The sequence below is a fragment of the Acinetobacter sp. WU_MDCI_Abxe161 genome, from assembly GCF_025514355.1.
GTDB classification, from domain to species: domain Bacteria; phylum Pseudomonadota; class Gammaproteobacteria; order Pseudomonadales; family Moraxellaceae; genus Acinetobacter; species Acinetobacter pittii_E.
On the sequence record NZ_JAHPTU010000004.1, the window covers coordinates 57,672 to 288,357 of the forward strand.

The 230,686-nt window shown below is 37.1% G+C and carries 223 protein-coding genes, 1 tRNA gene and 3 pseudogenes (2 of these 227 only partly in view); 97 read left to right on the forward strand and 130 right to left on the reverse strand.

Translation table 11 applies throughout. The annotated features are described in order from the left end of the window. The 4 genes in view from KTI78_RS05625 to KTI78_RS05640 are tightly spaced (at most 43 nt apart) and all read right to left on the reverse strand, a layout consistent with a single transcriptional unit that may run on beyond the window. On the reverse strand, positions 1-242 hold the start of the coding sequence (locus KTI78_RS05625) for a flavin reductase family protein (RefSeq protein ID WP_262445481.1). Its footprint begins 289 nt before the window's first position; 242 of the gene's 531 nt are visible here — the first part of the coding sequence; its start codon is at positions 240-242; its stop codon lies beyond the left edge, outside the window. A 28-nt stretch (positions 243-270) separates the two neighbouring features. Continuing rightward, a complete protein-coding gene (locus tag KTI78_RS05630) occupies positions 271-1,509 on the reverse strand; it encodes a styrene monooxygenase/indole monooxygenase family protein (RefSeq protein ID WP_262445482.1) in 1,239 nt (412 codons plus the stop codon). A gap of 43 nt (positions 1,510-1,552) precedes the next feature. After that, entirely contained in the window at positions 1,553-2,338 is a 786-nt protein-coding gene (locus KTI78_RS05635) for an SDR family oxidoreductase (RefSeq protein ID WP_262445483.1), read from the reverse strand. A gap of 12 nt (positions 2,339-2,350) precedes the next feature. Then, positions 2,351-3,601 carry a dienelactone hydrolase family protein gene (locus KTI78_RS05640; protein WP_262445484.1) on the reverse strand — a complete coding sequence of 417 codons (1,251 nt, stop codon included), beginning with the start codon at positions 3,599-3,601 and terminating at the stop codon, positions 2,351-2,353. A gap of 329 nt (positions 3,602-3,930) precedes the next feature. Here KTI78_RS05640 and KTI78_RS05645 point away from each other — a divergent pair, with 329 nt between their 5' ends. Beyond that, entirely contained in the window at positions 3,931-5,274 is a 1,344-nt protein-coding gene (locus KTI78_RS05645) for an MFS transporter (protein WP_262445485.1), read from the forward strand. A 68-nt stretch (positions 5,275-5,342) separates the two neighbouring features. On the opposite strand, the gene KTI78_RS05650 is transcribed toward KTI78_RS05645, so the two are convergent. The 4 genes from KTI78_RS05650 to KTI78_RS05665 form a co-directional block, all read right to left on the reverse strand. Further along, complete coding sequence (locus KTI78_RS05650) at positions 5,343-6,329, reverse strand: AraC family transcriptional regulator (RefSeq protein WP_262445486.1); 987 nt, start codon at positions 6,327-6,329, stop codon at positions 5,343-5,345. A gap of 325 nt (positions 6,330-6,654) precedes the next feature. Beyond that, positions 6,655-7,440, reverse strand: coding sequence for a 3-hydroxybutyrate dehydrogenase (locus tag KTI78_RS05655; RefSeq protein WP_204084944.1), 786 nt, complete (start codon positions 7,438-7,440; stop codon positions 6,655-6,657). A gap of 33 nt (positions 7,441-7,473) precedes the next feature. After that, on the reverse strand, positions 7,474-8,895 hold the full coding sequence (locus tag KTI78_RS05660) for a GntP family permease (RefSeq protein WP_262445487.1): 1,422 nt from the start codon (positions 8,893-8,895) through the stop codon (positions 7,474-7,476). A gap of 466 nt (positions 8,896-9,361) precedes the next feature. Then, a complete protein-coding gene (locus KTI78_RS05665; RefSeq protein WP_262445488.1) occupies positions 9,362-9,778 on the reverse strand; it encodes a hypothetical protein in 417 nt (138 codons plus the stop codon). A gap of 151 nt (positions 9,779-9,929) precedes the next feature. On the opposite strand from KTI78_RS05665, the gene KTI78_RS05670 reads away from it, so the two are divergent. The 6 genes from KTI78_RS05670 (at position 9,930) to KTI78_RS05695 (ending at position 15,668) form a co-directional block, all read left to right on the forward strand. Beyond that, on the forward strand, positions 9,930-10,316 hold the full coding sequence (locus KTI78_RS05670; protein WP_262445490.1) for a hypothetical protein: 387 nt from the start codon (positions 9,930-9,932) through the stop codon (positions 10,314-10,316). Between the two features lie 113 nt (positions 10,317-10,429). Then, positions 10,430-11,311, forward strand: a complete 882-nt coding sequence (locus tag KTI78_RS05675) for a LysR family transcriptional regulator (protein ID WP_016145217.1) — start codon at positions 10,430-10,432, stop codon at positions 11,309-11,311. Positions 11,312-11,557: 246 nt separating this feature from the next. Further along, positions 11,558-12,262 carry a CoA transferase subunit A gene (locus KTI78_RS05680; RefSeq protein ID WP_262445491.1) on the forward strand — a complete coding sequence of 235 codons (705 nt, stop codon included), beginning with the start codon at positions 11,558-11,560 and terminating at the stop codon, positions 12,260-12,262. A 1-nt stretch (position 12,263) separates the two neighbouring features. Continuing rightward, positions 12,264-12,905, forward strand: a complete 642-nt coding sequence (locus KTI78_RS05685; RefSeq protein WP_224991854.1) for a 3-oxoacid CoA-transferase subunit B — start codon at positions 12,264-12,266, stop codon at positions 12,903-12,905. Positions 12,906-13,021: 116 nt separating this feature from the next. Continuing rightward, entirely contained in the window at positions 13,022-14,431 is a 1,410-nt protein-coding gene (locus tag KTI78_RS05690) for a short-chain fatty acid transporter (RefSeq protein ID WP_262445492.1), read from the forward strand. Between the two features lie 64 nt (positions 14,432-14,495). Beyond that, positions 14,496-15,668 carry a thiolase family protein gene (locus KTI78_RS05695; protein ID WP_262445493.1) on the forward strand — a complete coding sequence of 391 codons (1,173 nt, stop codon included), beginning with the start codon at positions 14,496-14,498 and terminating at the stop codon, positions 15,666-15,668. Between the two features lie 48 nt (positions 15,669-15,716). On the opposite strand, the gene KTI78_RS05700 is transcribed toward KTI78_RS05695, so the two are convergent. The 4 genes from KTI78_RS05700 to KTI78_RS05715 all read right to left on the reverse strand — a co-directional run bounded on the left by KTI78_RS05700 (position 15,717) and on the right by KTI78_RS05715 (position 18,787). Further along, entirely contained in the window at positions 15,717-16,610 is an 894-nt protein-coding gene (locus tag KTI78_RS05700; protein WP_003651675.1) for a LysR family transcriptional regulator, read from the reverse strand. 233 nt (positions 16,611-16,843) lie between these two features. Continuing rightward, positions 16,844-17,737, reverse strand: a complete 894-nt coding sequence (locus KTI78_RS05705; RefSeq protein WP_004792494.1) for a LysR substrate-binding domain-containing protein — start codon at positions 17,735-17,737, stop codon at positions 16,844-16,846. Between the two features lie 535 nt (positions 17,738-18,272). Further along, on the reverse strand, positions 18,273-18,494 hold the full coding sequence (locus KTI78_RS05710) for a hypothetical protein (RefSeq protein ID WP_262445617.1): 222 nt from the start codon (positions 18,492-18,494) through the stop codon (positions 18,273-18,275). A 110-nt stretch (positions 18,495-18,604) separates the two neighbouring features. Further along, positions 18,605-18,787, reverse strand: coding sequence for a hypothetical protein (locus tag KTI78_RS05715; RefSeq protein ID WP_262445494.1), 183 nt, complete (start codon positions 18,785-18,787; stop codon positions 18,605-18,607). Positions 18,788-19,201: 414 nt separating this feature from the next. Here KTI78_RS05715 and KTI78_RS05720 point away from each other — a divergent pair, with 414 nt between their 5' ends. Next, positions 19,202-20,620, forward strand: coding sequence for an aspartate ammonia-lyase (locus tag KTI78_RS05720; RefSeq protein ID WP_262445495.1), 1,419 nt, complete (start codon positions 19,202-19,204; stop codon positions 20,618-20,620). A gap of 55 nt (positions 20,621-20,675) precedes the next feature. Here the strand turns inward: KTI78_RS05720 and KTI78_RS05725 are convergent, their stop codons facing one another. Further along, a complete protein-coding gene (locus KTI78_RS05725) occupies positions 20,676-22,880 on the reverse strand; it encodes a TonB-dependent siderophore receptor (RefSeq protein ID WP_262445496.1) in 2,205 nt (734 codons plus the stop codon). 516 nt (positions 22,881-23,396) lie between these two features. On the opposite strand from KTI78_RS05725, the gene KTI78_RS05730 reads away from it, so the two are divergent. Then, entirely contained in the window at positions 23,397-24,683 is a 1,287-nt protein-coding gene (locus tag KTI78_RS05730; protein WP_262445497.1) for an MFS transporter, read from the forward strand. A 184-nt stretch (positions 24,684-24,867) separates the two neighbouring features. After that, a complete protein-coding gene (gene chrA, locus KTI78_RS05735; RefSeq protein ID WP_262445498.1) occupies positions 24,868-26,214 on the forward strand; it encodes a chromate efflux transporter in 1,347 nt (448 codons plus the stop codon). A gap of 77 nt (positions 26,215-26,291) precedes the next feature. Here chrA and KTI78_RS05740 read toward each other — a convergent pair whose 3' ends face one another. Further along, entirely contained in the window at positions 26,292-26,900 is a 609-nt protein-coding gene (locus tag KTI78_RS05740; protein WP_262445499.1) for an FMN-dependent NADH-azoreductase, read from the reverse strand. Between the two features lie 95 nt (positions 26,901-26,995). Between KTI78_RS05740 and KTI78_RS05745 the strand changes: the two genes are divergently transcribed. Next, positions 26,996-27,382 carry a winged helix-turn-helix transcriptional regulator gene (locus KTI78_RS05745; RefSeq protein ID WP_262445500.1) on the forward strand — a complete coding sequence of 129 codons (387 nt, stop codon included), beginning with the start codon at positions 26,996-26,998 and terminating at the stop codon, positions 27,380-27,382. A gap of 5 nt (positions 27,383-27,387) precedes the next feature. Here the strand turns inward: KTI78_RS05745 and KTI78_RS05750 are convergent, their stop codons facing one another. Then, on the reverse strand, positions 27,388-28,242 hold the full coding sequence (locus KTI78_RS05750; protein ID WP_262445501.1) for a helix-turn-helix domain-containing protein: 855 nt from the start codon (positions 28,240-28,242) through the stop codon (positions 27,388-27,390). Positions 28,243-28,408: 166 nt separating this feature from the next. Here KTI78_RS05750 and KTI78_RS05755 point away from each other — a divergent pair, with 166 nt between their 5' ends. Further along, positions 28,409-29,326: a DMT family transporter gene (locus KTI78_RS05755; RefSeq protein ID WP_262445502.1), complete on the forward strand. Its 918-nt coding sequence runs from the start codon at positions 28,409-28,411 to the stop codon at positions 29,324-29,326. Between the two features lie 30 nt (positions 29,327-29,356). Here KTI78_RS05755 and KTI78_RS05760 read toward each other — a convergent pair. The 4 genes and pseudogenes from KTI78_RS05760 to KTI78_RS05780 form a co-directional block, all read right to left on the reverse strand. Next, positions 29,357-30,361 (reverse strand): annotated as a pseudogene (locus tag KTI78_RS05760) (homoserine dehydrogenase). A gap of 109 nt (positions 30,362-30,470) precedes the next feature. Then, positions 30,471-31,262: a sulfite exporter TauE/SafE family protein gene (locus KTI78_RS05765; protein ID WP_262445504.1), complete on the reverse strand. Its 792-nt coding sequence runs from the start codon at positions 31,260-31,262 to the stop codon at positions 30,471-30,473. 179 nt (positions 31,263-31,441) lie between these two features. Then, positions 31,442-33,097, reverse strand: coding sequence for a TIGR01244 family sulfur transferase (locus tag KTI78_RS05770; RefSeq protein WP_410374415.1), 1,656 nt, complete (start codon positions 33,095-33,097; stop codon positions 31,442-31,444). Between the two features lie 12 nt (positions 33,098-33,109). Further along, positions 33,110-33,805, reverse strand: coding sequence for an MBL fold metallo-hydrolase (locus tag KTI78_RS05780; RefSeq protein ID WP_016141097.1), 696 nt, complete (start codon positions 33,803-33,805; stop codon positions 33,110-33,112). A gap of 191 nt (positions 33,806-33,996) precedes the next feature. Between KTI78_RS05780 and KTI78_RS05785 the strand changes: the two genes are divergently transcribed. Next, on the forward strand, positions 33,997-35,268 hold the full coding sequence (locus KTI78_RS05785) for a sigma-54 interaction domain-containing protein (RefSeq protein WP_262445505.1): 1,272 nt from the start codon (positions 33,997-33,999) through the stop codon (positions 35,266-35,268). A gap of 69 nt (positions 35,269-35,337) precedes the next feature. Then, positions 35,338-36,249: a bestrophin family protein gene (locus tag KTI78_RS05790; RefSeq protein ID WP_057106728.1), complete on the forward strand. Its 912-nt coding sequence runs from the start codon at positions 35,338-35,340 to the stop codon at positions 36,247-36,249. 49 nt (positions 36,250-36,298) lie between these two features. Here KTI78_RS05790 and KTI78_RS05795 read toward each other — a convergent pair whose 3' ends face one another. From KTI78_RS05795 to KTI78_RS05820, 6 genes are read right to left on the reverse strand one after another with little or no spacing between them, the layout of a single operon-like run. After that, positions 36,299-37,357 (reverse strand): 2,3-butanediol dehydrogenase, encoded by a 1,059-nt coding sequence (locus KTI78_RS05795; protein WP_262445506.1) that lies wholly within the window; start codon positions 37,355-37,357, stop codon positions 36,299-36,301. Positions 37,358-37,386: 29 nt separating this feature from the next. Continuing rightward, positions 37,387-38,172: an acetoin reductase gene (locus KTI78_RS05800; RefSeq protein ID WP_262445507.1), complete on the reverse strand. Its 786-nt coding sequence runs from the start codon at positions 38,170-38,172 to the stop codon at positions 37,387-37,389. A 26-nt stretch (positions 38,173-38,198) separates the two neighbouring features. Next, positions 38,199-39,602, reverse strand: coding sequence for a dihydrolipoyl dehydrogenase (gene lpdA / locus KTI78_RS05805; RefSeq protein WP_262445508.1), 1,404 nt, complete (start codon positions 39,600-39,602; stop codon positions 38,199-38,201). Between the two features lie 10 nt (positions 39,603-39,612). Next, a complete protein-coding gene (locus tag KTI78_RS05810; RefSeq protein ID WP_262445509.1) occupies positions 39,613-41,151 on the reverse strand; it encodes a 2-oxo acid dehydrogenase subunit E2 in 1,539 nt (512 codons plus the stop codon). A gap of 1 nt (position 41,152) precedes the next feature. Next, positions 41,153-42,172: an alpha-ketoacid dehydrogenase subunit beta gene (locus KTI78_RS05815; RefSeq protein WP_001133051.1), complete on the reverse strand. Its 1,020-nt coding sequence runs from the start codon at positions 42,170-42,172 to the stop codon at positions 41,153-41,155. A 13-nt stretch (positions 42,173-42,185) separates the two neighbouring features. Then, positions 42,186-43,148, reverse strand: a complete 963-nt coding sequence (locus KTI78_RS05820) for a thiamine pyrophosphate-dependent dehydrogenase E1 component subunit alpha (RefSeq protein WP_031948248.1) — start codon at positions 43,146-43,148, stop codon at positions 42,186-42,188. 360 nt (positions 43,149-43,508) lie between these two features. On the opposite strand from KTI78_RS05820, the gene lipA reads away from it, so the two are divergent. Beyond that, positions 43,509-44,495: a lipoyl synthase gene (gene lipA / locus KTI78_RS05825; protein ID WP_016141104.1), complete on the forward strand. Its 987-nt coding sequence runs from the start codon at positions 43,509-43,511 to the stop codon at positions 44,493-44,495. Positions 44,496-44,651: 156 nt separating this feature from the next. Further along, complete coding sequence (locus KTI78_RS05830) at positions 44,652-45,791, forward strand: transcriptional regulator (RefSeq protein WP_262445510.1); 1,140 nt, start codon at positions 44,652-44,654, stop codon at positions 45,789-45,791. A 48-nt stretch (positions 45,792-45,839) separates the two neighbouring features. Here KTI78_RS05830 and KTI78_RS05835 read toward each other — a convergent pair whose 3' ends face one another. Next, a complete protein-coding gene (locus tag KTI78_RS05835; protein ID WP_016141106.1) occupies positions 45,840-46,592 on the reverse strand; it encodes a TenA family transcriptional regulator in 753 nt (250 codons plus the stop codon). A 320-nt stretch (positions 46,593-46,912) separates the two neighbouring features. Here KTI78_RS05835 and KTI78_RS05840 point away from each other — a divergent pair, with 320 nt between their 5' ends. Beyond that, on the forward strand, positions 46,913-48,142 hold the full coding sequence (locus KTI78_RS05840) for a GGDEF domain-containing protein (protein WP_262445511.1): 1,230 nt from the start codon (positions 46,913-46,915) through the stop codon (positions 48,140-48,142). A 177-nt stretch (positions 48,143-48,319) separates the two neighbouring features. Here the strand turns inward: KTI78_RS05840 and KTI78_RS05845 are convergent, their stop codons facing one another. The 8 genes from KTI78_RS05845 to KTI78_RS05880 form a co-directional block, all read right to left on the reverse strand. Next, positions 48,320-49,054 carry a hypothetical protein gene (locus tag KTI78_RS05845; protein ID WP_262445512.1) on the reverse strand — a complete coding sequence of 245 codons (735 nt, stop codon included), beginning with the start codon at positions 49,052-49,054 and terminating at the stop codon, positions 48,320-48,322. Between the two features lie 332 nt (positions 49,055-49,386). Then, the gene (aroC, locus tag KTI78_RS05850; protein WP_262445513.1) at positions 49,387-50,478 is read right to left on the reverse strand and encodes a chorismate synthase; all 1,092 of its coding nucleotides are present in this window, start codon (positions 50,476-50,478) and stop codon (positions 49,387-49,389) included. A gap of 12 nt (positions 50,479-50,490) precedes the next feature. Further along, positions 50,491-51,498 (reverse strand): 50S ribosomal protein L3 N(5)-glutamine methyltransferase, encoded by a 1,008-nt coding sequence (gene prmB, locus KTI78_RS05855; protein WP_262445514.1) that lies wholly within the window; start codon positions 51,496-51,498, stop codon positions 50,491-50,493. 236 nt (positions 51,499-51,734) lie between these two features. Beyond that, positions 51,735-52,940 (reverse strand): tryptophan synthase subunit beta, encoded by a 1,206-nt coding sequence (gene trpB / locus KTI78_RS05860; protein ID WP_262445515.1) that lies wholly within the window; start codon positions 52,938-52,940, stop codon positions 51,735-51,737. A 36-nt stretch (positions 52,941-52,976) separates the two neighbouring features. Further along, positions 52,977-54,164 (reverse strand): vWA domain-containing protein, encoded by a 1,188-nt coding sequence (locus tag KTI78_RS05865; protein ID WP_000498060.1) that lies wholly within the window; start codon positions 54,162-54,164, stop codon positions 52,977-52,979. Between the two features lie 15 nt (positions 54,165-54,179). After that, on the reverse strand, positions 54,180-55,031 hold the full coding sequence (locus KTI78_RS05870; protein WP_005069362.1) for an AAA family ATPase: 852 nt from the start codon (positions 55,029-55,031) through the stop codon (positions 54,180-54,182). Positions 55,032-55,060: 29 nt separating this feature from the next. Next, positions 55,061-55,447 (reverse strand): hypothetical protein, encoded by a 387-nt coding sequence (locus KTI78_RS05875; protein ID WP_025470307.1) that lies wholly within the window; start codon positions 55,445-55,447, stop codon positions 55,061-55,063. Beyond that, positions 55,440-55,745, reverse strand: coding sequence for a YcgL domain-containing protein (locus tag KTI78_RS05880; RefSeq protein ID WP_016141114.1), 306 nt, complete (start codon positions 55,743-55,745; stop codon positions 55,440-55,442). The genes KTI78_RS05875 and KTI78_RS05880 overlap by 8 nt, the downstream gene beginning before the upstream one ends. Before the next feature lie 464 nt (positions 55,746-56,209). Here KTI78_RS05880 and KTI78_RS05885 point away from each other — a divergent pair, with 464 nt between their 5' ends. Next, entirely contained in the window at positions 56,210-56,374 is a 165-nt protein-coding gene (locus KTI78_RS05885) for a hypothetical protein (protein ID WP_016141115.1), read from the forward strand. 70 nt (positions 56,375-56,444) lie between these two features. Here the strand turns inward: KTI78_RS05885 and KTI78_RS05890 are convergent, their stop codons facing one another. The 3 genes from KTI78_RS05890 to KTI78_RS05900 all read right to left on the reverse strand — a co-directional run bounded on the left by KTI78_RS05890 (position 56,445) and on the right by KTI78_RS05900 (position 58,175). Then, on the reverse strand, positions 56,445-56,780 hold the full coding sequence (locus KTI78_RS05890) for a hypothetical protein (RefSeq protein ID WP_262445516.1): 336 nt from the start codon (positions 56,778-56,780) through the stop codon (positions 56,445-56,447). Between the two features lie 179 nt (positions 56,781-56,959). After that, positions 56,960-57,226 carry a hypothetical protein gene (locus KTI78_RS05895; protein WP_016141117.1) on the reverse strand — a complete coding sequence of 89 codons (267 nt, stop codon included), beginning with the start codon at positions 57,224-57,226 and terminating at the stop codon, positions 56,960-56,962. A gap of 97 nt (positions 57,227-57,323) precedes the next feature. Then, on the reverse strand, positions 57,324-58,175 hold the full coding sequence (locus tag KTI78_RS05900; protein WP_262445517.1) for a LysR family transcriptional regulator: 852 nt from the start codon (positions 58,173-58,175) through the stop codon (positions 57,324-57,326). Positions 58,176-58,296: 121 nt separating this feature from the next. Here KTI78_RS05900 and KTI78_RS05905 point away from each other — a divergent pair, with 121 nt between their 5' ends. Continuing rightward, positions 58,297-58,968: an FMN-dependent NADH-azoreductase gene (locus tag KTI78_RS05905; RefSeq protein WP_262445518.1), complete on the forward strand. Its 672-nt coding sequence runs from the start codon at positions 58,297-58,299 to the stop codon at positions 58,966-58,968. A 454-nt stretch (positions 58,969-59,422) separates the two neighbouring features. Here KTI78_RS05905 and KTI78_RS05910 read toward each other — a convergent pair whose 3' ends face one another. The 5 genes from KTI78_RS05910 to KTI78_RS05930 form a co-directional block, all read right to left on the reverse strand. Then, positions 59,423-60,547, reverse strand: a complete 1,125-nt coding sequence (locus KTI78_RS05910) for a ribonuclease D (protein WP_224991830.1) — start codon at positions 60,545-60,547, stop codon at positions 59,423-59,425. A gap of 330 nt (positions 60,548-60,877) precedes the next feature. Next, positions 60,878-61,474 (reverse strand): recombination mediator RecR, encoded by a 597-nt coding sequence (recR, locus tag KTI78_RS05915; RefSeq protein WP_002113756.1) that lies wholly within the window; start codon positions 61,472-61,474, stop codon positions 60,878-60,880. A gap of 9 nt (positions 61,475-61,483) precedes the next feature. Continuing rightward, a complete protein-coding gene (locus tag KTI78_RS05920) occupies positions 61,484-61,813 on the reverse strand; it encodes a YbaB/EbfC family nucleoid-associated protein (RefSeq protein ID WP_016141121.1) in 330 nt (109 codons plus the stop codon). 258 nt (positions 61,814-62,071) lie between these two features. Continuing rightward, a complete protein-coding gene (locus KTI78_RS05925) occupies positions 62,072-62,308 on the reverse strand; it encodes a hypothetical protein (RefSeq protein WP_262445519.1) in 237 nt (78 codons plus the stop codon). A gap of 187 nt (positions 62,309-62,495) precedes the next feature. Next, entirely contained in the window at positions 62,496-63,683 is a 1,188-nt protein-coding gene (locus KTI78_RS05930; RefSeq protein WP_016141123.1) for an O-succinylhomoserine sulfhydrylase, read from the reverse strand. 135 nt (positions 63,684-63,818) lie between these two features. On the opposite strand from KTI78_RS05930, the gene KTI78_RS05935 reads away from it, so the two are divergent. The 4 genes from KTI78_RS05935 (at position 63,819) to KTI78_RS05950 (ending at position 67,265) form a co-directional block, all read left to right on the forward strand. Next, positions 63,819-64,904: an alpha/beta fold hydrolase gene (locus KTI78_RS05935; protein WP_262445520.1), complete on the forward strand. Its 1,086-nt coding sequence runs from the start codon at positions 63,819-63,821 to the stop codon at positions 64,902-64,904. 298 nt (positions 64,905-65,202) lie between these two features. Then, entirely contained in the window at positions 65,203-65,472 is a 270-nt protein-coding gene (locus tag KTI78_RS05940; protein WP_130172713.1) for a YARHG domain-containing protein, read from the forward strand. Positions 65,473-65,489: 17 nt separating this feature from the next. Beyond that, positions 65,490-65,903 (forward strand): HIT family protein, encoded by a 414-nt coding sequence (locus tag KTI78_RS05945; protein ID WP_016141126.1) that lies wholly within the window; start codon positions 65,490-65,492, stop codon positions 65,901-65,903. Positions 65,904-66,158: 255 nt separating this feature from the next. Continuing rightward, on the forward strand, positions 66,159-67,265 hold the full coding sequence (locus tag KTI78_RS05950; RefSeq protein ID WP_016141127.1) for a porin: 1,107 nt from the start codon (positions 66,159-66,161) through the stop codon (positions 67,263-67,265). A gap of 107 nt (positions 67,266-67,372) precedes the next feature. On the opposite strand, the gene KTI78_RS05955 is transcribed toward KTI78_RS05950, so the two are convergent. Further along, on the reverse strand, positions 67,373-67,963 hold the full coding sequence (locus KTI78_RS05955; RefSeq protein WP_262445521.1) for a YidB family protein: 591 nt from the start codon (positions 67,961-67,963) through the stop codon (positions 67,373-67,375). Positions 67,964-68,062: 99 nt separating this feature from the next. Beyond that, a complete protein-coding gene (locus KTI78_RS05960) occupies positions 68,063-68,524 on the reverse strand; it encodes a DUF6231 family protein (RefSeq protein ID WP_016141129.1) in 462 nt (153 codons plus the stop codon). A 39-nt stretch (positions 68,525-68,563) separates the two neighbouring features. On the opposite strand from KTI78_RS05960, the gene KTI78_RS05965 reads away from it, so the two are divergent. Further along, the gene (locus KTI78_RS05965) at positions 68,564-69,433 is read left to right on the forward strand and encodes a DUF2797 domain-containing protein (RefSeq protein ID WP_262445522.1); all 870 of its coding nucleotides are present in this window, start codon (positions 68,564-68,566) and stop codon (positions 69,431-69,433) included. Between the two features lie 31 nt (positions 69,434-69,464). On the opposite strand, the gene lpxB is transcribed toward KTI78_RS05965, so the two are convergent. Beyond that, on the reverse strand, positions 69,465-70,640 hold the full coding sequence (lpxB, locus tag KTI78_RS05970) for a lipid-A-disaccharide synthase (protein ID WP_262445523.1): 1,176 nt from the start codon (positions 70,638-70,640) through the stop codon (positions 69,465-69,467). Between the two features lie 220 nt (positions 70,641-70,860). Between lpxB and KTI78_RS05975 the strand changes: the two genes are divergently transcribed. The 4 genes from KTI78_RS05975 (at position 70,861) to KTI78_RS05990 (ending at position 75,189) form a co-directional block, all read left to right on the forward strand. Next, entirely contained in the window at positions 70,861-72,996 is a 2,136-nt protein-coding gene (locus KTI78_RS05975; protein ID WP_262445524.1) for a TonB-dependent siderophore receptor, read from the forward strand. A 66-nt stretch (positions 72,997-73,062) separates the two neighbouring features. Then, a complete protein-coding gene (locus tag KTI78_RS05980; RefSeq protein ID WP_239968662.1) occupies positions 73,063-73,362 on the forward strand; it encodes a hypothetical protein in 300 nt (99 codons plus the stop codon). Then, the gene (locus tag KTI78_RS05985) at positions 73,355-74,911 is read left to right on the forward strand and encodes a PepSY-associated TM helix domain-containing protein (protein WP_262445526.1); all 1,557 of its coding nucleotides are present in this window, start codon (positions 73,355-73,357) and stop codon (positions 74,909-74,911) included. The genes KTI78_RS05980 and KTI78_RS05985 overlap by 8 nt, the downstream gene beginning before the upstream one ends. Further along, on the forward strand, positions 74,908-75,189 hold the full coding sequence (locus KTI78_RS05990) for a DUF1634 domain-containing protein (RefSeq protein ID WP_262445527.1): 282 nt from the start codon (positions 74,908-74,910) through the stop codon (positions 75,187-75,189). Before KTI78_RS05985 ends, KTI78_RS05990 begins: the two co-directional genes overlap by 4 nt. Here KTI78_RS05990 and KTI78_RS05995 read toward each other — a convergent pair. Further along, a pseudogene (locus KTI78_RS05995) lies at positions 75,164-75,279 on the reverse strand (hypothetical protein). The gene KTI78_RS05990 and the pseudogene KTI78_RS05995 overlap by 26 nt on opposite strands. 61 nt (positions 75,280-75,340) lie before the next feature. On the opposite strand from KTI78_RS05995, the gene KTI78_RS06000 reads away from it, so the two are divergent. Next, entirely contained in the window at positions 75,341-76,228 is an 888-nt protein-coding gene (locus KTI78_RS06000) for a sulfite exporter TauE/SafE family protein (protein WP_239968656.1), read from the forward strand. A gap of 96 nt (positions 76,229-76,324) precedes the next feature. Next, positions 76,325-77,434 (forward strand): 3-deoxy-7-phosphoheptulonate synthase, encoded by a 1,110-nt coding sequence (locus KTI78_RS06005; protein ID WP_025470309.1) that lies wholly within the window; start codon positions 76,325-76,327, stop codon positions 77,432-77,434. Positions 77,435-77,506: 72 nt separating this feature from the next. On the opposite strand, the gene KTI78_RS06010 is transcribed toward KTI78_RS06005, so the two are convergent. From KTI78_RS06010 to ybaK, 9 genes are all read right to left on the reverse strand, one after another. Then, on the reverse strand, positions 77,507-78,250 hold the full coding sequence (locus KTI78_RS06010) for an adenosylcobinamide-GDP ribazoletransferase (protein ID WP_262445528.1): 744 nt from the start codon (positions 78,248-78,250) through the stop codon (positions 77,507-77,509). Between the two features lie 106 nt (positions 78,251-78,356). Next, a complete protein-coding gene (locus KTI78_RS06015; RefSeq protein ID WP_262445529.1) occupies positions 78,357-79,925 on the reverse strand; it encodes a histidine-type phosphatase in 1,569 nt (522 codons plus the stop codon). 124 nt (positions 79,926-80,049) lie between these two features. Further along, positions 80,050-80,649: a histidine phosphatase family protein gene (locus tag KTI78_RS06020; RefSeq protein ID WP_262445530.1), complete on the reverse strand. Its 600-nt coding sequence runs from the start codon at positions 80,647-80,649 to the stop codon at positions 80,050-80,052. After that, positions 80,636-81,697 carry a nicotinate-nucleotide--dimethylbenzimidazole phosphoribosyltransferase gene (gene cobT, locus KTI78_RS06025; RefSeq protein WP_262445531.1) on the reverse strand — a complete coding sequence of 354 codons (1,062 nt, stop codon included), beginning with the start codon at positions 81,695-81,697 and terminating at the stop codon, positions 80,636-80,638. Before cobT ends, KTI78_RS06020 begins: the two co-directional genes overlap by 14 nt. Position 81,698: 1 nt before the next feature. After that, positions 81,699-82,217, reverse strand: coding sequence for a bifunctional adenosylcobinamide kinase/adenosylcobinamide-phosphate guanylyltransferase (gene cobU / locus KTI78_RS06030; protein ID WP_262445532.1), 519 nt, complete (start codon positions 82,215-82,217; stop codon positions 81,699-81,701). Beyond that, the gene (locus tag KTI78_RS06035; protein WP_262445533.1) at positions 82,205-82,831 is read right to left on the reverse strand and encodes a 2'-5' RNA ligase family protein; all 627 of its coding nucleotides are present in this window, start codon (positions 82,829-82,831) and stop codon (positions 82,205-82,207) included. The genes cobU and KTI78_RS06035 overlap by 13 nt, the downstream gene beginning before the upstream one ends. A gap of 103 nt (positions 82,832-82,934) precedes the next feature. Further along, positions 82,935-85,082 carry a bifunctional mannitol-1-phosphate dehydrogenase/phosphatase gene (mtlD, locus tag KTI78_RS06040; RefSeq protein ID WP_262445534.1) on the reverse strand — a complete coding sequence of 716 codons (2,148 nt, stop codon included), beginning with the start codon at positions 85,080-85,082 and terminating at the stop codon, positions 82,935-82,937. Positions 85,083-85,646: 564 nt separating this feature from the next. Then, entirely contained in the window at positions 85,647-87,878 is a 2,232-nt protein-coding gene (locus KTI78_RS06045; protein WP_262445536.1) for a TonB-dependent receptor, read from the reverse strand. Between the two features lie 157 nt (positions 87,879-88,035). Further along, a complete protein-coding gene (ybaK, locus tag KTI78_RS06050; RefSeq protein WP_016141145.1) occupies positions 88,036-88,503 on the reverse strand; it encodes a Cys-tRNA(Pro) deacylase in 468 nt (155 codons plus the stop codon). Positions 88,504-88,693: 190 nt separating this feature from the next. On the opposite strand from ybaK, the gene KTI78_RS06055 reads away from it, so the two are divergent. From KTI78_RS06055 to KTI78_RS06070, 4 genes are all read left to right on the forward strand, one after another. Continuing rightward, on the forward strand, positions 88,694-88,996 hold the full coding sequence (locus KTI78_RS06055) for a hypothetical protein (RefSeq protein WP_224991811.1): 303 nt from the start codon (positions 88,694-88,696) through the stop codon (positions 88,994-88,996). A gap of 232 nt (positions 88,997-89,228) precedes the next feature. Next, on the forward strand, positions 89,229-90,602 hold the full coding sequence (locus tag KTI78_RS06060; RefSeq protein WP_262445538.1) for an ABC1 kinase family protein: 1,374 nt from the start codon (positions 89,229-89,231) through the stop codon (positions 90,600-90,602). A 229-nt stretch (positions 90,603-90,831) separates the two neighbouring features. Beyond that, the gene (locus tag KTI78_RS06065) at positions 90,832-92,115 is read left to right on the forward strand and encodes an acyl-CoA dehydrogenase family protein (protein WP_262445619.1); all 1,284 of its coding nucleotides are present in this window, start codon (positions 90,832-90,834) and stop codon (positions 92,113-92,115) included. Positions 92,116-92,138: 23 nt separating this feature from the next. Continuing rightward, positions 92,139-93,344 carry an acyl-CoA dehydrogenase family protein gene (locus tag KTI78_RS06070; protein ID WP_016141149.1) on the forward strand — a complete coding sequence of 402 codons (1,206 nt, stop codon included), beginning with the start codon at positions 92,139-92,141 and terminating at the stop codon, positions 93,342-93,344. Positions 93,345-93,457: 113 nt separating this feature from the next. Here the strand turns inward: KTI78_RS06070 and KTI78_RS06075 are convergent, their stop codons facing one another. Continuing rightward, positions 93,458-94,681, reverse strand: coding sequence for an alkane 1-monooxygenase (locus KTI78_RS06075; protein WP_262445539.1), 1,224 nt, complete (start codon positions 94,679-94,681; stop codon positions 93,458-93,460). 171 nt (positions 94,682-94,852) lie between these two features. Between KTI78_RS06075 and KTI78_RS06080 the strand changes: the two genes are divergently transcribed. Next, the gene (locus KTI78_RS06080; protein WP_262445540.1) at positions 94,853-95,815 is read left to right on the forward strand and encodes an AraC family transcriptional regulator; all 963 of its coding nucleotides are present in this window, start codon (positions 94,853-94,855) and stop codon (positions 95,813-95,815) included. A gap of 48 nt (positions 95,816-95,863) precedes the next feature. Here KTI78_RS06080 and KTI78_RS06085 read toward each other — a convergent pair whose 3' ends face one another. From KTI78_RS06085 to KTI78_RS06095, 3 genes are all read right to left on the reverse strand, one after another. After that, positions 95,864-97,729, reverse strand: coding sequence for a SurA N-terminal domain-containing protein (locus KTI78_RS06085; RefSeq protein ID WP_104079567.1), 1,866 nt, complete (start codon positions 97,727-97,729; stop codon positions 95,864-95,866). A gap of 131 nt (positions 97,730-97,860) precedes the next feature. Continuing rightward, the gene (locus KTI78_RS06090; protein WP_001043034.1) at positions 97,861-98,133 is read right to left on the reverse strand and encodes an HU family DNA-binding protein; all 273 of its coding nucleotides are present in this window, start codon (positions 98,131-98,133) and stop codon (positions 97,861-97,863) included. Between the two features lie 169 nt (positions 98,134-98,302). Continuing rightward, on the reverse strand, positions 98,303-98,758 hold the full coding sequence (locus KTI78_RS06095) for a phasin family protein (RefSeq protein ID WP_032055023.1): 456 nt from the start codon (positions 98,756-98,758) through the stop codon (positions 98,303-98,305). Positions 98,759-98,966: 208 nt separating this feature from the next. Between KTI78_RS06095 and KTI78_RS06100 the strand changes: the two genes are divergently transcribed. The 8 genes from KTI78_RS06100 to fdx all read left to right on the forward strand — a co-directional run bounded on the left by KTI78_RS06100 (position 98,967) and on the right by fdx (position 105,082). Then, positions 98,967-99,614 carry a hypothetical protein gene (locus tag KTI78_RS06100; protein WP_262445541.1) on the forward strand — a complete coding sequence of 216 codons (648 nt, stop codon included), beginning with the start codon at positions 98,967-98,969 and terminating at the stop codon, positions 99,612-99,614. A gap of 109 nt (positions 99,615-99,723) precedes the next feature. Further along, positions 99,724-100,197 carry an Rrf2 family transcriptional regulator gene (locus KTI78_RS06105; RefSeq protein ID WP_002117915.1) on the forward strand — a complete coding sequence of 158 codons (474 nt, stop codon included), beginning with the start codon at positions 99,724-99,726 and terminating at the stop codon, positions 100,195-100,197. A gap of 1 nt (position 100,198) precedes the next feature. Beyond that, positions 100,199-101,416, forward strand: a complete 1,218-nt coding sequence (locus KTI78_RS06110; RefSeq protein ID WP_016141155.1) for an IscS subfamily cysteine desulfurase — start codon at positions 100,199-100,201, stop codon at positions 101,414-101,416. A gap of 67 nt (positions 101,417-101,483) precedes the next feature. Beyond that, positions 101,484-101,870 (forward strand): Fe-S cluster assembly scaffold IscU, encoded by a 387-nt coding sequence (gene iscU / locus KTI78_RS06115; RefSeq protein ID WP_002117907.1) that lies wholly within the window; start codon positions 101,484-101,486, stop codon positions 101,868-101,870. 30 nt (positions 101,871-101,900) lie between these two features. Continuing rightward, positions 101,901-102,221 (forward strand): iron-sulfur cluster assembly protein IscA, encoded by a 321-nt coding sequence (iscA, locus tag KTI78_RS06120; RefSeq protein WP_016141156.1) that lies wholly within the window; start codon positions 101,901-101,903, stop codon positions 102,219-102,221. An 89-nt stretch (positions 102,222-102,310) separates the two neighbouring features. Further along, on the forward strand, positions 102,311-102,829 hold the full coding sequence (gene hscB, locus KTI78_RS06125; protein WP_005076214.1) for a Fe-S protein assembly co-chaperone HscB: 519 nt from the start codon (positions 102,311-102,313) through the stop codon (positions 102,827-102,829). A 37-nt stretch (positions 102,830-102,866) separates the two neighbouring features. Beyond that, positions 102,867-104,726, forward strand: coding sequence for a Fe-S protein assembly chaperone HscA (hscA, locus tag KTI78_RS06130; RefSeq protein WP_239968636.1), 1,860 nt, complete (start codon positions 102,867-102,869; stop codon positions 104,724-104,726). 17 nt (positions 104,727-104,743) lie between these two features. Further along, the gene (gene fdx, locus KTI78_RS06135) at positions 104,744-105,082 is read left to right on the forward strand and encodes an ISC system 2Fe-2S type ferredoxin (RefSeq protein ID WP_009387062.1); all 339 of its coding nucleotides are present in this window, start codon (positions 104,744-104,746) and stop codon (positions 105,080-105,082) included. Between the two features lie 53 nt (positions 105,083-105,135). Here fdx and KTI78_RS06140 read toward each other — a convergent pair whose 3' ends face one another. The 8 genes from KTI78_RS06140 to KTI78_RS06175 all read right to left on the reverse strand — a co-directional run bounded on the left by KTI78_RS06140 (position 105,136) and on the right by KTI78_RS06175 (position 114,392). Continuing rightward, positions 105,136-106,602: an adenylate/guanylate cyclase domain-containing protein gene (locus KTI78_RS06140; RefSeq protein WP_262445543.1), complete on the reverse strand. Its 1,467-nt coding sequence runs from the start codon at positions 106,600-106,602 to the stop codon at positions 105,136-105,138. Between the two features lie 56 nt (positions 106,603-106,658). After that, positions 106,659-107,093: an HIT domain-containing protein gene (locus tag KTI78_RS06145; RefSeq protein WP_002117900.1), complete on the reverse strand. Its 435-nt coding sequence runs from the start codon at positions 107,091-107,093 to the stop codon at positions 106,659-106,661. A gap of 201 nt (positions 107,094-107,294) precedes the next feature. Next, the gene (gene mfd, locus KTI78_RS06150) at positions 107,295-110,756 is read right to left on the reverse strand and encodes a transcription-repair coupling factor (protein WP_262445544.1); all 3,462 of its coding nucleotides are present in this window, start codon (positions 110,754-110,756) and stop codon (positions 107,295-107,297) included. Between the two features lie 134 nt (positions 110,757-110,890). Continuing rightward, the gene (locus tag KTI78_RS06155) at positions 110,891-111,247 is read right to left on the reverse strand and encodes a hypothetical protein (RefSeq protein WP_262445545.1); all 357 of its coding nucleotides are present in this window, start codon (positions 111,245-111,247) and stop codon (positions 110,891-110,893) included. A 79-nt stretch (positions 111,248-111,326) separates the two neighbouring features. Continuing rightward, complete coding sequence (locus KTI78_RS06160) at positions 111,327-112,259, reverse strand: Dyp-type peroxidase (protein WP_262445620.1); 933 nt, start codon at positions 112,257-112,259, stop codon at positions 111,327-111,329. A gap of 144 nt (positions 112,260-112,403) precedes the next feature. Next, a complete protein-coding gene (locus KTI78_RS06165) occupies positions 112,404-113,186 on the reverse strand; it encodes a glutathione S-transferase N-terminal domain-containing protein (protein WP_262445546.1) in 783 nt (260 codons plus the stop codon). A gap of 21 nt (positions 113,187-113,207) precedes the next feature. Further along, on the reverse strand, positions 113,208-113,714 hold the full coding sequence (gene rraA, locus KTI78_RS06170; protein WP_224991800.1) for a ribonuclease E activity regulator RraA: 507 nt from the start codon (positions 113,712-113,714) through the stop codon (positions 113,208-113,210). Positions 113,715-113,726: 12 nt separating this feature from the next. After that, positions 113,727-114,392, reverse strand: a complete 666-nt coding sequence (locus KTI78_RS06175; protein WP_016141164.1) for an NAD(P)H-binding protein — start codon at positions 114,390-114,392, stop codon at positions 113,727-113,729. A gap of 212 nt (positions 114,393-114,604) precedes the next feature. Between KTI78_RS06175 and rpsT the strand changes: the two genes are divergently transcribed. Continuing rightward, positions 114,605-114,871 carry a 30S ribosomal protein S20 gene (rpsT, locus tag KTI78_RS06180; protein ID WP_002117906.1) on the forward strand — a complete coding sequence of 89 codons (267 nt, stop codon included), beginning with the start codon at positions 114,605-114,607 and terminating at the stop codon, positions 114,869-114,871. A 57-nt stretch (positions 114,872-114,928) separates the two neighbouring features. Here rpsT and KTI78_RS06185 read toward each other — a convergent pair whose 3' ends face one another. Both KTI78_RS06185 and KTI78_RS06190 read right to left on the reverse strand, forming a co-directional pair. Beyond that, a complete protein-coding gene (locus KTI78_RS06185; protein WP_016141165.1) occupies positions 114,929-115,663 on the reverse strand; it encodes a histidine phosphatase family protein in 735 nt (244 codons plus the stop codon). A gap of 57 nt (positions 115,664-115,720) precedes the next feature. Continuing rightward, positions 115,721-116,578 carry a 3'(2'),5'-bisphosphate nucleotidase CysQ gene (locus KTI78_RS06190; RefSeq protein ID WP_016141166.1) on the reverse strand — a complete coding sequence of 286 codons (858 nt, stop codon included), beginning with the start codon at positions 116,576-116,578 and terminating at the stop codon, positions 115,721-115,723. Between the two features lie 297 nt (positions 116,579-116,875). Between KTI78_RS06190 and KTI78_RS06195 the strand changes: the two genes are divergently transcribed. Beyond that, a complete protein-coding gene (locus tag KTI78_RS06195) occupies positions 116,876-117,244 on the forward strand; it encodes a hypothetical protein (protein WP_016141167.1) in 369 nt (122 codons plus the stop codon). Positions 117,245-117,302: 58 nt separating this feature from the next. Here the strand turns inward: KTI78_RS06195 and KTI78_RS06200 are convergent, their stop codons facing one another. From KTI78_RS06200 to KTI78_RS06230, 7 genes are all read right to left on the reverse strand, one after another. Next, on the reverse strand, positions 117,303-117,962 hold the full coding sequence (locus KTI78_RS06200; protein ID WP_262445547.1) for an SOS response-associated peptidase: 660 nt from the start codon (positions 117,960-117,962) through the stop codon (positions 117,303-117,305). A gap of 107 nt (positions 117,963-118,069) precedes the next feature. Then, entirely contained in the window at positions 118,070-119,803 is a 1,734-nt protein-coding gene (locus KTI78_RS06205; RefSeq protein ID WP_262445548.1) for an ABC transporter ATP-binding protein, read from the reverse strand. A 12-nt stretch (positions 119,804-119,815) separates the two neighbouring features. Then, complete coding sequence (locus KTI78_RS06210; protein ID WP_262445549.1) at positions 119,816-120,958, reverse strand: ABC transporter permease; 1,143 nt, start codon at positions 120,956-120,958, stop codon at positions 119,816-119,818. Between the two features lie 7 nt (positions 120,959-120,965). Then, the gene (locus tag KTI78_RS06215) at positions 120,966-121,904 is read right to left on the reverse strand and encodes an ABC transporter permease (protein WP_005304778.1); all 939 of its coding nucleotides are present in this window, start codon (positions 121,902-121,904) and stop codon (positions 120,966-120,968) included. 12 nt (positions 121,905-121,916) lie between these two features. Continuing rightward, positions 121,917-123,950, reverse strand: coding sequence for a M3 family metallopeptidase (locus tag KTI78_RS06220; RefSeq protein ID WP_262445550.1), 2,034 nt, complete (start codon positions 123,948-123,950; stop codon positions 121,917-121,919). Beyond that, positions 123,951-125,774, reverse strand: coding sequence for an ABC transporter substrate-binding protein (locus tag KTI78_RS06225; RefSeq protein ID WP_262445551.1), 1,824 nt, complete (start codon positions 125,772-125,774; stop codon positions 123,951-123,953). Positions 125,775-125,789: 15 nt separating this feature from the next. Further along, positions 125,790-127,580 carry an ABC transporter substrate-binding protein gene (locus KTI78_RS06230; protein ID WP_262445553.1) on the reverse strand — a complete coding sequence of 597 codons (1,791 nt, stop codon included), beginning with the start codon at positions 127,578-127,580 and terminating at the stop codon, positions 125,790-125,792. Between the two features lie 159 nt (positions 127,581-127,739). On the opposite strand from KTI78_RS06230, the pseudogene KTI78_RS06235 reads away from it, so the two are divergent. From KTI78_RS06235 to KTI78_RS06260, 6 genes and pseudogenes are all read left to right on the forward strand, one after another. Continuing rightward, positions 127,740-127,808: pseudogene (locus KTI78_RS06235) on the forward strand (hypothetical protein); the annotation flags it as partial. Between the two features lie 547 nt (positions 127,809-128,355). Further along, positions 128,356-131,025 (forward strand): TonB-dependent receptor, encoded by a 2,670-nt coding sequence (locus KTI78_RS06240; RefSeq protein WP_262445554.1) that lies wholly within the window; start codon positions 128,356-128,358, stop codon positions 131,023-131,025. 108 nt (positions 131,026-131,133) lie between these two features. Next, positions 131,134-131,847, forward strand: coding sequence for an energy transducer TonB (locus KTI78_RS06245; RefSeq protein ID WP_224991791.1), 714 nt, complete (start codon positions 131,134-131,136; stop codon positions 131,845-131,847). A 40-nt stretch (positions 131,848-131,887) separates the two neighbouring features. Continuing rightward, positions 131,888-132,769, forward strand: a complete 882-nt coding sequence (locus tag KTI78_RS06250) for a MotA/TolQ/ExbB proton channel family protein (protein WP_239968313.1) — start codon at positions 131,888-131,890, stop codon at positions 132,767-132,769. A gap of 15 nt (positions 132,770-132,784) precedes the next feature. Continuing rightward, positions 132,785-133,207 carry an ExbD/TolR family protein gene (locus KTI78_RS06255; RefSeq protein WP_262445555.1) on the forward strand — a complete coding sequence of 141 codons (423 nt, stop codon included), beginning with the start codon at positions 132,785-132,787 and terminating at the stop codon, positions 133,205-133,207. Positions 133,208-133,225: 18 nt separating this feature from the next. Then, positions 133,226-133,639 carry an ExbD/TolR family protein gene (locus KTI78_RS06260; RefSeq protein WP_239976050.1) on the forward strand — a complete coding sequence of 138 codons (414 nt, stop codon included), beginning with the start codon at positions 133,226-133,228 and terminating at the stop codon, positions 133,637-133,639. Between the two features lie 69 nt (positions 133,640-133,708). Here the strand turns inward: KTI78_RS06260 and KTI78_RS06265 are convergent, their stop codons facing one another. The 3 genes from KTI78_RS06265 to KTI78_RS06275 form a co-directional block, all read right to left on the reverse strand. After that, complete coding sequence (locus KTI78_RS06265) at positions 133,709-135,874, reverse strand: malate synthase G (protein WP_031948190.1); 2,166 nt, start codon at positions 135,872-135,874, stop codon at positions 133,709-133,711. Between the two features lie 366 nt (positions 135,875-136,240). Then, entirely contained in the window at positions 136,241-137,383 is a 1,143-nt protein-coding gene (gene zapE / locus KTI78_RS06270; protein ID WP_016141181.1) for a cell division protein ZapE, read from the reverse strand. A 77-nt stretch (positions 137,384-137,460) separates the two neighbouring features. Continuing rightward, complete coding sequence (locus KTI78_RS06275) at positions 137,461-138,483, reverse strand: AraC family transcriptional regulator (protein ID WP_262445557.1); 1,023 nt, start codon at positions 138,481-138,483, stop codon at positions 137,461-137,463. Positions 138,484-138,604: 121 nt separating this feature from the next. Between KTI78_RS06275 and KTI78_RS06280 the strand changes: the two genes are divergently transcribed. Both KTI78_RS06280 and KTI78_RS06285 read left to right on the forward strand, forming a co-directional pair. Further along, positions 138,605-140,152 (forward strand): flavin-containing monooxygenase, encoded by a 1,548-nt coding sequence (locus KTI78_RS06280; protein ID WP_262445558.1) that lies wholly within the window; start codon positions 138,605-138,607, stop codon positions 140,150-140,152. A 46-nt stretch (positions 140,153-140,198) separates the two neighbouring features. After that, complete coding sequence (locus KTI78_RS06285; RefSeq protein ID WP_016141184.1) at positions 140,199-141,110, forward strand: lysine exporter LysO family protein; 912 nt, start codon at positions 140,199-140,201, stop codon at positions 141,108-141,110. On the opposite strand, the gene pyrF is transcribed toward KTI78_RS06285, so the two are convergent. From pyrF to KTI78_RS06425, 28 genes are all read right to left on the reverse strand, one after another. Further along, on the reverse strand, positions 141,107-141,805 hold the full coding sequence (gene pyrF, locus KTI78_RS06290) for an orotidine-5'-phosphate decarboxylase (protein ID WP_062848581.1): 699 nt from the start codon (positions 141,803-141,805) through the stop codon (positions 141,107-141,109). The two genes, KTI78_RS06285 and pyrF, sit on opposite strands and share 4 nt — an antisense overlap. Positions 141,806-141,985: 180 nt before the next feature. Continuing rightward, positions 141,986-142,351, reverse strand: a complete 366-nt coding sequence (locus tag KTI78_RS06295; RefSeq protein WP_016141186.1) for a lipopolysaccharide assembly protein LapA domain-containing protein — start codon at positions 142,349-142,351, stop codon at positions 141,986-141,988. A 25-nt stretch (positions 142,352-142,376) separates the two neighbouring features. Further along, positions 142,377-142,679, reverse strand: coding sequence for an integration host factor subunit beta (locus KTI78_RS06300; protein WP_002121337.1), 303 nt, complete (start codon positions 142,677-142,679; stop codon positions 142,377-142,379). A 156-nt stretch (positions 142,680-142,835) separates the two neighbouring features. After that, positions 142,836-144,509: a 30S ribosomal protein S1 gene (gene rpsA / locus KTI78_RS06305; RefSeq protein ID WP_002121348.1), complete on the reverse strand. Its 1,674-nt coding sequence runs from the start codon at positions 144,507-144,509 to the stop codon at positions 142,836-142,838. 111 nt (positions 144,510-144,620) lie between these two features. Next, complete coding sequence (gene cmk / locus KTI78_RS06310) at positions 144,621-145,301, reverse strand: (d)CMP kinase (RefSeq protein ID WP_262445559.1); 681 nt, start codon at positions 145,299-145,301, stop codon at positions 144,621-144,623. A 10-nt stretch (positions 145,302-145,311) separates the two neighbouring features. Next, positions 145,312-145,752 carry an SRPBCC family protein gene (locus KTI78_RS06315; RefSeq protein WP_239968327.1) on the reverse strand — a complete coding sequence of 147 codons (441 nt, stop codon included), beginning with the start codon at positions 145,750-145,752 and terminating at the stop codon, positions 145,312-145,314. A gap of 70 nt (positions 145,753-145,822) precedes the next feature. Continuing rightward, a complete protein-coding gene (tadA, locus tag KTI78_RS06320) occupies positions 145,823-146,326 on the reverse strand; it encodes a tRNA adenosine(34) deaminase TadA (protein WP_224991782.1) in 504 nt (167 codons plus the stop codon). 4 nt (positions 146,327-146,330) lie between these two features. Further along, positions 146,331-147,455: an enoyl-CoA hydratase/isomerase family protein gene (locus tag KTI78_RS06325; RefSeq protein ID WP_080649467.1), complete on the reverse strand. Its 1,125-nt coding sequence runs from the start codon at positions 147,453-147,455 to the stop codon at positions 146,331-146,333. After that, positions 147,452-148,165, reverse strand: a complete 714-nt coding sequence (gene ung / locus KTI78_RS06330) for a uracil-DNA glycosylase (RefSeq protein WP_016141191.1) — start codon at positions 148,163-148,165, stop codon at positions 147,452-147,454. The genes KTI78_RS06325 and ung overlap by 4 nt, the downstream gene beginning before the upstream one ends. A 52-nt stretch (positions 148,166-148,217) precedes the next feature. Continuing rightward, positions 148,218-148,814: a 6-pyruvoyl trahydropterin synthase family protein gene (locus KTI78_RS06335; protein WP_016141192.1), complete on the reverse strand. Its 597-nt coding sequence runs from the start codon at positions 148,812-148,814 to the stop codon at positions 148,218-148,220. Positions 148,815-149,042: 228 nt separating this feature from the next. After that, positions 149,043-150,002: a type II secretion system minor pseudopilin GspK gene (gspK, locus tag KTI78_RS06340; RefSeq protein ID WP_262445560.1), complete on the reverse strand. Its 960-nt coding sequence runs from the start codon at positions 150,000-150,002 to the stop codon at positions 149,043-149,045. A 1-nt stretch (position 150,003) separates the two neighbouring features. Beyond that, positions 150,004-150,705, reverse strand: a complete 702-nt coding sequence (gene gspJ / locus KTI78_RS06345; RefSeq protein ID WP_262445561.1) for a type II secretion system minor pseudopilin GspJ — start codon at positions 150,703-150,705, stop codon at positions 150,004-150,006. Continuing rightward, positions 150,705-151,085 (reverse strand): type II secretion system minor pseudopilin GspI, encoded by a 381-nt coding sequence (gene gspI / locus KTI78_RS06350; RefSeq protein ID WP_005069533.1) that lies wholly within the window; start codon positions 151,083-151,085, stop codon positions 150,705-150,707. Before gspI ends, gspJ begins: the two co-directional genes overlap by 1 nt. Next, complete coding sequence (locus KTI78_RS06355) at positions 151,075-151,626, reverse strand: type II secretion system protein (protein ID WP_239976061.1); 552 nt, start codon at positions 151,624-151,626, stop codon at positions 151,075-151,077. Before KTI78_RS06355 ends, gspI begins: the two co-directional genes overlap by 11 nt. 6 nt (positions 151,627-151,632) lie before the next feature. Beyond that, the gene (locus KTI78_RS06360) at positions 151,633-152,241 is read right to left on the reverse strand and encodes a TetR/AcrR family transcriptional regulator (RefSeq protein ID WP_016141197.1); all 609 of its coding nucleotides are present in this window, start codon (positions 152,239-152,241) and stop codon (positions 151,633-151,635) included. Positions 152,242-152,277: 36 nt separating this feature from the next. Further along, positions 152,278-153,051 (reverse strand): TatD family hydrolase, encoded by a 774-nt coding sequence (locus KTI78_RS06365; RefSeq protein ID WP_224991778.1) that lies wholly within the window; start codon positions 153,049-153,051, stop codon positions 152,278-152,280. Between the two features lie 17 nt (positions 153,052-153,068). Next, on the reverse strand, positions 153,069-153,410 hold the full coding sequence (locus KTI78_RS06370; RefSeq protein ID WP_025470317.1) for a PilZ domain-containing protein: 342 nt from the start codon (positions 153,408-153,410) through the stop codon (positions 153,069-153,071). Positions 153,411-153,420: 10 nt separating this feature from the next. Next, on the reverse strand, positions 153,421-154,401 hold the full coding sequence (locus KTI78_RS06375) for a DNA polymerase III subunit delta' (RefSeq protein ID WP_262445562.1): 981 nt from the start codon (positions 154,399-154,401) through the stop codon (positions 153,421-153,423). Positions 154,402-154,414: 13 nt separating this feature from the next. Next, on the reverse strand, positions 154,415-155,176 hold the full coding sequence (gene kdsB, locus KTI78_RS06380) for a 3-deoxy-manno-octulosonate cytidylyltransferase (RefSeq protein ID WP_262445563.1): 762 nt from the start codon (positions 155,174-155,176) through the stop codon (positions 154,415-154,417). Positions 155,177-155,185: 9 nt separating this feature from the next. Beyond that, positions 155,186-156,196 (reverse strand): tetraacyldisaccharide 4'-kinase, encoded by a 1,011-nt coding sequence (gene lpxK / locus KTI78_RS06385; RefSeq protein ID WP_262445564.1) that lies wholly within the window; start codon positions 156,194-156,196, stop codon positions 155,186-155,188. 2 nt (positions 156,197-156,198) lie between these two features. Continuing rightward, positions 156,199-157,926 carry a lipid A export permease/ATP-binding protein MsbA gene (gene msbA / locus KTI78_RS06390; protein WP_016141203.1) on the reverse strand — a complete coding sequence of 576 codons (1,728 nt, stop codon included), beginning with the start codon at positions 157,924-157,926 and terminating at the stop codon, positions 156,199-156,201. Beyond that, a complete protein-coding gene (locus tag KTI78_RS06395; RefSeq protein WP_262445566.1) occupies positions 157,923-158,351 on the reverse strand; it encodes an ExbD/TolR family protein in 429 nt (142 codons plus the stop codon). Before KTI78_RS06395 ends, msbA begins: the two co-directional genes overlap by 4 nt. 15 nt (positions 158,352-158,366) lie before the next feature. Then, a complete protein-coding gene (locus KTI78_RS06400; protein WP_033849857.1) occupies positions 158,367-159,002 on the reverse strand; it encodes a MotA/TolQ/ExbB proton channel family protein in 636 nt (211 codons plus the stop codon). Between the two features lie 50 nt (positions 159,003-159,052). Continuing rightward, a complete protein-coding gene (locus KTI78_RS06405; RefSeq protein ID WP_016141206.1) occupies positions 159,053-159,940 on the reverse strand; it encodes a ParB/RepB/Spo0J family partition protein in 888 nt (295 codons plus the stop codon). Continuing rightward, positions 159,937-160,719 (reverse strand): ParA family protein, encoded by a 783-nt coding sequence (locus tag KTI78_RS06410; protein WP_002121458.1) that lies wholly within the window; start codon positions 160,717-160,719, stop codon positions 159,937-159,939. The genes KTI78_RS06405 and KTI78_RS06410 overlap by 4 nt, the downstream gene beginning before the upstream one ends. Before the next feature lie 21 nt (positions 160,720-160,740). Beyond that, positions 160,741-161,373 carry a 16S rRNA (guanine(527)-N(7))-methyltransferase RsmG gene (rsmG, locus tag KTI78_RS06415; RefSeq protein WP_224991771.1) on the reverse strand — a complete coding sequence of 211 codons (633 nt, stop codon included), beginning with the start codon at positions 161,371-161,373 and terminating at the stop codon, positions 160,741-160,743. A gap of 85 nt (positions 161,374-161,458) precedes the next feature. After that, positions 161,459-162,148, reverse strand: coding sequence for an N-acetylmuramate alpha-1-phosphate uridylyltransferase MurU (gene murU, locus KTI78_RS06420; protein ID WP_262445567.1), 690 nt, complete (start codon positions 162,146-162,148; stop codon positions 161,459-161,461). Beyond that, positions 162,148-163,161 carry an aminoglycoside phosphotransferase family protein gene (locus tag KTI78_RS06425; RefSeq protein ID WP_262445568.1) on the reverse strand — a complete coding sequence of 338 codons (1,014 nt, stop codon included), beginning with the start codon at positions 163,159-163,161 and terminating at the stop codon, positions 162,148-162,150. Before KTI78_RS06425 ends, murU begins: the two co-directional genes overlap by 1 nt. 120 nt (positions 163,162-163,281) lie before the next feature. Here KTI78_RS06425 and KTI78_RS06430 point away from each other — a divergent pair, with 120 nt between their 5' ends. Together KTI78_RS06430 and KTI78_RS06435 are read left to right on the forward strand one after the other, a co-directional pair. Next, positions 163,282-165,720 carry an LPS-assembly protein LptD gene (locus KTI78_RS06430; RefSeq protein WP_262445569.1) on the forward strand — a complete coding sequence of 813 codons (2,439 nt, stop codon included), beginning with the start codon at positions 163,282-163,284 and terminating at the stop codon, positions 165,718-165,720. Continuing rightward, positions 165,720-167,030 (forward strand): peptidylprolyl isomerase, encoded by a 1,311-nt coding sequence (locus KTI78_RS06435; protein WP_016141211.1) that lies wholly within the window; start codon positions 165,720-165,722, stop codon positions 167,028-167,030. Before KTI78_RS06430 ends, KTI78_RS06435 begins: the two co-directional genes overlap by 1 nt. Before the next feature lie 119 nt (positions 167,031-167,149). On the opposite strand, the gene fba is transcribed toward KTI78_RS06435, so the two are convergent. From fba to KTI78_RS06450, 3 genes are all read right to left on the reverse strand, one after another. After that, positions 167,150-168,187: a class II fructose-bisphosphate aldolase gene (gene fba, locus KTI78_RS06440; RefSeq protein WP_004702014.1), complete on the reverse strand. Its 1,038-nt coding sequence runs from the start codon at positions 168,185-168,187 to the stop codon at positions 167,150-167,152. Positions 168,188-168,308: 121 nt separating this feature from the next. After that, positions 168,309-168,554 (reverse strand): hypothetical protein, encoded by a 246-nt coding sequence (locus tag KTI78_RS06445; protein ID WP_016141212.1) that lies wholly within the window; start codon positions 168,552-168,554, stop codon positions 168,309-168,311. 123 nt (positions 168,555-168,677) lie between these two features. Next, positions 168,678-169,865, reverse strand: a complete 1,188-nt coding sequence (locus tag KTI78_RS06450; protein WP_016141213.1) for a phosphoglycerate kinase — start codon at positions 169,863-169,865, stop codon at positions 168,678-168,680. A 138-nt stretch (positions 169,866-170,003) separates the two neighbouring features. Here KTI78_RS06450 and KTI78_RS06455 point away from each other — a divergent pair, with 138 nt between their 5' ends. From KTI78_RS06455 to putP, 14 genes are all read left to right on the forward strand, one after another. After that, a complete protein-coding gene (locus KTI78_RS06455; RefSeq protein ID WP_002121396.1) occupies positions 170,004-170,387 on the forward strand; it encodes a DUF2237 family protein in 384 nt (127 codons plus the stop codon). Further along, positions 170,387-170,980: a Maf family protein gene (locus KTI78_RS06460; protein ID WP_262445621.1), complete on the forward strand. Its 594-nt coding sequence runs from the start codon at positions 170,387-170,389 to the stop codon at positions 170,978-170,980. The genes KTI78_RS06455 and KTI78_RS06460 overlap by 1 nt, the downstream gene beginning before the upstream one ends. Before the next feature lie 30 nt (positions 170,981-171,010). Beyond that, complete coding sequence (locus KTI78_RS06465; RefSeq protein ID WP_262445570.1) at positions 171,011-172,174, forward strand: cupin domain-containing protein; 1,164 nt, start codon at positions 171,011-171,013, stop codon at positions 172,172-172,174. Between the two features lie 341 nt (positions 172,175-172,515). After that, positions 172,516-173,079, forward strand: coding sequence for a TetR/AcrR family transcriptional regulator (locus KTI78_RS06470; RefSeq protein ID WP_016141217.1), 564 nt, complete (start codon positions 172,516-172,518; stop codon positions 173,077-173,079). A 468-nt stretch (positions 173,080-173,547) separates the two neighbouring features. Continuing rightward, complete coding sequence (locus tag KTI78_RS06475; RefSeq protein ID WP_002121379.1) at positions 173,548-173,859, forward strand: ArsR/SmtB family transcription factor; 312 nt, start codon at positions 173,548-173,550, stop codon at positions 173,857-173,859. Positions 173,860-174,265: 406 nt separating this feature from the next. Then, positions 174,266-175,468 carry a serine/threonine transporter SstT gene (sstT, locus tag KTI78_RS06480; RefSeq protein ID WP_262445572.1) on the forward strand — a complete coding sequence of 401 codons (1,203 nt, stop codon included), beginning with the start codon at positions 174,266-174,268 and terminating at the stop codon, positions 175,466-175,468. A 5-nt stretch (positions 175,469-175,473) separates the two neighbouring features. Then, positions 175,474-176,154, forward strand: a complete 681-nt coding sequence (locus KTI78_RS06485) for a YoaK family protein (RefSeq protein ID WP_262445573.1) — start codon at positions 175,474-175,476, stop codon at positions 176,152-176,154. 3 nt (positions 176,155-176,157) lie between these two features. Next, positions 176,158-176,694 carry a DUF2058 domain-containing protein gene (locus KTI78_RS06490; RefSeq protein ID WP_016141220.1) on the forward strand — a complete coding sequence of 179 codons (537 nt, stop codon included), beginning with the start codon at positions 176,158-176,160 and terminating at the stop codon, positions 176,692-176,694. Between the two features lie 364 nt (positions 176,695-177,058). Then, on the forward strand, positions 177,059-178,906 hold the full coding sequence (locus KTI78_RS06495) for an ABC transporter ATP-binding protein (protein WP_262445574.1): 1,848 nt from the start codon (positions 177,059-177,061) through the stop codon (positions 178,904-178,906). After that, on the forward strand, positions 178,906-179,346 hold the full coding sequence (locus KTI78_RS06500) for a MaoC family dehydratase (protein ID WP_262445575.1): 441 nt from the start codon (positions 178,906-178,908) through the stop codon (positions 179,344-179,346). The genes KTI78_RS06495 and KTI78_RS06500 overlap by 1 nt, the downstream gene beginning before the upstream one ends. A 108-nt stretch (positions 179,347-179,454) precedes the next feature. Next, on the forward strand, positions 179,455-180,480 hold the full coding sequence (locus KTI78_RS06505) for an AraC family transcriptional regulator (protein WP_016141223.1): 1,026 nt from the start codon (positions 179,455-179,457) through the stop codon (positions 180,478-180,480). A gap of 37 nt (positions 180,481-180,517) precedes the next feature. Next, positions 180,518-180,892: a glycine cleavage system protein GcvH gene (gene gcvH / locus KTI78_RS06510; protein WP_016141224.1), complete on the forward strand. Its 375-nt coding sequence runs from the start codon at positions 180,518-180,520 to the stop codon at positions 180,890-180,892. A 90-nt stretch (positions 180,893-180,982) separates the two neighbouring features. Then, positions 180,983-181,690, forward strand: coding sequence for an SIR2 family NAD-dependent protein deacylase (locus tag KTI78_RS06515; RefSeq protein WP_262445576.1), 708 nt, complete (start codon positions 180,983-180,985; stop codon positions 181,688-181,690). A gap of 400 nt (positions 181,691-182,090) precedes the next feature. Beyond that, the gene (gene putP / locus KTI78_RS06520; RefSeq protein WP_262445577.1) at positions 182,091-183,581 is read left to right on the forward strand and encodes a sodium/proline symporter PutP; all 1,491 of its coding nucleotides are present in this window, start codon (positions 182,091-182,093) and stop codon (positions 183,579-183,581) included. Positions 183,582-183,614: 33 nt separating this feature from the next. Here the strand turns inward: putP and KTI78_RS06525 are convergent, their stop codons facing one another. Then, positions 183,615-184,103 carry an Lrp/AsnC ligand binding domain-containing protein gene (locus KTI78_RS06525; protein ID WP_004792785.1) on the reverse strand — a complete coding sequence of 163 codons (489 nt, stop codon included), beginning with the start codon at positions 184,101-184,103 and terminating at the stop codon, positions 183,615-183,617. A 124-nt stretch (positions 184,104-184,227) separates the two neighbouring features. On the opposite strand from KTI78_RS06525, the gene putA reads away from it, so the two are divergent. The 4 genes from putA to KTI78_RS06545 all read left to right on the forward strand — a co-directional run bounded on the left by putA (position 184,228) and on the right by KTI78_RS06545 (position 190,229). After that, positions 184,228-187,980, forward strand: a complete 3,753-nt coding sequence (putA, locus tag KTI78_RS06530) for a trifunctional transcriptional regulator/proline dehydrogenase/L-glutamate gamma-semialdehyde dehydrogenase (protein WP_262445579.1) — start codon at positions 184,228-184,230, stop codon at positions 187,978-187,980. Positions 187,981-188,084: 104 nt separating this feature from the next. Further along, complete coding sequence (locus KTI78_RS06535; RefSeq protein ID WP_262445581.1) at positions 188,085-188,558, forward strand: GrpB family protein; 474 nt, start codon at positions 188,085-188,087, stop codon at positions 188,556-188,558. Positions 188,559-188,664: 106 nt separating this feature from the next. Next, entirely contained in the window at positions 188,665-189,750 is a 1,086-nt protein-coding gene (gene trmA, locus KTI78_RS06540) for a tRNA (uridine(54)-C5)-methyltransferase TrmA (protein ID WP_262445582.1), read from the forward strand. Between the two features lie 248 nt (positions 189,751-189,998). Continuing rightward, complete coding sequence (locus tag KTI78_RS06545; RefSeq protein ID WP_239968363.1) at positions 189,999-190,229, forward strand: hypothetical protein; 231 nt, start codon at positions 189,999-190,001, stop codon at positions 190,227-190,229. Positions 190,230-190,257: 28 nt separating this feature from the next. On the opposite strand, the gene KTI78_RS06550 is transcribed toward KTI78_RS06545, so the two are convergent. Further along, positions 190,258-191,013, reverse strand: coding sequence for a phosphodiester glycosidase family protein (locus KTI78_RS06550; RefSeq protein ID WP_262445583.1), 756 nt, complete (start codon positions 191,011-191,013; stop codon positions 190,258-190,260). Between the two features lie 193 nt (positions 191,014-191,206). On the opposite strand from KTI78_RS06550, the gene KTI78_RS06555 reads away from it, so the two are divergent. Then, on the forward strand, positions 191,207-191,797 hold the full coding sequence (locus tag KTI78_RS06555) for a lecithin retinol acyltransferase family protein (RefSeq protein ID WP_016141231.1): 591 nt from the start codon (positions 191,207-191,209) through the stop codon (positions 191,795-191,797). Positions 191,798-191,844: 47 nt separating this feature from the next. Here the strand turns inward: KTI78_RS06555 and KTI78_RS06560 are convergent, their stop codons facing one another. After that, complete coding sequence (locus tag KTI78_RS06560) at positions 191,845-192,435, reverse strand: YceI family protein (RefSeq protein ID WP_262445584.1); 591 nt, start codon at positions 192,433-192,435, stop codon at positions 191,845-191,847. 215 nt (positions 192,436-192,650) lie between these two features. Between KTI78_RS06560 and KTI78_RS06565 the strand changes: the two genes are divergently transcribed. Further along, positions 192,651-193,058 (forward strand): OsmC family protein, encoded by a 408-nt coding sequence (locus tag KTI78_RS06565; RefSeq protein ID WP_262445585.1) that lies wholly within the window; start codon positions 192,651-192,653, stop codon positions 193,056-193,058. Between the two features lie 55 nt (positions 193,059-193,113). Here the strand turns inward: KTI78_RS06565 and tkt are convergent, their stop codons facing one another. Continuing rightward, on the reverse strand, positions 193,114-195,102 hold the full coding sequence (gene tkt / locus KTI78_RS06570) for a transketolase (protein ID WP_262445587.1): 1,989 nt from the start codon (positions 195,100-195,102) through the stop codon (positions 193,114-193,116). A 536-nt stretch (positions 195,103-195,638) separates the two neighbouring features. Between tkt and metK the strand changes: the two genes are divergently transcribed. Beyond that, complete coding sequence (gene metK / locus KTI78_RS06575; RefSeq protein ID WP_016141235.1) at positions 195,639-196,805, forward strand: methionine adenosyltransferase; 1,167 nt, start codon at positions 195,639-195,641, stop codon at positions 196,803-196,805. Between the two features lie 124 nt (positions 196,806-196,929). Here metK and KTI78_RS06580 read toward each other — a convergent pair whose 3' ends face one another. Continuing rightward, positions 196,930-197,178 carry a hypothetical protein gene (locus KTI78_RS06580; RefSeq protein ID WP_002121448.1) on the reverse strand — a complete coding sequence of 83 codons (249 nt, stop codon included), beginning with the start codon at positions 197,176-197,178 and terminating at the stop codon, positions 196,930-196,932. 259 nt (positions 197,179-197,437) lie between these two features. Here KTI78_RS06580 and KTI78_RS06585 point away from each other — a divergent pair, with 259 nt between their 5' ends. Continuing rightward, positions 197,438-197,632 carry a hypothetical protein gene (locus KTI78_RS06585; RefSeq protein ID WP_262445589.1) on the forward strand — a complete coding sequence of 65 codons (195 nt, stop codon included), beginning with the start codon at positions 197,438-197,440 and terminating at the stop codon, positions 197,630-197,632. A 65-nt stretch (positions 197,633-197,697) separates the two neighbouring features. On the opposite strand, the gene KTI78_RS06590 is transcribed toward KTI78_RS06585, so the two are convergent. Next, positions 197,698-198,264 carry an FxsA family protein gene (locus KTI78_RS06590; RefSeq protein WP_224991752.1) on the reverse strand — a complete coding sequence of 189 codons (567 nt, stop codon included), beginning with the start codon at positions 198,262-198,264 and terminating at the stop codon, positions 197,698-197,700. A 392-nt stretch (positions 198,265-198,656) separates the two neighbouring features. On the opposite strand from KTI78_RS06590, the gene blaOXA reads away from it, so the two are divergent. Further along, on the forward strand, positions 198,657-199,478 hold the full coding sequence (gene blaOXA, locus KTI78_RS06595; protein ID WP_262445590.1) for an OXA-213 family carbapenem-hydrolyzing class D beta-lactamase: 822 nt from the start codon (positions 198,657-198,659) through the stop codon (positions 199,476-199,478). Between the two features lie 72 nt (positions 199,479-199,550). Here blaOXA and KTI78_RS06600 read toward each other — a convergent pair whose 3' ends face one another. Together KTI78_RS06600 and KTI78_RS06605 are read right to left on the reverse strand one after the other, a co-directional pair. Continuing rightward, positions 199,551-200,096 (reverse strand): GNAT family N-acetyltransferase, encoded by a 546-nt coding sequence (locus tag KTI78_RS06600; protein ID WP_262445591.1) that lies wholly within the window; start codon positions 200,094-200,096, stop codon positions 199,551-199,553. Next, positions 200,093-200,686 carry a helix-turn-helix domain-containing protein gene (locus tag KTI78_RS06605; protein ID WP_016141240.1) on the reverse strand — a complete coding sequence of 198 codons (594 nt, stop codon included), beginning with the start codon at positions 200,684-200,686 and terminating at the stop codon, positions 200,093-200,095. Before KTI78_RS06605 ends, KTI78_RS06600 begins: the two co-directional genes overlap by 4 nt. A 197-nt stretch (positions 200,687-200,883) precedes the next feature. On the opposite strand from KTI78_RS06605, the gene ruvC reads away from it, so the two are divergent. Next, positions 200,884-201,429 (forward strand): crossover junction endodeoxyribonuclease RuvC, encoded by a 546-nt coding sequence (ruvC, locus tag KTI78_RS06610; protein ID WP_002121356.1) that lies wholly within the window; start codon positions 200,884-200,886, stop codon positions 201,427-201,429. Between the two features lie 4 nt (positions 201,430-201,433). Here ruvC and KTI78_RS06615 read toward each other — a convergent pair whose 3' ends face one another. Next, complete coding sequence (locus KTI78_RS06615) at positions 201,434-202,894, reverse strand: NAD(P)H-hydrate dehydratase (RefSeq protein ID WP_262445592.1); 1,461 nt, start codon at positions 202,892-202,894, stop codon at positions 201,434-201,436. Between the two features lie 26 nt (positions 202,895-202,920). Here KTI78_RS06615 and queG point away from each other — a divergent pair, with 26 nt between their 5' ends. Continuing rightward, positions 202,921-204,021: a tRNA epoxyqueuosine(34) reductase QueG gene (gene queG, locus KTI78_RS06620; RefSeq protein WP_262445622.1), complete on the forward strand. Its 1,101-nt coding sequence runs from the start codon at positions 202,921-202,923 to the stop codon at positions 204,019-204,021. Between the two features lie 87 nt (positions 204,022-204,108). Further along, complete coding sequence (bioB, locus tag KTI78_RS06625; protein WP_005069622.1) at positions 204,109-205,098, forward strand: biotin synthase BioB; 990 nt, start codon at positions 204,109-204,111, stop codon at positions 205,096-205,098. Positions 205,099-205,147: 49 nt separating this feature from the next. Here the strand turns inward: bioB and KTI78_RS06630 are convergent, their stop codons facing one another. Both KTI78_RS06630 and KTI78_RS06635 read right to left on the reverse strand, forming a co-directional pair. Then, on the reverse strand, positions 205,148-205,360 hold the full coding sequence (locus tag KTI78_RS06630) for a hypothetical protein (RefSeq protein WP_125699525.1): 213 nt from the start codon (positions 205,358-205,360) through the stop codon (positions 205,148-205,150). 63 nt (positions 205,361-205,423) lie between these two features. Continuing rightward, positions 205,424-205,774, reverse strand: coding sequence for a hypothetical protein (locus KTI78_RS06635; protein ID WP_016141244.1), 351 nt, complete (start codon positions 205,772-205,774; stop codon positions 205,424-205,426). A 410-nt stretch (positions 205,775-206,184) separates the two neighbouring features. Here KTI78_RS06635 and KTI78_RS06640 point away from each other — a divergent pair, with 410 nt between their 5' ends. From KTI78_RS06640 to KTI78_RS06670, 7 genes are all read left to right on the forward strand, one after another. Then, on the forward strand, positions 206,185-206,757 hold the full coding sequence (locus KTI78_RS06640; protein ID WP_262445593.1) for a fimbrial protein: 573 nt from the start codon (positions 206,185-206,187) through the stop codon (positions 206,755-206,757). A 73-nt stretch (positions 206,758-206,830) separates the two neighbouring features. Then, complete coding sequence (locus KTI78_RS06645; RefSeq protein WP_262445594.1) at positions 206,831-207,577, forward strand: molecular chaperone; 747 nt, start codon at positions 206,831-206,833, stop codon at positions 207,575-207,577. Positions 207,578-207,717: 140 nt separating this feature from the next. After that, positions 207,718-210,174: a fimbria/pilus outer membrane usher protein gene (locus KTI78_RS06650; RefSeq protein ID WP_262445623.1), complete on the forward strand. Its 2,457-nt coding sequence runs from the start codon at positions 207,718-207,720 to the stop codon at positions 210,172-210,174. After that, positions 210,171-211,190, forward strand: coding sequence for a fimbrial protein (locus KTI78_RS06655; RefSeq protein ID WP_262445595.1), 1,020 nt, complete (start codon positions 210,171-210,173; stop codon positions 211,188-211,190). Before KTI78_RS06650 ends, KTI78_RS06655 begins: the two co-directional genes overlap by 4 nt. A gap of 566 nt (positions 211,191-211,756) precedes the next feature. Beyond that, complete coding sequence (locus KTI78_RS06660; RefSeq protein WP_025470319.1) at positions 211,757-211,936, forward strand: hypothetical protein; 180 nt, start codon at positions 211,757-211,759, stop codon at positions 211,934-211,936. An 83-nt stretch (positions 211,937-212,019) separates the two neighbouring features. Beyond that, complete coding sequence (locus KTI78_RS06665) at positions 212,020-213,018, forward strand: AraC family transcriptional regulator (RefSeq protein WP_262445596.1); 999 nt, start codon at positions 212,020-212,022, stop codon at positions 213,016-213,018. Between the two features lie 103 nt (positions 213,019-213,121). Further along, positions 213,122-213,748 (forward strand): sterol desaturase family protein, encoded by a 627-nt coding sequence (locus KTI78_RS06670; RefSeq protein WP_262445597.1) that lies wholly within the window; start codon positions 213,122-213,124, stop codon positions 213,746-213,748. 64 nt (positions 213,749-213,812) lie between these two features. Here KTI78_RS06670 and KTI78_RS06675 read toward each other — a convergent pair whose 3' ends face one another. Further along, positions 213,813-214,664, reverse strand: coding sequence for a LysR family transcriptional regulator (locus KTI78_RS06675; protein ID WP_262445598.1), 852 nt, complete (start codon positions 214,662-214,664; stop codon positions 213,813-213,815). 94 nt (positions 214,665-214,758) lie between these two features. Here KTI78_RS06675 and KTI78_RS06680 point away from each other — a divergent pair, with 94 nt between their 5' ends. The 3 genes from KTI78_RS06680 (at position 214,759) to KTI78_RS06690 (ending at position 218,037) form a co-directional block, all read left to right on the forward strand. Then, positions 214,759-215,688: a DMT family transporter gene (locus KTI78_RS06680; protein WP_262445599.1), complete on the forward strand. Its 930-nt coding sequence runs from the start codon at positions 214,759-214,761 to the stop codon at positions 215,686-215,688. Positions 215,689-215,918: 230 nt separating this feature from the next. Next, positions 215,919-216,383, forward strand: coding sequence for a hypothetical protein (locus KTI78_RS06685; protein ID WP_224991738.1), 465 nt, complete (start codon positions 215,919-215,921; stop codon positions 216,381-216,383). A gap of 238 nt (positions 216,384-216,621) precedes the next feature. Further along, a complete protein-coding gene (locus tag KTI78_RS06690) occupies positions 216,622-218,037 on the forward strand; it encodes a purine-cytosine permease family protein (RefSeq protein WP_262445600.1) in 1,416 nt (471 codons plus the stop codon). 60 nt (positions 218,038-218,097) lie between these two features. On the opposite strand, the gene KTI78_RS06695 is transcribed toward KTI78_RS06690, so the two are convergent. Continuing rightward, positions 218,098-218,535, reverse strand: coding sequence for a PACE efflux transporter (locus KTI78_RS06695; RefSeq protein WP_016141255.1), 438 nt, complete (start codon positions 218,533-218,535; stop codon positions 218,098-218,100). A gap of 89 nt (positions 218,536-218,624) precedes the next feature. Between KTI78_RS06695 and KTI78_RS06700 the strand changes: the two genes are divergently transcribed. Both KTI78_RS06700 and KTI78_RS06705 read left to right on the forward strand, forming a co-directional pair. Further along, on the forward strand, positions 218,625-219,509 hold the full coding sequence (locus tag KTI78_RS06700) for a LysR family transcriptional regulator (RefSeq protein WP_016141256.1): 885 nt from the start codon (positions 218,625-218,627) through the stop codon (positions 219,507-219,509). A gap of 1,128 nt (positions 219,510-220,637) precedes the next feature. Next, a tRNA-Ile gene (locus KTI78_RS06705) sits at positions 220,638-220,714 on the forward strand. 182 nt (positions 220,715-220,896) lie between these two features. Here KTI78_RS06705 and KTI78_RS06710 read toward each other — a convergent pair. Next, positions 220,897-221,760 (reverse strand): iron-containing redox enzyme family protein, encoded by an 864-nt coding sequence (locus tag KTI78_RS06710; protein ID WP_016141257.1) that lies wholly within the window; start codon positions 221,758-221,760, stop codon positions 220,897-220,899. 279 nt (positions 221,761-222,039) lie between these two features. Here KTI78_RS06710 and KTI78_RS06715 point away from each other — a divergent pair, with 279 nt between their 5' ends. The 3 genes from KTI78_RS06715 to KTI78_RS06725 all read left to right on the forward strand — a co-directional run bounded on the left by KTI78_RS06715 (position 222,040) and on the right by KTI78_RS06725 (position 224,255). After that, the gene (locus KTI78_RS06715) at positions 222,040-222,612 is read left to right on the forward strand and encodes a TetR/AcrR family transcriptional regulator (protein WP_016141258.1); all 573 of its coding nucleotides are present in this window, start codon (positions 222,040-222,042) and stop codon (positions 222,610-222,612) included. A gap of 187 nt (positions 222,613-222,799) precedes the next feature. Next, positions 222,800-223,345, forward strand: a complete 546-nt coding sequence (locus KTI78_RS06720; protein ID WP_262445601.1) for a 1-acyl-sn-glycerol-3-phosphate acyltransferase — start codon at positions 222,800-222,802, stop codon at positions 223,343-223,345. 160 nt (positions 223,346-223,505) lie between these two features. Further along, a complete protein-coding gene (locus tag KTI78_RS06725) occupies positions 223,506-224,255 on the forward strand; it encodes a YebC/PmpR family DNA-binding transcriptional regulator (protein WP_016141260.1) in 750 nt (249 codons plus the stop codon). Between the two features lie 45 nt (positions 224,256-224,300). On the opposite strand, the gene KTI78_RS06730 is transcribed toward KTI78_RS06725, so the two are convergent. From KTI78_RS06730 to KTI78_RS06755, 6 genes are all read right to left on the reverse strand, one after another. Then, positions 224,301-224,771 (reverse strand): Lrp/AsnC family transcriptional regulator, encoded by a 471-nt coding sequence (locus tag KTI78_RS06730; protein WP_016141261.1) that lies wholly within the window; start codon positions 224,769-224,771, stop codon positions 224,301-224,303. Positions 224,772-225,022: 251 nt separating this feature from the next. Next, positions 225,023-225,766, reverse strand: a complete 744-nt coding sequence (locus KTI78_RS06735) for an amino acid ABC transporter ATP-binding protein (protein ID WP_002114298.1) — start codon at positions 225,764-225,766, stop codon at positions 225,023-225,025. Positions 225,767-225,779: 13 nt separating this feature from the next. Beyond that, positions 225,780-226,457, reverse strand: coding sequence for an amino acid ABC transporter permease (locus KTI78_RS06740; RefSeq protein ID WP_262445602.1), 678 nt, complete (start codon positions 226,455-226,457; stop codon positions 225,780-225,782). A 2-nt stretch (positions 226,458-226,459) separates the two neighbouring features. After that, positions 226,460-227,302, reverse strand: coding sequence for an amino acid ABC transporter permease (locus KTI78_RS06745; protein ID WP_224991732.1), 843 nt, complete (start codon positions 227,300-227,302; stop codon positions 226,460-226,462). Between the two features lie 94 nt (positions 227,303-227,396). After that, positions 227,397-228,290 carry an amino acid ABC transporter substrate-binding protein gene (locus KTI78_RS06750; protein WP_262445603.1) on the reverse strand — a complete coding sequence of 298 codons (894 nt, stop codon included), beginning with the start codon at positions 228,288-228,290 and terminating at the stop codon, positions 227,397-227,399. 532 nt (positions 228,291-228,822) lie between these two features. Further along, a complete protein-coding gene (locus KTI78_RS06755; RefSeq protein ID WP_262445604.1) occupies positions 228,823-229,587 on the reverse strand; it encodes a glutathione S-transferase family protein in 765 nt (254 codons plus the stop codon). Between the two features lie 345 nt (positions 229,588-229,932). On the opposite strand from KTI78_RS06755, the gene KTI78_RS06760 reads away from it, so the two are divergent. After that, positions 229,933-230,686, forward strand: partial view of an SfnB family sulfur acquisition oxidoreductase gene (locus tag KTI78_RS06760; protein ID WP_262445605.1) — the 5' portion only. Its footprint extends 482 nt past the window's final position; the window shows 754 of its 1,236 coding nt (coding positions 1-754); the start codon lies at positions 229,933-229,935; its stop codon lies off the right edge, out of view.

Consider the following 230,686-nt stretch of genomic DNA (forward strand, 5'->3'; position numbering starts at 1 on the left):
AAATATTCAGCTTCTACAAAATCAGATAAACTTGGTGCCGTTTTTGAAAGGCTCCACAAAATTAATGGTGGATCTAAAGATAGTGAAGAAAAAGAGTTGGCGGTCATACCTATTTTCCGGCCATCTTTACCACGTGTGGTAATCACAGTAACACCCGTTGCGAATTGTCCAAGTAAATTACGAATTTCTCTTGGGTTTTCAGCATTAATCACTTGTAAAGCTAAAGTTTCAATTGTGTCCATTTTTAACTCTCCCTTTGATATTTTGACCTTAAGCCACTTTTGCTGCGGTTTTTGAGGCCATGAATGTCTGAGCCTGATCTGCATCAAACCACCAAGGGGCAAAAGAGCGCGGGTCATCAAAGTTATTGGCCATAATGGAAGCAATGCTCTGGTTTTGGCTTGCGGCTGCTAATAGTTCAACGACGTGGGGCTGTGGTGGCATTAATAGGCTATTGGTCCAAGCCACGACTTTTTCTGCATAAGCCCAATAACGCTCAAAGGTTTGAACCATCCATTGTTCGCTAAAGCTTTGATTATCATTAGCTAAAATGGCATCGAAATAGATCTTGCTACACTTAGCCGCATTGTTTGAGCCTTGGCCAGTAATTGGATCATTCACCACCAAGGCATCTGCCATGCCAAAAATCTTCTTGCCAGACGGTAAGGTTAAAACGGGTTTACGTACGGTCGGGGGGAAACGTCCTGCTAAATAACCACCAGCATCGGTCAACTCAACATTTGTGCAGCGTTCATATTCCCAAGGCACAAATTTCTTGAGTAAGTCCAAACTGCATTGCATATGCTGTTCTGGTGTTTTCACATCTTGCCAGCAGTCCATTGGTCCATTTGGAATACCTTCAAACACCATGATGTCGCAAGGACCATTCACGGTAAGTGCCGGAAAAGAAAAGTATTCGCCAACTTCGGGAATAATATTAAAAGTCACTCGTGAATAAGGTGAAATTGGCTTCATGTTTTTGACATAGGTCAATGCCAAAGCGCGCTGTGGTTTATCAAACACACTACGTGCATCATCACGCTCAAACTGTTTAACGACTTCACCTTTACCAGCCGCGAGTAATACAAGCTCGTAGTCGTTTGCGAGTTGTTCTAACTCTTCTATTCCCACATCCTGAATTACTAATTGACCGCCACGGCGTTCAAATTCTTCCAACCAATATGGCATTTTGACGCGTTGATCGACCGATTGAGCGTAGCGCTCAAGACGAGCACTCCATTCAAATGCTTTACCACCATTTTCAGGATTAACTAAAGCTAGCCCAATGCCTTCTACGGCTGGACATTGTTCTTCCCAAAAATTTAGTCCCAAGTCACGTTCAGTTTGTAAAGCGGTATGAAACATACACTGGCTTGACATGACTTTGCCTTGGCGGATTTCATCGGCAGTTCGGTTGGTGATCATGGTTACGTCATAGCCTGTATCTAATAAACCCAAACCAAGCTGTAAACCAGACTGTCCTGCTCCAACAATTGCAATACGGCGCATAATATTCTCCATAATTTTCTAAATGTGCTTTTAAAACGCTGTGCTATTCGGCTAAACGCGGAATAGCGGGCTGTGATCCTTCAGGGCCCATTACTGAATAGCCACCGTCGACCGCATAATCTGCTCCGGTAACAAAGCTCGCAGCAGGTGACAATAAAAATAAAACAACATTAGCGACTTCTTCGGGATGACCTAATCGGCCTAGCAAGTGATAATCGGCTGCCACGCGATCGGCCTTTTCACGGTTATTACCGCTGACTTCTGCAATGACTCGAGACCATGTCCAACCCGGAGAAACTGAATTGACGCGAATACCATCGACAGCAAAATCCATTGCCATGCTTTGTGTGAGTTGACGTATCGCAGCCTTGGAAACCGGATATAACCAGCGTCCTGTTTGTGCCACTTTGGCCGAAATAGAAGTGAAGTTAACGATTGAACCTTGCTGTTTTTTTAAGTCATTGTAAAAAGCACGGCTCAACTCAACTGTAGAGACCAAATTAATATCGAGTGCTTGTAACCAATCCTGCCGTGAGGATTTAAAGCCATCGTCTAAGTAGGTACATGCTAGATTGACCAAATAACTCACTTCACCTAAATGTTGGTGAATATCCGCCACGGCTTGTTGAACAGCTGCATCGCTGGTTAAATCGGTTTGAATAAACATCACGTCATGATTAAAGCTTTCGGCAATCGCCTTACCTTTGGCATCAATATCTAAAATAGCGACATGAGCACCTGCACTGACTAAGGCTTGCACAACTGCTTTACCAATGAGTGTTGCGCCGCCGCTTACCACAGCGACTTTTCCTTTTAAATTTATATTCATTGCAAATACTCCTTACTTGACTGGCTTGCCTTCGCTACTTGACCAAGATGGCATCAACGTATTTGAAGGAAGATCTTCATCAAGAAGTTTTCGTGCTGTTTCGACACCTGCAACTGGTAAGCCTGTTGGGTCTAATAAACCAATTTGAACGAGCACCGACGCTTGGTCCCAGTAAATATGCTCATGGCACAGCTTTGAACCTCTAAACTGGATTACACCTAACATTGGAATTTCGACGTATTTACCAGTCGGTTTTACACCCGGTAATAACCAATCAATTTCAGCATCGTGTGTAAAGCTCATAATGAACTCGTCTACCACTTGCGTTGAGCCAACCGTACGAGAGATTGAAGTGATCTTCATATCTTTCGGGTTTTGATGAACAAAGTGATATTGATAAAAACGAGCAAGCTGGCTTTGGCCTACACCGCCAGTCAAAGTTGGAATATGGTTGACATAAGGTTCAGCAACCATTGTTGCCATGGTTGCTGGCACGTCACGTGTATCAAACTCATGACGAATATGCTCTTCCCATAGCGCGACTAGGTCATATTTCGGCCCAATCGTGTCGTGTAGTGCTGTTACTGTACGCTCGTGAGCAAAGCGTGCTGAAGGTTTGTGGTAATGGTTGCTTTTTGGTCGTGCAAAGGCATGATCAACACCTTCATAAACATAAGCTTGTACATTTGAATATTGGTTGGTTGCATCGACAATCGCTTGTCTCGCATCTGGCGGTGTGAATTGGTCCAGTTCTGCAATATGTAAAACCAAACGCCCCTTTACGCTGGCTAACTCATCTAAGGCTTTTTCAATGCCTACACCGTAATAACCTACGGCACATGCCACTTCAGAAAGTCGACAGCCTGCCAAGTAAGCTAGCTTTCCACCTAAACAATAGCCCACTACGCCGAGACCTGTAGAGGTGTCGCATTCTGGTCGTGTCTTTAAAAAAGCTAAGCTGTCTTGAATATCTTCAACACCGAGGTTTTCGTCATATTGCTGATAAAGTTCAAAAGCTTTTTGAAAATCTTCTGGTGTATAACCCAGTTCAATATTAGGAGCTACACGCCAAAATAAATCAGGTACTAAAACGGTATAGCCTTCTTCTGCAAGAAAATCGGCCTTTTCCCGCATTGCTGCATTCACCCCAAAGATTTCCTGACAAAGCACCACACCCGGTCCTTTTCCTGTTTCTGGTGTTGCTAGATATGCACTGAACTGCTTTCCAGATGCAGTTTTAATTTGAATAGTTTGACCAGCCATAGTGTCAACTCCTGACATTGTTATGGCTTTATCTTCTATCCGAATATTTTTTTAGACTGTCCAAAAGCTGCAAGCATTATCCAATCTCTGCGCAATTATCAAAACTCATCAAATTGGATAAAAATTAAAAGACAAGAAACAGCTATATTTCAAAGAATTAAATTAAACAATGAAATTAATACTTTTTATCTAATTTGGAAAAAATGGATGAAGATTAGGACTTATTGGATAGTGGCTATTGGCTAAAAATAGTTCAATCAAGAACACATGTTGTGTAACGAATGCATTGAATTACTCAGGGAACAAAAAATTTTAAAAAAGGAATACGTATGAAAACGATAGATGCAAACACGATTATCAACCGCGAAAAACTGTCTCCATTACAGTGGATGGTTTTTATCCTAGGCTTTTTTGTCTTCTTCTGTGATGGTCTAGACACAGGAATTATTGGTTTTGTCGCTCCTGCATTACTGGATGACTGGGGAATTACCAAACCTCAACTTGCTCCGGTTTTAAGTGCTGCTTTAGTCGGCATGTCAATTGGTGCAATCATTTCAGGGCCTTTGTCCGATAAGTTTGGACGTAAAGGCGTCATTGTTTTTACAAGCCTTTTATTTTCAATATTTACAATTTTGTGTGGCTTTGCTAATTCAACTCAAGACTTGATGATTTATCGCTTTATTACAGGTGTTGGTTTAGGCGCAGCCATGCCAAACATCAGTACCATTGTCTCTGAATATATGCCTGTAAAACGTAAAGCATTCCTAACTGGTCTGGCTGGCTGTGGTTTCATGCTGGGTATTTCTTGCGGCGGTGTGTTGTCAGCTTATTTGTTAGAAAGCTATGGCTGGGCAAAAGTGATTATTATTGGCGGAAGCATTCCCCTCATTTTAGTGGTTGCTTTATTACTTAAATTACCTGAATCAACTCAATATTTGATTACACGTCATCAACAAGGCAAAGCTCAGCGTATTTTAGAAGATATTCAAGGTCATTCTTTTCAAGAACCTGTAAAACTTGTTTTAACTCAAGCAGAAAATGCTTCAGATGAAAATCCGGTTAAAGTGGTTCTAGGAAAATACCTGTGGGGTTCAAGCATGCTTTGGCTCTGCTGCTTTACTAGTCTTTTGGTGTTCTATCTTTTAACAAGCTGGATGCCGACGATTTTAAAAACAGCAGGTTTTAGTACTCAGCAGTTTAGTTTAATTGCCGCGATTTTCCCTTTTGGTGGTGTGATTGGCGCAACCATTATGGGATGGTACATGGATAAATTGAATCCAACTACAGTCATTAAATATTCATATCTCATCGCTTTCGGACTATTCATTGTTGCAGGTCTGGTGAGCTCAAATATTTTCTTGTTAGGTCTTACTATTTTCTTAATTGGTGCCTTACTTGCTGGTGCACAGTCCTCATTACTGCCACTTGCAGCTATGTTCTATCCGGCAGTATGCCGCGCGGTTGGTGTTTCATGGATGCATGGTATTGGTCGTATCGGTGCAATTTTAGGTGCTTTCTTTGGCTCGCTCATTTTTACTTTTAACCTGAGCTTAAGTGGTATTTTCTTTATTCTCGCTTTACCAACTTTCATCTCATTTATTGCACTTAGTCTCAAAGTGATTTATGAGAAATCTAAAAATAAACAAGTGTTAAAGCTCGAAGAAAGTATCTAAAATTAAGCAATAAAATAAAAAACTGATTTAAGTAATTAAATCAGTTTTTTATTGCGAAAAGTTAAATATTAGAAAATTTTAGCTTTAGTTTCACTTGGATTTTCGCCAAATTCTTCGCGATATTCTTGAGAAAAACGACTTAAATGGTTAAAGCCCCAGTCATACGCAAGCTTTGAAATAGAAACCTTTCTATCTGCTCCTGTTGTACTTAATATCTTATAAATTTGTTGGAGGCGATATTTTTTCAAATATGACATTGGGCTGGTGCCGTAGTATTGTTGAAACTCGTCATACAATTTTGATTTTGAAACCCCAGCCAGACGCTGCAAGTCTTCTGCACAGATTTCTTCATGGGCATGTTCAATAATAAAATTACGGACCTTACGGATATATGCTGGCTCATCTTGATATGAGAGAGACTTTAAGGCTTCAGAGTAATTATTTTCTTGAGACAACAACAGTGCTTTAATGACAAAATTTTCGTAGTCTTCAGACAACATCTGCAAACCATAAAAATTGCTATATTGCGATTTTAACTGTACAAAATTTTGAATATTCTTCCACCATGCACCAATGAGTTGCTCAGAGTCCAGATGCATTTCAGGATTAAAAATAATAGGAGTTTCTATAGGTTTATTTAGTAGATCTGCAAGGACAATCTGCATACTCCGCTCAGGAATAACCACCTGAAATTTTCTGCAATCTTTATCGATAATCAAATCTTGTTGATCGTTATTTGAAACAATAAGGCCTCTATTTTCATCAGATTGATAGTGAGCGCCACGAATGTTGAGAGCTTGTCGACCTTGTATCGGCAAACTAATACTATAAGCCTTTAAATTTGAGATGTTAATGGCAACGTTTGCACCATAACTGATTGTACCGATTGCCATTTTTTTATTAGGCAAACGCATTCCGTCATAGTGAAAATCGAGAGTATCTTTGTAAATTGTATCTAGACGGTGTTCACCACAAATCGTGGACATCAAATTCTGCGCAAATTCAGCTTTGCGTGAATAATGATTGAGCTCCATCTGTTGGCTGAGTGATATCATATCCTTTTCACCTAGCTAAATAACTTATTGCTAAAAAGCAACTTGTATGCCAATTAATATCCGTAAATTGGCGAGTTTTCCTGAAAAATATATAATCAAGAAAGAGAGTAAAGATTACTTTCTCACACTCTATTAGATTTTAAAAATGGAAATAAGTTAAATACCTTTAAAGTATAATTTTATACCTTAACAAACTTATTTTATTAGATTTTTTATAAGCCAATATCGTAGAGCTAAATCATAATTTTGAACAGTAGACTATGGTAAATTTTAACGCATAAAAAACCGCCTATTTAAAATAAGCGGCTTTTATAAAATACTTAAATTATTGGGCGGTATAACCACCATCCATAACCACAGCTTGACCTGTTACTCCACCCGCTTTACTACTCGCAAGGAAAATTGCATAGTCAGCAATTTCTTCAACCGATAGCAAACGCTTTTGAGGAACCATTGCCAAAATCACATCCTCAAGTGCGCTGTCTAAACTCACATTACGCGTTTTAGCCAAATCTGCGATTTGCCCACGAACCAGTGGTGTATCTACGTACCCCGGACATAAAGCATTTACCGTAATGCCATCACGCGCACATTCTAATGCCGCAACTTTTGTTAGGCCAATTACGCCATGTTTAGCACTGTTATAACCTGCCTTTCCAGCAAAACCAATCAAGCCATTAATTGAGGCCATATTAATAATACGGCCATATTTCTGAGCTTTCATAATTGGAAAAACGTGTTTAATACCAATAAAAGCCCCAGTTAACATAACCTGAACTAACTTTTGAAAAACAGCCGTTGGAAACTCTTCAATAGATGAAACGTGTTGAAAACCGGCATTATTAATTAAGATATCAACCGTACCAAAGGTCTTTTGAGTGAGCTCAATTGCTTGTTTATAAGCATCTTCATCGGTCACATCACATGGTGCAGATAATGCATCAAAACCTTGTTCTTTAAGTGTGTTCGCCGTTTCTTGACACTTTTCAGCATTCATATCAGAAATAACAACTTTGGCACCTTCTTGAGCAAATTTCTTAGCAATCTCTAGACCGATACCACTTGCAGAACCTGTAATAAAAGCGACCTTACCGTCTAAAAGTTTTGTCATTTATTTACTCCTTAATACTTATAACGCGCTGATTTAAACAATACCCGTTACGGTAAAGACCGTAATCACCACAAATACCGCTAACGTTTTAATTACCGTGACTGCAAAAATATCTTTATAAGATTGTTTATGGGTTAACCCAGTAACAGCGAGTAAAGTAATAACAGCACCATTATGCGGAAGTGTATCCATACCACCCGATGCCATCGCAACCACACGGTGCATAACTTCTGGTGGAATACCGGCGGCTAAAATCGCGGCGTTATAATGTTCAGCCATTGCACTTAAAGCGATACTCATACCACCAGAAGCTGAACCGGTAATACCTGCTAAAACGGTTGTGGTCACAGCCCCATTCACTAAAGGATTTGTGAAGGTACTGCTCATTGCATGGCTAATCAGAGCAAAGCCTGGTAATGACGCAATAATTGCCCCGAAACCATACTCAGAAGCTGTATTCATCACCGCTAAAAGTGAGCCGCCAATACTGGCATTAATGCCCTCTTTGAAATTCGTCACTACACGCTGATAATCAAATAAAATTGCAGAAATAATCCCGACAATAAGTGCAAGGCCTACTGCCCAGATCGCACCAGTTTTAGCAACATCTACGGTGTAATCCGCTAGACCGACAGTGGCAAAATCAAAACCATTTGGATACCACTCTTTGATTGCTTTAGACAAATATTTGTTCATTACAGCAACAAGAATGAGGGGTACAAAAGCTAAGAACTGACGCGCCGTACTTCCATTATTTTGCAAGTTCATATCGCCTTCAATTTCTTGAGATGAGGTATTGTCTACTCCAAAGCCAGAGTAGCCTTCACCTGTTTTTGCAGCAGCGCGGCGACGCCATTCTAAGTAAGCCAAACCCATGCATAGAACAAAAATTGCACCAATAATTCCTAGAAATGGTGCGGCGTAAATATTGGTGCCAAAGAATGTGGTTGGAATTACGTTTTGGATTTGTGGCGTACCTGGCAATGCATCCATGGTAAAGGTAAATGCTCCAAGCGCGATGGTTCCCGGAATTAATCGTTTTGGAATATTCGCTTGTCTAAATAGCTGGTTTGCAAATGGATAAATGGCAAATACAGCAACAAAAAGACTCACACCGCTATAGGTTAAAATTGCACCTAAAAGTACAACGGTTAAAATTGCTTTTTTTGCCCCAATCCATCTCACAATAGTTCGAGCAATAGACTCAGCAATTCCTGACATTTCAACGACTTTACCGAAAATTGCCCCCAGCAAAAACACAAGAAAGTAATCTTTAATAAAGTTCACCATTTTGGGCATAAATACACCCGAATAAAACGGTAAAACATTGGCTGGATTAATGAGTAGAACAGCAAGTAAGGCACAAATGGGTGCCATGAGAATGACAGAAAAGCCCTTGTAAGCTGTATACATTAACAGCCCAAGTGAAAGTAGAATTACAAATAATTCCCACATATATTCTTTCTCCCTAAAGAATAGATATTAGGTTCAATAAAATTACCAAAAGATATTTAGGTTATCCCAAACCTAAAATGATGAAAATCACAATATCTATGTGTGGTAATAGGCAAATGAGCTTAAAAATAAAATATCACTAAAATATTTAAAAACAATGTAATTTATTTAAATTTTATAATATACATAAAATACAGATACTTATATTGCATGGTTGGTAAAATTCAAATATTTAAAAATTATTATTGTTTGATAAAACTTATTAATTATTGAGTAAATTTAATTAATATTTATATATTATTTAATAAAGACAATTAAATAATATATTTTTTAAATTAATTTGATAAATATTTTCTTAGCTGAGATTAATAATCTATTGGCAATTAAGAAAAACCCACTTAATGACAAGTGGGTTTAATTAAAATCTAATATTACTTATTTACCTTAGACAAAAGATCTTACTCTGTTATTTCATTCGAGTTAGTCTTAAATTAAAGTCAGATGGAAGTAAAATTCGATATTCTATCTCTGCTCCTGGTTTGACTTCTGTTTCTTGGGAAGTTGCGATATTAGGGCACATTCCCCCACCAGTTTCTAATCTAAAGATATAATATTTAGGCTCAAGATAAATGGTAGCTATTTCGTTTGAACGAATTGAGAGTGCTTTTTCGTTATTTACATAAATATCATGAGTACAGCCAGATCCTAGAAAACCTTTATCTCTTAAAAAAGTAACTTTTGCTTGTTCAGGAGTCTGTTTCTTTAAATAGTTCTGATTGTACACTCTCTCATTAGGTATTGGTTTTGCTGTATTTGAAACAACTGGGGCTGTTGAACACCCAATTAAACTCAAAACTAACCCTAAAAAAATGATTTTTCTCATGACATTATCCACTTTAATAACGAGTTAAATTTAAAAGTTAAGGATAATACAAATCCCCCGTGAGTAGTTTAAGTTTTTGAAAAAAGTATTTATTTTATCTTCGTTATTCAATAGAATGCCGATATAAATTTTTATAAGAAAATGAAAAACTATGTGGCTTAAATTTATATTATACCCTCTGGGCCTGTTTGTGCTGTGGCAAATCATTTTCATCATTGAACAGCTTTCTTTAGAATTTTTAAATGCGCCACAAATACTTGTAGCTATACTTGCACTGATCATAAATTGCGGTATGCAAATTTTGATTGGGTATAAAGTTCCTCAATTAGCACCAAAATATAAGTTTGTAGCGAGTATTATATACATCATCTTATTCACTTTTTTAGTAGCAATTTACTCAACAACTATTTTATTAGAAGGCTTAAAAGTTGCTCCTCAAGCAATTTGGCTAGGTTATTTATTTTTTCATGTCGTTGGAATGGCTCTATATTTTGCAAATAACACTGATGAATTCTGCTTGGATAACTTACTAAAGTAGCTCAGCACATTGTTCTCTACTTTTTTCATAATTTTTTGTCAAAAAACATCATATTAGAAAAATTTTCGTATAAATTACCCTTCTAGGTGAGCTGAGCAATCTAAAGGAATGAAATGACGCTTAAACAATTAAAAGCTTTTTTAGCTCTTGCACGTACCCTCAACTATGCCAATGCATCACTAGAGCTACATTTAAGCCAGTCTGCTTTAAGCCTCACCATCAAAAGCCTAGAAGAAGAATTAGGCGGAAAGTTGTTTAATCGTAATACACGCCGTGTCGAGCTTACCCAAGAAGGTAAATCCCTTATTCCCTATGCTAAAAAATTACTCGCCAATTGGGACGAAATGGAAAACGATGTCAAACAACGTTTTAAGCTTAATCGTGGAACTTTAAGTATCGCCTCAATGCCCTTCGTGACTCATGCAATTTTGCCTGAAGTGATTCATCAATTTTTAGAGCTTCACCCCAACCTGAACTTTTCAATTCACGATATTCCAAATGAAACCATTATAGAAAAAGTACAAGATGGTATCTTCGAGCTTGGCATCTGCTTTGAACCAGACCTTACCGAAGGCTTAGAGTTTAAACCTCTGTTTGAAGAAGACTTCTTGGCTCTATTACCTAAGACTCATCCTCTTGCTCAATCGTCCTCTATCACATGGCACGAGCTTTGTTCAAACCCATTTGTAACTTTGCAAAAACCTTCAATTGTTCGATATTTAGTTGAGCAAAATTGTTTGCGAAATAATATAACGCTCGATTTAAAAGTCGAATGTCATCAAATTTCATCACTTTCAAGTTTTGTGGCTTATGGAATTGGAGTAAGTGCTATTCCTAGACACTTTGCTAAACACATTGATAAAGAACATAATGTTTTGATTGAGTTAAAAGATGAAGCTATTCATAAGACTGTAGGAATTGTTTATAAAAAGAACTTTGAAATTTCAAATATTTCTGCCCAATTTATTGAGGCTTTAGTTCAATATAAATTTTAAAAAATTAAACACTGCATTTTTATGGTGAGCTAAGCCTACGCTTAAGCTAAATTTATTAATTATTATAATTTTCAATGCCATGAGATGAATTTTTAAATTATTTTGCTTTATATTAGTCTGATCTTTTGTCGGTAATTTGATACCATTCATTGATTATACTTATTAATCCTTTAAAAAAATTAACTTCTATAACACGAATTGTGATGCTAAAACTAAGATTACTAAGGGATATAGGATAACAATAGAATGAATAAAGTTTATGCCAATGCAGAGGCAGCACTGAAAGACGTTATTGCTGACAACCAAACACTTGCTGTAGGCGGTTTCGGTTTATGCGGAATTCCTGAAAAACTCATTGTTGCAGTTAAGCAAAGTGGTGTGACTGGTCTCACTTGTATTTCAAATAACGCAGGTGTAGATGATTTCGGTTTAGGTATTCTGCTTCAAACCAAACAAATCAAAAAAATGATTTCTTCTTATGTTGGTGAAAACAAAGAGTTCGAGCGCCAATATTTAAATGGTGAACTTGATGTAGAACTTACCCCACAAGGCACTTTAGCTGAAAAGTTACGTGCTGGTGGTGCTGGAATTCCTGCGTTTTACACACAAACTGGTGTCGGTACACTCATTGCTGAAGGTAAAGAAGAACGTATCTTTAATGGCAAAAACTACATTTTAGAAGAATCTTTAACTGCAGATGTTGCTCTTGTTAAAGCATATAAGGCAGATAAAGCGGGTAATTTAGTATTCCGTAAAACTGCTCAAAATTTTAATCCTGAATGTGCGATGGCTGGAAAAATTACTATCGCAGAGGTTGAACAGGTTGTTGAAATTGGTGAACTGGATCCGGATGAGATTCATCTACCAGGTATTTATGTCAACCGCATCATTCTCAATGCCACGCCAGAAAAGCGCATTGAACAAAAAACTATACGCACGGAGGCAGTATAAAATGGCTTGGTCACGCAATGAAATGGCACAACGTGCTGCACAAGAACTCGAAGACGGTTTTTATGTCAATTTGGGTATTGGCTTACCTACTTTAGTTGCCAACTATATTCCTGAAAATATTAATGTTTGGCTTCAATCTGAAAATGGCCTTTTAGGTATTGGTGAGTTTCCAACTGAAGAAACTGTTGATGCTGATTTAATTAATGCCGGTAAACAAACAGTTACTGCACGTCCCGGCGCTGCCTTTTTCTCAAGCTCAGAATCTTTTGCCATGATCCGTGGTGGCCATGTCAACATTGCGATTTTAGGTGCAATGGAAGTTTCTGAAAATGGTGACTTAGCTAACTGGATGATTCCGGGTAAGAAAGTCAAAGGTATGGGTGGTGCAATGGACTTGGTTGTTGGTGTCCAAAAAGTTGTGGTGCTTATGGAACACTGTGCAAAAGATGGTACGCCAAAAATCGTAAAAAACTGTAGTTTACCTTTGACAGGTAAAGGCGTGGTTCATCGAGTCATTACTGACTTAGGTGTAATGGATATTACCCCACAAGGCGTAGAACTCATTGAACTAGCTAAAGATGTCACGCTTGAACAGATTCAAGCTGCTACAGGTGTTGAGTTTCACAAAACATTAGTCGCGTAAATTTTAATTTTTAGTTAGCGAGATAAGACTTAAGTTAGAAGGTGAGCTTAAGTCTTAACCCTTTTAAGCACCGGATGTGCTGTCTATAAATAAGAACGAGAAGGATTTTTTCAGCTATGGAAAAACAGCAAGGAATTTTTGAAAGATTTGCTCTTCGGATTAGTGACTGGTCTGAAAAATGGTTTCCTGATTCATATATTTTTGCTCTACTTGGCGTCATTATTGTCTCTATTGCCGCATTGGGTATTGGTGCGCCGATACATGATGTAGCAACTTCATTTGGTAATGGTTTCTGGAGTCTTATTCCTTTTACCTTGCAAATGACCATGCTCATTATTGTGGGTTATGTCGTCTCTGTATCTAAGCCCGTAAAGTTTCTGATTCAAAAAATGGCACGTATTCCAAATTCTGGACGTGGTGCTATTGTTTTAGTTGCAACTGTCAGCTTATTAATTTCACTGGTCAATTGGGCAGTAAGCACGATTCTTACTGCACTTTTAGTGATTGCATTAGCAAAACGTAAAGAGCTGAACATGGATTACCGTGCAGCGGCAGCGGCGGCAATTATTGGTATGGGAGCAACATGGGCACTGGGAATTAGCTCTTCGGCAGCACAGCTTCAAGCGAATAAAACTAGTTTACCTGAGTCAATTTACAACCTAACTGGTGTTATTCCATTTACTGAAACGATTTTCCTTTGGCAATCTATTGCGATGACTATTATTTTGGTGATTGTTTCAATTGCAATTGCTTACTGGTCAGCTCCAAAAGGTAATAATGTTAAAACGATTGACAGTTTTGATGTGCAGTTTGAAGAAGACAAACCACACGAGGAAAAATCGACACGCCCAGGCGACTGGTTAGAAAACTCGCCTATTTTAACGATTATTGTGGTGGCATTAGGCTTAATCTGGATGTTTTTTGAATTTTCAAAAAGTAATCCAATCATCGCTATTTCAAGTTTAAACACATACAACTTTGTGTTTTTAATGCTTGGGTTAGCGTTGCATGGAACGCCAAGAAACTTTTTAAATGCTGTTTCAAAGGCAGTTCCTGCTGTATCAGGAATCTTAATTCAGTTTCCACTTTATGGAAGCATCGCTTTTATTATGACACAAGCTTTAAATAGTCAGGATTTATCGCTGTCGCATTATATAGCCGAGTTTTTCGTTTCAATTGCCTCAAAAGAAACCTTTGCAATTGTGATGGGAATTTACTCTGCCATCCTTGGGTTCTTTGTGCCATCTGGCGGTGGAAAATGGATTATTGAAGCCCCATATGTCATGCAAGCAGCAAATGATTTGAAAGTTCATTTAGGCTGGTCTGTACAAATTTATAATGCAGCCGAAGCTTTACCGAACTTAATCAATCCATTCTTTATGCTTCCAATGTTAGGTATTTTAAAACTAAAAGCAAAAGATGTGATTGGTTTTACAGTCACTCAGCTTGTTGTGCATTTTCCGTTAGTTTTATTTTTATTGTGGTTCTTTGGAAGAACGCTTAGCTACACCTCACCCACTTTTTAATTTATTGGCGCCTTTAGTTCGACTAAAGGCAAATTTAGCAAATACATCAATAAGAGATATTAAGATGAGTTCAATTGTTATAGTTTCAGGTAGCCGTACTGCAATGGGCGGTTTTCAAGGTAGCCTATCTGCTTTAACTGCACCAGATCTTGGCGCTGCTGTCATTCGTGAATCGATTCAACGTGCAGGTATTGCTCCTGAACAAGTAGATGAAGTTATTTTTGGTTGCGTATTAAGTGCAGGTATTGGCCAAGGTCCTGCTCGTCAAGCGATGCGTAAAGCTGGTGTACCTGATCATGTCGGTGCAGTGACTATTAATAAACTGTGTGGCTCTGCCATGAAAGCGGTGTTAATGGCATCAGACACTTTAAAAGCAGGCAGTGCCAATATTATTGTTGCAGGTGGCATGGAATCTATGACCAATGCTCCTTATATTCTGCCGAAAGCTCGCGGTGGTTACCGTATGGGGCACGGTGAAATTAAGGACCATATGTTCTTAGATGGTCTTGAAGATGCTGAAACAGGCCGTTTAATGGGTTCGTTTGCGCAAGACATGGCAAACACTAAAGGCTTTACACGTGAGCAAATGGATAACTTTGCAATTTCTTCACTTAAAAAAGCGCAAACTGCGATTACCGAAGGTTATTTCAAAGAAGAAATTGTTCCTGTTGAAGTAAAAACACGTAAAGGTGTTGAAGTTATCGACCAAGATGAACAACCATTAAAAGCCAATCTTGAGAAGATCCCAACATTACGCCCAGCTTTTAGTAAAGATGGAACAATTACTGCTGCAAACTCAAGCTCAATTTCTGATGGTGCTGCTGCGTTAGTACTCACCACTGAAGAATATGCTCAAAGCCATGGTTTAAATGCTTTGGCGAAAATTGTTGCAACTTCGACTCACTCACAGCATCCAAGTGAATTTACCATTGCTCCGATTAGTGCAATTCAAAAAGTGCTAGAGCGCGCTGGTTGGTCAGTTGACGAGGTAGATGCTTGGGAAATTAATGAAGCTTTTGCAATGGTGGCAATGGCACCAATTCATGAACTCGGTATTGATGAAACAAAAGTTAACGTACATGGTGGTGCTTGTGCTTTAGGCCATCCTATCGGCGCAACAGGCTCAAGAATTATTCTTTCTCTTATCTATGCTTTAAAGCGCCTAGGTAAAAAGAAAGGTATTGCCGCATTATGTATTGGTGGTGGTGAAGCTACAGCTGTCGCAATTGAAATCTAAAAATAAAACCACGCAGAAGGTGTAAGCGTTTTTCTTACACCTTCTTTTTTAGACTTTAAAAAGTTCATAACAGGTTTGTCGGAACCATTTATGGCTACTTTTATGATGGCAAGACATATGCCAGTGCTGTTTAACATCATAAGTTGGGAAGTCTAGAGGCGCCGGTAAAATCTGTAAATTTTCTCTCACCAATAAGACTTGGCTTAAATAATACGGCACCGTTGCGATTGCATCTGTTTCTTGAACAACTAATCCTACGCCCAAATAACTTGGTAGTCGAATTAAAATATTTCGATCCAATCCTTTGTTCTGTAATTCATTTTTAATATGGTAGTGCCCGATTCCTGCATCAATATCAATATGATATTCGCGCATATAATCATCTAAAGTAAAATTATTTGGATCTAAACGAGGATGGCTTTTAGAGCTAATCACCACATAATGCTGTTTAAAAAACTTTTGTTGGTAAAAGCCTTCTTCTAATTGGGGTAAAAAGCCAATTGCGAGGTCAATTTCACCATTTGCCATCTGATAGCTAGTTTCTGGCGTAATCGGACGGATATTCAAACGAATTAAAGGCGCTTTCTCTTTCAAATAGTTGGTTAATTGCGGTAATAAAACCAGATGAGAGACATCTGTCATGGCAATTGTAAAAAGCTGATCTGAAGTTAGCGGATCAAAGTTCACACTAAAGTTATTAATGCTTTCAACTTTATCAATCACTTCACTAATGAGCGGAAAGATTTCTTTAGCCAATTCGGTTGGAATCATTTCATTTCCAACACGAATAAAAAGTGGATCATTAAAATGCTGACGGATTTTGTTGAGTCCATTACTAACACTCGGTTGTGTAAGGCCAATAGCATCGGCAGCCATTGAAACGCTTTTAAACCGATAAATATGATAAAAAATATTTAGTAATCTACTATCTAGATCAAACAAAATTGTCTCCGTCTGGATCAAATAATCCATTCAAAAGGAATGAAATCAGATACAGCATATATAAAAATGCCCACTAAATTTCTGAATTATTGATATATGGTCTAAATTAACAAAGAATCTAGACCATGAGCAATGCTTTATAAAGCCTTTCATCACAAAGACAAAGGTATGAACTCTTTAATTGATTACTTTGTATGTAAATATGTTGAATACATCACATATCATTATAAATTTTAATCATGCTGAGTTTGGAAGCCCTTCCAGATTTGCTGAACTGATTTGTTATCACTCAAGTTATTTTTAAAAATATAAATATCTTGTGGCAGACAATACTCATGATGATCCAACATGACCAATTTTCCGGTAGCGAGATCTTCCTCTACATTAATTTTTGGAATCCATGCGACACCTAGACCTTGTAGCACAAGTTCTTTCAAATTGGTGGCATTGTCAGTCTCATATAAAGTTTTATAAATCAATTTTCCTTCGATTAGTTGATCTACCAATTTTCGTAAATATGCATGCTTACTATAAGCAAGTAATGAAAAATTACTCTGAATTGTATGCTTAGGCGTATGGTCGGCCTCGGTAGCTGATACTGGAACAATCTCTGTTTCGGCAATCTTGATGCCACTTAAAATATCATCACCAACCCGATTAATATTAGATCGATCTGCATAACAAATCATAAAATCGCAGGCACCTTCCTTTAAAAGAGATAAGCCTTCACCACTATTCGTCGCGACAATTTCAATTTTTAAATCACGCATAAACGTTGGGAATTTTTTTAAAAAAGTAGTCAAAAAACCTGATGCTAATGAGTGGACAACACAGAAACGAATCGTTGATTCGGTTTCATTTTTGATATTTTTAATCAGCTTGGCTGTTTCTTCTACCTGCTTCTCAATATTTTTAGACATGACCAACATAATTCGCCCAATGTCGGTAAATTCAATATTATTTTTATTATTTCGAATAATAACTTCAGCTCCAATCATCTCTTCTATTTGCTGAATTCTACGTGTAAACGCGGATTGACTAATAAATCGTTTTTCGGCTGCTTTTGAAATAGAACGCTCACGCTCTAATGTTAAAAGGTCTTCTACCCAACGTACTTCTAAGTTCATTTTATGCATTCCCTTTTTATATTTATGTCCTTAATTTGTCTGGTTGGGAAGCTGAAGAAATAGCTGAATAGATGAATAAAAACTATAAAACATGGGAGTACCTGCAAAAATGCGATGGAGGATTGGCAAAGCCAAACAATAAAAATAGGTATTGAATAATTCTGACATAGAAACGAGCGTAAGAGAATAAAAGACTTTGATTTAACTCAACAACTCATAAAAAGATAAAATTATTACTCTAAAAATTATTTTAAATCAAAAACTAAGGTTAATATAATTCAAGTAAATAACAAATTTCGCCTTAATAAAAAACAGAAATAATCCCAAGATTTACTCAAGTTTTATTTTTAATAAAAAAAGTCCGCACCTTGGGGAAGAATACGGACTGTAAAACAAAAAAATTAATATCTTGCCTATTTCAGGGTTTAAGCTCTCTGACTAATAAATTCATTTAGATCAGAAGATATGTTTGCAGTATAGCTCAACCAAAAAAACCTGACTATTCTACTAAAGTATTTAATCTAAGACTGAATTTCTAATATTCACCAATGAGATAATATAACTTTCTTGAAATTTCAACCATCATATTAGAAGTATATTGAGTAATTTCAAAAACTTGCTTTTTCTGGGGATTGAACACCATATTGTCTTTTTCATCGCTAAAAAAGATATAGGTGGTGTATTTATCTATATGGTGAATATGCTCTTTTAAGTTTAATTTTTCCCCAGAATTGGGATCATAGGCGATAAACTTCATTCTCATGAATTTTGTCTCTATACATACAGTCTTTTACCTAAAATTTTAAGAAAGTTTAAGTAAAACAATATTTTGATGGATGATATAAAAGGTTAGCCTAACAACTGCGGCTACTTATAAGATATGGGTACAATACTATTGGCCTTATTTACAGAGGTTTCAGCAGAAGCGATAGATTGCTCTGCTTCTTTAAGCAGACGAGAAGTTTTAGACTCACTTTTCTCTTCAGCATGGAAAAGTACATAGTATGTAAAACTTCCCAAGATAATTAATGCGGCTGTGATTTTTAACATAAACTTAAAACTAAAATTTTTTCGTATTATAGTGTTTTTTATGTGAAATGCATCACATTTTTATATAAATTTGTTAGATAGGCTTCACTTTTAAAGTCAATAATATAAATAATTAAGTTGATATTTCACTTAAATTAATCAGTCTTATATTTTTTAAAGGGTTATTTCAAAAAATTAGACAATTCTTCACTTTATAAAAAAATTATAAAATTAAATTTATCTTAATATTAAGTATTTAATTTAAATAGAAAAATTTCATATGAATTGATAGCTAAAAACGGAATCTCCTAATGCATTCATTATAAAATTAAAAATTTGATATGCAAAAAATGCATAATTAACTTGATAAATGCATTAGTAGTGAAGCATTTCGAAATCTAATATGAATTATCTTCTTTACTAATTCGAAGTTTAATGATGAACGCTGAAATTACCACCCGTATTGAGAAGGATCTTATTGGTTATAGAGAGATCAATAATAACGACTACTACGGAGTTCAAACATTACGTGCTCTAGAAAACTTTAATTTAACTCAAAGCAAGGTCGGAAATTTCCCTCACCTTATTAAAGCTTTAGCCATGGTAAAGCTTGCTTGTGCTGAGGCGAACTATAATCTTAAAAGCTTAGATCAAACTAAATTTGAAGCGATTGAATACAGCTGTAATCAACTTATTCGTGGGAATTTTCACGACCAGTTCCCGATTGATATGATGCAAGGCGGTGCTGGTACTTCAACCAATATGAATGCAAATGAAGTATTGGCAAATGTGGCTTTAGAATATATGGGACATTCTAAGGGTCAATATCAATATCTACATCCTAATAACGACATTAATATGTCGCAGTCAACAAATGACGTGTACCCTACTGCGATTCGCTTAGGTTTGTTATTAAGTTTAGATGAACTAAATCTTCCTTTTAATAACTTAATTTTAAGTTTCCGCAATAAATCTCAAGAATTTGCTCATATTTTAAAAATGGGTCGTACACAGTTACAAGACGCTGTGCCAATGACATTAGGTCAAGAGTTTGGCGCTTTTGCGGTAACTTTACAAAAAGACCTTGAGCAAATTAATACGCTTATTCCAAATGTTTTAGCCTATATGAACCTTGGCGGTACAGCGATAGGTACGGGAATTACTACTGAATATAGTTACCGTGAACTTGCGATTCAGGCACTTGCAAAAATTTCTGGTAAGAAAATTAAGTCTGCTCCTGATCTAATCGAAGCAACTTCAGATATGGGCGACTTTGTTCTTTTATCTGGTTTATTAAAACGTACCGCAACTAAACTTTCAAAAATTGCCAATGACTTGCGTTTACTTTCAAGTGGTCCGCGTACTGGTATTAATGAAATTAATTTAGAAGCACGTCAACCGGGTAGTTCGATCATGCCAGGTAAAGTGAACCCAGTTATTCCTGAAGCGATGAACCTTGCTTGCTTCCAGATCATTGCAAATGATTTGGCTGTAACTTTAGCTGCCGAAGCTGGACAATTACAGTTAAACGCAATGGAACCACTTATTGCATTCAAACTGTTTGAATCTATGGACTTGCTGGGTAAAGCAATGACTATGTTCCAAAGTAAATGTATTGATACGATTACGGCGAACCCTGAACACTGTAAAGCTTTAGTTGAAAACTCAATTGGTATAGTGACTGCACTTAACCCATACCTAGGTTATGAAACGACAACTCGTATTGCTAAAACCGCAAATGAAACTGGACAAAGCGTATTGGCTCTAGTTCAGAGTGAGGGCTTATTATCAGCACAAGTGCTTGATGATATCTTGTCGATTAATAATATGGTTAAACCCAAAATGTCGGCTTAATTCCTGAAATAAAAAAGGAGTTTTTATAAACTCCTTTTTTATTTGATCTATAAGTTTAAAAACTAAAAGTTGTAGAGAGCTGAGCTGTACGAGGATTACCTAAGAAGAGATAGTCATCACCCATAAATGCGCCTACATCGCGCCAATATTTCTTATTAAATAAGTTATCAATGTTGAATCTAAAAGTTGTGTCATGCCCAGCAAAATTTGTTTTATAAGCAGCACCAACATTAAAGACACTGTACCCGCCTACTTTTGCCGTTCCCTCTTTGTTTGCATATTTACTGCTACTGTATTGCATACCACTCAGTAATCTTAATCCTTCAATTGAAGGTACTTTATAAGATAACTGTGTAGTTGCGCGTACTTTCGGTACATTCTGAGTTTGATGACCTTTATAGCTGTCACTATCAATATCAACAAGACGAGATTTGGTATAGGTAATGCCAGAGCTTACGTCGAGTGTATCTGTTAAAGCGCCCGTTAAACCCAACTCAATACCTTGATTGTGTTGTTCACCTTGTTCAACAAAATCAAATGTTCCATCAGCATTGACTTTGCTGTATTGATTATCTTGCTTTAAATCAAAAATAGCTGCTGTTAATAAGAAGTTGCGTATTTGCTGCTTAATCCCAATTTCATATTGTTCAGAATTTTTAGGAGCAAGAACTTCTAGGGCATTATTAGCAAACCACGGAGCCTCTCCACCATCAGATAATCCTTTGGCATATGAAGCATAAAGATTAGTCGTAGCAGTTGGGCTATACATGAGCGCTAATTGCGGTAAAAACTTATTTAAATCTGTGTCTCGGCTTTGCTGACCATCTGGCTTATAGGCTTGCTCATCAAGATGAATAAGTTTTCCACCCAATAACGTTGACCATAGATCATTAAATTGAACTCGGTCAGATATGGTAAAAGCAGTCTGATCGCTTTCTAAAGCTTTGTAACGCTCGCCTAAACTTTCCGATGACGGACTGTAGTCGATCGTATCTTGATAGATATTACCTGTTCCTACCAATATATTAAGTGGTGTATGGCGCTTTAAGGTTTTATAAGTACGTTGTAATTCAAAAGCAACTTGATGCTGAATATTGCCAGTATTAAATTGACCATCTAACCCAGCAGTAAACTGGTTAGTAATACGTGTGTCATCTGGGCTGCGGAAGTCATAAATGTCATAGTTACCGTGTTTATCAAAAGTATTACCTAAGCCAGTAACTTCACAAATATCGCTATAACATCCCCACGGGAAAGCACTATTATCATCAATCACAACACGGCTTTGAGATGCACTTAAGCTACCATTCCATTGATCATTAAATGCGTATTGATATTTTAAACTCGCATTTACACTGTTATTTACAACAGGTTTACTCCAAGACTGATAACCCAACAAACGATCTTGATCTACATTTGTTGGTACTTCTTGCCCATCAAGCAGTTGATAACCTGGTACCGAACGTTGGCTTTGATGCTGAGCTTCAATGTCAAACAGTAGTTTAGAGCGATCATTAATTTTCCAGTCTAAAGCTACTGAACCAAAATCACGCTTACCATTTGCATGATCAACATTTGGATGGATGCTTTCATGTGCCAAATTGATTCGATAACCGAAACTATCATTAACAAAACCACCTACATCCGTTGCCAGTGTATAGCCACCTTCCGAATTTGCATCTACAGTAATGTTTTTAACATTGGCAGGTCTTTTGGTTACATAGTTAACAACGCCGCCCGGAGTCGACATTCCACTTTGAATTGCAGAAATGCCTTTTAAGATTTCAACTTGTTCTTTATTTTCTAAAGCAATATTTTGCTCACCACGTATGGTGTGACCGTTAATGAGATAACTTGAACCTAAATCGAGTGCAAAACCTCGTGCTACAAAGTTTGGATAATAGCCAATAGCAGCGTAACCATCTCCCAATGACGAATCATTTTCAACCACATCGGTTAGGGTTTTTGCATGTTGATCTGCTATGCGTTCAGAAGTAATTGTTGTAATAGATGCCGGAACCTTCTTTACATCACCAGTTTGAAAACCAGATAAATTAACTTTCTTTGATGTGTATAGCGCATCATTATTTTGGGTGGCGTTAACAGTAATGGTTGGGAGCTGGGAAACCTCCGCTTCATTTGCATAAACGACAGATGTTATGAGTGCAATAGATGAAGCCAATGCTGTTTTAGAGCATGTCATGAAGTGAAGATTTAACGAACGTCTTTCCATTGAATAACTACCTGCCATACCGTGCATAATTTGAAGCGCTAGAAGTAACTACTGAGCCTATTTTTAGCCACGCAAGAATACCCCTACATATATTGAGAAACAACTTATTCTGTATTTTTTCGATTAAGTGAATGTGATACAACTTTTATGGGCTTATCATTATATAAATTTCATGTATTTTCTTAGAAATTGGCGCTATAACTTTTTAAGCATTACCAAATATTCAAAATAAACTTAAGCTAGAAATGGTACTCAACAGGAGAAATAGAACAGAAAAATAATATTGTTAAATTAGCTTACTGATTTTAAATACTATTAATTATCAAGTTAAGACAAAGGAAGTGTTCGATCATCGGTAAAAATATCATTAAATCGAACAAAAGGACGTAATCTCACTAGAATCGAATTTTAAAATTAGAAAAAATGAAGGTTTAGGAATTTAAGGACATGCTCAGGATTGAGTGATATTTAAAGTTTCATTCTTTTTTCTATCCAGCATATCTAAAAATTCCTCGTTTTTGTCTGCAAAATGATGGAAGAAATATGACATACACTCAGGAAGAAAAACGTAGCAGAATACGTGGGATTGTAGGCGCAGCCTCTGGTAATTTAGTTGAATGGTTCGACTTTTATATCTATGCAGTATTTGCTGCCTACTTTACTCAAGCTCTAACTGCACCAGATATGGATAGTACGACTAAATCTATCTATGTGTGGGGGGTATTCGCTGCAAGCTTTTTTATGCGTCCTATTGGTAGTTGGGTATTTGGGCGTATTGCAGACCGGCATGGTCGAAAAAAATCGATGGTCATCTCAATTTGTCTTATGGCTTTGAGTTCTTTTTTATTTGCAGCCCTACCCACTTATGACCAAGTTGGCTTATTTGCCCCATTTCTTTTACTGGTAGTGCGTTTACTTCAAGGTTTATCGGTTGGGGGTGAATATGGCGCCGTAGCAACATATATGAGTGAATTGGGTTTAAAAGGCCAACGTGGTTTTTACTCGTCTTTCCAATATGTCACCCTCTCTGGTGGTCAATTACTTGCCAGCTTACTCGGCGTTATTTTATTAACGTTTTTAAGTGAGCAACAATTACATGATGGTGGTTGGCGTATTCCATTTATTATTGGTGGTTTTGCCGCAATTTTATCTTTACTGGCACGTAGCCGCTTAGAAGAAACACTTTCACATCAAGACAGCGAACGAAAAGAATCTGGTAGCTTAAGAGAACTCTTTAAAAAGCATTGGAAAACCTTTTTATTGGTGGTGGGTTATACCTCGGCTGGTTCATTAACATTTTATGTAGAAACTGTTTATTCAAAAACCTATTTAACTAATTTAGGAATGGACGGAAAAACCGTTGGTTATATCATGACCTTCGCACTATTTGTCTATATGTGTGCTCAACCTGTATTTGGCTCAATTTCGGATCGTATTGGGCGACGTTCTTCAATGCTGGCATTTAGCTTATTATCTGCAATTTTTATCTATCCAGTCATGGCCATTGGGATGCCTAATTATATAGATTCGCCGATTATTATTGCCTTGCTACTCATTTTTATGATGATGATTCTGAGTTTCTATACCTCTATTAGTGGTTTGGTAAAAGCAGAAATGTTCCCACCTCATGTACGAGCTTTAGGTGTAGGGTTTTCTTATGCTGTAGGGAATGCGCTGTTTGGTGGTTCTGCACCTTCGGTTGCCTTGCAGTTCAAAGCCGCTGGAATTGAAAACACCTTCTTTATTTATGTGATTGTCATGCTCATTATCTGTTTCTTGTGTAGCCTTGCGCTTCCGAAAAAACCTGATTATTTAGAACATGATCATTAGAAAATAAAAGATAGATATTCTTCTAGAGATTTTTTTAGAAGAATATCTTTTTAAAATAATAAGAAATTCATTTTTATTCTGTATCTTATAGCTGCATAGTACATCTAACTTATTTAATTCAGTAAAAGTAACTAGTTTTTAATGTTCTTGATTCATATGAATCAATTTTTTTGATGGGATAAAAATGGAAAACGAAAAATTCCCTTTACCTGAAAGTATTATTCAAGTCACCTTCTGGCAAGCTTTTTTATTTTGGCTCAAGCTTGGCTTTATTAGTTTTGGTGGGCCAGCTGGACAAATCGCTGTGATGCATCAGGAACTGGTTGAACAAAAGCGCTGGATATCCGAAAAAAGGTTTTTGCATGCCCTGAACTACTGCATGTTGTTACCTGGTCCTGAAGCTCAGCAATTAGCAACCTACATTGGTTGGCTTATGCATAGAACTGCGGGAGGATTAGTTGCAGGGATTTTATTTGTATTGCCCTCTTTATTTATTTTAATTGGGCTATCTTGGGTCTATATAAAATTCGGAGATGTTCCTGTTATTGCAGGTATTTTTTACGGGATAAAGCCTGCCGTTACCGCAATTGTCTTTCATGCAACATACCGTATAGGTAGCCGTTCACTTAAAAATAAATTTTTATGGTTCGTCGCAATTGCTGCGTTTTTTGCCATTTTTGTCTTAAAGCTTCCTTTCCCCCTTATTGTGCTATCAGCTGGTATTGCCGGCTATTTAGCGAGTAAAAAGTATCCAGAACTTTTTTCTTCAGTCGCTGGACATAAAGCCAGCCAAAAAGATTATGGCCGAGCATTTATTGATGATGATACCCCAACGCCAGAGCATGCTAAATTCCATTGGTTGCGGTTAGCTAAACTTATTTTTGTGGCAATCGTTTTATGGTTATTGCCAATTTTAGCTTTAGGCGCATATTTTGGGTGGTATCACTCTTATACCCAAATGGCTTGTTTTTTTACCAAAGCTGCACTGCTCACATTTGGAGGTGCATACGCTGTTTTACCTTACGTTTATCAAGGTGCTGTAAATCATTTTGGATGGCTTTCACCAACTCAAATGATTGATGGACTCGCTTTAGGTGAAACTACACCTGGCCCACTCATTATGGTGGTTGCCTTTGTTGGTTTTTTAGGGGGTGTTAATCATTCATTACTTGGACCCGAGCATCTATTTTTTGCTGGAGCACTTGGTGCTGTCATTGTAACTTGGTTTACTTTCCTTTTCTCATTTGTCTTTATTTTTGCGGGTGCACCCATTATTGAATCTACCCATAATGAAATTAAGTTTACCGCACCACTCACTGCCATTACCGCTGCTGTGGTTGGTGTCATTTTAAATCTAGCATTATTTTTTAGCTATCACGTGTTATGGCCAGAGGGCTTTTCAGGATACTTTGATGTTGTCGCAGCCATCATTACTGTGGCTGCATTCATTGCTTTATTTCGCTTTAATATTAACGTGCTGTATGTGATTTTTGCATCAGCGCTGATTGGGCTAGCCGTCACTTTCTTTTAGTTATTTATTGATTTAGTTTTTTTGATTATCCATAGACACAGCCGAACAATGATATTACTGCTCGGCTGTTTATATTTTTAACCCGCTAATTGTGCGATTTGTGCTGCTGCATTATCTAAGGCAACTTGACGTGCTGCTGGGCCGAAAGCGATACCTTCCGCGCGCACAAAAGTAATATCAGTCACACCAATAAAATTGAAAAACGCTTTAATATAAGTTTCTTGATAATCTAAAACTTCGGCTGGTGAACCTGCCGAGTACACTCCACCACGCGAAGAAGCAATAATAATACGTTTCCCCTTTACTAAACCTTCTGGACCGTTTTCCGTATAACGGAATGTTTTCCCAGCAATAGATAGTCGGTCAAGCCATGCTTTTAACTGTGACGGAAAGCTAAAGTTATACATAGGTGCGCCAATCACAACGATATCTGACGATAAAAACTCATCTAAATATTGGCTGTTTCGTGCAACACGTTGTTGCGCTGTTTCATTATTAGGTTCCACCCCTTGCCATGCCAAAAACTCGGCATCAGACAAATGAGGAATTGGCTCTAAAGCAAAATCATGATGAATAATTTCTGCATCTGGATAAGCTGTGTTGAGCTGACGAATAACAGATGAGGTGAGTTGGCGGCTAACAGATTGTTCACCCAAAATACTTGTGTCAATTTGAAGTAGTTTCATCGTTTATACCTACAGTATAAAATTGTTACTTGAACTAATTATGTTACTACTATTATTCTTATGCACAAGAAGGCACATTTAGGGAACCAAGTAATATGGCCGTAACCATACCTCATGATTTACAGAGCTCAGATTGCCAAAGAGTCAGTCAAGTGTTGGCTAGAGTTGGTGAAAAATGGAGCATTCTTATTGTAATGACACTTGCATCACGCCCTCATCGATTTTCTGAAATAAAGAGAAATATCAATGGAATATCACAGCGTATGCTCACCTTATGTTTACGCGGTTTAGAAAGAGATGGATTGGTTAAACGTACAGTCTATCCTGTAGTTCCACCGCATGTTGAATATGAATTAACACCTCTGGGCCATTCACTTACAGAGCCTGTAATTGCTTTAGGCCAATGGGCACAGCAGCATATCGCGGATATTGATGCGGCAAGAGCTGCATTTGATGCAGCTCAAGATAAACCAATTACATGAAATGCTTAACGTAATTGTGAAGGACTTATGCCATAAAACTGTTTAAAGCGATGGCTTAAATGGCTCGCTGAACTAAAACCACACACCAGCGCGATATCTTGTAAAGAAAGCTGAGATGACTGAATTAAACCTTTTGCCTTAGTTAAGCGCCTTTGCATGACATACTGGTGAGGCGCCATATTCATAGACTGTTTAAACATATGGGCAAAATGATATTCGCTTAAATTCACAACATTTGCTAAGTCAGACAAAGTCAGTGCTTGGTCTAGATGCCCTTCAATCCAGTCTTGAATATATTTGAGTTTATGAGGTGCCAGCCCACCTTTAATGGCGGGTTGCTGCCACTTCACGTTGCTATATCTTCGAATTAAATGATTCAACAATAAACTGGCAGTGGTACTCATTTGTAAATGGTTTGCTGAATCTTTCCAATCACAATCTAATAGGAAAAACTGATATAACGCTCGAATCCGCTCATCGTCATTAAAGACAACTTCATTAAGTTCAATTTGATTGGGTTCTTTGTCCCATATTTTTTCAGCAACATCACGCAAATGTTGGTCGGTATAATACAAGTGAACGAATTTAAGCCCACCTCGTATATCCCAAGTCGACTCCTGATGTTCAGGCAATAAGCAAAAACGACCCGGCCCACCGCCATTTTTCCAGCCCGCAGGTGTTTTTTGATAGCTTTCATAGCCATCTTGAATATACAGACTTAAAGTGTGGTGATCGCTACAGACACTTACACGATCTTGCTGATTAGACCAAAATGCAAGTTGCATATTTTCATCAAGCACCACCGTTTCGTGAAGCTTGGCTTTAGATTGCTGTAGCTGTTCTAAAGTTTGATAGGCCATGCAAAATTAAAACGAATCTCATTGAGCTTAAGTTAACCATATTCAGCAAAATTGAGCTAGTTTAGTTCTATAAAAAACGCAAGATCTTGCATGTAGAACACAAGAATATATACGTGAAAAATTATGTATTCCTAGATACTTAAGCTTGGTAATCGAGGATGAACTTATGAATATTTTACTCTATGTTGCGGTGGTGTTGATTTGGGGAACAACATGGATTGGAATTGCCGTTCAGAGCCATTATGCAACACCTGTCGTCGCAATTTTATGGCGTTTTGCCATTTCAGCCTTATTACTTTGGGTTGTTTTACTATTTTCAGGAAAATTACAGCGAATTGCTTTAAAAGATCATTTGTTTTGTATGCTACAAGGCCTTTGTGTTTTCGGCCTAAACTTTATTTGTTTTTATACCGCCGTTAAATATGTAAATAGCGGTTTAGAGTCCGTTATTTTTTCGATGGCTGTTTTCTTTAATGCCATTAATGCGCTTATCTTTTTTAAGCAAAAACCTTCACCAAATTTTGGTCCAGCTGCACTTTTAGGTTTAGGTGGTATCGTTTTACTCTTTTGGCATGATCTCATAAATAGTCAATTTAATGCACAGTTATTAATGGGTATTGGGTTATGTGCAGTAGGCACTTACGGTTTTTCTTTAGGAAATATGATTAGTGTTAGACATCAAAAACGTGGTCTAAATATTTTTTCAACAAACTGTTATGCCATGACTTATGGATCGTCAGTGATGTTAAGTTTAGCTTTATTTACTGGCCAAGATTTAATGCCTCCAATGAATTTCCCATTTTTAAGTTCGGTACTTTACTTGGCTGTATTTGGCACAGTTATTGGGTTCTCTGCTTATTTTTCTCTGGTTGGGAGAATTGGTGTTTCAAAAGCAGCATATAGCACGTTGCTCTTCCCTTTAGTGGCTCTAACTGTTTCTACCTTCTTTGAAGGATATGAGTGGACCTTAAATGCATTATTTGGAATTTTATTGATCTTACTAGGCAATTACTTAATGTTCAGTAAGTTTGAAATTGGAAAAAAGTTATTTAATAGTCAAAAAAATTGTGAGAAGCAGGCATAAAAGCCTGCTTTTTATAAATCATAATTAATTTTAGCAGCTCATTTTTAGCATCAACTCGAAATCTTTTAAAGCCGCGGCGGCTGTAGCTAATGGTGCAGATGCTCCTCAACTTACAACAAGCTCACCCATTTCTTGAGTTAACACTCGAATGCATTTATTAGAACCTTGCAGATGAGCAAAAGGATGATTTGCTGGAACTAATCTTAATTCAACACCTGTTTGAATTTGCAGATTTTTATTATGAATAAAACCCACCAAACGAGGAATTAGATTTTCTTTTTTCCAATCACGAATATGATCGGCAGTCACATGGCTAATTCCTTGTCTTGGAATATCTTGAATTTTTACATCAGCTCCCAAAACAGTATTTGCCAATATCGTAATCTTGGCAGCGGTATCCCATCCATCTACATCGAAAGAGCTATTAGGTTCTGCAATCCCTTTTGCTTGAGCTTTTCCAAGAGATTCTGCAAACGCACATTCATGTTGCAACATATCATTTAAAATAAAATTTGTGGTTCCGGTAAAGACACCTTCTATTTCTAAAATTTGACAGCCAGCCAAGTTATATTCAAATAAATCAACAGTTGGTAAAGCCGCAGCAGTGGCACCACTAAAAAATAGTTTTTTATTGTGCTGATGTGCCAAGTTAATTAATTTTTTACCATCTACGACTAGAGCACCTTTCGATACTGCAATCGCATTCATATTATGTTTTAAAGCATAATTTAAATAAAATAGTCCTTTTCCACCGGTAACATAATCACTTGGGCCAGTCTCAATAATGACATCCGCCTGAACCTGTTCTAAAAACTTTTGCCCAGTTAAGCCTACTTGATATTGTGTTTTATCTAGCCACTTTGTAGCTTGTAAACCTACTTGATCAATTAAGCCTGATGATGAGTTGCAGACACCCACTAAACGGGCATCAATTTGATATTTTTGTTGATAGTATGTCGATCGATTTAAAAGAAGCTCTGCAATTTGTTGCCCAATCCGTCCAAAACCACAAATTGCCACGTTAATTTGCTTCATATCGCTTTCTCAAAAATTTATATGGTTTAAACCAAATTTCCAAAGATAATTTTAACATCTCATCTTTGGAAAATTGCTATTTATAGAGAAGGTTAAAATACTATATTGTTTAGATATTTGTTAGATTAACAATCTTAATGACCATATAAATTGCGACAGCAAAAACCATTAAAGCAAAGACTTTTTGCACGATTGCAGACGGAATAAAACGAATAGCTCTGCGTCCTAATAACATACCAAATGCACATGCGAGTGCAAACGCACTGGTAATGGCTACTGGATAGTGAAAACCCTCTGCAATATGCATCACAATACTCATTCCACTAATGAGAAAAATAATCATAAGTGAAGTTGCAACAATGCTATGCATATCTAAATTTGTGACTTTTCTAAGCGCTGGCACAATTACAAAACCACCACCCACCCCTAACATTCCAGTTAAAAGCCCAGCAATAATTCCGATACTTGCAAGAACGCTTCCCGTTTTAAAATTCCAGATAAAACGTCCTGTACTTGGGTTGACCTGACACGGCGGATTATGAAAGTCTGATACTCGGTTACTAATAAGTCGATAGCCCACTGTAAACATGACTAAGCTAAACATTAACATGAGCCATACAGGTGGAATCGCATTGGCTATTAAAATGCCGATATGTGCCATAGGGGCACCAATTAAGGCAATCCAGATTGCAGCACGATAACGAACTATCTTTTTAAATAAACCTTCAATGGTGCCAATCAGTGTAGATAGAGCAACTGCCAATAACCCAATCGGCGCAGCTTGAGCCACACTCCAACCTTGACTGGTCATGAGCGCAGGTACGGCAAGAATACCGCCACCTGCACCAGTGAGACCCAGTAAAAAGCCAATCACAATGCCTTCAACGACAAGTAATAACATATCAAAAGCCTAAAATTGCATATACATCGTTTGCAGTAGACTGCTGGTTAATGGGGGAGTAAGTTCTCGTCTTCTTGCGAAGCTTCAACCGCTTCTCAGGACAAAGCGTTGCTTTGTTTACCCTCTTAACTCGAACGTAGTTCTCGTCTTGCGCTCGGGTAAAGATTATTAATCTTTACTTATCCTCGCTCAGGTTTGACCATCCATTCGCGGCCTTTGAGCATGCCTTGCCAATAAATCGGCGGTAAAATCTGTTCTTTAAGCAGCCAAGCCAAACGTGATGGTTTTTGCCCATCAATCACCCATTTTGGAAAACTTGGAAGAAGCTTACCGCCGTAACCAAACTCAGCCAGAACGATTTTTCCACGCTCGACAGTAAGTGGGCATGAACCATAGCCGTTGTATTCACAGAAGCTTTGTTCACCCTTGAGCTGGGCTATAACATTCACAGCAACGATGGGTGCTTGTGCTCGTGCCGCAGCAGCAGTTTTGGCATTAGGCGCATTCATCACATCGCCTAAAGCAAAAATATTGGCATGTTCTGTGTGTTGTAAGGTTTGAGGATTCACACTCACCCAGCCTGCTTCATCAGTAAGAGTACTGGCACGAATAAAGTCTGGGGCTTGTTGCGGTGGAACAACATGCAGCATGTCAAAATCTGTTTCGACCAATGCTGCATTTTCATCGTTCACTACCTTAAACCATGCTTTTTTTGCAGGCCCATCTACTTTGACAAGTTGATGGTTAAAGTGCAGTTCAGATCCATATTTTTCGACATATTGCATTAGTGCAGGTACATATTCCTTAACGCCAAATAAAACACCGCCGCTGTTATAAAAATGAAGAGAGATATCTTTAAGTTTGCCTTGCTTTAACCAGTGGTCGGCTGAAAGGTACATTGCTTTTTGAGGAGCACCGGCGCATTTAATTGGCATAGGCGGCTGGGTAAAGATTGCCTTTCCACCGTTTAGCTGTTGCACCAGTTCCCATGTGTACGGTGCTAAATCGTAACGATAGTTAGATGTCACCCCATTTTTACCTAAGGTTTCAACTAAACCTTCAATTCCATGCCAATTCAGTTTTAAGCCTGGACAGACGACCAGTGCCTTATATTGAATGGGTTGGCATCCTTCTAAAATAACCTGACTATGCTTAGGGTCGAATCCAGCAACGGCAGCTTTCATCCATTTCACTTTTGAAGGAATCACACTTGCCATAGAGCGTGCGGTTACTTGTGGTTTAAAAATACCAGCCCCTACCATGGTCCAGCCGGGTTGATAATAATGAGTATCGGCCGGATCAATAATGACAATATCTAAATGAGGTTCACGAGACAGTAAGCTCGATGCAACAGAAATTCCTGCAGCCCCAGCACCAACAATCACAACGCTATAACAAGGAATTGTGGCTGGTTCATGATCACGTTTTAAAATGCGTGGAACTAGGCCTTTTAAGTTAAAACCAAGCTTATTACCCATTTCTACTAATAGCGCCGCATCTTTTGGGTCAACTTCGGCCAAAGCCCATAAACTAATTGCACGCATACCAGAACGGCAATACGCTAAAACAGGTTTTTTGGCATTCTGATAAAGTTGCTTAAACTCGGCAACTTGCTGATCAGTAATTTTTCCACTGGTAACAGGCTGATAAATTACTTTTAGGCCATATTGCTGAGCTGCTTCTTCAATTTCAATTATATTGGGTTGGTCTGCACCTTCTCCATCTGGTCGGTTACATATCAGAGTTTTTACTCCCTGATCTGCAATTTTTGCGACCTCATCGACAGTGATTTGACCAGCAACATAAAAATCTTGATTAACTTGTTTGAGTTCCATATTGCCACCTTATTATGATTGTGAAGTTGAACCACAGGCCTGATTAGCAGGTAGTGCTTTATCGATTTGTTTTGGATATGGCAGATTTAAGTTATTCATTAATTTAATAAAATCTTCGCGCGAGCGATTCTGTCCTAGGCGTGAGTTATTTAAGCGTTCATAACCAATCGTTGAAGATAGACGACCTTTATAATCGTGTCCCGGATACACAATAGTGTCGTCAGGTAGGCTGAAAAGTTGTTTATGTATACTGTCATAAAGTGTGCCTGCATTACCTTGCTGGAAATCGGTTCGACCGCAACCATCAATTAATAATGCATCGCCCGTGAAAACCATGTTTTCAACTAAATAACTCGTACACGCATTGGTATGACCTGGTGTATAACGCGCTTCAATACTGAGGTTGCCGAATTTAAGCATGCATCCATTTGTAATTAAAATATCTCCACAACTTACATCTGAGTTTCGGTGTAAAACCGATTTGCAATGGAAACGTTCACGAAGTAAATTTGCAGCAGTAATATGGTCTGCATGAACATGTGTATCTAATGTATAGATGAGTGTAAATTGATGCTGCTCTAATTCTTTTACATAAATCTCTATATCTGAAGCGACTGGATCAATTAAAACAGCCTCTCGTGTTTCTTCACACCCAAGCATATATGTATAAGTCGAACTTTCCTGCTCAAAAAACTGCTTAAAGAACATGATTTATACCTTAATAATTTATTTCTTTCCTATATTTTGCAAATAAGGTGCCAATTATTTAAAATTTAATAATAAATATAAAAATCAAATTTTTAAGTTAATTAATAAAATTAAAATAAGAAAATGAACTGAGCTTGATGTTCCCTTGAAACTCAAGTATGTTTCAATGAAACGATTGTGAAACACATGAAATGGCAAAGTTAAATTTTGAGTCAGAACAAGATTTTTACATATTATTTGAGCAACTTAAGGCTTTATTTCCAAATGCGAGTCTGTTTTTAGCAGACACAACGACTCACGCAATTCACTATAAATTTAATACAGACGATATTTCTGTTGAGAGTATGGCAGCGCTTACTCAAGATCATCACAATCAATATCTTGAGATCAATACTCCTAAAATAAGAAAGCGATTTATCTATCAAGAACATGATATTTATATTGCCGAGCATCATATTATTGGCAAGTTACATATTTTACAGCCAGTTGGCACAGAAAATGATATTGCTGGTCAATCAACGCTAACAGAACAATTGCAAGACTTGGCTAAAGTTTTCAATAGTTGCTCACCAGAAATGGCTCGTATGTTTTCAATCATTCAAAGAGTAGCAATTACAGAGTTTCCAGTGCTGGTCCGCGGTGAATCTGGTAGTGGTAAAGAACTGGTGGCAAAAGCAATTCATGATTATAGCCAGCGTAAAAATAAGATTTTTGTGGCTATTAACTGTGCTGCCCTCAATGCCAATATTCTAGAAAGTGAACTCTTTGGTCATGTGAAAGGCGCTTTTACAGGAGCAATTCGTGACCATAAAGGCGTGTTTGAACGTGCCGCTGGTGGGACTCTTTTTCTGGATGAAATTGCAGAGATTCCTTTAGAGCTTCAAGCTAAATTATTACGGGTGTTAGAAACAGGTGAATTTACCCCTGTAGGTGGTGAGAAACCTATTCAAGCCAATGTCCGGATTATTACTGCAACACATAAAGCTTTACGCGAAGAAGCTAAGGCTGGGCGTTTCCGTCACGATTTGCTCTACCGTTTACGCGTAATTCCAATTTTTATACCACCACTCAGAGAGCGTAAAGTCGATATTCCTCTTATTGTCGATCAGATTTTAAAAGAGAGCTCAACTCAACTCGATACAATGCCACGTCATGTCAATCAAAAAGCCATGCAAGTTTTATTGAATTATGACTGGCCAGGAAATGTTCGCGAGCTTAAAAACACTCTGCTTTATGCATTAACCATGGCTAATGGTAAAGACGAAATTGAAGTTGAAGACTTACCAAATGAACTATTAGATGCAGACGAATACGTTAAACTACCTGAAAATAATGCAGAACTTACCCCTGAAAATGTTCAGGCAGCTCTAGAAAAATATAACCATAATCTGAATATGGTCGCGAATATTTTTGGTATTAGCCGCACTACTCTTTGGCGATACAGACAAAAGCATAAGCTTTAGCTAGGTATTTATCTCGTCTAAGGCGTATCATACTGCACTTGATTAGGTTCATTAGTTCAAAGGCTTTATATGATTGTCCGTGATAAAAGCAATGTATTTAAATTATTATTTGCTTGGAAAGGAACAATTTTGCCGAAGGTTCTGCCTGCGCTGAGCATTGTTATTCTGATCTCAGCGTTTGTTGTTTTTCTTTCTTATTATCATTGGATTCAAATCCCTACCGTACCTGCAATTGGTTTTACGATTTTCGGTGTGATCCTGTCAATTTGTACGGGTTTTAGAAATAGCGCGTGTTATGACCGATGGTGGGAAGGCCGCAAACTTTGGGGTGCGCTAATTGCCAATGCCAGACATATCGTTAGAGATAGCCATGTTCTATCGAATGAGCAACGTGAACATTTAATTCATCAGGTCTTAATTTTTAGTAATTTATTGCGTGATCGACTGCGTCAACAAACAGTTGAACCCACTAAATTTCTTGAACATGCCTATTTAACTAACTCTTCACTTAATTATTTAAACGAGCATATTAATGCACCACAATTTGTACTTGAAAACATTCAAAAAGATTTAGTTAAAATACTCAAAGATGGTGAAATTAGTGACATTATCTATAGCACCTTAAATCGACATATTGTTGAGCTAGGCAATATCCAAGCAGGTTGTGACCGAATTGCTGGGACACCTTTACCCTATTCATATTCAGTACTTTTGCACCGTGCCGTTTACTGCTTCTGTTTCATATTACCATTTAGCCTTGAAGCAGCTTTGGGCATCTGGACACCGCTTATTGTCGGCTTAATCGCTTATATGTTTTTAGGTTTAGACGCCTTAAGTGCTCAAATTGAAGAACCTTTTGGTTTGCAAGAAAATGATTTACCGCTTGATTCAATTGTACGCTTGATTGAGCGAGAGTCTCTAAGCTCTTTAGGACAGCCATTACCGCCTATTATTGAAGCCCAAGACAACAATTTACTTTAATAAAAAAAGAGCGATGATTCGCTCTTTTTTTATAGGTTTAAGTATCTATTTAGGGCTGTACGATAATCTTAACTGCTGACTCATTGTTATGAATTAAGGTTTCAAAACCTTGTGAAATCAAATCATCAAGTTGAATACGCTGGGTAATAAAAGGTTCAAGATTTATTTTACCTTCTTCAACCAGTTTAATCGTTTCTTGATGGTCATTCACATAGGCAATCGTACCGCGTACATCAAGCTCTTTCATCACCACACTATGCACATTAATTGATGCTGGGTGGCTCCAAATCGAAACAATAACGATAACGCCTGTTGGTTTGACTGCTGCAACCAAAGTATCTAAAACTTTGTTAACGCTACTACATTCAAACGCGACATCGACGCCATCGCCATTAGTAATTTTCATGACCTCAGAAACAACATCAATTTCTGAAGGGTCTAAAATATAATCTGCGACTCCCGACTCTTTGGCTTTTTCTTTACGTTTTGCACTTAGCTCGGTAATGATGACCTTAAGACCTTTCGCTTTTAAAATTGCTGAAAGCAACAAACCTATTGGGCCCGCACCACCTACCAGTGCAATATCACCAGCCTTTGCACCACTACGCACATAGGCATGATGACCTACTGATAACGGTTCAATTAAGGCCGCCTGATCTAGTGGAATTTTATTGGAAATTGGATGCACCCAACGGCGTTTAACCGCAATTTTTTCGGATAAACCACCACCACGCCCACCTAAACCAATAAAGTTCATATTTTTGGAAAGATGATAATTATCGCCCGGTCCAGTCGGCACATCATCGGCCACAATATAAGGCTCTACTACGACATGTTGACCAATTTCAATGTCATCAACACCTTCACCAACAGCATAGACCACACCTGAAAACTCATGTCCCATGGTAATCGGTGCTGATTCGCCTGAAATAGGATGTGGATGTCCACACGGTGGAATAAAAATCGGCCCTTCCATAAACTCATGTAAATCTGTACCACAAATTCCACACCAAGCTACCTCAATGCCTACGGTGCCGGCAGTGACTTCTGGTTCAGGGATATCTTCAATACGAATATCACCTCTGTCATAAAAACGCGCTGCTTTCATTATTATCTCCCTCAAATCAGGATGTTGTTTTAGCGATAGACAATGCCACCGTCCGTTAAAATGGATTGACCCGTAATATAGTCCGAATCTTTACTTGCCAGAAAAGCAACTAAAGCGGCTACATCATCTGGTGTTTGGGCTCTACCTAAAGCAATACCTTCCACATATTTTTTATAAGTTTCACCTATAGCGGCACCGGTAATTTCAGCAAAACGTTTATCGATTTCAACCCACATGTCCGTTCCGACAATTCCGGGGCAATATCCATTTACCGTAATACCGTGACTGGCATATTCTTTTGCAGCAGCTTGGGTAAGTGCTCGTACTGCAAATTTGGTTGCCGAATAAATACCGAGTAAAGCAAACCCGTCGTGGCCCGCAATTGAGCAGGCATTAATGATTTTACCTTTATGTTGGCGTTGCTTAAATTTTGCAGCTGCAGTCTGTATGCCCCACAGTACGCCACCAATATTGATATCAACAATTTTTTGAAATTCATCAGGTGTGATATCTGCAATCGCTTGAACTTGTGCAATTCCAGCATTATTAATCATGACATCAAATCCACCAAGGGCCTGCTCAGCATGATTTATAGCAGCGTACACTTGCTCGCGGTCACTGACATCAGCAATAAATGTGCTCGCATTTACACCTAAAGCCTGAATTTCCTGCTGCACATCATTCAATCGATCTTGTTTCATATCGACTAATGCAATATGTACCCCTTCTTGCGCCAAGCGCAGGGCAATCCCACGGCCAATGCCTTGAGCTGCCCCTGTGACTAAAGCAACTTTATTTTTTAATCCCTTAACCATGTTCAACTCCTGTAAATGCAGAATTTCTACATATGAATCGCTCGTTGCATTGAAGCCAGAATGGACTCATGCATGGCTTCTGATAATGTTGGATGCGGGAAAATCACTTGAGCTAAACTTTCATCAGTTGCTTCTAGATATTTAGCAATTGCAAAGCCTTGAATGTGCTCGGTCACTTCATGGCCTACCATATGTGCACCAAGTAGTTCGCCCGTCTCTGCATGTATCACCGTTTTAACGAAACCTAACGCATCTCCAATTGCCAAAGCTTTGCCATTCGCAGTTAAAGAAAACTTGCCGGTTCGTATAGGTAAATTCTTAGCTTTTGCTGCATTTTCAGTTAAACCAATACTCGCCACTTGTGGATGAGTAAAAATACAACCTGGGATCTGGCTACGATCGAGCGAATGGACGTTTGCTACACCAGCAATTTTCTCGACACATATCATGGCTTCATGGCTTGCTTTGTGGGCAAGACACGGTGCTCCAGCAACATCCCCAATGGCATATAGCCCTGCTACATTAGTTTTACAATAGTCATCAATTGCCACAAAACCTTGTGGATTGAGTTCCACACCTAAACGTTCTAGCCCTAGCCCCGTAGTATTGGGCTGTACACCAATTGCTGAAAGTACACGGTCAAAAACAAGCGTTTGAACATCATTTGCCGTTTCAACTACACAGTGAACTTGACCATTTTCAATTTGAATGCTTTGAACAACAGCATCGGTTAAGACTTTCATACCTTTTTGTTCAAATTGTTTTCTGACAAATTGGGCAACTTCCGCATCTTCAGTTGGTAAAATCTGCTTGGCTAAATCAATAAGCGTGACCTGACAACCCAAGTCTTGATAAAGGCTAGCAAACTCACTACCAATTGCACCTGAACCTACAACCAGTAAACTTTTCGGCAACTGATCTGGAACAAGAGCCTCTTTATAGCTCCACACGTACGTTCCATCGACAGGAAGCTGGGGAACATGTCGAGCTTTAGCTCCAGTTGCCAAAATGATATGTGGTGCACTCAAAGCCTGACTTTTACCTTGAGCATCGGTCACTTCAATTTTTTCTTTCGCCGTAAGCTGAGCACGACCATTAAACACAGTCACCTGATTCTTTTTAAGCAAGTAATCAATGCCTTGTACTAACTGAGCTGATACTTGGCGGCTATGCTGCACAAGCTTTTGAATATCAAAATCGAGTTGAGAAACTTGAAAACCAAACTGTCCAGCCTGTTTAAACTGAGTTGCAAGCTCTGCCCCTGCAAGCAAAGCTTTAGTTGGAATACAGCCCCAGTTTAGGCAAATTCCGCCTAAATGTTGTTCTTCTACAATTGCGGTTTTTAACCCGAGCTGGGCTGCACGAATTGCAGCCACATACCCACCCGGTCCCGCGCCAATCACAATTAAATCAAATTGAGCTTCTGACATGCGGGTTCTCCTACACCAAAATTAAAGCAGGGTTTTCAACAAACTGCTTAAAGCTGGCCAAGAATTTCGCCCCAACTGCACCATCAATGACTCGGTGATCGCATGACAATGTCGCTGTGACAATCTCACGAACCACTACATTGCCATTTTCAACAACAGCGCGAGATTCAGAAGCACCTAATGCCATAATTGCACCTTGCGGTGGGTTAATAATGGCATCGAACTGTTTAATGCCTAACATTCCTAAATTTGAAATGCTAAAGCTGCCGCCTTGAAACTCATCAGGTTGTAACTTGCCAGTCTTGGCACGCGTTGCCAAATCACGCATGTCATCGGAAATCTGTGCCAACGATTTTTGATTCGCCGCTTTCACAATGGGTGTAATTAAACCGTTTGGAATTGCCACAGCTACTGAAATATCTGCTTGAGAGAACTGTAAAATTGATTGAGTCGCCTCATCAAATTGAACATTCACCTCAGGTACTTTAATGAGTGCTGCTGCAGCTGCCTTAATTAACATGTCATTAATAGAGAGCTTCACCTGTGGCACAGTTTCATTAATTTGCTTACGTAGTTTTTGCATAGCTTCTACGTTTAGATCGACTACTAGGCGGAAATGCGGTGCATTACGTTTAGCAGCCTGTAACCGTGAAGCAATCGCTTTACGCATACCATTCATCGCCACAGTTGTAACTGTCGACTGTGGCTGAGCAACAGCACATTGAGCAGATTTTTCATTTACCGACGTTGGGTTGTTACGATAATAAACTGCTTCAACATCTTCTTTACAAACCCGGCCACGAGTACCTGAAACACGGCAGTCATTTAAATTAATGCCCCATTGTTTTGCTAAACGACGTGCTACAGGCGTCGCTGAAACTCGGCTATCGTCGGCAGTAGATTTAACTACTTTAGCTTGAGTTTGCTGTTTAACGTCAGGCCACTGACCTCCAGCAGCCTGCACAGCTTTCTGGATGTCTTGAACACTAATACGTCCTTCACGGCCAGAACCTGTGACTTTCGCTAAATTCACATTATGCTTTTCAGCAAGTTTTAACGCATGCGGTGTTGTAAACAACTCATCAGATGTTTGATAACCTTGTAATGACTCGGGTACAGCGTAGTCACCTTTAGCAGCCTTTACTGGAACTGGAGCACTTGCAGCTACAGACTGTGGTTGTTCTGCTTTTTCAGCAACAGGTGCAGATGTTTCCGCTTTACTCTGTTCCGAAGATGCTTCAGGGGCTTTAGCTGCTGAACCACCTAGTGATGCAATAAACGTTTCAATTTCTGCATCAGAAACTTCACTTTCAGCACATACCGCAATAAGCCCACCGACCGGTAAAGTCTCACCATCTTTTGCTAAAATTTTACGGAGCGTTCCTGCAAAAGGCGCTTCTAATACATTGACGATTTTTGTGGTTTCAATTTCACAAATTTCATCACCTTTATTAAAGCTATCACCTTCTTTAATCAACCATTGGGCAATCGTGCCTTCTTCCATGGATAAACCCCATTTCGGGATCTCCAGCGTTTTAATTTCGCTCATCCTAAGCCTCCAATGTTTTTCGCACAGCTTGCTCAATACGCTCTACACTTGGAATCCATTCTTTTTCTAAAACCGGAGAGAATGGAACAGGCGTATGTGGTGGCGTTACGAGTTCAACAGGTGCTTTTAAATAGTGGAAACCTTTTTGTGCGATCAGTGCAGCAACATCATGCCCAAAGCCACAGCGTGCCGCTGATTCATCCACAATAACCACACGTCCAGTCGATGCAACAGACTCTAAAATTCCTTCTTCATCCAGAGGTGAAATTGTACGTGGGTCTACCACTTCAACTGAAATGCCATCTTTTGCCAATTTATCCGCTACTTCATTGGCACGGTGAACCATTAACCCTAAAGCAATAATGGTCACATCTGTCCCTTCACGGGTGTAATTTGCTACACCAAAAGGAATAGTATAGGCATCATCTGGAACTTCACCTTTAATGTCATAAAGCATTTTATGCTCACAGAACACCACAGGGTCGTCATCACGAATAGCCTGAATTAATAGCCCTTTCACATCATATGGGCTAGATGGAACTACAACTTTTAAGCCTGGAACCGCAGCAAATACGTTATATGGAGACTGAGAATGCTGAGCTGCCGCAGAAAAACCTGCACCAATCATGCCACGTACAACCATTGGCGCTTTTGCTTTTCCGCCGAACATATAACGGAACTTAGCGGCTTGGTTATAGAGCATGTCATGACACACGCCATAGAAATCCATAAACATTAAGTCAGCAACAGGACGTAAACCTGTAGCCGCAGCACCCGCGGCCATACCAATAATCGCTGATTCGGTAATTGGAGTATCAATCACACGTTCTGAACCAAATTCCGTCCATAAACCTTTGGTTACACCAAGTACCCCACCGAAGCCTTCAAGCTCGTTCTCTTCGGTATTTTTGCCACCATGGCCGCCACGCACATCTTCGCCAACCACAAAAACAGTTGGGTCACGGCGCATTTCTGATTCAATGGCTTCTTTAATCGCATTACGAAAACTTTTATTTGGCATCTTTACTATTCCTTTAGTAAGAGACATAGACGTCAGTAAGGAGTTGTTCTGGTTGTGGGTATGCCGCAGCACGAGCTTTAGCAACGGCATCATCAACATTTGCTTTAGATGCTGCATCAATCTCGTCTAGTTTGGCTTCATCAATTTTGCCTTTGACCTTTTCTCGGAAAATTTTCAAAGGATCTTTATTTTCTTTGATGAATTCGACTTCTTCTTTAGAGCGAATCAAGCCCGGGTCACCTTCAAAGTGGCCATAAAAGCGGTTCGTAATGGTTTCAATCACACTTGGGCCTTCACCACGGCGTGCACGTTCAATAGCAGTTTGGGCCGCTTCATAAACTGCAAAGAAATCGGTACCATCAACTTTAACTGCTGGTAAACCAAAACCAGCTGCACGACCAGCAATATCCTTACTTCCTACCGCGTAATCATGGCCCGTTCCTTCACCAAAACCGTTATTTTCGAAAACAAAAATTACTGGAAGTTTAAGAACTACAGCCATGTTCATTGCTTCAAAGGTCAGGCCTTGGTTTGAACCGCCATCACCTGTAAAAGACAGTCCAACGCCACCAGTTTTTAAGGTTTTTGCTGTCAACGCTGCACCAATTGCTAATGGAGGCCCGCCGCCCACAATTCCGTTGGCACCGAGCATACCTTTATCTAAATCGGCAATATGCATAGAACCGCCTTTTCCACGGCACAGTCCGTCATCTTTACCGAAAATTTCCAGCATCATGGCGTGAATGTCACAACCTTTTGCAATACAGTGCCCATGTCCACGATGGGTTGAAGTGATATAGTCTTTGTCGGTTAGGTTTTCACAAATACCAACGGCAACAGCTTCTTCTCCACTGTATAGGTGAATAAAACCTGGAATATCACCATTGGTATTTTCTTCGTGAAGTCGATCCTCAAATTCACGAATATCACGCATGCGTTTATATGCTGCGAGTAATTGCTCTTCCGTTAATTGCATATCCTTTTCCTTTATTATCTTGATTTTAAAAGTTCAACCAAGTTTCAAGCGAAAATCTAATTCGCTATAAATACTTAAATCTAAAATCAAGAATTAATCTATTAGACTAAAAATTTTTTATTTAAAATAAACTTAATTAATTTTTTAATTTCAAAAACTTAACCCATAAAAATAATTTAAAAAAATTTTTATAATTTTCATTGACTTAAAAAACAAACCTTTAACCAACCTTTCTTATTTTATAATACTCGCCACACCCTGTGTATTTAATTAATTGCGACTTATTAATATGATTTAAATAAGTTGTTAAATTAAAAAACAGGAGTTTAAATAATTTTCAAACAAAATGGAATTATTAATATGGATTTTAAAAGACAAGCAGAAACTGGTATTAAATTAAGAGGAGCAGATAAAGTCGCTCGCATTCCTATTAAAATTTTACCTACAGAAGAGTTACCCACTAAACCGGATTGGATTAGAGCAAAAATAACCGATTTTGAAGAAATCAAACGGATAAAAAATTTGCTGCGCCAACAAAAGTTGCATAGCGTTTGCGAAGAAGCAGCCTGTCCAAACTTACCCGAATGTTTTGGTGGAGGTACAGCTACATTTATGATTATGGGAGACATCTGTACTAGACGCTGCCCTTTTTGTGATGTCGCTCATGGTCGCCCAAAAGCTTTAGACGAAGATGAACCTAAACACTTGGCAGAAACAGTCGCAAACCTAAACTTAAAGTATGTCGTGATTACCTCTGTTGACCGCGACGATCTACATGACGGTGGAGCTGCACATTTTGTAAAATGTATTGAAGAGATCAGAAAGCGTTGTCCAGAGACATTAATTGAGATTTTAGTACCAGATTTTCGTGGACGTTTAGAAACAGCGCTTTCAACTTTGAGTTTATCTCCACCAGATGTGTTTAATCATAATATTGAGACAGTGCCTCGTTTATATAAAGCGATGCGCCCTGGGTCAGACTATCAACATTCACTAGAGCTGCTAAAACGCTTTAAAGCATATTGTCCCGATATCAAAACCAAATCTGGTCTAATGGTTGGGTTAGGAGAAATTGAGGCAGAAGTACTTGCTCTACTTAATGACTTAAAAGATTATCAAGTAGATCTTGTCACGATTGGTCAATATCTTCAGCCTTCAAAATCACATGCACCTATTCATCGGTTTGTAAATTTACAAGAATTTGAACGATATACTCGACATGGTAAACGATTAGGTTTTAAAAATATCTGGAGTGCACCGATGGTCCGTTCTAGCTATTTTGCCGATCGACAATATTTTGGAGAAGCAGCACCAAAACCTTTCAGCCGACAAGATGTCTTATCGTAAGGAATAGGCAATTAACAAAACTTATCCAATAGGCTAATGGTCAAGACCTATAAAATTATTTAAGGTAAGGAGATAACTAGGAAATAGTCACAATAAAAAAGTTATAACAGTTGAGCGGCTACGGATACGCCATTTCAATGATAAAGGAATTTCGATATGGATATGTCAGAACAATTATCATCGCCTTTTATAGACACTACTCCGTCCTTATTTCGGCCGGAATCTTCATCCCATTCTCAAAAATTAGGAAAAAAACCATCTCTTGACCTTGATGCAGCCCCTATTTTTGATCTTAATGAAGAATGGGAACATTCATTATTTGGTCGTTCGATTCATGAGTGTCATCGCAATTTAATGCATATTGCCGAAGATGCCGATATGGCAATTGGTGTGACTGATCCTCATGGTACTCTACTTTGGACATGGAGTAGCCATCCAATGCGCTCATCAGCCGAGCAAGTACACTTTGTTGAAGGTGGTCAGTGGTCTACTCAGGCTGTAGGACATAATGCAATTGGATTAGCATTGAATACTCACTCACCGAACTGCGTTTACTCACATGAAAATCAGATGAATAGTGTCAGGGATTGGGTGTGTTATGCCGCACCGATTACCGACACACATACTGGTCAATTTTATGGGATTATGAATTTATCGACTAAATCTCATAAGCATAATTCTCTTGGTCTTTTAGCCGTTGAAAGATGTGCAGATATTGTGAAGCAAGCAATTCAGCTACATCAAAAAAATATTTTGTATATTAAGGCCTTTGGAACGCCCAAAGTTCAATATAACCAACACAGCCTTACATTGACTCAACGCCAGATTGAAATTCTATGTATTCTAACCCTCTGTCCCGAAGGGATTAATCTTGAAGAACTTCACTATGCGTTATACGGTGACCGGCCTGTAAGTACCACCACGTTAAAAGCAGAACTTTCTCAACTTAGAAATTTAATTCCAGATGTCATTGAGTCACGGCCTTATCGACTTAACTGTGAAATACAATGTGATTTTTTAATGGCAGAACAAGCATTAAATCTTGGTTTCACATCGACCACCCTTACACTCTATAGAGGAAGTTTTTTATCTAAATCAGAAAGTCCATTTTTATGTGCATGGAGAGATTGCTTTGATGCTCGCTTGAGTCATGTGATTTATCAAATTGAAGATATTGACCAACTATTACGAGTAGTCAGCCGTGTTCCGGACCGTGTAGATGCCGTTGAACGTTTGCTTGAATTATTACCCGAAGAAACACCTTATCGAACTAAGCTTTTAAAATTGCTTGAATAAAATAAAAGGGAGAATATCCATACGATATTCTCCCTTTTTTAAGTGAGATCAAGCAGAAGCCTGAAGCTGTACCTTATAGCAATCGTCTAGGGCTAATTCATAATACCGCAGCCCTTCTTCGGCAGCATGAAATGCTTTTTGCTGCCAGTCAGGACGGTCATTACATAAGCGCTTAATCAACTCCATAGCTTCATATGGATGAAGATCATCATAATGGGCATGAGCGCGCAGCCAAGCTAAAGAACGTTTATCAATCGTGACTTCAGGATGATTAGTATAGGTATGAATACCTTTATACACCTGAATTGACCAATCTCCAGTTGCCCATTCAATCGCCAAATTTGTTGCAGCAAGACATTCTGCCAAATTTCCACGATAACTCATATTCCATAGAAAATGGTTTACCGCATTCATTGCAGCCGGTGGGCGTACATGATCAAGCTCATCGACAGTTAAGCCAAAACCTCCAGCCCAATCGCGATACCATTTTAAGTGTCGCTCTTCTACCTTGATATTTTGGATTAACCAATCTCTTGCTTCTGTAACTCCAGGCTCAGAAAAACCTGTTGCTTTGCCTAATGCTCCAGCCATATACGACGGGAAATGGGCAACTAATGGATAGAAATTAAGTAAAGCATAACGGAAACTATCTAGGCTCAATCCCCCATTGGCCATTTCCGTAAAAAACGGATGTTTACTCACCCGTTCTTTCGCTGGTAACAGGTCGTCCCAGAACCGTTGTGACCATTCATTATGCGGTGTAATTTCTAAATTCATTCCATATTGATTTAGAGCAGTCATTGCTAATTTTCCTATTTATATGACAGCAATCATCTGTATTTCACGCTATAAGTCTATCCGAAAATGATAAAGATACAATCGTTAATCGACCATTTGTAACTTTTTTCGATGGATTGTGGATCTTTAGATAATTGTTCCGCTAATCATTGAAATGTCGTGATTTTTATCACATTTAACATAGATAAAAATCATTACTTTTTTAAAAAAACTGTATTATTATTTTCTATAAACCACACATTATATAATCAATATTTTTAGATGGAACTTTACTTAAAATAAGTCTCATTTTATGACAACTTCCAATATAGAGAGCATTAATTATGAAGTTGCAGGGTTCCAATATATTGGGACAGGAACAAATAGATTTATTAACCACGCGAGGTTTAAATTTCGTATGGTTTCCAAAGCAGCTTGAAACGATTTATCGTTTTCAATACCAAAATGGTGCTGCCTATGAGTTCCGCTATAGAGCGCCTATTATTTTAATATTATATATATTTTTAAGCTTTGGTATATATCAAGTATTACCAACTGAGCAAGTTTTACCCTGGTTTAATTATTATTCTTGGGTCGGGGTAATTATTTTTATTGCTTGGATTTTATCGTTTATTAAAAAATTAAATCAGTATTTTGATTATTATGTAGGAATTGGCTCAGCTTTAGCGGTAGCAATTACTTTTATTTTAATTAACGTTATAGAAAATGGACAAGAAAATGTTCTTTTTCATGCAGCGATGATGTATGCAATCGTCATTATTTATGGTGCTGTTGGTATGCGTTTCTATACCGCCATATTTGCTGGATGGATAGGAGGACTAGCTGGAATTTTAGTAAGTAACTACTTAAATGGTGTAATCGACTGGACTTTTCTGAACCGCACTTATACCTTCAGTAGTTTTCTAGGAATGACTCTTGCTTATGCAACTGACCGTCAACACCGTGAAAACTATTTACAAAACTGCATGATCGAGCTGAACCGTATTGAGCTTATGCAACAAGCACAGCAACTTTCTTTACTTTCGCAGCAAGATGCACTTACAGGTTTAGCCAATCGCCGCTATTTAGATGAGACTCTTGATAATGAATGGCGACGTGCATTACGACATGAAACACCCCTTACCATCATGATGGTCGATATTGATTATTTTAAATCTTACAATGACACACTAGGACATATAAAAGGTGATGAATGTTTAAAAGAAATTGCAGTTGCAATTTCTTCTATTGCTGCTCGTAGTGGTGACTTAGTTGCTCGTTATGGTGGCGAAGAGTTCTTACTCTTATTCCCAATGACAAATGCCCAGCAAGCTTTAATACAGGTCGAGCGTTTGATGAATGCAATTAGTAAGATTGCGATTAAGCATCCTTGTAGTGATGTTTCACCCTATGTCACTATTAGCGCTGGAGTCGCAACCACAATTCCACGACTAAACGACTCAATTTCTGCTTTTGTTGCACGAGCTGACCATGCATTATATAAAGCAAAAACAAATGGACGTAATCAATATAAGATCGCTGTAAATGAAGAACAAATTGTAGATTTAACTTAAAGAGTCAAAATAATATTGAGAATATTTTTTGATTAATAAATATATAATTTACTGTTTTGCACTCCTTGATTCGATTCAAAATGATAAGTAATCAATATTAGCTTTTCCATCCGTGGCAAAAGCTAAAGATAATTTATAAAAAATTATCGAATTTAATTACTCTACTTTAGAAATACTTTAATTTATTAGAAATCCACTCCTCAACTTTCTCCATATTTTATTAAAAAAGTAAAATAGAAGATTTTGTTGTATTCTTTGGGGTGTATTGGGAATAGTCTTATTTGAAAATGGTAATATTGAAACAATATTCTCATGTATTGTTTCATCGTTTGGATAGGCTTCTTTTCTAATAATTTCTATAATTTTTTGTATTTCATCTACAGATAAGTTCAAAAACTTCTTAATTTCTTGTGCTGTTTTTGATTCTATAGACAATAAAGCACAAACTCTAGTTACATTAACAATCTGCTCCGCATGAATGTTTTTAAAGTTTGGATAACAAACAAGTTTATATAAAATTTTTGTTTCCTCAAATTCTTTAGAAGCTATATTTTTATTACTTGCTATACGCTCTTGATGAGTCTTTTGAAAATATTCGTTATTTTCCACTTCTTTCAATATATTCAAAAGTTCCTGATACCGTATTGGTCTCTTCAGCCCATATTGGTAACCTTTTAAAAGCTCAGGATTATTACTTAATACGATTTTAATTTTTTTAGGAATAAGGATATTGGTATAGCCACTATCTAAATCAATAATATATATATCTGGGTTATCATCACTATATATCCAGTTTTCACATAGCTGAGAAGATAAAGATAAGTCATGAATAACTTTTATCATTGCCTGTAAGTTTTTTGGCAATAGCTTATCCTTTGACATACAGCCAATTCTATATGTGTATTGATTCATTGATATTTCCCCAATTTCAATGATGACTTCAAAATAATTTGTTTAAAGTAATAAAATTTAAATATGTAATTAAGCTTATATAGAAGCAGTTTAGTAAAATTAGCTTCTAGAAATAAATATAGATATTTAGTCCTCTCAGTAAATCAATGAAACTTTAATTCCCAATATTAAAAGTTAAATATATTCAAAAAAATTCGCACGGCATTATATTTGTATAGGAATTATAAGACAAGAAATAATTTAAAATTTAATAAATTCTAATCTAATAAAAATTAAAAACCCCATATTTAGGTTAAATATGGGGTTTTATTTAATATAGTCAAAAATTATAACTATGGTTCAATTGGCGCAAATGGTGGAATGACATCTGCATTTTGGGCACGATGGCGCAAGAAGTGATCCATGAGAACAATAGCCAACATTGCTTCTGCAATTGGAGTCGCTCGTACACCTACACATGGGTCATGACGACCTTTAGTCAATACGTCAGTATCTTCACGATTTAAATTAATCGTTTTCCCTGACGTTGTAATACTTGCAGTAGGCTTTAATGCAATAGCAACTCGAATGGTTTGACCACTTGAGATACCACCCAAAATACCACCTGCATGGTTCGCCAAGAAGCCATTACTCGTCAACTCATCACGTGTTTCATGACCAAATTGACCGGCAACTGCGAAACCGTCACCAATTTCTACCCCTTTAACCGCATTAATACTCATCATGGCATGAGCAATATCAGCATCAAGACGATCAAAAACAGGTTCACCCCAGCCTACAGGAACTTTTTCAGCTAAAATTTCTAGCTTGGCACCACAGCTGGTACCTTGTTCACGTAAAGATGTCACCAATGCTTCAAAACGGGGAACAGCATCGACATCACCACAGAAAAATGGATTATTCGGAACTTCATTCCAATCCAGTTTTTCAGCCACTTCATTACCAATTTGGGTGACATGGCCGCGAATCGAAACGCCGAACTTTTCTGCTAAATATTTTTTAGCAATAGCACCCGCTGCAACACGCATAGCAGTTTCACGAGCACTTGAACGGCCACCGCCACGATAGTCACGGAAACCGTACTTTTGTGTATAGGTGTAGTCCGCATGACCCGGTCTAAAGGTTTGCGCGATATTGCCGTAATCTTTAGATTTCTGGTCAGTATTTCGAATGAGTAAACCGATTGGTGTACCGGTGGTTTTGCCCTCAAACACACCAGAAATAATTTCAACTTGATCAGGTTCTTTGCGCTGAGTTGCAAATTTCGATGTACCTGGCTTACGGCGGTCGAGATCTTTTTGCAAGTCTTCTTCAGTTAGCTCAAGGCCTGGTGGCACACCATCAACAATTGCCATGAGGCCAACGCCATGAGACTCACCACATGTCGTTACACGAAAGAGTTGTCCAATACTGTTCCCTGCCATATGTACAACTCCTTATGCTTGTTGCTGTTCAAATAGTTTTCTATAACGACGACATTGTTCTGCGGTTAAAGCAAAAATGCCAGAACCACCTTTTTGGAAAGTAAGCCAGTTGAAATCAATAGTATTGAAATTCTGACGCATAGCCCATTCAGAGTTACCTACTTCAATAACAATAAGACCATCTTCAGTTAAATAATCTGCTGCTTGAGCAAGCATTTTACGCACGAGGTCTAAACCATCTTGGCCTGCTGCCAAAGCAAGTTCAGGTTCATGTAAAAACTCTTCTGGTAAGTCAGCCATATCTTCGGCATCAACATACGGAGGATTACTTACAATCAAATCATACTGATTTTCAGCTGGAATCTTGGCAAATAAATCAGATTCAAGTAACGCAACTTGATATTGTTTATTGTGGTGTTCAACATTAATCGAAGCTACTTCTAAGGCTTCTTTAGAAATGTCTGTTGCATCCACTTCAGCATCTGGGTAAGCTAAAGCTAAAGCTACAGCAATACAGCCCGAACCTGTACACATATCTAAAATACGTTGTGGTGTCTTAGGCTTTGCATTTTCTGGTAGGTTATTGAGAGCTTCGCGCATTTGACCATTTTCATCTAAGCAATAAGGTGCAAAACGTTGCTCAATTAACTCTGCAATTGGTGAACGCGGAATAAGTACACGCTCATCTACATAAAATGGCTTATTAAAGAAGTAAGCTAAATTTAATAAATAAGAAGTTGGAATACGATCATTAATACGACGTTCTAACAAACTTAAAAATTCTGCTTTTTCACTTGGTAATAACTTGGCATCTAGAATTTCTGCGTCTGCTGACCATTCAAGAGATAAGGTTTGTAAAACTAGTGCAGAACTTTCTGCAAAATAATCTTCAGTACCTTGTCCTAAATGTGCATCATGTTGACGTAATGCTGATACCCCAAAACGAATAAAATCTCGAATTGTTGATAAATTTTCAGCAGCTTCCTGTAAATGTTCAGGGCTAATCGTCGGTCGCTCCACTTAGGCGTCTCCAAAGGCAAATTTTGCAAAGTGACTATTCTACTGAGTGAGACCAAGCAACGCAACGCTTTGCCTTGTGAACCAGTGTTTTACACACCTATCTCTAACAATCACAGCTTAAAATTAGAATACTTTGTTTTAATTAAGAAATAATGAAGTTTTAAGTAGCCATAAATTTAATTTCTAAAATAAAAAAGCGGTCTTCAAATATTGACCGCTTTTCGTCTTGAGTTGGCTTAAAGCTTAAGCTTCTCTGCTACATAATCAGAGTCTTTATCTCCACGTCCAGAGAGATTAACCACAATCATGGTTTCTTTCGGTAGTTGAGGCGCTTCACGAATTGCCCAAGCTACCGCATGTGAGCTTTCAAGCGCAGGAACAATGCCCTCAACACGTGATAAGGTCATAAAAGCCTCTAAACATTCTTGGTCAGTTGCAGTGCTATATTCAACACGTCCTAAATCTTTTAAGAAGCTATGTTGTGGTCCAACACCCGGATAGTCCAATCCTGAAGCAATAGAATGCACCGGTAAAGGTTCACCAGCCTCATTTTCAAGCACATAACACGCCATACCATGAATTTGACTTGGCTTACCTAAAGTTAGTGTTGCTGAATGCATATTGGTTTCTAAACCATGTCCAGCTGGTTCAACCCCGACTAATTTCACATCCGAATCATTTAAAAATGCGGTAAAAGCGCCAATCGCATTTGAACCGCCTCCTACACATGCCACGACATAATCCGGATTTTTTCCAAAACGATGATGTGTCTGCTCTTTAATTTCATGACCAATAATCGATTGAAAATCTCGAACCATTTTTGGAAATGGATGTGGTCCAACTACAGAACCAATGGCATATATAAAATTTTTAGGATCTTTTAAATATTCTTCAAATGCACTATCTACAGCATCTTTTAAAGTTGCTGTACCACGTGTAACTGCTACCAAATGAGCACCCAAAATTTTCATTTTGACCACATTAGGATGCTCTTTTTCGATATCTACTTGCCCCATGTGGATTTCACATGGAATACCCACTAAAGCACAAGCTGTTGCTAAAGCGACCCCATGCTGACCCGCACCTGTTTCAGCAATAACCTTCTTTTTGCCCATATATTTAGCAAGTAAGGCCTCACCTAAGCAGTGATTAATTTTGTGGGCACCTGTGTGATTTAAATCTTCACGCTTTAAATAAATTTGCGCACCGCCTAACTGTTCTGACAGACGTTTAGCATGAAATAAAGGGCTTGGACGGCCTACATAATTTGAAAAAAGATCTGATAGTTCATTTTGAAATTCCGCTGTATGGCGGATTTCTTCATAAGCAACATTAATTTCATCCATTGCTTCTTTTAAATGCGGCGGAATGAATTGACCGCCATATTCACCAAAAAATCCCTGTTCATTCGGTAAAGCAATACCATTAATTTGATGTTGCATATCATCCTCTTTTTTAAATTATTAAAGTTATCAAGTTTATCGAGAAAGGTAGCGCGTTAAATCCTCAATGCCTTTTAGCGTCATTGGATACATATGATTTTCAAAAATCTCTTTAATCCAACCAATGGTTTGAGTGTAATGCCAATACCCTTCAGTTTCAGGGTTTAACCACGCTGTTTTATCAAAATGTTGACGTAGGCGACGTAACCAAACCTCACCTGTTTCATCATTCATATATTCAACCGAACCACCCACCGATTTCAGCTCATACGGTGCCATACTGGCATCACCTACCACAATTACACGGTAGTCGCGTCCATAAGTATGAAACAAATCCCACGTATTCATGCGGGTCGCAGTTCTTCGATAATTATCTTTCCAGACATAGTCATAAAGACAGTTATGGAAATAAAAGTATTCGAGTGTTTTAAATTCAGTTTTAGCTGCGCTAAAAAGTTTCTCACATTGAGCAATGTGCGCATCCATCGAACCGCCCACATCAAACAACATAAGTACTTTGATTCGATTACGACGCTCTGGCACCATCTGAACATCCAAAATACCTTGTTTGGCTGTTTCTCGAATAGTTCCGTCAACGTCTAACTCTTCAGCTGCCCCTTGGCGAGCAAATTTGCGTAACCGGCGTAAAGCAATTTGCATCTGACGAGTACCAAGAACTTGGTCATCATCTAGATTTTGGTATTTACGTTGTTCCCAGACTTTAACCGCCGAACGTTTACGGCCTGGCCCACCAATTCGTACGCCTTCTGGATGGTCACCAAAAGCTCCAAAAGGTGAAGTTCCACCTGTGCCAACCATACGGTTACCACCTTGGTGTTTCTTATGCTGTTCGCGTAATCGCTCTTCCAGCATTTTCATCAATTCTTCTAAAGAACCTGCTTTTTGGAGTTCAGCTCTTTGCTCTGGTGTTAAGTGCTTTTCGAGAAGTTCTAAATCGAACCAGTCTTTTGGTAATTTATGAACTTGCTTAAGTAACTCATCGATATCAAAAGTTTCAATACCATCAAAGTAATCTTTCATGGCACGATCAAACTTGTCAAAAAAGCGTTCATCTTTAACTAAAATAGTTTTAGCAAGCTGATAAAACTCTTCTTGATCGGCAAAAACTAAGCCTTCACTCACTGCACGGTTTAAATCAATGAGTTCACGAGTAGTAACTGGAACACCATATTTACGTAAGGTGTAAAATAACCGCACAAACATGGGTTATTCCCTCCCTTAACGTCGAGACATGAAAGCCAAACGTTCGAGGAGTTGCACATCCTGCTCGTTTTTGATGAGAGCACCATATAAAGGTGGAATCGCTTTAGATGTATCTCGATTGCGTAATACATCTTCTGGCATATCATCTGCCATGAGTAAACTTAACCAATCAATTAACTCAGAAGTCGATGGCGGTTTCTTCAAATTAGGAATTTCACGGAGTTTAAAGAACACCTGTAAAGCTTCGTTCACCAATGTTGCAGAGATATTGGGGAAATGAACCGCAATGATTTCTCGCATGGTCGCTTCATCTGGAAATTCAATGTAGTGGAAGAAACAACGACGCAAGAAAGCATCGGGTAATTCTTTTTCATTATTCGAAGTAATAATGACTATTGGACGTTGTGTTGCGGTAATTGTTTCATTCGTTTCGTAAACATAAAAAGACATTTTATCGAGTTCATGCAGCAAGTCATTTGGAAACTCGATATCAGCTTTATCAATTTCATCAATTAATAATACGCAGCGCTCTTCACTCGTGAAAGCTTCCCACAATTTACCGGGCTTAATATAGTTCTTAATATCGTAAACTCGGTCATCACCTAACTGGCTGTCTCGTAAACGAGAAACTGCATCATATTCATACAACCCTTGCTGCGCTTTGGTTGTAGATTTGATATGCCAAGTAATCAGTTTTAAACCTAAGCTTTCTGCTACTTGTTCAGCAAGTAAAGTTTTCCCCGTGCCAGGTTCACCCTTAATCAGTAAAGGCTTTTGCAAAGCACGAGCTGCTTTTACAGCAAGCTTAAGACTATCAGTCGCGATATATTGATCTGTACCAGTAAAATGTTGGGTATCAGCAGACATGTAAAGACCTTATTTTTCTATTTCAATGGTTAGATGGAACGCATGTTTTTGTTAGTTGAATATTTTGACCAACAATATCCAATCACCAAACCTAGACCAACTACAAACAGAATTAAAGATAAATTTGACCAAATTAACGGACTATCTTTAGTTAAAACACCAAAAAGGAGTCCAAAAATAGCAGGTGCCACAGATGCATTCGGCCCCTCAGACACTGTTGGTGTGACTAAAATAGCAAATACCACAAGCCAGCTAATTGCACCAAGAGTTGTAGGAAGACGGCGCATTAATCGCCACCAACACCACAAAGCAATAATAGCGCCTATTCCGTAAGCTGTTAAAGCAATAACACCTTCAGGAACAACGTCCAAAAAAGAAAATAATTGATTCATTATTCCAGTTTGATCTTCACGCACCACGTAAGCCCTCTGGTTCAACTGCATTTGGGTTAATTAACCCTTCTGGCGGCATCTGAATAAAGAAACCTTTTGTTTGTAATGAGTCTAAAACATGTAAAACGTTAACACGCGCCAATTTACGTGTTGGAGCTAATTCTAAATGCATGACAAACGTTGCACGACCAAACGCTTGTAAAACAGCTTCAGGAACATTTTCAAACGGATCAGCTTGCTCCGCATCGTCAGGATAGTTTGGACGAGCAATATACATGTACATTTCATCTTTTTTGCTCGATCTATAAATATCACAGTGCATTTCAAATCAACTCTTGAACTAAGGACAGCATACATGAAAAAAAACGACACACACACGCAGGTTTGTTTACGCATCAGTCGTTTTTTTAATTCTTGAGAAATATTAACCTACAACATTGATTAAGGTCGATAATTACTTTGTTGTAAACAATAATAGAATTTCACCAAATTCATATAATCACTTGATTTAAAATGATAAATTAAAAATCTATTTTACTAAAATAAAATCAGTTTTAGGACCGGCAAAAAAGCATTCATTATTGAATACTTGTTGATAGCCTTCTTATAAGATTTATACTTAAGCTATTAAAAATAATAAATTTCTTTTTTACTTATGTAAGAATATACACTTGAGTAAAACTTTTAACTACTTCACTACACATCACCAGACATTATTTAACTCGTTTAATAGCGAGATATGTTTCAATAGTAAGTATCTTGTTCATAGATATGGAGGACAAAATTATGCCTCGTGGTGATAAAACTGCTTATACAGCCAAGCAAAAACGTCAGGCCAAACATATTGTTGAGAGTGAAGTAGATAGAGGTCATTCTGAAGAAGAAGCCGAACGAATTGCATGGTCTACCGTCAATAAACAAGATGGTGGCGGTAAGAAAAAGTCTCATTAATATATAAAAATAAATACTTCTTTAGCTCAAACTAAAGAAGTATTTTTATTTAAGCACTTGTTCATTTGCTCTAGAAGACTCGAGAGCTTTTTATATAGTCATCGCTTACTTGATTTAAAGCATTCAAAATAGCGCTATCCTCATGGCTTAATAAAGCCTGATTAAGTCTTTCCATATAGGTAATAAGCTGAGTTTTAGAGGCATGGGAAAATTCAGTCGTTACTGCTTCATCTTCATATAAGAGTACATAACTACGGGCAAAACCGTAGATTAGGTAAATGGCTGCTTTTTCTTTTGTATTTTGAGATTCTTTAAGAGACTGTTCACAAGCATTTTTTAAATCTTTAAATGCATCTGTACCAGTAGATTGATTTTTGAAGTTTAAAAGTATTGTTTGGAAGTTCATATCCATATTCCACTCAAAAAATAAAGCTACAGAAGAAGATGGAAGCTGTCAAATAAAAACCTGATTAATATAAGTTTAATTGTAAATAATTTTATATATGCTTCTTTTAGGTCACGAAAAATCATGCAATAAAAAACCACTCTTATTTTAAGAATGGTTTAGTTAAAACCTATCAATGATTAGAAGCTTATTTCAATTGTGATTGTAGTACCTGAATGTTCAATATCAGTTGAGACATTAAAACCTCTACTTTTAAGCTCCTCTTCAACCAATGTAAGATGATCAGGACTTATGGCATCAACAGGAAACCAAAAATTTGCTTTTCGCTTCCCCTCCTTAGATTCTGACTCAGTACCAGTTAAAATTTTTTCCAATATGACATCTTGATTTATTTTAAAATTTTTAGCATTTTGCCGAGCTTGTTCAGCATTAAAGTTATTAAGCATATTTATCTCTCTAATTATTAATTTATCTAATTTTATAACATAAAAAAGCGATATAAGTTTTAGTGTTATGTAGTTAAATTCATTTAAAGATATAAGTTTATTGATTCAATAAATTTTCTACCCACTCGATAAATTTTCTAGCATTTCTATTCTTAAAATCTTCCTTATTTGGTATGTAGTAACATAGCTTTGATTGAACTGTTTTAGTTTCAAACTCTTGTAAAAGATTCGCTTTAACAAACCTATGGGCCAGTGTATGAGAGCAAAATACTAATCCATTGGCAGATAAGGCTTCATGTATCCCGAAAATCTCCTGATCAAATTTCTTAATTGTTACCCTCTTTTGATCCCATTCATTTTCCTCAAACCAAGCCTCTAGAGTTGTACTTGGTAATGCCTTATTTTTCCATTCTGTTGTAAATAAAGTTATTGGCTCACTCGGGCATCTAAGTGGATCAAGTTTTGATGAACCAAACATATTAAAAGAATCATATTTAACAATATCTTGAGACTGGACGAAAGATATGTCGCCATATCGGATAGGTAAGGTATATAAATGATTTTCTAAAACTTCACCTGTAGAAAATTCCACTGAGATATCGGGATGCAATTGATAAAATTCATTTATTGAAGGAATTAATAACATTGCAGCGAGTGAAGACGTACTCGCCACTCTCACTACGTTTCCATTTACCGTTATTTCATCTAAGGCATCTTCAATTTTACGAAATCCTTCAGAAATTGCCCCAGCGAGTCTTTCTCCTGTTGTTGTAAGCGTGATTTTTCTTACTTGTCGGTGAAATAAATCAACATTTAATCTGCTTTCTAGATTCGTAATATGATGCGAAATTGCAGTTGGTGTGAGCGAAAGTTCTTCAGCGGCTAACTTAAAACTACCCAATCGAGCTGCTGATTCAAATGCTTTAAGGGCCTGCAAAGAAACTTGCATACTTTCTCCCAATAATATTTATAGGTGAACTAAACTCATCTATAAATGTAATTTTCTCGTTTGTCTACTTATCTTTTAAAACTCAAAATAAATTAAATCTTAATCTTTTATGGAACTAACGATGAGTAAAATATTACATATAGATGCTAGTGTAAGAGCTGCGATTAACGCTAATCCTAATCATAATTCGATTTCTAAAAATATTGCTACTCGATTGATCAATTCATGGAAAAAACAGCTGCCTATAGATGAATATATCTATCGTGATGTGGGAATGAATCCTCCACCATTTATTACTCAAGAATGGATCGCTGCCGTATTCACCCCTGAAACTAACAGAACACAAGCTCAACACGATGTTTTATCTATATCAGATCAATTAATAGCAGAAGTTTCAAATTCAGACATCCTTGTAATTTCTTCACCTATGTACAATTACGGTATGCCTGCTCAGCTTAAAGCATGGTTTGATCAAATTATTCGGATTAATAAAACTTTTGATTTTGACCTTGCTCGAGGAGACTTTCCTTTACAACCTCTTTTGTCTGGTAAAACATTAATTATTATCACTTCGAGCGGAGAGTTTGGTTTTGAGGAGGATGGTATCAGAAACAACATGAGTCATCTTTTACCTCATATTCGTACACTCAGTAAATATTTAGGTGTAGAGAAAATCTATGAAATTACCTGTGAATATCAAGAGTTTGGTGATCATCGGCATATATCGTCACTAGAAAATGCTTATCACAAAGCTGAAAAAGTTGTGTCCGAAATTGCTCATTCATTTATGTAGAATTTAGAGGATATTAATACTTAAAATTTTAAAATTAAGTTAGATTAATATTAGACCAATAAAAATAAATAAGCCTACCCTATTGGGTAGGCTTTTCATTTCTGCACCGAAACAAACTTATAGTTATATATTATATATATTGAAATTGTTTTTCTTAAAAACAAGAATATACAGACCTGTATGTTTAAGCAATTGAATTTTTCTCACTGTATAAGTTAATTTATTTCATTATTGGAATTTTAAATTGTTTTCCCTTTATTATATTGTTTTATGAATTTATAAGGCAAAATAATTATTTAGATAATCTACAGAAAACTCATTTTTATAATTTTAATATTTAATTAAGTTATTTTTAAATAAGATCTCATTAATTAAAATCTTAATGTATTGGCCATTTATTGAATAAAAAGGCCCATCACATGATGAGCCTTTTAAATTTAAATAGGATTGGATATTAAATCGATAGACTTTGTTTTTCTTCTTGAAACAATTGGATTAATGGTTGGGTTAACAACTCATAACGCCAACCTAATAAATAATCAGGTAGATCTTGTTCATCACCTTGCGAAAGAACATGTTGATGAATAGCATTTAACCATTTTTTTCTCAGCAATACTTCTTTGGGAATAGAAGTTTCATTTATTGCATGAGCAAGCACCATATCCATTTTATGTAAAGTCTCTTTAGACGTTACTTTAAAAGGTTTTGCAATTTTCGATGGCCACTGACTTTCGATAGGTAGATCTTTAAGTAATTCTAAAATAGTTTTACCATATTCACGAACCACATTTGGACGAATATCCTTCACTTGCGAAAGTTGAAAGCTATTACGCGGGTTCTTTTCAACCATATCAATCATAGTTGAGTTTCTAAGAATAAAACTACGTGGCTGGTTTGTTGCTTTTACAATGTATTCGCGCCATTCACTTAAATTTTGTAACTGCATTAGCTGACGACGTGAGTGACGATAATTGCCGACATCGGTATAGAGTAATTCTGTCGGAGTTTCACTAATAATTTCTTTAGTTAAGCTACTACAATCCTCAAGAGCATAGTCATAAAGCCCTTTTTGCTTAAGCTGTTCTTGAATATGACTAGCTAACTTCATTAGATATAAAACATCATTTGCGGCATAACAAAGTTGCTGCGGCGATAAAGGCCGAGCTAACCAATCAGATCTTGTTTGATCTTTTTCAATGTCAATGTCGAGACAAAGCTTCAAAGCACCTTGGTAACTTACTTGCAAGCCATGGCCTAAGAAAGAAAGCCCTACCTGAGTGTCAAACACTTTAAGCAAATCTTCTTGATCTGCATAATGGTAGATTAAATCGATGTCCTCTCCACATGCATGAAAAATATTTTGCTGAGCAAGAAAGATCTTTTTCCAAAATTGACTTAGATCTAATGAAACACCATCCAACAGATAGACATTGCCATTTACATTGACTTGGCATACTCCAAGTTTCGGCCAGAGTGTGTCAACCTTAATAAATTCTGTATCAAGTCCATATATTGAACATTGATCCATTTTTTGAAGAACATCAACCAATTCGGTTTGCTGTTGGATAAACTGAAACATGCTTTCTCAAGTAAATGCAAAGAGTGCTTTAAACTCTGGTATATATAACATAGAAGCAGAAAAATGCCACTTAAACCTTTATGAATACTCTATTTTTGAACAATTTTTCGAAAATAGATAATTTTTTGAGCTTTTATTTATATTTTTAAATTTATCTCCAAATACCCCTTCTATAAAATTTATAAGATCTTTTTCATGCTTATATTCATATTCTATTTAAACTTTCTACTATTATAAAAACAAAATAATATTTATGTTTAATAGTTGAATTCAATTCAGAAGTTTTTCAATTAAATTGATATTGTATTAATGAAATAAGCATCGCAATGCTTATTTCATTCTCATGCGGTTATGCACTGCCTGACTTAAGGTATGGCTATCGACATACTCGAGTTCACCACCCTGAGGTACACCCTGAGCAATACGTGTCATTTGTATTGGTAAGTGCTTAGTCGCCTCTACCAAATAATGAGCCGTTGCCTGTCCTTCTACAGTTGCATTCGTTGCCAAAATCACTTCTTCAATCGTACCTTGGCTTAAACGCTGAATCAGATAAGGAATACCAATTTCTTCAGGTCCAATACCATCTAATGGAGAAAGATGTCCACCTAAAACATGGTATTTGCCACGAAAGCTGCCGCTTTGCTCAATCGCCATCACATCTGCTGGTGATTCAACTACACACAATAATTGATCATCTCTGTCTGTTGAGGCGCAAATATCACAAATTTCATGTTCAGTCAGAGAATGACAAACACTACATTCATGTATATAACTTGAAGCTTCATGTAGAGCATGAGCTAATGCAAATGCACCTTCTCGATTTTTCATCAAAAGATGTAAAGCCATACGTTGAGCCGATTTCGGACCAACGCTAGGCAATATACGTAAAGCTTGAACGAGTTGTTCAAATCTATCACTAAACACTGAATTTCCTTAGAACATGCCCGCTAAGCCAGGTGGCAAGCCCATACCAGAATTTGCTTTTTGCATTTTTTCTTCAGAAATCACTTCTGCTTGACGTACAGCATCATTAACCGCAGCAGCGATTAAATCTTCAATCATGTCTGGCTCATCTTGAAGTAATTCTGGATTAATTTCGATACGTTTTACGATATAACGGCCAGTCATTGTTACTTTAACTAAACCACCGCCAGCTTCTGCTTGAACTTCAGTTTGAGCAAGCTCTTCTTTAGCCTTTTTTATATTTGTTTCCATATCTTTTTGCATGCGCTGCGCTTGCTGCATGAGCATATTGATATTCATAACCTTACTCCGTATCTCTATCAAATCTTTAAAGTATTATTCAGTTCTGCCAATACTTTATAAAAACTTAATCTCGTTGAGCTAGCCTTATTGATCAAAATCTATATAGGCTAGTACATTGAACTCAAATTAATCCGTAATTCTGACACAATAAAGTAATGTTTTCTATCGGTATCTCTAGCTGTATTTGACGCAGCCACATACTTGGCAAAAGCAAAACTAGCTGCCATTTCTTTAGGATTTAAGTGCCTTAGAGGGTTATTGAGACGCCTGCAAACCTTCTTTGATTGTTTGATATTCGCTTAAAGGAACTTTTTTGAAAGAGTTATTCGCTTTTTCAATAGACTCGTCTGCTTCTTGTACTGATTTCTCAGCATTGCTGATTAACAATGTCGTTTCATTTGATGCGGGGCTTTGCGTAGGTTTAGTTAATAATTTGTATCCAATGACACCAACTACCCCCACCACAACAACAATAGCAATAGGCTTAAGCATTTTAAAACTCACATTTATTTTAGTTTGATTTAAAGTCTTTATAACCTTTGCTTGGCATTACGATTTAAATAAAATGTAGTTTTTTTATTGCAATTGTAAAAATTAAGTAACTTTAGAGAAAAACCACCTCAACTCATGAGATGGCTTTTAAGCAACTAAAATAGTTTCGATAAAAATTTTAAAATAATTAGATGAGATCTAACCCACGTGAAATATCACCAATGATGTCATTAATATCTTCTAGACCTACAGATACGCGAATTAAACCTTCTTGAATACCTGCAGCTTCTTTTGCTTCTACAGAAAGTTTGCCATGTGTCGTAGTTGCCGGATGTGTAATTGTTGACTTCACATCACCTAAGTTCCCGGTAATCGAAATAAACTTGGTATTATCAATAACCTTCCAAGCACCTTCACGCTCGCCTTTAACAACGAAGGATACAATCCCACCGAAACCCTTTTGCTGTTGTGCAGCAAGTTCATGACCGACATGATTTGGTAAACCGGCATAGTAAACCTTCTCTACTTTTTCATGGTTAGATAACCATTCTGCAAGAATTTGAGCACTTTCACAGTGTGCTTTCATACGCAAGCGTAAAGTTTCCAAACCTTTTAAGAAAACCCATGCATTAAATGGACTCATTGATGGTCCAAGCGTACGAACAACACCAAAAACTTCTTCTAATAACTGATGATTACCCACAACAGCACCACCTAAAGCGCGCCCTTGCCCATCTAAATATTTGGTTGCCGAGTAAATTACAAGGTCTGCCCCGAACTTTAATGGTTGCTGCAAAACAGGTGTACAGAAACTGTTATCAACTGCAAGTAAGGCACCATTTGCATGGGCAATATCTGCAAGCGCCTGAATATCTGCGATCTCTGCTAGAGGGTTAGACGGCGACTCAACAAAAAAAAGTTTAGTTTCGGGACGCACAGCGTTTTTCCATGCGTCCAAATCACATAAATCAACAAATGTAATATCTACACCAAACTTGGCAATATATTTTTCAAATAAGGCAACAACTGAGCCAAAAACTGCTCTTGAGCAAATAACATGATCACCAGCTTTTAAATATGCCATAGCAACTGACAAAATCGCGCCCATTCCCGAGCTTGTTGCAACAGCTCGCTCAGCGCCGTCCAAAGCTGCTAGGCGTTTTTCGAACATCGATACAGTCGGATTAGTAAAACGAGAATAGATATTTCCTTGAACCTGACCAGAAAATTTTGCTGCAGCTTCAGCTGCGTTTTCATATACAAATGATGAAGTCAAAAAAATCGGTTCGCCATGCTCACCCTCAAAACTACGAGTATGTCCGGTACGAATGGCTAAAGTATCAAGTTGGTATTCTAAATCATCAGACTGGTTCATTAAATGTGCGCCTTTACTGGTCATGTACTAAAAAACTATCATCATTTTGAGTGTCTAAGGTATTTAAGGTCAAGGTAAACCTTAAAATTATCGCTTAGACTTTATTCAACTTTAGTAAATAGTTGGTAAAGCAAGATGAAACGCTTAAAGTCCCTTGTTTCTGAACAAAGTCAAATCAAGCACCTTTCTACCCGACTATTTCATCCAAAATCATTGGTACTATCACAAAGCACTCCCTTTGAAGTGATTGGGGGGTTCAATCAAACCCGTATTCGCTATTACGCTGCGACCAATAAACAATTTAAAGAGCCTTTAGTATTTGTAGCTCCTTTAGCCATCAATATGGCGATTTATGATTTATACCCTTATCGTTCTCTTATCAAATACTTCCAAAATGCAGGCTTTGATGTCTATTTAGTTGATTGGGGGCGTTTAAAGTTTAAAGATAGACACCTTAACTTTTTATCATTTATTAAAGATTTTATTCCTAAAGCAATAGAACTTGTTCGAGCACATTCAGGGAGTGAACAAATCTCGCTACATGGATGGAGTATGGCTGGTATATTCGTTACTTTATACACCGCTCTCAATCAACCGAATCATGTTAAAAATCTTATTGTACTTGGTAGTCCAATAGACAGTTATGCCTCTGGTTATATTGGGAAGCTCTATCGAACCATGAATCATTTTATTGGTCGCAATAAAAAAATTCAGGACCGTGTTTATGCTGGATTACCAAAACGTTTGATTCATAGCCCAGGAATTTTAAACTCCTTGGGTTTTAAAATTCTTGATCCTAAAGGTTGGTTTGATGGCCATGTTCAACTATTAAAAAATCTTGACGACCTGCAATTTGTACAAGAGCATGCTACCCTCAGTAACTTTTTAAATAATATGATTGATTATCCTGGTGGAATTAATCAGGACATGTTGTTTAATGTGTGGTTACAAAATCCATTGAAACACGGCTTTATTCAGCTAAAAGATCAGAAAATTGAATTAAAAAATATAGATTGCTCTCTCTTGGTTGGCGCTGGCCGTAGTGATCAGTTGGTAACTGCTGACTCTGCATCTCCATTAAGTGAGTTGACAAGCAGTCAAGATGTTACGTTTACGCTTATCCCTGGCGGTCATTTAGGCTTAATGTCGAGTCAGGCAAGTGCTCTAGAATTCTGGCCACAACTAGCGAAATGGCTGACCGAACGCTCAACAAAAATTTAAGGATAAGATCAAAATTCAATCTATGGAATTTATTAGCAGATCTATTTAAGAATTCTTTTTGCTCATTACTAGCGATTATAAGACGTTCAACAACCATTAGATTATGGAAAAACATATAATTTTTTAGTTAAGTTTATGTTTTTATTTGATATTTTAAGTTATTGATATCTAATAATTTTATTTATTATTTGAACAAATTATAAACCAAAATGACACTTGAGTAATTAATAGTCATTGAAATCTTGGCAATAAACCTTATATTGAGTACAGGTTCATACCTTTAACTGAGGAAAAGCTCATGAATAAATTTATGGTTGCAGTCTTTACGGGCATGGTGAGCATTGCTAGTTTAAGCGTACAAGCTGCAACACCTGAGCAAGAATGTCAAAAATTGCAAGACGATTACAATTTGATTTATGCATCAAAAGGCTTTTGTTTTAAAGATCCTGATGCAAAAGAGAAATATGGTAATGAAAACTGTCATACGACAAAACCAAAGTTTTCTGACAAAGAGCAGCAACGTCTTGACGCTATTAAAGAACGTCAGAAAGAATTGAAATGTAAATAATTTTAAAGGAATAATACATGGCATATGATGATCAAAATATCTTCGCAAAAATTTTACGTGGAGAACTTCCTGCGATAAAAGTCTATGAAGATGATCAAGTTCTAGCTTTTATGGATATTATGCCTCAAGCCGATGGTCATACATTAGTTATTCCAAAAACACCTGCTGTAACACTCTTAGATTTACCTCCTGAAGCAGCGGCATATACTATACAAATTGTCCAAAAGATTGCTAAGGCAATGGAAAAAGCGCTCAATTTAGAAGGTATTGTCTTAATGCAACTTTCTGGAGCAGCGGCGGGACAAACTGTCCCCCATGTTCATTTTCACCTTATTCCAACAAATGTGCATCAACTTGGACGCCATGCTGTAGAGTTAGGTGATCAAGAAAAAATTAAAGAATTAGCGGAAAAAATTAAAGCAGCTCTTTGATTTTTCAATTATTAAAGCGGAGTTTAGACTCCGCTTTTTTTCGTTTTAAGAATTATAAAAAAAGAAAAAACTAATTTATTTCTAAATTTTAAGCGTCATAAAACTGTCATTTATTCTTCACTTCCCTGTCACAAAATTTGCCGATACTGCTTAGCAAGTTGGTGAGCTTTTGTAACTTTTTGTACACAAGTCAACTACAAAATAAATAGTTAGCTAGGCATACGCCCTTTTTAAATACCTTTTGGAGAAATCTCAATGAAGAAATTGCTACTCGCTGCCGCAGTTGCAACTTTGAGCATAAACGCGGTGCAAGCAGCGCCAACTTTGTATGGCAAACTAAATGTTTCTATTAACCAAGTTGATAATAAAAATTTCGATGGAAAAAGTGACGTTACCGAAATTAACTCAAACTCTTCTCGTATTGGGGTCAAAGGCGAAGAGAAATTAACTGACAAATTATCTGCTGTTTATTTAGCCGAGTGGGCAATTTCTACTGATGGTTCAGGTTCTGATACTGACCTTAGCGCACGTAACCGTTTTATTGGTTTAAAAACTGAAGGTGTTGGTACATTAAAAGTTGGTAAGTATGACTCTTACTTCAAAACTGCTGCTGGCGGTAATCAAGACATCTTTAATGACGATACACGTTTAGATATTACTAATATCATGTATGGTGAAAACCGTTTAGACAATGTGATCGGTTTTGAATTAGACCCTAAATTATTAGCTGGTTTAACATTCAACATCATGGCTCAAACTGGTGAAAGCACTTCTGATAGCAAACCAGGTGAAACTGGTAAAGATAGCAAAAATGATAGTTTCGACTCTGTATCAACTGCGCTTGGCTACGAAAACAAAGATATTGGTTTAGCAGTAGCTGCTGCTGGTGACTTCGGTATTAAAGGTAAATATGCGGCTTATGGTCTGAAAGATGTTTATACAGATGCTTACCGTGTAACTGGTTCTTATGACATCGCAAAATCAGGTTTTGTTGTAGGTGCTTTATGGCAACATGCTGAACCTACTGATGATTTGACTGCATATGGTCAATCATATAAATCAGATGGTTCAATCGATAAAGCTGGTAAAGCTTACCGTGGTTTAGAGGAAGAAGCATATGCAGTAACAGCTGCTTATAAAATTCCTAACACTAAACTTAAAGTGAAAGCAGAATATGCTTCAGCTGAAACACAAGTAAGTGGTCAAGCAGATCGTAAAATCGACTTGTACGGTTTAGGTCTTGATTACCAAATCAATAAACAAGCTCGCTTCTACGGCATTGTTGCTCAACAAAAACGCGACTGGTTGAATGATGACGACAAGCAAACTGTGGTAGGTACTGGTATCGAATATAACTTCTAATCAGTTATGTTTGATTCCTATCTAAAATAAAAGGGCTCATGCCCTTTTATTTTATTGTTCAGATTAAAAAAGCCGATAATTTTATACCGGCTTTTTTACTTTGTAGCTTACTTTAAGAAACCACTTACAAGATTCATAACGTTTTGAATGTCTTGGTTTGCTTCCTGATGATCGGTACTATCACCCTGAGGTGTTAACGAGTCAATGACTTGAGGTAAGACTGACGCAATTGCACCGTAAACTTGCTCTTTTGGAGCTTGAGCTTGCGCAGCAACCTGCTCAATGTCAGCAGGATTAAATAAACTCTGCAATTGTTGAGTAGGAACTTCGCTATTACTTTGATTTGGATCAACCCAGCTTTGAACTTGATTACCTAAACCTGCACCTTTTAACTTTTCTAATGCAGCCTGTAAACCACCTTGTTGCTGCACCCAACCCAAGATTAAAGGCACAACTGCAATTAATAAACTTTGGACACCACCGCCTGCTTGAGGTGTGTTGTTATTGCCAGTGACTTGTCCTAATACAGAACCTAGTACGCCTCCCAGGCCACCTTGAGTACCAGATGAAGTATTACCGCCCATTTGTCCGAGTACTGAACCTAAAATTCCACCTAAACCACCTTGACCTGCTGCTTGCTGATTCCCACCTAAAGCTTGCTTAGCCAAAACTTCTACAATGTTGCTTAAATTTGTCATGTGTAACTCTTATGTATGGTTTATACATGAGCATACGCGGATTCTTGTGAAGACAGCAAAAGCCAAATTGTTAAATTTTGAAAGAGATTTAGTGCTCTTTTACCAACGGAATTTATTCCAGTTTTCTGGATTTGCCCAAAATTTTGAATTAAACCAATCTGGCACATGTTTATAGGTCAAGATGTTAAATTGCCATAAAGCAAAATCACTATCATGTGAAGTTTTATCAATGAGTTGCGTAAAACCTAAAGAACGTAATAACTGTTCATCACTGCGCTTGCTCACGACAACAATACGTTTTGCTAATAAATCTCTTAGCTTCACTAATAATTGTGATTTTTGCATATCGCTGATGTTCTGCATTTCCTCAGTATCGAACAATACAAAACCCAAATCATAACGCTGAGTAAAAGGCAGACTTAAAAGCTCAGTTACGGTAAAATAGTGCCATTGAATTGCGTTATTCTGGTCAATTTTCTGGCCAATACAAAGTGCAGTATGAATGGGCTGTTCGTTTGATAAATCGTCTAGCATAGAAGTGATGACATTTTGTTCAGCCATAACTGCAACCCTTAATTGAAAGATGTGAGTTTAAACTTTATGGAACTACAAGGCATTTGCCATAAAATGCATGCAGACCTAAAAGATGCTAGTGTAACTGATCAACAGACAACCAAGGCAAATGTTGAATACAAATTTGTATTAGACCGTTCAGAAATTGATCTTCCTTTTAATTTAGGACAAGAACTAGAAATCGAATGGACAGGTAATATTTATTGCACCTCTTGTGGCACTAAAACACCAAAATCTTATTCTCAAGGCCACTGCTTTAAATGTTTTAAAACTAAAGCAGAATGTGACCTATGTATTATGAAACCTGAAACATGTCACTATCATTTAGGCACATGTCGTGAAGATGATTTTGCCCATAATGTTTGTTTCCAGCCTCATATTGTATATTTGGCAAACTCTAGTGCTTTAAAAGTGGGAATTACCCGCGTTAGCCATATGCCAGGTCGTTGGTTAGATCAAGGCGCAACTCAAGCCTTACCTATTTTAAAAGTTGGATCACGCCGTTTATCTGGTCAACTTGAAACCATGTTTGGCTCTTTAATTGCTGATAAGACAGATTGGCGTAAACTTCTCAAAGGCGAAGCTGAACCGTTAAATATGATTGAACAGCGTGATCAATTAATTGAAGAGTTTGCACCTAAAATTCAATCTATTCGTGAGGAATTCAGTCAAAACCTTGAATTTAACGAAACTGTTGAATTATTAGAAAACGAATTACCACGTGAGTTTGTTTACCCTGTTGAACAATATCCTGAAAAAATTAAGTCTCTAAATCTGGATAAAACACCAAAAATTCGCGGTGTATTACAAGGTATTAAAGGCCAATATTTAATTTTTGACATTGGTGTTATCAACATTCGTAAATATACGGGTTACGAGCTCATCGTACGTGCATAAATAGAAAAGGCATTCATAAGAATGCCTTTTTTTATTTTTCGAGCACATTTAAGATGACTTGAACCGGATCTTCCGTATTTCCAGAAATAAGCTGTTTATGCATAGTTAAATGCTGCATCACTTGAATTTGAGCAGTTTCCACATTCATCAGTTTTTCTATTTCAGCTGCTAAGTTTTCTGCTGTTGCATCGGCTTGAATAAGTTCTTCAATTACTTTTTTACCCGCAATAATATTAGGTAAAGAATAATAAGGAATTTTCACTAAAAACTTGGCAATTAAGTAAGTTAACCAATGCAACTTATAAAAAGTCACCATCGGTCGATGCATTAACATTGCTTCTAATGTCGCCGTTCCAGATGCTAAAGCGATAATATCACTCGCATTCATGACCATACGGCCAATTTTAGATTCACTATCCGTGTTTTCTAAAATATGAATTTTTGCTTTTAACTGAGGTGCTAATTGTTCGACACCCTGCTCAATCTGTTGTTTACGAGCATCATTAATAGCGGGAATCAAAAATTGAATGTCTGGATGTTTCGTATTCAAAATATTAGCAGCACCCAGCAGCATAGGAAGAAGTCGTTCCACTTCTCCTTTTCGGCTACCTGGTAACAAAGCAATATGTTTCTGATTTTCATCAATACCTAATTGTTGTTTGGCAATTTGAATCGGATTCTCAACCGGTAATTGTTTAGCTAATGGATGTCCTACGAATGCTGCTGGAACTTCATATCGTTCATAGAAGACTTTTTCAAAAGGAAATAAGCACAGTACTAAATCGACACTCTGTTTGATGCCGTGAACACGTCCTTGACGCCATGCCCAAACCGAAGGACTCACATATTGAACAGTTTTTATTGGAAGATTCTTTTCCTTAATACTTTTTGAAAGTCTGAGGTTAAAGTCAGGTGCATCAATTCCAATAAAAATATCAACTGGGTTTTGAGTCCATTGACTGATTAGACCATCCCTCACGGCGAATAGCTTTTTTAAGTCTTTTAAGACCTCAACAATCCCCATCACAGACAGAGTTTCCATTGGGTAATAACTGTTAAAACCTTCAGCAATCATTTGAGGACCACCGATTCCCTCAAATTCGGCATCGATTCCTTGTTCTCGGAAACTACGCATAAGTTTCACACCCAGCGTATCTCCAGAAACTTCCCCAACTACAATGCCTATTTTAAGTTTTCGGTTTGCCAAGGCTATTTACCCAAGAATTTGAAATAATGCATTCTAGCATAGAGGTTTATCAATCTTGAACTTGATCTATATGTACTTACCAAGAGCAGCTACAGCACAAGCTATCTAAAATTACATTCATTCACCATCTTTTAATCTAAATTAACAATGCAATTTGAATTGTAGCTTACATTTACAAACAATAAAATAAATGAGAATTATTTACATTATCCTTAATCTTATGAATATCCCACCTCGACCATTTAAGCTTACCGTAATCGCCTGCGCGATTTGTTATGCGAACCTCTCTCATGCTCAAGAGTCAGAGGTACAATCCTTAGAGACGATCCAAGTTAAAGCATCAAATGCTGAGCAGTCTTCTGAACAAACCAAAGCATATAATGTTAAGAATTCGAGTAGCGCAACCAAGCTTAATATTGAGGCTAAAGAAACTCCTCAAACCATTAATGTCGTTACTCGTCAGCAAATTGAAGATTTTGGACTTACCAGTACCCGAGATGTTTTAAAAAATACCCCAGGTGTAACCGTATCTAATCAAGAAACTGAGCGAACCACTTATATGGCTCGCGGCTTTGAGATTTCAAATATATTGACTGACGGCGTGGGTTTTCCCCTCTCAGGTTATAACTACAACAATACGAATCCTGATACTTATTTTTATGATCGTGTAGAAGTTGTTAAAGGTGCTGATTCTTTAACTAACGCATTCGGTGACCCGAGCGCAACAATCAATAATATTAGAAAACGCCCGACTCAAGAATTCCAAGCAAGTGGCGGTGTAAGTTATGGTTCTTGGGATACTCAGCGTTATGAAGCTGATGTCTCTGGCGCAATCATACCGAGTGGAAAAGTACGTGGCCGTATTATGGGCTATGAGCAAACTGGTGATTCTTACCTTGACCGTTATTCTTCTGAGAAAAATGGTTTCGCAGGTATTATTGAAGCTGATTTAACAGATAGTACTTTACTTACCGCAGGTTATAGCCAAGAACAAAATAAACCTAATGCAAATAACTGGGGTTCTCTGCCTTTATTAGATGCCAATGGTAAACAAATTTCATATGATCGCTCATATAATCCAAACCCTGACTGGGCGCACTGGGATAATGAAACACAAAATGCTTTTGTTGAATTAAAACAAAAAATTAATGACCTATGGACGGCTAAGCTAACTTACAATTATCTTGATACGAAGCATAATAGCCGTCTTCTTTATTATTATGGTTATCCAAAAGCTGACGGTTCAGGTGTTTCTCTAACTCCTTGGGGTGGTCAAGAACATCAAGAAAAACATGCCGTAGATTTTAATCTCGAAGGTAGCTACAGACTATTTAACCGAGAACATGAGGCAACTCTAGGCTATAGCTATGTACGTAATCATCAGCAAGACAAACAATCTACAGGAACAATTAACGATAATAATGTTATAAAAGCAACCACTACGGATTGGGCAAGCTGGACACCACAATCTATAACATGGTCAGATTTTACGGAAGCCGCGAACTATAAGCAGAATATTAACTCAATCTATGCGGCGACACGTTTACATCTCAATGAAGATTTAAAACTTTTACTTGGCGCAAACTATGTTCAAGCTGAAAGTAAAGGCGAAAGTTATAGCTCTCCAATGTCATATCGTGAAAGTAAAGTCTCGCCATATGTTGGACTAACCTATAACTTTACACCTGAATATACGGGTTATATGAGTTACACCTCAATTTTCCGTCCTCAAACTGGTATTGATAAAGATACCAATCAAGCTTTAAAACCTATTGAGGGTAAAAGCTATGAAATGGGTGTAAAAAGCTCATGGCTAGATGACCGCTTAACAGGAACACTTTCAGTATTTAAAACTGAACAAAATAATTACCCTCTACGTAGCTCTGATGGAAATCCACTTAATCGAAAAGTACCAACGAGTGATTTAGAATCACAAGGGGTAGAAGTCGGCTTATCAGGTCAAATCACAAATAATGTGAATCTTTCTTTCGGCTATGCTCAATTTAGTATTAAAGATATTAAGAATGGTGGCGAGGCAAGAACTTATAATCCAAACCAGACACTTAACGTGCTAACCACCTACACGCCACCAGTTTTACCAAAGCTAAAAGTTGGTGCAGGCTTACAGTGGCAAGATGGGATAAAGTTATATGATTCAACTGTTAAAAGTACGATCAAACAAGATGCATATGCTTTAGTCAATCTAATGGCGAGCTATGAAGTCAACGATCATATTACGCTTCAAGCAAATGGTAATAATATTTTTGACAAAAAATATTTAAATAGTTTTCCAGATGGCCAAGCTTTTTATGGTCCTTCTGCCAACTATACAGTTGCTGTAAAGTTTAAATATTAATATCGTAGCCAATCCCAATTTCAGGATTGGCTTTACTTATTATTCTTTGTGTATGTGTCAGTCAAGATGTCCAAAACTGTAAATCTTCCAGTGTCATATCGTATAAAAGTTTTCTATCGATTCTTGCTAGTTTTCGGTATGGGCTTTGCCTGTATGGCCTTTTTAAGTCTTGGACTCACTGGAATTTTCCTTTTGTCCCTCGACAAAGCTGAAGCTATATATCTCGCGGCATTTATAGCGATTTTATTTTACGTCGTCTTTGTAATTGCTGGTTTCTGCATTCAATCACTTTTGAAACTCACTGGGCTGTCGATCATTTTGTGCGCCCTTTTCTTTTCTGTGTCACATATGGTGGGTTATGCATAAGGGTATACGTCAATCTATGGCATGGCTACACTCATGGACTGGCTTAATTTTTGGATGGCTCGTGTTTGCCATTTTCTTAATGGGTAGCCTATCTTATTACCGCCACGAAATTAATTTATGGATGCAACCTGCACTTGCACAATATGAAGTAAAGCAAGATATTGCTATTAAAACAGCATATCAATATTTACAAAAAAACGCTCCAGACGCCAAATCTTGGTATTTAACTGTTGCAACCCAAGAAAGTCCCGTCAACACTATGTACTGGGAAAAAGCTGACGGCGGTTATGGCAATGCCACGCTTGATGCTAACACAGGTAAAGAACTTCAACTTTCGGCGACCTTAGGCGGCGATTTTTTTTACCGTTTCCATTATCAACTTTTTGGTATTCCAATCATAGTTGGACGATTAGTAGTGTGTCTTGCCGCATTTATTATGCTGATTGCCTTGATTTCAGGCATTATTACCCACAAAAAAATATTCACCGACTTTTTTACTTTACGTACATTTAAGTCTCAGCGTTCATGGTTAGACTTTCATAATATTTCTTCAGTCGTTGCACTACCCTTCTTTTTAACCATTACTTTTACAGGCTTAGCTATTTTCTTTTATTTATATCTGCCTTGGGGAATGCAAAAAATTTACCCCCAAAACCCTTATCAGTATTTTACTGAGATTCGCACAAAGACTGTACTTGAGAATCAATCGATTCAGCCTGCTCAAAACTTAGCGATTGAAAAGTTATTAAACCAAGTTCAACAAAGTTGGGGTAATCAACCTTTATCAACGATTAGTGTAAAAAACCCAAATACTAATCAAGCTCAAATTACTTTTCTTCAAAAAAAAGATCACTCCATCACTCGTAATCAGGCTCAAATTACATTAAATGCTTCAACTGGCAAAGTCTTAGCAGATACACGTAATAATAGTCCTATTGCAACGCTAAATGCGGGTGTTTATGGCTTACACATGGCGACATTTGCTCAACCTTTACTACGCTTAGGATTCTTTTTCTCAGGCATTTTAGGCTGTGTAATGATTGCCTCTGGTTTGTTACTTTGGAGTCTTAAACGCCAAATTCAAAATAAAAATAGTAAGTTTCATTTCGGACATTATTTAGTTGACCGTTTAAATGTTGCGGCATTTGTTGGATTGCCTTGTGCAACTGTCGCCTATTTAAGCGCTAATCGGTTATTTACAGTCACTTCAACCACGATTAATTATGAAGTTTATAGCTTTTTCTTGGTTTGGTTAATCAGCTTAATCACTGCACTAATCACTAAAAAGCAGCATTTATGGCGAACTCAACTTTGCTTTTTTATTATGCTCAGTATTGCACTTCCAATCTTAAATCTAAGTTATTTGGTCAAACATGATTATGTACAAAATTTCAGTGATTATTTGACTTTTGCACGTGTAGATGTGTTTTTGTGGATATTTGCAGCATTAGCCATTTTTATATTCTGCAAAATTCAACCTATTCAGCATAAAGCCGTAGAAAAAATTCAAAAAAAACTGAATAAATTAAATACTGAGGTGAGCTCATGATTGTTATAGCTTTCATCTTAATTTTATTAGGAATGTATTTGCTGTTTATGGCGAGCGAGAAATATAGATCGCCAAAATCAACAGGACATTTCAAATTGTTGGCTCAAAAGTATTACCGCCTCTTTAAAGCCTCTGCATTCATATTATTTGGTTTATGTGCATTTATTCTTATTCACCAATATAAATTTTCAATTGGTTTTGTGAGTTGGTGGATCTTCGCAACGCCATTAACTTTTATTTTTATACTTTTAGTTAATCCATTAAAGTCATCAAAATAATCATTTTCTTTAAAAATGATGAAAAATAGTACAAGCTGAGCAAAATTTTCATTGCTTAGCTTTTTTTTGCATAAGTAAATCATTATTCATGACAACTGTTTATCTCTAAAAGGAATAAGATATCTGCGTTTCGTGATAAGTGGCGATAAAGATGTCTGGTGCTTTTGAATTTATCCTAGCGGGTATGTTAGTTGGTTTCTGTGTAGGGATTACAGGAGTTGGTGGTGGATCATTAATGACGCCAATTTTAATTAGTCTTTTTAGAATTGAACCACATATCGCAATTGGTACCGATTTACTTTATGCCGCAATTTCAAAATTTTGTGGATCAATGGTTCACGCCAGAAAGCTCAATATTGTCTGGCCAATTGTTTTATGGTTAGCCGTAGGTAGTATTCCTGCATCTTTCGGTACTGCGTGGGTACTTGAACACTATTTAAGTCAGTCTACACACTATAAGTCTGTGTTAACCATGGTGTTAGGCTTTATGCTGACTTTAACAGGTGTATCTATTATTTTCCGTTCTCGTATTGAGAAGTTCTTTAATAAATTCCGTAATAAAGAAACCATCCAAACTGAAAATGAGCAGTTAGCAATCCATAAAAAACGTAGCTTTATCGTGATTATGGGCATCATTTTAGGCGTATTCGTAACTCTTTCCTCGGTTGGTGCCGGTGCATTTGGGATTATGGCACTCGTGATCATGTTCCCGAACTTACCAATGATTCGCATTATCGGATCAGATGTTGTACATGCTGTATTGCTCACCTTAGTCGCTGGCCTAGGACACATGAGTGCGGGTAACGTCGACTTTAACCTTCTAATGTGGTTATTAGTGGGTTCGATTCCGGCAATTATCATTGGCACATTAATTAGCTCTCGTATGCCGGAACGTTTAATCCGAAAAATTTTAGGGATTACCCTATTTGCTCTCGGTGTTAACTTTATGGTTCACCCAGTCAAAGCAAAACCGAAAGCACCTGTGGTACAACAACAAGCCGTGGTTGCCGAAAAAACAAGCAACCCGACTGAAAGATAGCAAAATCAATAGGATTTTTCCAAACTGAAATACCATGCGATGTAGTATTTTCATAATTATTTCATGGTATATTCAGTACACAAAACAACCTTTAGTATGATCGAACCAGTGACAGCAATGACTACACATTTAAATTCCGTTTCAAAGCCAGATATCGACGACGTTAATATTAAAAGCATTCAAACTCTTGTAACACCAAATGAGCTTAAGTCAGAACTTCCTTTATCTGATGTTGCTTCACAAACTGTTCTAAAAGGCCGCGAAACTATTCGTAATATTTTAGATGGTTCAGATAAGCGTCTGTTTGTCGTTATTGGTCCTTGCTCTATTCATGATCCAAAAGCTGCTCACGAATATGCTGATCGCTTAAAAGCGCTAAGCGAAAAGGTTAAAGATACTCTATATCTAGTTATGCGTGTTTACTTTGAAAAACCACGTACAACAATTGGTTGGAAAGGTCTAATCAATGACCCAGATATGAATGATTCATTTAACATTGAAAAAGGTTTACGTATTGGTCGTAAGCTGTTGCTTGAATTAAATGAAAAAGGTTTACCATGTGCAACTGAAGCACTTGATCCTAACTCACCACAGTATTACCAAGACTTAATTTCATGGTCTGCGATTGGTGCACGTACAACCGAAAGTCAAACTCACCGTGAAATGTCTTCTGGTCTATCTTCACCAGTAGGTTTTAAAAATGGTACAGATGGTGGTTTAACTGTTGCAACCAATGCGATGCAATCTGTTAAATATGGCCATAGTTTCTTAGGCTTGAACGAAGATGGACAAGTTTCAATTATCAATACCAGTGGTAACCCTTATGCACACGTTGTATTACGTGGTGGTAATGGTAAACCAAACTATGACGCAGGCTCGGTTGCAGAAGCAGAAAATGCTTTAGCAAAAGCTAAAGTTAGCAATAAAATCATGATCGATGCGAGTCACGCCAACTCAAATAAAGACCCGTACTTACAACCGCTTGTGCTTAAAAATATTACTGAACAAATTTTAGATGGTAATAAATCAATTGTCGGTATTATGGTTGAAAGTCACTTAAAAGGTGGTCGCCAAGATATTCCTGAAAATCTTTGTGATCTTGAATATGGTAAATCAGTAACTGATGGCTGTATTGACTGGGAAACTACCGAGAAGACATTGCTTGAAATGCATGAAGCTTTAAAAGAAGTTTTGCCAAATCGCTAATTCATATTTTTAAGATTGAAAATTAAGCCCTCATTCTTGAGGGCTTTTTTTATTTTTGGGTGAAATTCAAAATCAAATTAAATAAAAATAACTCACAACAAAAGCAAAAAGCAGCACGGTTTCACTTAGCTCAATCGCTGCACCGACTGTATCCCCGGTAATACCACCTATTCTTTTTATAAACAGATGTCTTAAGCAAACAAGACTGATTAAAAAACCAATGATGGCAATAAGTCCTTGCCATTCCCAATAAAAAGGTAGTAGCAGAACTAACCCTGTTACTGTCCATGCAGCTGTTTTGGGTAAATGGTCTGTCAAAGAACGGCCTAAGCCTTTTTCGCGAACATATGACGTAGTTAAAAACAAAATAGATGGCACCACACGGCCAAGGATGGGAACAAAGACTAAAAATAACGTTTGATGCTGTTCAATCAACACATAAATCAGTGCAAATTTGAGTAAACAAATAATGACTAAACTGAGTACTCCAATTGGGCCACAACTTGGATCCTTCATGATTTGTAAAGTACGCAGCTTGTCACCAAAACCACCTACCCACGCATCTGCAGTATCCGCTAGCCCATCTAAATGCAATCCACCTGTCAGCCAAATCCATAAAGTGAGTATGATTGCAGCAACTAAAAGAATAGGTAACTTGGCTAAAAGGCAGGCCACAATAAAAAGTAAGCCACCAATAATGAGGCCAACCAGTGGATAAAACAGCATAGCCCGACCATTTTGTTGCGCCGTCGGTATTGTCTTTAGTTCAATAGGCAGAACAGTTAAAAATTGCAATGCAATCCAAAAAGGTGTCATATCCAAGTCTCTAACTGATCTATATTTAAAAACAAATAGAATTATGAAGAAATAAAAATGGGAATAGCAATCCCTATTCCCATTAAAGACTTCAAAAACTGAAAATCTATTGCATTTGATAGCACTGTTTCAATTTAATGTAGTCGTAGTAAAAACTGGTTGGTGTGTAACGTGCATAGTTACAAGCAGATTTAAATAAAGTCTCTTTTTCGTTATAAAGCATTTTGACCAAAGTATTGCCTTGGCTATTTTGATAAATATCCCACTGTACATTTGCCGCCATAGGTGAAACTACTTCACCACGCCATGTACTTGTTGAATAATTATAAGTCTGGCGAAGTGGCAAAGGTTGCATCATATTATGCAAATCTAAGCTGGTCGCCAAAGGAATAATAATTTCAGCATGGGCAAAACGTAAAACGGCTTTATAAGGCTGGGCTTTATTCACCACAGCATCAACTTGTTGGAATAGATCTTGTTTTAAACCTTGGGCGATTTCACGGGTGACTTGATTTGACTCTGTAAAACTTGGGCCTTTTTCATAAAAATCATTGGCATCATTAAATTCAGCATAAAACTTTGCGGCTTCTAACGGTATATATTTATCAAAATCAACACCTTTTAACTCTTCTTTCATACCGCCAGAAATTGAATAGAGTTCATAAACATAAGCTGCTGCATCAACTGCACTTGCAATTGTATTTTTACCCTTACCTTTTTCTGTAATTTGCTCACCTTTTGGGGAAGTTACCGTAAAAGATCCGGTATTGCTAAAGTTATAACCTGTTGTACCAAGTTTTTTAATAAATTCTGCTTTAAAAATCGGGTTCAGTACTGTTTGAGCAATTTTTTCAGCTTGAGTATTCTTTGATAACTCATCCAACTTTTGGGCTAAATCTTTATTGTTTTCTTCAAAATCTTGATAGACCTGACTAGCATCATAAATTTTCTGCTGACTAGCACTCAGTGGTTGATTTAAGTCCTCACCTGCATTCAAACTATGAAAGTAAAGTTTAAAACGATCAACGCCACCATCTTCAATGCTTGGTACACTTTCACTCGATAAACTAGTATAAGTCGCTGGAACAATTTTATCTTTAAGCTGAGACTGTTGTTTGATGAGTTCAGCAGTAAAAAATTTAGCACTATCAACCGCACGATCTACCCCAGAACTCTGTACCAATATAGAGGCTTCGGAATTTAAAAGAGTTGGTAAGCGTTGTAATAAACGATCTGCAATGCCACGGTGTTCTAAAATACCAGTCATGGTTTCGTTTCCATAACCATACTGGCGGATTCCTTCTACACCATAGCCTAATAAGATATTGGCTTTCATCATTGCTTCTAAATCAGCACCTAATTGTTCACCTAACGGTGTTAAGGCATTTTCTGCTTTTGCCTGTTTCCATAAATTATAAAGTGCTAAATCATATTTCAGACTTGAGAGTCCTCTCGAACCATGGCGTGCTACTAACTCAGTAAAAACAGGCTGGAATCCATTTGGCACTTGTTCGTAGCTTTTTAAGTCTTGTTGCGGTTGGTAAGGTGTTTTTGTTTGATAATATTTTGATTGGTTTGTAGACGGTGGGTTTTGAACACCTTGATCATTATTATCGTTACAAGCCGCAAGTAATAATGAAGCTGAAAGAATCGTTGTTTTAAATAAAATATTCATAAGTCAGATAGTTTATTAATTAGAAATGTTCGTATCTTAGATTTTAATAATGACAGTTCTATTACTTTAAAGTAAATATCTGTATAAAAATAATAACTTACAAGTGTATAGAAATATAAAAAGGCTATATCAATATAAAGTTTAATTGATCATCTTTTTCATAAAATTCGAGTGAATATAATTTTCCAAGCTCTGCAGGCATTTTGAGTAACTCATCTAAAGATTGTTGTCTGGCTAAACAAGTCAATAGCTTAATCACACCGCCATGTGTAACAACCAATGCATGCTGTAAGTTTTGTTGTTGCATATGTGCAAGTAAATCCTGAAAACCTTTAAGAACCCTTGTTTGAAACTCCATCAATGTTTCTGCGCGAGGTGGACAATATTGACTTGGCTTTTGCCAAAAATTTGCCAGTAATTCTGGTGAGGTGTCATAAATTTGCTGAGTTGAGATGCCTTCCCAATCTCCAAAATACATTTCTTTTAAGTCATGATTTAAAAATAAAGGGAGTCCAGTTGTCTTCGCAAGTTGCTCAGCAAAACAAGCGCAACGCTTTAATGAGGAACTTATAATGACATCCCATGACTGACTTGCAACTTGCTCAATGGTTGAATGCATCTGCTGCCAACCTTTTGCTGTTAACTCATCATCTAAATGGCCACGTAAAGTATGGCTATATTGACTTTCACCATGTCTAAGCAAATCAATTTTAAATTTGCTCAATTTTATCCCCGCTTACAGCAGCTTGGGCAAAGGTAGCCATTTGGTTATGTAATACGCATGCCATTTTGACTAATGCCAAAGCAGCACCTGCACCACTCCCTTCACCTAAACGCAAATTCATCTTTAAAATTGGGTCAGCATTGAGTTCTTGTAAAATACGCTGATGGCCATATTCTGCCGATTGATGACCAAATAACATCCAGCCACGTACTTTAGAATTCATTCGTACTGCACATAAAGCTGCTACAGAACTAATAAAACCATCAACAATGATAGGTAACCCCACTTGCGCACAGCGAATGTAAGCACCGACGATTGCTGCAATTTCTAAACCACCAACTGCGCACAATGTTTTGAAAACATCACCAATAACATGTTTATGATGAAGCTCGATTGCTTGTTCAATTACTTCAATTTTATGTCTTAACTGATCGGCGCCAATTCCTGTACCAACTCCAGTCAATTGCTCGGCAGTATCATTTAATAAAAGGCATGCTAAAGCAGAGGCAGAACAGGTATTTCCGATTCCCATTTCACCCGCAATATAAATATCTGCGCCATTGGCCTTAGCCATATCTACGCTTTTTTTACCTAACTCTAAAGCAGCACGACATTCGTCAGCATTCATCGCAGCTTGTTTGGCAAAATTTGCAGTACCAGCACGGATACAATGACATTCAACGCCTGCATATTCGTATGCTTCACCGACTGTACCGCAATCAATGACCTGCAAATGAGCTTGATGATATTTGGCAATGACACTAATTGCTGCACCACCAGTCGTGAAATTTTGCAGCATTTGACGAGTTACGGCTTGAGGATATGCAGAGATATTTTCTTCAACCACTCCATGATCGCCTGCAAAAATTGTAATCCATGGGTGGCTAACTTGTGGATATGCATTTGACTGTAAACTGGCAAGTTTAACTGCTATCAGTTCTAAATCACCTAAGGCACCAGTAGGTTTAGTGAGTTGGAGTTGGTGGTGCTCAGCTTGTTGTTTTGCATCTAAATTAGGTTGCTTTATAGATTCTAACCACCAGTTCATTTTATTTCTCACCTTTTAAAATCATTGGAAAACCAGCCACACAAAACACAACTTTATCTGCAATTTGTCCTAATGCTTGATGTAGCCTTCCTGCTTCATCTACAAAACGGCGACTAATCTCACCAAGTGGCACCACCCCCAACCCAGTTTCATTACTTACTAAAATGATTTCTGACTGAAGTGTGGGTAAAACTTTTAACAGCTGCTCACACTCAAATTGTTGAACATTCTGATCTTCTAACATTAGCAAATTGGTTAGCCAAAGCGTTAAACAATCCACTAAAATAATTTGGTTAGGTCGATCAATTCGTTGCAGAGTTTTTGCTAAAAATAATGGTTCTTCAACCAAAAACCAGTGAGCAGGACGCTGATTTTGATGATGCATAATTCGGTTTTGCATTTCTGGATCAAGCGCTTGCGCCGTCGCCACATAAGTGACAGCTAATTGCATAGATATTGCCGTTTGTTCAGCCAGTCGGCTTTTACCAGAACGGGCACCACCTAAAATCAATTGCAACATGAATCACCTAAAAACAAATGCTGATATGGATATAATTTACCTTGTAAAGATTGAGCCTGATAATAACCAAACGTTAAATGCTCAACTTTAAGGTCAAATTCAGCTCTTTTGTATTGTACAGGTAATTGAAAAATTTTTTGTAAAATCAAATCACTACTATAATCTTTTTTATATAGCCCTAATGTGATGTGCGGACAATAATCTAAAGCCGCAATTTCATTAGAAACTAGGCCAAGCTTTTGGCGTATATGAGATAAGATATTTTCAGTGTCTTGGATTTCTACAAATAAAGCACTAGTAAAACTATCAACTGAACCAATTTTTAATCGAAATGGTGCAATATTTTCTTTTTTTAAAGTTTCGCTTTGCTGCTCAAATTCACTGAAACTAAAGTCATCACTATAAGTTTTAGTCTCGTTAGTTAAAAATCCACATATAAACAATGTGACATGAAATTGACGAAGATTGGGTTCTAATAACAACTCTGAAAAATGCGCACGTAAAGTATTTAGATAGTTAACTAATTTTTGATCATTAATTTCTAAATACCATAAAGCATAATTTTGACGCCCAAGGTGCCATTCAGAATAATCCCGTATAGATGTTGGCACCATGAAAGTCGAAGGTTTTAGCAGCACAGCTTTAATTCAAAATCATTTATGTTTCGTATTAAAGCATGTTTGCCTTTTAGTTGTGGGATTAATTACTTAAAAGAACTTAAGCATATTGAGTGCGTGTAGTTTTGGAGTTAATCATATTCATTTCCAAAGGTTGTTTGCCTTGTTCAGAAAATAAATATTGGACTAATTCCGTTAACTCAGCTTTAAGTTGGCTTTTTTGAGTCGTACTCATATCCAATTTCTGAATTTGCTGGTGTAAATGTTTAATTGCATCAGTCTCTTCAATTTCTAAAAATTGAATCGCATAGGCATAACCTAAAGCAGCTCCTTTTAATAGATTTTTATAAGGCAAATCATGGCTAATATTTACCTCAATTGATGCAATTACTCTTTCATTATGAGTTAATTTTCGTAGTGGATCTCTCGCTACTCGTTGACAAGGGTCTTTAAATGCATATTCGCATGAGTCTAAAAAGCTTTGTGCTATTCGATCTAGATCTTTTGCATAATTAGGTAAGACTATGGCAAGGCCCTGTTTTACTTCTCTAATTAAGTTCTCTGCAAATGCTTTAACCGAATGATCTCCCATTGCAACACCAATAGATTCATACCCCATTAATGAGGCATACCAGGCAAGCATGGCATGTACGCCATTCCATAGACGGTTTTTGATTAATTGGATGTCCGTAATCTGACTAACCAAGACAACTTGACGTAGCTTTTCGAGTAAAGGACTGCCTTTCTCTACATAAATTGGCATATCCGTTTCGCTATGAAACAGAATTAAGTCCATACTTTGTAAAATATGTCCTGGCTGGAAATTACGGCGCATGTTATCAATATATACGGAAGCCTGATTTTGCTGATCTTGGGTCAGTTTATTGCACTCTTCAATTTCGACCTGTTCTTCATGCTCCACATCAGATAAATGCTGTTCAAGAAAATGGTGCTTAATACGAAGTTGGCGATATAAACTCTGATTAGATAGCTTTGAAACCATGCGGTTTACAACGGTGTCGCAAAAGTAATGTTCTTTTAAAATATGCTCAGTAACATCTTCATCGTTGGTTAACTCTAGTAGAGCTTCTTTAAGATGCTTCATAACCAAATATTTCGCGCCTACTTTATTTAAAATAATTAGAAAAGTGAGCGGTTCAATACATGTTTTAAGTGGCGAGTTAAAACGTGCATACAGCCCTTTTGCAATTATTTTTGATTCAGCTTCAATAGCTTGCTCAGGTAAACAAAGTGCAATCAAACTGGAATGAGTATACATCTCTAACATTTGTTGTTCATTTTCAGAATCAACAATGGTCATATTCTCAATACGTTCATCATAAGAAAATTGCCCATAGCGAATACTATAGTTCCCAAATGCATTTACAGCTTCGCGAAAAAGACTATTTCGTGTAGAAGCAATAATTCTCTTTGGTTTTGTGTATCCATCCCAATGTGACAAGATCTGTGCTATGTAACCACCACCAATAGCACCGAAACCATGTATCCCAACTGTCAATTGATTCAAACTTTGAGGAAAAGGTTCCTGTATTTCAGGCATATCCATAACAGGAATAAATTGGTCGAGATCTGTTAAGAAGTCATACATCTGGTCATAATAAAAATGCGCTTTTTCCAGCATTTCATCATTAGGCTCTTTAATATCTTTTAATAAAATCGTTAGACCTTTTGAAGTGTGAGCTGAGGTTAAACCATTTTCAGAATCTTCAAACATAAGACACTGATTAGCGTCTAAGTGAAGTTGGCTAGCAGCTTTCAAAAAGATTTCTGGATGTGGCTTTCCTTGTTCTACTTCATCACCACAGGTAATTACATCAAAAAATTTATATACATTGGCATTAATTAAATATTCTTCGGCAATTGCTCTACGGCTTGACGTGGCAACAGCCATTCTTAACCCGGATTTTCGTAAACGTTCTAGAACCTGAACTAAACCTTTTTTGATAGGCACGCCGTGTTTTCGAATATGTTCGAGTTCCATCTCATCAGCTTTTTTTCGAATTTCTTTATAGGGAACATTTACACCATATAACCGTTGAGCTAATTGCTCAGCAGTAGTTGCACTTAAACCCAAACATTGCATTAAATATTCGTGAGAAAACTCCTGCCCAATGAGTTCTTGAGATGCCTGTTGCAATGTTTGAAACCGTAATCGCTCAGTGTCAAACATTGTCCCATCCATATCGAAGATAGCTCCATGAACAGGTTTTCCATGAAAAATAAGCACGTTTTTACCTCTTTTTTTTGATCATGTTCTATTCAGGGTATACAAAAAAATTCCTAAAAAGGTAGGATGTTAATAAATGAAACATTAGTGGTTATTTTTTAATCAAAAATATAATCCATCTGTTACTCAGTAGAGTTAAAAGTCTAAAACAGTTGAAATATATGAATAACTATGAAATTAACCTTAAATACAAAAGCAGCAGGCCTTCCTCGCCTGCTGCTTTTGTTTAGTTCTTTTTGTTGCGCTGATAATGTTTATTTTTATTAGTTCCATTTACCGCTAGTTGAACCTGCCTGTTGTTATAATATCTTGCAGGCGCTCACATACCAGAAATCAACTCATCTTTCAGCGTTATTGTTATTGGAGTCGCTGGTATAACTTTAAATCGATTAAAAACTTAACGTTAGAGTGGTACGCACTATAATTAATTTTTAGAACCCTCCTTAACTCCCAATAAGGATAATGATAATCATTTTCATTTATTGATGCAAGTTTATTTTGCTATTTTTTTATATTTATTAAGGAATACCTATAATTTATAGATATTCCCTATATTGCTTCACATTAATAATTAAATGTATAACTAAGACCGTAAGTACGTCCTTCAGCTGGAATACTTTCTACAAGCCCATATACTTTTTCTGCTTGTTGACTATAGACAGTTCGATAGTCTCTATTCCAAACATTATATACACCAAAATCTATACGTCCTTTCCATGCTGGAAAATGTGCCAACACATCCATCGTGCTATAGCCTTTAATTTTTACAGCTGAAAGTGAGCCATCTTTTACGGCTTCATTTGTACCTTTTATAGCAAGCATTTGCACACGAGTTCCATATCCCTCATCACTGTTCCATTCAGCAAAAATAGTACCTTTTATTGGTGAAACCTGAAAAGCATTTAACTCTTTCCATTTACCATCCGTATCTTTATATTGACCTCGCGTATAACCAAGCGTCCCCCCAACTTTAAACTCATCCATAAATGGGTAGGTCACCGTTAGTTCAGCACCATATACACGCTGGTCTTTGTCCATAACTTCAGCAACAGTTTCTTTATTACTATTCTTGTAGAACTGAACCACTTTGTCTGAGGTATTATAGAAACCTGTTATACCTAGATTTAGGCTCTGCTCCCCTTGTAAACGCCAGCCTAGTTCATAGCTGTTTACACTAATAGGTTGGATATTAGCTGTTGAAATATTAAATGCATCACGCATCATTCGTTGTACATCTGGAAAACTAAAACCTTGAGAGAAATTAGCAAATATTTGCTGCTCATCTGTTAATTTATATATCGCTCCCAAATTGAATAAAACAGCATCGTCATTTACAGATCCGCTTGGCTGTATTCCATTTTTAGTCGAATATTGTTCGGTTTCAGCTTTAATATATTGATAACGAGTACCAGCTTGTACGTTCATGCGCTCTGTTAAAGAGTAATCACCTTGTAGAAAAACGCCAGCACTTTGAATTGTTGTATTTGGGCCAGCATCGGAAGTTTTACCAGTAGGTTTATATATCAAACCTGTATTAAATGCTGTGAAGTGCTCATAATGTTGATGATCTTTTTCATGTTCATAATCTAAACCATAAGTTAAATTAAGATCACGATTCATAATATTCAAATCAGTTTGTAACGTTGAGCGCAGACCAGCAACTTCGATTTCAGATTGAGACTGTTTTGCTTCTGTGCCTTCTCCTCCTAAAAAGACTGGAAAGAAACGAGTACTTTCTTTACGGTAATATCCTTCGAGATTTAGGATCTGACCTAAAATATCTTTATTTTGATATTGAGTATTAAATGCATAGCGCTCTGTAAAAGGTTGATTAGTTATTTCTAATCCCTTTTTTCCAATATAGGAGTTAGGCGCTCCTCCATAAATATAATTTTTTCCATAATCTGGACCATAATTCGTATCCTGTTCATCTTTATAGTACTGTGCACCCAAACTTAGTGATTGGTTATCGGTTAAATCTATATTTAGACGACTGTTAATATCAACTGTATCGGTGTCAGGGCGGCTTCCCTGCATAGGTGCTATAGCAATACGATCACCATGACTATCAACCTGAGTTCCACGGCTAGTAAAATTAGCTCCCAAGAAACCATTTATATTATCTTTATTAAATGAAATAGATTGACCAATTTCATAAGCTAGGCTATCTCCACGGAATGTATCAGAAGATGTAATACCAAGTTTGGTCTCAAAACTTACAGGTTTAGTCGAGTCAGCACGTTTCGTAATAATATTAATGATCCCACCGGTAGAACCAGATCCATAAATACTCGTAGCTCCAGCAAGGACTTCAATACGTTCAATCATGCCTGGGCTAATACTATTTAACTGTCGAGCGACATCGCGTGATCCATTTTGCGATACTCCGTCAATCATGATCATGACATCGCGACCGCGCATTGTTTGCCCATAGTTAGTAGTCGTTCCACTACTCACGCCTAGTGATGGAACTAACTGAGCTAGAATATCGGCAATTTTTCGTCCAGCTGTAGCCTGTTGTTCAATTTGCTGCTTTTCAATCGTTTGAACTGTACTTGCAATTTCAGCAATATTTTTTGGTGTTCTTGTCGCCGTCACTATAATTTTTTGCAATTGTGCTACAGGCTTTTGTGTCGTTTGATTATTAATGGATTCTTCTTGAATATTTGTATTCGCATAAACCTGTTGTGTAAATATTGCTGTTAGAGCAAGACAGCAAGGTTTTAATTTAAAATATTGTGATTCAGCACGCATTAGATGATTTGAGTTTGTCCCAACCTTTTTATATTGATGCATTTTTCCCTTTCTCCTAGCCCAAAAATCATTAGTTAAATTTTATAAAGCTCGGAATAATACTAAATATAAATAATAATGAGAATTGTTTTTATTAAATAAATCCTACTTATATTATCGGGAAATTAATTAATTAGATGAGATAAGAAAGAGATTGATTTTACTCATCAATTACATCAACAAATTGAGCGTTTAAGAGTTGTGCTAAATCTTTAGGGTTTAAGCCAATATCTAATCCCCGTTTCCCGCCACTCACATAAATTTTGCTGAACTCTTGTGCAGATGCATCAATAACAGTTTTTAAACGTTTCTTTTGACCTAAAGGACTGATTCCTCCGACTAAATACCCTGTTAGACGCTCAGCATCTTTAGGGTTAGCCATCTGCAATTTTTTACAGCCAAATGCCGTAGCTACTTTTTTCAAATTTAATTGATGATTAACTGGCAATACAGCGACAAAATAATTCTTATCGTCGCTCACCATTAAGGTTTTGAATACTTCCCTTACGTCTAAATTTAGTTTTTCTGCGGCTTCTAGTCCAAAACTTTTAGCATTTGAATCATGTTCATATTCATGGATTGAAAATTCAATTTTATTACTTTTTAACAGTCTACATGCAGGAGTCATAATAAGTAGTGTTAGGGATGAAATTGTTTCGATTATAGGTTTTTTAAAAAAATTTTTAAATTTGCTTAGGCTATTTACAAGAATTACATAAAAAATCAAAGAGCAACTGAATAAAAAATAATCTCAACTTGATATTCAGGACTCGACTCCATATATTTTATTTATAGTTGAAGTCTGAGCTAACAATTTTATGAGTTATAAACACAACAATCTGATGGCTATGCGTCACCGTTTTTGGGATGAATCTTCAGATTATGTATTAAATGAAAAGCAGTTTTTGCAGCAGACGTTAGTTGAACAAGGTGTTTTTAATAACGCCACACTCGACGATGTTAAGTATTTTTTCTATACCTTGCCTAGCATTATTATTGTAAAAGCTCATGCACTTGGTTTTATGCATGATTCCGTCAAACAAATGTTGTTACAGCATATTCAGACTAATCGACTTCACTTGATGCAAAAATCTGAATTTAAGATTCAATTTAAAATGTAATCTAAGTGGTTATAAAAGATCCATTTACCCTATTTTTACTCATCTGAACGCTGTAAGTTTCTTCAATTTTAAAATTGCTTAGGCTATTTTAAAATTATTGAAATAAAGATAGCCATTTCGACTGATCATTCAGTCTGAGAGAACTATTTTAATACGCTCAAAACATGTAATATTCGTTACAATTTTAGATCACCAGCGTTTGGCTGCATGATGCGCATAGGATTCTATTTTCATGTCAAATCAGAAAGATAAGCTTAAGAGTTTAAAAACTTCTTCCATGGATCGACGCTTATCAATCGCGAAAGCTTCTTTACTTGCAGGAACACGTTGGGCAACTGCAAGTGCCTCTTCTATATTTTCTAATGAGGAAGAAAAAGAAAAGAAACGTAAAAAAGCGATGAGCGAACAAGCTAATTATCTGGTTTCTGAAATAGGTAAACTTAAGGGTTCTATTGTTAAAATTGGCCAAATGATGGCCCTTTATGGTGAACATTTTTTACCTGAAGAAATTACACAAGCGTTAAATACCTTAAATAACCAGACAGTTGCATTAGATTGGCCTGCAATTAAGCCACATCTTCAAGAGCAACTGGGCGCTAAATTAAATGATTTAACTATTGATCATGAGCCAATCGGTACTGCCTCTCTCGCGCAAGTACACCGTGCAACGCGCAAATCAGATGGCTTAGAGTTAGTTTTAAAGATTCAATATCCTGGCGTTGCAAATGCAATTGACTCCGATATGAGCTTGTTTAAAAACATGCTTAAACTGACGCGTATGGTGCCACAAACCCGTGAATTTGATCAGTGGTTTGATGAAGTACGTGAAATGATGCATCGTGAAGTTGACTATGGTGTTGAAGCTGCTACTACTCGTCGCTTTGGTGAACGTTTAAAAGATGATGAACGCTATATTGTTCCAACAATTGTAGATGAATACTGTACCAATCAAGTACTCTGCATGACTTTTGAACGTGGCGTGCCAATTAACAGCCCGGTTATGCTGTCATTACCTCAAGAACGTCGCAATCAACTTGGTGAAGCTTCGCTAGAAATTGCGGTTCGTGAAATTTTTGAATGGGGTGAAATGCAAACTGATCCTAACTTTGGGAATTACCTAGTACGTTTAGGTAATGGACAAGATGTTCAGGACAAAATTATATTATTAGATTTTGGTGCTATTCGTCAGTTTGATGAACACTTGCTAACAGTTGCACGTCAACTCATTCAAGCAGGTTATCAGCATAATAAAGATGCAATGGTGAAAGCCATGACTGGTTACGAGTTTTTTGATGCAATGCCTGAAAGTATTAAACCGGGTATGGCTGATGTATTCTTACTCGCGACAGAGGCATTTAGTACTCCTGCAAATAATCCAGATATGCCTGCCGGCCTTATGGATGAACACGAACGTTATGATTGGAAGAAAAGTCAGCTCCACAGCCGTGTTATGCAGCAAGCAAGTAAATCAATGGCATCTCGTTATTTTTCGGTTCCGCCAAAAGAATTTATGTTTATTAGCCGTAAATTTATTGGAGCCTATACGTTTATGACGGTGATTGATGCAAAAACCAATGTACGACGTATGATTCGTAACTTTGCTTGATTTAGTGAAAGACTAGAATGATTCTATGTCATTCTAGTCAATTCCACTTAACTTACCCAATATTAAAATAAATTTAAATAAATAAAATTAGTACCCTACAACTTAATCATTTTTTATTTACCTTTTATCTACTCATTTTTCGAATGTCAGTAACGACATAGTTTTTTACTATGAGGCGTGTCAGCATAAAACAATAACAATGTGTTAGGACACCATAATCATGACAAGTATGATCAATAAAGCTCAGGGTTTGGGTTTATCGCTGATCACTAGATTGGCTGGAAGCGATGTACTTGATCAACTCAAGTTGCGTAAATTTGTTGAAAAATCTCTTTATCAAGGTTCAAAAGCTGGTTTTAGAGCATTAACACAGACTCAAAAAGTATTTAAACCCAAACAAATTTCTCAACAACGTTTGCCTCGTCAACAAAAAAATCTATTTGATTTAAGTCTAACTGAAGAACAACAGATGACTTCTGAGGCAATGTCTCAATTTGCTCAAGAAGTCTTATGGGGGTTGGCTCATGATGCTGATCAGGCAGCTCAGTTTCCTGAAAGTCTTTGGCAATATGTTGAAGATTTAGGACTCAATTACTATGCACTTCCAGAAGCATTAGGTGGTGTAGCGACCGAACAAAATATTGTTAGTAACGTATTAATTGCTGAAAAATTAGCTGAAGGTGATTTTAGCCTTACAGCAGGATTACTCAGTACCTTTAGCGTTATTAATGCAATCACACGTTGGGGTTCTGCTGAAGTTCAATCGATGTATTTGCCATGTTTTGCAGAAGATGCCGACATTACCGCAACCTTTGCAGTACAAGAAGCTACCCCAGCATTTAATCCTTATACTTTAAAAACTAAAGCTTCTTTTGAAAATGATCAATATTTTATAGATGGTGAAAAAACCTTAGTCATTTTAGGTGATTTGGCTGATGTGTTCTTGGTAAGTGCAGACTTTAACGGTAAACCCGATATGTTTGTCGTACAGAGTAACGAAACTATTTCTATTAAAAACACTCCAGCCATGGGCCTTAAAGCGACAAAAACAGCAACTCTTCGCTTTAATCACACTCCTGCTCTACGACTAGGCGCAACAGATTTTGATTACACTGCCTTTTTAGATTTAGGCAACTTAATGTGGTGTGCAATGGCTGTCGGTACATGTGAAGCTGTAAAAGCCTATTGTATTAAATATGCCAATGAACGAACTGCATTCGGTGAACCTATTTCTCATCGTCAAAGTGTCGCTTTCATGATTGCTGATATGGCTATTGAAATTGATGCAATGCGTATGTTGATTCTAAATGCCGCAAGTCTTGCAGAGTCCGGCAAACCATTTCATCGCGAAGCTTACTTAGCTCATCTACTTTGTGCTGAAAAATCCATGAAAATCGGTACAGATGGTGTGCAAATTCTTGGGGGACATGGTTTTACAAAAGAACATCCAGTTGAACGTTGGTACCGCGATTTACGGGCTACGGCAATTTTACAATCTGGCTTACATGCTTAAGCGATCAATCAGAGGATACTTTAATGAATTTACAAAATCCTAAAAAATTCAAAATGATGATTGATCAAGCACGTGATGTTGCGATCAATGTTTTACGCCCTATTTCTCGTAAATATGACAAAGCTGAGCATGCATATCCAAAAGAACTTGATATGCTCGCTTCTCTCATTGATGGTATGAATGAAGGCGGCGAAGGGATTAATGCTGGAGCTGCGGGTGCTGGAAAGCGTGGTGATACAGACAATGAAGGTATTCGTAATGGAACCAACATGTCAACCGCTCTTGGCATTATTGAGATGTGTTATGGCGATACGGGTTTATTACTGAGTATGCCTCGTCAGGGTCTTGGAAACTCAGCAATTGCCGCTGTTGCAAATGATGAGCAATTAGAACGGTTCAAAGGAACATGGGCAGCAATGGCCATTACCGAACCTGGTTGCGGGTCTGACTCTGCAGCTATCCGTACCACAGCAACTAAAGATGGCGATGACTACATTCTAAATGGTGAAAAGATTTTTGTAACTTCAGGCGAACGTGCAGATTCTGTCGTTGTTTGGGCTACGCTCGATCGTAAACTTGGACGTGCAGCAATTAAATCATTTGTCGTACCTAAAGGTACGCCCGGAATGAAGGTTGAACGTCTCGAACATAAATTGGGAATTAAAGCTTCAGATACAGCCGTGATTAGTTTTATTGACTGCCGCGTACCAGCCGAAAATCTTTTAGGTAATGCCGAAGTCGACGTTGCCAAAGGCTTTGCTGGAGTAATGGAAACTTTTGACAATACTCGCCCCTTAGTTGCAGCAATGGCAATTGGATGCGCAAAAGCTTCTTTAGAGCGTATTAAAGAGATTTTTAAAGATCAGCTAGATCCTGACTATTCTACCCCTTACCTGCATGCTTCTAACCTGACAGCACAGATCTACCGTATGGAAGCTGAATGGGAAGCTGCTCGCCTACTCATGTTAAAAGCCACATGGATGGCAGATAATAAAAAGCCAAACTCTAAAGAGGCTTCTATTGCAAAAGCAAAAGCAGGTCGTGTTGGGAATGAAATCACTTTAAAATGTGTCGAATTAGCAGCAAGTGTTGGCTATAATGAAGATGAGCTGCTTGAGAAATGGGCGCGTGATTCAAAAATTCTTGATATTTTTGAAGGTACTCAGCAAATACAACAATTAATTATTGCACGTCGTGAACTTGGTAAATCATCGAGTGAACTAAAATAATAGAGTAAAGGGAATTTCAATATTCCCTTACCTATTTCCAAATTTTAGAAGCTAAAAACCCTCTCATTAAGAATAATAAGAGGGTTTTCATATTTCAGGACTTAAGTTTTTGTTTATTTAACAGTTGTTGGTTCTAATGATTGGTCTACTACTCCAAATTTTTTGAAGATTTTTGCACGACGTTTTGAAGAAATATTTGCTTTGTTTAAATCACCTTTATAGTGATCAAAAACTCGCTTATCCATTATTTTAAACCACAATGAAGGGATTAATGCTGGTAATAACATACTTGCATAACCACTTGGTAATTCTGGAGCTTCATCAAAATGACGTAGCGCTTGGAATGGACGAGTTGGATAAGCATGGTGATCTGAATGACGCTGCAACTGATACAAGAATAAGTTTGTTACGACGTTATTATTGTTCCAGCTATGCTCGGGCATTGTACGCTCATATTGACCATTTTCTTTTTTCTGACGCAGCAAGCCATAATGTTCAATGTAGTTAATAATTTCAAAAAGACTAATGCCATAAAATGCTTGTGTCGCTAAATATGGAATTGTGCTTTTACCAAAAATTCCTATCATAGAAGCATGGAAAGCCGCACTCATTCCCCAACCCTGTAATAATTCATTATCACCTGACCAGAATTCTTTACCTTTACGTTTTAAGCGATTTTTCTCGATTTCAATGGCAGATTTAAAAGAACCTACAACTGTACGTGGCCAGAATTCATAAAATGTTTCACCCATACGTGAAGAAGCAGGATCTTCAGGCGTTGCTGCACGTTTATGATGGCCATATGGATGCTCAATACGGAAATGGTTATAGCCTGTCGGAACCAACGCCAAGTGCGATAAAATATGATCAATACGATCATGTTTATGACTTAACTCATGTGCGGTATTAATAGCAATACCATTAATAGCACCCATCGAAACACCGAGTAAAATCTTATCAATAAATGACGTGGTTTTACGGCTTGTTAAATAACATGCATAAGCGTTTGCGGCATACTGTAAAGGAATAAAACTTTTCACAAGGCGTGAATAATATGGATCTTTTTCTAAAAGCTTAATTTCTTCATCAGTCGGATTACGTGCATCTTTCCCAATAACAGTATCAATTGCGGGAATCACAACATGTAATAAAAGTGGGCCACCTAAAGCGAAAACTTTTTTTAATGGGCGTGGACCAAAATGGTAACCAGCTAAAATACCTAAACCAATTACAGGTAAAGCGGGACTAATCATCCATAAAAAGCGTTTACGATCTATCTCACGCATAGACGCAGGCACTGGCATAAGTTCTTGCTGAACATTCACTGGTGCATTCATAGTCATATTTCCTTTTTCTATATATCTATATAGTTAAAGAAATAGTGTTTACTTAACAGTAGTAACCGTCCAAAAAACCTATGTTAAAGTCTTTGGCATTTTCTTCCACTTTTTTGTCCTAAAAACACATGTTGATCTATTCTTATAGCTCACTATAATTTTATTAAAATAATGATTGATCATTTAAAGATGGATGCACTAAGTAAGTTTTTTGATGATATTCACCTTAATAAGTCTGAATACATCTATTTAAAAGCACAAGGAGAATGGGCTTTTAAAACACAAGATCAATCTGCTTTACTTGCCTATATTGTTTTAACTGGTTCAGTATATATTCAACTTAATGCATCAGAAAAAATAATTGCAACAGCTGGTGATATTATTTTAATTCCTTCAGGAAAAGCACATAGTGCCACTGATTCAAAATCAACAGCCAGCAAATTGGTAGATTCTCTAGATATTACTTCACTTTTTAACGGACATAGACAAGACGCGATCGAGTTTGGTACTTCTTCTCCGGATAAAACATTATTGCTATGTTTACGCTGTCAGATTGATACTCATATGGCAGGTCCTTTGATTAATGCATTGCCATGTATTATGCATATTCAACATGAAAATCAAACCAACCCACCTGAATGGCTACAAATTGGACTTTATTTTTTAGCGATTGAAACTCAAAAAATTAGGCCAGGTCATGACAAAATTATTGATCATTTAGTCAGTATTCTTCTTATTGAATGTATACGTGATCACGTTCAACAAATGACTGATCAACAAAACTGGCTAAGTGCCTTAACTCACCCTGAATTGAGTAATGCCCTATCTGCTATTCATAGCCAACCAGAAATGGCTTGGACCGTTGAATCTTTAGCAGAACAATGCTGTATGTCACGTTCCAAATTCGCAAATCTATTTAGCAGTATTATTGGTGAACCGCCTCTAACTTATTTGCAACATTATCGCTTTCGTTTAGCTAGCCAATATTTACGTACAAGTAACTTATCAATTCAGCGAATATCAAATAAAGTTGGCTACTCGTCTGAAACTGCTTTTAGTCAAGCATTTAAAAGGAGTTTTGATTTATCACCTAAACAATATCGACAGCAATATATCGAACAACCTCTCGATTAATAGAAAATAAAAAAAGCGCCGAAGCGCTTTTTTTATTTGATTAAATTATTATTTAATCTTTGCATGTGATTTTAGATATTGGCTGTAATCTTCCAATATTTGTTGGCCACGTGATTGGCGATAAAGTTGTTTTAACTGTTGTAACTGATCAGCAGGAATAGCATTTACAGCTGATGAATTTACATTTGAAACTGCAACGACTACAAGCTCATTTGGTAAGTTTGCTGTTGTAACAGACCACATACCTGGTTTAGGGGTAGCTAAGCTAAATGCAGCACGTTCAATTTCTCGTTTTAAACCTTGTGATCGAGTAAATACACCAGCTGACTCAAATGCGACTTTATTTTTAGCAACCACTTGGTCTGCAGGTTGAGTTTTAAACTCAGTCAACATAGTAGCAATTTTTGCTTGAGCGGCCTTACGCGCTTTTTCATCGATAACTTTTGCTTTCGCTTCATTCATCGCTTGTGCTAATGGTTTTACACCAGCTGCGTGGTAATCACGTACTTTAACCCATACTGTATCACCATTCGCTAACTGAATATTAGAGGAAGTATTACGGTCACCATTCTTCACATCATCATTAAATAATTTAATTTTGACACTTGGATCGCTTAAATATGGATTTTGAGTAGCTAAAGTTACACCATTTAATGATTCAACTTTTGTACCTTTTACTTCTTGTACGACCGCTTCTAAAGAATCATTGCCAACAATCGTTTCATTCAAACTATTTACGGTATCTGAATAAACAGTCGCAACTTTATTCTTTTCAACCTCAGCAGTTAAACGTGCCTTCTCAGCTTCAAATGAAGGGATTTGGTTCGCTTGCGTTTCTGCTTCAATAATATGGTAACCATATTGTGTTTTTACTGGCTGTGAAACTTGCCCATTTTTCAAACTTAAGACAGTTTTATCAAATGCATCTGAGAAAACACCTGGTGCATATGCTTCTACTAAACCACCTTTTGCTTTAGAACTAGGATCTTCAGAAAACTGAGATGCAGCCTGAGCAAATGAAAGTCCGCCCTGAATTTTTGCATACACTTCTTTTGCAAGCTTTTGAGCTGCTGCATCATCGCGAGCATCAGTAGTAATTAAAATATGCTTCACAGTTCGCTTAGCATCTTTTTTCTGAGTTTCAACAAACTTTGCATAAGCCTGCTGAAGTTCAGCTTCAGTTGCAGGAGCTGGTTTAGCTACCATTGAAGGAGATAACACAACATAATCCACATCAACCGAAGCTTGTTGCTTAAATTCATTTTGATGCTTGTTGTAATAATCTGTAGCTTCTTGATTAGAGGCAGTTAAACCTGTTTTGTAACTATCTAATTTAATACTAGCTAAATGCAAAGTACGTTGTTCAGTTTGCAAATTCGCAATTTGCATAAGATCAACTTTACTTACTAGAGAGTAATCAGCAAATGTAGAAGTTAACATTTTTAAAGCATGATCTTGACGTAGGCTTGAAATTAAACCTTGGCTTGTCATGCCGATCGAACGTAAATAATTTTCATAGAGTTTTTGTGAGAATTGACCATTCTCTTGCAAACTAGGCTGTTGAGCTAACATTTGCTCAATTTGAGTATCACTCAAAGAAATACCTAATTTTTCCGCTTGCTGAATCAATAAATTACGCGACACTAAAATATCGAGTGCCTTAGCCTGAATAACAGGCAAATTAAGTAAACTCTCATCACCTTTAACAGCAGCTAAATATTGTTGTTTGTAAGACTGAGTTAAAGTTTCAAGGTCTTTTTTAGATATTTCTTGGCCGTTTACTGTCTTTGCAACATCAGCCTTGTTTCCCCTATTAAAATATCCTTCAATACCTACAAGTGCTAAAGGGGTCAAAAACAAAATTAGAAGGACTTTGCCGAGCCAACCCTTAATGACTGTACGAAACGATTCCATAAGTATTCCAATATTTTATTTCGAGGAGAATTTTAACTGAAAAACCACAATCAATGAATGAGCAATATTGGTCAATTCAGATTTTTAATAAAAAACGCGCCTATATTGGCGCGTTTATTCATCTTAAAAGATTAAGCTACTGAATCTTTAAGACCTTTACCAGCTTTGAAGCTTGGTACTTTTGTTGCTTTAATTTGAAGCTCTTCACCAGTTTTAGGGTTACGACCAGTACGTGCAGCACGTTCTTTAACACTGAAAGTACCAAAACCAACTAAAGTTACTGTGTCACCTTTTTTAAGTGCTTCAGTAATTGACGCAATTGTCGCATCGAGTGCCTTGCCTGCATCAGTCTTAGATACTCCCCCTTTTTCAGCAATTGCATCGATTAATTCTGATTTATTCATGAATAAAACATCCTCTTAATATCGTTTGTTTAAGGTCCAAGGCTATAGTTTAAAAGGCCATGACGCCTTTATAGCAATGCTTTAGGGGAAAACGCAATACTAGAGCAGGGCTTTTAGCAAAAATAAATGCTAAAAAACTGTTATATATTTGCTAAATCCCAACATTTTTTTACTTTTTATTCAATTTTGCTTTCAACTGCTGGTTTTCTTCTATTAAAGCATCCACCTTAATATGCAGTTGTACAAGCAGCTGTTCAATGTGTTGCAAATCCTTCGGAGTGACTAGTCCTATTCGGTTTAAAGAATGATTAACACTTGTATCAAGAATCTTCTCTACCTTATCTTTTGTTTCAGATACAGATTCTTTAGCTTTTTCTGTAACTTTACCTACAGTATTATCGGCTAAGTCCCCAGTTTTTGACTCTAACTCTTCACCAACTTTGACCAAGGAATCAAAGAGTTTGTTGCCCTCTTCTTCCGCACGTGAAAATGCCCCTAGTCCCGCCAACCAAATTTGCTTAGTATATTTTCTAAAATCCAAAGCCGATTTTCTTGAACCTCTTGATTTTAATTTATTTTTTTCTTCTGACTCTTCTGTCTGGTTATCTATATTTGCATTATCCATTAATCTAAACTCCTAATCAGATGAGAGAAATGATGACTGATTTGACCACAAAATATTTCTATAATATCAAAGTAAAGACTTGATCCATTTACAAAACTGTTCTACAAAGCAATTAAGTCATGTAAATATATTTAACACGACATTGTGTTAAGTTTGGGATAGGATGTCCCATTCTTCAATTAATTGCTATTTGTAAGGATAAACTTTTATGAGTGAAACGCAACAAAGACAAAAACATCCGCGTCTGTTGCTGAATATTGTTCTAATTATTTTAGAAACTTTCTTTTCATTTATTCTCACCCACGATGGTGCTCTTCGCTTGCAAGCGAAAAAGTTTATCTTAAACAAAACAACAATTCGTATTAACAGCTATCTGCCTTTTTTTGACTTCTATGTTCAATTTACAGAGAAAGGCTTGTTATTCGATATCCACTCTTTTGACAGACGTATTGATCTTGAAATCAATAGTACTCTGGTTGACCTCATTAAAATTTTCGGTTTTTCAAATCAGCGTAGTCTTAACAATATGCGTATTGATGGAGATGAAGAAACTAAAAAGGAACTTCTAGATTTAATTTCTCACTTAACACTACCTAAGTTACTTACAGACTGGAAACAATGGTTCAATGCAGTTGATGATGAAGCTGAAACACTTGCTTCGCATAAAAAGATTGCACCTTTACTTGAAAAAATTGATCAACAACGATCAGAAATCAATTCACTTCATGTAGAAATTAAACAATATCAAAATCGAATTACCCGTTTACAGCGACGTCAACGAAACATTAACCTCTCCTTTGGTATAATTAGCCTAATATTTATTGCTTATTTCATATATAATTTGTTGGTTGTTTAATTTATTTTTCCATTTTGTTCCTATACTTGAATTAAAAATAAAAAAACTTGACTATTTTAGTCGGGATTCATAAAATCCTATTATCTAGTCTTAACATGTGTATCGAATCATGCGCCTTACAACTCGCGGTCGCTACGCAGTGACTGCTCTACTTGATTTAGCTTTGCAGCCAACTGAACAAACGATCACGCTCGCCGAAATTGCCGCACGCCAATCCATTTCAGTTGCTTATTTAGAACAGTTATTCGCAAAACTTAAGCGTCATGGGTTAGTTTCTAGTGTTCGTGGTGCAAATGGTGGTTATCATTTGGCTCGAAATGCTGATGAAATTACTGTGTTAGAAATTATTGAAGCCGTAAATGAAACCGTTGATGCAACACGTTGTGACCATAAAGGTAACTGCCAGAATGGTGCAATGTGTCTCACTCACGATTTATGGCAAGAACTCTCTCATCATATTGCCGACTATTTAGCAAAAATCTCTCTTGCCGATCTCATTAGCCGAGACAACGTTCAAACTGTTGCATTACGCCAAAATGTGACTGGCACAGATTCAGCTCTTTTATCGGGTACAGGTATTTGATATGAAACGTCCAATTTATCTTGATTACGCAGCAACCACTCCAGTAGATCCGCAAGTTGCAGAACGTATGATGGAGTGTTTAACTTTCGACGGTACCTTTGGTAATGCTGCGTCTCGTTCCCACGCTTATGGCTGGCAGGCAGAAGAAAAAGTTGAATATGCACGTGAGCAAGTAGCAAATTTAATTAAAGCTGATCCACGTGAAATCGTTTGGACTTCTGGTGCAACTGAGTCAGACAACCTTGCCCTTAAAGGTGTAGCTCAGTTCTATGCATCTAAAGGCAAACATATCATTACAAGTAAAATTGAACATAAAGCTGTTTTAGACCCTTGTCGTGAATTAGAAGAACAAGGTTTTGAAATTACTTATTTAGAGCCAGAGCCACAAACAGGTTTAATTACTCCTGAAATGGTTAAGGCTGCCCTTCGCCCAGATACTATTCTTGTTTCACTGATGATGGTGAACAATGAAATTGGTACAGTTACAGACGTAGCAGCGATTGGTGAATTAACACGTGCCAATAAAACATTCTTCCATGTAGATGCAGCACAAGCGGCTGGTAAAGTCGAAATTGATTTATCTACGATGAAAATTGATCTTATGAGTTTCTCTGCTCATAAAATTTATGGTCCAAAAGGTATCGGTGCATTATATGTACGTCGTAGTCCACGTGTGCGCTTAAAAGCACAAATTCATGGCGGTGGTCATGAGCGTGGTATGCGTTCTGGTACTTTAGCGACCCACCAAATTGTAGGTATGGGTGAAGCTTTTGAAATTGCTGGCAAAACAATGCAAGCAGAACAAGAGCGTATCCGTAAGCTTCGCGACAAGCTTTGGAATGGTTTACAAGATCTTGAACAAGTTTTCTTGAATGGCCACCCAACTCAAAACGTTGCTAACTATTTAAATGTCAGCTTTAACTTTGTTGAAGGTGAATCTTTAATGATGTCTCTTAAAGATGCTGCGGTATCAAGTGGTTCTGCTTGTACTTCTGCAACCTTAGAGCCTTCATATGTTCTTCGCGCATTAGGTTTATCTGATGAGCTAGCACACAGTTCAATCCGCTTTAGTTTTGGTAAATACACAACTGAAGAAGATATTGATCACGTGCTTACAATTACCAAAGCCGCTGTTGAGAAATTACGTGAACTTTCTCCGCTTTGGGATATGTATAAAGAAGGTATCGATCTTTCTACAGTTGAATGGGCTGAACACTAATTCATTGAAATTAGTATTTTTACCCTCATATTAATATTAGGCTGACCCCGAGGTTTGGAGAAGCGAAATGGCTTATAGCGAAAAGGTAATTGATCATTACGAAAACCCTCGTAATGTTGGTGTTTTAGATAAAAACTCTGAAAATGTTGGTACAGGCATGGTGGGTGCACCTGCATGTGGCGACGTGATGCGTTTACAAATTCAAGTAAACGATAGCGGCGTGATTGAAGAAGCACGTTTTAAAACTTATGGCTGTGGTTCTGCAATTGCATCAAGTTCCCTTGTAACTGAGTGGTTAAAAGGTAAAACTCTTGATGAAGCTCAGGCAATCAAAAATATTGATATCGCAACTGAGCTTGCACTTCCACCAGTAAAAGTTCACTGCTCTGTACTAGCTGAAGATGCAATTAAAGCTGCGATTGATGATTACCGCAGTAAAAAATCTAAAGCTTAATTTGTTACCATTGTAAACGTTGGAGTTTTCATGATTCATTTAACTGAAAATGCTGCGACTCATATTAGCAATTACCTTAAAAACCGAGGTAAGGGTGAAGGCATTCGCGTGGGTGTGAAAACTTCTGGTTGTTCTGGGTTGGCTTATGTTCTCGAATTTGTTGATTCTATCGATGAGCATGACCAAGTTTTCGAACAATTTGGCGTTAAGGTTGTTGTAGATCCAAAAAGCTTAGTCTATTTAGAAGGCTTAGAAATGGACTACGTTAAGAACGGCCTTAATGAAGGGTTCGAATTTAACAATCCCAATAAGAAAGGTGAATGTGGTTGCGGTGAGTCTTTCACTGTATAACCCACTTCTCCTTCCATCCTTTTTCATTAAAACAGTGTCTTTTTATAGCACTGTTTTAATGTATTTAATTAACGTGGACCTCCTTTCTAATGAATCATTTTGAGTTGTTCAATTTACCCGTAGAACTCGATATCGATTTGGCGAGCTTAAAATCTAGCTTCTTAAGCTTGCAGCAGCAATATCATCCAGATAAAGCAGAAGATAAAGATCAGGCGTTGATCAAATCAAGTGAAATCAATCAAGCTTTTAAAGTTCTATCGCAAGTAGATAGCCGCGCTGCTTATCTTCTTGCATTAAAAAAGCAAGATCATCACCTAGATCAATCTATTAGTGATTTTGAGTTTCTGCAATCAGCTCTAGAACTTCGTGAACAACTTGATGAAGCAACTTCACAAGAGCATTTAAGCACTCTTAAACAAGAAGTGTTTCAGTGGATTGAGGGTTTAGTTCGCGAGTTTAAAATTGATTACTCAGATGAAGACTGGGGTGAAGCTCGAGATACTGTACGTAAATTACGTTTCTTTCAGCGCGTTCTTAACGATATTGAAAAAGCAGAAGATCAATTGTTGGATGATGAAGACAACTTTGATTTAGATGACGATTTTTAATTTGCTTTTTTCAATTTATATTCAAAGGATTTAACTCATGGCACTTTTGCAAATTGCTGAACCGGGTCAATCCAGTGCCCCACATCAACACCGCATTGCGATTGGTATCGACCTAGGAACAACACATTCTTTAGTTGCGACAGTGTTATCAGGCAAACCAAAAGTCCTCAACGACGAAAAAGAAAGAAGACTTCTACCCTCTATTGTGCACTATGGAAGTGATATCACTCACTATGGTGAAGAAGCAAAGCCTTTCATTATTGCTGATCCAAAAAATACAATCGTTTCTGTAAAACGTTTTATGGGACGCTCAAAAGCAGATATCAAATTTCAACACCCTTATGAGTTAGTGGGTTCTGAAAATGAGATGCCAGCTTTCGAGACACGTTCTGGTCGCAAAACGCCTGTTGAAATTTCAGCTGAAATTTTAAAACAACTAAAAGAACGCGCTGAATCTAGCTTACAAAACCCAGTAAATGGTGCTGTAATTACTGTTCCAGCTTACTTTGATGAAGCTCAGCGTCAAGCGACACGTGATGCTGCACAGCTCGCTGGTTTAAATGTATTACGCCTTCTAAATGAACCAACAGCTGCTGCTGTGGCTTATGGTTTAGATCAGGAAACGAATTTAGCCACAGATCACAATTATGTGATTTATGACTTAGGGGGTGGTACTTTCGACGTATCAATCCTACGTTTCTCACAAGGTGTCTTTGAAGTATTAGCTACTGGTGGCCATACTGCTTTAGGTGGTGATGACTTAGACCGTCTTATTGTTAAATGGGCTAAAAAACAGCTAAACATTGATACGCTAAGCGATGAAAACTATGCCGTATTTATTGTGGCTGCTCGTCAAGCAAAAGAACAATTATCTACACAAGAATCGGTTCAGTTAAAACTACTTGAAAACGAACTAACACTTGATCGTTCAACCTTTGAAAGCATCATTCAAGTTGCTTTAGATAAAACAATCAGTGTTTGCAAACGTGTTTTACGTGATGCAAAACTTGAATTATCAGATATTCAAAACGTTGTTTTAGTAGGTGGCTCTACCCGTTCTTATGCTGTTCAACAAGCAGTTCGTAATGTGTTTAATCAAGAACCACTTTGTACAATTAACCCTGATGAAGTAGTTGCAATTGGCGCTTCCATTACAGCTAATCAGTTAATTGGAAACAGCCAAGACGGCTCACTACTTTTGGATGTCACTCCTCTTTCTCTTGGTTTAGAAACCATGGGTGGATTAGTGGAGCGTCTTATTTCACGTAATACAGCTATTCCAGTTGCTCGTCGCCAGGAATTTACTACTTATCAAGATGGCCAAACAGCCATGCTTATTCATGTAGTTCAAGGTGAGCGAGATTTAGTCGAGCATTGTCGTTCATTAGGAAGATTTGTTCTTCATGGCATCCCTCCAATGACTGCTGGTCAAGCACGTATTGAAGTTACCTTTCAAGTAGATGCAGATGGCTTACTCACGGTTTCAGCTCGTGAAACAACTTCAGGTGTACAAGCCCAAATTGATATTAAACCATCTTATGGTTTATCAGAGTCTGACACTGAACGCTTATTAATTGAAGGTTTCCAGCACGCGGAAGAAGATAAAAATCTGCGTCATTTAAAAGAAACCAAAGTTGAGGCCCAACGTGAGCTTGAAGCATTAGAACAAGCTTTGAAAGTGGATGCTGATTTACTCAATAATGAGCAACTCGAAGCACTTAAAGCCGCTGAAAATTCGCTTAAAGTACAACTTGAAGGCAATGATATTCAATCAATTGAAAAAGCTGTAGAACAACTTAAAGTACATAGTGATGCTTTTGCTGCACTACGTATGAATCGACATATTGACCACGCCTTAAAAGGTACAAAACTTGAAGATTGGTCAAATTCAAACTAAAGGTATAGGTGATCAATATGCCCCGTATTAAAGTACTTCCTCACGCTCAATTTTGTCCCGAAGGCGCAGAATTTGAAGTTGAACAAAATGCAAATCTTTGCCAAAGTTTGCTTGATCGAGGAATTAAAATCGAACACGCATGTGACATGTCATGTGCTTGCACTACCTGTCACGTAGTAGTTCGTAAAGGTTTTGATAGCCTAGAAGAAATGGATGATGTTGAAGCAGATCTTTTAGATCGCGCTTGGGGTCTTGAACCAGATTCTCGCCTCTCATGCCAAGTAAAAATTGTTGATGAAGATTTAGAAATTGAGATCCCTAAATATACAATCAACCACGCTTCAGAAAATCATTAATCGAGTCATTAAAAAAGCTGCTTTTAAAGCAGCTTTTTTATGTTTTATAAACTCTAAACTTGGTCTTTCGGATCTATCTCTAAAGGTTTAACTTCATCTTCAAGTCTTAACTGTGCAATACCTTGAGTATTTACTAAAGTTTGTTGAACTTTAATTCGTTGAATCATCTTCTCAAGTACTTCCACCAACTCAGGATATTCATAGTTTTGTACTTCTTCTAAATTAAGTACCAAATGGAAACCTTTATACTCATAGTCAAACCATTGCTGATGATCCGACTTATTCCCTGTATATTTCTCCATTACTTGCCATGTTTTTACCGCACCTTGAATACCTTTTAGGTAAATCGGTGTTTTAGGAGCACAGAGGAAATCACTCTTAATTAATTGATAAGTATCATCTGAAATTAAAATCTCATCTATTTCAGCAGCATATTGCAAACGAGCCGCTAAATTCACATCACGACCAACGATCGTATAAGCCATGCGATGTGTTGCCCCATAATTCCCTACGTGACAATAACCTGTACTAATCCCCATTCGGATATGTAAGGCTGAGTAACCCATTTTTTTCCAGCGCTCACGTAGCAATTTCATTTGCTGACGCATAGCAATTGCCATTTCTACACAAGCTTTAGCATCTTGTTCTACACCTTGTGAATTTGGATCACCAAAAAATATGAGGATGGCATCCCCCATAAATTTATCGACAGTAGCTTCATACTGTTTAGCAATTTCAGTCATATGACTTAAATAATCATTAAGCAAGAATGCTAAATCATCTGGAATTAAAGTTTCAGATAACTCTGTAAAACCCTGAATATCAGAAAAAAACACCGTCATTTTTTTACGCTTATATTCAATCTTTGCTTCAGCCTCGCCGCGCATAATAGACTGCCACAACTGTAGTGGCGCATAACGGCTTAGCTGATTAGCAAAAGCAATATAACGGGTCATTTGGTCATAGTAATGTTGACGCTGCTGACTGATTTTTTTAACCCAGCGATGTTGGTAATAATTTCCAATAGTAATAAACATAACCAAACCAAGGAGTGTTATTACTGTCAACTCTTGGCTAGTAGGCTCAAAATACGTATAAAAACCAAATAGGAAAAAAGTACTTAAATAAAAAATAATCGCGCCTAACAAACTCGTTAAACAAATGACTGCGAAAGAAATACGACTATTAATTGCTGAATAAAACAACGCAAAAAGTGCAATAAAAGTAGGAACTAAATTAAGATGCAGTCCTGCCAAAGTGACGGCTACAACAATTGCATCGATTGCAAAAAAAACACTTTTTTGAGTTTTTTTATCGAATTGGTACTGAAGCCAGTGTTCTAACTTCGAGCTAATAAAAAGCAGAAATAGAAAAAGAGGTGGAATATAGATCTGATAATTTGTATTTGGTGAGGTAAAAGCGTAGATCACTAAAATTAATGACAGAATTGAATATCCCATCAAACGATGAAAATATGCAAACTGCTTAGGCTCTCTATCGATAAACCTCTCTAATTGCACCCTATCCTCCACACCTCAATGTAGCCACATTCATATAAATGTGGCATTGCATTGATTTAGTCCATGCGCCAATCAAAAGGCATGTCGCCTTGACCACGTAGCGCAAGCATAAGGGTTTGACGCATATGAGCCAGCACATCATTTGTATATGGAACAGCTGGTGTACCCCAAACTGGTTTAGGCCATGCAACATCATTCTGATAACGTACAACATGATGGAAATGCAATTGAGGCACCATATTCCCTAAGGCTGCAACATTCATTTTATCAGCACGGAATACACGAGATAGCTGGCTAGATAACCAACTTGATTCGCGCAAAAACTGTTCTTGGTCGGCTTGGCTCAACTCATATAATTCTGTGATTCCCGGCACACGAGGGATTAAAATCAGCCAAGGGAATTGCATATCATTCATTAAACGACATGTTGAAAGCGGAAAATCGCCTACAAAAAAAGTATCTTGAGCAAGTTGTGGATGCAAACTAAACATATCTTTTATAAATGACAATAAACAATAATGGCTAATACTATCACATCAGTTTTAATGTGAGTATTGCTAGTGTCTGGTTTGATTACAAATAACAATGATTTTATGCACTTATTCCCCGAATAGACCAAGAAAACGTGCATAAAATTCTGTTATTAACATACAAAAGATTCTTGTTGAGTTGAAATCACTTTAAAACAAGTTTTAAGCATGTAATTCATTCAATAATTTCGCTAACAAATCATTAATAAATTGAATTCGTTTTTCCTGTTCTTCAAGCTGAACCATCACTTTTAAGCGCTGACCACCTTCCATACGATAATAGGTTGGATGCTTTTGCATGAGTTGAATAATACTAATGGCCTGAACAGGTGTATCAGGCGAGAATTCAATATTGCCACCTTGGGTATTAATATCGATTTTAGTAATACCTAGCTGTTCAGCTTTCAGTCGAATTTGGTGAACACTAAATAAGTGTTTAACTGATTGCGGTGGAACTCCAAAACGGTCAATCAGTTCCATACGGATATTGTCGAGTTTTTCTTGGGTATCTGTATTACTAATACGCTTATAGAATAATAAACGCTGATGCACATCACCTAAATAATCATCTGGAATCAGTGCAGGAATGTGTAAATTAATTTCTGCTGTTAATGATAAAGGTGCATCAAAATTCGGCGTTTTCCCTTGTTGAATCGCCTTAGTGGCTTTTTCAAGCATTTCCATATACAAGCTATAACCAATTGCCTGCATTGAACCACTTTGCTGCTCGCCTAAAAGCTCGCCTGCGCCGCGAATTTCTAAATCTTCTGTAGCCAACATGAAACCAGCACCCAGAGTTGAAGCACGTTGGATTGCATCAAGACGTTTTTCAGCATCACCTTTTAGATGCTTTATCGAAGGAACTAATAAATAAGCATAAGCTTGGTGATGTGACCGCCCCACACGGCCACGCAGTTGATGTAATTGAGCTAGACCAAGTTTGTCAGCCCTTTCGATCAAAATAGTGTTGGCATTTGGAACATCAATACCGGTTTCAATAATGGTTGAACATACCAATACATTGTATTCTTTGTGATAGAACTGTTGCATGACTTGCTCAAGTTCTCTTTCCCTCATTTGTCCGTGAGCCACTGCTACACGAGCTTCGGGTACAAGCACACGAATATTTTCAGCAGCTCTTTCAATCGTATCAACTTCATTGTGCAAGAAATATACTTGGCCACCACGTAGTAATTCACGCAAAATCGCTTCTTTAATAGATGCTTCGGTATGTTCTTGTACAAAGGTTTTAACAGCTAAACGACGGGCTGGCGGTGTAGCAATGATTGATAAATCACGCATTCCCGAAAAAGCCATATTTAAAGTTCGTGGAATTGGTGTAGCTGTAAGCGTCAACATATCTACATCTGCGCGTAAGGCTTTAATACGCTCTTTATCACGCACTCCAAAACGGTGTTCTTCGTCGACCACCATTAAGCCTAGATCTTTAAACTGTACATTTTCTTGTAAAAGTTTATGGGTACCTACCACAATATCGACTTTGCCTTCAGCAAGGTCTTCAATATTTTTCGTATGCGTTTTATTTGAACCAAAGCGTGAGAGCACTTCAATACGAACAGGCCAGTCAGCAAAACGGTCTTTAAAAGACTCATAATGCTGTTGAGCAAGCAATGTCGTCGGTACTAAAACAGCAACCTGTTTACCATTTTGCACCGCAACAAATGCTGCACGCATCGCAACTTCAGTTTTACCAAAACCAACATCCCCACAAACAAGTCGGTCCATCGGTTTAGCTTGTTGCATATCATAAAGCGTCGCTTCAATAGCATTGGCCTGATCAAGTGTTTCTTCATACGCAAATCCACTCGCGAATTGCATATAAAGTGACTGATCTATTTCAAAGCCAAAACCAGGTTTTGACTGACGACGGGCTTGTATATGTAACAACTCTGCTGCAACATCATGAATTTGTTCTAAAGCTTTACGTTTTGCTTTACTCCACGCATCAGTTCCAATTTTATGTAATGGTGCTAAGTCCGGATCTCCGCCACTATAGCGGCTAATAAGATGCAAATTCGTCACAGGCACATAAACTTTTGCCTCTTCAGCATAGTCTAATTGCAAGAATTCATAATCTTGCCCTTCAATTGCTAAAGTAATTAACCCAGCATAACGCCCTACACCATGGTCAATATGAACAACAGGAGCGCCGATACTTAATTCGGTCAAACTACGAATTAAGAACTCTTCTGAAACTTCTTGCTGACGTTTACGACGACGTTGGACTACCCGATGCTCATATAACTGATTTTCTGAAATAACAGACAATTGATCGGTTAAAAGCAATCCACGGTCTAATGGCGCATTAGTAATCGCAATCGCGAACTGACTTTTCTGGAACTGCTCAAAACTATCTACGCTAGGAATATCTCCCAGACTGGCACGCAAACCATCTCTTAAACTTTCACGACGACCAGCACTTTCTGCAACCAATAAAACTGGATGGTTCGCTTCATCAATATATTTTTTAACTACCGCAAATGGTTTTTCTTTTTTCGGGTCAACTGCCAACTTTGGAGGTTGCTCAACTTTAAGATTTAAAGCTCCAGCTTTTTCTTCAAATGGCTCAGCACTCACAAGCATACGTGGGAACTGATTTAACGCACTAAGCAAGTGGTTTGGCGCAATAAATAATTCATCAGGAGGTAGAATTGGCTGATCGGCGTTATGACGTCTATCTTCATATCTACGGAAAACTTCTTTCCAAAAACTGGTTAAATCAGTATCTACATCGTTAGTTGTAATTACAATGCAATTCTTTGGTAAATACGTTGTCAGTGTACTTTGAGCTTGCATTTGAGCTTTATCAAAAAATAAAGGTAAATAAAACTCAATTCCCGGAGATGCAATTCCATCAAGAACATCTTGATAAATGGGGTTTTTTTTAGGATTTGCAGTCGGAAAAAGTTCAGAGTAACGGTCTCTGAAAATCGAACGAGCTTCTTTTAAAGGGAACTCTTTCGCTGGAAGAACTGTAAAACTTTTTAAAGTTGTGGTGGTTCTTTGCGTTTCTGGATCAAAGAATTTTAATGTATCAATTTCATCATCAAACAGGTCAATACGGATAGGCGCATCCTGACCAGATGCAAAAATATCCATAATGCTGCCACGTACAGCAAACTCACCGTGATCATAAACCGTGTCTACTAAATGATAGCCTGCTTGTACTAATCGTAACTTCTGTTGTTCTAAATCAAATTTTTGCCCCACACGAATATCAAAATGCTCACCTAAAACCCAAGAATATGGTGCAACTCTCTGGGCTAAAGTACTCGCTGAAATGAGTAAGACACCCTTTTGTGGCATATTAGATAAAATTGCAAGACGTTCCGAAACAATATCTTGATGAGGTGACAAACGGTCATACGGCAAAATCTCCCAATCAGGGAAAATTGTCGGTTTTATGCCATAAAATTCAAGTTCACTTTCTAACTGAGCAACATGTTGGTTATTTCGAGCCACCACCACGAGCAAAGATGAATGCTGAATAGCAATTTCTTTGAATAATAATGCAGCAGATGAACCTAATAACGACCCTACCCAACGCTTTTCACCGGCTTTGAGCTGTTGTAAATTCAATTGAGAGATTTCTTGTTGAAACATGTATATGGCTTTTATCAGCTAAGAAGATATGAGCTCAATAGTAGCATGATGTTTTTATTGAAATGAGTTATTTTTTTGAAAATCAAACTACTACTTCGCTCTAATTTTTATATTTTTTAATCAATCAACTATGATTATTTATCACGCAAAAACAAAACGTAATATTGATTTAATATTTGTATAACGGATTTAAGTTCAAGTAACTTTTGTTCTGTATTTCCTAACCTTTCTACATAGCGTTGCGTTGCAATCTCTAAATCAATTTTTTCATTAATTTGTGGCGTAATTTGAAATAGTTTAGGTAGATTATCAAAATTCTGTAGTTTACGATTTGAAAAATACTCAAGATGCTCTGACCACTTTTCATTAATCACGACATTTTTAATCACCGGGCCGTGTTCGGAATCAAACCTGAGTTGATTCTCTTGTAAATAAATTTGCTCAGGTGTCTCTTTCGAGCCCTGGAAGAGTTGTGTTAACTTTTTAAACATTTCATCACATCATATTAATTTCAATGTACATAGTGGAGGTAATCTATTCACCTCCACCATTTAAGCTTATTTTTAATGATTACTCATCACCTAAATCATCCAGAAAATCCACAGTTGGTACGAAAAATAGAGTTCCAGTTTGGGCAGTACTAAAATCAAGTAATCGGTCAAGATTACCTTGCTCATTTCCTAAGAACATATTTTCAAGCATTTGTCGGGTTGTACTAAATTTACGCGAGTAGCCGATAAAGAATGTGCCATATTCATTTCTAGAAGGATTCGAAAAAGGCATATTAGCTCGCATAATTTTAAGTTCATTGCCTTCTGCATCGTGAGCTTTACTTACAACATTATGAGCAGTTAAAGGTTTTTCATCATCGCTGAGCTCAACATCATTGAACTTTTTACGGCCAATCACTTTTTCTTGCTCTTCATTGGTTAATGAACGCCATTTATCCATATCATGCATATATTTTTGGATAAAAGCATAACTTCCGCCCATAAAATCAGGATCTTCATCACCGACCAATGCCCACTGCGCTGCAATAACGGGTTCAGGGTTCTCAGTCCCATCCACAAAGCCAATAATTGCCCGTCCGTCAAAATAACGGAAGCCATGAACTTCATCAATTGGATACGTTACTTTACCAAGCTGTTGATTAATTATATTACCCAGCTCATAACATAAAGTCTGGCGATCAGCACGAATATGAAAAAATAAATCCCCTGGAGTTGAAACAGCCGTATATTTCGGACCTCTAATTTCTTGAAATGGTTGTAACTCTTGGGGCTTTGTTTGCTCTGGAAATAAAATATCCCATGCATTTGAGCTAAAACCTAAAGTAGCATTAAATTTACTATCCGGATAACGATTAAAGAGACTTCGAGTTAATGCTGAAAAATTAGCAGCAAAATCTTTTACTTTTTCTATTACAGAATCACCTTGAGCCAGCCCCAACACAATAAATAATGCATTTTCACCAGGAGCACTCGTTACAGGTTGAATTCTCATACATTCCATAAAATATGCCTTTTTAGGTATTTAACCTCGTTAATTTAGCATATTCACTTTCTTTTCATACATACCTTCATAAAATCTAATATTCATAAGAGTTTAAGTAAAATGCCTTAAACTCTTGCTCAAACTAACCTTAAATTAATGTCCGTACTGCTTTTTTAAATATTTTACGATTTGAGCAGATTCAAACATCTTCACTCCCGTATTTGGATCTACCAAATATGGCACTTGCATTTTACCTTGCATAATAGGCAATAGCTTTTCCCTTTTCCCACCTTCTAAAGGTATATATTTCCCTGGTTTTAAGCGAAAAATAGCAGGTCCCATATCTTGCCATCTCTCTTTTGCCACATTATGTAAAATATATGGAAGCTCAAGTTCAGAGAGTAGACTTCTTACAATTCGTGAATACGGACTCGCCTCAAAGCTCCATAACTCTAGTTTTTGCTCAGGCGCAGCTCTATCAACAATTTTTTTATTTATCCAAACTCCACGGGCACCATTTAAGATAGTCCCGGCAACTGCAACATAAGGCATGTTTGGGTAACTCGAAAATTTCTGAGGTGTTTTTCCTGTCTTACCATAGTGTTTAAATAAATGATGAATAATATCTTGTGATTCATATAGCTGATCATCAGTATTTTCATCAATTAAAAAAGGAAATTGTAATTTGCCGCCTTTTTCTTTTACAACTGATCTATACTTTTTTCCTCCCTTAGGACATGGATAAATTTCCACGTCCAAATTCAAAAGTGTAATCACTTCACGAACGCGACGGCAAAATGGTGAACCTTCAAATTCATATAGTTTTAAAGCTTTTACAGGTTGCTGTGGAAATGCTGTTCCTGTAACACCTCTACCACCTTCGGCAATTGCAGATACAACTGCTTGAAGTACTTTAATTTGATGAATCACCATCATGCGTTCCTTTGTATGAAAGAATTAGACTAATTTTTCTTTTGCAATCACAATTCCATTATTATCCGCATAGATAAAATCACCAGATTGAATTGTGACTCCACCAAAATACAAAGGAATATCTACTTCACCAATGCCTTTACGATTACTTTTTTGTGGAATTGCAGCCAATGCATGTACGCCTAAATCCAAAGTTGCAAGTGCATCAACATCCCGTACACAACCGTAAATCACCACACCATTCCAATTATTTTTAACCGCTGATTCAGCAATCATGTCACCCATAAGCGCACAACGCATAGAGGCGCCACCATCTACCACTAATACTTTATCTGTACCATCTGTTGCTAATAACTCTTTTACTCGTGAGTTATCTTCAAAGCACTTTACGGTTACAACCTGCCCCCCAAACGTTTTACGCGCCCCATAACTTTGAAAGAACTTTCCATCCATTGATGGAATTACGACTTGCAAGTTTTTTTCAGGGTTATCATCTAATAAATCACAAGTTACAAATGGTATTGTCGACACTTTAATACTCCATTATCGAGTTTGTTGTATGCTCAGATTATCATATCGTTTAAAAGCTTCAATTTGCGTTAGCGCCGCTACGACCATCGTATGAGCCAATTGCTCTGCAGTTACAGGCTTATATTTGAATGGTTTTTGTAATTTATTCTCAATAAACTTAAAAAGACTTTGCCCTATGTCTTCAATAAACCGGACATCACTACGTTTACCAATCAGTAAAGACGGTCTAAAAATAGATAATTTTTCGATTTCTAAACTTTCAATATAATCTTCTAACTGTCCTTTCACTTTATTATAGAAAATTAGAGAATTTGCATTTGCGCCAAGAGCACTCACAAGCAGTAAATGAATGTGCTTGTCTTGCACTAGGTCTGCTAAATGAGCATTGATTTCATAATCCACGGCGTAAAAGGCCTGTTTTGAACCAGCGACTTTTAATGTTGTTCCTAAACAGCTAAATGCATGAGTATGTCCACTCACATCTTCGTCATTGAGCAATAAAAAATCTTCTATAACGAGTTGAGTAACTTTTTTATATGTATTAAGTAGTTGTGATTCTTTTCTCACGACTACTGTAATCTCTTCAAATTCGGGTGTTTGCTCAAGCTGTTCAACAAGAGCTAAACCCACAAGTCCAGTAGCACCTATCACAATTGCTTTTTTAGCACTTATAGTCATTTTTTATCCAACCCTCTTTAAGTTTGTATCAAATTTAACCTTTTCTTACCGTTTTAGCAGCCCCTAAAACCGCTTAAAATGCTCGCAAGGCTTGACTTCACGGTGTTGATTCATCACAATATGGCACTTGTTTACGGGCTGGTGATGGTTACATCAGTTTACTGAATTGACCACAGCCCGCCCAGACCAACTTATTTTCAAGGAGTGCAAGAGTGGCAAACTCTGCTCAAGCTAAAAAACGTGCGCGCCAAAACGTTACAGCGCGTAAACACAACGCAAGCTTGCGTTCTATGGTTCGTACCTACATCAAACGTACTTTAAGTGCAATCGCTGGTGGTGATTATGCTGTTGCTACAGAAGCTTACAAAAAAGCTGTTCCTGTAATCGACCGCATGGCTGATAAAGGCATCATCCACAAAAATAAAGCTGCTCGTCATAAGAGCCGTTTAAATGCTCAAGTTAAAGCGTTAGCTAACTAATTTGAACATGTAAAAAAAGCCCAATAGGGCTTTTTTTATTATCTATCGTTTTTGAGCTTATAGTACTTTATGAAATTTAGCCACATTCAGTTCGTAGGCCTTTCCTCTCCAAATCCACTTTAATTTACAATTTGGAAACTCTTCACCTTCAAACCATACAAATAACCCTTCCATCATTTCAGGCCAATCTTCTTTCTTAATTTTATTCTCACCTGAGATTACAGCAACAATTGCAGCAATAATCGTGTCATGGCTGACGGCTAAACTAAGGCCACCTTGAGTTTTAGGATGAGTTCGGTAAATAAGCTCTAGTACATCTAAAACCCCAGTAATCGGATGTTTCATGCCAGGCAATGCATTATTTACAAAACTATTAATAAAACCTAACGCACCTTGTTTTTTGAAATAAGGAGCTGCTTGTTTTATATCCAAAACAAAACTACCTGGTTCAACAAGTAGACCTTGCTCAATAATTTCAATCGTATGTGTATTAGATTGAGGGCTTACATCGTCAGCCCCTTCAATCATGAGCGCAGCCGTATCGACACAGCGCTGTATTGGACTTGAAATACAATGCTGAATAACACGATCTGTATTTTTTATTAAATAATTACCCCACGCCTGTGCAAGCTCACGCCCCTGAGGAGTAAGTTGGAGATCATATCCAGCCAAGCCCTGCCCATCTACAAGTTCTCTTAAAGAATGGCGCGTAAATAAGGTTACAGGAGTTGAAGCATCGGGCAATAAATCAATTGCTTCAAACATACTTTTAGGCAATAAATCGAGTGCCATTTTTATCTTGTCATCTTTTTTCAATACTTTGCCACTATAACATGTCTAGCATAACTCTCAATCTATAACACCTGATTGGGCTAAAGCTTCAAATGCTATTTTTTTACTTTCCTCATCACGAAAAGCGATAAAGCCCTTATTTAAAACCGTGTTTCTTTGGTTATATTCAAAAGGCTTACCATCCAGAGTAAGTAAGCCGCCGCCTATACTTTCTAATAGTCCTTGACCTGAACTTGTGTCCCATTCAGAAGTGGGATGGAAGCGTGGATAAATATCTATTTCACCTTCTAGCATCATACAAAATTTGTAGGCACTCCCAGCTTCTCGTCGAATGATGCGATGTTCTTTTTCAATAGGTTGAATAAATTTTTGGTATTTTGGATTTTTACTACCGTGACTAAGCCCTATTTGTATAGGCGCATCTAACGAAGTTGAATTGACCTGATATTGATACCATTGTTTTTGGCTAAAACTATATTTAAAAGGTAAATCTTGCAGATATCCTAAGTACACCACTTGTTCGCATGGCACAGCAATAACGGAAAAAACGGTTTCTTTACCCTTAATCAAGCTTAAATTAATCGTAAATTCATCACGTTCATGTATAAATTCTTTGGTTCCATCGAGTGGGTCTAACATCCAACAAGTAGACCAGTCATGACGGGCACTATAATCACTTTCTTCAGACAATACAGGCAACTCTGGAGTAATCTCTGCAAGATGCTTTAATAAAAATCTATTTACCTTTAGATCTGCTTGGGTTACAGGTGAATCATCTTGTTTTTCATGAATAGTAAACTCACAACCCGCAGAATAGTTTTGATATTCTTCTAATAAAATTTGGCTCGCCTGTTCCAAAATAGGCAGAAGTTGATTAATTAAATTATCTTGTGGACGTGTAGTTGTTATAAACATAAATATGCTCGATATAGTTTCAATTCTATTATAGGTGAATTATGAACAATTCAATATTCGCCAACAGTTTGATTTACTAAAATAGTAATCTATCTTAATCATTAGGCGAGCACTGCTTTGTGCGTACGCTATATAGTTCATATGAATAATTATAATGTTTATAAAAGCTTTTATTCCGTACAAAAAACAATCTATAAGTTATGAAAAATAAACAACTTAAATCAGATTTATCCATTTCCTTTTCATATATTTCTTGGTATGTTCAAAGACACAATAACAAGATGGAAGAAAGTGCACATGATGCTATATGGATATCATTTCTCTACAATAGAACATAACTGGGAAGACCTTAAGCCCTTAACTGAGTTTCTACAAACCTTTGCAGATGATGATGGTGACGTCTCTCAACGAGATAAAGAATCACTTAAAGAAATCATAGCGAAATCTGATACGGCCTTGGCTTTAGCTAGAGAAATGGGTTGGGATGGGAGTTATACAGGTTGCCCTTATCTATTCTGGTTACCAAGTAAAAATAGCCAATCTTTTGAATATGGCTTCGTATTTAAACAGACCTCAGATAATACGACTTTTGTGATTTCGCCTATTGAATTGACCTATCTAGCTGAAGATTCTGAAGTACAAACATTAAGTAAAAATATTGAATAAGACATAGAGGTTATTGATTCAAATTGAGATCAATAACCTCCTCTTAGTTTTAAGCAAGTTAGTCAAACATACTTAACTGTGGTGTAGGTTTTATAATTTTTTCTTTTGGTACATGAGAGCATTCAAATTCTTCGACGGGGAAGCCCTCAATAAAACTTGAAATGTCAGGCGATTCTAAACTTAACCACTCTTCCAAACGATCATGTGGAATTACAATCACTGATCGTTTATCGTCACCTGGTTCGTGAAAGTCTTTCATCATTGGATGGTCTATAGCATCCATGGTCAACATGCTTGCAGAACGAATAATCGTTTCATTTATTTTGCAAATTTCATAAATTGCTGCAATAAAAAAAGCTTGCCCATCTTTACGGCGCACACCCCACCGCTCTGGCTTATCATTTATATATTTACTTTCATAAAACTCAGTCACTGGAATCACACCGAACTTACATTTAAGCGCAGCTTCTTGAAAACTCGGTTTTTGGAAAATTGTTTCATGACGGGCGTTATAAGTATGTTTTGCTATATTGGTATCTTCAGCCCATTTTGGAACCAATCCAAACATCACTTCACGCCATTCAAGGCCTTGCGATGATTTAAATAATAATGGCATTGTTCCAGCAGGATAAACCTCTTCGGCATAGCTAAAGCCAACTACAGGTAACTGAAGTTGCTGCAATTGAGCAAGCGTTAAAGGTTTAAAGTTAGCGCACATAGCAAGAATAAAATACTCTATATTTACTTTTTATATTTTATAAGCATTTCCCCTATAAACCAAATAAAAAGGCACTAGAAAGTGCCTTTAACGACATAACTTTACGCTTATGAGATATGCTGAATTCCTTGAGGAATGGCCTGTAATAATCGTTTAGTATAGTCATGTTGAGGATGTGCATAGAGCTCATCTGAGTTAGCGATTTCAACAACCTCACCATGATTCATGACCATGACCTGATCAGAGATGTATTTCACAACCGATAAATCATGTGAAATAAAGATATAACTAAGCCCAAACTCATCTTGTAAGTCTTGTAATAAGTTAAGTACCTGTGCCTGAACTGAAACATCCAAGGCCGAAACCGATTCATCACAAATCAAAATTTCTGGCTTTAGCGTTAAACAACGTGCAATGGCAATACGTTGGCGTTGACCACCCGAGAACTCATGCGGATAACGATAATAAGCTTGTTCAGGTAAATTCACTCGTTCAAGTAAACTAAGCGCAATTTGCTTACGTTCCGCATCATCTTTACCAATACCATGAATTTGCATAGGCTCTAATAATATCTGCCCAATGGTAAAACGTGGATTAAGAGAGGCATATGGGTTTTGAAAAATGATCTGAATCTTTCGTTGATATTTAGCAAACTCTTTTTCAGTTAATGAAAGAATATCTTTACCTTCGATGAAAGCCTGCCCTCCAGAGGCTTGATGTAAGCGCATGAGTAACAACCCAACGGTCGTTTTACCTGAACCTGACTCACCGACTAAACCTAAAGTTTTTCCTTTAGCAAGTTTAAAAGAAACTCCTTTAACAGCCTGAAACTCTTCTTTGCCAAATAGACCTTTACGACTATAAAAGCTTTTTTTCAGATCTTTTACTTCTAAAATAATTTGCTCATTACCATTTAAACCCCGTTTGCGCTGGGGAATTTCTGAAGCATCAAATCTTTGTTCGACCAATATATTGTCTTCTTGACGCATAAAATCGCTGGTAACAGGCAAACGATAAGGTCGTTGTGACATTTGGGGACGACAATAAAGTAATGCTCTCGTATATACATCTTTAGGCTGTTCTAAAACCTGTTCAGCCACGCCTTGCTCTCTAATCTCGCCATGACGCATCACAATAACTTTATCTGCAATTTCACCGACCAATGCCAAATCGTGAGTAATAAAAAGCATCGACATTTGACGGCGCTTACGCAATGACTCGAGTAAATCAATAATCTGTTTTTGGATCGTGACATCAAGTGCTGTAGTCGGTTCATCCGCAATCAGCAGTTTAGGCTCACACGCAATCGCCATAGCAATCATGACACGTTGCTGCTGACCACCCGAAAGTTGATTTGGATAGGCATCAATTTTAGTTTCAGGTGAAGGAATACCTACTTCTTTAAGTAATTCTAAAACGCGTTGTCGGGCCTGTTTACGGCTCAACCCCATATGCAAACACAACACTTCTGCAATTTGATTGCCAACCGTAAAAACAGGATTTAATGATGACATCGGCTCCTGAAAAATCATAGCAATATCTTTGCCACAAATTTTTCGCATCTCTGTATGAGATAAGCTGAGCAAATCTTTGCCTTCAAATATAATTTTACTTTGCTCATCAATTTTACTCTGACCTACGGGCAATAACCCCATAGTTGCCAAAGAAGTAACCGATTTTCCGCTACCCGACTCACCTACTAAAGCAACCGTGGTGTTTGCAGGAATATCAAAACTAATTCCCTTCACGGTTTCAATATATTGTTTATCTTCACCTTTAAAACTCACTCGTAAATTTTTAACATGCAGTAACGGTGCATTCTGATTTTCATGTTCTGACATTAGGATTTCCTCTTATTTTAGTTTTGGATCTAATGCATCACGAAGTGCATCAGTAAACATTGAAAATGCCGTTACCAAAACAGCCATCGCGACAGAGGCTGCGACAAGCTGCCACCACTTACCTAAAAGAAGTTCACTTTGTGCTTCATTTAACATGCTCCCCCAAGACACTACACCTACTGGCACACCAAAACCTAAGAAACTCAAGATGACCTCAGATTTAATGAAAGACACCACCAGAATTGACATTTGGACCAAAGCGATATGGCTGACATTAGGAAAAATATGAATGAACATACGGCGGAAGTGTCCAACGCCAATTGCTTTAGCAGCAAGAACGTACTCACGTGCAGTATGTTTCATATATTCGGCACGTATTAAACGATAAACACCCGTCCAGCCCGTTAAACCTAAAATCAGAACAATAGATAAAATGCCTTTTTGTTGAAGTACAGCAGCAATAGCGAGGACTAATAATAAATATGGAATTGAGGTAAAAATGTTATAAAACCAGTTAAGAATATCATCCACCCAACCACCGAAATATCCAGAAATTGCGCCTAAAAGTGTACCGATGCCTACCGCAAGTAAAGCGGATATCACCCCAACAATGATTGAGGTTTCAGCACCTTTAATGGTTTTTTTGAGGACGTCTTGTCCCCATTTGTCAGCTCCAAATATAAGTGTACTTTTAAGTTCACTCTGCTGATCAAGTAAATGTCCTCCCAGTTGCTGATCAATTGCTTTCATATCATCAGCTAATGGGTCTACAACACCATAATAATTAATCGCGCTGTCGGAGCTCTTCTCTTGTTTAATTTCAGCCTTAAGTTGATGAATTACATCTTTTAAGGGATCGACAGGATTTTCTGGTAATTCCTCATCAACCACCGCAGCATTTTGCCCTGCACCTGTTGTCTTGTCTGCGCCTATAAATGTAGGTGGTGCATAACTTACTGCAACCTCTTTATTCCAGTCAGATGCAATCACACCTATCAATGATAGAACCAGAATAATAAAATAAAGCAATACAATCACTAGCGATGACATTGCGATCTTGTCGGCCCGAAGACGGTGCATGGCAAGTTTCCACAGACCAGATGAATGAGCTTCCGCTTTTGTTTGTTGTTTTCTTTTTGATAAAACGCTCAGCATAGCCCACCTACTTCAACTGTACACGTGGATCAACCACTTTGTAGACCAAATCGGCAATCAAGTTAAAAATCATGGTTGCAGCTGCGATGTAAACTGTAATTGCTTTAATAACAGGAAAATCACTCCGCTCAACTGCAATAATCACCTCTCGACCAATCCCAGGAATACCAAAAAAACGTTCAATTAAAAATGCGCCTATGAGTAATGCAGGTAAAGTTGACATCACGTCGGTAATAATGGGAATTGAAGCGTTCCGCAGTACATGTACACCTAAAATTCGGCTTTCACCTACACCTTTAGCACGTGCTGTTCGAACATAGTCCTGATTAATTTCATCAAGCACAAAGCTACGATATAAACGTAAAGTCGGTGCAATACTCACCACCAGCATGATGAGAATCGGCAGTAAGGCAAACTTAAATAAATTGTCAGTAAAGCTATCGCTCCAGCCTTGTACTGGGAACCAACTTAGCTGATACGCCAAAACATATTGAAAAACGATAATGTAAACTAAGATGCTGATCGACATGCCGATGGTACATAGCATCATGACCATACGGTCGGTTAGAGAACCACGTACAGCTGCAACAGCCAAAGCTAAAATAATTGAAATAACCGTCTGTAAAATAGTCAGTGGAATTAAAAGCGTGAGCGATGGCCCTAATCGAGTTAAAATAATTTGAGAAACAGGTTCGCCAGTACTCCAACTTGCACCATAGTCAAAAGTCAGTATTTGTTTAATAAAAATCCAGAGCTGAACGTAATAAGGCTGATCGACACCAAGCTGCTTACGAATGTTTTCGATCTGCTCAGGATTAGACATCTTGCCCGCTAAAATATAAGCAGGATCGCCACCTACCCAGTTAAAAAGAATAAAAATAAGTAAGACTACCCCCAACATAGTTGGAATCATCTGCCATAAACGCCGAATAACATATGCCAGCATAGTGATAATTCCTTATTTAACCCGTTGACCGGTAATTTCATTAAAGAATGCTTTATTGTCTGGTTCACGGCCAAGGAAATCTTTAACCAATTCAGCAGCCGGCTTTTGACTACCTTGTGACAAAATGGTTTGACGGTAACGCTGTCCAACTTGTGGATTATTAAGGTTGTCCCCATACGCAGAAAGCATGTCTAAAGCTAAAACCTCAGACCACATATAGCCGTAATAACCAGCTTGATAACCGCCCATTAAATGCCCAAATTGCCCAGGAAACTCTGTTGTTGGTACATAACCTAATGCTGTAGCAGCTTCCATTTTTTGCCAATTTTCTAAAGGTTTTACTTTTAATGCATCGGCAGTATGCAATGACATATCGTACTGCGCATAAAGAGTCTGACGTGCATAACGCAGACCACGACCATAGTTATGTACAGCTTTTAAACGAGCAATGAGTTCGCCATCAACACGTGGACATGCCGGGTCACAATAATCAGCTACTTTAGATAAAGTCTCTTTACGGCGTGCCCACTCTTCATACATTTGAGACGGCGCTTCTACAAAATCACGCTCTACGGATGTTCCCGACTGACTGGCATAACGTGTATTTGATAATATGCCATGTAAAGCATGCCCAAATTCATGAACAAAAGTTTCTAGCTCATCACTGTTTAAACCTTTACGGTTAAAATTGGTGACTAATGCTGAAACGGGTAATCGATTGGTTAAAGTGCTGCCACCGTATACTCCCCAAACCGCAGCATGACCATATTTCCCTTCGCGAGGGAATTTATCCATATACAGACCGCCAAGAAGTTTTCCTGTCTTTTTGTCAACTACGTCGTAATATTCAACTTCGTTTTGCCATGCTTTCACTTTGACAGGTTTAAAATCAATACCATAAAGGTCAGATGAAATAGCAAATAACCATTTTTGAGCAGCTAAAGTCGGAAAATAGTCACGAAGTTTTTCCTGATCAATCTGATATTTACTCTTACGAAGTTTTTCACTCCAGTAAGCTTCGCTCCAACGGGTGATCTCGGTTTTTTCTAATGGCGTTTTTAATGTTTGCGCTTTAAATGTGCGCAATTCTTCTACTTCTTTGCGCTCAAGTGGAGCTACAGTTTTTTGTACTTCTGCCAAAAACTGATTTACGGCGTCAGGTGTTTTAGCCATACGGTCTTTTAAAACCCAATCTGCATAACTTGCTTTTCCAAATAACTGCGCAAGCTCATAACGCAAATCTATTGCCTGTTTAAGTAGTTTTAAATTTTGTTCAGTACCACGTCGCGTAAAGGCAATTTGATATCTTTTTCGGGCATCATCATTATCCGCGAGTTCCATAAATGGACGATATTCCGGATATTCGAAACCTAATAAATAGTTGCCTTTAGCATTTTTCTTCAATGCTGAAATATAACTTTGAGGCAGCCCTTTCATCTCTTCAGGAGTAAACTCAAGTTTTTCCGGATTATCTCGGACATTACGTGCATATTCTTGTTCGAGCTTGGTCAACTCATCCAGAATAGCCTTCATTCGTGCACGTTTTGCTGGTTCTAATTGAACACCAGTATCTTCAAATTGACTGAGAATATCTTGGCGATATTTTTGGTCAATTGGATCTGTTGCTTGCGTATTTTTAATTAAATTATAGAGCTTTGGGTTTTGAAATATATCAGTGTGAAATTGATTAATTTTGATTTCACAGTCCTCTGCGGCCTTACGCAATTTTGCATCTGGATCTACATTACTATATAGACTTATCGGACCTGAAAAATCTTCAAAATGGGCAAAAATTTTATCCCATTTTGCCAATATAGGTGCCGCTGCTGCATTATTAGTAACAGGCGTTTTTTCAAAAACTGTAATCTGCTGTTGAATCTTTTTTAAATTTGCATCACACCATGCTGGAAGTTGTTGTGCTTTCAGTAATGGCAAAGTAGGGCGTGTTGTCTCTGCCGTTACAAACTGACTTACACCTATGGTCAACATAGATAAAGTTATCATTTTCAGTGTGTTGTTTTTCATTTTAACTCCAATTTTTTTCACTTAATGATTAGATTTAGTATTTGTATCAATATCGAAATACATCCACTCAGCATGTAAAATTGGATGTTTTTTATATCCAATGATTTTTGGTTGAGCCAGCATATTTCGGTAACGTGCATAAGAGATTTGAGCGGGCATATACACTTCTAGTAGACGTGTCATTTTGCGATAGAGCGCATCTCTTTCAGGACCTGCTTGCATTTGTTGGGTTTGGCGATACAACGGATCAAATTCTGGTGTAGAACCACAAGACCAGTTCGTCATGTGTGTATTAGGTCCATAAAAATTCTGCATAAAATTATCGCCATCTGGATAATCGGCTATCCACGCAGAAGACCCAAACATCCCTTCACATTGTTTTTGCGAGCGAATGAGATCTGCAAAAAGCATGGGTTTAAAGACCATTCGAATGTTCAAACTATCTAAGTTCTTTTTCCAAAGCTCAGCACTTTGTTGCCCAATACTGTCGCTACGCGCCATATACTCAATAACAAGAGGTTTACCATTTGGTTGTGTTCGCCAACCTGATGCATCTTTTTTATAGTGATATCGATCTAATAGTAAATTTGCTGCTTTCACCGAATATGGTGTGCTGGTTCTATATTGAGGGTCATTTCCCACCACACCGGGTGGAACTGGAAAATGTAGACGCTGTGCATCATCATTTCTTACCAATTTAATTTCTTGGTCTATTGAACGGGACATCGCAATCGCACGGCGTAAAGCAATTTTTTCTTTACTCATTCCCCCTACGACTGGATTTTTAAGATTCCAATAAATATAGCTAATTTCAGGATCAACAATGCGGGATAACTGCACGCCTTCTTTAGCAAGCTCAGGCCTTAACTTACCGTCTTTAACCGCTTTTGCGACCAGTTGGCCTTCAAGCTGAAATATATCAACCTCACCACGTTGAAATGCTAGCCATCGTGATTGGTTTTCTTCCATCACCTGAATATCAATTGTGCCTATTTGAGGCATTTTTTTACCTTTAAGGCGTTTTACAATTACCTGATCTTCAGGGCTACTAGCAGTAAAGTTCCAAGTAAAGCCACGATAATCAGGATTCGCCTTTAAAACAATGCGCGATGCTGGTACCCACTTGCTCAGTACATAAGGACCTGTACCCACAGGATGACCCATTACATAACCAGCTTTGTCTTTATATTTTTCGATAACTTCGCGTGCCACAGCACCTGTCGGATCATGAGCCAATAATAAAGGAAAGTTATAATCTGGTTTAACTAAACGAATCACCAAAGTGTACTTATCAGGTGTTTGTAAACCACTTACCTTTTGATCATAGTTAAATTTTCCGGATTTATTGGCTGCTTTGACTAACGCCTCCATACCTTCAATTTTGTTTTCTAATAACCAGCTATTTGGAGAACGTAAATTCGGGTCCAATAAACGCTTAAAAGAGTACGCATAATCATTGGCTGTTAATTCTCTTGGTTTACCTTTAAAAACAGGGTCTGGCGTAAAATAAATACCCTTTTTTATGTGAATGGTATAGGTCAGACCATCGGCACTGACTTCGGGCATAGCGGTTGCTATTTGAGGAACAAGCTTTGCTGGCCTTGCTAAATAGTCATAGGTATATAAGGTTTCAAATATCGATGTGGTTACATGTGCAGAATATAAATCATGGATATAAGCCGGGTCGAAACCTGTTTCAGCTGTTGGAAATACATAACGTAAAACTTTATTCGGATCGGCTGGGCTTTTCGCAAAAATACTTGTAGGTCCCGTTAAGGCCATACTAGCGAATAGCAAGCTGATACTACAGTGCTTGAGCTTTTGTTTTAAATTTTCAGTCATCATGATCTTTATCTAAAATTATTTTTTAATAGGAGTAATATCAAGATATTGCCAGTTTGTATTCATCATTGGGTGGGGTTTAAAACCCTGAACTTGTGGCCGTATCAACCAGTTACGAATTCGGGTTACATGAATAATCCAAGGATTATCAGCTTCAATCTGGCGGTTAAGCTTTTCGTAATATGGTAAGCGTTGTTGAGGCGGCAAGTGGATGGCCTGAGTATAAAGCGCATCATATGTTTTAGACTGATAACAAGCATGATTTCCCTGACCTGCATTTGGCCCATAAAGCAACTGCGCAAAATTATCTCCCTCAGGATAGTCAGCAATCCATGCGCCACTCCAAATCATATATTTACATTGAGTTGCGGCTTTTAAGTTATCTGCAAAATTACTCACCTTAAAGTCAGCTCGAATGCCAATCGCATCCAGATTCTTTTTCCAGAGTTCGGAGTGGATAACTGAGGCCGAGCTATTTTCTGTATTAATTTTTAAAATTAAAGGTTTCCCGTTTGGCTGGGTTCTATAACCATCAGCACCTTTTTTATAACCATAATAATCAAGTAATTTATTTGCCAATAAGGGATTGTACCCTACGCTACTTTTATATTTAGGGTTATAGCCATTTACACCTTCAGGTATAAACATTTCTGCTCTAACTGCTTGCCCTTTATAAGCCTGTTTTATACTTTCTTTTTGATTGTACGATAAAGTAATTGCTCTACGCAGAGCTATCTTTTCCGGGTTAAAACCACCAATGACCGGATCACGCATGTTCATCATCGTATAGGTCATTTCGGGTTCCTTATATGGGAAGTGCTTAATTCCTCTTTTCTGAAAAGAAGTCTTAAGTTGATTTCCATCTAAAGCTTGCGGAACAGCATCTGCTGTAAGTCTATCAAAATCTAATTGACCAGACTGAAAAGCTAACCATCGTGACTGTTGTTCTTCAATAATACTGACTACAACCTTACCAATTTGGGGCATTTTCTTACCGCTCATTTCTTTAATAAGCTGGTTATCCCACGGCGTGCCTGTTGACTTAAAATTCCAGACAAAACCTCGATAATCAGGATTGGCAACTAATTCGACCTTACTTCTCGGTACATATTTACTTAACATATAAGGTCCTGTACCAACTGGATGCATGCCAATACGATCACCGTAATAGTCAACAACCTCTTTAGCAACGCCACCAAAGGTAATATAGGCAAGAATATAAGGAAAGTTGAAGTCTTGGCGAGTGAGAGTAAATTGCAGAGTATATCGATCAAGCGCTTTGATCCCAGCAATGGGCGCAGCATAATCAAATTTTCCTGTTTTTTTTGCTTGAGCTACAACTACATCGGCCCCTACCAGTTTTCCATCCAGAAAAGAAACGGAAGGTGCTCTGTTTTTGGGGTCTAAAATACGTTTAATTGCATACACATAGTCTTCAGCTACCAACTCACGGCGTTTACCTTTAAAAGCGGGATCATTGGTAAAATAGATACCCGGTTTAATTTTAAATGTATAAACTTTACCGCCTTGTTCCACTTTGGGCAGGCTCTCTACCGTATAGGGAACTAACTGTAATGGGCTTGCTAAATAATCATATTTGAGTAAAGGCTCAAATATGGCTTCCGCAATACTCGCGCTATAGAAGTTGTTAGTTTTAACCATATCGAAGCCATCATCTGGGGCTTCATAGGCAACGTGCAAAATTTTGTTTGGTTGTGCTGGCGTAATTGCGTAAGCACAAGGGACTGATGTAATAGCCAGACTTAAAATGGCGAGCTTAAAAAATTTTAATTTCAAGTTCATACCCACGTAATTAGTTTTTTTAAAAGATATTATCCTTTTGAGTAACATCTAAATCTGCATAAGAAAAGTTCTTTTTCGACAGATAGGCCTATTTAGGTCTTAAAATTCACTTTCCTTTATCATCTTTTTATTTGATCAAATGGAAAAATAAACTCAAATACCTAGAGTTTTATAACTATTGAATATAAAGCGAATTTCATGCCATTTATTAATATCCATCTTAAAATATTTTAAAATATTAAAAATTCATATTTTTATTAGATACTTAAAAACATTTGAACTATATAAATAAAAGTAACTTTTTGCCAAATATTATATTCATATAAGTTAATCACCTCATACCTTAGATGCACAAATAAAATACATTAAAAATTAATTATGATCCACATTAGAACCAGCTTACTTTACACATAATTTTTAAATAATTTATTGATTAATAATTAAATTATAATTAAACCACATAACTATAGATATTATAACATTACCTATTAAAAAGCTCTAAAACGATACATTTTTATTTAAAAAGCATGTGAAGAGTCTAGTAATGTATATTTTTTACACAAATAAATTTGAAACTTTTCGCCACCATCAAATTTTTTTCCAAATGGAAAATTTATTTTTATCTCAAAAAAGCCAAAGCACCCTACTCAACCATAATAAAATCAATACATATCAATATTTTGCATAAACTAAAAAAAGAAAAATATATAGTTGGCACTTGCTTTGCTTAAAAACTTTCCAGCAATATCGCTAACGACAACAAAAAGGGATCAAATCCACGATGAAAAAAAAATACAATGTTCGATCTCAGGTAACCCCCAAGATTGGCAAAACAATTCTTAAATTAAGCACCCTTAGTTTAAGCATGATGTGTCTTACCATGGCACAAGCAGCAGAAACAGAACAATCAAGCAATGATGAAAAACCAACAAAAGTCGTAAAAGTTGCGGTGACAGGTTCTTCAATTAAAGGGGTTGCAGCACAAAGTGCTTCGCCCATTACTATCGTAAAAGTTGACGAAATTTTAAAACAAGGGGTAACTACAACTGAAGAAGCCTTATCCAAAATTAGTGCAAACCAATCTAATTTTGTTACCGCGAGCAATGTAGGCCGAAGTAAAGCAGAAGGGTCATCAGCAAATCTTAGAGCCTTAGGTGCCAATAAAACACTTGTTTTACTTAATGGCCGTCGATTGGCTGCAAATGCCTATGATAGTGGTGTCACAAACCTAAATATTATTCCGCTCGCAATGTTAGACCGCATTGAGGTTCTAAGAGATGGCGCCTCTTCCATTTATGGAACAGATGCAATTGGCGGGGTAATTAACTTTATTACCAAAAAGCAGTTTACCGGACTTAATCTGACCGCCGGCTATCAAAAACCAGAACAAAAAGGCGGTGAGCAGCAAGACTACAGCATCTTTGGTGGCTTCGGTGATTTAGACGAAAATGGCTATAACGTTTTTGGTGTAGTGGACTATCGCAAAGGCGATGATGTCATGGCCAAAGACCGTAAAGTTAGTCGGCGTGGAGGTATATTACCCGAATTAGGTGTCAATAGAACCAGTAGTGGTTCATTCCCTGCCAATGTCCCAGGTTTAGGGAACCCTTACGCCTCCACTGGTTGTGGCAATGACCCTCTTAATAGTATCGATGATGGAACTTGTCGATATAACAGTCAAGCTGTGATTGGAATTGTTCCAAAAACAGAAGACATCTCAGCTATGGGCCGAGCTACATTTAAACTAAATGATAATTTTAACGCGATTGCAGAATATTTATATGCAAGAAGTGAAGTCACTACTTCAGTTGCGCCAGATGTATTTTTTGATCTGACACTTGACTCTAATAGTAAATATTATCCAGGAAACGGCATAACTCCAGCGTTAGCAGGCGCTAAGGGAACTATCCCTCTATATCTGCGTTCACAATCGGGTAATCGTATAAGTAACAGTATTAACCAATCACATAGATTGTTTGCTGGTATTGAGGGTGAAACTCATGGTTGGGACATTAATTCAGGCGTTACTTATGCGCATAGTAGTGCGTCAGATGCTCTCGTAAGTGGCTATTTAAATTATGATAAAACTCAAGAAGCTTTAAACAATGGCACATTAAATCCATTCGGGCCACAAAACCCTGAGGATGGCAATGCTTGGAATCAATTAGGAGTTGAAGGTAAATATTTAAAAGCTAATCTAAATGCGACTACTGTCGATTTCACTGCAAGCCGACCTATATTTAAATTACCAGCTGGAGATGTTGGATTTGCAATCGGAGCGAGCTATCGCTATGAAGATTGGACTTCAAAAGTTATGGCAGATATTGCCCGTGTAGCTCCAAGTGCAGGTAGCGATCCAGATGAGCCAGAAAATAATGGTGATCGTAATATTAAATCGGTATTTACCGAATTTCATATCCCACTCCATAAAACTTTAGAAGCTCAAATCGCTGCTCGTTATGATGACTACAACGATTTTGGCGATACGTTTAATCCAAAATTTGCACTTCGTTGGGAACCTATTAAACAGTTAATGTTCCGTACAACTTATAGCACAGGTTTCAGAGCACCAACACTTTGGGAGGTTAATGGGGCAAATTCAATAACTAATACAGGTGCATCATATGATGATCCAGTACTTTGCAAAGGTGGCAAGGTACAACCAGGAGGGAAAAAAGAACGCGATTGTAATATGCAGTTCGACAGACAAAATGGAGGTAATAAAACGCTAGATCCAGAAGAGTCAAAGTCTTTTACTGCAGGTTTAGTATTTGAACCAATTAAAAATTTAGCCTTTACTCTTGATTACTTCAATATAGAAGTTGATAAACAAATTGCTACACTTTCAGAAACTGCTATTTTTGCCGATCCTGTGAAATATGCAGACAAATTTGTACGTAATCCTGATGGTTCATTAGATTATATTATTACAACCCAACAAAATTTGGGTGGAATTAAAACTTCAGGTTTCGATGTCGGCTTAAGTTGGGTTTCTCCAATGACTGCTACCGGTCGTTTTGGTTTCAATATCGATGGAACGTATATTACAGATTACAAATATCAAGCCGAACCAGATGGTGACTGGAAAGGTGTTGCTGGATCATATAGTGGTTTAGATTATCAGTCTATTATTCTGCGCTGGAAACATACTGCAAACCTAAATTGGAATTATGAAAACTGGGCTTTAAACCTACAACAAAACTTCTCTCGCGGGTACCAAGATCAAAACTCTAATGAACAGAATCATAGAGTCAGTGACTATACAACCTATAATATTTCAGGCACATACAAAGGCTTTAAAAATCTAGAAGTTACAGCGGGTATCAAAAATATTTTTGATGAAGATCCTCCTGCTTCTAATGTAATTGATAACTTCCAAATGGGATATGACCCACGTTACGCAGATCCTTTAGGACGTACTTACTTTGTACGAGGTACATATAAGTTCTAATGGTTGTTCTGCAAATATAACTCTCAACAGTTAGTTTGCAGAACAAATACTCATTCTTAGTCAAACAGTCATTTAAAAAATTGTTTGTCTACAGTTTCAGGAGTAACTATGGGCATGACTTTTACAGACATAGAAAATAAATCTGCCAAACGCCTAATTGGTATTGCTGCAGTCATTTTTCTGCATCTTCTTGTTGCCTATATTCTGATGTCAGGTTTAGCAAACAATATTCAAAAACCAGCAGAAAAACCTGTGGAATTACAGATTATTCAGGATATTAAGCCGCCTCCTCCACCAAAGCCGGAAGAGCCTAAACCAAAGGAAAAACCACCTGAGCCACCCAAAATGGTAGAAAAAGTTGCCAAGGTTCCAGAGCCGCCTAAACAAGTAGAGAAAGTAGCAACACCGGTACAAAAAACGACACCAGTGGCTCAACCGACTAAAGTGGCTACCCCAGTTGCTGCGGCACCTAGCACTCCATCTCCAAGCCCTGTTGCTGCACCAGCTCCAGTGGCTGCTGCGCCGGCACCAAAACCAGCTGGTGTAAGTCGTGGAGTTTCGGAAGGCTCTGCTGGCTGTGAAAAACCGGAATATCCTCGTGAAGCGCTGATGAATGAAGAACAAGGAACGGTGCGTATACGTGTTTTGGTTGATACATCCGGCAAAGTCATTGATGCCAAAGTAAAAAAATCGAGTGGTAGCAAAATTTTAGATAAAGCGGCAACTAAAGCTTACAGCTTATGTACGTTCAAACCAGCAATGAAAGATGGTGTGCCTCAGCAAGATTGGTATGAAATTGAATATCCATTCGTAATTGAATAAACAATTGAATTAGTAAGAAATTAAAAAATATTGGAGATATATGATGAAAAAATCAACTCAACCTTTAGTTCGTTTCGCTTCTGCAAGTCTAATCGCAGCTTGCTCGTTATTTCCATTAAGCTCAGTTTTCGCAGAAGAAACAAGCAATGCACCTGTAGCCACAGCAACCACTGAAGCCACATCAAATACAAATACTCCAACCCCACCACCGAAGCCCGCAACGAGTGAAACTGTTAAAAATCCTTATGGTTTAGAAGCCCTTTGGCGTGAAGGTGACTTAGTTGCTAAGTCTACATTATTTATTTTAGTACTCATGTCGATCGGAACTTGGTACATCATCATCTCTAAGCTATTGCAACAAGGTAAAGTCAAACGCCAAGGCAAAGAAGCTGAAAAACATTTCTGGGAGGCTACTTCCCTTGATAATGCTGCAGAAGGTTTAGAACAAAGTAGCGCTTATCGCTTTATTGCAGAAAAAGGCATTAATTCAACTAAATCACACGGCGGTTCTTTACTTGAGCGAATCGATTTTAATACATGGGTAAGCATTTCTATCCAACGCGCAATTGAAAAAATACAAAATCATTTAGGTGGTGGTTTAGCCTTTTTAGCAACGGTAGGTTCTACCGCACCATTTGTTGGACTTTTTGGTACCGTATGGGGAATTTATCACGCATTAACTGCAATCGGGATTTCAGGTCAGGCATCTATTGATAAAGTGGCAGGCCCCGTTGGTGAAGCTCTCATTATGACGGCTATTGGTCTTGCAGTCGCAGTACCTGCTGTACTGGGTTACAACTGGCTTACTCGCCGCAATAAAGCCGTTATGGAAAATGTCCGTTCATTTGGCTCAGATTTACACGCGGTTTTATTAAGCGGAGAAATTAATACCAATAATTCAGTTAACCGTAATATTAAATAATCAGGAGCAAACATTATGGGTATAAGTGTTGGTTCTGAAGATGATGACGAAATGATTGGAACAATTAACACGACACCTCTGGTCGATGTCATGTTGGTTTTACTTATTATTTTTCTTATTACTATTCCAGTAGTTACACATACGGTTCCAGTGAAACTACCAGAAGAAAAAAATACTCCGTACGCAACCACGCCTGAAAATATTCAACTTTCAGTCAATAAGACAGGAGATATTTTCTGGAATGAAAGTTATGTACCGAATAAAGAAATATTGTTAGCAAAATTACAAGCCGTGGCACAAAAAAGACCACAGCCTGAGGTGCATATTCGAGGAGATCAGCTTACCCATTTTGAAGCGATAGATCAGGTCATTAGTACAACCAAACAAGCTGGTATTGGCAAAATTGCATTTGTTACTACCCCTCCAGCCTCCCAGTAATTATTTAAGGAGAATTTTATGGGTATGAATGTCGGTTCAAATAATGATGACGATGTAATGTTGGAAGTCAATATGACACCGCTTATTGATGTCATGCTGGTACTTATTATTATGTTTATTATTACTATACCTGCACCAAACAACGCGATTAATATTAATTTACCAAACGGCACACCGCCACCAACAAATGAAAAGCCACCGGAAGTAATTGATGTAAGAATTGATGCAGCAGGTAAAGTGTTTTGGAATAACCAAGAGGTTTCTGATCGTACGGCATTAGAGACTTTATTTCAAAGTGTAGTTGCCAAAAAAGATCAAGACCAGATCAAACTCAAACCAGACCAAATGGCTGAATATAAAAATGTAGCAATGGTCATGGCTACAGCACAGCGTTTAGGGGTCACTAAAATTGGAATTGTGAGTAATAATTAAGTCATACATTTAATTTATTCTTTCAAATAAAAAAGCCTCCGAAGAGGCTTTTTTTATGACAGGTTAAAATTAGTCACCTGTATAACCTTTTAACTTTAAACGAGCAGCATGAAGTAACGGCTCAGTATAACCTGAAGGCTGTTCACAACCTTTAAAGATAAGGTCTGAAGCTGCTTGGAAAGCAATGTTAGTTTCAAAGTTAGCAGCCATTGGTTTATACAATGGATCATTCGCATTTTGCTCATCAACAATTTTTGCCATGCGTTTAAGCACTTCTTCAACTTGTTCACGAGTTACAATACCGTGACGTAGCCAGTTAGCAACGTGTTGAGAAGAAATACGTAATGTTGCACGGTCTTCCATTAAGCCCACGTTGTTGATATCAGGAACTTTTGAACAACCCACGCCTAAGTCAACCCAACGAACAACGTAACCTAAAATACCTTGGCAGTTATTTTCAAGCTCATTGTTAATCTCTTCTGCTGACCAGTTTGTTTCTGGTGCAAATGGAGGAGTTAACAAGTCATCTAATGACAACATTTCTTCAGCTTTTAACTGATCTTGACGTGCTTTTACATTCACTTGATGGTAATGCATCGCGTGAAGTACAGCACCTGTTGGAGATGGTACCCAAGCACATGAAGCACCCGCATTTGGATGTGCAGCTTTAGTTGCTAACATATCTTTCATGCTATCTGGTTTTGGCCACATGCCTTTACCAATCTGTGCTTTACCTTGTAAACCACATTTCAAACCAATTGCAACGTTACGGTTTTCGTAAGCAGCAATCCATTTTTGTGTTTTGACAGCTTCTTTACGAACAACCGGCGCAGCTTCCATAGAAGTATGGATTTCATCACCTGTACGGTCCATGAAACCAGTATTAATAAAGATCGTACGGTCTTTAGCAGCAGCAATACAGTTTTTCAAGTTTACAGATGTACGGCGCTCTTCATCCATAATACCGATTTTTAACGATTTAGGTGGCAACCCAATCGCCTGTTCAGCACGTTCAAATAGCTCTACAGCAAACGCAACTTCTTCTGGTCCATGCATTTTTGGCTTAACAATATACATAGAACCTTTGCGTGAGTTCTTATTTTCGTTTGTACTACGGATATCAGCAATTGATAACAATGGCGTTACCAATGCATCCATAATACCTTCAAAAATCTCTTCCCCATCTACTAAAATAGCTGGGTTAGTCATTAAGTGACCTACGTTACGAAGTAACATAAGTGAACGACCATGAAGTTTTGTAGTTCCACCAATTAAGTTTTTAATTTCGCGATCTTTATTTAAATCACGAACAATCGTTTTACCATTCTTTTCGATAGATTCTTGAAGCGTACCCTTCATTAAACCTAACCAGTTACGGTAACCTTCAACTTTTTCTTCTGCATCCACAGCCGCAACGGAATCTTCCAAATCTTGAATTGTGGTTACTGCCGCTTCAAATGTTAAATCTTTAACACCAGCAGAATCAGTTTGTCCAATTGGGCTAGATGGGTCGATTTCAATAATGACATGAAGACCATTACTTAATAGTACGACTTCTGAAGGATTTGCTTCTTCACCGTTGAAACCAACGAACTGAGCTTCATGAGCTAAACCTGTTTTTGAACCATCTTTCAAAGTTACAACAAGTTTATTTTGCTCAATAGCATATTTTGTTGCGTCTGCATGTGAGCCTTGCGCAAGTGGGAAAACTTCATTTAAGAAATTTTTAGCAAACTCAATAACTTTTGCACCGCGTACAGGGTTATATCCTTTGCCTTTTTCAGCTCCACCTTCTTCAGAAATTACATCGAAGCCGTAAAGTGCATCATACAAAGAACCCCAACGAGCATTTGCTGCATTTAAGCAATAACGTGCATTACGTACAGGTACAACTAACTGTGGCCCTGCCAACAACGCAATTTCTTCATCAACATTTTCAGTTGTGATTTGGAAGTCTTCAACTTCCGGTAATAAATAACCAATTTCAGTTAAGAACGCTTTATAAGCACCTAATTCAAATTTGTTGTTACGGTGCCATTCATCAATTTTTGCTTGTAATTCATCACGCTTAGCCAATAATGCTTTATTTTTTGGGCTAAGATCGACAACAACTTGCTCAAAGTTCTTCCAGTAAGTTTCACTATCTAAACCAGAACCTGGTAAAGCTTCATTTTCGATAAAATCGTAAAGTTCTTTAGCAATCGCTAACTTGCCTTTTTGAATACGTGCAGTCATTGTCTTTCCTGAAGTTGCTACTTTTTATACCAAGAGAATCCTAGTATACCGATTTAAATTAAGCTGAATACTAATATCACATTCCTAAATAGTAAGCATTTTCCCTTGCAAAACTATTGACAAAGATAAATTTTTCTATAAAGGAAATATTAAAATTCTAACTAGGATTCCCAACAATTTATTCAATATTTAAAGATACTGAAACTAGACTTTTTGTTAACAGACAAAAAATTTCACTATCTTGTTTTTCTAAAGCGTATTTAGTTATATCAAACTTTACAGTATGAAAAAGCACTATTTAACTAAATTTATCAATTTTTGTTGTAAAAAAAGCGCCCTGTTTAGAGCGCTTTTTATATCTATTTTTTATGCGTTTTTAGTATCATCAATATGACGATGTTCAGAATGTAAATATTCGTCAGATTGCATTTCGAGTAAACGTGAACGCGTACGCTCAATTTCAAATGCTAATTTTTCACCCTGATAAATATCAATAATACTATCTTGAGAAGTTAAAAGTAATTTTACTCCTCGATCATAAAATTCATCGACTAGGTAAATAAAACGACGAGTGCCCTCTGACAAGAAATCTGTCAAATGAGGAACATTACTGACTAGAACCGTATTATAAATATTTGCAATTTCAATAAAATCTGCTGGGCTACGTGGTTTAAAGCAGAGTTCAGAGAATTCACACCATAACACGTCTTCTGTATGTCCGAGGGTCTCAACAACACGGTTATTAATCACAATCGGCTCTTGAGAATGAGATTGGGTATGAGTTAATGCATTAAAGCGCTCTGACATCCAGTTTTGTGCTTCATTACTTAATGGTGATTTAAATAATTGAGCCTGTTTTAGTACACGTAAACGATAGTCCACGCCCGCATCTACATTTAAAACAGCACAGTTCTTTTTAACCATTTCAATTGTTGGTAAGAAGCGATCGCGATGAATACCGTTTTTATATAAGCCATCTGGGGCAATATTGGATGTTGCAATTAATGTCACACCGCGGACAAATAATTTTTGGAATAAATCACTCAAGATCATTGCATCTGTTACGTTTGATACAAAGAATTCATCAAAACAGATAACAACAGCATCTTTATAAATTTGGTCAGCTACAATTTCAAGCGGATTACGCTGGCCTGAAAGCTTATTTAGCTCTTTATGAACATGTTGCATGAAATGATGAAAATGCATACGCGTTTTACGGCGAAATGGCACAGACTCGTAAAATTGATCCATCAGCCAAGTTTTTCCACGGCCTACTCCGCCCCACATATATACACCCTTAGGTGAAGTTTGGCGACGAAAACGACGGAAAGCTTTTTTAGAGGCTTTATAACGGTTTAAAAGTTCCTTCCATACGCGATCTAATTCTTGCACTGCCTGTGCTTGCGCTTCATCTGCCATAAATTGGCCTGAAGCTAAAGCCTCAGCATAGCGTTCTGCTGGGGAAGAAGGAGTGAATGCAGTACTATGAGAAGATTTTAAATTTAACATATCGTTTTATTTCAATTTTAACTGATGAGAGTATAGCGAACATTTTGTTCAACCACATTAGCTTTTAGCATCAAGAGTTACGACGATGACTCTTTTGCATATTGTCGAGGACTCTGCCCAAACCATCGTTTAAAAGCATGATTAAATGCCGCTGGTTCAGAATAGCCGAGTAATTCGGCAACGACCTCTATTGAGTATTCCCTATATTCCATAAGCTTCAATGCCTTATTCTTGATAATTTGTTCACGAATTTGCTTATAACTCGTATTTAGCTGTTGCAATTGATGCCTTAATGTCCTTTCAGGCATTTTCAATGCAAAAGCCGTTTCTGCCATGCTCGGGATAATTCCTTGTTGCAACTCAAGATAATCTTGTACACATTGTATGATATGTGGAGTTTGATGATCTTGTTGATTTAATCTTGTTATCTCTGCAATACATTTTGATTCATAAATACGATGTGTAATGATATCGGCAGAAGGAATCTTGATTTCAAGTACATCCTTACTTAGGCTAAACGCCGCATATTTACCATTAAAATGCACATCTTCGCCATAATATGCAAAATAGCGAGATAGAGTATCTGAGTCAGTTGGTTTTTCAAAAGGAAGTTCTATACGCATCGTAGGCATTTGTAATCCCATCATCGTATAAATATCTTGAATAAACTTATAAGTCCCCGAGACTTCGCATTGTGCCCGTAACTGACCAATTTCAGTTTTCAAATCAACAGGCAAATAATTTAGAATGGTGCGCTCATCAGTTTCGTCTAAACCTAAGCTACCAAATAAGTGAGTAAGTTTTTGATATTTTATACCTTTATTTAAAGCAGTTTGAATATCATGACTTGTAACAAGCAACATAAGCAAGGGTCCATACCCTGCTAAAGCGTAATGCTGTCCAATAAATAATCCCTTTTCAGGCTCAACATTTTTACTAATAATTTGTTGAATATCCCATTCAAGACGATCATGAATTGTAGAACTTGGGTCTAAAGCATCAACTTTAATACCTATATCGGCCAAACGTGAGTCGACATCAATGCCAGCGTTGCGCATTCCTTGAATTAAATAGATTAAACCAAGTATCGACCGTTTCATTCTTCTATCAATTTCCCTAGACTGAAATGTTTTACTATAAAGAAGCAAGAAAATTAATTGCCTAATCTATCAATTTTCACGTCGATACAATCATGTTTAAACTGATCAAAAAACGTTAGTCTTGCGTGCAATCCTCTTTTCAGCTTATGCAGGGTTTCCAATGCTAAACGCAAAGCAAGATGCTATTCAAAAAACTAAAATCGCTATTATTGGGGCTGGATTTGGTGGCCTAGCAATGGCAATCCGTTTACTACAAAATCAACAGCACGACTTTGTTATTTTAGAAAAATCAAACGATGTTGGTGGAACTTGGCGAGAAAATCGCTATCCAGGTGCAGCATGTGATGTTCAATCTCACATGTATTCCTTGTCTTTTGCACCAAAGACCGATTGGACCAAACGCTATGCTGAGGGTCCAGAAATTTTTGAATATATTCAGAATATTACAGAAAAATATAAAATTAAAAATTACTGTAAGTTTAAGCATGACGTAACTCATGTCCAATATGATGAAACACGTCATGTGTGGACTCTAGATTTTAAGGACCAGCCTTCTATAGAAGCTCAATTTGTAGTTTTTGCCTCAGGTCCCTTACACATTCCCCAAATTCCTCCTATCAAAGGAATCGAAAAATTCAAAGGGAAAGTATTTCATTCCTCACAATGGGAATACGACTATAACTTGAACGGCAAGTCAGTCGCATCTATTGGTACGGGAGGCAGTGCAATCCAATATATTCCTGAAATAGCTAAAGATGTTAAACAACTTTATGTATTTCAAAGAACGGCTGCGTGGGTCATACCGCGAGATGAGCGCAAATATTCAAGCTTAAGTAAAGCATTATTCAAATCTTCAAATATTTATCGCCAAATTCATCGTAGTCGTCTTTACTGGAGTAATGAATCTCGCGTTGTACCAATTGTTCAACCTCAAATCATGAAATATGGCCAAAAATTGGCAGAAGCATTCATACGTTTTCAAGTCAAAGATAAAGAGCTAGCAAAAAAACTCACACCTGACTTCGTTATGGGATGTAAACGTATTCTTATCTCAAATAAATACTTTCCTACCTTTAACCGAAAAAATGTTGAGTTAGTCACTGATAGCATTCAAGAGATTAAAGAAAACAGTATTATCACTAAAGATGGTAAAGAACGGCCTATTGATTGTTTAATTTACGGTACAGGTTTTATTACTGACCCACGTATTTATTTAAAACATTTCACCTGTATTGGACGCAATCAAATCGAGCTAAAACAAGCTTGGAAAGATGGTGCAGAAAGTTATTATGGAATAATGACCAAGAATTTTCCTAACCTATTCCAACTCGTCGGGCCAAATACTGTTTTAGGTCATAATTCGATTATTTTTATGATTGAATCTCAAGTAAATTACATTTTACAGCTTATTCAACTTGTAGAAAAATCTGGTCAACAATCAATTGAGATTAAACCGGAAGTTCAAGACGCTTTTAATGAACGTGTTCAAAAGCAGCTTCAAGGAACTGTATGGCAAGCTGGTGGCTGTAGTAGCTGGTATCAATCTGCCGATGGAAAGAACTTTTCTCTATGGCCAACTTACACATGGAAGTATTGGTTAGAAACACGTAAAGTTAAGTCCAGAGATTACTTACTTTTAAATAAAAGCTCACAGAGCTATGCAGCTTAAAATGTTCAAGACATAATAGGTAGGTTGATAACAATCTATCTATTATATGCAATCCTTTTATCTCATCATTCAAATATTTTTAGCACTTGCTTCCGGTTATTTTTTAGCTCCAAAACTATCTCTAAATATCCGACACTTCATATTTAAAATACTTCCCTATTTTTCTTATATTCTGTTAGCAAGTGTAGCTTTAGAATTAACATTGGCCCTTGACCAAATTAAGAATCCTTCTGCCATACTCCCACCAGCGATTATTATTGCTCTTACAACATCTTTCGGTTCTTTCTTTACCTGTTTATTGGCTTATACAATTTTTGATAAACAAAGTGTCAAAGGGAAAATCTCACTTCAACTTTTTGTAAATGCTTTAAAAAATATTACAAAAGCTTTTTTTGCATTAGGAATAGGTGTTTTATTAGGAGCTATTGCCACCCAATTCAACTCACATATGGCATTTAATAGTTGGTATTTATTATTACTTTTTATTTTCTTAATTGGTATCGAACTTGCCTTTACCCACTTTAACCGTACATGGTTAAGCTGGAAAATTTTAATTGTACCTTTAGCTGCTTTTCTAGGGTCATGTATAGCGGGCTTTTTGAATTACTATTTACTTCACAAGCATTTTACACTGAATGAAACTTTAGCTTTAGCACAAGGTTATGGCTGGTATTCAATGTCAGGGATCTTATTTACGCAATTACATTCGGCAGAGTTGGGTGGAATCGCCTTATTAACCGACTTGTTTAGAGAAATTGTTGCTATTTTTCTAATGTATACCATGGGTTGGCGTTTTCCACGCCCTGCTATCTCAAGCGCTGGCGCAACGTCAATGGATGTTACCTTAGCAATGGTAAAACAGTCATGCGGTACACATTATGTACCACATGCCATGATGAGTGGCTTATTATTAAGCCTACTCGCCCCGTTATTAATTAGCTTATTCCTAAATCTTTAGGCAATTGAAGCCAAAATAGATTTCAACATTTCTGTTGGGTTTTCTGCTTTAGTAATCGGTCGACCAATAACCAGGTGTGTAGAACCATCAAGCATAGCTTGCTTTGGAGTCACAATACGTTTTTGGTCGTCTGCATTAGAACCCTCTGGGCGAATTCCTGGTGTTACCAAAGAGAAGTCTTGCCCGATCAATTCACGAAGAATCTTAGCTTCTTGAGCAGAACAAACCACCCCATCCAAGCCACTTTCTTTAGTTAATTTAGCTAAGCGTTTCACATGCTCTACAGGTTCAATATCTAAACCAATATCTTTTAAATCTTCACGGCCCATTGATGTGAGTACTGTCACAGCAATAAGTTGAGTTTGATAGTTACCTGCTTTTAAACGTTCAACACAGGTTTCCATCATTTTACGACCACCTGAAGCGTGAACATTTACCATCCATACGCCTAAATCAGCTGCCGCACAAACAGCTTGAGCTGTAGTATTAGGAATATCGTGAAATTTAAGGTCGAGGAAAACTTCAAAATTTTGTTCTTGCAGTTTTTTTACAACAGATGGGCCTTCATGAGTAAAAAGCTCTTTACCTACTTTTACACGGCACAAAGCAGGGTCAAGCTGTTCAACAATTTTTAAAGCGTCATATTGGCTTTTTGCATCTAACGCAACAATGATACTCAAGAGACTTTCTTCCATCATATAAAATCAGCGTTATTATAATAGACAAATCATGAAGGAATAAAGGAATGTAGATGCTCGCTTTCCAAATTTAAAAGCGATAAGACTAAAAGATTTTATATTTAGAAGAATAAAAGAAGAACGGATTAAATTAGGGAGATACTACTCTTTACTCATCAATAAAGAGTAGTACGGGGATTATAGCGGAGTAGAATTTTTATCTTGCGGATAAATATCTACAACGGTTTTTTCATGTCTTACATTTGCAGCTGCTTCTGCTGCTGCTAATTGAGCACTTTGGATTTGTTCTTTTCTTAAATGTTCAATATCTTTACGCAGGCGTTTAATTTCCCAACCTTTTTGGAATACTCTGAAAACCTGTACACCTAGTAAAAGACCGACCACTGTTCCTAGTACTAATGTGAGTAGCAATAATAAGCCTAAACGCATAGCAGGAACTTGAGTAAACAACAAATCAACAGAAAGCTCTGTTGGATTTTGCAAAACAAGTGCTAAAGAATAGCCAAATACAACAATAAGCAATGCAATTAAAATATAACGCATAGGCACCCCGACTTATAAATTTTATTTATTTCCCAGATTCGTTTACAGCATCACGAAGGGCTTTTCCGGGTTTGAAATGTGGAACAGCTTTAGCTGCAACTTCAACTGATTTTCCTGTTTTAGGATTGCGACCAACTCTTGGATCACGGTGGTGTAAAGCAAAGCTACCAAAACCACGGATTTCAATTCGATTATCAGTTGATAGTGCTTCTATCATTTGATCAATCATAATTTTAACCGCCTCTTCCACCAAAGGTTCAGCTAAGTGTGGGTTTTTTAGCGCAATGCGTTCAATCAAATCAGACTTATTAAGAGCTTCAGTAGTCATCTACGACCTCGTTATTTATTGCTACTCTATGTCGTTCGATAATAACCTGTTTAAATACAAAACGGTAGCGCAGTATGTTGAATACTAGGCTACCGTTTACAGTAATTTGTATAAAAAGTACAATTCCGTTACATGAAACTGTACTTTGTTAACTTATTACTTCATTTGTGCTTTGATCAAGTCACCAATAGTCTTAGGACCATTGTCTTGACTTGTTGTTGCTGTACGCAAGCTAGCAACTGCTTCTTTCTCTTCAGCTTCGTCTTTCGCTTTGATAGACAAGTTGATAGAGCGAGATTTACGATCAACGTTGATGATCTTCGCTTCAACTTCTTGACCAACTTCTAAGAATTTAGTCGCATCTTCTACGCGGTCACGGTTGATTTCAGAAGCTTTAAGAGTTGCTTCAACTTCGTCAGCTAACTTAACAGTTGCGCCACGAGCATCAACTGCAGTTACAGTACCTTTAACTAAAGCACCACGTTCGTTAGCAGCTAAGAAGTCATTGAACGGATCGCTGTTCAATTGCTTGATACCAAGACTGATACGGTTACCTTCAGCGTCTACAGACAAGATAACAGCTTCAACAGTGTCACCTTTCTTGTAACGACGAATAGCTTCTTCACCTTGCTCGTTCCAAGAAATATCAGACAAGTGTACTAAACCGTCGATACCGCCGTTCAAGCCAATGAAGATACCAAAGTCAGTGATAGACTTGATAGTACCAGATACTTTTTCGCCTTTCTCATGAGCTTTAGCAAACTCTTCCCATGGGTTAGCACGAGTTTGTTTGATACCAAGGCTGATACGACGACGTTCTTCATCAACTTCAAGAACCATAACGTCAACTTCATCACCAATCTGAACAACTTTAGATGGGTGGATGTTTTTGTTAGTGTGGTCCATTTCAGAAACGTGAACTAAACCTTCAACGCCTTCAGCGATTTCAGCGAAACAGCCGTAGTCAGTTAAGTTAGTTACGCGAGCTTTAACGATAGAACCTTTAGGGTAACGGCTCATGATCGCTAACCATGGATCTTCGCCTAATTGTTTAAGGCCTAAAGATACGCGGTTACGTTCACGGTCAAATTTAAGTACTTTAACAGTAACTTCTTGACCAACTTCAACAACTTCTGAAGGGTGCTTGATACGCTTCCAAGCCATATCTGTGATATGTAGAAGACCATCAATACCGCCAAGATCAACGAATGCACCGTAATCAGTAAGGTTTTTGATAGTACCTGTAACTGTTTGACCTTCTTCAAGTTGAGCAAGTAATGCTTCACGGTCAGCAGAAGATTCAGCTTCCATAACAGCACGACGAGATACAACAACGTTATTACGTTTAGCATCAAGTTTGATTACTTTGAACTCTAACTCTTTACCTTCAAGGTGAGTAGTGTCACGGATAGGACGAGTGTCAACTAATGAACCTGGTAAGAATGCACGAACAGGACCGATGTCAACAGTGAAACCGCCTTTAACTTTACCAGAGATAACACCAGTAACGATTTCGCCATCTTCAAAGATTTTTTCAAGTTTAGTCCAAGTTTCAGCACGCTTAGCTTTTTCACGTGATAAAACTGTTTGACCCATACCGTTGTCAAGAGCTTCAACAACTACGTCAACAGTATCACCAACCTGAACTTCAAGTTCACGTTGTTCATTTAAAAATTCAGCACGGTCAACAATGCCTTCAGACTTTAGGCCAGTGTCAACAGTTACCCAGTCGCTATCGATGTTTACAACAACACCTTGGATGACTGCACCCTTTTCAACGTTGAGGTTTAATTCACTTTCTTCAAAGAGGGCTGCAAAAGATTCGGTCATGATATACCTGATAAATTCAGCGGTCTTGGATCAGACAAGGCCGGTTTAGTTAAGTATCAACATAGTCTTTATAGACTGATCAAGCTATGCTTCAACTGATAATTCTATTTACTAAATAGTACGGCTATCGACATAATCAACCATTAACTTAAATACCTGATCGATCGTTAATTCCGAACTATCAATGATATAAGCATCTTTGGCTGGCTTGAGCGGAGCAACTTCTCGCTCCATATCTCTTTTGTCACGCGCCTGTATATTAGCTAAAATGTCGTTTATTTTAGCATCTAGCCCCATACCCTGCAACTGTTTTACTCTTCGCTCAGCACGCGATTCAGCCGAAGCTGTCAGATAAATTTTAGCATTTGCTTCAGGAAAGATAGATGTTGCCATATCACGGCCATCTGCAACTAAACCAGGATTTTGCGCAAAAGCTCTTTGTCTTTCAAATAACGCCTGTCTAAGCTCTGGAACCACTGCAACTTTTGATGCGTACTCACCAACTCGTTCTGTACGAATTGTTTGAGATACATCTTCGCCATCCAAGAAAACCAGAATCCCTGATGCAGAAGTCTCAAATTTAATATCCAGTTGAAGTGCATATTGAATACATTCATCAAGCTGACTATCTAATTTCTCTAATAAATCGTGTTTATGTAATGACAACCCTAACAAACGATATAACGCACCCGAATCAAGTAAATGATATTGATAATGTGCTGCAAGTTTTGCAGCCAATGTTCCTTTACCCGAACCACTCGGACCATCAATAGTAATAATTTGAACTGTCATTGAACTCTCACTAAGAAGCAACTGCTTTAGCTAATCTCGAAAAGCCTAGTGTAATGGCTAGTTTTAGCTGTGCAAGGATTAATTTACTTACCACTGGCGCTTTTGCCGTTAACTCGATGCGGTATGTAACTAAAGTAATATATGGGGTAATTTCAGAAAACTCGATTCTACCTAAATGATGTTTAATCAAAGGATTATCTATTAATTTATATTCAATACTTTTATTTTCTTCAAGCAATGTAATTTCTTCTTTAAGGGGCTTGATTGGACCAAAGCCCATGCGTCGAACTGAGCCTAAACCATCAGGTCTTTTAGAATCAGCCGAGTCTTTTACACGCACAACTTGTAAAGGTGCAAAAGCAGTATTATAAGTTGAATGCTTAGAGAGCAAATTAAATACATCACTAAGAGGGGCATTAAATTCTTTTTTTACGGTAATTACATTACGCATTGAATAGTCCTTATTAAATAGAATCATGGCATTAAAACCGCGTTAGTTTGCCATAAGCGCATGTTATTTTTTAATCATTTAAGGACGTTTTTTGTAGTTTCTCTTGTCTCTTTTGCTCACGTCTTTGTTTAAAAAAATGACTAAGTTGCTGAGCACATTTTTCTTGGAGACAGCCATTCTGAAATGTAAACCTGTGATTATAATAACCTTGCTGCAATAACTGGCGTGCACTTACCAAGGAACCTGCTTTAGGTTCGGGTGTGCCAAAAACTACATGTTTGATTCTCGCATGTACTAATGCACCTACACACATCGTGCACGGTTCAAGAGTGACATATAAAGTTGTATCTTCAGGTAATCGATAATTTTCTAATGAGGAACATGCTGCCCGAATAGCTTGAATTTCTGCATGTGCAGTTGGATCTAACAAAGTAATGGGAGCATTATAACCTGCTCCAATCACTCGATTTTCACTCACCAAAACTGCTCCAACTGGAATCTCTCCCTGTTGAGCAGCTAATTCAGCTTGCTCGTAAGCAAGCTGCATCCAGTATTCATCACTATATTCAGTCATTATTTTAGGTGATCACACCGTGCTGTCTAAGTAAGGCATTCCAGCTATCTATTGAAGTGACCGGTGGACAATCAGCCAAAATACCTCTTAGGCTTAGATCATCACATTGCTTCCATTCTGGTGATAAGTCTTTATCCACCAAGCGCGCACGAACACCTTCCACAAAGTCAGGATGACGTATTTTCCACTCAGAAATCTGAGCTTCTAAATCAAAGACCTCATCCCATGAATGTATTTGTTTGCCCCATTGCCATAGCAACCAAGTAATTGCCGCTGTACTAGGAGAACCTTTTTGCAAGTTTTCACTCGCTTGGCGTAACCAATCGCTACTCGCATCACGCAAACTAACAATCGCTTGATAATCTTGTTCAAAATTGAAACCACGGCAAACGCTATGAATTACATCAAGTGAGTTTTGCAATGGACCTGCTGCAACAGGACGGTGCAAGCTATTTAAAGTATCATCAATTGCTCTAAAATCCCCTGCAGGATAATGAGCCCAATTAATATTTAAAACTTTTTGCAAAACATTATCACGCTGTGCTTCACAAATATGTGTTGCCCAACCGATGCTATATGCTCCGGCTGCGGTCATGATTGAACCAGTTAAACCGGTAAACAAACCTATTGGACCACGATCAGCCAAGAAACGGCTCGCCCCAACATCTGGATATAAACCAATATTAATTTCAGGCATTGCTAAGCGTGAATATGGTGTTACTAGACGAAATGGTGCAGCCATAAACAAGCCTAAACCACCGCCCATCACATAGCCTTCACCCCATACAACGACTGGTTTAGCATAATTATGTAAGAGTAGATCTAAAGCATATTCCTGTTGGAAGAACTTATTTGCCGTATCTACTTCTTGATTTATAACAAGTTGACGTAATTTTCTAACGTCGCCACCTGCACAAAAAGCTTTTGGTGTAGTTGAGTCTAACCAAATTGCTTTAACACGCTCATCATCACGGAAATCTTCAAATACACGCAATAATGCCGTTACGATTGATTCATCTAAAGCATGTAATGATTTAGGACGATTCAAACGTACTATACGCCAGCCATTTTTTGCTTCTTCAACCACCAAGTCCGGGTGATAGTTATTTACATTGGGAGAGTTCATCATGCGTCCAATTGCCAGTCTATGGGCTCAATGCCATGTTGTTTCAAATATTGATTTGTTTTTGAAAACACTTTGCACCCGAAAAACCCCCCTCTATTTGCAGCAAGAGGTGATGGATGAGCGGCTGTTAAAACCAAGTGTTTATCTCTATTTATACGTTGTCCTTTGCGCTGCGCATAAGCACCCCACAAAATAAATACTACATGTTCTCTTTGCTCATTTAAAACATCAATAACTTCATCAGTAAAGGCTTCCCAACCCTGCTTTTGATGCGAAGTCGGCTGTCCAGCTTCAACTGTAAGCACGCTATTGAGCAAGAGTACACCTTGTTTAGCCCATTTTGTTAAGTCGCCATGGCGAGGAGCTGGAATACCTAAATCTGTATGTAATTCATGAAAAATATTGCGTAAAGATGGCGGTAATGCAATACCTTTTTGAACAGAGAAACTTAATCCATTGGCTTGATTTGGACCGTGATATGGGTCTTGCCCTAAAATCACAACTTTCACTTCAGCCAATGGTGTTGTATTTAAAGCATTAAAAATTTGCTTACTCGGTGGATATATTATTTTTTGAGCTTGTTTCTGTTGAAATAAGAAATCGCGCAAGTTATCCATCTGAGGACTTAATAGAAAAGGTGCTAAAGATCTTTTCCAACTTTCTTCTAATTGAACTTTACTGAGTTTATCTTGCTGTTGCTCAGTTAATTGCATTAATGTCATCCTAGATCAATTTTCAATTCTACAAATATGTAAGTAATTCGATTTATACTTCGACTTGTAAATCAACTTGAGGATTATTAAATTTAATCCCTGTTTTCAAGTCTTCATACATGCGTGGATTTGCCCACTCTATCTGAATTTGTTCTGAAAAAACAATTCTATCGAGACTTAAAATACCCATTTGTTCGTTTTGAATATCTTCAATAAAGCTTTGAGCATATCCAGTATCAGTCTCATGAACAATAACAGAATATACTTCAACATCACCTTCCCCATTTTGAGTGACTGTTGATTGCAAAACTTGCTGAGCTAGATAAAAGAATATACGTGAAAACTGTTCAGCCGACGGTGAAACTGGTAAAGAAATCCAACGAGCACTAAAAGTCTGGCATGCATCAATATATTGGGGATCATCTTTTTCCCAAAAACAGATTGCATGGTCAAAGCTATCGAAAAGATCTTTTATTACTCCCTTTAGGAGTCCAAAATCATAAACCATTTGCCCATGATCTAATTTCGAAGCTTTAAGCAATAATTCAACTTTATAGCTATGTCCATGAATTGATCGCTTACAACGATCCGATGTACAGTTACGTACAACATGTGCATTTTCAAACTTAAATAACTTACGAATTAACATGTGCCAAATCGATCATTCCTTCTAAGAACATTATTATAAAGCAAAAGACGAAAATTTCGCACCACTTTTCAATTAGAAACAATTAGCAAAAAGTATGATAAGACTTGTGAAGAAACATTGAAGCTACGCATATAAAAAATTTAGATTTATTCCAATATGTACCCGAGAAAAATTTATAATTACAAACCTCGATATTCCACCAAAGACGAATAACTCATAAATTTTCAATTAGTTAAAAGGCGCCATATTTCTAGAATATACATAAACCTGCTTATCGCTGCGCATTAGTGCACTTGTAAACTGTCTTTTTCTATTATTCAACACAACCTCAATTTGTGCCTGAAAAAAGCTCGACTTCACATCTAAAAGGCTATTAACTTCAGTTTTCTTTTGTGTATCAACTGCTGAAAAAGCATTCAATTGCCATAATTCATCAATATTTTGAAAGAATTTTAAATTTTGTTGGCGTGATTGAAGTTCTTTTTCTATAGTCCCTAAATCTAATTTTTGATCAATACTCGCTAATACTAATGGTGATGCAGTATTAATATTCACTTTTGTATTTTCAGGTAATGCCGATATGTATGGGGCAATTAAATCATATTTTTTCCCCTCAAAACCTCTTACCGACTTCAACTCTTCAATACGATGAAATTTAGCGTTTGAAGCCAAATAGCCAGGATCAAGGCCTTCATAATAGTTACTTTCTGCTCCCATAGGTCCAGATGGTTCGTCATCTGGATCTTGCCAATCAATAACTGCTTGGCTTAACTCTGCCGGCAAACCCACACGCACAAGCAACCGCTCAAACCAGTTTTTAGCAGCTTCGTTTACCGTACCTTCATTGGTCGTTAAATTGTTCAGATTAAATTTACCTGATTCATCTAGTAAACGTCCCGATACGATTCCATCTTCTATTGGGAAAGGTGGCATCGGTTGTGCCCAACTTTCCTTTAAATGATCAATACCACCAGCATTATTTGTATCTTGAATTAACAACTCAGAAAAAAAAGCTTCTGCACTTTTTGCATAAAGTAATGACTGATTTTGACGCATCAAATAACCCGTATTTTCCATGGTATTAGTTTGATGCTTTGCGATAGAGGCAGCTAAAATTGTAGCTAAAGCAACCATTATCAAAATTGTGAGTAACGCTACACCTTGCTGATTTTTTTTATAGTGCAACATATCACCCTCCTCCTTCTTTGGAGAGCGATGAAACCCCTTGATTCAAACTATAAACCCACTCATAACTTACACCTGCAACCGTGAGTTGTATTTTTATACCTTTCGGTAACTTTCTAAATTCTTCAGGTTTTGTAGGGTCAAGATTAATTTCTGGCCACTTTGTCACTTCTTGCGGTGTCAACACCATAATTTGAAATTGTTCAACTTGGCTCAACAGTGTACTTGATAGGGGCTGCTCTCTATTTGAAGTATTTAAATTACTATATTTAAGACGATAAAGCTTTTTTTGGTCAGGGTCATATTGATATTCAATACGCTCAAAAGGTGATAATCCTTGCTTTAAAGGGTCAGTAACACCTGCCTTACTAAAACGAAGAACTTGATTATTAAGCTCTAGAGCTGGATGTAATTGCCCGCCTTGATTTGCTGACAAAGGTATAATCTGCAACGTATCGCGCAAAACTTGTTGATAAGCATCTTGTAATTCAAACAACTGCACTTCATGTTGAGTATTACGATCTCGGACCTTTAGTAAATAATCAAAAACCTTCCAACCCAACAGAGACAAAATAGCAAAAATTGCAATCGAAACTAAAAGCTCAACTAAAGTAAATCCTGAGGCACGAATTAATCGAGCACTGCTCGATCGTGCCGCAAGACGAGGAGCTGTGCTTTGAGAGCAAAAATATTTATTTTGTATCATTATTTCGCTTTCATTGGGTAATTAAAAAATACCAAGTGGGTAATACCATTTTGAACTTTCCCCTTATCAGAATCATATAAACTAACTTGTACATCTACTTTTTGAACATTTGGACTAATTGTAGATTGCGCAGATTTATCAATCTGCCAAGTCTCGCCTTGAGAAGTCACTTGCTTACTTTGTGTACCTTCGAGCCATTCCTGATTTATTTCCATTAAAGCAACTTCATTCATTGCAACAAACTGTGCTTTTGTTCTAAGAATTGCATTTGAGGTAGATTGAGTATATTGCATGGCTACTTTAGTTAGCGCGACAGCCGCCACTGCAAAAATTGCTAAAGCAACCATCACTTCTAATAGAGTAAAGCCTTTAGATTTCATTTATTTTACCCAAATGATCAATTTGTATTTCTGAACCAATTGGTTTTTGCTCAAAGTAGAACTGGATTTTAACGGTTTTAGCTTCACCATTGCCAAACCAGATTAACTGAGGAGCTTGCCCTCCAATTAAATCGGTATTCGTAGCTTTTGAATAGTTTTGCGTATCTAAAGGTTGTACTGTAAACGATACATGTTTAGGCAGTTGCCGCGTAGTAAATTCTGAATATTTTTGCCAGCGATTTTTTATATCTTGAACCTGTAATTTACTCTGGTCGTGATATTCATACAGTTCATAAGAAAATGGTGAAACGTCGGTTTCGCTGAGAGTGGATAAAGCTAGAACACGAGATTGATCAAGCGACTCTTTACCAATTTTATGTATATCAAGCAAAAATAGCTCTCTTGCTTGCATTGCTTTCTTTTGGTCAACCCCACCAATGTTAAGTACGACGAGTGAAGTCATAATCGTCATAATAACAATCACCACCATCACTTCAATAAGCGTAAAACCTTTTTGGGATTTAGGTGATTGAGTTTTCATATCGACCTAAGCATATTGCTCAACAGCTTGTTTAGGTAAGGCTAATGCCTGATCAATATAAGCCACTCTCAAAGTGTCTCTTGAACCTAAATACCGTTGGTAAAAACTTGAATTGAGAATAGCTGCTGCACCATGAGTTAATGACCAAATAGAAGCCAAATAATCACGAGTTGTCATATTACTTTGAATAGATTCTAAATAATGATCTGTCATACGAATGATAATTCGTAATCGCTGTTTACGGACCTGATAAAGCTCATGAAAAAGATGATGGACACCTTGAGCAGTGATTGAGAGTTTTTCTTCAATTTGGTGAAATAAAACTGTTCGCTCAGGATGATGTAAATGGTGCAACATAAAAAAAGCTAAATGTTCTGGAAAGGCCTTTTCAGTATCTTGAACCATTTCAAGTAACATACGCTCATTACGAATAATCAACAGCATGTACAACTCATCTTTACTTTGAAAGTGTTTGTACAAAGTTCCTTTTGCTAAATCAAGCTCAGCAGCCAGGACATCAAGTGTCATTCCAGCTTCGCCATTTTCTAGCAATAATTGTTCCGCAACCTGAAATATTAATACTTCTCTTGCTCGGAACTGAGCCTGACGATCCATCTTCACGCAATTACTCTCTTATATAGTTTCTATAACCTAAATTGCTTTTAACAAGTTCTCAAAATTTTGTGAGGTGATCATTGCAATTTCCTCAACCGATTTATCATATACATCACTGAGCGCTTTGGCTACATAAGGCACATATTTTGGCTCATTTGTTTTACCACGATATGGAACAGGGGCTAAATATGGACTATCTGTTTCAATTAAAAGACGATCTAGGGGAACCTGCTTAGCTACATCTCTTAGATCTTGCGCGTTCTTAAATGACACAATGCCGGAAAAAGAAATATAATAACCACAATCCAGCACAGCTTTAGCCGTTTCCCAATCCTCAGTAAAACAATGCAGAATCCCATGTGTTGAGTGTTCAGCACGAATAATATCTACCGTATCATGCTTTGCTGAACGGGTATGAACGACAACTGGTTTTTTTACAATTTTTGAAGCCTGGATATGTCTTGCAAAACATGCCTTTTGCTCCTCAATAAAATCTGTACTGTGATAATAATCCAGTCCAGTTTCACCTAAAGCCCATACTTTTTCTGATTGAGCTAAGTCAACTAAATATTCGGTTGTTGCGCGTGCCATAGTATCTACATCTTCACAAGGATGTACGCCGACCGTATAACCAACGTCTTCATGTTTTTTTGCAATTTCTGCTAGTGCAATATGGTCATCTAGATCTACGGAAATTGCCATAAACTTAGACACTCCTTCTGCTCGCGCTGCTGCAAGCGCAAGATCCAGATCACCGTTATAAGGCGTTAAATCCAACATCGTTAAATGGCAATGCGTATCAACAAACACTTTTCTTTCCTATTTAATTACATGGTATAACTTGGGCGGTCTAGAGACATACTACCAGCCAAAACTCGTTCTGCCTCGTTTTTATAGTAAATTCCCTTATCTCCACTCAACTGAATAGCAAAACCTTGAGGTTTAAATCCACTTTGCTTATGGGAGATCCAGATTACTTTACCTGTTAGAGGAATTTTTTGAGACTGCTCAGGCAAAGTTGCCAAAATGAAAATTTCTTGTCCCATCTTTACCTTTTGTTTTGATGGTACGAATAGACCTCCACCTTGCACATACCCCATATAACTTGCTTGTAAAGTAGCTTTATCAGGAATATTTACCTGAATAATCCCCCCCATTTGCGGCTGCATCATCTTCCCCTTAGATATTCATTAACGTTATAAACAACTGATCTATAATTAGTTGACTTTGTACATTTTGCTCAACAAGCTTTTTTGCTTGTTGTAATTCATTATAAATATTAAATAAGCTTTCTAAATCATAATATGAGCTTAACTGATCAAAATCTAAATCAGTATTTTTCTGTGGTTGATTTAGCTTGACACAAATTAAATCACCCAACAAGTATTCAAAAAGCATTATAAAATCACTAAAGCTTAATTCTTTTTGCCACTTGCCAGAGAAAAATAGAGGCATATCTTTTTGAGCAACAATCTTAAGCCAGTCATTTAAGAAAATCTGCCTTTTCGCAAACCAATCACTTTTAGCAATTTCTATTGCTTGTAAAGGCATATCATTGGATAAACCAAGTAATAAATCTGGTTGTACTTCTGCAATCTCAGATAAATGTTCATTCATATATGATGTAGCTTGCTCGTAGGAGATACGATCCAAAGCAAAATGCTGTAAACGGCTACGTATAGTGGCTGGTAATTTAAGGTAGTGATCAGCCAGCAGAATTAAAACAACACGCTCTCCCGGCTCTTCTAAAGTCTTTAGTAAAGCATTTGAGGATGCCAAATTAAGCGCCTCAGCAGGTTCAATCACAATAACGCGCCAACCTTCTCCCGTTTGTTGTACAAAAGGTAGTAAGTCACGTATCTTTTCTATTTTAATTTTTGCATTCTGCTTTTTATTTTCTTCATCCGTTGTGATATGAACATAATTGGGATGAGTGTCTGATTTTAACCATTGGCAACTGCTACATTCCCCACAAGGGCCTTGCGCCTGCTTATTTAAACAAAGCACCCATGCTAAAAAATGCTTAGCAAAAGCATGTTTCCCACACCCTTGCTTGCCGTAAAATAAGAGACCATGGCCAATATTGGGAAACCTTGTAGTCAAGGTATCCCATGTTGTTTGCTGCCAAGGATAAACCTTTGAAGTTACATTCGGATTCATTAAAAATTAACGCTTATTCAAAAGATTCAACAGGCATATTATTTAAGCGATCAAGATCAGCTTGTGTATCCACACCTGGTGGTAAATTTGCTTCGGCTACAGCGATTGCAATTCGATGACCATTTTCTAAAACACGTAATTGTTCAAGACTCTCAAGCTTTTCAAGTTTACCCATATCCCATGTTACATATTCTTGTAATAAGTTCACTCGATAAGCATACAAACCTAAATGACGAAATGCTTGTGTATGTAAAGTCGGTTCAGCATGCTTAGCCCCATCTCGATCATAAGGAATAGTTGCACGGCTAAAATATAATGCTTCATTTTGTTTAGACATGACTACTTTTACAATACTGTCCCGCTGAAACTCATCTAAGGTATGAATCGGCTCACACAACGTAGACATTGAACAATTTGGTTTATCTACCAAAAGTTTCGCAACTTGTTGGACAAGTTGAGCTGGCAACAAAGGTTCATCACCTTGAACATTTACAATAATATCGTCTGCATCCCAGCCTTTAATACGAGCAACTTCACTTAAACGATCTGTTCCTGAAGGATGATCCGGACTCGTAAGAACTACATCAACTCCATCTACACGGCAAATCTCAGCAATACGCTCGTCATCTGTTGCCACACACAGATCATCAAAACCTTCGACTTTTTTTGCCTGATCCACTACACGTAAAATCATAGGCCGGTTATGAATAAGCAACAATGGTTTACCTGGCAACCGCGAACTTGAGAAGCGTGCTGGAATGACGATGTGTTTCATTTTTTCTACCTAAGATAATTGAATATCAAGTTCTTGCAATTGCTGTTTTAAAACCTGATAACACTGTGGAGACAGGACGGCTTTAACAGGAACCACCCAAATAGACTGTTTAAATTCAGGATGTTTTTCAAGCAATGCTAATAATTTAACTGCATCTTTTTCGGTTGTAACAAGCGGCAGCTCATCATTAAAAATCAAATCACTAATTGTGTAATCATGATGGTCACGAAATGCGTGTTCTTGAAATTGTTTCAGACCCAAATCTTTAAGTGTTTGATAAAAGCGTTGAGGAAAGCCAATACCGACTACAGCGTGATAACTATTCTCAGGATTGAAATTGGGTTTAGAATTAGACAAAGGATTGAGTAAATATGGCTGTCCTACCTCGAGGTGCATATTTAATTCTGTAGCAGGTTTATAAGTATGCTCAATCACCGTCCCTGTTTCTAAACGCTCAACAGGTTCGCGTAAATAGCCTTCAGGTAATAATTTTTTATTACCTAGACCACGATTTTGATCAAGTACAATCCACTCTATTTGCCGTCCTAATGCCCAATGCTGTAGCCCATCGTCACTGATAATCAAATCTATTTCTGATGATTTAAGTAATAGCTCTATTGCAGCCTGCCGATTAGGGCCCACCGCCATTGGCACACTTGTAGCCTGAACAATTAATGCAGGCTCATCTCCAACCTGAGCGACTTGTGCACCTGAGGTAACTAACATGGGAAAAGGACCACTACCCCCATACCCCCGACTAATTACCCCAACTTTTACATTATGCTGCTGTAGATAATTCACCAGTTGTATTAATAATGGAGTCTTCCCACTACCTCCCACTGTAATATTACCTATAACCATCACAGGCACGGGTGCTTTATAAACCGGCTTAAAACCTGCATGATAAAGATTACGATTGAATAGAAACCCAGCACGATACAAGCAAGATAATGGACGTAAAGCAACCAACCAACTTGATTGCTTATTCCATGCATTTTGGATCAGCTGGGCTAATGACATGCTTAGTTATCCTCGAAATTACGTTGATGTAATTGATAATAAGCACCATGTTTTGTGAGGAGTTCTTGGTGAGTACCTTGTTCAACAATTTGCCCTTGATCCATCACTACAATACGATCAGCATTTTCAATTGTTGATAAACGGTGAGCAATAACAATAGTTGTACGGTCTTGCATCGCTTCATCAAATGCTTGCTGAATAAAATGTTCAGATTCATTATCTAGAGCGCTTGTAGCTTCATCTAAAATTAAAATTGGAGCATTCTTTAAAATAGCTCGAGCAATAGCAATTCGCTGACGTTGTCCACCTGATAAGTTTAGGCCTTGTGCACCCAAGACAGTATCATAACCATTTGGTAAATTCATAATAAAGTCATGTGCATATGCCGCTTTTGCAGCAGCATGAATTTCCTCATCTGAGGCACTCTGCAACTGACCATAAGCAATATTTTCACGAACAGTACGGTTAAACAATACAACTTGCTGATTTACCATTGCGATTTGTGTACGCAGACAAGAAAGATCAATGTCATTAATTGGCACACCATCTAAATAAATTTGCCCACTTGATACCTCTTGAAAACGTACCAACATGTTAACCAATGAGCTTTTACCAGCACCTGAACGACCAACTAACGCTACAGTTTGACCAGGAAGAATATCTAGAGAGAAATCTTTAATTGCTTGTACGCCATCAGCATAATTTAATGCCACATGATCAAAACGAATCGCACCATTTAATTTAGGTTTTAAATGACCATTATTTTGCTCTTCAGGCAAATCTAATAATTCAAAAACAGAGTGAGCTGCCGCTAAACCGCGTTGTAACTTTTCATTAACATCAGTCAAGTTTTTAACTGGCTTTGCTAACAAACCAGCTGCTGTAATGTAAGCTACAAACTCACCAGCACTCGTACTACCCAAAATTTGTGGACGTAAAGCTAACCATACAATAAGGGCCATAGCACAAGCCATCACCACCTGAACCACTGGACTATTCAGGTTTTGCACAATTACCATTTTCAGACCACGCTTTAAGTTTTCTTCCGATGACTTATAGAATCGTGCTTGTTCAGATTCCTCACCTGCAAAACTTTTTACTACCGCATTACCATTAATACTTTCTTGGACAACATGGTTCACATCGCCCATCGTATCTTGGACTTGTAAAGAAAGCTTTCGCATTCGTTTTGAGGCTTTACGTACCAATATGCCAATGACTGGTAAAAATACAAAAATACATAACGTAAGGCGCCAATTGGTATAAAACAGATAACCTAATAGCCCAAGGGTAATCATTCCATCCCTAACGATGGTTCTTAATGATTCCGAAGAAGCTGCTGTTAGCTGCTCAACGTTATACATAATCTTGGCAGTAATATGACCAGATGAATTATCTAAGTAATATTGTGCAGGTAATCTTAAAAGCTTGGCATAAACTTCTTGTCGAATACTAAAAACCAGACTACGTGAAATCACCGCAGTATAGTAACCGCCCATAAAAAGGCCTAAACCACGGAAAAAAACTAATAAAATGATTAATAATGGGAACCAATCCAAATCAGCTCTGCTACTGTGTTGGATTGCATCAATAATAAATTTAATCAATTTAGCAACGGAAACTTCTGTTGCTGAGTTAATACCGAACCCGATAAGAACTAATAAGGCCACGCCCCAATAAGGTTTTAAATAGGCAATGAGACGCAAATAAACCTTAAAATCTTGATTCACTCAGAAAAACCTCTAGAAGGAACTTTGGTACTAATATTGATGTTAACAAAACCGAGTTGTCCTGCTACATCCATAACGCGAATTACATCCTGATGAGACGCTTTAGCATCCGCAGCAATGATGAACATAAAATCACGGCGCTCTTGAGCAACTTGCTTAATCGCAGTACTCAGATCAGCAACCCCTTTAGACGAAAGTGCCTGACCATTTACAGCATAATGACCAGCAGAGTCTACCACGACTTCAATTTTCTGATCGTACTGTTTTGGTGGAACACCTTGTGCATCTGGTAACGTTAAATTAATGCGACTTGGCTGATTAAAAGTAGTCGACAGTAATAAAAAAACCAAAATGAACAGCAAACAATCAATCATGGGCGTTAAATTGATATGAATGTCTTCGACCTGAGAACGTTTAAATTTCATCTGGTTATTCACCCATTACCCAACACGACGGTGTTCTGCTATAGACGATGAACGTTTATAGAATAATGAGGCATGAAATAAAGTCGATTGCTGTTCGAGTTCAGCCACATAATCTTGTACCACTCTCTGGAAATAGCGATACGCGATTAAAGCTGGAATTGCAATTAACATTCCCACAGCTGTGGTAATAAGCGCTTTAGAGATACCCGGAATCATTAAGCTTGGACTACCAGCCGATCCAAAATCAATCACAAGGAATGATTCAATAATCCCAACTACCGTACCCAATAACCCGAGTAAAGGTGCCACTGCACTCAAAGTTCCTAAGAAATTAATATTTTTTTCTAAATAAGAAATTTCTTGAGAAGCTGCCACTTCCATTTGGGCGCGTGCAAATTGCTCACCATGCTCACGATGATCAAAACCTGCTTTTAAAATGTGAGCCAATGCGCTGTTTTGCACTTCTACATTTTGTTCTAAATTTTCCACAATATCTTCAGTTCTTAAAGAACTATCATCAATTAATGCTTTGGGTAGAACTTGTGAACGTCTTAACCGAACAAAACGCTCAATACTGATCGCAACAGTTAAAATCGAGCATAGAATTAAAGGCAGCATTAACCAGCCACCCGCTCTCACAAGTTCCCACATATCTTCTTCCCCAAGAATATAAAATTAGAAATATATGACCCAAATGCAAATTAATCAGGCAAACAAATATTTAAAATACCATCCAACTCATCTAAGGTATGATAATGAATAACAAGCTTACCCTTACCTTTTTGATTGTGATCAATTTTTACATTAGCGCCAAAACGCTCTGATAATTTTTGCGTTAATTGCTCAATATCTGGTGCTACAGGTGCTTTTTCCTTCTCCTGTTTAGGTTCACTTCTATCACGCACCAATTGCTCTGTTTGACGAACAGATAAACCTTTTTCAATTACAATTTTAGCAACGTCTAATTGATCTTTACCTTTTAACGTCAAGATAGCTCGAGCATGCCCCATATCAAGTAGGCCTTGCTGCATGAAGTCTTTAATTTCATCTGCCAAACTTAACAAACGTAGTAAATTACTTACTGTAGTACGTGCTTTTCCTACCGTATCAGCAATTTCTTGGTGGCTTAAGCCAAATTCATCATGGAAGCGTTGTAAAGCTATTGCTTGATCAATCGGGTTTAAATCTTGACGTTGAATATTCTCAATGAGTGCTAAAGCAATAGCAACTTGATCATTTAAATCACGAACAATTGCAGGAATTTCAGATAAACCTGCAAGTTGTGCAGCACGCCAACGACGCTCACCAGCAATGATTTCGTACGGATGTACTTCATCATCCACTGGGCGAATGACAATAGGTTGCATCACCCCATGTTTTTCAATAGAAGATGCCAATTCTTGTAAATCATGCTCATGAATAAAACGACGCGGCTGATATTCACCACGTTTTAATAAATTTACATCAATTTGCTTCAACTGTCCGTGGTCAAGTGCCTGTGCTTCAAGTTGTAATTTTTCTTTTTGAATTGAACCAAGTAATGCATCTAAACCACGTCCTTTAGCCAATCCGCGTTTTTTGATGCTCATACTTTACTTCCTTTCTTCACTTTACTTTTCTTTAACATCTCAGCCGCAAGATTTAAGTATGCAACTGCACCTTTAGAACTTTTCTCAAAATAGATCACAGGTAAACCATGTGCTGGCGCTTCTGCTAAGCGGACATTACGTGGAACAACAGTATCATAAAGTTTTTTGCCGAAATACTGTTCTAGCTCTGCAGATACATCACGTGTTAAGGCATTTCGTGCATCGTACATTGTACGTAATACACCAATAATTTCTAAATCAGGATTTAATGCTTTTTGAATTCGATCAATGGTCTGGGTTAAATCAGCTAAACCCTCTAGCGCATAATATTCGCACTGCATTGGAATAATTACACTATCTACAGCCGCTAAAGCATTGACTGTAATTAAACTCAAGCTTGGAGCACAATCCACAATAATAAAATCAAATGAGTTTCTAATTTCATTCAAAGCATTTTTTAAAATGAACTCACGGCCCTCTTGCTCTGCAATAGCAAGTTCAACACCTGAAAGCTCACGATTAGAACCTAAAACTTTATATCCAACTTCAGCTTTTTGAATAGCTGTTTCAATTGGCACTTCACCAAGTAGTACATCCGTAATTGAATACAAAAGATCGTTCTTTTGAATACCGGACCCCATCGTAGCATTACCCTGTGAATCCATATCTACAAGTAATACACGTTTCTTTAATACAGCTAGAGACGCTGCAAGATTTACTGCAGTCGTTGTTTTACCAACACCACCCTTTTGGTTTGCAATCGCAATAATTTGAGCCATGGTAACCCTAATACTTTTTATTTAAATACGTTGAAGTAAAAGTAAATGACGTTGTTCATCAAGTCTTGGTACATTCAGCTCAATCACTTTACATGAAAAGTCTGGCTTAAGCTGCTCAATTTCCTCAACCGGCACAACTCCTTTCATTGCTGCAATAATACTGCCCTGATGTAAGTATGGCTGAGCTGCATCTACAAAATCCGTTAAAGAAGCAAAAGCACGGCTTGTGATGACATCAAACTGTCCAAGCTCATCAATTGTATCTTGATTCTCAACACGTGTTTGTACTGCCACAACATTGCTCAATTTAAGATCAGCAATAAATTGTTTCAAAAAACGAATTTTTTTACCATTTGAGTCAAGTAGCACACAGTTACGTTCTGGCTGACATAATGCAATGATCATGCCTGGCATACCACCACCAGTACCAACATCGAGTAATCGACCTTCTGGCAAATCTTTCAAAATACTTAAGCTATCCAACAAATGCTTCACTAACATTTCTTTCGGATCGCGAATTGCTGTCAGATTATATGCTTTGTTCCAAAGCACTAATGCATCCTGATACTTCAACAAGAGCGTCAATGCTTCGTCGCTTAAGTTCAGGCCTAATGCCTGACTACCTTGCTTTAATTCTTGGAAAAAAGGATGCATAGCTGCAAGTCATCTCAAAAAAATTTGCCAAAGTATACCGATTTCTATAAATCGGCACAGTATTTACCGCTTAGCGATTATTCAGTTAATCGTATAAGCCCTGCTTAATTTGCTGATCTAGTTGATTTAAACGCTCAGGCGTTCCCACATCAACCCAATTTGCATGCATTTTCTCAGCACTAATCCGATGTTCCAACATAGCTTGTTTTAACAAAGGCGCAAGTGGACGCTTACCATTTTCGAGTCCTAAGAACATGTCTGGAGAAAGAATTGCAATACCGCTATAGGTAAAAGCAGCTCCATTTTGTTCTTGCTCAAAGGTATAAGCTAAACCATTAGACAGAACAAAATCACCTTTCAAATGCTGAGGAGGATTATCAACCAATACTAAATGGCCTAATTTATCACCTAACTGAACATTTAAAAGAGGAGCAAAATCCATCGTAGTCCAAACATCGCCATTCACCAAAATAAATGGATCGTTTCCTAAAAGAGGTAATGCATTGATAATTCCGCCAGCTGTCTCTAAGCCTTCACCCTCATGAGACCATAAAATTTTGACCCCAAATTGAGAACCATCACCCAATGTTGAAGCAAGTTTTTCACCTAACCATGCAGTATTAATAACAATTTCAGTTACACCAATTTTTTGCAACTTTTCAATATGCCATACAATTAATGGTTTACCACCTACTTCAAGTAAAGGCTTAGGCGTATATAAAGTCAAAGGACGCATACGATTGCCCAAGCCAGCAGCAAGAATCATTGCTTTCATTATGCTGCTACCTCATAGCTACCATATTTCTCGATAAATTTAGGCATCACTATGTTATTCATAAACACCATAAACTCTTCAAGTTCAGCGTAACCACGACTTTCTTCAAGTAAATACCACATGACACGTGGCAAATCCTTCAAATAACCAGATTTACCATCACGTTCAAATAAACGAACGAAGATACCTAAAATTTTAATATGGCGTTGAATAGCCATTAAATCTGCATCACGTTTAAATTGATCAAAACTGCGGTTTTGTTTAGTCGACTCTGGTAATAAGTCATAAAACATTTTAAACCATTGATAAACACGTTCAGCATTCCATTGAACATATGCATCACGAGTAATCGAAATTAAGTCATATGTATCAGCACCAATAACAGCATCCTGGAAGTCGATGACCCCCAACTCTTGCTCATTGGTAATTTTCATCAAATTACGGCTATGAAAATCTCGATGTACGATGACTTGTGGTTGGGCTAACGCAGCACAAGCCAAGAAATCAAACGCATCATTAATCGTTTTTTTCTGCTCAACAGTCGGCTCAATAGCAAGCGATGGCAACATCCAATCTGTGAGTAGCTGCATTTCCGACATTAATTTTTCGTAGGAATACGCTGGGAACTGACTAGCACCTTCTATAGACTGCAACTGAATAAGCTGTTTAAAACTTTGTTCATAATATTTATCAACTGTTTCTTCAGTTAATAGTGTCGATAAAAGCACATCACCAAAGTCTTCCAATAACAGAAAACCTTGAGTCAAATCTTTTGCGATGATCTGAGGTACACGCACGCCATGACCTGCAAAAAATTCGTCAATGGTCACAAACGGAACACAGTCTTCTTTTTCTGGAGGAGCGTCCATGAGCATATACGTTTTATTTTGTAACTCGATACGCGCATAACGGCGGAAGCTTGCATCACCTGCTAAAAAAGCGATCTTAAATTGATCATTTTCCAGAACAGATGTAAGCCATGTATATATCAATTGTTCACGTTGTGTATTCATTTGCAATAAAATCTAAAACAAGCTGAGATTTTTGAAGGGTTAAGTGTAGCCACTTATAAACTTTTTCTCTATGATGCGACAATAATTAATTGTGAATTAGCATACTTGGTTAATGAGACAATGAAGCATCAGTTTAAATTTAATCCTTTAGCGACAGCTATTTTTACGCTCTTATGTGGCTCCATACAATCAAGTTATGCTGAGTCAACTGATGTTGTCTCCAATATAGACAATAATCAACTTAAAGCGAGCATCAAGGAAGCTTACCCAGGCCAAGAGTTTTTTCAGCAATACTATGTTGATAAATCTGCACCTGAAGCTCAGCTTCGTGACAATAAATATTTAAGCTCGGCATTTTGCCAAGGTACATGGGTTACACCGATTAACCCTGAGACAAAAGCTTTAGATGCCGACAAAGCGACTTCTGTCGTTACGGCTAACTACGGACATTACAATCCAGCGGGTGATTCTGTTTTAGAAGGTGATGTCGTTATTGATCAGGAAGGACGCACCGTTCGCGCTGACAAGGTAACGATTGATAAAACCCAAACCTTTGCACATGCACAAGGTCGAGTACAGTTAGCTCAAGGCGGGTTACTTTCACAGAGTGATGAAATTAATTACAACCTAAAAACCCAAACCGGGAATTTAGATAATAGTTTTTATATTTCTGAGCAACAACACGCCCATGGTCATGCAGGAAAAATCGAAAGAACCTCACCAAATGTTATGGTTCTTAATGATGCAACCTATACAACATGCCCACCCGGCCAAAAACCGGGCTGGAAAATCCAAGCAAATAAAATTGAGTTAAATCAGGAAACTGGACGCGGTGTAACTCGCGGGACAAAACTATATGTTAAAGATGTTCCGGTTCTAGCTGTTCCCTACTTTAACTTCCCAATTGACGACCGCCGTACTACCGGTATTCTCAACCCACAGTTTGGTTTCTCAAACGATGGTGGTGTTGAACTTTCTGTTCCGGTCTATTTAAACCTTGCCCCTAACTATGATCTGACACTTACTCCACGTTATTTAGCAGATCGTGGTGCAATGTTAAAAGGTGACTTCCGTTATTTAACCGATGGCTTTGGCGCGGGTGAAATGTGGGGTGGCATCTTGCCATCTGACAAAGGTTATGACGATAAAGATCGTAAAGATTTCCATTTTTTACATAACTGGGAAATTAACGATCAGTGGTCTACCAACCTTGAATATAACTATGCATCAGATAAAGATTATTTCTCTGACTTAGATAGTAGCCCTAACTCTAAAACAGATCTTAACTTACGTAGAGCATGGGAACTTAACTATCAACATGGTATTCCGGGTTTAAAAGCACAGCTTAAAGTCGAAGATTTCCAGACGCTTGACCCAGAAGTTCTAGATGTCGATAAGCCGTATGCTCGTTTACCACAATTCTTGTTGAATTATGTCACTGGTAATCCATTAGGCTTACAATACGAATTTAACAACGATACCGCTTACTTTAAAAAATCGATTAATGATGACTCTGCTCAGGAAAGTAGCGGTACACGTATTTATAACCAGTTTGCAACACGTTATAACTACCGCACACCGGCAGCTTTTGTGATTCCTGAAGTTTCGGTACGTTCTATTCAAACGTTTTATGATAAGGACAGTATCGCATCTCAAGGTTTAGATGGCGGTTCTGAAAATAAATCAGTCATTGTGCCACAATTTACTTTGGATACTGGACTGAATTTTGAGCGTGAGGGTAAGTACTTACAAACACTTACACCACGTGCTTTCTACGCATATGCGCCATACAAAAACCAGGATGGCTACCCTAACTTTGATTCGACAAGTGCATCAATTAGTTACGATCAGTTATTTAATCCATACCGTTTTTATGGACATGACCGTCTTGAAGACAATAACTTCTTATCACTAGGTGTAAGTTACAGCCTCTTCGATACAGTAGGTTTAGAGCGTTTACGTGCAAGTGTTGGTCAAAGTTATTATTTCGAAGATCGCCGTGTCACTTTAAAACAGCAAGATGAATTTGACACCGAGCGTAATACTGGCCCTGTTGTTAGCCTATCTAGCCAACTTAATCAAAACTTCACTATTGCGGCTAACTCAGCATGGATGTCGAATGGCGATAACGCTCAACGTGATTTCCAACTTTACTATACTGGTGATAAAGGAAATCTATACAACTTAGGCTATTTCTATCGTAAAGATATTCCTGGCCGTCAAGATACTTACGACCAAGTTGTTGCATCCTTTATACAACCAATTAAAGACAATTGGCGTATTATGGGCCACGTACAATATGACATGGACAATGATGTTGCCCGCGAACTCTTACTAGGAGTTAACTATGAGTCATGTTGCTGGGGTATTTCTGTCTACGGCCGCTCGTATTATAACGATCTAGACGACCCAAAATCTCCAGATGTTAGTGAAAAGCGCGCGATCATGGCTGAAGTTACACTAAAAGGTTTAGGTGGTTTAAACAATAAACTCGCGTCTTTACTTGAAAATCGCGTTTTAGGTTTTAACAAAATTAATCAATCTTGGACACAACGTTAATGAAGACAAAGCATCTTAAACAGTTTTTTAAAGCAACTACACTTGCTGCCCTAATCTCTTCATCAATGCATAGTTTTGCCCAACCCGCTGATGAAGTTGTGGCAATTGTGGACAATAGCGTAATTTTAAAAAGCGATCTTCAACAAGGTATGGCTGAAGCAGCTCATGAACTGCAAGCACAAAAAAAAGAAGTTCCACCTCAGCAATATTTACAGTTTCAGGTATTGGATCAATTAATCTTGCGTCAAGCACAGCTTGAGCAAGTTAAAAAATATGGCATCAAACCTGATGAAAAGAGCTTAAATGAAGCTGTACTCAAAGTAGCTAGTCAATCTGGGTCTAAAAGTTTAGAAGCTTTCCAGCAAAAACTAGACGCTATGGCTCCAGGGACTTATGAAAGTTTACGTAGTCGAATCGCTGAAGATCTAGCAATTAGCCGTTTACGTCAACAACAAGTCATGTCTCGTATTAAAATCAGCGATCAAGATGTAGAGAACTTCTTAAAATCCCCTCAGGGACAAGCTGCGTTAGGCAACCAAGCACATGTGATTCATATGCGTATTTCTGGTGATAATGCACAGGAAGTTCAAACTGTAGCTCAAGAAGTGCGTTCAAAGCTTGCACAAAGTAATGACATAAATGCATTAAAGAAACTTTCAACTGCAAATGTAAAAGTTGAAGGGGCTGACATGGGTTTCCGTCCACTGTCTGATATTCCTGCTGAACTTGCTGCCCGCATTACTCCATTACAAGATGGTCAAACAACTGACTTAGTATCGGTACGTGATGGTGTGCATGTTTTAAAGCTTCTTGAACGTAAACAAAATGAGCAAAAAGCTTTAGTACCTCAATTTCAAACTCGCCACATTCTTATTCAACCATCTGAAGTAGTGAGTCCTGAGAATGCCAAGCAAATTATTGATAACATCTATAAACGCTTAAAAGCTGGTGAGGATTTTGCAACATTAGCTGCAACCTACTCAAACGATACAGGCTCCGCACGTGATGGCGGAAGTTTAGGCTGGGTAACACCTGGAATGATGGTGCCTGAATTTGATAAAAAAATGCAGGAGATTCCTGTAGGTCAGATTAGTGAACCATTCCAAACTCAATTTGGTTGGCATATCTTACAAGTGACAGACAAACGCGAAAAAGATATGACTCATGAATATCAAGTGCGTATGGCACGTCAGATTTTAGGTGAACGTCAATTTAACACCGAAATTGATAGCTGGTTACGTGAAGTACGTGCAAATGCGTATGTAGAAATCAAAGATCCAAGTCTAGATAAAAAGAATTTACAAAAGTAAGTTCTTCTATTGTCATCATAACCTGTGTTTATCACAGGTTTTTTTATGAATGAAATTTACCTAATAAAAAAACCGGTTATATAAATAACCGGTTTCTATAAATTAGACCCTAATGGGAATTATTTATAACGATCAACCATTTTCTCTAAAGAAATTGGACGAATCTTGTCAGCATTTCCAGCTGTACCAAATGCTTCATAACGATCAATACAAATTTGCTTCATTGAATCTACAGTTTTAGCAAAGTATTTACGTGGATCGAATTCAGCTGGGTTTTCAGCCATAAACTGACGAATTGCACCAGTAGATGCTAAACGTAAGTCTGTATCAATATTAATCTTACGAACACCATGTTTAATTGCTTCTACAAGCTGTTCAACAGGTACGCCATAAGTCTCTTTAATATCACCACCGAACTCATTGATTACTTTCAACCATTCTTGTGGCACAGAACTTGAACCATGCATAACAAGATGAGTATTTGGTAACGCCGCATGAATTTCTTTAATACGGTCAATCGCCAAGATATCACCTGTAGGTGGACGAGTGAATTTGTAAGCACCATGTGAAGTACCCACAGCAATCGCCAATGCATCTACATTAGTATCGGCAACAAACTGAGTCGCTTCTTCAACAGAAGTAAGAAGTTGTGAGTGATCAAGTACACCTTCAGCACCAACACCATCTTCTTCGCCAGCCATACCAGTTTCAAGGCTACCTAAACAGCCAATTTCACCTTCGACAGAAACACCGCAAGCGTGTGCTAAAGCAACAACATTACGAGTTACATCAACGTTATATTCGTACGATGTAGGTGTTTTACCATCAGTACCTAATGAACCGTCCATCATCACTGAGCTAAAGCCAAGCTGAATTGAACGCTGACAAATTTCTGGGCTTGTTCCATGGTCTTGATGCATTACCACTGGAATATGCGGCCATTCTTCAATTGCAGCCAAAATAAGATGGCGTAAGAATGGAGCGCCTGCATATTTGCGAGCTCCAGCTGATGCTTGAACAATTACTGGTGAATTGGTTGCATCTGCGGCAAGCATAATTGCACGCATTTGTTCTAAGTTATTTACGTTAAATGCTGGTACGCCGTAGTTATGTTCAGCAGCGTGATCCAAGAGCTGGCGCATTGAAATGAGTGCCATAATATCCTCCCAGGTAGTGCGGCTTATTCTACCCTGTCATTTATTTCAATTCAGCAACAAATCACAGTATTTCAAAAAAAATCCCCGCATTTGCAGGGATTTTTTAACAAAAAACAACAAATTAATGTGTTTCTGAAGCAGCAGCCTCACTTGGCGCGCTCCCTTCAGCTACATCTGTATTCTTTTCATCTAACACTGGCTTATCAATCGCATCAATTGCTGCTTGTTGCTCAGGCGTTACTTTTTCAGAAACAGCAGTAGAAGCTGCCGATTCTTGTCCAGCTTGAGAGGCTTCATCTTTCTTAGCACAAGCAGTCAACATCATCGGTACAATTAACACAGCAGCAAATGTAAGCTTTAAATTCATCACTATTATCCACAGTTGGTGATTTAATACTCATTATTTTATTGCAGATATATGACAATTTAATGACTTATCAATGAAAAAGGGATTGGTCACCCAATCCCTTCTTATTTTTATATAACAGTATTAAGCACGTTCAAGTAGAACAGCCACGGCTGGCAATGTTTTTCCTTCAACAAACTCAAGGAACGCACCACCACCTGTAGAAATATAACCAATTTGATCAGCTACATTATATTTATCAATCGCTGCCAATGTATCACCACCACCAGCAATAGAGAATCCTTCAGATTGTGCAACCGCAAGGGAAAGTGCTTTCGTACCCTCACCAAATTGATCTACTTCAAATACACCCACTGGGCCGTTCCAAAGAATCGTTTTTGATGTTGTTAAAATATTAGCAAATGCTTTAGCAGTTTCAGGGCCCACGTCTAAAATCATGTCATTTGCAGTCACATCTTCTACTTTCTTCACAACAGCTTGAGCTGCTGCTAAAGAACCTAAGAAATCTTCAAAATTAATTTGTGATGCATCAGCAACTACAACATCTGTAGGAAGCGGAACGCTTACTTTAGCAGCAATTTGTTTAGCAGTTTCAACCAAGTCAGCTTCATATAATGATTTACCAACGTTAAAACCAGCAGCTGCCAAGAATGTATTTGCAATACCACCACCAACGATCAGTTGATCACAGATACTAGAAAGTGAGTTTAAAACATCAAGCTTAGTCGAAACTTTAGAACCAGCAACAATTGCAACCATTGGTTTTTCAGGAGTTTGCATTGCACGTCCTAACGCATCTAATTCAGCAGCCAACAAAGGACCAGCTGCTGCTACCGGAGCAAAACGAGCTACACCTTCCGTAGATGCTTCTGCACGATGAGCAGTACCAAATGCATCCATAACAAATACGTCACATAATGCAGCATACTTTTGAGCAAGTTCTGGATTATTTTTCTTTTCGCCATGGTTAAAGCGTACATTCTCAAGCAATACGACTTGACCAGCTTCAACTTCAACACCATCAAGATAATCTGTTAATAATTTAACTTCTTGACCCAAGACTTCTGTTAAATAAGCAGCGACTGGTGCAAGTGATTGTTCTGGCTTTGGTTCACCTTCAACAGGACGACCTAAATGTGAAAATACCATCACTGCTGCGCCTTTATCTAAAGCAGCTTTAATCGTTGGTAATGCTGCACGTAAGCGAGCATCGCTAGTAATCACACCATTTTTGACAGGAACGTTTAAATCTTCACGAATAAGGACACGTTTGCCTGTTAAGTTTAGGTCAGTCATACGCTGAAAATTCATGTAAAGCTCTCTTTATGATTTTAAAAACGCACCAATTTTAAATGATTACATCAAAAAAGGTTAGTTTTTTTGCATAAAAGCTGTAGAAAGCCCCAGTTTTGATTATGATAGAGGTAGTTATTTGATATTTCACCCATTATGTCTATTCATCCAGATCCGCAAATCAATCGCTTAAATGTTTTAGGGGAACCTTTAGCAAGTTGTTGCTTTGACCCTATCACCGGCTATTTTAGAAATGGTTTTTGCCACACTGCAGTAACAGACCTTGGTCAACACACTGTCTGTGCACAAATGACCTCTGATTTCTTAAATTTTTCTCAAAAAATTGGCAATGATCTCATCACGCCTTTACCAGAGGTAGGCTTCCCAGGTCTAAAACCCGGTGATTTCTGGTGTATCTGTGTAACGCGTTGGGTAGAGGCTTATCAAGCTGGTGAAGCCCCTCCTATTAAAATACATGCATGTCATCAAGCTGTATTAAGCTATGTACCTTTAGATGTTTTAATGGAATTTGCAGTGTGATGGTACAGCCACAAATTATTTTGGCATCCAGCAGTCAAACTCGCAAAGACTTAATGAATCGTCTTGAAATTAATTATATCTGTGTAAGTCCGGATATTGATGAAAGTCCTCGTGGTGAAACCCATGCCGATGAACTTGCGAAAAGGCTCGCTTTCACAAAAGCCCAAGTGATTGCTGCACAAAATCCTAATGCGATTGTTATTGGTTCAGATCAAGTTGCTTGGCGAGAACATGCTCCGCATGACTTTATTGGCAAACCATTGACTACCGAAAATGCTAAAGCACAACTAGCAGATAATTCTGGCCGAACTGTTTTCTTTAGCACAGCTCTTAGCGTGCAATGGCTTGATAGAAACTTTGAACAAACGCTGGTTGAACATTATCAAGTTAAATTTCGAAACCTGAATCAAGCTGAAATTGAACGATACATTTTATTAGATCAGCCACTACATTGCGCAGGTAGCTTTAAGTGTGAAAGTTTAGGAATTAGCTTGTTTGAAAAAATGATAGGCCAAGACCAGACAACACTTATGGGGCTTCCTATGATTCAACTTTGCCATATTTTAAGGCAGCTTGATCTACAAATTCCTTGATTTTAGATGTTTTATAAATAGGTTATTTCCATGACAGAACCTTTAACAGTTTTAGGCGGTATTACTGCCGAACAATTCTTAGCAGAATATTGGCAAAAAAAACCTTTGTTGGTACGTAACGGATTGCCAGAGATTGTAGGTCTTTTAGAACCCCAAGATGTGCAAGAACTTGCTTTAGAAGAACATGCAAGTGCCCGACTCATTCGCCAAAAAGATAGAAATCCAAATGAATGGCACGTAAAGTCTTCACCTTTAACCAAAGGTGACTTTCAAAAGCTACCAAAATTATGGACTCTGTTAGTACAGGCAGTAGATCACTACTCTTTCGATCTTTCTGAACTTTGGAAAAAATTTCCTTTTATTCCTCAATGGCGCCGTGACGATATTATGGTGTCATATGCTTCCAAAGGTGGTTCAGTTGGAAAACATTTTGATTTTTATGATGTGTTTCTAGTTCAAGGTCATGGACACCGTCGCTGGCAGCTAGGGCAAATGTGTGATGTAAATACTGCATTTGTACCAAATCAACCTTTAAAACTTCTACCAGAAATAGATGTGCAATTTGATGAGGTTTTAGCACCTGGCGATTTACTCTATGTTCCACCCGGAATGGCACATTATGGCGTTGCTGAAGATGATTGTTTAACTTTCTCTTTTGGCTTTCGCATGCCAAACATTGCAGGAATGATGGAGCGTATTAGTGATCAGTTTTCAGCTAATACTTTATTGCAAAACCCTGTTATAGATATCGCACGCAAACAAATGAGCCAAATTGGCGAAATGAATGCAACTGAACTGAGCTACCTCAAAGACTTAGTTTTAGCACATTTACAAGATTCCTCAGTGCTTGATGCAGCAATCATATCTTACATGAGTGAACCTAAATATCCAGATAACATTCCTGAACCTGATGAAATCGAAGCTGATGATCTTAAAGAAATTTTACACGAGGGTTATGAAGTTCTATTAGAGCCAGCCTCCCGCTTACTCTATACGGAAAAAGATGAGGCATTAAACTTTTGGGGAAATGGCGAAGCATTATGTATAACTGAAAATTTTGCACCAAAATTAAAAGCTATTGCTAATGGAGAAAGTCTAGCTTTCAATAGCGAGTTTAATGATCTTGAAGTTCTAGAGAATATTGCTTACTTACTTAATGAATCTATTCTGATGTTATTACCACCTTCAGAATAATAAGCTCTACGAAAATGGACTTTTTATGGAAATAAAAAGTCCATCTTTTTAAATAGATTAATAGTCAATATTGCTTTAAAATTTTAAATAAACTTATGTTAAAAATGATTAAATTCAAGAAGTTTGAAATGTAATTTAAAAAAATTAAAAGCTAAATTATTTAAAAATACAACCTAGAAATTATTTACTCTTTCCTTAAAAAGGAAAACTTCAGCGTTTAAAAAATAATATCTTTTTTCTATCAATAACAAACAATACCTTGTAAAATTAAGCCATCTAGATTCTCATTGATAAAGATCACCGTTCAAGCTAATAGCAATTCATTTATGAGAGGCTAAAATATGTCGAAAAAAGATGACATTATTAACACCGCATTAAGACTTTTTAACTCGTATAGCTATAATTCTATAGGTGTAGATCGCATCATTAATGAATCTGGCGTTGCAAAAATGACTTTTTATAAGCATTTCCCATCAAAAGAAAAATTAATTGAAGAGTGTCTACTTCTACGTAATACGCTTTTACAAAACTCTCTTACCGCAGCCTTATCAAAACATGATGAGTTAGACCCTCTTGCAAGAATTAAAGCAGTTTTTTTATGGTATTCAGACTGGTTTAATAGCGAAGATTTTAATGGCTGTATGTTTCAAAAGGCTTTGGAAGAGGTTTTAAAACAATATCCTTCAACGCATCAACCAGCAACTTTATATAAAGCTTGGTTAACTCAACTCATGCAAAACTTGCTTAACCAGTATGAGGTAAAAGAACCAGTTCCCCTATCCTTGTTATTAGTTAATATCTTGGAAGGTATGACCATACAAGCCCAAGTTGAACACGGTTCAATAAAGATTAATGATTACTGGACTCGAGTAGAAAAGTTAATTGACTTTGAAAGAGCTGCATAAAAATAAAGCGTGATATTCTTCTTCTTATATTTAATGATTCTTCTTATGTATCACGCTGCGTCTGAAAGTCATTTTGGTTCAAATTTAGACGTTTTTTTCGACCTTACTAAACCAAAATATACAGACCTGTCTGTACAAAACAGATTATATATTTAAAAAATAAAAACTCAATCATTTTTTATGATTTGCTTAAAGATAAATTAGATTTAACTATTTATTGGAACTGAATTGGAATTATTTTTGGTTGACTTCAATTCAATTATACTTAACAATTACACTTATAACACAACGCAACACTTTAGACACAAAACAACTACAAATAGTTGTTTTTAATTAGAAAGACTGCTTATTTATCAATTCCACTTATATTGCTTTTCAACAAAAACAATTGGATTGATTAGTTTTGCTACATTCATTTTCGTAAGATCAATCTATACTATGCCCGCTATATTGATATAGGTATAAAGTATGAAAGATGGACTCCAAATTGAAGAAATGAAAAATGCGGCTGATTCAGTCGTTGGAATTCTCAAATCTTTGGCTAATACAGATCGTTTATTAATTTTATGTCACTTAGCTTATGAGGAGTTAAATGTTTCTCAAATTGAAGAGAAGACCCAAATTACCCAGCCTACTCTTTCACAACAACTTATGATGCTACGTAAAAGTGATGTGGTATCAACCCGTCGTGATGGTAAGCAAATTTTTTATTCTATTAAGGATGACAATATGCATTCAATTTTAAATACGCTTCACCAGCTGTACTGTGCAAGTAAATAATATTTTTAAATTATAATTTTATAATAATAGTAGTAATTTCCTGAAATATGCGATTTTTCAGCTTGAAAGCTTAGAGTTTAGTCGAAGCACAAAGTTTTGAAAATTCGCGTAGCTTTTCCAAAATCGTAACCACGATAAATCTTTTCAGTCTATTCTTCTTTAAGCAGTTTAGGAGTTTCACAGCTTTTTGATATCACAAGTTTTTTTAATGAGCAATTAACAAACAAAACCACTAAGTAAAAAAATTAAGATTTAAAATTAAAAACAATAAAAACAACAGTTTAATATTACCAGCAACTATAAAAACTTATTGTTATTATAAAAAAGCTTAAGATTCACATCACTTAAGTATAAAATACTTCGCTTGTTCAACCTTTAGCCATGATTAGGTTAATAAGGCCTTTATATGCTTGCATTCTTTTCTCGATTAAGCTTAGTCACTAAGATTATTATCGCCATTATTCTAGGGATAGGCGTTGCATTACTATTTCCAAACGTTACGCCTTACTTAAGTTTATTTGGTGAGCTTTTCATTAAAGCCTTAAAATCGGTTGCTCCTATTTTAGTCTTTGTATTGGTGCTTTCCTCTATTGCCAACTTTCAAGTAGGTCATAGTGCGAACTTACGGCCTATTATGATTTTATATGTGGTCGGTATGTTGCTTGCTGCTTTCACAGCTGTGATTGTTAGCCTTTCTTTTCCAAGCACGTTATTCCTCAATACAATTTCACATAATGATTTACAAGCGCCTGGTAGTCTCGCAGATATATTAAAAAATTTGCTTTTAAGCTTTATTGCAAACCCTGTTCAAGCAATTAGTGAAGCTAACTTTATTGGTATTTTAGCTTGGGCAATTGGCCTAGGTTTAGCTATGCGCCACAGTTCAGACACGACAAAACAAGTGATGCAGGATATTTCACATGCTGTAAGTGCTATTATTCATAAAGTAATTGCTTTTGCTCCTGTTGGTATTTTCGGGTTAGTTGCAGTGACTTTTGCCGACGCTGGTCTTGCAACACTTGAGAGCTACGCACAATTATTAGTAGTGCTATTAGGAACTATGTTCTTTGTTGCTTTAGTTATTAATCCTCTTCTTGTTGCCCTTACTATACGCGGAAATCCTTACCCTCTCGTATTTAAATGTCTAAAAGAAAGTGGAATTACTGCATTCTTTACACGTAGCTCAGCAGCCAATATTCCGGTTAACTTAGATTTGGCAGAGCGTTTAGGTGTTAATCCATCTACAGCAAGTGTGTCTATTCCTTTAGGTGCAACAGTAAATATGGCAGGCGCAGCAGTGACGATTACTGTCCTTACACTCGCAACTGTACATACACTTGGAATTCATGTTGATTTTGCAACAATGCTTATCCTATCAGTTGTTGCTACTATTTCAGCATGTGGTGCTTCTGGCGTTGCAGGTGGTTCTTTACTTCTGATTCCGGTAGCTTGCAGTCTATTTGGTATTTCGACAGAAATTGCTATGCAAGTTGTAGCTATTGGTATGATTATTAGTGTATTGCAAGACTCTACAGAAACAGCGCTTAACTCTTCTACAGATGTTTTATTTACCGCAGCTGTAGATATCCGCTCTAAGCAAACTTCATAAACGAAATGCCATTTCAGCGCCTACCAAACTGGTTCCAACTTGGAGCCTTTTTACTGGCATTTAATGCTGGAATGATTAATGTATTAGGGTTAATTACCCTTTTACATCAATCGATTTCACATATGACTGGCAACGTTAGTATGCTAGCGATGAGTTTGGTAGAGTGGCAACCAGAACATATTATTTTTTTGCTTCTGGTGATTATTTGTTATGTTTGCGGTTCATTTTATAGTGGTTTTATTTTAGGCAACAGTCATTTTCGACTAGATCGTCGTTACGGTTTACCTTTGAGCCTTGTAGCCTTCTTTATTTTTCTTTGCTGGCTATTACTTCCTTATTTTCCGCGCTATGGATTATTATGGGCATGTACAGCAATGGGTTTACAAAATGCTATGGTAAGCCACTATAAAGGAACAATCATCCGCACTACCCATCTATCCGGTGTATTGACAGATATTGGTTTAGCGCTTGGATATAAAGCCAGAGGCTTAATTGTAGAAAAGCGACGTATTATTTTACATTTACTTATTTTTGCTGGCTTTCTACTGGGTGGAATTCTTGCCGCTGTAGTACATCCATATTTGAAACTACAATCATTTTTATTGCCGACAATTTTAAGCTTAGCCTTAAGTATCTCTTACTGGGTAGTTTATCTTTATAGCACTTCAACTTCACATAAGGATTAAGACATGGTTAAAAATGCCTTACAAGCACAGCTACTTAAAGCTGGTTTAGTTGATAATAAAAAAGCAAAAAAATTAACTAAACAAGCTCATCACGAACAACGTCTTGGACTCAGTGATGAGGCTGAAATCAAAGCGAATATTGAAAAAGCTCAACAAGAAAAATTAGCTAAAGATCAGGCTTTAAATTTAGAAAAACAGAAACAGCTTGAAGAAAAAGCACTTAAAGCGTCAATCATTCAGATGATTAAGCAACATAAAATTACTGATTTTGCTGGCGATGTGGCTTATCAATTTATTGATGAAAATAAAATCAAAAAAGTTTATCTATCTCAGCAAGTTTATAACGCACTTGTTGCTGGCAGTTTAGTCATTGCTAAAGATCAAGATCAATACGCCTATCTTCCGAAAGCGTTAGCTGAAAAAATTGATCAAAAAATGCAGGGTTTCATTTTAATTAATAATGCTGAGAAAAATGAACAAGCTACCGATGAAGAAGATCCATATGCAGCATATGTTATTCCAGATGACTTAATGTGGTAATACCATAATTTGGCCTTTATGATACTAATCTAAAGGCCTTTTTCAGTTCTATGTATGACACTAGCAATTTAACAAATGTTCAAAATACGAAGAAAAAATACCTAAAGAATAAATTCGTTCACCCTTTATCTATTAATCTCGATATAATGAATAATATTTTAGTCCTCGCGACGTTCTTGAAGATTTCTTCAGGTCTCCAATATTTGCGTCATCTATCAATTAAAGACGTATAACATAATCAGTTCATGTGTATTTGCACATACTCACAAGATCGAAACCCTAAGTGATATTGATCTAACTGACTTTTTGCAAATTAAATTGCAAAGATTTAATGAAGTGGCTTTTGTCTCAAAGGTAGTAATTCATGCTGAAGTGGTTTGAAAAACTTGTAGATCCCTACCCAACTAAAGGTTTGGATGAACCTTTACCGACTCGTTTTTTCCCATTTGTTTGGCAAGCTACGGAAGGCGTGCGCCCTTATTTATTTTTACTTATTCTTTTTACAGCAGGTGCTGCAAGCTTTGAAGCCTTACTTTTTTCAAAGATTGGGCAACTCGTAGATTGGTTAAGTAAAAGTCATCCCGAAAGCTTTTTAAATCAGCATGCTACTGATCTACTCATTTTGATTGCTGTTTTATTTACTAATATCTTTTTTGTAAATATACAATCTATTGTCAAACATCAGATTTTATATAGTACTTTTCCAATGCGTTTGCGTTGGCGTTTCCATAATCTTTTATTGAAACAGAGTTTGGACTTTTTCCATAATGACTTTGCAGGCCGACTTTCTGCCAAGGTTATGCAAACAGCATTAGCTATCCGTGAGTTTTGGATTATCTTGGGTGACATGTTGGCTTATGTCAGCATTTACTTTATTACTGTCAGTATTGTTCTTGGCGCAATTTCGCCAATCTTGCTTATTCCTCTTTTAGTTTGGTTAAGTCTATTTTTATTAAGCGCATGGTTCTTTATCCCTCGCTTAAGTAAAGTTTCTCAGCAACAAGCCGATGCTAGAGCGATCATGACTGGCCGCGTAACAGATGCGTACACTAATATTCAAACTGTAAAATTATTTGCTCATGCTGGTCGTGAAAGCCAATACGCAAAAGCATCAATGAAAGAGTTTATGACTACAGTCTATGCTCAAATGCGTTTAGGTACCCTCTTTGAAGTCAGCATTAATATGTTGTCCGCTGTTTTGTTTGTAGGTGTAATTGGTACCTCTGTTTGGTTATGGACTCAAGGTTTAGCGGCATTAGGTGTTATCGCGGCAACGACTGCAATGATTTTAAAACTTAATAGTATGGCTGAATTCATGATGTGGCATATGTCAGCCTTATTTGAAAATGTCGGCACCATTCAAGATGGTATGCAAACATTAGGTAAAAAAATCAATATTCAAGATAAACCGGACGCAAAATCACTGAACGTCACCAAAGGCGAGATTGTATTTAAAGATGTAAGCTTTGCTTATAACAATAAAAATGTAATTGATCACTTCAACTTACATATTAAAGCAGGCGAAAAAATAGGTATTGTTGGACGTTCCGGCGCAGGAAAGTCGACGTTAATTCAGTTACTTTTACATTTTTACCATCTTAAACAAGGTGCAATTTTAATTGATGGTCAAAATATTGAAGATGTAACTCAAGATAGTCTAAGAGCTAATATTGCTTTAGTTACTCAAGATACCTCTTTATTACATCGCTCAGTTGCAGAAAATATTAAGTATGGTCGTCCAGATGCATCTGATGCAGATATGGAAAATGCTGTAAATAAAGCCAAAGCTGCTGAATTTATTCCGCAATTAGTTGATTTAAAAGGACGTAATGGTTATAACGCTCAGGTAGGTGAACGTGGTGTCAAACTTTCTGGTGGTCAAAGACAGCGTATCGCTATTGCACGAGTATTCTTAAAAGATGCTCCTATTCTTATTTTAGATGAAGCAACCAGTGCATTAGATTCAGAAGTTGAAGCAGCAATCCAGGCAAGTTTAAATGACCTGATGGTTGATAAAACCGTTATTGCAATTGCTCACCGTTTATCTACTATTGCACAAATGGACCGTTTAATCGTTCTTGATGAAGGTCGAATTGCTGAACAAGGAACTCATGAAGAGTTAATTGCGCAGGATGGTATATACGCACAATTATGGAAGCGACAAACAGGCGGTTTCTTAATTGAGCAAAAAGTATTACAGGGTCAAGATTAATGCTTTATTTAGAAGATTTGAAAATTGGTGATCGTTTCATTAGCCGTGAATATGAAATTACCTTAGATGAAATCAAAAAATTCGCAAGCTCATATGACCCTCAACCCTTCCATATAGATGAAGAGCAAGCTAAGCACGATCCAATTTTTCAGGGGATCGCTGCTAGTGGTTGGCATACTTCTGCAATTACTATGCGGTTATGGACAGAATGTATGCCGATTCACGGTGGCTTAATCGGTTCAGAATCAACTTTACGGTGGCCACGCCCTACTCGACCAGGTGATAAAATACATGTTGAAGCTGAAATTTCAGCGATCACACCATCCAAAACAAAATTGGATCGTGGTATTGTAAGTTACGTTACGCAAGCCTTAAATCAAAATGGTGACGTATTACTTATTTCAACAACAAAAATTGTTGTCTTTAAAAAGAATGTTTAAAACATGGTTGATATGATTGTCTAACAGTTTTTATAAACTCAGATTATATTTCATGACAAGATGTGTAAGAAATGCATGTGACAAATTGATGAGAGCAATGGAACGCATATGAAAATTACCTCAGCTCGTCAAGATCAGGGTATTCCAGGAGTCTATGGCTTATTGCTATTAGATGTTGTTTCACGTTGGGGATATAACGATGAAACATTATTTGCTCCATTTAATCTTACTAGTGAACAACTGGCCGATCCTGATTATCGTATTTCTACACCTGTAGCAAATGAACTGGTTAAACATGCACTTAATTTAACTGGTGAAACTACGTTGGGTTATCATCTTGGTACTCAAATGCGTATTTCGATTCATGGCTTCATTGGCTATGCAATTATGACAGCCAAGGATATTACAGAAGCAATTGCTCTTGCAGCACGCTTTATTCAGTTACGTTTACCCTTTTTACAACTCTACTTTTCAACGTTTGGCCCCAAAGCGACCTTACAATTACAATGTGATATAGAACTTGAGCCTTTACGTACAGAAATCGTTTTAGGCTTGACTATTGGTATTATGAGTATGGCCAAAGCGATTACGGGTATTGAAGACTTAGCCGGCGATGTAGATTTAGATTTTCCTGAACCAGAAGGTTTTGAAAAGTATAGAAATAAATTAAGCAGCACAATTCGCTTTAATCAACCCCATTTAATTTCAAGTTTTGATAAAAAATACTTAGGACTTAAATTAATCAATTCAGATCCAATCGCCAGTCAAGTTGCCATTAATCAATGTGAAGCTGAACTTTCTGCTTTAGGTGAACGCCGCCGTTTAGCAATGCGTGTTCGTGATATTTTAAGTAATTCTGAACAACATTATTTAAGCATCGAAAATGTAGCTGAATGTCTACATATGTCAGATCGGACACTCAAACGTCAATTAGCAGCTGAAGGAACTTCCTTTTCTACATTAGTTGATGAAGTGCGCTATCGACATGCAACTTCTTTGCTTTCACGTACAGACTATAGTCTTGAACAAATTGCAGATGAACTTGGCTATTCGGACGTTGCAAATTTTAGCCGTGCTTTTAAACGCTGGAGTGGCCGCAGCCCGAGCAACTGGCGTAAAGACCCATACTTATAATGTTTAAAACTATTGAACACAAGCTTAAGGAGTTACCATGAATCATCCTTCGGAACTGAAGTATGCACGTACACACGAGTGGGTAAAGATTGAGGGTGATCTTGTTATTACAGGGATTACCGATCATGCACAAGATGAACTTGGCGATTTGGTTTACGTTGAAACTCCAGAAGTTGGAAGCCAAGTTACCGCTGGCGAACAAGCTGGTGTAGTTGAGTCAGTAAAAACAGCATCTGATATTCACGCCCCTGTGTCAGGTACAGTAGTAGAAGTGAATAGTGATCTTGAAGATGATCCTGACTTTGTAAATGAAGACCCATATGGTAAAGGCTGGATTTATAAAATTAAACCAGACAATATTGCAGATGTTGAAAAACTTTTAACAAATTCAGAATATGAAGCTGGCTTATAAAAGATAGGCGTCGTTTTCAATATTTGATAAAAACCAGTTTAGTCTTAAACTGGTTTTTCTTTATCTATTTAAAATTAGTGGTATGAATAGGTGACTTCTATGACAAAACTTGTTGTATTTTCAGGCGCTGGTATGAGTGCCGAAAGTGGAATTAGCACTTTTCGTGATAGTAATGGTCTATGGGAAAATTACGATATCCAACAAGTTGCCACACCTGAAGCATGGCAAAAGAACCCTGCTCTAGTTCAACGCTTTTACAATGAGCGACGTAAAAATATTTTAGAAGCCCAGCCAAACGAAGCTCATCAATATATTGCTAAACTACAAGATTATTTTGACGTACAAGTAATTACTCAGAATATTGATGATTTACATGAAAGAGCTGGTAGTTTTAACGTTTTACATTTGCATGGAAATATTCGTTTAGCAAAAAGTTCGGGGCCGAATGCACAATTTACCACTCAATTTTATGAAATTAATAGCTGGAAACTAGATTTAGAACACGATTTCTGCCCAGATGGCTATCCGTTGCGTCCACATGTTGTCTGGTTTGGTGAAGCTGTACCTGCTTATGAAGAAGCAATTAAATTAGTGCAAAGTGCAGATATTTTTATAGTAATTGGGTCCACATTAAGTGTATATCCGGTTGCGGCTTTAGTACATGAAATTTCAGATCAATGTAAAGCCTACTATATAGATCCAAATGCAGATCATGGACGTGTTCCTCAACAATACGAATTATTAAAGATGTCAGCGACTCAAGGAATGCATGAACTTTTTGAAAATTTAACCAATTAATTGCTATTTTTAAGGACTAAATAAATTTAATTTGAATAAAAATTACTATTTTTTAGATAAAATTTTTTAACATTGTTCTAATTTTGCTCAACAAAACTTTATCACCTAAGCATGTTGTAACTAAATTTAGAGTTATTTTTTTTTAAATATTTTTATTTTCAATAAAATCTTTAAAAAATAAATATTAAAAAATTATAAGTTAATGATTAATATTATAATTTTTCTTTTTAAAAACCCGCTTATTTTTACTTACACAAAGATACAAAAGTACAATATAAAAATAACAGAGCAAAAAAAATCTTTTGTGGTTGAATCTCAACCTCTTGAATGCCGTACAAGAAAACAGCGACCTGGATTAGGTTACAATCACGGATTATGGATATAAGGACACACATCCATCATGAGTTATTTTGATCCCACCCTCATCATGTTTATGGTGTACATCGTAGCAATGGTACTCATTGGCTTATTTGCCTACCGTGCTACAAGCGACTTCTCAGATTATATTCTCGGTGGTCGTAGTTTAGGCAGTTTCGTTACTGCATTATCCGCAGGCGCATCAGACATGAGTGGCTGGCTACTCATGGGCTTACCAGGCGCGATTTATCTTTCTGGTTTATCTGAAGCTTGGATTGCAATTGGTCTTATTATCGGTGCTTGGCTTAACTGGCTACTGGTTGCTGGTCGATTACGCGTTCATACTGAAGTTCAAAATAATGCACTGACTTTGCCAGATTATTTTACAAGCCGTTTTGACGATCAGAAAAAAGTACTCCGTATTTTTTCTGCGGTTATTATCTTGGTTTTCTTTGCAATTTACTGTGCTTCAGGCATGGTAGCAGGCGCCCGTCTATTTGAAAATTTATTCGGAATGTCTTACAACACGGCTATTTGGCTCAGTGCTATTGCGACCATCAGTTATGTTTGTATTGGTGGATTCTTAGCAATTAGCTGGACTGATACATTCCAAGCTGGCTTAATGATTTTTGCTCTGTTGTTAACACCAATCGTAACCTATCTTGCAATTGGCGATACGACTCATTTCGTTACGCTCATTGAAACTGCTCGCCCGCATGCATTTAATATTATTTCAGATTTAAGTGTAGTGGCGGTTCTATCCTCCATGGCATGGGGCTTAGGTTACTTTGGCCAGCCACACATTCTTGTGCGTTTCATGGCTGCTGACTCTGTAAAATCAATTCCTGCTGCTCGTCGTATTGGCATGACTTGGATGATCTTATGTTTAGTTGGTGCTGTCGGCGCTGGTTTCTTCGGTATTGCTTACTTCCAGCAACATCCTGAATTAGCAGCAGTTGTAAGCAAAAACCCTGAAACAGTATTTATGGAATTGACTAAAATCTTATTCAATCCATGGATTGTAGGTATCATTCTGGCTGCTATCTTGGCTGCCGTGATGAGTACATTGAGCTGCCAGCTTTTGGTATGTTCAAGTGCATTGACAGAAGATTTATACAAAGGTTTCATTCGCAAGAATGCTTCTCAGAAAGAACTTGTATGGGTTGGCCGTTTCATGGTTCTTGCAATTGCTGTACTTGCAATTGTTCTTGCTGGTAACCCAGACAGTAAAGTTCTTGGTCTCGTTGCTTATGCATGGGCTGGTTTCGGTGCTGCATTTGGGCCGCTTATTATCTTGTCATTATTCTGGAAGCGTATGAATTTACAAGGTGCTTTAGCGGGTATGATCGTTGGTGCAGTTGTGGTCATTGGCTGGAAAAACCTTTTCGCAGACACTGGTGTTTACGAGATTATCCCAGGCTTTATCCTTGCATTTATCAGCATCATCGTAGTGAGTCTTTTAACTAAAGCGCCAAATACAACAGTAACTGGACGCTTCGAAAAAGCAGATGAACTCTACAAAGAAAGCGTATAACTCATTGAAATAAATCAAGGGGCTTCGGCCCCTTTATTTATTTTTGGTTTTAATTTTAATTTTTGAAGTATCTTTTACAACTTGCATAACTGGATAACTACGAGTCTCTTTTACCCCCGGCAATTGCCACAGCACCTGTCCCGCAATGCGTCTAAATTCCTCCATACTGCCACTACGTAATTTAATTAAAAAATCAAAACCACCACTTACCATATGACATTCAACAATTTCTGGATAGTGAACCACAGCATCAATAAACTCATCTAAAACGTTAGGTGTCGTTTTATCTAATAACACCTCAACGAACACCAAAAAATTTGCGTTTAACTTAACCGGATTTAATTTAGCTTCATATCCTAAGATGAATTCATCTTTCGTTAATTTTTGAACTCGGGCCATCACCGCTGTTGGTGACAAGTTAACAAGTTCCGCTAATTTACTATTAGAAATTCGCCCATCTGTTTGAAGAATATCCAAAATTTTTAAATCAGTGCGGTCAAGGCTTAAAATTGGGCCATTCATCTGAATTTTCCTCTAAAAAATGGGATAAATATAGTGAGTTATTCGGTGTTTCTTCTGTAATGATAAATTATCTAAACCTCTCTACTCAAGATGAGTTTACGAGAGCTGGTTGGCGGAAACAGATATGAACACAATGGATACTTTTCATCAAATGGATAAATCTCACCAAGGCTATATCACCGAATTCAACGATAAAAGTGAGTTTGAACAACGCATCAATACAGCTTGGCGACGTGCTGAACCAGAAGCTGTAGAAGAGCTATTACAAGCTGCTGCGGTATCTGATGATTTAGATCATAAAATTTATGACCTTGCTTTTAATCTTGCCAATAATTTACGTGAACGTAAGACCTCTTCGGGTAAAGCAGGTATTGTTCAAGGATTATTACAAGAATTCTCTCTTTCTTCACAAGAAGGTGTGGCACTCATGTGTCTTGCCGAAGCTTTGCTTCGTATCCCAGACTCAGCAACACGTGATTTGCTTATTCGAGATAAAATCAATCAAGGTAACTGGAAAGAACACGTTGGCCAAAGCAGCTTAATGTTTGTAAATGCTGCAGCATGGGGTCTCATGTTAACTGGTAAGCTGATGGAAACTCCAAAGCAAACTAGTCTTTCAAGTGTACTTACTGGCCTTTTAGCACGTAGTGGTCGTGGTATTATTCGTAAAGCCGTTGACGTTGCAATGCGTATGATGGGTGAACAGTTTGTGACTGGTGAAACCATTGAAGAAGCTGTAGACCATGCCAAAGTGCTTGAAGATAAAGGGTTCCGCTATTCTTATGACATGTTGGGTGAAGCAGCTTTAACCGAACATGATGCTGAACGTTACTTTAACGATTACACACAAGCCATTCATGCAATTGGTAAAGCGTCTAATGGCAAAGGTGTATATGATGGCCCAGGTATTTCAATTAAGCTTTCTGCTTTACATCCTCGCTATCAACGTGCGCAAATTGAACGTGTTCATAAAGAACTCTACGGTAAAGTATTTGAACTCGCTCTTTTGGCTAAAAAATACAATATTGGTTTAAATATTGATGCAGAAGAATCTGAACGTTTAGAAATTTCTCTTGAGTTACTTGAACGTCTTTGCTTTGAGCCGGAACTTGCAAACTGGAAAGGCATTGGTTTTGTAATTCAAGCTTACCAAAAACGTTGTTTCTTCGTGGTTGATTACATTATTGACCTTGCTAAACGCAGCCAAAAGCGTCTCATGATCCGTCTTGTAAAAGGTGCTTATTGGGATAGCGAAATTAAGAAAGCGCAAATCGAAGGTATGGATGACTACCCTGTCTTTACTCGTAAAGTACATACAGATTTATCTTATATCGCTTGTGCCAAAAAATTACTTGCTGCGCCAGAATTTATCTATCCGCAATTTGCAACTCACAATGCTCAAACATTGGCAACAATTTATCATTTAGCTGATCCAAGCAAATATTATGCTGGTCAATATGAGTTCCAATGTTTACATGGCATGGGTGAACCGCTTTATGAACAAGTTGTGGGCCCACGTGAACAAAATAAATTAGGCGTGCCATGCCGTATTTATGCTCCTGTTGGTAACCATGAAACTTTGTTGGCTTATTTAGTTCGTCGTTTACTTGAAAATGGCGCGAATACTTCATTCGTTAACCGTATTGCCGATAAAACACTTAAAGTTGATGATCTTATTCAGTCTCCAATTTACGATATTCGTAATGCAGCTAAGCTTGAAGGTTCGATCGGTTTAAAACATCCATCAATTCCTCTACCTTTAGATATGTACGGAACACTTCGTAAAAACTCTAAAGGCTATGATTTAGCAAATGATGCTCCACTTGCAGCTCTAGATAGCACAGCTCAAGAATTACGTAATCGTGTTTGGCAAAGCCATCCATTATTGGCAAATAACGATTCATTAGAGCAAAGTCATTCTGTTGCAATTACAAACCCAGCACAAAATGATGAAATTGTTGGTTATGTACAAGAAGCTGATCTTAAGCATGTCGAAATTGCACTTAGCTCAGCGGAACAAGCACAATCTGAATGGTCAAATACACCTAAAGAGCAGCGTGCTGAATACTTAAAACGTGCAGCTGACCTTATGGAAAGCCGCATTCAAGAATTGATGGTTTTAATCTGCCGTGAAAGCGGTAAAACTTATGCCAATGCGATTGCAGAAGTTCGCGAAGCTGTAGACTTCTTACGTTACTACGCAACTCAAGTTGAAAACCTACCAGCAAATACAGCTATTCAGCCTCTAGGTACGGTACTTTGTATTAGCCCATGGAACTTCCCTCTTGCAATTTTCTCTGGCCAAATTGCTGCAGCATTAGTGAGTGGTAACTGTGTTATTGCTAAACCTGCTGAACAAACGCCATTAATCGCAGCTCAAGCAGTTCAGATTTTATGGGAAGCCGGTATTCCACATGGTGCTGTACAGCTACTTCCTGGCCGCGGTGAGACAGTCGGTGCTCAGCTTAGCCAAGATAGCCGTATCGATGGCATCATGTTTACAGGTTCGACTGAAGTTGCAAAAATTTTGCAGAAGACAGTTGCGAAACGTTTATCTGATAATGGCCAATCTATTCCTCTCATTGCAGAGACTGGCGGTCAAAATGCAATGATTGTGGACTCATCAGCATTAACTGAACAAGTCGTTCTTGATGTTGTAAGTTCTGCTTTTGATAGCGCGGGTCAGCGTTGCTCTGCTTTACGTATTTTATGTGTACAAGAAGACAGTGCTGCGACCGTGATTAAAATGCTTAAAGGTGCAATGCAACAGTTGATCGTAGGTAACCCTGCAATTTTAAAAACTGACATTGGTCCTGTTATTGATGACGAAGCAAAACAAACGATTGACCAGCACATTCAAAAAATGAAGTCTAAAGGCTATCCGGTACATCAGTTGATGTTCGGTGCAACAAGCCAGAATGAATTAGATAAAGGCACTTTTGTTGTACCAACAGCAATTGAACTTCCTAATCTTGATGACTTACAACGCGAAGTTTTTGGTCCAGTTTTACACATCATTACCTATAAGTATGGTGAGCTTGAACAACTCATTTCTCGCATTAATGCCAAAGGCTATGGTTTAACAATGGGTCTACATACTCGTATTGATGAAACCATCCAAACAGTCATTCAGCATGCTGAAGTGGGTAACCTCTATATCAACCGTAATATTGTTGGTGCTGTTGTTGGTGTTCAACCATTCGGTGGTGAAGGTCTATCTGGTACAGGTCCAAAAGCTGGCGGTCCGCTTTACATGTATCGCTTAATGCAACATTGTTCAAACAAAGTATTGGCAACACCATTTGCCATGAAGGCTGAGCAAACTGCTTTTGAAGGCTTTAACCGTGAGGTTTATCAGAGCTTACAAAATTGGGCGAAACAGCATTTACCGCAAGCAAATCGTGATATCGAACCATTTGGTGTTGGTAAATTCTATGAGTTACAAGGCCCTACTGGGGAAAGTAACCAATATATTATTTTGCCGCGTCATCGAGTTCTTTCAATCGCTGATACAGAACAAAATCAATTGCATCAGTTGCTCGCAATTTTTGCAGTGGGTAGCCAAGCGGCCGTAATGCCAAATAGTCCATTGTTGGCAAAATACAAACAAACATTGCCAAAAGATGTGCTTGCTGCAATTACTACAGTTAAAAACATCTCATCAGATGATTTTGATGCAGTTTTACATCATGGTAATCGCGAAGAGATCTTCTCATTACAGCAAGAGATTGCTACTCGTTCTGGTGCAATTGTTGGTATTACCCATGTTGAGCCGAATGAGACTATTCCACTTGAGCGTTTAGTGATTGAACGTGCAATTAGTGTGAATACAGCTGCGGCTGGTGGTAACGCAAGCTTAATGACAATGACTGATTAATACCGAACTTTCTAAAAAGCCCAAATCTCAGTATTTGGGCTTTTTTATTTAATCAAGTAATCTATTCTTAAATATATAAACTTTATCAATTTGAGATTCTCATAATGGTCTTTTTAGAACCAGAAAAATATCAACAAAGATGCGCTCAACTTTTTAATTCATATTACAAAGCTATTTGCGCCCTTCTACCATTTGCCAAAATTGAGCATATTGGTTCATCCGCTATTCCAAATGCAATTTCTAAAGGTGATCTAGATATTTATATTGAAGTTATGCCTGAGCAATTTGAATGCGCAATTGAACGCCTAAAAACACTCAACTTTATCGAAAAGCCAAATACACTTAGAACACATGAGCTTTGTATGCTCGAGTCACTCAACAACGATGAGGTTGCTTTTCAAATTGTAGTATCAGATTCAATATTCACATTTTTCTTAACATTTAAAAATAAGCTTATAGAGTCACCCATATTGGTCAATGAATATAATCAATTAAAATTACAGTGTAGCCATTTAGATCACGATCAATACAGAGCAGTAAAATCAGATTTTATTAATCGCGTTTTAAATCGGCCCTAGTCTAAGCATTCCTTTCTCTTATAAATATCTGGTTAAAATTGGCTCCTGCAAGTTCAATTTTTTTGATACCATTCACTATTTGATTCTGTCTAAATTTTCATTGTCTATGACCTCTTCTTATCGTCAACAACTTCAAGCTAAAATTGACCGCATTACTACTCAATTTTCTGAATTTACACCACCTACATTAGAAGTGTTTGAATCACCTGAACAACATTTCCGTATGCGTGCTGAATTTCGTATCTGGCACACAGAAAATGATATGTTCTATGCCATGTTTGAGCGTAATGATGACGACAAGCAAAAAACTGTTGTACGTATTGATGAATTTCCTATTGCAGATCAAAACATCAACAATTTAATGCCAAAACTTTTGGAAGAACTTAAAGCTGAACCTAAGCTTTCTAATCGTTTATTTGAAGCTGATTTTCTCGCAACTCTTAGCGGAGAAATGTTAGTTACCTTAATCTATCACCGTAAACTGGATCAGGAATGGGAACAAGCCGCTAAAGCGCTTGCTGAAAAATTAGATATTAAAATTATGGGCCGTAGTCGTGGCCAGAAAATTATTATTGGCGATGATTTCGTGGTTGAAGAATTCGAAATTTTAAATCGTTCTTTTAAATATAAACAAATCGAAAGTAGCTTTACCCAGCCTAATGCTCAAGTTTGCAAAAAAATGCTGCAATGGGCATGTGATGCAGCTGAAGGATCGAAAAAACACTTATTAGAACTCTATTGTGGTAATGGTAATTTTACCCTTCCACTCTCTTTAAAATTTGAACGAGTACTGGCTACTGAACTTGCAAAATCATCTGTTTATGCGGCTCAATGGAATATCGAACAGAACCAGATTGATAATATTCAGGTAGCACGTCTATCTGCTGAAGAGTTTACTCAGGCTTATCAAGGTGAACGAGAATTCCGCCGTCTACAAGAAGCAAATATTGATATTCAAAGTTATGACTTTGATACGGTATTTGTAGATCCTCCACGCGCAGGAATTGATGATGAGACTTTAAAACTTTTACAAGGTTTTGAACGTATTATCTACATTTCATGTAACCCCGATACTTTATATGAAAATTTAAAAACACTCAGTCAAACTCATCGAGTGACTAAATTTGCCTTATTCGATCAGTTCCCTTATACACATCATGTAGAATCTGGTGTTTTACTTGAGAAGATTTAAACAAAATCTTTCATTGTAAATTTTTAAATAAGGAGGCTATATACCTCCTTATTTTTTAAAGTTTTTTTATTTAAGTATTTAAATTTTCAAAAAATATCAAGTCATCTGTGTGTCATAATTTCGTTTAACTCAAGCATTCCTATCGAAAATTCTCGAGTTCAACTGGTGGATTTATCACTTATAGAGTCTTGTATTTTATTTTAAATTGGCTATATTTCGAGCTATGTTAGGTTGTATATGAAGGCTCTATGAGTTTTTGGCAAAAGCTGTTCTTAGCAGATCAACAGCATAACGAGCATAAAAACCAGACTGCTTGTGTTGAAAATGACTGCTCATGTAAAACTAATGAACAACTTCTAAGTGCGCTAGCACAAGCAACAGATGAAGATGTCATTAAGGGAATTAAAAGAGTTCTTATTTCCCGTGGTTATAGCCGAAAAGAGTTAAATGAAGTCGCTCAAAAACCATCTATTCATTAATTAAAAAGCCAGTCTTGTACTGGCTTTTTTACATTTCATTTCTCTTCAACCTACAACTCGATTGATCTACCCAGCCCACCATTGGACCCAATTCAAATTGGTGATCATTCCGCTTGTTCCTCACATATAAACTAGAAATAGAGCCATCCAGATATAAAGCCTGCTCTACTTTAAGGTTTCTTTGGAAGAACTCGGCAAAATTATAGAAATTCACGCTATTCTTCGATATTATAAAGTAGAGTTTATTATTTCGAATACCAACACCGTTACGAATTTTCTTTGATTGGGAATCCGGTAAAAAAAGGGAATTTATCTTTCCATCAATAATTAACATGGGACCTGATTGAGTTGCATAATCAACTTTCAAGTTTTTTCGGCTATATTGTTGTGTAGTTAAAACATAGGCCTGTTTTTTGTTCCAAGCCAACACACCATTCGGCTGTAAAAAGAAATTTCCAAATCCTTTATTCTTGTTTAGGGGCTGAATCACCTTACTCTGTTCAACATACAACCCTACTGGAGAAAACCCTAAATGAAACATCCCTGCATTCATTGCAAAGCTAAGTTGCTCACATTGTTTTAATTGTTCCTGAATAGTGTTAAAGCTTTTGTAATATTGTTGATTATGAGGATTTTTTAAAAATAAGCGCAATGCTTTAAAATCGTTGATCGAAACTACCTCGTATTGATCACCTTCTACAGTTTGAATCTGCTGGTAATCTATAGCATATGCGGCCTGAAATAAAAGCCCATACAAAGCGAAGCACCCAACTACCCATTTCATTGAATAACACCTGACATGACATTTTTCCTTCATATTAAGTAACTAAATTATATACAAGAAATATGAATAGATTGGATATGCATCAAACTCATTCATTCGACGTAATCAATACACTCCAAATTGCTGATATTGGTTATAATGTTTAGCAGCTTTTCAATAAAAGCCATTTACACTTTATTGGATCAGCGTAAACATGCAACAACCGAATAAACGCTACCCTTTAGGGGCTCACCTCATCGTAAAGCATCTCGGCTATAGCCATCATGGTATATATGCAGGGAGAGGTCGAGTTATCCATTATTCCGGATTAGCTCATTTCATCAAAAAGCGTCCAATTGAAATCACCTCAATAGATGCATTCTCACATGGCAAAATAATACACGTCCGTTCATATGACAGACCTCGTTATAAGGGAAAAATTGTAGTTCGCCGCATGCGTTCGCGTATGCACGAAAATCACTACCATCTCATTATTAATAACTGTGAACATCTATGTAGCTGGGCAATTACCGGCATTGAAAGTAGTACCCAAGTTGAACGGATGATGCATCGTTTAACGACCATTGGTTATGTAAGCTCAATCATGAGTTATATGAATGGCATGATGCTGACCGTGGCCACCACGTGTTTTGCTCTGGTGCTTTATATTAAAAAGAAATTACGTGATCAGGCAAAAAGGAAAGTCCCTACTTATCAATTTTTAAGAGAAAAATCTCAGAAAAGAAATATCGATCCTTCAGCGCCTTTAGTATTTATAGATCCAGATAAAAAAGAATCAGCCTAAATAAAAAAAGCCCTCATATTTGAGAGCTTTTTTAGAAAACTTATAACTTATTTTTTAGCTGCGCTAGCAGCAGTTGCTTCAGTGGTAATATTTACAGTGATCTTATCGCCTACATTTGGAACGTAATTACCTAAACCGAAGTCCGAACGCTTGAATGAAGTTGTAGCATTAAAGCCAATCGCTGGAACTTTAGCCATTGGGTGTTCGCCTTGCTTATTTAAAACAGCGTCAAGTACAACAGGTTTAGTTACACCCTTAACAGTTAAGTCACCAGTAATTTTAAAGTGCTTTTTGTCTTTGGTTTCAACTTTAGTACTTTTAAAAGTAATATTTGGATATTTAGCCGCATTAAACCAAGCTTCTTCTTGGAATTCTTTATCTAAAGCAGGCACGTTTGTATTTACGCTGCTTAAAGGAATAGTTACGTTTACAGACGAATTTGCTGGTTTTGCATTATCAACTTTAATTACACCTTGAATATCCGAGAAGTTAGCACTTGGAGTAGAGAAACCAAAGTGATTCCATGAGAAAACAGTAGCTGTATGTGTTGGGTCAATTTTGTAGTCTACTGGTGCAGCTAAAGTAACTGAACTAGCTAATGCTGCTGCCAAACCGAAGCTTAATGTTTTAAGATGCATTTTTCGTATCCTTTATTGATATAGTCGTTAGTGTATACATCAAGTAATTTAATTCACTATTCTTTATAAAACGATATGTTTCATCCATGCAACAATAAAAGCGTTACAGTTATTATTTAAAACTAATATTATAAAGTAGCGGTACTGTCATACCGTGTTCGGACTCAAGAATTTCATTTTCACTTCAAATTTATTGATTCATAATAAGGTAAAACATGGCTAATACTGCTCAAGCACAAAGTACTTCTACCCCATATCGAGTAACTCTCACCGATCCTTCAGGTCATCAATGGTTTGCAGATGAACCAACTGATAAAGGTGGCCTAGATACTGCTCCAAACCCAGTTCAGATTTTATTATCTGCTTTAGGTGCTTGTACCACCATTACATTAGAAATGTATGCAAACCATAAAGGTATTAAGCTAGATCATGTTCAAGTGGATTTAGCATTAAACCCCAATGGTGACCCACAAGCAGGCCAAAATAATATTGAACGAAAAATCATACTCAAAGGTGAGTTTACTGAAGATCAACACAAGCGCTTATTAAAAGTTGCCGAGAACTGCCCTATTCATAAATTATTAACCTCTCAGATTAATATCCAAACAGAACTTAGCATTTAAAATTTTAAATAAAAAAGCGCTCCACTAGGAGCGCTTTTTTACACTACTTTAATATTTAAGCAGTTAATTCTTTTACTGCTGCAACAACAGCTTCAGTTGTAATACCAAAGAATTGGAACAAATCTTTTGCTGGTGCAGATTCACCATAAGTTGTCATACCAATTACTTTGCCATCAAGACCAACAAACTTCCACCAGTAATCAACATGAGCCGCTTCAACAGCAACACGCGCACGAATATGAGCTGGTAATACTGCTTCACGATATGCAGCATCTTGTTTCATAAATTCTTCTGCACATGGCATAGAAACTACACGCACACCATCAAGTTGTGCATAAGCTTCCATTGCTAAAGAAATTTCAGAACCAGTTGCAATAATAATTGCTTTTAATTCGCCTTTTTCTTGAGCAAGTACATAACCACCTTTTGCAGCGTTTTGAATTTGCTCTTCAGAACGTGTTTGGAATGGTAAGTTTTGACGAGAGAAAATAAGTGCTGTAGGACCGTCTTTGCGTTCTAAAGCAGATTTCCAAGCAATTGCAGTTTCTACAGTATCTGCAGGACGCCATGTATTTAAGTTAGGTGTACCACGTAATGAAGCAATTTGTTCAATCGGTTGGTGAGTTGGACCATCTTCACCTAGACCAATTGAGTCATGTGTATAAACATGAATTACACGTTGTTTCATTAATGCAGACATACGTACTGCATTACGTGCATATTCCATAAACATTAAGAATGTTGCAACGTAAGGAACGAAACCACCATGTAATGCAACGCCATTAGCGATTGCAGTCATACCAAATTCACGTACGCCATAGTATACATAGTTACCCGCTGGGTTTTCTTGAATACCTTGGCAACCTTTCCAAAGTGTTAGGTTAGAACCAGCTAAGTCAGCCGAACCACCTAACAATTCAGGTAATAAAGGACCAAATGCTTGTAATGTATTTTGGCTTGCTTTACGTGTTGCTATTGTCTCGCCTTTCACATTTGTTTCACGAATGAAAGCATCTGCTTGAGCTGCAAATTCTGCCGGTAAATCACCACTAATACGACGAAGTAACTCAGCTGCTTCAGTTGGATATTTTGCTTGATATTGTGCAAATACCGCATTCCAAGCTGCTTCAGACTCGCTACCTTTTGCTTTCGCATCCCATGCAGTATATATATCAGCAGGAATAGCAAATGCTTCTTCGTTCCAGCCTAATGCTTCACGAGTTAAAGTAATCTCATCTTTACCTAATGGCGCACCATGACAGTCTTCTTTACCTTGTTTATTTGGTGAACCTAAACCAATAATGGTTTTACACATAATGATTGTTGGTTTTTGAGTTTCAGCTTTTGCTTCGATTGTCGCTTGACGAATCGCATCAGCATCATGACCATCTACACGAAGAACTTGCCAACCATAGGCTTTGAAACGCTCTTCTGTATCATCACTGAACCAACCTTCTACTTCACCATCAATTGAAATACCATTATCATCATAATAAGCAATCAATTTACCAAGTTGTAATGTGCCAGCTAAAGAACATACTTCGTGAGAAATACCTTCCATTAAACAGCCATCACCTAAGAAACAGTAAGTAAAATGGTCAACAACTTTTAAATCATCTTTATTAAATTGAGCAGCCAATGTTTTTTCTGCTAAAGCAAAACCAACAGCATTAGCAATACCTTGACCTAAAGGACCAGTTGTCGTCTCTACACCCGGTGCATAACCATATTCAGGATGACCAGGAGTTCTAGAATGCAATTGACGGAACTGTTTTAAATCTTCAATTGAAAGATCATAACCTGTTAAATGAAGCAAAGCGTATTGCAACATTGACCCATGGCCATTTGATAAAACGAAACGGTCACGGTTTGCCCATTGTGGATTTGTTGGGTTGTGATTTAAAAACTCACGCCAGACGACGTCAGCAATATCTGCCATCCCCATTGGAGCACCTGGATGCCCTGAGTTTGCCTGTTGCACAGCATCCATTGCCAATACACGAATTGCATTTGCAATACGACGTTCGTTTAAAGGGGTCGTCATAGATCAGAATCCAATTTTAATAGATTGATGAAAAGAAGAAGATGAATAACCATTCAATGCCGCTATATTGTCTTAAAAAAAAGGCTGAGGGTAAACCCCAACACGGTATATTTCTTTATTTTTAACCATTTCTTGGTTACACAAAAAACATTTGAATCTTTAAGTTATATAAAACAATGCTCATTTCTCTGCAGAGTGCTCAAATTTCAAAGTATTTCTCCTGTTAGTTTTTGATATATAGTTAAAATATTCCCCTCATCTTGCATAAACTGATCATATTAGTTTTCTTTAAAGTCCAAATTTTCAGATAGAATCTTTTTATTGATTTACATGTCTAAAAAACACACTAGCAACAAGTTGTTAAAATATAAATACTTTAAATTATAACTCTCTATATCAATTTTACTAATACACTTATCAATTAAAACACACTATAAATGAAATAAATTCATGCTTTTTAGTCAGTATGAACTGGTCCTCAAGCTCAAGTCGATGTAACATATTATGTCTTTTGAAATAACCAAGATAGGACTTTCATGCGCGAGTACGCTGTTTTTACCTCGGAATCTGTAAGCGAAGGTCATCCCGATAAAATGGCCGACCAAATTAGCGACGCTATTTTGGATGCAATCTTAAAAGAAGACCCATACGCACGTGTTGCTTGTGAAACACTGGTAAAAACAGGCGCTGTTGTACTTGCAGGTGAAGTGACAACGACTGCTAATATTGATGTTGAAGCTGTTGTTCGTAATACTGTTAACGGTATTGGTTACCACCACTCTGATCTTGGCTTTGATGGATCAACGTGTGCTGTAATCAATATGATCGGTAAACAATCACCTGAAATTGCTCAAGGTGTAGACCGTCAAAAACCTGAAGACCAAGGTGCTGGTGACCAAGGTCTAATGTTCGGTTATGCAAGCCGTGAAACAGACGTGCTTATGCCTGCGCCGATTTCTTATGCTCACCGTTTAATGGAGCGTCAAGCTGAACTTCGCCGTTCAGGTGCACTTCCATGGTTACGTCCAGATGCAAAAAGCCAAGTTACTTTTGCATATGAAAATGGCAAGCCTGTACGTTTAGATGCTGTTGTTTTATCTACTCAGCACGATCCTGAAATTACTCAAAGCCAGCTTAAAGAAGCGGTTATTGAAGAAATTATCAAACCGATCATCCCTGCTGAAATGTTCCATGCAGCTACTAAATTCCATATTAACCCAACAGGTATGTTCGTAATTGGCGGACCTGTAGGTGACTGTGGTTTAACAGGTCGTAAAATTATTGTTGATACATACGGTGGTATGGCTCGTCACGGCGGTGGTGCTTTCTCTGGTAAAGACCCATCTAAAGTTGACCGTTCTGCTGCGTATGCAGGTCGTTATGTTGCAAAAAATATTGTAGCTGCTGGTCTTGCTGACAAATGTGAAATTCAAGTGAGTTATGCCATTGGTGTAGCAGAACCTACTTCGATTTCAATTAATACCTTTGGTACAGCAAAAGTTTCTGATGAGTTGATTATTCAACTTGTACGTGACCACTTCGATTTAAGACCGTTTGGTATTACTCGTATGTTGAACCTTATTCAACCAATGTACAAACAAACTGCGGCTTATGGCCACTTTGGTCGTGAAGGTTCAGACTCTGCATTTACTTGGGAAAAAACTGATAAAGTTGATGCCCTTAAAGATGCTGCTGGCCTCTAATATGCCGTCATAAAAAAGCCCGCGATTGAGCGGGCTTTTTTATACTTAAAACTCTATGGTATGTAGGGTTTGGTCTTCTAGCAATCATCCTTGACGCCATATCATTTATAGCTGTAATCAAAGTCTATTGTCTTGTCGTTTTATCATCCTGATTTAACACATCAAGTAATGTTGACTGCGTAGGAGTATCTTGATGGTTCTGGATATAGATATGGACAACTTTAAATACAACGACAACCGCTAGACAAGCCATCACACAAAACATCCATAAGCCATAAGGACTTCGAATATGTTGTGAGCCACAGTATGGGCATGATTTATCTGTTGATGCCACAACTTTGTCGCAACACGCACAATGGTATTGATATAGCATAGGTAACCCTCCTTCCCTCATTTCAACCGTTGTTGTTTTAATAGGTTTGCTACATTTTTTAATTTATACATCCTTTATATTTATCCTATGTGAAATGAAAAGATAATTCAATCTAGATGAACAATTGAGTCAATTAAAAAATATTTCCTAAAAACAAAAACATAAGTTAAATATTATTTTTATAGGACTATTTTTCTTATTTTGATATTTTGTCTAATTTGTTAAAATAAGCGAATAATCTCACATTTGAGGCAAATGCATGTCACAAACAAAGCTCATTAATAAAGGTGGCTTTCGCGAAAGAGCCAACCGAAGTCGAGGTTATCAACAATCAGAAAATAAGCAAACTGCCTTAGCTTCCAACAAATATCAACCTCCAACAAAACCACAAGAAGACCAAACTGAACTGGCTCAAAAAGATATTACTGGGACTGAAGAATCTCTAAATAAATAATATATATCTACTTAAAATAAAAAGACCTAAACTCTGGAGGTTTAGGCCTTTAAATAAGGTAACTATTAGTCCTTATTTTTATGTTCAATTTTCTTATGATCTGGAGTAACTTCTCTAGCTTCACCATCAATAATGCTTGAATCACGGTATTGACCTTGACTACTGCCACCTTGTTGATTCTGCATATCTTGCATTTGGCGCATTAAATCAGCAAATGGGTTTTGTCCGCCCATATTACCGCCCATACCACCCATCATTTTTTCCATCATAGCTTGTTGGCGCTTTGCAAGAGTTTTCATTGCTATATTACGGAAAGCAGTTTGAACACCAGGGATCAGAATTAAAACAGCTAACACATCAGAAACAAGACCTGGCAACATTAATAAGAAACCTGCAAAAGCGTAAGCAAGTTTTTTAGTTACTGCCGGATCATTACCAAGCTGGCCTGTCATTTGCATTTGTTGTAATTGAGGCATGATACCAGCAGTACTTCTGCGAATAAGCCCCAAACCAATAAAGAAAGCAAAAATGAACCAAAAGAACACATACCATCCACTGATGAACTGTGCTACGCCAATCCATACGGCAATTTCAACAATCGCGCCCAGAACTACAATAAGAAGTAAATTCATGTAAAACTTTATCTATCTCAAAAAGAAAATTCATTGCAGTTTTATTTGCCCCAACCCTATCGAATCAGCCAGAGTCTGCAATACTAGAGTACATTTGATTTTAACTCGATAAAAACAAACATGCTTTATTATTAATGAGTGCTCTATCTGGTTTATCAAGTGCGACTTTTATCAGATTTTAATTTTTTTACTCTATTTAAACAGTATAGCTCTCTCACAAGCAGTTTTTAGTCAAATAAAAAGTCTTAGCTTTTTTGAATATGTATGGCTTTTAATGGATTAAAAATGATATTTAAGTGACGGTTCAAGCAAATAGCTTACACTTCCTCTATCTAAAAGCACCGCTATTCAAGTTAAATTAAAGAATAATACTTTTAAACCTACATAGCCTTATGACTAAAAAAGCTCTTTTCTTTGCCATTAGTACCATATTTTTGTCAGCATGTTCTTTCAATACAGTACAACAGCATCAAATACACCCTATTTCTACCCATAAAAATTCAGAAGAAATAAAATCACTGTTTGATCAAGCACAGACCACAGGTGTTTTGGTTATTAAGCACGGAAATACAGAGGAAATTTATGGCAATGATCTTAAAAGAGCATCAACCGAATATGTCCCCGCATCTACTTTTAAAATGTTAAATGCTCTAATTGGTCTTGAACATCATAAAGCAACAACAAATGAAGTGTTCAAATGGGATGGACAAAAGCGTTTATTTCCTGATTGGGAAAAGGATATGACTCTAGGTGATGCCATGAAAGCTTCTGCTATTCCCGTGTATCAAGAACTAGCTCGACGAATTGGCCTTGATCTTATGTCCAAAGAGGTCAAGCGTATTGGTTTCGGTAATGCTGATATTGGTTCAAAAGTAGATAATTTTTGGCTTATCGGTCCACTCAAAATTACGCCTCAACAGGAAGCACAGTTTGCTTATGAATTAGCACATAAAACTCTTCCCTTTAGCAAAAATGTACAAGAACAAGTTCAATCTATGGTGTTCGTAGAAGAAAAAAACGGACGTAAAATTTACGCTAAAAGCGGTTGGGGATGGGATGTGGAACCTCAAGTGGGCTGGTTAACAGGCTGGGTCGTTCAACCACAAGGAGAAATTGTAGCGTTCTCACTCAATTTAGAAATGAAAAAAGGAACACCTAGTTCTATTCGAAAAGAAATTGCTTATAAAGGATTAGAGCAGCTAGGTATTTTATAATTTGAACTTTATAGCCCAGCTTATATTCATCCTTATAAACTGGGTTATTTTAAAATTTGAAAACCTTATTATTTATCCATCAACTGGCGTATGCGGTGTATTTAAATTTAACTGATAGAAAGCAGCATCTAACCATTGGCCAAACTTAAAACCGACTTGCTTAAAAGTGCCTGCATGGATAAAGCCCATTTTTTCATGTAAACCGATACTCGCTTGGTTGGTTGCATCGATACAACCTATCAATACATGTAGATCTGCCTCTTGAGCGCGCTTAATCAATTCTTGCATTAGAATTTTGCTTAATCCGCTGCCACGATGTTCATGATGAATATAAATACTATGTTCAACAGTATATTTATAGGCAGGAAAAGCTCTAAAGGTTCCCCAACTCGCAAAACCCAACAACTTGTTTGTCTCATCCACAATACCAATCACTGGAAAACCATGTTCTCTTTTGACTGAAAACCATGTTTTCATTGAATCGATTGAGCGCGGTACATAATCATACAGTGCTGTAGAATTAATAATTGCCTCATTCAGTATCTCTAATATAACCGCTGCATGTTCTGCTTCATTACAATCAATTAAACGAAAATTAGAATTGAGGGAATAGATCATAAAGATTCCTTAACGGCAGATACGAGTTGACTAGAGACGACTAAGATATAGCGAGCGATTTGAGCTGAGTTATTAGTGTATATAACAGGTTGGTTGAGTTGCATTGCTAAGCAATCCCCTTTACTTAAAGCATAGCAAGCTTCACCTAATTGAATATCAATTTGCCCTTCAACTACCCAAAGCTGTTGCTGTACAACATTATAGGTTTCATTAATTTCATAAGTAATTCGGGCATGAGCTGGAAATTCAATTTCAACAATTTGAAATGGAGACTTCCAATTTGGAGGAGAGACTTGACGGCGAATATATCCTGTTTCAGGGTCTTTCCATTCTGATTGTTGAATACGTCGAACTATAGGTTGTGGTGACTGATTATTTTGTGAGGTGGCGAATAGCTGAGTTAAAGGAACCTCTAAACCATTTGCCAGTTTTTCAAGGACAACCGCTGTTGGACTTGCCTCACCTCTTTCAATGAGTGAAATTGCAGAACGGCTTACCTGACATCGGGTAGCAAGAACATCTAGCGTATATCCACGCGCTAGACGTAGTTCACGTACTTGCTGCGCAATGCGTATATTAATATCTTCCATCTACCATAGACGTAAATTCCAAAATTATAGATAAGTATTCCATTAAAATAGAATTACATCAAATGATTTTAAACAATATAGATAGGTAAGATAAAAACCGAAAAATAACCATTCATCACGGCTTTCTTTAAATTACTCATGCATAACCGTTTTGGCTATGTAACAATACTCTCTAAATTACTTATATAAGTCTTCACATGGCATTGATTATTGGAATTGACCCGGGTTCACGCTTAACTGGTTATGGAATCATTGAAAAAGATGGTAGCAAACTGCGTTTTGTTGATGCCGGTACAATCCGAACAGAAACTCAAGAAATGCCAGAACGCTTAAAACGTATTTTTGCTGGCGTTGAGCGCATTGTGAAATTTCATGGCCCTACTGAAGCTGCGGTTGAGCAAGTCTTTATGGCTCAAAACCCGGACTCTGCCTTAAAACTGGGACAAGCTCGTGGTGCTGCCATAGCCGCATTAGTTAATTTAGATTTACAAGTTGCAGAATATACTGCCCGTCAAATTAAACAATCTGTGGTTGGTTATGGCGCTGCCGATAAAGAACAAGTTCAAATGATGGTCATGCGATTACTCAATTTGACGATTAAACCTCAATCCGATGCAGCCGATGCTCTTGCTGCTGCCATTTGCCATGCTCATGCATCGGGAAGTATGAGCAAACTGTCCGTTTTAAATGCTTTAGGTGGTATGGCACGTGGGCGAAGCCGCTCTAGCAGTCGCAGACGTTAAAAATTTATTGATTTACCACTTGAGTAATTGCCTGATTCATCTCAAAAGCCTGCAAGCCGCGCATACCATTTTTAGCTAAAAGGTCTCCTGCTTGGGCATGAAGTGTAACAATCTCATGTAACGCAATATCTTTGTGGAATTGGGCTTTCAAGCTTGCAATCATTCCTGCTAACACATCACCCATTCCACCCGTTCCCATTCCAGCATTACCCTGTGTACAAATATACAAGTTATTCTCTAAAATTAGGCTACCCGCACCTTTAAGTACCCACTGGCCTGCATATTTTTGTTGTAATGCATAAATTGCAGCAATTCGGTCATTTTCAATTTGCGCTGTAGAAGAACCAAGTAAGGTAGCAGTTTCTCCCGGATGAGGTGTCGCATAAACATGTGCACCCAATTTTTCAGGTTGCTTTGCTAGAAACCACAAAGCATCTGCATCTAAAACAGTTTCTAGATGCGTACTCTGATTTAACAAATTAAACCATTGCTGATAGATTTGCTTAGCCCACTCATCACGCCCTAACCCCACTCCAAAACATACTGCATCGACCTGAGATAAAATATCTTTAATACTGTTTTCATTTAAATCATTAATATCACGAAGCATAATATTAGGCGCCCGTGACAAAATAGCTTGATGATGATTACGATGACAAATCACCGTCACTTTACCTGCACCTGCATGAAAGGCAGCTTCAGCAGCCATAATGACTGCTCCACCCATTTGCTCATGTCCACCAATCACTAAAATATGCCCGTAACTTCCCTTATGCCCAAATGCCATACGCTTAGGAAGTTTAATATTTGTGGGAGCCAAATAAGCCACAGGTTTCAACTCGTGGTCTATAGGAATTAGATTAATTAAATGAATTTTTCCTACATATTCTTTACCTAGTCCTGTGAATAATCCTGCTTTAAGCCCTAAAACGGTAAAAGTATGATCAGCTCTCACTGCGAAAGGTAAGACTTGTCCTGTATTTGCTTGTAAACCACTCGGTATATCAATCGAAATTTTTAGGCCTACTTGTTTATTAAACTTTTGAATCGCTTGTTGCCAATCACTATTTAATTCGCGATTTAACCCTATGCCAAATAACGCATCAATATGGCAATCGAATGTTCTTTCCACATCAAAGTTTGAATGAATTTGGACTTTCATTTCTTTAGCGAATTGCGCTGCACAATGTAAATCATTTGACTCGCCCAATTGAGCCGCAAATATTTCAACCTGAAATCCAGCTTGTTTAAGGTAACTTGCTATAAAGTAACCATCACCCGCGTTATTGCCCTGTCCACACCAAACAGCAATATTATTGATAATCTGATCTTTAAAAAGTTCAATAAGCTGCTGAGCAATTGACCAGGCTGCTTGTTGCATTAAACCTAATGAAGAGTTTTGTGCAGCAAACCAACGCTGCTCCCATGCTCGAATATCATCGCTATGGTAAACTACCGCCTGCATATTATTATCCTCTTGCATTTTGGTTTATGACATCTTCCGACACATCACGCATTGCAGTGCAACAACTTGATCCGCATGAATTAAAAGCATGGATTAAAGCTCAAGCATTAGAATTAGGTTTTGCTGATTGTGTCATTGCCAAACCAGATGCTCAAGAGCAAATGCCACGTTTTTTGGAGTATCTAGAACGTGGTTATCATGCAGACATGACCTATTTAGAAGAAAATCTAGAAAAGCGAGCTGATCCAACATTATTAGTGCCTGGCACAAAAAGTATTATTTGTGTCCGTATGAATTATCTTGTGGAATCTCCAAAACCACGATATGTACCTTTCGAACCAAACTCGGCCATTATCGCCCGTTATGCACGTGGCCGTGACTACCATAAAGTCATGCGTGGTAGATTGAAAACCTTAGCGACAAGGATTCGTGAAAAAGTCGGCGATTTTGAATCTCGTCCTTTTGCAGACTCGGCACCTATTTTTGAAAAATCATTAGCTGAAAGTGCTGGAATGGGTTGGACAGGCAAACATACTTTACTTATTCATAAAAAATCAGGTTCTTTTTTTGTATTAGGCGAGCTATTTACATCCCTTGACTTACCTTTTGATGAACCAGCAACAGCACATTGTGGTACTTGTAGCGCGTGTATCGATATTTGCCCGACACAAGCGATTGTCGAGCCTTATATGCTAGATGCCAGACGTTGTATTGCATACTTAACTATCGAATATAAAGGAATTATTGCTGAAGAATTACGTGCAGGAATTGGTAATCGAATTTTTGGTTGTGATGACTGTCAGTTAATCTGCCCATGGAATAGCTTTGCGAAAAAAGCTTCAATTACCGATTTCAACCCTAGGCATGGATTAGATCATATTAATCTGCTTGATATCTGGCAGTGGGATGAAGCCACTTTTTTAGCTAATACAGAAGGTAGCCCTATCCGCCGGACAGGTTATCAATCATTTAAACGTAATATTGCCATCGGTTTAGGCAACGCACCTTATTCAAAAGAAATTGTAGATCAGCTACAAAATGGCAAGAATTTACATGACGAAATTGTCAATGTGCATATTGATTGGGCAATTGAACAACAACTTAGCCAAGTTCAGTCATCAAATTAAAAAAATGATGTTTTTTGCCCTATAGCTTTAATACGAATTCTGTATGATTATGTGTAGTGAATTAATGCCATCATCATGGATATGACAATGACTCTACGTAATGATTGGAATCGTGAAGAAATCCAAGCTTTATATGAACAACCTTTTTTGGATTTAGTTTTCAAGGCTCAGCAAGTACATCGTGAGCACTTCACTGCCAATTCAATTCAGGTCAGTACCCTTTTATCTATTAAAACGGGTAAATGTCCTGAAGATTGCAAATACTGCTCACAATCTGCACATTACGAATCAAAATTAGAAGCAGAAAAACGTATTGCTGTTGAAAAAGTGATTAGTGAAGCGAAAGCTGCCAAAGATTCAGGTTCTTCACGTTTTTGTATGGGTGCTGCTTGGCGTAACCCACATGAGCGCGATATGCCTTATGTTTTAGAAATGGTACGCGAAGTTAAAGCATTAGGTATGGAAACCTGTATGACTTTAGGTATGCTTAACCAATCCCAAGCAGAACGCCTAAAAGTTGCTGGTTTAGACTATTACAACCACAATCTAGATACATCTCGTGAGTATTATTCTCACATTATTAGTACCCGTACTTTTGATGATCGTTTAAATACACTTGATTATGTTCGTCAAGCTGGTATGAAAGTTTGTAGTGGCGGTATTGTAGGTTTAGGCGAAAGTCGTGAAGACCGAATTGGTTTATTACATGAACTCGCTACCCTACCAATTCACCCTGAATCTGTGCCAATCAACATGCTTGTTCCTATTGAAGGAACGCCTTTAGCCGATGTTGAAAAGCTTGATGTCATTGAATGGATCCGTACTATTGCTGTTGCACGTATTATCATGCCACATAGTTATATCCGTCTCTCTGCAGGGCGCGAATCATTAAGTGATTCAGACCAAGCCTTAGCATTTATGGCTGGTGCAAACTCGTTATTCTCTGGCGATAAATTACTAACCACACCAAATGCTGGTGAAGGTAAAGACCAAGCTTTATTTAATAAATTAGGTTTAACTGCTGAAAAACCAAAACCAACGGTTGCCGATTTATCAGTAGATGCAATGAGTGCTTAACTGAACACTTAAAAATTTAAAAGCCCTGATCATTCAGGGCTTTTTTCATTTATATAGAAGTTACTAATATCCCGTAAGTGGCATTCAGGAAAGTTCCGACTCGAATAATATCCCTGCCTGCCGCATGCGTTACTGTGAACTCTTGACTCAACACATCAAAATTAAAAGAATCAAAAACATCTTGATGGTGTAAGAGCCAAGTTACTGTATCTGCTATATTATCATCCGCAATATAAGTTAAAGCTTTAAAGTCTTTACTCATAAATAACTCTTAAAAATAAATTTTATGAATTTTATATGAGTTCACTCTACCTTAAAAGAAAATCTAAGCTGCTTTAGGATTTACCAACGAACGCCCCGACAATAGACTTGCCAAAGCTTGAGGTGAAAATTCTAAAGAAAGCACATGATTTTTGAGATTGACTGAATGCTTACTGATTAGTGGAAGTAAGCCATCTTCTGTTTCAAAGACATATTCATCTGCAATATTTAAAATACCTTCAAGGTTCGTCGTACTCGAAGCAAGATCATGGCTAAAGATGTCATAAATCGTTTGCAAGTTAAAGGTTGTTTGCTGTTCCGTCGGATGCTTAATGAGATAATCCTTTAAAAATAAAACTAATTTATGAGCAAAGAAAAAGTAATTAGGTTTATAGCTATACTTCATACTATTCATGGAACTGAACTCCAGATTATCTTTTATTAAATTACAACTAAAACAGTAGGAATTGAATCTTAAAAAATTCTTAAAAAAATAAATTATTTCACAAGTTAAATAAAAAATAAATTTAATATTTAAAAACAATAACTTAAAACCACATTTAGCAATTTTATAATAAAAAATATTTTAAATTTAAATTAATTTAATAAAATACAAACACTTAAATATTTTAAGTTTTTAATTTTTATTTTAATGAAATAGTAGTTAATTATTTTACCAAATGATAAAAAATATCTCACCCATTCGCTCTTAATAAAAATTAATTGATCAAAATATATATAAATATAATGTTTTTCTTGTTTTTTGATTGAAAAATGATATATTTCCTTCGCCTTACTTAATCAGAATAAACTTACTGAAAAGTAATGGATTTTATTTTAAAGGGCTATTCTGGGGATTTTATGAAAAAATTTATTTTTATGGCGGCTGTTTCTCTCTTAAATATAGCAAATGCACAAGCTGCAGATGGCACAATTACTATTAATGGTCTTGTTACGGATAATACTTGTACTATTGATACTGGAGATAAAAATTTAACAATCAATTTACCTACCGTTTCATCTCAAACCTTAAAGAATGCAGGTGATGTGGCTGGTCGTACGCCTTTTCAAATTAACTTAACGAACTGTGCCGCTGCAGGTAAGGTTGCAACTTATTTTGAACCCGGTGCTACCGTTGACTTTAATACGGGTCGGTTATTAAACCAAGCCACCTCTGGTGCAGCAACAAATGTGAATATTCAATTACTTGGCAGTAATAATGCTGTCATTCCTATACTTGCTACAAGCACCAATGAAACACAGACTAATTCACAATGGGTAAATGTTTCAGCAGGTGGTAGTGCTGACCTTAACTATTATGCTGAATATTATGCTACAGGAGCTTCTACTGCTGGTACGGTAACATCGCAAGTAAAATACACGATTATTTATCAATAAAATTAAAATTGAAGCTTCTATTCATGAATAGAAGCTATCTCCTACCTATTATTTATTATTGAGAATATGACTCATGCTTTTTCGTGGTCGTAAATTTTTTTGGGGATTAGTTTGCCTACAGGCAGTACTAACTACTATAGGTCATGCTGAAATTGTTTTACATGGTACACGTGTCATTTATCCTTCAAATGCGCGTGAAATCACATTACAACTGAGTAATAACGGTACTGCCCCGTCTCTTGTCCAAGCATGGATTGATGATGGAAATGCCAAGTCAACACCAGATGAAGCAAATGTCCCCTTCATTATTACACCACCGATTTCGCGGGTAGAAGCAACTAAGGGACAAACCTTAAGAATTACAGCTTTACCAACCTCATCTCAACTTAGCCAGCAACAAGAATCTATTTTTTGGCTTAATGTTTTAGATATACCTCCTAAACCAGAAGGGAAAACTCAACAAAAAGACCAAGCCACATCTACCTCTAATAATTTTTTGCAACTCGCTGTTCGCTCAAGAATTAAATTCTTTTATCGTCCTACAGACCTAAAAGAAAATGTTGATCAACTTAGTGACAAAGTCGAATGGAAAATAAATGATCAATATATAGCAATAAAAAATCCTACGCCGTTTTTCCTCACTATTACTTCAATTTTTCAAACAAGTGAAGGTCATAAAACAGACTTATTACAGCAAGGTATAATGATTGCCCCTTTTTCAGAGGATAAAATAAAACTAAAAAATAAAAACTTAGCAGATATGAGTTTTGTATATATCAATGATTACGGTGGACGAGTTGAGCACCAAATAAAGTTCTAACCTCACTGTATTACTTAAGAAAATTTAACTACCTATCATGAATAGGCTCTAAAACTATGTCTAAATGGTTTATACCTTATATATGTTTAAAAAGCCCTTTTACTTGTTACATCGTATCAAGTATTACGTTATTCATGTCTGTGGCTGTATATGCTGAAAATAATACTGATGTTTCACATTTCTCAAAAGCCGAATTTGATAGTAATTTCTTAGTCGGTAACGCACAAAAAATTGATATAGCTCGCTTCAAATACGGAAACCCGATCTTACCTGGTGAATACAGCTTAGATGTCTATGTTAATGGTCAATGGCTAGGTAAACGGCGCATGCAATTTAATGCCCTAACTCCCAACACAAATGCTGAAACATGTTTTACAGAAGCCATGTTATTTGAATATGGTGTAAAAGCTGATGTTTTGAGTCAAAAAGCTTCTACTTCATCGGCTTCGTGCAAAGCTCTCGCTTCATGGATAGATAATGCTTTTTATTTATTTGATAGTTCCCGTTTAAGACTTGATATTTCAATTCCGCAAGCAATCTTAGAAAAAAATGCGCAGGGCTATATCGATCCACACTTGTGGGATCGCGGTATTAACGCGGCTTTTTTAACTTATAACGCAACAGCATATCGAATAGTGAATGAACAGCGTGAAAATACATATGCTTTTATGGGGACTAATCTTGGAGCGAATTTAGCAAGTTGGCAGTTTCGCCATAATGGACAATGGAAATGGCAAAGCCAGTCCAGCCCTCAATCCAATGATTCTTCTTATACCTCAACAAATACATATGTACAAAAGGCCTTTCCCCAAATTCATGGTGTTGTGACCTTAGGAGATTATTTTACTAATAGTGATTTTATCGACTCTTTACCCTATCGCGGCGTAAATATTTCAAGTGATGACCGAATGCTTCCAAATAGTATGATGGGTTATGCTCCGAGAATCCGAGGTTATGCAAAAACCAATGCAAAAGTCGAGGTTAGACAACAAGGCAATTTAATTTATCAGACAACAGTACCGCCTGGAAACTTTGAAATTAATGATCTCTATCCAACAGGATTTGGAGGCGAGCTACAAGTTTCGGTAATTGAATCTAATGGCGTAATTCAAAAATTCTCTATTCCCTATGCTTCTGTCATTGAAATGCTGCGCCCGCAAATGAGTCGATATTCACTCACTTTAGGACAATTTCGCGATTCAAACGTTAAATTAACTCCATGGTTAATACAGAGTAAATATCATCGAGGAATTAATAATTACCTCACGGCTTATAGTGCAGCTCAAGGGACACAACAATATTTCTCTGTATTATTAGGTACAGCTTTTTCAACACCAATTGGAGCTATTTCTTTTGATGTCACTCACTCAAATGCCGAATTTGCTCAACAGCCTAAAATGGCAGGGCAAAGTTATCGTTTAAGTTACAGTAAGCTATTTTCTCCAACGCATACCAATTTAACATTAGCAACTTATCGTTATTCAACAGAAAACTATCTCAAATTGCGTGATGCAATTTTAATTCGAGACTTACAACAACAAAATATTGATAGTTTTTCAGTAGGCAAACAAAAAAGTGAATTCCAACTTACTTTGAATCAAGCCCTTCCAAACCAGTGGGGAAATTTCTATTTAGTAGGCTCGTGGACAAACTATTGGAATCAATCTACTCCTAATAAGCAGTTTCAATTAGGTTATAGCAATCAATTTAAAGATTTAACTTATAGTTTATCTGCAATTAATAGTGAAATTACCCAAGCTGATGGGCGGGCTGGCCAAGATACTCGATACCTAGCGTCCCTATCCTTTCCATTAGATTTTAAAAAAACCTCTTTAACTTTGAATAGTGTTCTAAGTGAAGATAGCCAAATTTTAAGCTTAAGCGGGTTTACAGGAAGTCGTTTGAACTACGGCGCATCAATTTCTAGTCAAGATCAGGGGCAAACGAATCTCAATATTAATGGTAACTATAAAACAAACTACACAACCATAGGCGCTTCAATAAGTTATGCCGATTCCTATCAACAAAAAATGCTTAACTTAAGTGGCAATATCGTTGCACACTCCCAAGGACTACTATTTGGACCAGACCAAGCTCAAACAATGGTATTAGTTTACGCGCCAGATGCGACAGGAGCACAAGTCGGGAATACGCCAGGGCTAAGCATTAACAAAAAAGGGTATGCCGTTATTCCGTATGTTACACCCTACCGTATGAATGACATTAGCCTTGACCCGCAAAATATGTCTACACAAGTTGAGCTAGCTGAAAGTAGCTTACGTATCGCCCCTTATGCAGGCTCAATCACTAAAGTTCAATTCTCAACAAAAAAAGGTTATGCACTTTTTATTAGTACAACAACATTAGATGGTTCACATCTACCTTTTGCCGCACAGGTATATAACCAGAATAACGAAGTAATAGGCATTGTCGCACAAGGCAGTCGTATTTATTTAAGAACACCCTTAAGCCATGACCGTTTATATGTGAAATGGGGAGATAAGAGTACAGAAAAATGCGAACTTGAATACGATATTACCGATCAAATAAAGCATAACAATCAACCAATTATTATGACAAAGGCAGTCTGTAAATGAATAATATTTTTAAAAAAATTGGATTTTTAGCGGTGAGTCTATTTGCTTATAACCATACAAATGCAAATTGTACTTTAAGTAAAGGATTTACCACTGTCGATATTCCAATGAACATTGGTAAAATCGTTGTAAAACCGACAGATCCTATAGGAACTATATTACAAAGGAATACTTTTTCGATCTCTCCAAATAACTCAAGTGCAACATGTAATCGTGCGAGTGATCAAATTATTGCAGCTCTCCCCTTAAACTATCCAATTAGTTCAATAGGTAATAATGTCTATGCAACCAATATTCCCGGTATTGGTATTCGTCTTTATCGTGAAGCTGCAGATGCTTCAGATTTTTCTGGATATTATCCATATAGACGTACATTAACACCCAATACAGCCTATACGCTTTCTCCAGGGTATTTTGTTATGGAAGTAATTAAAACTGCGATGACAACAGGTTCAGGCGCCTTAGTAGCAGGCCGTTACAGTACTTATTATGTATCGGGGCAACAGAATCGCCCATTTCTAACCACTACCGTATTAAGTAATGCCCCTATTTTAATCGCATCCTCATCATGTGAAATTCAAAATGGTATAGATACCCCTGTGCAACTTCCTAATGTTATGAAGTCAGGTTTTAAAGCGATTGGTTCAACACAAGGTGAACAGAGTTTTAACTTATCCATTTTATGTAATGGCGGCGAAAATAACTCTGGTATAGCTACGAGCAACACGATCAGCTTAAGTTTTGATTATAACTCTGACCCCACCAATAATCAGGTCATTAATAATAGTGCTGCAAATTCAAACAAAGCCAATGGTGTGGGTGTAGAACTGCTATGGAATATGAATGGCGCTAAAAGCCCTATTCAAAAAACAGCCAAACAAAATATAGGCACGGTCAATTCTAACCAAACTATAGAATATGATATTCCCTTAACTGCTCGTTACTATCAAACAGCAACTAATGTAAGCGCAGGTATAGTTACCGCAACAGCAACGGTGACTATTCAATATGATTAATTCCCTCCTATACCATTTATTAAAAATAAAAAATTAGAGGTTGCTAAAAACTTAAATTTTTAACTTTTTAAAACTTTGTAGTTATATTAAAAAATTCCATAAAAAAATGCTCATAAGCGAAAATAGCAAATGAGCATTAGTGATAACCACTTAACCTGAAATACAAATTGTGGGAAATAGATCACAATTTGCCTGACTATAATTCCAAAATCTAGCTCAAAAATCAAGTCTTTTTTTTATTAAAAAGTTAAAAAAATAAAGTAAGTCTTTGTTTTAAATAAATTTAAAAAGTATATTTAATTTCAAAACAGCTATTTTATAGTGTTTCTAAAGAATTATCATTCTATTAATTAATAAAAACTTAATTTTAAGAAAATTTAAAAGAGCTACTTTTAAGTGGATTAAAAATATTTAATATAATTTCAATAACTTAAATTCAAATATTAAAAATTAGTATTTATAATAATTATAAATAATTACATAATTTATAAGAAAAAAAACATAAATAAATTTAGAAATCCCCTTCAATTACAAACAAGATCTTAGGCTTTTCACTAGAACGTAACATGCTCATTTTTTGGAAAATATTATGTATTATTTTATTAAGTCTAGGAGCCTTCAGCATAGGGTGTGCAATAAGTAAAATTGATTTCTTTCTGTTCTTAATAGGTCTACTTTTATTGCTATCTTTTATATTAGCTTTAAAGCAAGCACGCGAAGATGCAGGTATCTTTCCTGATGCTTAATTATAAATTCTAAAAATATCGTATTAACCATAAAATCATGGTTGAATGCATCCTATAATTTACTGGGTAATTACTATAAAAATATGTCAAAAAGTTCTTCTGATGCTGGAATTTTTTTATGGATGACCTATCAGACTATGCAACAGATGGGATTAGATGCCGCTTCTATATTCGCAAGCGTTAATTTACCCAATCAACCGCCAGATAAAAATATTCGTAGAAATAACTCTACTCAAGAGAGGTTCTGGACAGCTGCTGAACAAATAAGTAAAGACCCAGATATTGGCTTACATGTAGGTAGCCAAATGCCTGCTTTCAGAGGATTAGTTATTGAGTATTTATTTTTAAGCAGTTCTACTTTTGGTGAAGGTTTACAACGTGCTTTAAAGTATCAGGCTCTTCTAACCGATGTCTTTCACCTTTCTTTAACTATTGAAAAAGATATAGCAACATTGGTTGGTTTTGAACATCCTGTAAGACATTACCTTGAATGTGGAATTGGTATTTTTCTTAATTTTTTTAAATATATTACAAATGATGAGTTTAGACCTAGTCAAATTACCTTACCGTATCAACAAGGTGCTTCAGCTAACAGTTATCAAGAAGCTTGGAATTGCCCGGTAATTTTAAATCAAAAACAAGGTGCTATAATTTTTCCTAGCGCATTATTAAATAAAACATCACCAGCAGCTGAACCAGAATTATTAAAAATTCATGAAACAATTGCTGAACAACAACTATCAACTTTAGAAAAACATCAACTTGTTTATGCGATTGAGCGCTTACTCAGCAATGGGTTACTCGAATCGGGGGAATTCGATCAAACATTTATTGCTGAGAAATTAAATCGTAACCCACGTACCCTACGTGCTGATTTACAAGCAATAAACACCAATTACGAGAAAATTTTAAACCAACATCGAGAAAAGCTTGCTAGACGCTTGCTTGCGCATACGCAAGAAACTATTGATCAGATTGTTTATTTAACTGGTTTTTCTGAACCCTCAGCATTTACACGGGCTTTTAAACGTTGGACTGGTGAAACTCCAAGCGTATATCGCCAGCGCAAACAGAAACAGTAAAATTGATTCTAAAGGCAATTACTCTATTGCCTATTAGGTCAAAGAGATAAATCTCCCTTCTTTTACAATGGCTTTAAATTGTAATTGATGAGAAGTAGTCAATATGCTCGGGTTCCCTGTAGGTATTTTCGTTGCAAATGGTCTTGAATGGTACTTTCATAAAGTTTGGTTACATGAATATCCAAGTCAGTACCGTAATAGTCCATTTTTTACCCATATCGCGCATCATAAGCGCGCTCGCTTAAATGACTTTCAAGATGAAGGTTATGCTGAATCAATGTTTAAAAATGCTGAAATGTATAACGAAAAAACCGCTTTGCTTGGGTTAGCTGGGGCCGCCACTATTTTTTTACCTGTAGCACCCTTTTTTACAGCTGGGCTTTATTATGGGTTGTGGAATTATTGGCGTGTACATTCAAAGGCTCATTTAGACCCTGAATATGCAAAAAAACGTATCCCTTGGCACTATGATCATCATATGACAAGCAATCAAAATGCTAACTGGTGTGTTACCAAACCTTGGTTTGACTATATTATGGGAACTCGGGTCACTACTGAAGTATCTCAGACTGAAACTAATCCCTTAGGTATCAAATTACCAAAGTTGTTAGAAAAACCGATTAATTTTGCTGCTCGACGCATATTTGCCAAATCGTATACCAAGATTGATTTAAACTCCAATCAGGACCAATCTAATTTACGTAAAGGAATAGAAGTCAGTCTGGCTTGAAAATTTATCCCAATATAAAAGCTGTGGACTCCAGCAGCTTTTATATAAATAAATAGTTCACAAATTAGACTTTAAAAGGCTCAAAGCAAGACATAAGAAAATCTAATACGACACGTATAGCAGGACTATGTCGTAAATCTTCGTGTGTAACTAACCAGATTTCAGCACTCATTGGATAATCATCTTGTAATCTAACCAAATTGCTAAATGCGCCTAAAAAATCAGGTAAAACCGCTAACCCTACTTCGCCACATGCAGCTCTCCACTGTAGCTCAGGATGATTAGTAACCATTATTGGGTCTTTATAGTTTAAATGTTCCTTTAGCTTCTGCTGTTTTTGACCATGTACTCCTCCGACTTCCACACTAATCCATTCATAATTTTCAGGCTCTGTTGAAGCTAAATAATTTGGCCCCGCATATATTCCAAAAGGAATTTCACCAACTTTACGAGCTACTAAATTCTCATCTTTAGGACGTCCGAACCTTACCGCAATATCAGCCTCACTATGCTGCAAAGAAACATAATGGACGTCGCCGAGCACCCGCAATTTTAAGTGCGGATAATCACGATAAAACTTACCCAGATGAGGCATGATCAGATGCGCTGCGGTTAAAGGAGGCATACTAATAGAAACACTTCCCATGACTTCTTGCTGGCCCGCCTGAGTTAAACGTTCGATAGAAAAAGTTTCTTCCATCATACGAGCAACCACCTGCGCAAGTCGTTCGCCATCAGGAGTTAGAATGTAGGTACGGGGTCTACGATCAACTAATTTGAGTTTTAAGTTCTGTTCTAGCTGAGCAATTCTTCTAGACACAGTGGCATGGTCTACTCCCAATTTCCGTGCAGCCGCAGACAGTGACTTTTCTTCGGTAAAAACTGAAAAGTAATGTAAATTTTCCCAATCAATCATTGTGCAAATTTTCACATTAGAAGTGTATTTATATGGAATTGTACACCTTTATGTAATTGCCCAGAATAAAACCTTTCTTAATGGGAGCTTGTCCATGAACAGAACGGTGGCTTATGCCTATGCTGGTGTTGTCTTAACAATGTTTTTTTGGGGTTCAGCATTTAATGCAATGTCTTATATTATTCAACATATGCCTCCGTTATCTGCTGCATCTGAACGATTTTCGATTGCAAGTCTAAGTTTGCTTATAATTTTTTCAATAACGGGTCAGCTTAGATGGACAGCCTTAAAACAAAATCTAGCGATCTATCTGATTATAGGGGTAATCGGAATTGCAGGCTTCAATATAGGCTGTTTTTATGGATTGCAAACGACATCTGCCGTGAACGGTGCTCTAATTATGGCAACTACACCGTTAATGACCCTATTAATGACAATCATGTTAGATGGTGAAAAACTTACCACGAGTAAATTTTTAGGCGTTTTATTCGGCTTAAGTGGCGTTTTACTTGTGATCAGTCAGGGCCATATAACAACTTTACTTCACCTAAAAATAGATATTGGAGATCTATTTATATTATTGGGCGCATTTGGATTCTGTCTCGCAAATGTGCTGTCTCGTCGTTATGTAAAGAATGCTACCTCACTAGAAACAACAACTTTTTCTATGATGTTTGGAGCAATAACACTGGTTCTGTTGAGTATGACATTTGAAGATCCTCTTTCAGCCATTGCCTCTGCACCTGTAAATGCACATTTAGCGATGGGATATGTCGTGATCTGCTCTACCATGATTGCTTATTTATTCTGGTTTAATGGCATACAAAATTTAGGTGCTGGTCGCGCTTCTGTCTTTTTTAACTTTGTGCCTGTGTTCAGTATGATAATTGCTCTACTTACTGGACAGTCCCTCAATATCTGGCAGTTAGTAGGAACAGCTTTGGTGATGCTTGGTGTAATGAGTAGTGGAGGTTTTTTAAAAATTAAAACTACTCCTCTTATGGCTAAACACTGTACAAAATAAGAAATATGCTGCTACATTAAAATCTATCATTAATATGTAGCAGTGTTTTCAAATATAAAATAACAATAATCTCTTTAAGTTCTTATATTTTCAAATATATTCTTACCTTGGTAATGATTTATACAAAAGCTCATCTTAATTATTCCGTTGTAACAAATACTGTATGTTTCTTTAAAACTTAATAAAAGATTGCCATATATAGTTTTAAAACAACCAAAGGAGATATTAAAATGAAGCTGGATTTTACAACAATTGAAAAGCAAGCAAAATTGCTACAAGAAGAGCAAGAAAAGATCGAGCAACGAGATCATGAATTTCAAGTTGCCTTAGATAAGCATAGAGAATCTCTAAAGAACTTATTTAAGGATCTTTTCTCTGACCGAGAAATTAAGACAGAAAATGGAGGGCACTTTTGTGTAACCTTCGGAGATTTCAAAATTTCCTTATTAATTGAAACTGCTAAATTTGAAAATGGTGTTCCTGTAAAACTAAACTCTGTAAACCCCGTTATTATTAAATGCAAAAAAGATAAGCCTATTGCAAAAGCACAGTTTACTGATGCAACCCAATATCTAGATAACCATTTAGAAACTCCAAATTATCAATATTATTTTAAACAAGAAGATAAAACCCAACTGGTACAATTTTCTGAACTACCTATTTATTTTCAGCTGGTTTTAGATGCAAATGCATAAAATTAAGCCCTCTAGAGAGGGCTTTTTATATATTGTTTTTTTATTATTTAAATTTAAAAAATAATCTCAAACGAATATTTTTATTTTATATTTTAATAATTTAAGTCATTTTTAATTACTCAAACTTTAAAAAATGTTTGATTCTTTTTTAAATTACTTGTATATACATGTGTGTATTTGATTGTACAGATATGAATAAATAAGAATAGAGTGACTCTTAAAGGATAAGGAGAGTGAAATGGACTCATCGGCTGGGAAATCTAATAATAGTTTCATAGAAAATCGAAGCATTGATTTTATTCCAGAAAATGAAAGACATGGAGGTGTTTTTGCTCAATTCACCCTATGGTTCGGTGCCAACTTACAAATCACAGCCATTGTGACAGGTGCTCTTGCCGTTGTTTTAGGTGGAGATGTTTTTTGGTCTATTATTGGTTTATTGGTAGGACAATGTTTTGGTGCTGCCGTCATGGCGCTACATGCTGCCCAGGGTCCTAAACTTGGCCTCCCTCAAATGATTTCAAGTCGTGTGCAATTTGGGGTATATGGTGCATGTATTCCAATCATACTCGTTTGCCTCATGTATATTGGCTTTACCGCAACTGGAGAGGTATTAGCCGGTAAAGCAATTGCACATCTAGCACATGTCAGTAATACAACTGGCATCTTAATTTATGCAAGTTTAATTATTTTATTCGCAACGATTGGATACCGTTTAATTCATTTGGTAGGCAAAGTAGCTAGTATTATTGGTTTGATCGCTTTTGTGATTATTCTGACTCAAATCTTAGCACTTTCTGATTTTTCTGAACTCTTAGCCGTACGTCATTTCAGTTGGTCTTCATTTTTGTTAGCAGTTTCACTTTCTGCTTCTTGGCAAATCTCTTTTGGACCATATGTTGCAGATTATTCTCGTTATCTTCCAACTAAAACATCTTCATCTCGTGTTTTTTGGGCTGTCGGCTTAGGCTCTTTAATTGGCTCACAAATTTCTATGAGCTTAGGTGTTTTAATCGCTCAGGTTGCAAACGGCAATTTTGTTGGAAATGAAGTTCAATATGTTGTTGGTATGAATCCAATTGCTCTAGTTGTTACCTTTTTATATTTTAGTATTGCTTTTGGAAAAGTTACTCTGACGACCTTAAACGCCTATGGTAGTTTTATGTGTATTGCTACGGTTTGGAATAGTTTCAAATCGACGAATCAAATCTCAAAAATAACCAGATTACTCATTGTCCTTGCTATGGTTGTAATTTCAACCGTTATCGCAATTATAGGTGAGCATACTTTTTTAACTGCTTTTAAAGCATTTATTTTATTTTTACTTACCTTTTTTATTCCATGGAGCGCTATTAATCTGGTTGATTATTACTTTATCTCTAAAGAAGAATGTGATGTAGATGCGCTCTATGATCCAAACGGCAAGTATGGCCGTTGGAATCGGATTGGGATTACCTGCTACCTTTTAGGTATTTTGATTCAACTGCCATTTATTGATAGTAAATTCTATACAGGTCAAATTGCGGCAATGTTAGGAGGAATCGATTTATCGTGGCTTGTAGGCCTTATCTCTACTGCCTTGATTTACTACATTTTCGCCAAAAAAGCTCAACTCAAATTTTCAAAACAGTTAGTGATTGATCAAGTCAAATAATTAAACTAGTTAAGCTATCAAAGTTGATCACCTTGATAGCTTATTAATATGATTTGGCGACTATTCTTGTAGAGCTTTAGCTTGTGCCGAAGTGGGCAAACCGAATAATTTATCAAAGCTCCAATTAAATATAAAAGTATAGATAGGAATAATGATAATAAAGGCCACATCTAACCAAAAAGCAGCAACCAGAGAAATATCCATCCACCACGAAATAAGAGGGATCAAAAATAAGACTAAGGTAAGTTGGAAACCAATAGCGTGCCCCACTCTACGCTTAACTGTACGGACATTACTGCTTTGTCTGGCTTCCCACTTCTCATATAAAATATTGTAGATAAAGTTCCAAGTTACAGCGATGGTCGTAATCATGACAGAGAGTGGTCCTGTATGTTCAACACTATCACCTGCCAAAATCGCTAATCCTACTGATGAAATAATCATTCCGATTACTTCGTAAGAAGATACATATACAATTCGACGCTTTATACCTTGCATAATCAACAAACTCTGCTTAATTCTTTATATTTTAATTTCAGTCAAAATCATATATAAAGTTAATAGCTTTCAGTTCAACTGATATCAAAATGAATTTTAACAGTGAAAATATTGAATTATTTATTACCGTACTCGATACAGGTTCTTTCTCTGCAGCCGCCCGTAAACTAAATCGGGTACCCTCAGCAGTAAGTATGGCCGTAGCTAATTTAGAGGCAGAATTGGGTTACACCTTATTTGAGCGTACCCCTCGTAAGGTCATTCCAACCGCCACAGCATTAGCTTTGGAACCTCAAGCACGGATTATTTCTGAACAACTTAGGCTATTTAGTACTCACGCCCATGAACTATCTTTAGGACTTGAAAGTAAATTGCGGATTGGGGTGGTCTCAGACGTAAATACCAAATTATTATTTAATTCAATAAAAAAGTTAGCTGATAAATTTCCCTTGCTGAATATAGAAGTTATTACTGGGCCTCAAGATGACATTGTTAATTTACTTTATACAGAGCAAATTAGTCTTTGCTTAGCAGGTTCAGACCTCAATATAAAAATGCGTGAGAATCTACAATTGGTAATGACTGAAACAGTAGTGGCTACTATTTCGTCTAGCCATACTCTTCTACAAGAAAAATCAAAGCAGTTTTCTATTGAGGAGTTAATCAATATTAGACAAATTGTTGTGGCGAGTAGTGAACATGAAATGACAGATCCCCGTTCAATTATTGGTGCAATGTACTGGAAAACGAATAGTCTACAAACAGCAATTAATATGGTTGAAGCAGGACTCGGCTGGGGAAATTTTCCTTTATCTCTAGTACAAGAAAAAATCGATCAAGGTTATTTAGTACTTTTAGATTTTAAAAATACAAAAAATCACTTACCCCTATCAATCTATTTAATTTGGCTTCAAGATCGCCCTTTACCTAAAGCAGCTCGCGAGCTAATTCAAATTATTCAAGAAAATTTATAAATTTTCATATGTGAATCATAAAAACTTATAGGTATTTTTATGAGGTCAATTCTTGTTAAATCTATTTTCTTTAAAGTTTGAGCTTATTACTCTGTACTATTTTTACCACTATTGTTAAAAGCAAAAAGCCTACTCAAAAAGTAGGCTTTTTACTGTATTTCAGGATTAAGCAATAATATTTTATTTTGTAAAAAATACACTTATACTTTATTAAACCCAAGTGTTTTAGTCAAGAATAAAATTGATTAGATACAAAGAATTACATTCTTACAATGATAGCCATTTTTTAAGTTTTATATGGAAAATATTTTAGAAAAAAGAAGGTTATTTCAATGATAAAAACTTACATTCTCTTCCCTAAAAAGCTTATCTATTTTTAGTAAAAACACAACCAACAAATAAAAAATAAATATTATATTTTTAAATTAATTAAATTCACATATTTAGAAATTAGAAATACGTTTATTCATTACTTCTATATTTCAATGAAATTGCCTTGCTATTTCAATTACACTTTTTATCAATATAATTAGAAATGACTTACTCTAAAGTTCTAATTTTATATTTTTTCTAGAAATTATTAATAAGACCTCACTTAAGTTATTTTACCGAATAATTTTTTAATATTATACATTTACAACCACCTCATTAAAATTCTAATAAATTAAAATTATAGACAGTATTTTTCAATAGATATGATTTTTGAAATAATGCTTTCTATATTTTAGAATTTAACTTCAATACCTACAAAATTTATATTTAGATATTTTGACTAAGTTTATCTAATATATTAATCTTACTATAAACAAATAAAATACAAAAATGATCACATTTTAAACAAAGACATTCTATATAAGTTAATCATGTAAATTGAAAGAATATTTATATCACCAACATGACAAACTGCTGAAATAAGTTCTAATTGATCGATAAATAACTAAGTTCACTTTACTCATGAAGTAAACATACGCTAGAATCGCTATCGCTTGTAATATTTAATCAATAAATCACAATATTTTTTGAGTTTACGTTACGTCTACTTCAGAAAATGACTTGTGTTTAATTAAAAAATTGATTAGTATTGCACGCACTGAAAGGCCTTGAGATTAAAAGCTTTTCTGACTTATAGGGCCTATAGCTCAGTTGGTTAGAGCAGCGGACTCATAATCCGTTGGTCCACAGTTCAAGTCTGTGTGGGCCCACCAAATTCGAACCTCATAACCTAAAAAGTTTATGGGGTTTTTTAATAATTATCTAAATAAAATGGTTTCCGCTCCTTTAAACAATATTCAAAACTTAATTAACAAATTGTAAAGTTTATTTTATCTTAAAGTTTTAACTGCTTTTAAATACCTTTCTTCTAAACTGAATATTCCTATCTCTTCTATTAAGCTAAAATTTGCTTCTGCAACAGCTCTGTATGTTCTAATTGAGCATCCCAAAACTTTTCCCACAAATCACAATACTCTAAGCATAACTTTTCAATATAGTTATAATCTTCTTCTGTACAAGCTTGCATCAAGACATACCATAAGTCTTCTTCATGGTCATCATCTGCGGCTTCTGCACTTTCATCCTCAGATATCCCATGTACATGGTAATAACCACCACCCTCCACGTCCAGACCTACTGCTTTGGTGGCTTTACGTAACGGTGGGCTATAAAGAATAACTTCTTCCTCTGCAACTGCTAATAATGCTGAAACAGCCTTATAGTCATCATAAGCATTTTCTAAAAACACCCTGACCTGCTTTGCAATTTCAGAGGGTTGATACGTGAGGCGATCTTGTTCTGTAATGCCAAAATCATTCAATATATCTTCAAATAGCGGATAGTGAGCATATTCAGGATTCCCCTGATAGTAACCGTCTTTATCTAAACCTGGACGAAATCCAAACTCATCAAAAATATTTAAACTCAAAAGAAAGCGCGGATACATTTTTGCACCTGCATGTAATCTTGGCTCTAATTGTTTTGTTTGAAATTGAGCCATGAGCAAAGCATCGGTGAAAGTTTGAACAATTGCGTGACGATATTCTAAATGAATTTTTTTTAAATCTTCTTTATTAATTTTGCCATTATTTAAAGTATCAATTGCAGAATGATGAGATACAGGGTGTTCAGCAATTTTCGCCCTCAAACGGGTCAAAAAGTTTAAATTTTTTTCCCATAATTCGGCTGAAATGCTTTGCTTCATCCCTGCAAGTGCTTTCTTTCTAGGATTATTAAAATTCTCAAATTTCTTAGGCATATCCGCTCTCATTAAACTTATTAAAGCCTGTCCGATTTTTACATATTTTATTATAAAAACAATGACTTAAATTAATATTTAAACATGTTCCATCATTAATTAATATTAGAAGTAAAATCATACGAAATCAAATAGAAAATTTAAAAAAAATCTAATTAAATGATAATCATTATCACAATATAAACTTGAATCAATTTCAGTTTTTTATTATCATAATTTGTATTAAAAATTTAATATTTTAGATTAAGTTATAATTAGTTTTAACTATATGGAATAGTAATGTCAAAAAAAGAAGATATTATAAATACTGCTTTAAATTTATTTAATCAGATTGGGTACAATGCTACTGGTGTTGACCGTATTATTGCTGAATCAAATGTTGCAAAGATGACTTTTTATAAATATTTTCCTTCAAAGGAAAATTTAATTATGGAGTGTTTGCAACATCGGAATATAAATATTCAAAACTCAATCAATGCACAATTAAATTTACATCAAGATGCTAGTCCTCTTGAAAAAATTCATATTATTTTTAATTGGTATATTGAGTGGATCAATAGCGAAACATTTAATGGATGTTTATTTAAAAAAGCATTTATTGAAGTATCTAAACAATATACTTCAATTCGTGAACCATTTTACGAATATACAAAATGGCTCACTAACTTATTGCATGAAAAGCTTACTCAATTAGGTATAAAAAACCCTACTCCTCTTGTTCATATTATTATTTCTATTATTGATGGAATGATTATTGATGGCACCACGGATAAAAACCTGATTAATCCAGAAAAGATCTGGCAATATATTGAATATTTAATTAATGAAGAGATCCCTCAGCAAGTCTCATAGTTTTAATATTCTTCAGGTTTATTATTTTCATAAAAAGTTTGAGAGAAAAATAAAAAATAAATTTTCAAACAATTTAGAGCTTACTTCATCCTTAATTTTGGTGCCCTACTTTAGCTTTCATAATTTCTCTAGGCTTTTCTACAAACTCATATTAGAATCCTGAAAATTTATCAACTTGCACTGATCTATGAAAAAATTTCTAGGTAATTCTATCTTTAAAGCCGTTGGTTGGACCTACAATGTAGATCCTCAAATTCTTGAGAAAAAACAAGTTATTATTGGCTTTGAACATACATCAAATCTAGATGCAGTGTTATCGATTGCCCTCTTCCAAATTTTAGATATAAAAATTCATACTTTAATAAAAAAGGAACTTTTTAAAGGCCCGCTTAAACCACTTTTAGAAAAGCTAGGTGGTATTCCAGTTGATCGCAAAGCAAGTAAAGATATTGTTTCTCAGATGGTTGAACAATTTCAAACGCATGAAACTTTTAACTTAGTGATTGCTCCTGAAGCTACTCGCGCTAAAGATGGTTCGGAACGCAAACCTATCCGTGCCGGTTTTTGGCATATTGCTAAAGCAGCCAATGTTCCAATCGTTTTAATGTATGCCAATGCTCGAAGTAAACAAGGTGGGATTTTAGGTAAAATTTATCCAACAGATTTACAAAAAGATTTGGAAACAATTAAAGAACTATATGCACAATTTGATATAGATGTGAAAATTAACTAAATCAAATTGGACTTAATTTGACCTAATCTCAGTCATTAGGTCTTAAGCTTATTGTTCTTATTCAATTGGCTAACAAAACGCAGGGCAACAGTTTTCAACAAAACCATGCCTATGCTAATATTCTAGCACTTTTGCATTTTCTTTTTTGGAGTTCACGTCCATGGCGGGTCATTCTAAATGGGCCAATATTAAGCATCGTAAAGCGAAACAAGATGCAAGTCGCGGTAAAGTTTTTACTAAATATATTCGTGAAATTGTGACTGCTGCCAAACTTGGTGGTGGAGATGCTGCTAGCAACCCTCGTCTGCGTGCAGTAGTTGAAAAAGCACTCTCAGTTAATATGACACGTGACACCATTAACCGTGCGATCCAACGTGGTGCTGGTGGTGAAGATAATGATGATTTAAAAGAAGTAACTTACGAAGGTTATGGCGTTGGTGGTGTTGCTGTTCTTGTTGAAACAATGACAGATAACTTAAACCGTACCGTACCAGACGTACGTCACTGCTTTAGTAAGACAAATGGTAACTTAGGAACTGCGGGTTCTGTATCTTATCTATTTACTAAACGTGGTGAGATTACTTTTGAAGATGTTTCTTTAGAAGATAAAATCATGGAAGTTGCTTTAGAAGCTGGCGCTGAAGATATTGAAGTTTCAGAAGATGAAATTTTAGTAATTACTTCACCTGAGACCTTTGGTGAAGTTCAAGATGCTCTCGCTGCTGCTGGTTTAAAATCTGACAACGCAGAAGTTGTGATGAGTCCATCTACAAAAGCTGAAATTACAGATGTTGATCAAGCAAAACAAATTCTAAAAATGATCGATATGTTTGAAGATCTCGATGATGTACAAAACGTTTATACCAACGTTGAGTTCTCGGATGAGGTTTTAGCTCAATTAGATGCATAAATCAGACATTTGAATGAAAGAAAACGCACCAGATGGTGCGTTTTTTTATAGTTTATTAAGTAAGTTATAACAGTTAAACACATTATATTTTTTAATGACAAAGCTCGAATGTAAAGCAACAACATTGTCAATTTTTCCAATACGTCTTAACAAAATTTCACTGTAGTCATCCATGTTACGCGCTACAAGTTCTAAAATAAAATCAGCACTTTGCCCTGTCACCAAAAAAGCATTAGTGACTTCTGGAATTGCTTCTATTTCAGCAAGAAACTTATCAAACGTTTCACTATCATGTTTGCTTAATGAAACTTGCAATAAAATATGTAAAGTAAATCCAAGCTTACTAAAGTTAATTTCCCTTTTGAGCTGGCCCATAATGTTGGCTTCAATCAGGTGTTTGATACGACGATGTACAGAACTGACTGACAGATTGATCCGTTCTGAAAGTTCATTCAAATTTAGGTCTTCATGAGACAAAATTTCTAGAATTTGTTTATCAAAACGGTCCAACTCCATTCTTATCCCCAGCCAGAATTTTACAATAACGACAGTATACCCTATACGACTACTTCTGCATTGAAAATACAAAGGCTTAAAGGCAGCTAAAAACAACTTTGCCAATCAAAAGCACCTGTAAGCCCTTCTACACTTTCTACTCGCACACCTTTAATATGGGAAGCTATTCACGTATCAATCTCTTAGCAAAATATAACTTCTAGAGAAATGAGATTAAAAAAAGAGCCTTGAAAGGCTCTTTTTTAAGGGTATTAGTGCATTGCCTGAATTTTTTCCAAGAAGAGTTTCGCACGTTCATGGCGAGCTTCTAAATTATCAAAGAATTCATGCGTTGGGCAGTCTTCTAAAATTTTACCTTCATCCATAAAAATTAAACGGTTAGATACTCTTTTAGCAAAGCCCATTTCATGGGTAACACACATCATGGTCATACCTTCATGTGCAAGTTGCACCATAACTTCAAGTACTTCACCGACCATTTCCGGATCAAGTGCAGAAGTTGGTTCGTCAAACAACATACAGATTGGGTCCATAGATAAACCACGTGCAATCGCTACACGTTGCTGCTGACCACCCGACAACTGACCCGGAAACTTATCTTTATGAGCGAGTAAACCTACACGCTCTAAATATTTCAATCCTTTTGCACGAGCATCTGCAACTGAACGCTTTAACACTTTAACCTGAGCGATCGTCAAATTTTCCAAAACAGTCATGTGTGGAAAAAGTTCAAAGTGCTGAAAGACCATTCCTACTCTTGAACGAAATTTAGCAAGATCTGTTTTTGGATCTTTAAGTGAAATCCCATCAACAATAATGTCACCTTGTTGAAATGGTTCTAAAGCATTTACTGTTTTAATGAGTGTTGATTTTCCTGAACCAGATGGTCCACACACAACAACGACATCACCTTTTTCAATACTCGTCGTGCAATCTGTTAAAACCTGAAAATCACCATACCATTTAGAGATATGTTGGATGTCTATCATTGGCATTTAAAATCTCCAATTAGCGAATGATGGCAATTTTTTGCTGTAAGCGTTTGACTAAATGCGATAGCACAAACGAGCTACAGAAATACACTACAGCGACGATTAAATAGAATGTTGCTTTTGTTTCAGGCCCATAAGTATTAGCCAATGTATCTGCACGACCTAAAAAGTCTGGTGCACTAATGACATAAACTAATGAGATGTCCTGAAATAGAATAATTGTTTGAGTTAACAATACTGGAAGCATGTTACGGAAGGCTTGAGGTAAAACCACGTAGCGCATTGATTGACCATAGGTAAACCCTAGCGCATAGCCTGCATGTACCTGTCCTTTTGAAATAGACTGAATTCCGGAACGTACAATTTCCGAGAAAAAAGCTGCTTCAAAAATCGCAAAAGTCACAACGCTTGAGAACAACGGCCCCCAATAGGTATCAGATTGAAACTCAAAAATTTTCGGCATCAAAAAGTAAAAAATAAAGATCACCTGAATTAGTGGAATACCACGAAACAGATCAACATAAAATTTTGCAAAATTGCTGGCGATAGCATTGCTAGATAAACGCATCATTGCCAATGGGGTTCCAATTAAGATACCGCCCATCATTGCCAATACCGTTACGGTAAGCGTAAAAATGAAACCTTCTTTGAGTGCTGCAATCACATCAGGGTTTTGTAATAAAGAAAAATCCATGATTACTTCCCTCCTGAACCTAAGCCAGGTACAGCCATTCGTTTCTCAATCCATGCCATCACAAACTTAATGCTATAAGTAATAATTAAATAAACAGGAGTAGAGAGAATAAGAATGATAATGTCCTGAGAAGTTTCTTCACGCATGGTTTTCGTATAAGCAAAGAAATTCAACACACTCAAGGCATATAAAACAGCTGAGTTTTTGAAAACGTTCATTGCTTCAGACGTAATCGTTGGCCATACAGTACGATATGCAACCGGTAAAATGACATAACGATAACTTTGTGCTGTCGTAAAACCCATAGCGGAAGCTGCAAACTTCTGTCCACGAGAAACGGTATTAATACCAGCACGTATGTGCTCAGATACACGGGCAGCCGTGTAGAGACCCAATGCAAAAACACCAATAACCGCAGGTTGCTGATTCAAAATATTTTTCCACCAACCACCAGCAACTACATCCCCACTACCTGCACTTAAGCTGTCCGGTAAAAATTCGGGAAAAACAAAAGCCCAGAAGAATAATTGCACAATAAGTGGAATATTACGGAAAATTTCAACGTAACAATTGCCGATAAATGCGAGAGGTTTGTTAGGTAATGTACGAATTACCCCGAGGAGAGAACCTAATAAAAATGCGATAAGAAAGGCTATAACAGCTGTCCAAATCATAGTGAACACGCCTGAACCTAACATTTGTAACCATGTGGGTGCCTCAGCATAAGCATTGTAGCTTGAGCTACCAATAGCTTTACAAACTGATTCTGCCCATGCGGCTTTATCGACACCATATTCATTAGACTCCGCACAGAATATAGTCCAGTTTAGCGAGCCGACTGACATGTTTGCCCCTTAAATTAATATCTTTAGAAAATAGACCACTTGTGCAAATGAATTTTTACACTTGCACAAGTAAATTTAGGACAAAAAGATCCAGTTAGATTCCTGCATCTGTTGGGTGAGCTTTTAATTTCTTATAAGATGAACTTTGTTGCATGTTCAAATTCGTGTTTTTTGGTGGAATTGGTGATAAGAACCACTTCTTATATAAAGCGTCCATTTGACCAGTTTTCCATAAATTATTTACAGTGCGGTCTGCAACTGCTTTAAATTTTGGATCATCTTTAGCAAGCATAATGCCGTAAGGTTCAGATGAAAGTACTGGGCCAACAATTGCAAACGCTTTAGGTGTAGAAGATTTAGCGATCAAGCCTGCTAAAATATTATCATCCATTACAAATGCAGCAGCACGGCCAGATGCCATCATGGCAAAAGAGTCAGCATGATCTTTACCATAAATATTTTGAACATTAACAGCCTGACCTTTTTCATTCATCTTGATGTATTTGTCAGATGTAGTGCCTTGTGTGGTGACCACTGCCTTACCATTTAAGTCTGCCAAACTCTTAATGCCAGAGCTCGCTTTAACAGCCATACGTACTTCGGTTGCGTAGTAGTTTGTTGAGAAACCAACTTGTTGCTGACGTTGTTTAGAGTTTGTAGTCGTACCACATTCCATATCGATATTGCCTGCCAAAAGCTCAGGAATACGTGTTGATGATGTTACTGCCTTGTATTCAACTTTTAACCCAGGCATTTTCAATTCTTTTTTAATTTCATTTGCAAACTGGTTACAGATATCAACTGCATAACCTACTGGTTTACCTGCAACAACATATGAAATTGGATCTGAAGATTCTCGATGACCAATTACGATTTTTCCGGTACTTTTAATTTTAGCTAATGTATCTGCTGCTTGAATTTGAGAAGTAGCGCCAACCGTACAAAGCATAACTGTTGAAATAATGAGAGATGTTGCAGAACGTTTCATAAGAACTCCTTGATGATCATTCTCTCTATTTATCTATAGAATCATTCATATAGGACAATAGAGTGATTTATTATTAAATTGCAATTATCGAGCCAACTTTTCCAAGCAGGACACATCCATTTGCTTCACTTATTTTATTCAATCTGTTTTGCAGAATTAATACCTTTAAAACTGCTCACATGTTTCTACTTTAATCTATGTTTTAATCTTCTGTCTATTATTAAGCTCATCTATTTACACTTAAATGTGGCAATTATTGATTACAATGTAAACACACGCACAATAAAGTGGCTTAACTTTGGCTAAAAACAGTATTTAGAAAAATTGTATTTTCCAAAAAATCATAAAAATTAGAATTATTAGCCATTTAGGTAAAATTAAATTTATAAAGTTAAAAGTCTTTCAGTTAGTACAATAATATAAACAAATGGCCTGATAAAAATCATTTAGAAAATTGATGGTAATACATGAATAAATAAATTAATTATGAAAGATAAAAAAAGCCCCGATTTTCTCAGGGCATTTTATGACTTTAAATTCCGCGCCAATCTACACGCGCATTACGCTCAGTTTGATATATTCTTAAAACATATTGACCAAGAGGTAAATCGAGTAAATTTTGCTGATAGTTATTCCACTCTTCTGAAGCATTTTCCGCCTCTTCGCGTTCCCACGGCGTACCCTTTATTTCCAATAAAGGAGCAAGCATAGAACATACAGAAATGTCAGCAAGACTTAAGCGATCACCCACCATATAACGTGCCTGATTTTCTATTAAGCAGTTATTTAGTTCATTTATGAGTTCATCCATACGTTCTTTTGACTGACTCACTAACTCCTCTTCAAGTTTATAGTTCTTTTTTACCAGTGTCTTGAGAAAGGGTTTCGAGATTTTTTCAAACTGACGCAAATAGCCTTGTTCACCCATCATAATTTCTAAAGCATGGTCACCATGTGCCAAAGTGTGAGCCAGAGCCCAACGACGGACATGAATACCTAGCTCATCAGCCAAACTATCTATTTTTAATGTTTGCTGTCTTAATTGTTCATCACGACGTAACAGTGAGTGCTCTGGATAGGTATCATCCAGATAAAGTGCAATTTTAGTCGATTCAGCAACCCATTGATGATCATCTTTCAAAATAGGCAATAAATTTTGGCCTGTTTTGAGTTGTGCAAAAGCACGATGAAATCCTGGAATTAAGTTATGAGCCACATAATCAAGTTCTTTATGGTCTAACAACCAGCGAGCTTTTTCACAATAATGGGACAAAGGAAACTGATACAAAACCCGCATAAAATCTCCACGTTTATTTTTATTTGACTATTTGTACAAAAATGGTCGATGGTAAGTAGATACTTTAGAAGCTATTTTTAATGAAAACAATGGATATTGTGCTCATTTTTCACTGACAGTTAGGTCTATATTTTTTATATCTTTTTTTACCGTACTTATAGCTCTTTTTCATATTAAAACCTTTTTAGTTATTCATTTTACAGATAAAAATTATAATTTATTGATTTTTAATATATTTCTATATCTCTATTTATCTATTAAAAATCAAAAAAAGTGCTTTGCATTTTTATTCATAAGCTGAGCATAAGTCCTCGTTTAGTGGAAAAATATTTCTTTTGTAAGGTAGTGACAGCAATACAAGGTGTCATTATGTCTAATTCTCTATCTAAAACGACGGCATACGTCCAAATCATTCAAAATGATCAACAAGCGATTAATGCTGCTTATCAAGTAGCTGATTTTGCTTTAGAGGGTCGTAATACACGTGATCAACAACGCTTATTACCGTATGAGCAAATTGAGAGCTTTAGCCAAAAAGGTTTAGGCGGAATTCGCATTGCAAAAAAATACGGCGGAGCTTTTGTTTCTAATAAAACTTTGGCTCAAGTTTTCCGTATTTTAAGTAAAGGCGATGCGAATGTTGGTCAGATTCCACAAAATCAGATTAGCCTGTTAAACCTGATCGAAATCATGGGCACAGAACAACAAAAACAATTTATTTTTTCAGAAATATTAGCTGGCAAACGTCTTGCCAACGGTGGTCCAGAGCGTAATACACATGACTCAAAAACACTAAAAACTACCCTTACCATTGAAAACAGTAAATATATTTTAAATGGCGAAAAGTTTTATTCGACAGGAACAAGCTTTGCGCATTGGCTCGCAATTAAAGCGGTTCATCCTGAAGGTCATGTTGTTTTAGTGATTGTTAACCGAGATGCTCAAGGCATTGAAGTCATTAATGACTGGAATGGGTTTGGTCAGCGTACTACAGCGAGTGGTACGGTTAAATTAACTCATGTTGAAGTTAATCCTGAGCTTATTTTTGATGAACGCTTATTGACGCAACCCCCAACTTATCGCGGTGCTTATTCGCAGT

Excerpts from the sequence above, each read along its gene's own strand:
- KTI78_RS06185 (WP_016141165.1), bottom strand. The coding sequence starts at position 115,663 with ATGGCACTCGATTTATTGCCTAAAAGTATGTTTGAAGCAATTGATTTA.
- KTI78_RS06395 (WP_262445566.1), bottom strand. The coding sequence starts at position 158,351 with ATGAAATTTAAACGTTCTCAGGTCGAAGACATTCATATCAATTTAACG.
- pyrF (WP_062848581.1), bottom strand. The coding sequence starts at position 141,805 with ATGGAAGAAAGTCTCTTGAGTATCATTGTTGCGTTAGATGCAAAAAGC.
- KTI78_RS05905 (WP_262445518.1), top strand. The coding sequence starts at position 58,297 with ATGAGTAAAATATTACATATAGATGCTAGTGTAAGAGCTGCGATTAAC.
- KTI78_RS06605 (WP_016141240.1), bottom strand. The coding sequence starts at position 200,686 with ATGGAAGATATTAATATACGCATTGCGCAGCAAGTACGTGAACTACGT.
- KTI78_RS06685 (WP_224991738.1), top strand. The coding sequence starts at position 215,919 with ATGAAGCTGGATTTTACAACAATTGAAAAGCAAGCAAAATTGCTACAA.
- KTI78_RS06045 (WP_262445536.1), bottom strand. The coding sequence starts at position 87,878 with ATGCATCAATATAAAAAGGTTGGGACAAACTCAAATCATCTAATGCGT.
- fdx (WP_009387062.1), top strand. The coding sequence starts at position 104,744 with ATGCCCCGTATTAAAGTACTTCCTCACGCTCAATTTTGTCCCGAAGGC.
- KTI78_RS06600 (WP_262445591.1), bottom strand. The coding sequence starts at position 200,096 with ATGATCTATTCCCTCAATTCTAATTTTCGTTTAATTGATTGTAATGAA.
- lpdA (WP_262445508.1), bottom strand. The coding sequence starts at position 39,602 with ATGTCAGAAGCTCAATTTGATTTAATTGTGATTGGCGCGGGACCGGGT.
- KTI78_RS06400 (WP_033849857.1), bottom strand. The coding sequence starts at position 159,002 with ATGTGGGAACTTGTGAGAGCGGGTGGCTGGTTAATGCTGCCTTTAATT.
- KTI78_RS06405 (WP_016141206.1), bottom strand. The coding sequence starts at position 159,940 with ATGAGCATCAAAAAACGCGGATTGGCTAAAGGACGTGGTTTAGATGCA.
- KTI78_RS06450 (WP_016141213.1), bottom strand. The coding sequence starts at position 169,865 with ATGAATTTTCAGCGTATGACTGACCTAAACTTAACAGGCAAACGTGTC.
- KTI78_RS06055 (WP_224991811.1), top strand. The coding sequence starts at position 88,694 with ATGAGTTATAAACACAACAATCTGATGGCTATGCGTCACCGTTTTTGG.
- KTI78_RS06100 (WP_262445541.1), top strand. The coding sequence starts at position 98,967 with ATGAGTGAAACGCAACAAAGACAAAAACATCCGCGTCTGTTGCTGAAT.
- KTI78_RS06585 (WP_262445589.1), top strand. The coding sequence starts at position 197,438 with ATGTCACAAACAAAGCTCATTAATAAAGGTGGCTTTCGCGAAAGAGCC.
- KTI78_RS05925 (WP_262445519.1), bottom strand. The coding sequence starts at position 62,308 with ATGCTTAAGCCTATTGCTATTGTTGTTGTGGTGGGGGTAGTTGGTGTC.
- KTI78_RS06695 (WP_016141255.1), bottom strand. The coding sequence starts at position 218,535 with ATGCAAGGTATAAAGCGTCGAATTGTATATGTATCTTCTTACGAAGTA.
- KTI78_RS05790 (WP_057106728.1), top strand. The coding sequence starts at position 35,338 with ATGATTGTCCGTGATAAAAGCAATGTATTTAAATTATTATTTGCTTGG.
- KTI78_RS06435 (WP_016141211.1), top strand. The coding sequence starts at position 165,720 with ATGAAGACAAAGCATCTTAAACAGTTTTTTAAAGCAACTACACTTGCT.
- KTI78_RS05745 (WP_262445500.1), top strand. The coding sequence starts at position 26,996 with ATGGCCGTAACCATACCTCATGATTTACAGAGCTCAGATTGCCAAAGA.
- KTI78_RS06225 (WP_262445551.1), bottom strand. The coding sequence starts at position 125,774 with ATGATGACTGAAAATTTAAAACAAAAGCTCAAGCACTGTAGTATCAGC.
- KTI78_RS05870 (WP_005069362.1), bottom strand. The coding sequence starts at position 55,031 with ATGTCTGCTGATACCCAACATTTTACTGGTACAGATCAATATATCGCG.
- tkt (WP_262445587.1), bottom strand. The coding sequence starts at position 195,102 with ATGACGACCCCTTTAAACGAACGTCGTATTGCAAATGCAATTCGTGTA.
- KTI78_RS06640 (WP_262445593.1), top strand. The coding sequence starts at position 206,185 with ATGGATTTTATTTTAAAGGGCTATTCTGGGGATTTTATGAAAAAATTT.
- KTI78_RS06750 (WP_262445603.1), bottom strand. The coding sequence starts at position 228,290 with ATGAAACGTTCTGCAACATCTCTCATTATTTCAACAGTTATGCTTTGT.
- KTI78_RS05670 (WP_262445490.1), top strand. The coding sequence starts at position 9,930 with ATGTGGCTTAAATTTATATTATACCCTCTGGGCCTGTTTGTGCTGTGG.
- KTI78_RS06680 (WP_262445599.1), top strand. The coding sequence starts at position 214,759 with ATGAACAGAACGGTGGCTTATGCCTATGCTGGTGTTGTCTTAACAATG.
- KTI78_RS05660 (WP_262445487.1), bottom strand. The coding sequence starts at position 8,895 with ATGTGGGAATTATTTGTAATTCTACTTTCACTTGGGCTGTTAATGTAT.
- KTI78_RS06635 (WP_016141244.1), bottom strand. The coding sequence starts at position 205,774 with ATGAATAGTATGAAGTATAGCTATAAACCTAATTACTTTTTCTTTGCT.
- KTI78_RS06195 (WP_016141167.1), top strand. The coding sequence starts at position 116,876 with ATGATGCTATATGGATATCATTTCTCTACAATAGAACATAACTGGGAA.
- KTI78_RS05940 (WP_130172713.1), top strand. The coding sequence starts at position 65,203 with ATGAATAAATTTATGGTTGCAGTCTTTACGGGCATGGTGAGCATTGCT.
- KTI78_RS05835 (WP_016141106.1), bottom strand. The coding sequence starts at position 46,592 with ATGACTGCTCTAAATCAATATGGAATGAATTTAGAAATTACACCGCAT.
- gspI (WP_005069533.1), bottom strand. The coding sequence starts at position 151,085 with ATGAAATCTAAAGGCTTTACTCTATTAGAAGTGATGGTTGCTTTAGCA.
- KTI78_RS06535 (WP_262445581.1), top strand. The coding sequence starts at position 188,085 with ATGGTCTTTTTAGAACCAGAAAAATATCAACAAAGATGCGCTCAACTT.
- KTI78_RS06300 (WP_002121337.1), bottom strand. The coding sequence starts at position 142,679 with ATGACTACTGAAGCTCTTAATAAGTCTGATTTGATTGAACGCATTGCG.
- KTI78_RS06080 (WP_262445540.1), top strand. The coding sequence starts at position 94,853 with ATGATTGATCATTTAAAGATGGATGCACTAAGTAAGTTTTTTGATGAT.
- KTI78_RS05795 (WP_262445506.1), bottom strand. The coding sequence starts at position 37,357 with ATGAAAGCAGCGCGTTTTTATGACAGAGGTGATATTCGTATTGAAGAT.
- KTI78_RS05815 (WP_001133051.1), bottom strand. The coding sequence starts at position 42,172 with ATGCCAAATAAAAGTTTTCGTAATGCGATTAAAGAAGCCATTGAATCA.
- hscB (WP_005076214.1), top strand. The coding sequence starts at position 102,311 with ATGAATCATTTTGAGTTGTTCAATTTACCCGTAGAACTCGATATCGAT.
- KTI78_RS06455 (WP_002121396.1), top strand. The coding sequence starts at position 170,004 with ATGTCTATTCATCCAGATCCGCAAATCAATCGCTTAAATGTTTTAGGG.
- KTI78_RS06110 (WP_016141155.1), top strand. The coding sequence starts at position 100,199 with ATGAAACGTCCAATTTATCTTGATTACGCAGCAACCACTCCAGTAGAT.
- KTI78_RS05910 (WP_224991830.1), bottom strand. The coding sequence starts at position 60,547 with ATGTTTCAGTTTATCCAACAGCAAACCGAATTGGTTGATGTTCTTCAA.
- KTI78_RS06740 (WP_262445602.1), bottom strand. The coding sequence starts at position 226,457 with ATGGATTTTTCTTTATTACAAAACCCTGATGTGATTGCAGCACTCAAA.
- KTI78_RS05930 (WP_016141123.1), bottom strand. The coding sequence starts at position 63,683 with ATGAACCAGTCTGATGATTTAGAATACCAACTTGATACTTTAGCCATT.
- iscA (WP_016141156.1), top strand. The coding sequence starts at position 101,901 with ATGATTCATTTAACTGAAAATGCTGCGACTCATATTAGCAATTACCTT.
- KTI78_RS06090 (WP_001043034.1), bottom strand. The coding sequence starts at position 98,133 with ATGAATAAATCAGAATTAATCGATGCAATTGCTGAAAAAGGGGGAGTA.
- KTI78_RS05950 (WP_016141127.1), top strand. The coding sequence starts at position 66,159 with ATGAAGAAATTGCTACTCGCTGCCGCAGTTGCAACTTTGAGCATAAAC.
- KTI78_RS06240 (WP_262445554.1), top strand. The coding sequence starts at position 128,356 with ATGAAAAAAAAATACAATGTTCGATCTCAGGTAACCCCCAAGATTGGC.
- lpxK (WP_262445564.1), bottom strand. The coding sequence starts at position 156,196 with ATGTCATTAGCCCAGCTGATCCAAAATGCATGGAATAAGCAATCAAGT.
- kdsB (WP_262445563.1), bottom strand. The coding sequence starts at position 155,176 with ATGAAACACATCGTCATTCCAGCACGCTTCTCAAGTTCGCGGTTGCCA.
- KTI78_RS06360 (WP_016141197.1), bottom strand. The coding sequence starts at position 152,241 with ATGGATCGTCAGGCTCAGTTCCGAGCAAGAGAAGTATTAATATTTCAG.
- KTI78_RS06215 (WP_005304778.1), bottom strand. The coding sequence starts at position 121,904 with ATGCTGGCATATGTTATTCGGCGTTTATGGCAGATGATTCCAACTATG.
- gspJ (WP_262445561.1), bottom strand. The coding sequence starts at position 150,705 with ATGATACAAAATAAATATTTTTGCTCTCAAAGCACAGCTCCTCGTCTT.
- mfd (WP_262445544.1), bottom strand. The coding sequence starts at position 110,756 with ATGTTTCAACAAGAAATCTCTCAATTGAATTTACAACAGCTCAAAGCC.
- KTI78_RS06265 (WP_031948190.1), bottom strand. The coding sequence starts at position 135,874 with ATGACTGCACGTATTCAAAAAGGCAAGTTAGCGATTGCTAAAGAACTT.
- KTI78_RS06285 (WP_016141184.1), top strand. The coding sequence starts at position 140,199 with ATGCAATCCTTTTATCTCATCATTCAAATATTTTTAGCACTTGCTTCC.
- KTI78_RS06590 (WP_224991752.1), bottom strand. The coding sequence starts at position 198,264 with ATGAATTTACTTCTTATTGTAGTTCTGGGCGCGATTGTTGAAATTGCC.
- KTI78_RS05975 (WP_262445524.1), top strand. The coding sequence starts at position 70,861 with ATGAATATCCCACCTCGACCATTTAAGCTTACCGTAATCGCCTGCGCG.
- KTI78_RS05720 (WP_262445495.1), top strand. The coding sequence starts at position 19,202 with ATGATGAACGCTGAAATTACCACCCGTATTGAGAAGGATCTTATTGGT.
- sstT (WP_262445572.1), top strand. The coding sequence starts at position 174,266 with ATGCTTGCATTCTTTTCTCGATTAAGCTTAGTCACTAAGATTATTATC.
- KTI78_RS06075 (WP_262445539.1), bottom strand. The coding sequence starts at position 94,681 with ATGAATGCACCAGTGAATGTTCAGCAAGAACTTATGCCAGTGCCTGCG.
- murU (WP_262445567.1), bottom strand. The coding sequence starts at position 162,148 with ATGAAAGCAATGATTCTTGCTGCTGGCTTGGGCAATCGTATGCGTCCT.
- KTI78_RS05895 (WP_016141117.1), bottom strand. The coding sequence starts at position 57,226 with ATGCTTAATAACTTTAATGCTGAACAAGCTCGGCAAAATGCTAAAAAT.
- KTI78_RS05955 (WP_262445521.1), bottom strand. The coding sequence starts at position 67,963 with ATGACAAATTTAAGCAACATTGTAGAAGTTTTGGCTAAGCAAGCTTTA.
- iscU (WP_002117907.1), top strand. The coding sequence starts at position 101,484 with ATGGCTTATAGCGAAAAGGTAATTGATCATTACGAAAACCCTCGTAAT.
- KTI78_RS06475 (WP_002121379.1), top strand. The coding sequence starts at position 173,548 with ATGAAAGATGGACTCCAAATTGAAGAAATGAAAAATGCGGCTGATTCA.
- KTI78_RS06630 (WP_125699525.1), bottom strand. The coding sequence starts at position 205,360 with ATGAGTAAAGACTTTAAAGCTTTAACTTATATTGCGGATGATAATATA.
- KTI78_RS06095 (WP_032055023.1), bottom strand. The coding sequence starts at position 98,758 with ATGGATAATGCAAATATAGATAACCAGACAGAAGAGTCAGAAGAAAAA.
- KTI78_RS05650 (WP_262445486.1), bottom strand. The coding sequence starts at position 6,329 with ATGATATCACTCAGCCAACAGATGGAGCTCAATCATTATTCACGCAAA.
- KTI78_RS06720 (WP_262445601.1), top strand. The coding sequence starts at position 222,800 with ATGAAAAAATTTCTAGGTAATTCTATCTTTAAAGCCGTTGGTTGGACC.
- KTI78_RS06005 (WP_025470309.1), top strand. The coding sequence starts at position 76,325 with ATGATCGAACCAGTGACAGCAATGACTACACATTTAAATTCCGTTTCA.
- KTI78_RS06085 (WP_104079567.1), bottom strand. The coding sequence starts at position 97,729 with ATGGAATCGTTTCGTACAGTCATTAAGGGTTGGCTCGGCAAAGTCCTT.
- KTI78_RS05680 (WP_262445491.1), top strand. The coding sequence starts at position 11,558 with ATGAATAAAGTTTATGCCAATGCAGAGGCAGCACTGAAAGACGTTATT.
- KTI78_RS05635 (WP_262445483.1), bottom strand. The coding sequence starts at position 2,338 with ATGAATATAAATTTAAAAGGAAAAGTCGCTGTGGTAAGCGGCGGCGCA.
- KTI78_RS05900 (WP_262445517.1), bottom strand. The coding sequence starts at position 58,175 with ATGCAAGTTTCTTTGCAGGCCCTTAAAGCATTTGAATCAGCAGCTCGA.
- KTI78_RS06545 (WP_239968363.1), top strand. The coding sequence starts at position 189,999 with ATGAGTTTTTGGCAAAAGCTGTTCTTAGCAGATCAACAGCATAACGAG.
- KTI78_RS06445 (WP_016141212.1), bottom strand. The coding sequence starts at position 168,554 with ATGAATTTAAAGCTTACATTTGCTGCTGTGTTAATTGTACCGATGATG.
- KTI78_RS06460 (WP_262445621.1), top strand. The coding sequence starts at position 170,387 with ATGGTACAGCCACAAATTATTTTGGCATCCAGCAGTCAAACTCGCAAA.
- KTI78_RS06375 (WP_262445562.1), bottom strand. The coding sequence starts at position 154,401 with ATGAATCCGAATGTAACTTCAAAGGTTTATCCTTGGCAGCAAACAACA.
- gcvH (WP_016141224.1), top strand. The coding sequence starts at position 180,518 with ATGAATCATCCTTCGGAACTGAAGTATGCACGTACACACGAGTGGGTA.
- KTI78_RS06710 (WP_016141257.1), bottom strand. The coding sequence starts at position 221,760 with ATGCCTAAGAAATTTGAGAATTTTAATAATCCTAGAAAGAAAGCACTT.
- KTI78_RS06155 (WP_262445545.1), bottom strand. The coding sequence starts at position 111,247 with ATGTTTAAAAAGTTAACACAACTCTTCCAGGGCTCGAAAGAGACACCT.
- KTI78_RS06145 (WP_002117900.1), bottom strand. The coding sequence starts at position 107,093 with ATGTTTAGTTTGCATCCACAACTTGCTCAAGATACTTTTTTTGTAGGC.
- KTI78_RS06555 (WP_016141231.1), top strand. The coding sequence starts at position 191,207 with ATGCAACAACCGAATAAACGCTACCCTTTAGGGGCTCACCTCATCGTA.
- KTI78_RS06660 (WP_025470319.1), top strand. The coding sequence starts at position 211,757 with ATGCTCATTTTTTGGAAAATATTATGTATTATTTTATTAAGTCTAGGA.
- KTI78_RS05730 (WP_262445497.1), top strand. The coding sequence starts at position 23,397 with ATGACATACACTCAGGAAGAAAAACGTAGCAGAATACGTGGGATTGTA.
- KTI78_RS06335 (WP_016141192.1), bottom strand. The coding sequence starts at position 148,814 with ATGTTAATTCGTAAGTTATTTAAGTTTGAAAATGCACATGTTGTACGT.
- tadA (WP_224991782.1), bottom strand. The coding sequence starts at position 146,326 with ATGACTGAATATAGTGATGAATACTGGATGCAGCTTGCTTACGAGCAA.
- KTI78_RS06730 (WP_016141261.1), bottom strand. The coding sequence starts at position 224,771 with ATGGAGTTGGACCGTTTTGATAAACAAATTCTAGAAATTTTGTCTCAT.
- KTI78_RS06470 (WP_016141217.1), top strand. The coding sequence starts at position 172,516 with ATGTCGAAAAAAGATGACATTATTAACACCGCATTAAGACTTTTTAAC.
- KTI78_RS05755 (WP_262445502.1), top strand. The coding sequence starts at position 28,409 with ATGAATATTTTACTCTATGTTGCGGTGGTGTTGATTTGGGGAACAACA.
- fba (WP_004702014.1), bottom strand. The coding sequence starts at position 168,187 with ATGGCACTCATTTCAATGCGCCAGCTCTTGGATCACGCTGCTGAACAT.
- KTI78_RS06105 (WP_002117915.1), top strand. The coding sequence starts at position 99,724 with ATGCGCCTTACAACTCGCGGTCGCTACGCAGTGACTGCTCTACTTGAT.
- KTI78_RS05985 (WP_262445526.1), top strand. The coding sequence starts at position 73,355 with ATGCATAAGGGTATACGTCAATCTATGGCATGGCTACACTCATGGACT.
- KTI78_RS06495 (WP_262445574.1), top strand. The coding sequence starts at position 177,059 with ATGCTGAAGTGGTTTGAAAAACTTGTAGATCCCTACCCAACTAAAGGT.
- KTI78_RS06430 (WP_262445569.1), top strand. The coding sequence starts at position 163,282 with ATGAAGCATCAGTTTAAATTTAATCCTTTAGCGACAGCTATTTTTACG.
- trmA (WP_262445582.1), top strand. The coding sequence starts at position 188,665 with ATGACCTCTTCTTATCGTCAACAACTTCAAGCTAAAATTGACCGCATT.
- KTI78_RS05840 (WP_262445511.1), top strand. The coding sequence starts at position 46,913 with ATGAAGTTGCAGGGTTCCAATATATTGGGACAGGAACAAATAGATTTA.
- KTI78_RS05685 (WP_224991854.1), top strand. The coding sequence starts at position 12,264 with ATGGCTTGGTCACGCAATGAAATGGCACAACGTGCTGCACAAGAACTC.
- KTI78_RS06725 (WP_016141260.1), top strand. The coding sequence starts at position 223,506 with ATGGCGGGTCATTCTAAATGGGCCAATATTAAGCATCGTAAAGCGAAA.
- KTI78_RS06275 (WP_262445557.1), bottom strand. The coding sequence starts at position 138,483 with ATGAAACGGTCGATACTTGGTTTAATCTATTTAATTCAAGGAATGCGC.
- KTI78_RS06205 (WP_262445548.1), bottom strand. The coding sequence starts at position 119,803 with ATGTCAGAACATGAAAATCAGAATGCACCGTTACTGCATGTTAAAAAT.
- KTI78_RS05935 (WP_262445520.1), top strand. The coding sequence starts at position 63,819 with ATGAAACGCTTAAAGTCCCTTGTTTCTGAACAAAGTCAAATCAAGCAC.
- lipA (WP_016141104.1), top strand. The coding sequence starts at position 43,509 with ATGGATTTTAAAAGACAAGCAGAAACTGGTATTAAATTAAGAGGAGCA.
- KTI78_RS06070 (WP_016141149.1), top strand. The coding sequence starts at position 92,139 with ATGAATTTACAAAATCCTAAAAAATTCAAAATGATGATTGATCAAGCA.
- KTI78_RS06700 (WP_016141256.1), top strand. The coding sequence starts at position 218,625 with ATGAATTTTAACAGTGAAAATATTGAATTATTTATTACCGTACTCGAT.
- KTI78_RS05665 (WP_262445488.1), bottom strand. The coding sequence starts at position 9,778 with ATGAGAAAAATCATTTTTTTAGGGTTAGTTTTGAGTTTAATTGGGTGT.
- KTI78_RS05810 (WP_262445509.1), bottom strand. The coding sequence starts at position 41,151 with ATGAGCGAAATTAAAACGCTGGAGATCCCGAAATGGGGTTTATCCATG.
- putP (WP_262445577.1), top strand. The coding sequence starts at position 182,091 with ATGAGTTATTTTGATCCCACCCTCATCATGTTTATGGTGTACATCGTA.
- KTI78_RS06370 (WP_025470317.1), bottom strand. The coding sequence starts at position 153,410 with ATGCAGCCGCAAATGGGGGGGATTATTCAGGTAAATATTCCTGATAAA.
- aroC (WP_262445513.1), bottom strand. The coding sequence starts at position 50,478 with ATGGCAGGGAACAGTATTGGACAACTCTTTCGTGTAACGACATGTGGT.
- KTI78_RS06485 (WP_262445573.1), top strand. The coding sequence starts at position 175,474 with ATGCCATTTCAGCGCCTACCAAACTGGTTCCAACTTGGAGCCTTTTTA.
- KTI78_RS05715 (WP_262445494.1), bottom strand. The coding sequence starts at position 18,787 with ATGTTAAAAATCACAGCCGCATTAATTATCTTGGGAAGTTTTACATAC.
- KTI78_RS06410 (WP_002121458.1), bottom strand. The coding sequence starts at position 160,719 with ATGGCTCAAATTATTGCGATTGCAAACCAAAAGGGTGGTGTTGGTAAA.
- KTI78_RS06465 (WP_262445570.1), top strand. The coding sequence starts at position 171,011 with ATGACAGAACCTTTAACAGTTTTAGGCGGTATTACTGCCGAACAATTC.
- blaOXA (WP_262445590.1), top strand. The coding sequence starts at position 198,657 with ATGACTAAAAAAGCTCTTTTCTTTGCCATTAGTACCATATTTTTGTCA.
- KTI78_RS05845 (WP_262445512.1), bottom strand. The coding sequence starts at position 49,054 with ATGAATCAATACACATATAGAATTGGCTGTATGTCAAAGGATAAGCTA.
- KTI78_RS06655 (WP_262445595.1), top strand. The coding sequence starts at position 210,171 with ATGAATAATATTTTTAAAAAAATTGGATTTTTAGCGGTGAGTCTATTT.
- queG (WP_262445622.1), top strand. The coding sequence starts at position 202,921 with ATGACATCTTCCGACACATCACGCATTGCAGTGCAACAACTTGATCCG.
- KTI78_RS06255 (WP_262445555.1), top strand. The coding sequence starts at position 132,785 with ATGGGTATAAGTGTTGGTTCTGAAGATGATGACGAAATGATTGGAACA.
- KTI78_RS06675 (WP_262445598.1), bottom strand. The coding sequence starts at position 214,664 with ATGATTGATTGGGAAAATTTACATTACTTTTCAGTTTTTACCGAAGAA.
- KTI78_RS06190 (WP_016141166.1), bottom strand. The coding sequence starts at position 116,578 with ATGTTTATAACAACTACACGTCCACAAGATAATTTAATTAATCAACTT.
- KTI78_RS06645 (WP_262445594.1), top strand. The coding sequence starts at position 206,831 with ATGCTTTTTCGTGGTCGTAAATTTTTTTGGGGATTAGTTTGCCTACAG.
- KTI78_RS05965 (WP_262445522.1), top strand. The coding sequence starts at position 68,564 with ATGGAACTACAAGGCATTTGCCATAAAATGCATGCAGACCTAAAAGAT.
- KTI78_RS05675 (WP_016145217.1), top strand. The coding sequence starts at position 10,430 with ATGACGCTTAAACAATTAAAAGCTTTTTTAGCTCTTGCACGTACCCTC.
- KTI78_RS06735 (WP_002114298.1), bottom strand. The coding sequence starts at position 225,766 with ATGCCAATGATAGACATCCAACATATCTCTAAATGGTATGGTGATTTT.
- KTI78_RS06165 (WP_262445546.1), bottom strand. The coding sequence starts at position 113,186 with ATGATGGTGATTCATCAAATTAAAGTACTTCAAGCAGTTGTATCTGCA.
- metK (WP_016141235.1), top strand. The coding sequence starts at position 195,639 with ATGCGCGAGTACGCTGTTTTTACCTCGGAATCTGTAAGCGAAGGTCAT.
- KTI78_RS06010 (WP_262445528.1), bottom strand. The coding sequence starts at position 78,250 with ATGACACCTTTTTGGATTGCATTGCAATTTTTAACTGTTCTGCCTATT.
- KTI78_RS06200 (WP_262445547.1), bottom strand. The coding sequence starts at position 117,962 with ATGTGCGCTAACTTTAAACCTTTAACGCTTGCTCAATTGCAGCAACTT.
- KTI78_RS05695 (WP_262445493.1), top strand. The coding sequence starts at position 14,496 with ATGAGTTCAATTGTTATAGTTTCAGGTAGCCGTACTGCAATGGGCGGT.
- ruvC (WP_002121356.1), top strand. The coding sequence starts at position 200,884 with ATGGCATTGATTATTGGAATTGACCCGGGTTCACGCTTAACTGGTTAT.
- KTI78_RS05785 (WP_262445505.1), top strand. The coding sequence starts at position 33,997 with ATGGCAAAGTTAAATTTTGAGTCAGAACAAGATTTTTACATATTATTT.
- hscA (WP_239968636.1), top strand. The coding sequence starts at position 102,867 with ATGGCACTTTTGCAAATTGCTGAACCGGGTCAATCCAGTGCCCCACAT.
- KTI78_RS06505 (WP_016141223.1), top strand. The coding sequence starts at position 179,455 with ATGAAAATTACCTCAGCTCGTCAAGATCAGGGTATTCCAGGAGTCTAT.
- KTI78_RS05725 (WP_262445496.1), bottom strand. The coding sequence starts at position 22,880 with ATGCACGGTATGGCAGGTAGTTATTCAATGGAAAGACGTTCGTTAAAT.
- KTI78_RS05765 (WP_262445504.1), bottom strand. The coding sequence starts at position 31,262 with ATGTTATTACTTGTCGTTGAAGGCATTGTGATTGGCTTTTTACTGGGT.
- KTI78_RS06250 (WP_239968313.1), top strand. The coding sequence starts at position 131,888 with ATGATGAAAAAATCAACTCAACCTTTAGTTCGTTTCGCTTCTGCAAGT.
- KTI78_RS05645 (WP_262445485.1), top strand. The coding sequence starts at position 3,931 with ATGAAAACGATAGATGCAAACACGATTATCAACCGCGAAAAACTGTCT.
- KTI78_RS06615 (WP_262445592.1), bottom strand. The coding sequence starts at position 202,894 with ATGCAGGCGGTAGTTTACCATAGCGATGATATTCGAGCATGGGAGCAG.
- KTI78_RS05690 (WP_262445492.1), top strand. The coding sequence starts at position 13,022 with ATGGAAAAACAGCAAGGAATTTTTGAAAGATTTGCTCTTCGGATTAGT.
- KTI78_RS05945 (WP_016141126.1), top strand. The coding sequence starts at position 65,490 with ATGGCATATGATGATCAAAATATCTTCGCAAAAATTTTACGTGGAGAA.
- KTI78_RS06490 (WP_016141220.1), top strand. The coding sequence starts at position 176,158 with ATGGTTAAAAATGCCTTACAAGCACAGCTACTTAAAGCTGGTTTAGTT.
- KTI78_RS05705 (WP_004792494.1), bottom strand. The coding sequence starts at position 17,737 with ATGAACTTAGAAGTACGTTGGGTAGAAGACCTTTTAACATTAGAGCGT.
- ung (WP_016141191.1), bottom strand. The coding sequence starts at position 148,165 with ATGCAATTAACTGAGCAACAGCAAGATAAACTCAGTAAAGTTCAATTA.
- putA (WP_262445579.1), top strand. The coding sequence starts at position 184,228 with ATGAACACAATGGATACTTTTCATCAAATGGATAAATCTCACCAAGGC.
- KTI78_RS06325 (WP_080649467.1), bottom strand. The coding sequence starts at position 147,455 with ATGATGAACTCTCCCAATGTAAATAACTATCACCCGGACTTGGTGGTT.
- KTI78_RS05780 (WP_016141097.1), bottom strand. The coding sequence starts at position 33,805 with ATGTTCTTTAAGCAGTTTTTTGAGCAGGAAAGTTCGACTTATACATAT.
- KTI78_RS05920 (WP_016141121.1), bottom strand. The coding sequence starts at position 61,813 with ATGAATATCAATATGCTCATGCAGCAAGCGCAGCGCATGCAAAAAGAT.
- KTI78_RS05820 (WP_031948248.1), bottom strand. The coding sequence starts at position 43,148 with ATGCAATTAACGGAAGAGCAATTACTCGCAGCATATAAACGCATGCGT.
- KTI78_RS06245 (WP_224991791.1), top strand. The coding sequence starts at position 131,134 with ATGGGCATGACTTTTACAGACATAGAAAATAAATCTGCCAAACGCCTA.
- KTI78_RS05740 (WP_262445499.1), bottom strand. The coding sequence starts at position 26,900 with ATGAAACTACTTCAAATTGACACAAGTATTTTGGGTGAACAATCTGTT.
- KTI78_RS06690 (WP_262445600.1), top strand. The coding sequence starts at position 216,622 with ATGGACTCATCGGCTGGGAAATCTAATAATAGTTTCATAGAAAATCGA.
- KTI78_RS06160 (WP_262445620.1), bottom strand. The coding sequence starts at position 112,259 with ATGAGAATTCAACCTGTAACGAGTGCTCCTGGTGAAAATGCATTATTT.
- bioB (WP_005069622.1), top strand. The coding sequence starts at position 204,109 with ATGACTCTACGTAATGATTGGAATCGTGAAGAAATCCAAGCTTTATAT.
- KTI78_RS06065 (WP_262445619.1), top strand. The coding sequence starts at position 90,832 with ATGATCAATAAAGCTCAGGGTTTGGGTTTATCGCTGATCACTAGATTG.
- KTI78_RS05710 (WP_262445617.1), bottom strand. The coding sequence starts at position 18,494 with ATGAAGTTTATCGCCTATGATCCCAATTCTGGGGAAAAATTAAACTTA.
- KTI78_RS05960 (WP_016141129.1), bottom strand. The coding sequence starts at position 68,524 with ATGGCTGAACAAAATGTCATCACTTCTATGCTAGACGATTTATCAAAC.
- KTI78_RS05880 (WP_016141114.1), bottom strand. The coding sequence starts at position 55,745 with ATGCACTGTGATATTTATAGATCGAGCAAAAAAGATGAAATGTACATG.
- KTI78_RS06560 (WP_262445584.1), bottom strand. The coding sequence starts at position 192,435 with ATGCATCTTAAAACATTAAGCTTCGGTTTGGCAGCAGCATTAGCTAGT.
- chrA (WP_262445498.1), top strand. The coding sequence starts at position 24,868 with ATGGAAAACGAAAAATTCCCTTTACCTGAAAGTATTATTCAAGTCACC.
- KTI78_RS06210 (WP_262445549.1), bottom strand. The coding sequence starts at position 120,958 with ATGCTGAGCGTTTTATCAAAAAGAAAACAACAAACAAAAGCGGAAGCT.
- KTI78_RS05630 (WP_262445482.1), bottom strand. The coding sequence starts at position 1,509 with ATGCGCCGTATTGCAATTGTTGGAGCAGGACAGTCTGGTTTACAGCTT.
- KTI78_RS06550 (WP_262445583.1), bottom strand. The coding sequence starts at position 191,013 with ATGAAATGGGTAGTTGGGTGCTTCGCTTTGTATGGGCTTTTATTTCAG.
- gspK (WP_262445560.1), bottom strand. The coding sequence starts at position 150,002 with ATGTTGCACTATAAAAAAAATCAGCAAGGTGTAGCGTTACTCACAATT.
- KTI78_RS05800 (WP_262445507.1), bottom strand. The coding sequence starts at position 38,172 with ATGGTTAAGGGATTAAAAAATAAAGTTGCTTTAGTCACAGGGGCAGCT.
- KTI78_RS06565 (WP_262445585.1), top strand. The coding sequence starts at position 192,651 with ATGGCTAATACTGCTCAAGCACAAAGTACTTCTACCCCATATCGAGTA.
- KTI78_RS05830 (WP_262445510.1), top strand. The coding sequence starts at position 44,652 with ATGGATATGTCAGAACAATTATCATCGCCTTTTATAGACACTACTCCG.
- rsmG (WP_224991771.1), bottom strand. The coding sequence starts at position 161,373 with ATGCATCCTTTTTTCCAAGAATTAAAGCAAGGTAGTCAGGCATTAGGC.
- KTI78_RS06035 (WP_262445533.1), bottom strand. The coding sequence starts at position 82,831 with ATGGTGCCAACATCTATACGGGATTATTCTGAATGGCACCTTGGGCGT.
- KTI78_RS06755 (WP_262445604.1), bottom strand. The coding sequence starts at position 229,587 with ATGCGGGTTTTGTATCAGTTTCCTTTGTCCCATTATTGTGAAAAAGCT.
- zapE (WP_016141181.1), bottom strand. The coding sequence starts at position 137,383 with ATGTTAAATTTAAAATCTTCTCATAGTACTGCATTCACTCCTTCTTCC.
- KTI78_RS06425 (WP_262445568.1), bottom strand. The coding sequence starts at position 163,161 with ATGAATACACAACGTGAACAATTGATATATACATGGCTTACATCTGTT.
- KTI78_RS06315 (WP_239968327.1), bottom strand. The coding sequence starts at position 145,752 with ATGCGTAATGTAATTACCGTAAAAAAAGAATTTAATGCCCCTCTTAGT.
- KTI78_RS05865 (WP_000498060.1), bottom strand. The coding sequence starts at position 54,164 with ATGTTTGTGCGGTTATTTTACACCTTACGTAAATATGGTGTTCCAGTT.
- KTI78_RS06525 (WP_004792785.1), bottom strand. The coding sequence starts at position 184,103 with ATGAATGGCCCAATTTTAAGCCTTGACCGCACTGATTTAAAAATTTTG.
- trpB (WP_262445515.1), bottom strand. The coding sequence starts at position 52,940 with ATGCAACATCAAATTAATGGTATTGCTTTACCGAATGAACAGGGATTT.
- KTI78_RS05640 (WP_262445484.1), bottom strand. The coding sequence starts at position 3,601 with ATGGCTGGTCAAACTATTCAAATTAAAACTGCATCTGGAAAGCAGTTC.
- KTI78_RS06295 (WP_016141186.1), bottom strand. The coding sequence starts at position 142,351 with ATGCGTTATATTTTAATTGCATTGCTTATTGTTGTATTTGGCTATTCT.
- KTI78_RS06670 (WP_262445597.1), top strand. The coding sequence starts at position 213,122 with ATGCTCGGGTTCCCTGTAGGTATTTTCGTTGCAAATGGTCTTGAATGG.
- KTI78_RS05770 (WP_410374415.1), bottom strand. The coding sequence starts at position 33,097 with ATGGAACTCAAACAAGTTAATCAAGATTTTTATGTTGCTGGTCAAATC.
- KTI78_RS05990 (WP_262445527.1), top strand. The coding sequence starts at position 74,908 with ATGATTGTTATAGCTTTCATCTTAATTTTATTAGGAATGTATTTGCTG.
- cmk (WP_262445559.1), bottom strand. The coding sequence starts at position 145,301 with ATGACAGTTCAAATTATTACTATTGATGGTCCGAGTGGTTCGGGTAAA.
- KTI78_RS06715 (WP_016141258.1), top strand. The coding sequence starts at position 222,040 with ATGTCAAAAAAAGAAGATATTATAAATACTGCTTTAAATTTATTTAAT.
- KTI78_RS06060 (WP_262445538.1), top strand. The coding sequence starts at position 89,229 with ATGTCAAATCAGAAAGATAAGCTTAAGAGTTTAAAAACTTCTTCCATG.
- KTI78_RS06665 (WP_262445596.1), top strand. The coding sequence starts at position 212,020 with ATGTCAAAAAGTTCTTCTGATGCTGGAATTTTTTTATGGATGACCTAT.
- ybaK (WP_016141145.1), bottom strand. The coding sequence starts at position 88,503 with ATGACTCCTGCATGTAGACTGTTAAAAAGTAATAAAATTGAATTTTCA.
- KTI78_RS06580 (WP_002121448.1), bottom strand. The coding sequence starts at position 197,178 with ATGCTATATCAATACCATTGTGCGTGTTGCGACAAAGTTGTGGCATCA.
- KTI78_RS06015 (WP_262445529.1), bottom strand. The coding sequence starts at position 79,925 with ATGAATATTTTATTTAAAACAACGATTCTTTCAGCTTCATTATTACTT.
- KTI78_RS05885 (WP_016141115.1), top strand. The coding sequence starts at position 56,210 with ATGCCTCGTGGTGATAAAACTGCTTATACAGCCAAGCAAAAACGTCAG.
- cobU (WP_262445532.1), bottom strand. The coding sequence starts at position 82,217 with ATGTTGCAATTGATTTTAGGTGGTGCCCGTTCTGGTAAAAGCCGACTG.
- KTI78_RS06745 (WP_224991732.1), bottom strand. The coding sequence starts at position 227,302 with ATGTCAGTCGGCTCGCTAAACTGGACTATATTCTGTGCGGAGTCTAAT.
- KTI78_RS05890 (WP_262445516.1), bottom strand. The coding sequence starts at position 56,780 with ATGAACTTCCAAACAATACTTTTAAACTTCAAAAATCAATCTACTGGT.
- KTI78_RS06175 (WP_016141164.1), bottom strand. The coding sequence starts at position 114,392 with ATGACTATAAGTGCTAAAAAAGCAATTGTGATAGGTGCTACTGGACTT.
- KTI78_RS05655 (WP_204084944.1), bottom strand. The coding sequence starts at position 7,440 with ATGACAAAACTTTTAGACGGTAAGGTCGCTTTTATTACAGGTTCTGCA.
- KTI78_RS06355 (WP_239976061.1), bottom strand. The coding sequence starts at position 151,626 with ATGAAAACTCAATCACCTAAATCCCAAAAAGGTTTTACGCTTATTGAA.
- KTI78_RS06500 (WP_262445575.1), top strand. The coding sequence starts at position 178,906 with ATGCTTTATTTAGAAGATTTGAAAATTGGTGATCGTTTCATTAGCCGT.
- cobT (WP_262445531.1), bottom strand. The coding sequence starts at position 81,697 with ATGAACTGGTGGTTAGAATCTATAAAGCAACCTAATTTAGATGCAAAA.
- KTI78_RS06260 (WP_239976050.1), top strand. The coding sequence starts at position 133,226 with ATGGGTATGAATGTCGGTTCAAATAATGATGACGATGTAATGTTGGAA.
- KTI78_RS05980 (WP_239968662.1), top strand. The coding sequence starts at position 73,063 with ATGTCCAAAACTGTAAATCTTCCAGTGTCATATCGTATAAAAGTTTTC.
- rpsA (WP_002121348.1), bottom strand. The coding sequence starts at position 144,509 with ATGACCGAATCTTTTGCAGCCCTCTTTGAAGAAAGTGAATTAAACCTC.
- KTI78_RS05750 (WP_262445501.1), bottom strand. The coding sequence starts at position 28,242 with ATGGCCTATCAAACTTTAGAACAGCTACAGCAATCTAAAGCCAAGCTT.
- KTI78_RS06000 (WP_239968656.1), top strand. The coding sequence starts at position 75,341 with ATGTCTGGTGCTTTTGAATTTATCCTAGCGGGTATGTTAGTTGGTTTC.